The 226,426-nt window shown below is 64.7% G+C and carries 208 protein-coding genes, 9 tRNA genes, 1 other RNA gene and 1 pseudogene (2 of these 219 running past the window's edge); 121 read left to right on the forward strand and 98 right to left on the reverse strand.

Annotated features, from left to right (window positions below; all coding sequences use genetic code 11):
• The 4 genes in view from dld to EDF57_RS00565 are tightly spaced (at most 14 nt apart) and all read right to left on the reverse strand, a layout consistent with a single transcriptional unit that may run on beyond the window.
• Positions 1 to 1,102, reverse strand: the 5' portion of a protein-coding gene (gene dld / locus EDF57_RS00550; RefSeq protein ID WP_134092739.1) for a D-lactate dehydrogenase. The gene continues 644 nt to the left of window position 1, outside the view; the window shows 1,102 of its 1,746 coding nt (coding positions 1-1,102); the start codon lies at positions 1,100 to 1,102; its stop codon lies beyond the left edge, outside the window.
• A gap of 14 nt (positions 1,103 to 1,116) precedes the next feature.
• Entirely contained in the window at positions 1,117 to 2,196 is a 1,080-nt protein-coding gene (locus tag EDF57_RS00555; RefSeq protein ID WP_134092740.1) for a beta-N-acetylglucosaminidase domain-containing protein, read from the reverse strand.
• Positions 2,193 to 3,344: an N-acetylglucosamine-6-phosphate deacetylase gene (gene nagA / locus EDF57_RS00560; RefSeq protein ID WP_134092741.1), complete on the reverse strand. Its 1,152-nt coding sequence runs from the start codon at positions 3,342 to 3,344 to the stop codon at positions 2,193 to 2,195. Before nagA ends, EDF57_RS00555 begins: the two co-directional genes overlap by 4 nt.
• A complete protein-coding gene (locus EDF57_RS00565; protein ID WP_132262316.1) occupies positions 3,341 to 4,417 on the reverse strand; it encodes an SIS domain-containing protein in 1,077 nt (358 codons plus the stop codon). The genes nagA and EDF57_RS00565 overlap by 4 nt, the downstream gene beginning before the upstream one ends.
• A 115-nt stretch (positions 4,418 to 4,532) precedes the next feature.
• On the opposite strand from EDF57_RS00565, the gene EDF57_RS00570 reads away from it, so the two are divergent.
• The 6 genes from EDF57_RS00570 to EDF57_RS00595 all read left to right on the forward strand — a co-directional run bounded on the left by EDF57_RS00570 (position 4,533) and on the right by EDF57_RS00595 (position 12,741).
• A complete protein-coding gene (locus EDF57_RS00570; protein ID WP_134092742.1) occupies positions 4,533 to 5,402 on the forward strand; it encodes a protein phosphatase 2C domain-containing protein in 870 nt (289 codons plus the stop codon).
• Positions 5,402 to 6,508, forward strand: coding sequence for an anhydro-N-acetylmuramic acid kinase (locus tag EDF57_RS00575; RefSeq protein ID WP_134092743.1), 1,107 nt, complete (start codon positions 5,402 to 5,404; stop codon positions 6,506 to 6,508). The genes EDF57_RS00570 and EDF57_RS00575 overlap by 1 nt, the downstream gene beginning before the upstream one ends.
• Before the next feature lie 157 nt (positions 6,509 to 6,665).
• Positions 6,666 to 9,398, forward strand: a complete 2,733-nt coding sequence (locus tag EDF57_RS00580; protein WP_134092744.1) for a TonB-dependent receptor — start codon at positions 6,666 to 6,668, stop codon at positions 9,396 to 9,398.
• Between the two features lie 113 nt (positions 9,399 to 9,511).
• Positions 9,512 to 11,077 carry a sodium:solute symporter gene (locus EDF57_RS00585; RefSeq protein ID WP_132262324.1) on the forward strand — a complete coding sequence of 522 codons (1,566 nt, stop codon included), beginning with the start codon at positions 9,512 to 9,514 and terminating at the stop codon, positions 11,075 to 11,077.
• A gap of 38 nt (positions 11,078 to 11,115) precedes the next feature.
• Entirely contained in the window at positions 11,116 to 12,006 is an 891-nt protein-coding gene (locus EDF57_RS00590; RefSeq protein WP_134092745.1) for an N-acetylmuramic acid 6-phosphate etherase, read from the forward strand.
• A 6-nt stretch (positions 12,007 to 12,012) separates the two neighbouring features.
• Entirely contained in the window at positions 12,013 to 12,741 is a 729-nt protein-coding gene (locus tag EDF57_RS00595; RefSeq protein WP_132262327.1) for a GntR family transcriptional regulator, read from the forward strand.
• A gap of 36 nt (positions 12,742 to 12,777) precedes the next feature.
• On the opposite strand, the gene EDF57_RS00600 is transcribed toward EDF57_RS00595, so the two are convergent.
• Positions 12,778 to 14,871, reverse strand: coding sequence for a PKD domain-containing protein (locus EDF57_RS00600; RefSeq protein WP_243840812.1), 2,094 nt, complete (start codon positions 14,869 to 14,871; stop codon positions 12,778 to 12,780).
• 239 nt (positions 14,872 to 15,110) lie between these two features.
• On the opposite strand from EDF57_RS00600, the gene EDF57_RS00605 reads away from it, so the two are divergent.
• Together EDF57_RS00605 and EDF57_RS00610 are read left to right on the forward strand one after the other, a co-directional pair.
• Positions 15,111 to 16,286, forward strand: a complete 1,176-nt coding sequence (locus EDF57_RS00605; protein WP_134092746.1) for an ROK family protein — start codon at positions 15,111 to 15,113, stop codon at positions 16,284 to 16,286.
• Positions 16,287 to 16,432: 146 nt separating this feature from the next.
• Positions 16,433 to 16,705: a hypothetical protein gene (locus EDF57_RS00610; protein ID WP_134092747.1), complete on the forward strand. Its 273-nt coding sequence runs from the start codon at positions 16,433 to 16,435 to the stop codon at positions 16,703 to 16,705.
• A 186-nt stretch (positions 16,706 to 16,891) separates the two neighbouring features.
• Here the strand turns inward: EDF57_RS00610 and EDF57_RS00615 are convergent, their stop codons facing one another.
• Together EDF57_RS00615 and EDF57_RS00620 are read right to left on the reverse strand one after the other, a co-directional pair.
• Positions 16,892 to 17,941: a dihydrodipicolinate reductase gene (locus tag EDF57_RS00615; protein ID WP_134092748.1), complete on the reverse strand. Its 1,050-nt coding sequence runs from the start codon at positions 17,939 to 17,941 to the stop codon at positions 16,892 to 16,894.
• An 88-nt stretch (positions 17,942 to 18,029) separates the two neighbouring features.
• The gene (locus EDF57_RS00620) at positions 18,030 to 18,782 is read right to left on the reverse strand and encodes an SDR family NAD(P)-dependent oxidoreductase (RefSeq protein WP_134092749.1); all 753 of its coding nucleotides are present in this window, start codon (positions 18,780 to 18,782) and stop codon (positions 18,030 to 18,032) included.
• A gap of 254 nt (positions 18,783 to 19,036) precedes the next feature.
• Here EDF57_RS00620 and EDF57_RS00625 point away from each other — a divergent pair, with 254 nt between their 5' ends.
• Positions 19,037 to 19,849: an SDR family NAD(P)-dependent oxidoreductase gene (locus tag EDF57_RS00625; protein ID WP_208324768.1), complete on the forward strand. Its 813-nt coding sequence runs from the start codon at positions 19,037 to 19,039 to the stop codon at positions 19,847 to 19,849.
• Between the two features lie 58 nt (positions 19,850 to 19,907).
• Here the strand turns inward: EDF57_RS00625 and EDF57_RS00630 are convergent, their stop codons facing one another.
• Genes EDF57_RS00630 through EDF57_RS00640 form a run of 3 tightly spaced genes read right to left on the reverse strand, consistent with a single transcriptional unit; the run spans position 19,908 to position 27,499 of the window.
• Positions 19,908 to 21,428, reverse strand: coding sequence for a glycosyl hydrolase (locus EDF57_RS00630; RefSeq protein WP_134092751.1), 1,521 nt, complete (start codon positions 21,426 to 21,428; stop codon positions 19,908 to 19,910).
• A gap of 36 nt (positions 21,429 to 21,464) precedes the next feature.
• Entirely contained in the window at positions 21,465 to 24,176 is a 2,712-nt protein-coding gene (locus EDF57_RS00635) for a glycoside hydrolase family 2 TIM barrel-domain containing protein (protein WP_243840813.1), read from the reverse strand.
• A gap of 44 nt (positions 24,177 to 24,220) precedes the next feature.
• Complete coding sequence (locus EDF57_RS00640; protein WP_243840814.1) at positions 24,221 to 27,499, reverse strand: glycosyl hydrolase; 3,279 nt, start codon at positions 27,497 to 27,499, stop codon at positions 24,221 to 24,223.
• A 613-nt stretch (positions 27,500 to 28,112) separates the two neighbouring features.
• Between EDF57_RS00640 and EDF57_RS00645 the strand changes: the two genes are divergently transcribed.
• The 3 genes from EDF57_RS00645 (at position 28,113) to EDF57_RS00655 (ending at position 32,776) form a co-directional block, all read left to right on the forward strand.
• The gene (locus tag EDF57_RS00645) at positions 28,113 to 28,430 is read left to right on the forward strand and encodes a 2Fe-2S iron-sulfur cluster-binding protein (RefSeq protein ID WP_134092753.1); all 318 of its coding nucleotides are present in this window, start codon (positions 28,113 to 28,115) and stop codon (positions 28,428 to 28,430) included.
• A 56-nt stretch (positions 28,431 to 28,486) separates the two neighbouring features.
• Positions 28,487 to 30,094 carry a cytochrome P450 gene (locus EDF57_RS00650; RefSeq protein WP_134092754.1) on the forward strand — a complete coding sequence of 536 codons (1,608 nt, stop codon included), beginning with the start codon at positions 28,487 to 28,489 and terminating at the stop codon, positions 30,092 to 30,094.
• A gap of 195 nt (positions 30,095 to 30,289) precedes the next feature.
• Positions 30,290 to 32,776 (forward strand): TonB-dependent receptor, encoded by a 2,487-nt coding sequence (locus EDF57_RS00655; protein ID WP_166675156.1) that lies wholly within the window; start codon positions 30,290 to 30,292, stop codon positions 32,774 to 32,776.
• 215 nt (positions 32,777 to 32,991) lie between these two features.
• On the opposite strand, the gene EDF57_RS00660 is transcribed toward EDF57_RS00655, so the two are convergent.
• Positions 32,992 to 33,615 carry a TetR/AcrR family transcriptional regulator gene (locus EDF57_RS00660; RefSeq protein ID WP_134092756.1) on the reverse strand — a complete coding sequence of 208 codons (624 nt, stop codon included), beginning with the start codon at positions 33,613 to 33,615 and terminating at the stop codon, positions 32,992 to 32,994.
• Here EDF57_RS00660 and EDF57_RS00665 point away from each other — a divergent pair.
• Positions 33,599 to 34,066, forward strand: a complete 468-nt coding sequence (locus EDF57_RS00665) for a hypothetical protein (protein ID WP_243840815.1) — start codon at positions 33,599 to 33,601, stop codon at positions 34,064 to 34,066. The two genes, EDF57_RS00660 and EDF57_RS00665, sit on opposite strands and share 17 nt — an antisense overlap.
• 224 nt (positions 34,067 to 34,290) lie before the next feature.
• On the opposite strand, the gene EDF57_RS00670 is transcribed toward EDF57_RS00665, so the two are convergent.
• Together EDF57_RS00670 and yghU are read right to left on the reverse strand one after the other, a co-directional pair.
• Positions 34,291 to 34,365 (reverse strand) — tRNA-Gln (locus tag EDF57_RS00670).
• An 86-nt stretch (positions 34,366 to 34,451) separates the two neighbouring features.
• Positions 34,452 to 35,300, reverse strand: a complete 849-nt coding sequence (gene yghU, locus EDF57_RS00675; protein WP_134092757.1) for a glutathione-dependent disulfide-bond oxidoreductase — start codon at positions 35,298 to 35,300, stop codon at positions 34,452 to 34,454.
• 206 nt (positions 35,301 to 35,506) lie between these two features.
• Here yghU and EDF57_RS00680 point away from each other — a divergent pair, with 206 nt between their 5' ends.
• A complete protein-coding gene (locus tag EDF57_RS00680; RefSeq protein ID WP_134092758.1) occupies positions 35,507 to 36,124 on the forward strand; it encodes a TetR/AcrR family transcriptional regulator in 618 nt (205 codons plus the stop codon).
• Positions 36,125 to 36,211: 87 nt separating this feature from the next.
• Here EDF57_RS00680 and EDF57_RS00685 read toward each other — a convergent pair whose 3' ends face one another.
• Entirely contained in the window at positions 36,212 to 37,312 is a 1,101-nt protein-coding gene (locus EDF57_RS00685; protein ID WP_132262351.1) for a branched-chain amino acid aminotransferase, read from the reverse strand.
• A gap of 887 nt (positions 37,313 to 38,199) precedes the next feature.
• Positions 38,200 to 38,760: a hypothetical protein gene (locus tag EDF57_RS00690; RefSeq protein ID WP_134092759.1), complete on the reverse strand. Its 561-nt coding sequence runs from the start codon at positions 38,758 to 38,760 to the stop codon at positions 38,200 to 38,202.
• Positions 38,761 to 38,912: 152 nt separating this feature from the next.
• On the opposite strand from EDF57_RS00690, the gene EDF57_RS00695 reads away from it, so the two are divergent.
• From EDF57_RS00695 to EDF57_RS00725, 7 genes are all read left to right on the forward strand, one after another.
• A complete protein-coding gene (locus tag EDF57_RS00695) occupies positions 38,913 to 39,623 on the forward strand; it encodes a TlyA family RNA methyltransferase (RefSeq protein WP_207912838.1) in 711 nt (236 codons plus the stop codon).
• 93 nt (positions 39,624 to 39,716) lie between these two features.
• Positions 39,717 to 40,271: a TspO/MBR family protein gene (locus tag EDF57_RS00700; RefSeq protein ID WP_132262356.1), complete on the forward strand. Its 555-nt coding sequence runs from the start codon at positions 39,717 to 39,719 to the stop codon at positions 40,269 to 40,271.
• A 61-nt stretch (positions 40,272 to 40,332) separates the two neighbouring features.
• The gene (locus tag EDF57_RS00705; protein WP_134092760.1) at positions 40,333 to 40,581 is read left to right on the forward strand and encodes an accessory factor UbiK family protein; all 249 of its coding nucleotides are present in this window, start codon (positions 40,333 to 40,335) and stop codon (positions 40,579 to 40,581) included.
• 119 nt (positions 40,582 to 40,700) lie between these two features.
• A complete protein-coding gene (locus EDF57_RS00710) occupies positions 40,701 to 41,306 on the forward strand; it encodes a recombination protein O N-terminal domain-containing protein (protein WP_132262360.1) in 606 nt (201 codons plus the stop codon).
• Positions 41,307 to 41,325: 19 nt separating this feature from the next.
• On the forward strand, positions 41,326 to 42,369 hold the full coding sequence (gene leuB / locus EDF57_RS00715; RefSeq protein WP_134093235.1) for a 3-isopropylmalate dehydrogenase: 1,044 nt from the start codon (positions 41,326 to 41,328) through the stop codon (positions 42,367 to 42,369).
• Positions 42,370 to 42,428: 59 nt separating this feature from the next.
• Entirely contained in the window at positions 42,429 to 43,604 is a 1,176-nt protein-coding gene (locus EDF57_RS00720; RefSeq protein WP_132262362.1) for a glycosyltransferase family 2 protein, read from the forward strand.
• A 188-nt stretch (positions 43,605 to 43,792) separates the two neighbouring features.
• Positions 43,793 to 44,170, forward strand: a complete 378-nt coding sequence (locus EDF57_RS00725; protein ID WP_132262364.1) for a hypothetical protein — start codon at positions 43,793 to 43,795, stop codon at positions 44,168 to 44,170.
• 21 nt (positions 44,171 to 44,191) lie between these two features.
• Here the strand turns inward: EDF57_RS00725 and EDF57_RS00730 are convergent, their stop codons facing one another.
• Complete coding sequence (locus tag EDF57_RS00730; protein ID WP_134092761.1) at positions 44,192 to 45,475, reverse strand: phospholipid carrier-dependent glycosyltransferase; 1,284 nt, start codon at positions 45,473 to 45,475, stop codon at positions 44,192 to 44,194.
• A gap of 132 nt (positions 45,476 to 45,607) precedes the next feature.
• Here EDF57_RS00730 and EDF57_RS00735 point away from each other — a divergent pair, with 132 nt between their 5' ends.
• The 4 genes from EDF57_RS00735 (at position 45,608) to EDF57_RS00750 (ending at position 49,204) form a co-directional block, all read left to right on the forward strand.
• Entirely contained in the window at positions 45,608 to 46,816 is a 1,209-nt protein-coding gene (locus EDF57_RS00735; protein WP_132262368.1) for an aminotransferase class I/II-fold pyridoxal phosphate-dependent enzyme, read from the forward strand.
• A gap of 136 nt (positions 46,817 to 46,952) precedes the next feature.
• Complete coding sequence (gene apaG, locus EDF57_RS00740; RefSeq protein ID WP_132262370.1) at positions 46,953 to 47,351, forward strand: Co2+/Mg2+ efflux protein ApaG; 399 nt, start codon at positions 46,953 to 46,955, stop codon at positions 47,349 to 47,351.
• A 93-nt stretch (positions 47,352 to 47,444) separates the two neighbouring features.
• A complete protein-coding gene (locus EDF57_RS00745; RefSeq protein WP_134092762.1) occupies positions 47,445 to 48,332 on the forward strand; it encodes a LysR family transcriptional regulator in 888 nt (295 codons plus the stop codon).
• 98 nt (positions 48,333 to 48,430) lie between these two features.
• The gene (locus tag EDF57_RS00750) at positions 48,431 to 49,204 is read left to right on the forward strand and encodes a carbonic anhydrase (protein WP_134092763.1); all 774 of its coding nucleotides are present in this window, start codon (positions 48,431 to 48,433) and stop codon (positions 49,202 to 49,204) included.
• Positions 49,205 to 49,252: 48 nt separating this feature from the next.
• On the opposite strand, the gene EDF57_RS00755 is transcribed toward EDF57_RS00750, so the two are convergent.
• Both EDF57_RS00755 and htpX read right to left on the reverse strand, forming a co-directional pair.
• Positions 49,253 to 50,668, reverse strand: coding sequence for an aromatic ring-hydroxylating dioxygenase subunit alpha (locus tag EDF57_RS00755; protein WP_243654048.1), 1,416 nt, complete (start codon positions 50,666 to 50,668; stop codon positions 49,253 to 49,255).
• A 130-nt stretch (positions 50,669 to 50,798) separates the two neighbouring features.
• Positions 50,799 to 51,674, reverse strand: a complete 876-nt coding sequence (gene htpX, locus EDF57_RS00760; RefSeq protein WP_134092764.1) for a zinc metalloprotease HtpX — start codon at positions 51,672 to 51,674, stop codon at positions 50,799 to 50,801.
• Between the two features lie 182 nt (positions 51,675 to 51,856).
• On the opposite strand from htpX, the gene EDF57_RS00765 reads away from it, so the two are divergent.
• Both EDF57_RS00765 and EDF57_RS00770 read left to right on the forward strand, forming a co-directional pair.
• Positions 51,857 to 52,837 carry a nitronate monooxygenase family protein gene (locus tag EDF57_RS00765; RefSeq protein WP_134092765.1) on the forward strand — a complete coding sequence of 327 codons (981 nt, stop codon included), beginning with the start codon at positions 51,857 to 51,859 and terminating at the stop codon, positions 52,835 to 52,837.
• A 30-nt stretch (positions 52,838 to 52,867) separates the two neighbouring features.
• Complete coding sequence (locus EDF57_RS00770; protein WP_134092766.1) at positions 52,868 to 53,650, forward strand: enoyl-CoA hydratase-related protein; 783 nt, start codon at positions 52,868 to 52,870, stop codon at positions 53,648 to 53,650.
• A 99-nt stretch (positions 53,651 to 53,749) separates the two neighbouring features.
• On the opposite strand, the gene EDF57_RS00775 is transcribed toward EDF57_RS00770, so the two are convergent.
• Positions 53,750 to 55,000 carry a CaiB/BaiF CoA-transferase family protein gene (locus EDF57_RS00775; RefSeq protein ID WP_134092767.1) on the reverse strand — a complete coding sequence of 417 codons (1,251 nt, stop codon included), beginning with the start codon at positions 54,998 to 55,000 and terminating at the stop codon, positions 53,750 to 53,752.
• Positions 55,001 to 55,155: 155 nt separating this feature from the next.
• Here EDF57_RS00775 and EDF57_RS00780 point away from each other — a divergent pair, with 155 nt between their 5' ends.
• Positions 55,156 to 55,938 (forward strand): SDR family oxidoreductase, encoded by a 783-nt coding sequence (locus tag EDF57_RS00780; protein ID WP_134092768.1) that lies wholly within the window; start codon positions 55,156 to 55,158, stop codon positions 55,936 to 55,938.
• Between the two features lie 37 nt (positions 55,939 to 55,975).
• On the opposite strand, the gene EDF57_RS00785 is transcribed toward EDF57_RS00780, so the two are convergent.
• Positions 55,976 to 56,905 carry a diguanylate cyclase gene (locus EDF57_RS00785; RefSeq protein ID WP_243840816.1) on the reverse strand — a complete coding sequence of 310 codons (930 nt, stop codon included), beginning with the start codon at positions 56,903 to 56,905 and terminating at the stop codon, positions 55,976 to 55,978.
• 150 nt (positions 56,906 to 57,055) lie between these two features.
• Positions 57,056 to 58,045: a LacI family DNA-binding transcriptional regulator gene (locus tag EDF57_RS00790; RefSeq protein WP_208324769.1), complete on the reverse strand. Its 990-nt coding sequence runs from the start codon at positions 58,043 to 58,045 to the stop codon at positions 57,056 to 57,058.
• A gap of 188 nt (positions 58,046 to 58,233) precedes the next feature.
• Between EDF57_RS00790 and EDF57_RS00795 the strand changes: the two genes are divergently transcribed.
• On the forward strand, positions 58,234 to 59,424 hold the full coding sequence (locus tag EDF57_RS00795) for an acyltransferase (protein ID WP_132262387.1): 1,191 nt from the start codon (positions 58,234 to 58,236) through the stop codon (positions 59,422 to 59,424).
• A 49-nt stretch (positions 59,425 to 59,473) separates the two neighbouring features.
• On the opposite strand, the gene EDF57_RS00800 is transcribed toward EDF57_RS00795, so the two are convergent.
• Positions 59,474 to 60,643: a thiolase family protein gene (locus EDF57_RS00800; RefSeq protein ID WP_208324770.1), complete on the reverse strand. Its 1,170-nt coding sequence runs from the start codon at positions 60,641 to 60,643 to the stop codon at positions 59,474 to 59,476.
• Complete coding sequence (locus tag EDF57_RS00805) at positions 60,643 to 61,047, reverse strand: OB-fold domain-containing protein (RefSeq protein WP_134092770.1); 405 nt, start codon at positions 61,045 to 61,047, stop codon at positions 60,643 to 60,645. The genes EDF57_RS00800 and EDF57_RS00805 overlap by 1 nt, the downstream gene beginning before the upstream one ends.
• Here EDF57_RS00805 and EDF57_RS00810 point away from each other — a divergent pair.
• Positions 61,046 to 61,285, forward strand: a complete 240-nt coding sequence (locus EDF57_RS00810; protein WP_134092771.1) for a hypothetical protein — start codon at positions 61,046 to 61,048, stop codon at positions 61,283 to 61,285. The genes EDF57_RS00805 and EDF57_RS00810 overlap by 2 nt on opposite strands.
• Positions 61,286 to 61,343: 58 nt before the next feature.
• Entirely contained in the window at positions 61,344 to 63,593 is a 2,250-nt protein-coding gene (locus tag EDF57_RS00815) for a TonB-dependent receptor (protein ID WP_243654117.1), read from the forward strand.
• An 84-nt stretch (positions 63,594 to 63,677) separates the two neighbouring features.
• Here EDF57_RS00815 and EDF57_RS00820 read toward each other — a convergent pair whose 3' ends face one another.
• From EDF57_RS00820 to EDF57_RS00840, 5 genes are all read right to left on the reverse strand, one after another.
• Complete coding sequence (locus tag EDF57_RS00820; protein WP_134092772.1) at positions 63,678 to 64,598, reverse strand: TIGR03619 family F420-dependent LLM class oxidoreductase; 921 nt, start codon at positions 64,596 to 64,598, stop codon at positions 63,678 to 63,680.
• A gap of 52 nt (positions 64,599 to 64,650) precedes the next feature.
• Entirely contained in the window at positions 64,651 to 65,457 is an 807-nt protein-coding gene (locus EDF57_RS00825) for an alpha/beta hydrolase (RefSeq protein WP_134092773.1), read from the reverse strand.
• Between the two features lie 63 nt (positions 65,458 to 65,520).
• Positions 65,521 to 66,273 carry a 3-oxoacyl-ACP reductase FabG gene (gene fabG / locus EDF57_RS00830; protein ID WP_134092774.1) on the reverse strand — a complete coding sequence of 251 codons (753 nt, stop codon included), beginning with the start codon at positions 66,271 to 66,273 and terminating at the stop codon, positions 65,521 to 65,523.
• A gap of 104 nt (positions 66,274 to 66,377) precedes the next feature.
• Positions 66,378 to 66,869: a flavin reductase family protein gene (locus tag EDF57_RS00835; RefSeq protein ID WP_132262398.1), complete on the reverse strand. Its 492-nt coding sequence runs from the start codon at positions 66,867 to 66,869 to the stop codon at positions 66,378 to 66,380.
• 37 nt (positions 66,870 to 66,906) lie between these two features.
• Positions 66,907 to 67,800: a LysR family transcriptional regulator gene (locus EDF57_RS00840; protein ID WP_132262399.1), complete on the reverse strand. Its 894-nt coding sequence runs from the start codon at positions 67,798 to 67,800 to the stop codon at positions 66,907 to 66,909.
• 170 nt (positions 67,801 to 67,970) lie between these two features.
• On the opposite strand from EDF57_RS00840, the gene EDF57_RS00845 reads away from it, so the two are divergent.
• From EDF57_RS00845 to mmsB, 7 genes are all read left to right on the forward strand, one after another.
• A complete protein-coding gene (locus EDF57_RS00845; protein WP_134092775.1) occupies positions 67,971 to 69,464 on the forward strand; it encodes a CoA-acylating methylmalonate-semialdehyde dehydrogenase in 1,494 nt (497 codons plus the stop codon).
• A gap of 57 nt (positions 69,465 to 69,521) precedes the next feature.
• Positions 69,522 to 70,058 (forward strand): hypothetical protein, encoded by a 537-nt coding sequence (locus EDF57_RS00850; protein WP_243840817.1) that lies wholly within the window; start codon positions 69,522 to 69,524, stop codon positions 70,056 to 70,058.
• A 36-nt stretch (positions 70,059 to 70,094) separates the two neighbouring features.
• A complete protein-coding gene (locus EDF57_RS00855; RefSeq protein WP_132262405.1) occupies positions 70,095 to 71,249 on the forward strand; it encodes an acyl-CoA dehydrogenase family protein in 1,155 nt (384 codons plus the stop codon).
• A 73-nt stretch (positions 71,250 to 71,322) separates the two neighbouring features.
• Positions 71,323 to 72,366: an enoyl-CoA hydratase/isomerase family protein gene (locus tag EDF57_RS00860; RefSeq protein WP_134093239.1), complete on the forward strand. Its 1,044-nt coding sequence runs from the start codon at positions 71,323 to 71,325 to the stop codon at positions 72,364 to 72,366.
• On the forward strand, positions 72,363 to 72,707 hold the full coding sequence (locus tag EDF57_RS00865; protein WP_208324771.1) for a hypothetical protein: 345 nt from the start codon (positions 72,363 to 72,365) through the stop codon (positions 72,705 to 72,707). The genes EDF57_RS00860 and EDF57_RS00865 overlap by 4 nt, the downstream gene beginning before the upstream one ends.
• A gap of 11 nt (positions 72,708 to 72,718) precedes the next feature.
• Positions 72,719 to 73,501 carry an enoyl-CoA hydratase-related protein gene (locus EDF57_RS00870; RefSeq protein ID WP_132262407.1) on the forward strand — a complete coding sequence of 261 codons (783 nt, stop codon included), beginning with the start codon at positions 72,719 to 72,721 and terminating at the stop codon, positions 73,499 to 73,501.
• 139 nt (positions 73,502 to 73,640) lie between these two features.
• A complete protein-coding gene (gene mmsB, locus EDF57_RS00875) occupies positions 73,641 to 74,510 on the forward strand; it encodes a 3-hydroxyisobutyrate dehydrogenase (protein ID WP_134092776.1) in 870 nt (289 codons plus the stop codon).
• Positions 74,511 to 74,645: 135 nt separating this feature from the next.
• Here mmsB and EDF57_RS00880 read toward each other — a convergent pair whose 3' ends face one another.
• The 5 genes from EDF57_RS00880 to EDF57_RS00900 are packed head-to-tail and all read right to left on the reverse strand — an operon-like array spanning position 74,646 to position 77,536.
• Positions 74,646 to 74,849: a hypothetical protein gene (locus EDF57_RS00880; protein ID WP_134092777.1), complete on the reverse strand. Its 204-nt coding sequence runs from the start codon at positions 74,847 to 74,849 to the stop codon at positions 74,646 to 74,648.
• Positions 74,850 to 74,851: 2 nt separating this feature from the next.
• On the reverse strand, positions 74,852 to 75,412 hold the full coding sequence (locus EDF57_RS00885) for an NUDIX hydrolase (protein WP_132262413.1): 561 nt from the start codon (positions 75,410 to 75,412) through the stop codon (positions 74,852 to 74,854).
• Positions 75,409 to 76,092 (reverse strand): hypothetical protein, encoded by a 684-nt coding sequence (locus tag EDF57_RS00890; protein ID WP_134092778.1) that lies wholly within the window; start codon positions 76,090 to 76,092, stop codon positions 75,409 to 75,411. The genes EDF57_RS00885 and EDF57_RS00890 overlap by 4 nt, the downstream gene beginning before the upstream one ends.
• A gap of 12 nt (positions 76,093 to 76,104) precedes the next feature.
• Positions 76,105 to 76,917 (reverse strand): TPM domain-containing protein, encoded by an 813-nt coding sequence (locus EDF57_RS00895; RefSeq protein ID WP_243840870.1) that lies wholly within the window; start codon positions 76,915 to 76,917, stop codon positions 76,105 to 76,107.
• 13 nt (positions 76,918 to 76,930) lie between these two features.
• A complete protein-coding gene (locus EDF57_RS00900) occupies positions 76,931 to 77,536 on the reverse strand; it encodes a LemA family protein (protein ID WP_132262419.1) in 606 nt (201 codons plus the stop codon).
• A 208-nt stretch (positions 77,537 to 77,744) separates the two neighbouring features.
• Between EDF57_RS00900 and mscL the strand changes: the two genes are divergently transcribed.
• Entirely contained in the window at positions 77,745 to 78,170 is a 426-nt protein-coding gene (gene mscL, locus EDF57_RS00905) for a large conductance mechanosensitive channel protein MscL (RefSeq protein ID WP_132262421.1), read from the forward strand.
• Positions 78,171 to 78,243: 73 nt separating this feature from the next.
• Positions 78,244 to 78,649, forward strand: a transfer-messenger RNA (tmRNA) gene (gene ssrA / locus EDF57_RS00910).
• A gap of 79 nt (positions 78,650 to 78,728) precedes the next feature.
• Here the strand turns inward: ssrA and EDF57_RS00915 are convergent.
• Positions 78,729 to 79,019 (reverse strand): hypothetical protein, encoded by a 291-nt coding sequence (locus EDF57_RS00915; RefSeq protein WP_134092780.1) that lies wholly within the window; start codon positions 79,017 to 79,019, stop codon positions 78,729 to 78,731.
• Between the two features lie 322 nt (positions 79,020 to 79,341).
• Here EDF57_RS00915 and EDF57_RS00920 point away from each other — a divergent pair, with 322 nt between their 5' ends.
• On the forward strand, positions 79,342 to 81,471 hold the full coding sequence (locus EDF57_RS00920) for a malate synthase G (RefSeq protein ID WP_134092781.1): 2,130 nt from the start codon (positions 79,342 to 79,344) through the stop codon (positions 81,469 to 81,471).
• 76 nt (positions 81,472 to 81,547) lie between these two features.
• The gene (locus tag EDF57_RS00925; RefSeq protein WP_134092782.1) at positions 81,548 to 81,988 is read left to right on the forward strand and encodes a hypothetical protein; all 441 of its coding nucleotides are present in this window, start codon (positions 81,548 to 81,550) and stop codon (positions 81,986 to 81,988) included.
• Between the two features lies 1 nt (position 81,989).
• On the opposite strand, the gene rsmA is transcribed toward EDF57_RS00925, so the two are convergent.
• The 4 genes from rsmA to lptD form a co-directional block, all read right to left on the reverse strand.
• On the reverse strand, positions 81,990 to 82,817 hold the full coding sequence (rsmA, locus tag EDF57_RS00930) for a 16S rRNA (adenine(1518)-N(6)/adenine(1519)-N(6))-dimethyltransferase RsmA (RefSeq protein WP_134092783.1): 828 nt from the start codon (positions 82,815 to 82,817) through the stop codon (positions 81,990 to 81,992).
• Entirely contained in the window at positions 82,814 to 83,845 is a 1,032-nt protein-coding gene (pdxA, locus tag EDF57_RS00935) for a 4-hydroxythreonine-4-phosphate dehydrogenase PdxA (RefSeq protein WP_134092784.1), read from the reverse strand. The genes rsmA and pdxA overlap by 4 nt, the downstream gene beginning before the upstream one ends.
• A gap of 20 nt (positions 83,846 to 83,865) precedes the next feature.
• A complete protein-coding gene (locus EDF57_RS00940) occupies positions 83,866 to 85,215 on the reverse strand; it encodes a peptidylprolyl isomerase (protein ID WP_132262433.1) in 1,350 nt (449 codons plus the stop codon).
• A gap of 176 nt (positions 85,216 to 85,391) precedes the next feature.
• On the reverse strand, positions 85,392 to 87,695 hold the full coding sequence (lptD, locus tag EDF57_RS00945; protein WP_134092785.1) for an LPS assembly protein LptD: 2,304 nt from the start codon (positions 87,693 to 87,695) through the stop codon (positions 85,392 to 85,394).
• A 94-nt stretch (positions 87,696 to 87,789) separates the two neighbouring features.
• On the opposite strand from lptD, the gene EDF57_RS00950 reads away from it, so the two are divergent.
• The 5 genes from EDF57_RS00950 (at position 87,790) to EDF57_RS00970 (ending at position 91,093) form a co-directional block, all read left to right on the forward strand.
• Positions 87,790 to 89,253, forward strand: a complete 1,464-nt coding sequence (locus EDF57_RS00950) for a leucyl aminopeptidase (RefSeq protein ID WP_134092786.1) — start codon at positions 87,790 to 87,792, stop codon at positions 89,251 to 89,253.
• A 21-nt stretch (positions 89,254 to 89,274) separates the two neighbouring features.
• Positions 89,275 to 89,712 (forward strand): DNA polymerase III subunit chi, encoded by a 438-nt coding sequence (locus EDF57_RS00955; protein WP_134092787.1) that lies wholly within the window; start codon positions 89,275 to 89,277, stop codon positions 89,710 to 89,712.
• Positions 89,713 to 89,858: 146 nt separating this feature from the next.
• Entirely contained in the window at positions 89,859 to 90,281 is a 423-nt protein-coding gene (ndk, locus tag EDF57_RS00960) for a nucleoside-diphosphate kinase (RefSeq protein ID WP_132262441.1), read from the forward strand.
• Positions 90,282 to 90,466: 185 nt separating this feature from the next.
• Positions 90,467 to 90,712 carry a hypothetical protein gene (locus EDF57_RS00965; RefSeq protein ID WP_134092788.1) on the forward strand — a complete coding sequence of 82 codons (246 nt, stop codon included), beginning with the start codon at positions 90,467 to 90,469 and terminating at the stop codon, positions 90,710 to 90,712.
• Between the two features lie 114 nt (positions 90,713 to 90,826).
• Entirely contained in the window at positions 90,827 to 91,093 is a 267-nt protein-coding gene (locus tag EDF57_RS00970) for a DUF465 domain-containing protein (RefSeq protein ID WP_132262445.1), read from the forward strand.
• A gap of 39 nt (positions 91,094 to 91,132) precedes the next feature.
• On the opposite strand, the gene purN is transcribed toward EDF57_RS00970, so the two are convergent.
• Positions 91,133 to 92,086: a phosphoribosylglycinamide formyltransferase gene (gene purN / locus EDF57_RS00975; protein WP_134092789.1), complete on the reverse strand. Its 954-nt coding sequence runs from the start codon at positions 92,084 to 92,086 to the stop codon at positions 91,133 to 91,135.
• Positions 92,079 to 93,182 carry a phosphoribosylformylglycinamidine cyclo-ligase gene (gene purM, locus EDF57_RS00980; protein WP_134092790.1) on the reverse strand — a complete coding sequence of 368 codons (1,104 nt, stop codon included), beginning with the start codon at positions 93,180 to 93,182 and terminating at the stop codon, positions 92,079 to 92,081. Before purM ends, purN begins: the two co-directional genes overlap by 8 nt.
• 215 nt (positions 93,183 to 93,397) lie before the next feature.
• Here purM and EDF57_RS00985 point away from each other — a divergent pair, with 215 nt between their 5' ends.
• Genes EDF57_RS00985 through EDF57_RS01000 form a run of 4 tightly spaced genes read left to right on the forward strand, consistent with a single transcriptional unit; the run spans position 93,398 to position 96,493 of the window.
• Positions 93,398 to 94,729, forward strand: a complete 1,332-nt coding sequence (locus EDF57_RS00985; protein WP_134092791.1) for a heavy-metal-associated domain-containing protein — start codon at positions 93,398 to 93,400, stop codon at positions 94,727 to 94,729.
• 12 nt (positions 94,730 to 94,741) lie between these two features.
• Positions 94,742 to 95,383, forward strand: a complete 642-nt coding sequence (locus tag EDF57_RS00990; protein ID WP_132262451.1) for an ATPase — start codon at positions 94,742 to 94,744, stop codon at positions 95,381 to 95,383.
• Positions 95,384 to 95,427: 44 nt separating this feature from the next.
• Positions 95,428 to 96,129, forward strand: coding sequence for a serine O-acetyltransferase EpsC (epsC, locus tag EDF57_RS00995; protein ID WP_134092792.1), 702 nt, complete (start codon positions 95,428 to 95,430; stop codon positions 96,127 to 96,129).
• A gap of 7 nt (positions 96,130 to 96,136) precedes the next feature.
• Positions 96,137 to 96,493, forward strand: a complete 357-nt coding sequence (locus EDF57_RS01000) for a DUF2794 domain-containing protein (RefSeq protein ID WP_132262455.1) — start codon at positions 96,137 to 96,139, stop codon at positions 96,491 to 96,493.
• 29 nt (positions 96,494 to 96,522) lie between these two features.
• Here EDF57_RS01000 and EDF57_RS01005 read toward each other — a convergent pair whose 3' ends face one another.
• Positions 96,523 to 97,152 (reverse strand): DUF4328 domain-containing protein, encoded by a 630-nt coding sequence (locus tag EDF57_RS01005; RefSeq protein ID WP_134092793.1) that lies wholly within the window; start codon positions 97,150 to 97,152, stop codon positions 96,523 to 96,525.
• Positions 97,153 to 97,226: 74 nt separating this feature from the next.
• Complete coding sequence (locus tag EDF57_RS01010) at positions 97,227 to 98,138, reverse strand: SDR family NAD(P)-dependent oxidoreductase (protein WP_134092794.1); 912 nt, start codon at positions 98,136 to 98,138, stop codon at positions 97,227 to 97,229.
• A gap of 193 nt (positions 98,139 to 98,331) precedes the next feature.
• Here EDF57_RS01010 and purS point away from each other — a divergent pair, with 193 nt between their 5' ends.
• Positions 98,332 to 98,565, forward strand: coding sequence for a phosphoribosylformylglycinamidine synthase subunit PurS (purS, locus tag EDF57_RS01015; protein WP_132262461.1), 234 nt, complete (start codon positions 98,332 to 98,334; stop codon positions 98,563 to 98,565).
• Positions 98,565 to 99,242, forward strand: coding sequence for a phosphoribosylformylglycinamidine synthase subunit PurQ (gene purQ / locus EDF57_RS01020; RefSeq protein WP_132262463.1), 678 nt, complete (start codon positions 98,565 to 98,567; stop codon positions 99,240 to 99,242). The genes purS and purQ overlap by 1 nt, the downstream gene beginning before the upstream one ends.
• Positions 99,243 to 99,308: 66 nt before the next feature.
• Here the strand turns inward: purQ and EDF57_RS01025 are convergent, their stop codons facing one another.
• On the reverse strand, positions 99,309 to 100,130 hold the full coding sequence (locus EDF57_RS01025; protein WP_134092795.1) for an enoyl-CoA hydratase/isomerase family protein: 822 nt from the start codon (positions 100,128 to 100,130) through the stop codon (positions 99,309 to 99,311).
• A gap of 13 nt (positions 100,131 to 100,143) precedes the next feature.
• Positions 100,144 to 102,354 carry an acyl-CoA dehydrogenase gene (locus EDF57_RS01030; protein WP_134092796.1) on the reverse strand — a complete coding sequence of 737 codons (2,211 nt, stop codon included), beginning with the start codon at positions 102,352 to 102,354 and terminating at the stop codon, positions 100,144 to 100,146.
• A gap of 217 nt (positions 102,355 to 102,571) precedes the next feature.
• Here EDF57_RS01030 and EDF57_RS01035 point away from each other — a divergent pair, with 217 nt between their 5' ends.
• From EDF57_RS01035 to EDF57_RS01045, 3 genes are all read left to right on the forward strand, one after another.
• Positions 102,572 to 103,912 (forward strand): amidohydrolase family protein, encoded by a 1,341-nt coding sequence (locus EDF57_RS01035; protein ID WP_134092797.1) that lies wholly within the window; start codon positions 102,572 to 102,574, stop codon positions 103,910 to 103,912.
• 211 nt (positions 103,913 to 104,123) lie between these two features.
• Positions 104,124 to 105,170, forward strand: coding sequence for an AraC family transcriptional regulator (locus EDF57_RS01040; protein WP_134092798.1), 1,047 nt, complete (start codon positions 104,124 to 104,126; stop codon positions 105,168 to 105,170).
• Between the two features lie 118 nt (positions 105,171 to 105,288).
• Positions 105,289 to 105,627, forward strand: a complete 339-nt coding sequence (locus EDF57_RS01045) for a DUF4286 family protein (RefSeq protein ID WP_134092799.1) — start codon at positions 105,289 to 105,291, stop codon at positions 105,625 to 105,627.
• Positions 105,628 to 105,663: 36 nt separating this feature from the next.
• Here EDF57_RS01045 and EDF57_RS01050 read toward each other — a convergent pair whose 3' ends face one another.
• Entirely contained in the window at positions 105,664 to 106,470 is an 807-nt protein-coding gene (locus EDF57_RS01050) for an enoyl-CoA hydratase-related protein (RefSeq protein ID WP_132262475.1), read from the reverse strand.
• A 228-nt stretch (positions 106,471 to 106,698) separates the two neighbouring features.
• Between EDF57_RS01050 and EDF57_RS01055 the strand changes: the two genes are divergently transcribed.
• From EDF57_RS01055 to EDF57_RS01065, 3 genes are all read left to right on the forward strand, one after another.
• Positions 106,699 to 108,387, forward strand: coding sequence for an FAD-binding protein (locus tag EDF57_RS01055; protein WP_134092800.1), 1,689 nt, complete (start codon positions 106,699 to 106,701; stop codon positions 108,385 to 108,387).
• A gap of 177 nt (positions 108,388 to 108,564) precedes the next feature.
• Complete coding sequence (locus tag EDF57_RS01060; protein ID WP_134092801.1) at positions 108,565 to 109,563, forward strand: thiamine pyrophosphate-dependent dehydrogenase E1 component subunit alpha; 999 nt, start codon at positions 108,565 to 108,567, stop codon at positions 109,561 to 109,563.
• A complete protein-coding gene (locus EDF57_RS01065) occupies positions 109,560 to 110,582 on the forward strand; it encodes a transketolase C-terminal domain-containing protein (RefSeq protein WP_134092802.1) in 1,023 nt (340 codons plus the stop codon). Before EDF57_RS01060 ends, EDF57_RS01065 begins: the two co-directional genes overlap by 4 nt.
• A gap of 347 nt (positions 110,583 to 110,929) precedes the next feature.
• On the opposite strand, the gene EDF57_RS01070 is transcribed toward EDF57_RS01065, so the two are convergent.
• From EDF57_RS01070 to EDF57_RS01085, 4 genes are all read right to left on the reverse strand, one after another.
• Positions 110,930 to 111,874 (reverse strand): cation diffusion facilitator family transporter, encoded by a 945-nt coding sequence (locus EDF57_RS01070; protein ID WP_134092803.1) that lies wholly within the window; start codon positions 111,872 to 111,874, stop codon positions 110,930 to 110,932.
• Between the two features lie 77 nt (positions 111,875 to 111,951).
• Complete coding sequence (locus EDF57_RS01075) at positions 111,952 to 112,953, reverse strand: acyl-CoA dehydrogenase family protein (protein ID WP_134092804.1); 1,002 nt, start codon at positions 112,951 to 112,953, stop codon at positions 111,952 to 111,954.
• Complete coding sequence (locus tag EDF57_RS01080; RefSeq protein WP_134092805.1) at positions 112,950 to 114,131, reverse strand: acyl-CoA dehydrogenase family protein; 1,182 nt, start codon at positions 114,129 to 114,131, stop codon at positions 112,950 to 112,952. Before EDF57_RS01080 ends, EDF57_RS01075 begins: the two co-directional genes overlap by 4 nt.
• 89 nt (positions 114,132 to 114,220) lie before the next feature.
• Positions 114,221 to 114,535, reverse strand: coding sequence for a non-heme iron oxygenase ferredoxin subunit (locus EDF57_RS01085; protein WP_134093240.1), 315 nt, complete (start codon positions 114,533 to 114,535; stop codon positions 114,221 to 114,223).
• Positions 114,536 to 114,796: 261 nt separating this feature from the next.
• Here EDF57_RS01085 and EDF57_RS01090 point away from each other — a divergent pair, with 261 nt between their 5' ends.
• From EDF57_RS01090 to EDF57_RS01100, 3 genes are all read left to right on the forward strand, one after another.
• The gene (locus EDF57_RS01090) at positions 114,797 to 115,942 is read left to right on the forward strand and encodes an acyl-CoA dehydrogenase family protein (protein ID WP_134092806.1); all 1,146 of its coding nucleotides are present in this window, start codon (positions 114,797 to 114,799) and stop codon (positions 115,940 to 115,942) included.
• Positions 115,942 to 116,862 carry an acyl-CoA dehydrogenase family protein gene (locus tag EDF57_RS01095; protein ID WP_134092807.1) on the forward strand — a complete coding sequence of 307 codons (921 nt, stop codon included), beginning with the start codon at positions 115,942 to 115,944 and terminating at the stop codon, positions 116,860 to 116,862. The genes EDF57_RS01090 and EDF57_RS01095 overlap by 1 nt, the downstream gene beginning before the upstream one ends.
• Before the next feature lie 121 nt (positions 116,863 to 116,983).
• Entirely contained in the window at positions 116,984 to 117,787 is an 804-nt protein-coding gene (locus tag EDF57_RS01100) for an SDR family oxidoreductase (RefSeq protein WP_134092808.1), read from the forward strand.
• Here EDF57_RS01100 and EDF57_RS01105 read toward each other — a convergent pair.
• The 4 genes from EDF57_RS01105 to EDF57_RS01120 all read right to left on the reverse strand — a co-directional run bounded on the left by EDF57_RS01105 (position 117,769) and on the right by EDF57_RS01120 (position 120,799).
• Positions 117,769 to 118,848: an ABC transporter substrate-binding protein gene (locus EDF57_RS01105; protein ID WP_243840818.1), complete on the reverse strand. Its 1,080-nt coding sequence runs from the start codon at positions 118,846 to 118,848 to the stop codon at positions 117,769 to 117,771. The two genes, EDF57_RS01100 and EDF57_RS01105, sit on opposite strands and share 19 nt — an antisense overlap.
• Before the next feature lie 78 nt (positions 118,849 to 118,926).
• A complete protein-coding gene (locus EDF57_RS01110; RefSeq protein WP_134092809.1) occupies positions 118,927 to 119,454 on the reverse strand; it encodes a nuclear transport factor 2 family protein in 528 nt (175 codons plus the stop codon).
• 14 nt (positions 119,455 to 119,468) lie between these two features.
• A complete protein-coding gene (locus EDF57_RS01115) occupies positions 119,469 to 120,281 on the reverse strand; it encodes an SDR family NAD(P)-dependent oxidoreductase (RefSeq protein ID WP_134092810.1) in 813 nt (270 codons plus the stop codon).
• A gap of 77 nt (positions 120,282 to 120,358) precedes the next feature.
• The gene (locus EDF57_RS01120) at positions 120,359 to 120,799 is read right to left on the reverse strand and encodes a hypothetical protein (protein ID WP_243840819.1); all 441 of its coding nucleotides are present in this window, start codon (positions 120,797 to 120,799) and stop codon (positions 120,359 to 120,361) included.
• A gap of 109 nt (positions 120,800 to 120,908) precedes the next feature.
• On the opposite strand from EDF57_RS01120, the gene efp reads away from it, so the two are divergent.
• The 9 genes from efp (at position 120,909) to prsR (ending at position 131,685) form a co-directional block, all read left to right on the forward strand.
• Positions 120,909 to 121,472 carry an elongation factor P gene (gene efp / locus EDF57_RS01125; RefSeq protein WP_132262497.1) on the forward strand — a complete coding sequence of 188 codons (564 nt, stop codon included), beginning with the start codon at positions 120,909 to 120,911 and terminating at the stop codon, positions 121,470 to 121,472.
• Positions 121,472 to 121,891 carry a hypothetical protein gene (locus EDF57_RS01130; protein ID WP_132262499.1) on the forward strand — a complete coding sequence of 140 codons (420 nt, stop codon included), beginning with the start codon at positions 121,472 to 121,474 and terminating at the stop codon, positions 121,889 to 121,891. The genes efp and EDF57_RS01130 overlap by 1 nt, the downstream gene beginning before the upstream one ends.
• Before the next feature lie 45 nt (positions 121,892 to 121,936).
• Positions 121,937 to 122,752 (forward strand): inositol monophosphatase family protein, encoded by an 816-nt coding sequence (locus EDF57_RS01135; RefSeq protein ID WP_132262501.1) that lies wholly within the window; start codon positions 121,937 to 121,939, stop codon positions 122,750 to 122,752.
• A gap of 94 nt (positions 122,753 to 122,846) precedes the next feature.
• Positions 122,847 to 122,930: transfer RNA gene (locus tag EDF57_RS01140), tRNA-Leu, on the forward strand.
• 524 nt (positions 122,931 to 123,454) lie between these two features.
• On the forward strand, positions 123,455 to 125,215 hold the full coding sequence (locus EDF57_RS01145) for a hypothetical protein (protein WP_134092811.1): 1,761 nt from the start codon (positions 123,455 to 123,457) through the stop codon (positions 125,213 to 125,215).
• A gap of 71 nt (positions 125,216 to 125,286) precedes the next feature.
• On the forward strand, positions 125,287 to 126,621 hold the full coding sequence (locus EDF57_RS01150; protein WP_134092812.1) for an amidohydrolase: 1,335 nt from the start codon (positions 125,287 to 125,289) through the stop codon (positions 126,619 to 126,621).
• A gap of 185 nt (positions 126,622 to 126,806) precedes the next feature.
• Entirely contained in the window at positions 126,807 to 128,192 is a 1,386-nt protein-coding gene (locus EDF57_RS01155) for a TIGR03013 family XrtA/PEP-CTERM system glycosyltransferase (RefSeq protein ID WP_132262531.1), read from the forward strand.
• Positions 128,189 to 130,318 (forward strand): XrtA/PEP-CTERM system histidine kinase PrsK, encoded by a 2,130-nt coding sequence (gene prsK / locus EDF57_RS01160; RefSeq protein WP_134092813.1) that lies wholly within the window; start codon positions 128,189 to 128,191, stop codon positions 130,316 to 130,318. Before EDF57_RS01155 ends, prsK begins: the two co-directional genes overlap by 4 nt.
• Positions 130,319 to 130,320: 2 nt before the next feature.
• Positions 130,321 to 131,685, forward strand: coding sequence for a PEP-CTERM-box response regulator transcription factor (prsR, locus tag EDF57_RS01165; protein WP_134092814.1), 1,365 nt, complete (start codon positions 130,321 to 130,323; stop codon positions 131,683 to 131,685).
• Positions 131,686 to 131,738: 53 nt separating this feature from the next.
• Here the strand turns inward: prsR and panB are convergent, their stop codons facing one another.
• Positions 131,739 to 132,608 (reverse strand): 3-methyl-2-oxobutanoate hydroxymethyltransferase, encoded by an 870-nt coding sequence (gene panB, locus EDF57_RS01170; RefSeq protein ID WP_134092815.1) that lies wholly within the window; start codon positions 132,606 to 132,608, stop codon positions 131,739 to 131,741.
• Between the two features lie 201 nt (positions 132,609 to 132,809).
• Here panB and EDF57_RS01175 point away from each other — a divergent pair, with 201 nt between their 5' ends.
• The 3 genes from EDF57_RS01175 to EDF57_RS01185 all read left to right on the forward strand — a co-directional run bounded on the left by EDF57_RS01175 (position 132,810) and on the right by EDF57_RS01185 (position 135,498).
• Positions 132,810 to 134,327: an amino acid permease gene (locus EDF57_RS01175; RefSeq protein WP_132262539.1), complete on the forward strand. Its 1,518-nt coding sequence runs from the start codon at positions 132,810 to 132,812 to the stop codon at positions 134,325 to 134,327.
• A 210-nt stretch (positions 134,328 to 134,537) separates the two neighbouring features.
• A complete protein-coding gene (locus EDF57_RS01180; RefSeq protein ID WP_132262541.1) occupies positions 134,538 to 134,735 on the forward strand; it encodes a hypothetical protein in 198 nt (65 codons plus the stop codon).
• Between the two features lie 43 nt (positions 134,736 to 134,778).
• Positions 134,779 to 135,498, forward strand: coding sequence for an extensin family protein (locus tag EDF57_RS01185; protein WP_134092816.1), 720 nt, complete (start codon positions 134,779 to 134,781; stop codon positions 135,496 to 135,498).
• A gap of 54 nt (positions 135,499 to 135,552) precedes the next feature.
• Here EDF57_RS01185 and EDF57_RS01190 read toward each other — a convergent pair.
• From EDF57_RS01190 to recJ, 4 genes are all read right to left on the reverse strand, one after another.
• Positions 135,553 to 135,627, reverse strand: a tRNA-Glu gene (locus tag EDF57_RS01190).
• A gap of 37 nt (positions 135,628 to 135,664) precedes the next feature.
• A tRNA-Glu gene (locus EDF57_RS01195) sits at positions 135,665 to 135,739 on the reverse strand.
• A 37-nt stretch (positions 135,740 to 135,776) separates the two neighbouring features.
• A tRNA-Glu gene (locus EDF57_RS01200) sits at positions 135,777 to 135,851 on the reverse strand.
• A 139-nt stretch (positions 135,852 to 135,990) separates the two neighbouring features.
• Positions 135,991 to 137,796 carry a single-stranded-DNA-specific exonuclease RecJ gene (gene recJ, locus EDF57_RS01205; protein ID WP_134092817.1) on the reverse strand — a complete coding sequence of 602 codons (1,806 nt, stop codon included), beginning with the start codon at positions 137,794 to 137,796 and terminating at the stop codon, positions 135,991 to 135,993.
• Positions 137,797 to 137,866: 70 nt separating this feature from the next.
• Here recJ and EDF57_RS01210 point away from each other — a divergent pair, with 70 nt between their 5' ends.
• From EDF57_RS01210 to EDF57_RS26180, 3 genes and pseudogenes are all read left to right on the forward strand, one after another.
• Positions 137,867 to 138,340, forward strand: coding sequence for an NAD(P)H-dependent oxidoreductase (locus tag EDF57_RS01210; protein WP_243840820.1), 474 nt, complete (start codon positions 137,867 to 137,869; stop codon positions 138,338 to 138,340).
• A gap of 100 nt (positions 138,341 to 138,440) precedes the next feature.
• Complete coding sequence (locus tag EDF57_RS01215) at positions 138,441 to 139,274, forward strand: hypothetical protein (RefSeq protein WP_243840821.1); 834 nt, start codon at positions 138,441 to 138,443, stop codon at positions 139,272 to 139,274.
• Between the two features lie 15 nt (positions 139,275 to 139,289).
• A pseudogene (locus EDF57_RS26180) lies at positions 139,290 to 139,616 on the forward strand (AHH domain-containing protein); the annotation flags it as partial.
• A gap of 206 nt (positions 139,617 to 139,822) precedes the next feature.
• Here EDF57_RS26180 and EDF57_RS01225 read toward each other — a convergent pair.
• On the reverse strand, positions 139,823 to 140,773 hold the full coding sequence (locus EDF57_RS01225) for a nitronate monooxygenase family protein (RefSeq protein ID WP_134092818.1): 951 nt from the start codon (positions 140,771 to 140,773) through the stop codon (positions 139,823 to 139,825).
• A gap of 192 nt (positions 140,774 to 140,965) precedes the next feature.
• On the opposite strand from EDF57_RS01225, the gene EDF57_RS01230 reads away from it, so the two are divergent.
• Positions 140,966 to 142,165 (forward strand): MaoC family dehydratase N-terminal domain-containing protein, encoded by a 1,200-nt coding sequence (locus EDF57_RS01230; RefSeq protein ID WP_134092819.1) that lies wholly within the window; start codon positions 140,966 to 140,968, stop codon positions 142,163 to 142,165.
• A gap of 16 nt (positions 142,166 to 142,181) precedes the next feature.
• Here EDF57_RS01230 and EDF57_RS01235 read toward each other — a convergent pair whose 3' ends face one another.
• Positions 142,182 to 142,649, reverse strand: a complete 468-nt coding sequence (locus tag EDF57_RS01235) for a DUF805 domain-containing protein (protein ID WP_134092820.1) — start codon at positions 142,647 to 142,649, stop codon at positions 142,182 to 142,184.
• Complete coding sequence (locus EDF57_RS01240) at positions 142,649 to 143,950, reverse strand: ammonium transporter (RefSeq protein WP_134092821.1); 1,302 nt, start codon at positions 143,948 to 143,950, stop codon at positions 142,649 to 142,651. The genes EDF57_RS01235 and EDF57_RS01240 overlap by 1 nt, the downstream gene beginning before the upstream one ends.
• A 466-nt stretch (positions 143,951 to 144,416) precedes the next feature.
• Between EDF57_RS01240 and EDF57_RS01245 the strand changes: the two genes are divergently transcribed.
• Entirely contained in the window at positions 144,417 to 144,884 is a 468-nt protein-coding gene (locus EDF57_RS01245) for an SH3 domain-containing protein (RefSeq protein WP_243840822.1), read from the forward strand.
• 79 nt (positions 144,885 to 144,963) lie between these two features.
• On the opposite strand, the gene EDF57_RS01250 is transcribed toward EDF57_RS01245, so the two are convergent.
• A complete protein-coding gene (locus tag EDF57_RS01250; protein WP_134092823.1) occupies positions 144,964 to 146,157 on the reverse strand; it encodes an acetyl-CoA C-acyltransferase in 1,194 nt (397 codons plus the stop codon).
• A 436-nt stretch (positions 146,158 to 146,593) separates the two neighbouring features.
• Here EDF57_RS01250 and EDF57_RS01255 point away from each other — a divergent pair, with 436 nt between their 5' ends.
• The 20 genes from EDF57_RS01255 to EDF57_RS01350 are packed head-to-tail and all read left to right on the forward strand — an operon-like array spanning position 146,594 to position 165,060.
• The gene (locus EDF57_RS01255) at positions 146,594 to 146,968 is read left to right on the forward strand and encodes an NADH-quinone oxidoreductase subunit A (protein WP_132262557.1); all 375 of its coding nucleotides are present in this window, start codon (positions 146,594 to 146,596) and stop codon (positions 146,966 to 146,968) included.
• The gene (locus EDF57_RS01260; protein ID WP_134092824.1) at positions 146,965 to 147,534 is read left to right on the forward strand and encodes an NADH-quinone oxidoreductase subunit B; all 570 of its coding nucleotides are present in this window, start codon (positions 146,965 to 146,967) and stop codon (positions 147,532 to 147,534) included. Before EDF57_RS01255 ends, EDF57_RS01260 begins: the two co-directional genes overlap by 4 nt.
• A 7-nt stretch (positions 147,535 to 147,541) precedes the next feature.
• Complete coding sequence (locus tag EDF57_RS01265; protein ID WP_134092825.1) at positions 147,542 to 148,291, forward strand: NADH-quinone oxidoreductase subunit C; 750 nt, start codon at positions 147,542 to 147,544, stop codon at positions 148,289 to 148,291.
• Entirely contained in the window at positions 148,288 to 149,499 is a 1,212-nt protein-coding gene (locus EDF57_RS01270; RefSeq protein WP_134092826.1) for an NADH-quinone oxidoreductase subunit D, read from the forward strand. Before EDF57_RS01265 ends, EDF57_RS01270 begins: the two co-directional genes overlap by 4 nt.
• Complete coding sequence (locus EDF57_RS01275; protein ID WP_134092827.1) at positions 149,496 to 149,846, forward strand: nuclear transport factor 2 family protein; 351 nt, start codon at positions 149,496 to 149,498, stop codon at positions 149,844 to 149,846. The genes EDF57_RS01270 and EDF57_RS01275 overlap by 4 nt, the downstream gene beginning before the upstream one ends.
• Positions 149,847 to 149,859: 13 nt before the next feature.
• Complete coding sequence (locus EDF57_RS01280) at positions 149,860 to 150,060, forward strand: hypothetical protein (protein WP_132262565.1); 201 nt, start codon at positions 149,860 to 149,862, stop codon at positions 150,058 to 150,060.
• A complete protein-coding gene (locus EDF57_RS01285) occupies positions 150,053 to 150,721 on the forward strand; it encodes an NAD(P)H-dependent oxidoreductase subunit E (RefSeq protein ID WP_132262567.1) in 669 nt (222 codons plus the stop codon). The genes EDF57_RS01280 and EDF57_RS01285 overlap by 8 nt, the downstream gene beginning before the upstream one ends.
• A complete protein-coding gene (gene nuoF, locus EDF57_RS01290; protein ID WP_134092828.1) occupies positions 150,721 to 152,022 on the forward strand; it encodes an NADH-quinone oxidoreductase subunit NuoF in 1,302 nt (433 codons plus the stop codon). The genes EDF57_RS01285 and nuoF overlap by 1 nt, the downstream gene beginning before the upstream one ends.
• A complete protein-coding gene (gene nuoG / locus EDF57_RS01295; protein ID WP_134092829.1) occupies positions 152,022 to 154,040 on the forward strand; it encodes an NADH-quinone oxidoreductase subunit NuoG in 2,019 nt (672 codons plus the stop codon). The genes nuoF and nuoG overlap by 1 nt, the downstream gene beginning before the upstream one ends.
• Complete coding sequence (gene nuoH, locus EDF57_RS01300; RefSeq protein ID WP_134092830.1) at positions 154,037 to 155,083, forward strand: NADH-quinone oxidoreductase subunit NuoH; 1,047 nt, start codon at positions 154,037 to 154,039, stop codon at positions 155,081 to 155,083. Before nuoG ends, nuoH begins: the two co-directional genes overlap by 4 nt.
• Positions 155,080 to 155,565 (forward strand): NADH-quinone oxidoreductase subunit NuoI, encoded by a 486-nt coding sequence (gene nuoI / locus EDF57_RS01305; RefSeq protein ID WP_132262574.1) that lies wholly within the window; start codon positions 155,080 to 155,082, stop codon positions 155,563 to 155,565. The genes nuoH and nuoI overlap by 4 nt, the downstream gene beginning before the upstream one ends.
• A gap of 12 nt (positions 155,566 to 155,577) precedes the next feature.
• A complete protein-coding gene (locus tag EDF57_RS01310; protein ID WP_132262575.1) occupies positions 155,578 to 156,195 on the forward strand; it encodes an NADH-quinone oxidoreductase subunit J in 618 nt (205 codons plus the stop codon).
• Complete coding sequence (nuoK, locus tag EDF57_RS01315) at positions 156,192 to 156,497, forward strand: NADH-quinone oxidoreductase subunit NuoK (RefSeq protein WP_132262577.1); 306 nt, start codon at positions 156,192 to 156,194, stop codon at positions 156,495 to 156,497. The genes EDF57_RS01310 and nuoK overlap by 4 nt, the downstream gene beginning before the upstream one ends.
• Positions 156,498 to 156,501: 4 nt before the next feature.
• Positions 156,502 to 158,634 carry an NADH-quinone oxidoreductase subunit L gene (nuoL, locus tag EDF57_RS01320; protein ID WP_134092831.1) on the forward strand — a complete coding sequence of 711 codons (2,133 nt, stop codon included), beginning with the start codon at positions 156,502 to 156,504 and terminating at the stop codon, positions 158,632 to 158,634.
• A 4-nt stretch (positions 158,635 to 158,638) separates the two neighbouring features.
• The gene (locus tag EDF57_RS01325) at positions 158,639 to 160,171 is read left to right on the forward strand and encodes an NADH-quinone oxidoreductase subunit M (protein WP_134092832.1); all 1,533 of its coding nucleotides are present in this window, start codon (positions 158,639 to 158,641) and stop codon (positions 160,169 to 160,171) included.
• Entirely contained in the window at positions 160,171 to 161,634 is a 1,464-nt protein-coding gene (gene nuoN / locus EDF57_RS01330) for an NADH-quinone oxidoreductase subunit NuoN (protein WP_134092833.1), read from the forward strand. The genes EDF57_RS01325 and nuoN overlap by 1 nt, the downstream gene beginning before the upstream one ends.
• Positions 161,631 to 162,347, forward strand: coding sequence for a biotin--[acetyl-CoA-carboxylase] ligase (locus EDF57_RS01335; RefSeq protein WP_134092834.1), 717 nt, complete (start codon positions 161,631 to 161,633; stop codon positions 162,345 to 162,347). The genes nuoN and EDF57_RS01335 overlap by 4 nt, the downstream gene beginning before the upstream one ends.
• A 10-nt stretch (positions 162,348 to 162,357) precedes the next feature.
• Entirely contained in the window at positions 162,358 to 163,137 is a 780-nt protein-coding gene (locus EDF57_RS01340) for a type III pantothenate kinase (protein WP_132262586.1), read from the forward strand.
• Positions 163,134 to 164,759: a ribonuclease J gene (locus EDF57_RS01345; RefSeq protein WP_134092835.1), complete on the forward strand. Its 1,626-nt coding sequence runs from the start codon at positions 163,134 to 163,136 to the stop codon at positions 164,757 to 164,759. The genes EDF57_RS01340 and EDF57_RS01345 overlap by 4 nt, the downstream gene beginning before the upstream one ends.
• Before the next feature lie 10 nt (positions 164,760 to 164,769).
• On the forward strand, positions 164,770 to 165,060 hold the full coding sequence (locus EDF57_RS01350; RefSeq protein ID WP_134093244.1) for a DUF1467 family protein: 291 nt from the start codon (positions 164,770 to 164,772) through the stop codon (positions 165,058 to 165,060).
• Positions 165,061 to 165,118: 58 nt separating this feature from the next.
• Here the strand turns inward: EDF57_RS01350 and EDF57_RS01355 are convergent, their stop codons facing one another.
• The gene (locus tag EDF57_RS01355; protein WP_134092836.1) at positions 165,119 to 167,791 is read right to left on the reverse strand and encodes an ATPase; all 2,673 of its coding nucleotides are present in this window, start codon (positions 167,789 to 167,791) and stop codon (positions 165,119 to 165,121) included.
• A gap of 69 nt (positions 167,792 to 167,860) precedes the next feature.
• Between EDF57_RS01355 and EDF57_RS01360 the strand changes: the two genes are divergently transcribed.
• The 4 genes from EDF57_RS01360 to EDF57_RS01375 all read left to right on the forward strand — a co-directional run bounded on the left by EDF57_RS01360 (position 167,861) and on the right by EDF57_RS01375 (position 171,800).
• A complete protein-coding gene (locus EDF57_RS01360; protein ID WP_134092837.1) occupies positions 167,861 to 168,163 on the forward strand; it encodes an Hpt domain-containing protein in 303 nt (100 codons plus the stop codon).
• A 105-nt stretch (positions 168,164 to 168,268) separates the two neighbouring features.
• Positions 168,269 to 169,435: a hypothetical protein gene (locus EDF57_RS01365; protein ID WP_243840823.1), complete on the forward strand. Its 1,167-nt coding sequence runs from the start codon at positions 168,269 to 168,271 to the stop codon at positions 169,433 to 169,435.
• A gap of 35 nt (positions 169,436 to 169,470) precedes the next feature.
• A complete protein-coding gene (locus EDF57_RS01370) occupies positions 169,471 to 170,424 on the forward strand; it encodes a hypothetical protein (protein ID WP_134092839.1) in 954 nt (317 codons plus the stop codon).
• Positions 170,424 to 171,800, forward strand: a complete 1,377-nt coding sequence (locus EDF57_RS01375; protein WP_134092840.1) for a sensor histidine kinase — start codon at positions 170,424 to 170,426, stop codon at positions 171,798 to 171,800. Before EDF57_RS01370 ends, EDF57_RS01375 begins: the two co-directional genes overlap by 1 nt.
• Before the next feature lie 44 nt (positions 171,801 to 171,844).
• Here EDF57_RS01375 and EDF57_RS01380 read toward each other — a convergent pair whose 3' ends face one another.
• From EDF57_RS01380 to gltX, 3 genes are all read right to left on the reverse strand, one after another.
• A complete protein-coding gene (locus EDF57_RS01380; RefSeq protein ID WP_132262599.1) occupies positions 171,845 to 172,066 on the reverse strand; it encodes a hypothetical protein in 222 nt (73 codons plus the stop codon).
• Between the two features lie 480 nt (positions 172,067 to 172,546).
• On the reverse strand, positions 172,547 to 173,830 hold the full coding sequence (locus tag EDF57_RS01385) for a citrate synthase (protein WP_134092841.1): 1,284 nt from the start codon (positions 173,828 to 173,830) through the stop codon (positions 172,547 to 172,549).
• A gap of 13 nt (positions 173,831 to 173,843) precedes the next feature.
• Positions 173,844 to 175,298 (reverse strand): glutamate--tRNA ligase, encoded by a 1,455-nt coding sequence (gltX, locus tag EDF57_RS01390; protein ID WP_132262603.1) that lies wholly within the window; start codon positions 175,296 to 175,298, stop codon positions 173,844 to 173,846.
• Positions 175,299 to 175,327: 29 nt separating this feature from the next.
• Between gltX and EDF57_RS01395 the strand changes: the two genes are divergently transcribed.
• On the forward strand, positions 175,328 to 177,541 hold the full coding sequence (locus EDF57_RS01395) for a ComEC/Rec2 family competence protein (protein ID WP_134092842.1): 2,214 nt from the start codon (positions 175,328 to 175,330) through the stop codon (positions 177,539 to 177,541).
• A gap of 47 nt (positions 177,542 to 177,588) precedes the next feature.
• Here the strand turns inward: EDF57_RS01395 and lexA are convergent, their stop codons facing one another.
• The 9 genes from lexA to EDF57_RS01440 form a co-directional block, all read right to left on the reverse strand.
• Positions 177,589 to 178,287, reverse strand: coding sequence for a transcriptional repressor LexA (gene lexA, locus EDF57_RS01400; protein ID WP_132262606.1), 699 nt, complete (start codon positions 178,285 to 178,287; stop codon positions 177,589 to 177,591).
• Positions 178,288 to 178,420: 133 nt separating this feature from the next.
• A complete protein-coding gene (locus EDF57_RS01405; RefSeq protein WP_134092843.1) occupies positions 178,421 to 179,635 on the reverse strand; it encodes a molybdopterin molybdotransferase MoeA in 1,215 nt (404 codons plus the stop codon).
• Entirely contained in the window at positions 179,632 to 180,117 is a 486-nt protein-coding gene (gene moaC, locus EDF57_RS01410) for a cyclic pyranopterin monophosphate synthase MoaC (protein WP_134092844.1), read from the reverse strand. Before moaC ends, EDF57_RS01405 begins: the two co-directional genes overlap by 4 nt.
• 13 nt (positions 180,118 to 180,130) lie before the next feature.
• On the reverse strand, positions 180,131 to 180,922 hold the full coding sequence (gene trpC, locus EDF57_RS01415; RefSeq protein WP_134092845.1) for an indole-3-glycerol phosphate synthase TrpC: 792 nt from the start codon (positions 180,920 to 180,922) through the stop codon (positions 180,131 to 180,133).
• 26 nt (positions 180,923 to 180,948) lie between these two features.
• Positions 180,949 to 181,941: an anthranilate phosphoribosyltransferase gene (gene trpD, locus EDF57_RS01420; RefSeq protein ID WP_134093245.1), complete on the reverse strand. Its 993-nt coding sequence runs from the start codon at positions 181,939 to 181,941 to the stop codon at positions 180,949 to 180,951.
• 8 nt (positions 181,942 to 181,949) lie between these two features.
• Complete coding sequence (locus EDF57_RS01425; protein WP_134092846.1) at positions 181,950 to 182,546, reverse strand: aminodeoxychorismate/anthranilate synthase component II; 597 nt, start codon at positions 182,544 to 182,546, stop codon at positions 181,950 to 181,952.
• Complete coding sequence (locus EDF57_RS01430; protein ID WP_134092847.1) at positions 182,543 to 183,331, reverse strand: phosphodiester glycosidase family protein; 789 nt, start codon at positions 183,329 to 183,331, stop codon at positions 182,543 to 182,545. Before EDF57_RS01430 ends, EDF57_RS01425 begins: the two co-directional genes overlap by 4 nt.
• 85 nt (positions 183,332 to 183,416) lie before the next feature.
• Positions 183,417 to 184,928, reverse strand: coding sequence for a chorismate-binding protein (locus tag EDF57_RS01435; protein ID WP_134092848.1), 1,512 nt, complete (start codon positions 184,926 to 184,928; stop codon positions 183,417 to 183,419).
• A 25-nt stretch (positions 184,929 to 184,953) separates the two neighbouring features.
• Positions 184,954 to 186,921, reverse strand: a complete 1,968-nt coding sequence (locus EDF57_RS01440) for a peptidylprolyl isomerase (protein ID WP_134092849.1) — start codon at positions 186,919 to 186,921, stop codon at positions 184,954 to 184,956.
• Between the two features lie 303 nt (positions 186,922 to 187,224).
• On the opposite strand from EDF57_RS01440, the gene tpiA reads away from it, so the two are divergent.
• The 3 genes from tpiA to EDF57_RS01455 all read left to right on the forward strand — a co-directional run bounded on the left by tpiA (position 187,225) and on the right by EDF57_RS01455 (position 190,383).
• Positions 187,225 to 187,983, forward strand: coding sequence for a triose-phosphate isomerase (gene tpiA, locus EDF57_RS01445; protein ID WP_132262616.1), 759 nt, complete (start codon positions 187,225 to 187,227; stop codon positions 187,981 to 187,983).
• A gap of 149 nt (positions 187,984 to 188,132) precedes the next feature.
• Positions 188,133 to 188,603 carry a preprotein translocase subunit SecG gene (gene secG, locus EDF57_RS01450; RefSeq protein ID WP_243840824.1) on the forward strand — a complete coding sequence of 157 codons (471 nt, stop codon included), beginning with the start codon at positions 188,133 to 188,135 and terminating at the stop codon, positions 188,601 to 188,603.
• Positions 188,604 to 188,754: 151 nt separating this feature from the next.
• On the forward strand, positions 188,755 to 190,383 hold the full coding sequence (locus tag EDF57_RS01455; protein ID WP_132262618.1) for a CTP synthase: 1,629 nt from the start codon (positions 188,755 to 188,757) through the stop codon (positions 190,381 to 190,383).
• A gap of 107 nt (positions 190,384 to 190,490) precedes the next feature.
• Here EDF57_RS01455 and EDF57_RS01460 read toward each other — a convergent pair whose 3' ends face one another.
• A complete protein-coding gene (locus tag EDF57_RS01460; protein ID WP_134092850.1) occupies positions 190,491 to 191,426 on the reverse strand; it encodes an AEC family transporter in 936 nt (311 codons plus the stop codon).
• 161 nt (positions 191,427 to 191,587) lie between these two features.
• A complete protein-coding gene (locus tag EDF57_RS01465; protein ID WP_132262622.1) occupies positions 191,588 to 192,058 on the reverse strand; it encodes an Hsp20 family protein in 471 nt (156 codons plus the stop codon).
• 210 nt (positions 192,059 to 192,268) lie between these two features.
• Here EDF57_RS01465 and grxC point away from each other — a divergent pair, with 210 nt between their 5' ends.
• From grxC to EDF57_RS01485, 4 genes are all read left to right on the forward strand, one after another.
• Positions 192,269 to 192,532 (forward strand): glutaredoxin 3, encoded by a 264-nt coding sequence (gene grxC, locus EDF57_RS01470; RefSeq protein WP_132262623.1) that lies wholly within the window; start codon positions 192,269 to 192,271, stop codon positions 192,530 to 192,532.
• A gap of 5 nt (positions 192,533 to 192,537) precedes the next feature.
• Complete coding sequence (locus tag EDF57_RS01475; protein ID WP_134093247.1) at positions 192,538 to 193,365, forward strand: carbon-nitrogen hydrolase family protein; 828 nt, start codon at positions 192,538 to 192,540, stop codon at positions 193,363 to 193,365.
• A gap of 5 nt (positions 193,366 to 193,370) precedes the next feature.
• On the forward strand, positions 193,371 to 193,880 hold the full coding sequence (locus EDF57_RS01480; protein ID WP_134092851.1) for a DUF1178 family protein: 510 nt from the start codon (positions 193,371 to 193,373) through the stop codon (positions 193,878 to 193,880).
• A 57-nt stretch (positions 193,881 to 193,937) separates the two neighbouring features.
• Positions 193,938 to 194,014 (forward strand) — tRNA-Arg (locus tag EDF57_RS01485).
• Positions 194,015 to 194,082: 68 nt separating this feature from the next.
• Here the strand turns inward: EDF57_RS01485 and ribH are convergent.
• From ribH to EDF57_RS01510, 5 genes are all read right to left on the reverse strand, one after another.
• A complete protein-coding gene (gene ribH, locus EDF57_RS01490) occupies positions 194,083 to 194,502 on the reverse strand; it encodes a 6,7-dimethyl-8-ribityllumazine synthase (RefSeq protein ID WP_132262629.1) in 420 nt (139 codons plus the stop codon).
• Between the two features lies 1 nt (position 194,503).
• Complete coding sequence (gene ribB / locus EDF57_RS01495) at positions 194,504 to 195,811, reverse strand: 3,4-dihydroxy-2-butanone-4-phosphate synthase (protein ID WP_132262630.1); 1,308 nt, start codon at positions 195,809 to 195,811, stop codon at positions 194,504 to 194,506.
• A 57-nt stretch (positions 195,812 to 195,868) separates the two neighbouring features.
• The gene (locus EDF57_RS01500) at positions 195,869 to 196,672 is read right to left on the reverse strand and encodes a crotonase/enoyl-CoA hydratase family protein (RefSeq protein ID WP_134092852.1); all 804 of its coding nucleotides are present in this window, start codon (positions 196,670 to 196,672) and stop codon (positions 195,869 to 195,871) included.
• 112 nt (positions 196,673 to 196,784) lie between these two features.
• Positions 196,785 to 197,627, reverse strand: a complete 843-nt coding sequence (locus tag EDF57_RS01505) for a coniferyl-alcohol dehydrogenase (protein ID WP_134092853.1) — start codon at positions 197,625 to 197,627, stop codon at positions 196,785 to 196,787.
• Between the two features lie 198 nt (positions 197,628 to 197,825).
• Entirely contained in the window at positions 197,826 to 198,905 is a 1,080-nt protein-coding gene (locus tag EDF57_RS01510) for a YihY/virulence factor BrkB family protein (protein ID WP_243840825.1), read from the reverse strand.
• Positions 198,906 to 199,012: 107 nt separating this feature from the next.
• On the opposite strand from EDF57_RS01510, the gene EDF57_RS01515 reads away from it, so the two are divergent.
• The 4 genes from EDF57_RS01515 (at position 199,013) to EDF57_RS01530 (ending at position 206,258) form a co-directional block, all read left to right on the forward strand.
• Complete coding sequence (locus tag EDF57_RS01515) at positions 199,013 to 201,364, forward strand: BamA/TamA family outer membrane protein (protein ID WP_134092854.1); 2,352 nt, start codon at positions 199,013 to 199,015, stop codon at positions 201,362 to 201,364.
• Positions 201,364 to 205,632: a translocation/assembly module TamB domain-containing protein gene (locus EDF57_RS01520; protein WP_134092855.1), complete on the forward strand. Its 4,269-nt coding sequence runs from the start codon at positions 201,364 to 201,366 to the stop codon at positions 205,630 to 205,632. The genes EDF57_RS01515 and EDF57_RS01520 overlap by 1 nt, the downstream gene beginning before the upstream one ends.
• Complete coding sequence (locus EDF57_RS01525) at positions 205,632 to 205,841, forward strand: hypothetical protein (RefSeq protein WP_132262640.1); 210 nt, start codon at positions 205,632 to 205,634, stop codon at positions 205,839 to 205,841. Before EDF57_RS01520 ends, EDF57_RS01525 begins: the two co-directional genes overlap by 1 nt.
• 75 nt (positions 205,842 to 205,916) lie before the next feature.
• A complete protein-coding gene (locus EDF57_RS01530) occupies positions 205,917 to 206,258 on the forward strand; it encodes a PilZ domain-containing protein (protein ID WP_132262642.1) in 342 nt (113 codons plus the stop codon).
• 82 nt (positions 206,259 to 206,340) lie between these two features.
• On the opposite strand, the gene EDF57_RS01535 is transcribed toward EDF57_RS01530, so the two are convergent.
• The 8 genes from EDF57_RS01535 to EDF57_RS01570 all read right to left on the reverse strand — a co-directional run bounded on the left by EDF57_RS01535 (position 206,341) and on the right by EDF57_RS01570 (position 212,566).
• A tRNA-Lys gene (locus tag EDF57_RS01535) sits at positions 206,341 to 206,416 on the reverse strand.
• Between the two features lie 28 nt (positions 206,417 to 206,444).
• Positions 206,445 to 206,520, reverse strand: a tRNA-Lys gene (locus EDF57_RS01540).
• Between the two features lie 25 nt (positions 206,521 to 206,545).
• Positions 206,546 to 206,621 (reverse strand) — tRNA-Lys (locus EDF57_RS01545).
• Between the two features lie 113 nt (positions 206,622 to 206,734).
• A complete protein-coding gene (gene rodA, locus EDF57_RS01550; protein WP_132264083.1) occupies positions 206,735 to 207,847 on the reverse strand; it encodes a rod shape-determining protein RodA in 1,113 nt (370 codons plus the stop codon).
• Positions 207,847 to 209,955 carry a penicillin-binding protein 2 gene (mrdA, locus tag EDF57_RS01555; RefSeq protein ID WP_132262644.1) on the reverse strand — a complete coding sequence of 703 codons (2,109 nt, stop codon included), beginning with the start codon at positions 209,953 to 209,955 and terminating at the stop codon, positions 207,847 to 207,849. The genes rodA and mrdA overlap by 1 nt, the downstream gene beginning before the upstream one ends.
• Complete coding sequence (locus EDF57_RS01560; RefSeq protein ID WP_134092856.1) at positions 209,952 to 210,500, reverse strand: rod shape-determining protein MreD; 549 nt, start codon at positions 210,498 to 210,500, stop codon at positions 209,952 to 209,954. The genes mrdA and EDF57_RS01560 overlap by 4 nt, the downstream gene beginning before the upstream one ends.
• Positions 210,500 to 211,387 (reverse strand): rod shape-determining protein MreC, encoded by an 888-nt coding sequence (gene mreC / locus EDF57_RS01565; RefSeq protein ID WP_134092857.1) that lies wholly within the window; start codon positions 211,385 to 211,387, stop codon positions 210,500 to 210,502. Before mreC ends, EDF57_RS01560 begins: the two co-directional genes overlap by 1 nt.
• Positions 211,388 to 211,519: 132 nt before the next feature.
• Positions 211,520 to 212,566, reverse strand: coding sequence for a rod shape-determining protein (locus EDF57_RS01570; protein WP_132262650.1), 1,047 nt, complete (start codon positions 212,564 to 212,566; stop codon positions 211,520 to 211,522).
• A gap of 307 nt (positions 212,567 to 212,873) precedes the next feature.
• On the opposite strand from EDF57_RS01570, the gene mutL reads away from it, so the two are divergent.
• Positions 212,874 to 214,709, forward strand: coding sequence for a DNA mismatch repair endonuclease MutL (gene mutL / locus EDF57_RS01575; RefSeq protein WP_134092858.1), 1,836 nt, complete (start codon positions 212,874 to 212,876; stop codon positions 214,707 to 214,709).
• Positions 214,709 to 215,200 (forward strand): hypothetical protein, encoded by a 492-nt coding sequence (locus EDF57_RS01580; protein WP_243840826.1) that lies wholly within the window; start codon positions 214,709 to 214,711, stop codon positions 215,198 to 215,200. Before mutL ends, EDF57_RS01580 begins: the two co-directional genes overlap by 1 nt.
• Here EDF57_RS01580 and EDF57_RS01585 read toward each other — a convergent pair.
• Together EDF57_RS01585 and EDF57_RS01590 are read right to left on the reverse strand one after the other, a co-directional pair.
• On the reverse strand, positions 215,184 to 216,506 hold the full coding sequence (locus EDF57_RS01585) for an ectonucleotide pyrophosphatase/phosphodiesterase (RefSeq protein WP_134092860.1): 1,323 nt from the start codon (positions 216,504 to 216,506) through the stop codon (positions 215,184 to 215,186). The genes EDF57_RS01580 and EDF57_RS01585 overlap by 17 nt on opposite strands.
• 43 nt (positions 216,507 to 216,549) lie before the next feature.
• Positions 216,550 to 217,329: a glutaredoxin gene (locus tag EDF57_RS01590; RefSeq protein WP_243840827.1), complete on the reverse strand. Its 780-nt coding sequence runs from the start codon at positions 217,327 to 217,329 to the stop codon at positions 216,550 to 216,552.
• 41 nt (positions 217,330 to 217,370) lie between these two features.
• On the opposite strand from EDF57_RS01590, the gene EDF57_RS01595 reads away from it, so the two are divergent.
• The gene (locus EDF57_RS01595; RefSeq protein WP_134092861.1) at positions 217,371 to 217,787 is read left to right on the forward strand and encodes a MerR family transcriptional regulator; all 417 of its coding nucleotides are present in this window, start codon (positions 217,371 to 217,373) and stop codon (positions 217,785 to 217,787) included.
• A 62-nt stretch (positions 217,788 to 217,849) separates the two neighbouring features.
• Here the strand turns inward: EDF57_RS01595 and ychF are convergent, their stop codons facing one another.
• Complete coding sequence (gene ychF, locus EDF57_RS01600; protein WP_134092862.1) at positions 217,850 to 218,950, reverse strand: redox-regulated ATPase YchF; 1,101 nt, start codon at positions 218,948 to 218,950, stop codon at positions 217,850 to 217,852.
• 142 nt (positions 218,951 to 219,092) lie between these two features.
• Between ychF and EDF57_RS01605 the strand changes: the two genes are divergently transcribed.
• On the forward strand, positions 219,093 to 220,628 hold the full coding sequence (locus EDF57_RS01605; RefSeq protein ID WP_134092863.1) for a tetratricopeptide repeat protein: 1,536 nt from the start codon (positions 219,093 to 219,095) through the stop codon (positions 220,626 to 220,628).
• A 26-nt stretch (positions 220,629 to 220,654) separates the two neighbouring features.
• On the opposite strand, the gene EDF57_RS01610 is transcribed toward EDF57_RS01605, so the two are convergent.
• The 5 genes from EDF57_RS01610 to EDF57_RS01630 all read right to left on the reverse strand — a co-directional run bounded on the left by EDF57_RS01610 (position 220,655) and on the right by EDF57_RS01630 (position 224,481).
• Complete coding sequence (locus EDF57_RS01610; protein ID WP_134092864.1) at positions 220,655 to 221,026, reverse strand: PEP-CTERM sorting domain-containing protein; 372 nt, start codon at positions 221,024 to 221,026, stop codon at positions 220,655 to 220,657.
• Between the two features lie 160 nt (positions 221,027 to 221,186).
• On the reverse strand, positions 221,187 to 221,756 hold the full coding sequence (gene pth, locus EDF57_RS01615) for an aminoacyl-tRNA hydrolase (RefSeq protein ID WP_132262665.1): 570 nt from the start codon (positions 221,754 to 221,756) through the stop codon (positions 221,187 to 221,189).
• Between the two features lie 131 nt (positions 221,757 to 221,887).
• A complete protein-coding gene (locus EDF57_RS01620) occupies positions 221,888 to 222,505 on the reverse strand; it encodes a 50S ribosomal protein L25/general stress protein Ctc (protein WP_132262667.1) in 618 nt (205 codons plus the stop codon).
• Between the two features lie 191 nt (positions 222,506 to 222,696).
• Entirely contained in the window at positions 222,697 to 223,548 is an 852-nt protein-coding gene (locus EDF57_RS01625) for a TraB/GumN family protein (protein WP_134092865.1), read from the reverse strand.
• Between the two features lie 3 nt (positions 223,549 to 223,551).
• The gene (locus EDF57_RS01630) at positions 223,552 to 224,481 is read right to left on the reverse strand and encodes a TraB/GumN family protein (RefSeq protein WP_134092866.1); all 930 of its coding nucleotides are present in this window, start codon (positions 224,479 to 224,481) and stop codon (positions 223,552 to 223,554) included.
• A 181-nt stretch (positions 224,482 to 224,662) separates the two neighbouring features.
• Here EDF57_RS01630 and EDF57_RS01635 point away from each other — a divergent pair, with 181 nt between their 5' ends.
• Together EDF57_RS01635 and glyS are read left to right on the forward strand one after the other, a co-directional pair.
• On the forward strand, positions 224,663 to 225,568 hold the full coding sequence (locus tag EDF57_RS01635; RefSeq protein ID WP_134092867.1) for a glycine--tRNA ligase subunit alpha: 906 nt from the start codon (positions 224,663 to 224,665) through the stop codon (positions 225,566 to 225,568).
• Positions 225,565 to 226,426: the 5' end (the start) of a glycine--tRNA ligase subunit beta gene (gene glyS / locus EDF57_RS01640; protein ID WP_134092868.1), read on the forward strand. The gene runs 1,256 nt beyond the window's last position; the window shows 862 of its 2,118 coding nt (coding positions 1-862); the start codon lies at positions 225,565 to 225,567; the stop codon falls past the right edge of the window. Before EDF57_RS01635 ends, glyS begins: the two co-directional genes overlap by 4 nt.

Here is a 226,426-nt window from a genome sequence, read left to right on the forward strand (position 1 = left end):
TGAACCGGCTGGACCACTGCATCAGGCGGTCGCTGAGCCCGCTGCCCAATACGCCGTCGAAGCGGGACTTGGCCGCGAACAGCGCCGGGAGCCGGTCGGTGCCGAGGCGCTCGATGGCGAAGAACATGTCCTTGCCGTAGCGATCGGCCACGTCGAAGGCTTCGGCGTGCATATATTCGCCGGCGATCGGCAGCGTGTCGAAATCGCGCAGCATCGTGCGGCGCAGCGCGGTCAGGCGGTCGGCCTCGTTAGTGCCGATGTAGAACGTGGTGGTGTCGTCTTCCCGCGCGAACGTATCGAGGCGGACGGCGAAGACGATCAGCTTGCCCGCGCTGCCGGCCGCCTCGAACAGGCACCGGGGGTCGGCATTGAAGCGGGCCGGCACTTCGCTGTCGATGTCGCGGACATGGTCGGCATAGCTGTGGTCGTGCGCCCACTTGTCGCTGGCGGGATCGATGTCGGCTTCGGTGAACTGTTCGAGGTCCAGCCGGGACAGCATGGTCTCCGGGTCGGCGCCAAGGTCCATGCCGAGATGGTTGAAGAGGCGCAGCGAGCCGTCGCCCTGGACCTGGGCATAAAGCGCGAGCTGGGTATAGGCCGGGCCGCGCCGGATCAGCGAGCCGCCCGAGTTGTTGCAGACCCCGCCGACCACCGAGGCGCCAAGGCAGGAAGAGCCGATCACCGAATGGGGTTCGCGCCCGAACGGCCGCAGCGCCTGCTCCAGCTTGTAGAGCGTGGTCCCCGGCAGGCACAGCACTTGTTCTCCGCGGCGGATCACCTTGAGTGCGGAAAGCCGGGTGGTGCTGACGATCACCAGGCCGCCGGGATAGTCTTCGCCAGCGGGGGTGGAGCCGCCCGTCAGCCCGGTGTTCGAAGCCTGCATGATGATCGAGACGTCTGCCGCCACGCAGGCCTGCACCGCGCGCCACATTTCCACCAGGCTGCCGGGGCGCACCACCGCGATGGCCGGGCCTTCGCCGGTGCGGTAGCCCTTGCGGAAGCGGGCCGTCTCGCGCGCGGAAGTCAGCACATGGCGCTTGCCCACGGCGGCGCGCAGGGCGGTCAGTAGCGCGATATTCCGGGTCTTGGTGCTTGCTGCCATGGTTGTATCCCCGCTTACTGGGTCTGGACCTCGTCGTCGGTCATCAGGTCCTTGCCGTCCAGCCAGTTCAGGATTTCACGCGAGGCGGGATGATCGATCCCTTCGTAGCGGGCCCGCAGGCGATCTGCGCGCGCGCCGAGGCGCTCGTGGCCCACGTCCTGCAGGGCCGGGATATCCTGCTGCAGCATCTGCGCAAAATCATCGCCGAGCAGGTGCCGCGCCGCTGCGCCGAAGGCTTCGCCATAGGCGTAAGTCTCTCCCTGCCGGTAGACCATCGGCAAGGTGATGGCGGGAATGCAGCCGAGGTGCGCCTGGATCGCCGGGTTTATGGCATGGCCGGAGATGTGCCCGGCGATCGCTGCCGGACGGCCGGTGAATGCCCGCAGATGGAGAAAGCGCGACATGCGGGCGCCGTCATTCACGGGCCAGTTGTCCCAGAGGCAGACCTTGCGGCCCAGTTCGCCCGCGACGCGTTCCAGATGGGCCGGGCCGATTTCCTTCGAGCAGACTTCCTCGCCGGTCCAGTAGACCTGCACGGCGGGATCGAGCAGCCGCCCGAGCTTGCCGAGATAGTCCGCCGGGCGATCCGCGAAGACGAGGTCGAGCACGGGGTCGTCGGAATAATAGGTGGGGCAGGTGTAGACACGCGCAGCACCGGTGAGCTTGGCGCAGAAGTTGACGACATCCGCCTGGCGCTCGGCAAGTTCGGGCATATCGCCGCGAAGATCGTCGAACAGCACGGCCAGGTCGTCGATGCCGATGGCGTCGAGTTCGGCCACCCGCCGCGTGAGGTCCGCGCGGGCCTCGTCGTCGAAGGGATGCGTGGAGCCGACCGGGGTGATCGCCATGCCGAAGCGCATGCCCGCGGCGCGGCACTCGGCGGAAAGGCGGGCCAGCGCTTCGGTCCGGGCCATGTCATGCGACACCCGCCATTCGCGGCGCAGCGCGCGATCGGCCTTGGGGCCATAGTGGTAGAAGCCGTAGCCGGCCTCGGCGAGCGTCTTCACCACATGGCTGCGCTCGGCCTCGTTCCAGATGCGACCGAAACGGCCCTCGATCAGGCCCAGTTCCGGCTGGCTTCCTTGCCTCGTCATTCGCGGTGGTCCTCGCGTGCGCCGCCGATCCAGGTCGCGCGGACCAGGCGATCGTTGCCCAGATGGACGAGGTCCGCCCGCAGCCCCCGCGCGATGGCGCCGGTCTCATGGTCGAGGCGCAGGAAGCGGGCGGGGTTGCCGCTGGCCATGCGCGAAGCGGCGACGATGTCGCAGCCGATCATGTCCATCGCGTTGCGCAGGGCCTGCGCCATGGTCAGCGCGGAGCCGGCCAGGGTGCCGTCGGGCCCGGTGCAGGTGCCGTTCTCCACCTTGATGTCCTGGTCCATGAGCGTGAAGCGGCCCAGCGTCCCGCCGACCGGCGGCATGGCGTCGGTCACCAGCATGATGCCTTCCTCACCCCTGGCCGCAAGGGCCACGCGCATCGAGGCGGGATGGACGTGGAAGCCATCGGCGATGAGGCCGAAGTGGCTGGCGCGGTCTTCCAGCGCCGCGCCGACCATGCCGGGGTCGCGGCTGAGGAACTGCGTCATCGCATTGAACAGGTGGGTGAAGCCGACCAGCCCCTCGGCAAGCGCGGCGCGGGTCTGGTCGTAGTTCGCGAGGCTATGGCCGGCGCAGACGAGCACGCCCGCTTCGGTCAGGGCGCGCACGGTTCCTGCGGGCGCCAGTTCCGGCGCCAGCGTCACCACGCGGCGGCCCGTGGTCGGTGCCGAAAGCCGGGCGATGACTTCGGTGTCCACCGGCGCAAAGCGGGTCTGGTCGTGGATGCCCTTCTTGGCGACGTTGAGGTGGGGGCCTTCGATATGCACGCCCAGCACGCCCGGAACGCCCTGGGCCATCGCAGCTTCGCCGGCGGCGATGGCAGCTTCCACCACTTGCGGGAAGTCGCTGATGAGCGTGGGCAGGATGCCGGTCGTGCCGTAGCGGCGATGCGCCTGGGCGATGGCGCGAATGCCTTCGATGCAGGGCATGTCGTTGAACAGCACGTCACCGCCGCCGTTCACTTGCGTGTCGATGAAGCCGGGCAGCAGGTAGCCGCCGTCGAGCCGCTCCAGCACGCAGTCGCCGGGCAGGGCGTCGGGTGCCGCAAGGCCGACGATGCGCCCGCCGTCGAGGACCAGTGCCTGGTCTTCCACCACGCGGTCGGCAAGGACGATACGCGCACCGATAAGGGCGATCCGGGTCATAGCGTGCGCGTCACCTTGTTGAGGTGCGGAGGATTATCCGGGTTCCGTCCGCGCGCCAGCGAGAGTTCGTTGGCGAGGCCGTAGAAACTCTGGATCTCGGCAATGGCTCCAAGGACTGGATGCACTTCCGTGGCCAGCGGCAGTACCAGCGCGGCGGGAGCGACATCCTCGGGCAGGCCGGCGGCGATGACCCGGGCACCGCGCGCCGCAAAGTCGTCCAGGCGCTCGCGAAGGCCGGTGCGCGCCACATCGAGCGGGGCAAGCACCAGCACCGGATCCCCGTCCCCCACCAGCGTCATCGGGCCATGGGCGACTTCGGCGCTGCTGAAGGCCTCGGCATGGAGGCTGGAGGTTTCCTTGAGCTTGAGCGCGGCTTCACCGGCGATCGGCAGCGTCGGGCCGCGCCCCAGCACCAGCATTTCGCTGGCATCCTTGAGCAGGTCCACCGCCGTCGTCCAGTCGGCGTTGGCCGCCGTTTCCAGAACCTCGCCCGTGGTTTCGAGAGCCGCGAGCAGCGCTTCGTCCTGGCTCCACTCGGCGACGAGATGGGTAAGCGCGACAAGGGTGCAGACGAAGCTCTTGGTCGCCGCGACGCTCGTTTCCGGGCCGGCGTGGACGGGGATCACGATCTGCGCAAGCTCGGCCAGCGGCGATTCGGCATCGTTGACCACGGCGATGACGACCGCGCCCTTGTTGCGGGCGTCCTGCGCCGCAGCCAGCAGGTCTGGGCTGCGACCGGACTGCGAGATCGCGATCATCGGCACGTCCAGGAACTGGGCGGACGTGGCGTGATAGAGCGAACCCACCGAAGGGGCGTGGCTCAACGTCGGGATGCGAGCATGGGTTTCCAGCAGGAACTTCGCGAACGCGGCGGCCTGGTCCGAACTGCCGCGCGCCAGAGTCGCGGCGAAGGGCGGGGCAAGCTCGCGGAGCTGGCGGCCGGCCTCGCGCACGATGTCTGCATTGCGGCGAAGCTGCTCGACGCAGCGCGCGGGCGCCTCGCGCGCTTCGCGGGACATCTGCGTGGTGCTGGCGGGCGCCGCTGCCGGCGCGTTCGGTGTCGCTTGGGTCATGATCTGACAGATACCAGTTTAGCTTTTTGGTACAAGTGGCATTAAAGTGGTTTTATAAATCGCCGCGTTCATGATACCGGTTCGGTTCGGCGAGGGCCGGATGTGGGAGAAGACGATGCTCAGGATCGAGATTGCCGCTTCCGATGGGCAGAGTGAAGTCAATGAGGACTGCGTCGGTCATCACGGTGATGCGGCGTGGGTTATCGATGGCGCGACCGGGATCGGTCCGGCGCTGCTTGACGCACCTAGCGATGCCTCCTGGCTGGCCCGGACCGCCAACGCCGCCCTGACGCAACTGCTTGCCGACAATTCGGAACTTCCGACCGTGGCGCTCCTGCGGGAGGTGATGGGGCGCTGCCGTGACGCCTTGGTGCGCGAGCAGGTGCGCGAAGCGGAAGGGCCGCATGAACATCCCTCGGCCGCCTTCGCGATGGTGCGTGTCATCGACGGCGTGGCGGAATTCACGGCACTGGCGGACTGCCGAATCGTGACGGTCGAGGGTGAGGGCGACGGTGAAGGCGAGGCGCGGCTGTTCGGCAGCTATGCGCTCGACGCGCTCGAAGGCCGTACGGTCGAGGCCATGAAGGCGATCCTGGCGTTGGAGGGCGACATCGGGTTCGACGCGCTCAAGGCCCGGTTGCTGCCGGGTCTCCAAGCGAACCGTAAGCTGATGAACCGGGAAGGCGGCTACTGGGTGCTCGGCACCGAGCCGGCGGCGGCTGACCACCTTTGGCAATGCCGCATGCCGGTTCGGCCGGGGCAGCGCTTTGCGATCGCCAGTGACGGTTTCCTGCGGCTGAACGAGCTTTTCGCGGTCGCCGCGCCTGCCGATCTCCTGTCCATTTCCGATCGGGAAGATTGGTCGCGCTGGCTCGGCCGCCTGCGCGACCTCGAAAAAGCGCCGGGTTCTCTGCACCGTCATCCCCGGGTGAAACCGCATGACGATGCCAGTCTGATTGTCTGTAGTTGGGGGAGTGCACGCTGATGCTGGTCATGGGGTTCATGAGCGGGACGTCGCTCGACGGCGTCGACGTGGCAGTCGTGGAGACCGATGGCGAGCGGATCGAGGGTTTCGGGCCCTCGGCCATGATCGCGTTTTCGGCCGCCGAGCGCGCGGCGTTGGAAAAGGCGACGCGCGATGCGCTGCTCTGGGACGGTTTCGGCGAACGGCCGCTGTCGTTCGGGCTGGCGGGTGAAGTGATCGAAGCGGCGCATCTGCGCGCGGGGCATCATGTGATCGAAAGGCTGGGACGGCTTCCTGACCTCGTCGGCTTCCACGGCCAGACCTTGCTGCACCGCCCGGAACGGAAACTCTCCGTGCAGATCGGCGATCCGCAAGTGATCGCCGACGGGCTGGGTGTTTCGGTGGTGGCGCAGATGCGCCAGGACGATCTCCTGGCCGGCGGGCAGGGCGCTCCCCTGGTCCCGGCCTATCACCTTGCTCTGGCGAAGAAAATCGGGCTGCCCCGCCCGCTGGCCTTCCTCAATATCGGCGGCGTTGCGAACCTGACATGGATCGGCGCGGACGGTTCTCTGCTCGCCTGCGATACGGGGCCTGGAAATGGTCTTATCGATCAGGTCGTCCAGGCGCATGGCGCGGGTCGCTACGACGATGGTGGACGCATCGCGGCGGCAGGCACGGTGGATGAGGCGGCCCTGGCGGCGCTGCTGTCTCACCCGCATTTCCACGGCGAGGGTCCGAAGTCGCTTGACCGTTACGACTTCCCGCTCGAATGGGCCGACGCCTGTTCGCTGGAGGATGCGGCGGCAACGCTGACCGCCTTCACGGCCGAGGCCGTCGCCGTGACGGCCCGCATCCTGCCGCAAATGCCGGAAATCTGGGTAGTCTGCGGGGGTGGCAGTCACAATCCCACGCTGATGGCGGCTCTCCGCGCACGGCTGGGCGACTGCCGGACCGCGGACGAAGTCGGCCTGCGGAGCGACTTCGTGGAGGCGGAAGCCATGGCCTTCCTCGCCGCGCGCAGCCTGCGCGGCATGCCGCTGACGTTCCCCGGCACTACCGGGGTGTCGCAGCCGCTGACGGGGGGAACGATCTGGCGGCCGGAAAACACGTTGGCCGAAGTGGTCTGATCGCCGCGAATTATTACATCACCACTTAGATACCACACCTTTACATATCCATGACAGGTATGCATGGTGAATGAGTCCGGAAAGGGCATGCCGTCGAGTCTTCGGGTCGCACCAACACACGACGGAACAGGGTTCAGGGAAGTAGTGAGGAAGTCTAATGGTTAAGTCACAACGACATACCGTGGCCGTGGCGGCGCTTGCCATCGCCCTTTCGCAAGTGCCGGTTGCTGCCTTCGCGCAGTCGGCAGGCAGCGCCGATGCAGGCGAAGCCGCAACCGGCGCCGACATCGTCGTCACCGGCACCCGCATCGCGGTTCCGGGACTGACGTCCAGCAGCCCGGTCGCCTCCACCGGCGAGGAGCAGATCAAGCTCCAGTCGGCGCTGACGGTCGAGGACTTTTCCACCAAGATCCCGCAGCTTTCGGGCGGCGTTCGCCAGGGCTCGCAGGGCAGCGACGCTTTCGGCGCCCAGGTTCTGGAACTGCGCAACTTCGGCCAGAGCCGTTCGCTGGTCCTGATCGACGGTACCCGCGCGACGCCGTTCAGCTTCCGCAACTCGGCCGACGTCAACGCCATTCCCGCCTCGTTGATCAAGCGCGTCGACGTGCTGACCGGCGGCGCTGCCGCGGTCTATGGCGCGGACGCCGTGGCCGGCGTGGTCAACTTCATCCTCAACGATGAGTTCGAAGGCATTCGCGGCACTGCCACCAGCCGTCTGTCCGAGCATGGCGGCGCGCAATACGGCGGCTCGCTGATGGTCGGTACCGGCCTGGGCGACCGCGGCCACATCGTCATCGCGGCCGACTATACCCAGCGCGACCGCATTCGCGCGGGCCAGCGCGACTGGGCGGAAACACCGAACCAGACGATCCCGAGCATCGGCGGTGTCTTCACCGACTTGGCAAGCGGTCGCAAGTTCGGCTTCACCGACAGCGGTGACTTCACCACGAACCCTTCGGCCACCTCGAACATCTCGGATACTTATCCGCTGGTCTCGCCGCTGAAGCGCATCAATGTCGCGGCGCTGTTCAAGTACGAGATCACACCCCAGGTCGAGATCTACGGCCGTGCGATGTACACCAATTCGCGCACGCAGGAGACCGGCACCCCCGGCGCAACGCCGGCCTCGGTCAACCGCACCGTCTCGATCAGTGAGAGCAATCCCTACCTCACGGACGATATCCGCAACCAGCTGACGTTCGTGAACGGCACCGCGCGCGTGAACGTCTCGCGCTCGCTGGCTGAACTCGGCCTCATCAATTACGAGACCGAGCGCAACACGCTGCAGTTCCAGACCGGCCTGCGCGGCCCGCTGACCAATGCGGTCAAGTGGAACGTCTATGCCCAGTACGGCCGTTCGACCGAGAACACGCTCATCACCGGCGATGGCCTGGTCACCAGCCCGACCGGCGCGAACAACTTCGATTCCATCGTCAACAGCGTGAACATCTTCGGTCCGAACCAGACCGAACTGGCCGATGCGCTGGGCAGCACGATCAACGGCTTCAACCGCAAGCGCGACCAGTTCGTGACCGCGGCCACGCTGAGCGGCACGCTGGAAGAGCTGTTCTCGCTGCCGGCCGGCCCGATCGGTTTCGCCATCGGCGCCGAGTATCGCCGCGAAACCGCCAGCATCGATCAGGACACCGCGCTCCTTACGGGCAATACCTATCGCCAGGGCGTGCAGGCTGCCTACAGCGGTTCGTTCGACGTCAAGGAACTCTATGGCGAAATCCTGGTGCCGGTCCTGCGCGACCTGCCCCTGATCCGCAAGTTCGACGTGGGCGGTGCCTACCGCCTGTCCGACTACAACATGTTCGGCACGCACGGCACCTGGAAGGTGGAGGGCAACTGGGAAGTCGATCGCAACCTGCGTCTGCGCGGCACTTACCAGCGCGTCCTGCGCACCCCGAACTTCGGCGAGTTCGCGGCCGGCATGTCCTCGCTGCCGTTCAGCAACCTCGTCACGGTCGATCGTCTGAAGCCGCGCTACGGCGGCGATCCGTGCGTGCTCGGCACCGGCGATGCCGCCCAGTGCGCCCGCTTCGGCGCGCCTGCAGTGGGTTCGGCGAACTCGAACGCGGCCAGCTACCTCACCGGCAATTACTATTACGGCGGCAACCCGGACATCAAGCCGGAGACCGGCTATACCACGACGCTCGGCGCCGTGTTCACGCCGACGTTCCTGCCCGGCCTGAACCTGACCGTCGACTGGTACGAGCTTGACCTGCGCGGCGCCGTGGGCGTGATCCAGCCGATCGCGGCGATCACCAGCTGCTATGTCACCAACCCCACGGCGACCAATCCGCTGTGCTCGCTGGTGACCCGCAATGCCGACGGCACGTTCAAGGATGCCTTTGTCAACAACCAGAACCTGGGCCGACTGCTCCAGCGCGGTTTCGACATCTCGGCCAGCTACACGCTGCACCCGGACTTCGTGCCGGGCACGGGCGTGCGCCTGAGCTACCAGGGCAATATCGTCACGTCCTACCTGATCCAGGCGAACTCCACGGTTTCGGCCGTGCAGTGCAAGGGCACTTTCGGCGCCACCTGCTCCAGCGATGGCACCACCCTGGTACAGCCTGACTATCGCCACACGGTGGGCCTCTCGTGGCTGTTCGACAAGGGTGTGATCCAGTTCGACTGGCAGCGCATCGGCAAGGTGAAGTCGAGCACGGTCGGTTCGACCGAGACGATCTCGGCCCAGAACACCTTCGACCTATCGGCCTCCTACGAGTTCACCGACGCGATCACCTTCAGCGCCGGCATCTACAACCTCTTCGACAAGAATCCCCCCTATGTGTCGACGGGCGGTGTCTTCAACACCTTCCCCGATACTTATGACATTCTCGGACGCACGATCGGCTTCTCGCTGACCGCGCACCTCTGAGGATAACCCACCCTGCGCGGCGCCCGGTCAACCTCCTCCTCCTCCGACCGGGCGCCCGCTTTTTTGTCAGGCCCTGAAGACCGATTTCAGGGCCGGGTCCGGAGATGAATTCGATGACGCTGCCTTTCTCGATGGCGGACTGGCTGGTGATCGCCGCCTACCTGCTGCTGCTGGTCGCGGGAGGCTGGATCTTCACGCCGCGCAAGACCGAATCCGCGCATGACTACTTCCTGGCGGGCGGCAGCGTTCCGGCCTGGCTCGCGGCCATCTCGGTGTTGTCCGCCACCCAGTCCGCAGCCACTTTCCTGGGCGGGCCGGATTACGGCTATCACGGCGACCTTACCTATCTCAGCGGCAATATCGGCGGGCTGATCGGCGCGATCTTCGTTGCCCATGTCATGATCCCGCGCTTCTACGCCATCAAGGCGACGACGGCCTATGAACTGCTGACCTTGCGCTTCAACGAGAAAGCGACGCGCTGGGCAGGGGGCATGTTCCTGGTCGGCCGCGTCTTCGCAGGCGGCGCGCGCGTCTATCTGGCCGCCATCGCGCTGGCCATGGTCATCACCGGCACGGTCGAGGCCCAGGGCATCATGATCGCCGCCGCCGTGCTCATCGTGGCGAGCGTGCTCTTCACGTTCGTGGGCGGCCTCAAGTCGGTGCTCTGGAACGACCTCATCCAGTTCGTGGTCTACCTGGGATCGGCGATCGCGGTGCTCGTCTTCCTGCGCCTCTCGATCCCCGCGTCCACCGGCGAGATCATCCAGGGCCTTTCCCATACGCCCGAAGGCGTGAACAAGCTGAAGTTCTTCGATTTTTCGATGGACCTTTCGCGTCCCTTCTCGATGCTGGCCATCGTGCTCGGCCTGTCGCTGCTCTACATCGCGAATGCCGGCATGGACCAGGACACGACGCAGCGCCTGCTGGCCTGCAAGGACGCCAAGACCGGCGCGCGCAGCCTTTACCTCTCGGTCTTCGCGACGCTGCCGGTGGTGGGCATGTTCATCGTCATCGGCCTGCTGCTTTATGTCTTCTACGACCGGCCCGACCTGATGGGCGGCGCCACGGCGGCTGCCGGCAACCAGTTCGGCGGCGAGAAGATCAGCATCTTCATGCACTACATCCTCACCCAGCTTCCCGGCGGCCTGCGCGGACTGGTGACCGTGGGCATCTGCGCGGCGGCCGTCGCCACCACGAACTCGGCGCTCAACGCCATGTCCTCGGTGCTGGTCCAGGACTTCTACCGCCCCTGGCGCGAGAAGCGGGGCACCGCGCCAGAGCATCACTTCGTTTCGGCGGGGCGCGTGGGCATGGGCGTGATCGGCTTTGCCATGTTCGTCATGGCCGTGGTCTCGTTCTACTGGCAGCGCTACACCGACATGGGGCTGCTGGAATTCGCCCTGCAAGTGATGGTCTTCACGTACGCCGGCCTGCTGGGTGTCTACTTCACCGCGCTGTTCACCGGACGGGGCACCACCGGATCGGTCATCGCCGCGCTTCTCGTCGGCTTCGTCACGATCCTGTTGCTCCAGCCTTCTATCGCCCATGCCATCGGCCTTCCGGCCGCTCTGAGCAGCCTGTCGTTCCCGTTCCAGCTTTGCATCGGCACGGTCATCGCTTTTGCGATCTGCGCCGCGCCGGCGGGATCGGGCAAGACGATGGCCCCTGTTGAACGTTGATCCCCGAACGTTGATCCCCACAAGGGACAAAGGATACCATGAATACTGAAGCGCTCGACGCCCGATACCTCGATCTCGACCTCTGGCCGACCGAACTGGCCGTGGAGGCCATGCTTGAAGGGCAGATGGCGGCCATCGCCTCGATCCAGTCGCAGACCCGGGCGATTGCCCGCGCGGCCGAAGCGGCGGCGCTGCGGCTGGGCGATACCGGCCGGCTGGTCTTCGTGGGGGCGGGCACCTCGGGCCGCCTTGCCGTGCAGGACGGCACGGAGCTTTATCCGACGTTCGGCTGGACGATGGACCGCATGGTCTTCCTCATGGCCGGTGGCATCGGCGCCCTGACCGAGGCTTATGAAGGCGCCGAGGACGATGTCGAGGCCGGCCGCGCCGAAGTGCGCGAACGGGGCATCGGCCCCTCGGACGTGGTGATCGGCGTCGCTGCCAGCGGCCGCACGCCCTACACCGTCGCCGCGATCGAGGAAGCCCGCGCCGCGGGTGCGCTCACCATCGGCATCGCCAACAATGCCGGCTCGGTCCTGCTGGACACGTCCGAACATGCCATCTTGGCCGTCACCGGCAGCGAAGTGGTTGCCGGTTCCACCCGCATGAAGGCGGGCACTGCGCAGAAGGCCGTGCTGAACCTGCTGTCGACCGCGATCATGCTGCGCCGCGGCCTGGTCTATCAGGGCCGCATGGTGGCCATGCGCATTTCGAATGCGAAGCTCTTGCAACGGGGGCGGACCATGGTTCAGGATATCGCCGGGGTCGACGCCGAAGTCGCGGCCCGCGCGCTGGAAACGGCAGGAAACGAAATCCGGCTCGGCGTGATCGTCGCGCTGGGCGTTCCTCTCGCAGAGGCGAACACGCTGCTCGAAGACAATGGCGGCAATCTGCGCCAGGTCCTGCAACTGCTGGAAAAGCGAGACTGATCGACGATGCGCGACATTGCCTGGACCCGCAGCGAAGAGGGCACGCCGCTCTATCTGCAGCTTGCCCGCAGCCTGCGCGAGCACATCAGCAGCGGTGCGATCGATCCGGGCAGCGCGCTCCCATCCGAACGGGACCTCAGCGAGATGGCGGGCCTGTCGCGCGTTACCGTGCGCAAGGGAATCGAGCAGCTCATCGAGGAAGGCGTGCTGTTCCGCAAGCAGGGCTCGGGCACTTTCGTGGCCAAGCGGATCGAGGCACCCGGCGCCAGGCTCAGCAGCTTCAGCGACGATACCCGCTCGCGCGGGGAAAACCCCGGCGTGGTGTGGATCAACAAGGCCTATGCGCAGCCGACCGAGGAAGAGGCGGCGGCGCTGGAAATCCCCGCCAACGCTTCCGTCGCCCGGCTGGGCCGCGTCCGCCTGGCCGGCGGGGAGCCGCTGGCGATCGAACATGCCGTAATCCCGGCGCAGTTCATGCCGGACCTGACCGCGCTCGGAGATTCGCTCTACCAGGCGCTCGACATCCACGGATTCCGCCCGACTTCCGGCACGCAGCGCGTCCGCGCCTCACTGGCGACCCCGACCGAGGCCGGCATCCTCTGCGTGAAGCAGAATTCCGAAGTGCTGCGCATAGAGCGCAAGACCCGCATTCCCGACGGCCGGATCGTCGAGTTCACCCGTTCGGTCTACCGCGGCGATCGCTACGAGTTCGTCACGGAACTCAAGGAAATCTGACCGCGAAGACGGGCCGCGTCCCCAAGGGCCGGGCCGCTATTTCACGACGACCCTGACGCGCCCGAGGTTCTGGATGCGGGCAAAGGGCGTATTCTTGTCGCCCTCTCGCTGCGACGTGCCGCGCAATGTGGGGAAATAGGTGCCGGGCCGGGCGAAGGTGTGAGCCGCCGTGACGGTCGCCGAACGGGCTCCGGAGCGGATTTCGGATTCGACAGGGAAAGTGCCCGCGCCGTCGAAATCCCATTGCGCCGCGACGATTGCGCCGGCGCCGGGCGGAACATCGATCTTGCCGACGAAAGTGACCTTCTGGCCCGCCTTGACCTCGGCCCGAACACCCCCCGCGACCTTGAGGTCGATGACCGGCTGCACGCCGTGACGATCCGCCGCCCCGGCCGGGACGACGATCTGGCCATCGTCGAAGCGGTAGCTGGTGGAAGCGGGCGGAGCGATACCTTTCTCCACCCAGAGCGCCAGGTCGCGCAGGGCCTGATTGAGCACCGGCACATAGGTGATGGTATGCGTCGGGTCTTCGGGGTCTGAATCGCCGTGGAGCGCATGGTCGGTGTACCAAAGGCGGAAATGATCGTCCGTCGCAGCGCCGAAGTGAGCGGTGACGAGGCCGCGATACCAGTCGGCCGACCAGGGGAAGGCCTCGCGGTCCCAGAGGGATTCCACCAGGATCATCTTCCCATCGAAATTGCCTTTCGGCACCGAACCGGCGGTCGCCTGCGTGAAGACAGGCCCCAGCAGCATGGGCCGCTGCGGATAGAGCGGCTTGCCGTCTGCTCCGCGGAACTGGTTCCAGACCTTGAATTCGGGGCCGGGGACCTGGTGGCGATGGTAGGTCTGCGCGGCCAGGAAGTTCGAATTGTCGAGACTGACTTCGTCGCCCGCTGCCAGCTTGGCGGCCACGGCGGGATCGACGATGCCCAGCACCGCCACGTCGCCTTCGATGCGGCTGACGGTGAGGCGCGCGCCCTTGGCGGCGCCGGACTTGACCATCAGGTCGCCGCCCAGGAATTGAACGCTTGGCGGCGCCTTGGCGAGGCGGACGGCGACCACGTTCTTCGCTTCCTTGCCCTGCAGGGCGGCGAAACTGTCGTCCACATTGCCCTGGACCTTGCCGTCGGTGACGCCGGTGTGGATCTTGAGGCGCGCTGCTTCGGCCGCCGTGATCGGCGCTGAGATCGCCGTTTCATGCTGCAAGCGATAGCCGGCGAAACTCTCGGGATGGTCGAAGCCAAGATATCCGGGCTTCGTCCAGAAATCGGTGAAATAGCCGGGATCGGCCATCAGCACGCCGCCGTAGAGCGCGGCGAAGCCGTGGATCCCCATCGTCTTCCAGCCGAACCACGATTTCGGCGGGAAGCCCATGCGCGTCACTTCGCGCAAGGCCGAGGCCTGTTCCGCGCTGAGCCCTGCATAAGGATCGCCGCTGCCGCCCGGCTCCATGGCGTCGACAATCTGCGGGAACTTGTCCTGAAGCAGGCGCATCGCGTGCATGCGCACCGTGAACGAGTTGGGGATCGCCATGCTCGAACCCAGCACGTAGGGCACCGCGCCATCCCAGACGCCGCGCGTGTTTTCCATCGAACCGACCGTTCGGTAGCCGCCGCCGCTGCCGCCATAGGCATAGCCGTAGGGCCGCTTGCCGCCGTACATCTTCACCGCGACCACGCGCGAATACTGCGCGGCCGCGGCATTGGCGCGGTAGGCGCCGATCGTGGGATCGCTCGATCCATATCCGGCTACGGCCGGACCGCCGCCATTGGTCTCGACGAAATAGGCCCCGCTCGCGATTGCGAAGGACAGCTTGTCGTTGGTGGGCGTCGTCGCCCGCTGGGCCAGGTTCTCATTGTCCGGGGCGGGGGTGAAGTGCTGGAAGAACCGGCCCTGGTATTGATCCTTGGGCGGGAAATAGAACGAGAAGCGCGTGTCCGTGCCCTTGAAGCCGCCATGGACGTAGCGATGGCGCACCGGCGCATCGCGCCATTCGTCGATGTCGATATAGGGCTCTGCGAAAGTCGCATCGGGCACGGCGGCAGGCTCCTGTTTGGCCGCTACGCTCTGGGCATTGGCAGCGGAGTGGTCGATCGCCGCCATGGCCATGGCGGCCGTTACAGTGAGCAATCCAGCCAGTTTCAAGCGAGAGGGATTTGCAGAAGGCATTCCTGTGCTCCGTGCTGCCATGATCCGGTGAGGGCGCCTTGCCCGCAGTCCAGCCAGTGTTGGTCTTGCCGAAAAGGTCGTTCGTTCGCGGCCTTGGGTGGCATAACCGAGATGGGCTGTCGCGAGGAAATTTTAGAGATTAAAATAATCGCCCGGGCGGCGCGGTTGCATGCGCATGGCGTTTGGCCGATGACAGCGCGATGCGGCTCACCGATCAGGAATTCAACCGAGTGCTCGTGCTGAAGAAGCTGCGCGCCAGCGAGCCCGTGGCCCGGACGGATCTGGTCGGCCTCACCGGCCTCACCGGCGGAACCATCACGGCCATCACTGCCGATCTGGTCCGGCGCGGGATCGTGATCGAGGAAAAGGTGGCCACCTCGGGCCCGGGCCGCCCGCGCGTGAACCTTCGGATAAACCCGCAAGGACGCTACGTCGTCGGCACCACGCCCACCAACGAGGGCGAACTGCTGACGGAGATCGTCAATCTCAGGGGCGAAAGCCTCGGCTTCGCCAAGGCAGCGCTGACGCGGGACACGACCATCGAAGGTCTCGCACGGCAATTCATAACGGCGCTGGAACAGGCCCTTGCCGAGTGGGGTGTCCCCCGGGAGGAGATCTACCGTATCGGCATCGGCATTCCCGGCATCGTCAACAATCGGACGGGCATTGTCGAGCATATCATCTCGCTGGAATCCGGGCCGGTGGACTTCGGCGGCATCGTCGGCGGGGCGCTGGGGGTTGCCACTCTCATCGACAACAGCACCAATCTGCTGGCCCGCGCGGAGCATTGGTACGGCGCCGCTGCCCATGCGGACGATTTCACCCTGATCAACATCGATCTGGGGATCGGTGCCGCCTTGTACCGCGGCGGCCAGCTCGTCACCGGGGTCCACGGCATGGCCGCCGAATTCGGGCATACCAAGGTCGTGCCCGACACGGGCAGAGCCTGTTACTGCGGCGGCATCGGCTGCCTTCAGGCTTATTGCTCCGTGCAATCGATCATGGAGCAGTCCTGCGCGCAACTGGGCAGGCCCTTGCCCGACTTTGACAGGATGAATGCCGCTTTCGACGGCCTGATGGCCGAACAGGCCGCGGGCAGGATCGACATCGGGCCGATACTGGAACAGGCCAGCCACTATCTCGGCGTGGCCGTTGCCAATCACATCACGATGCAGGACCCGGAGGCCGTGGTCATTCTCGGCCCGAAGTTCGCCATGATCGACGAACTGCGCAGCATCTTCTTCGATGCCCTGGAGCGAAACACGTTTCCAGCGCTGCGCCGCCGCACGAGGCTCCACTTCAAGCTGGGAGACAAAAGCGCCTACGCGCGCGGTGCAGCCGCCATGGTGCTGGAACAGATCTATCGCTGCTCCTGACGCGGCGCGGGAGGTTGCAACCGGCAATCTGGCCAAAGGGTCTGGCGCGCCTATAGCCCGAACTGTCGCAAAAACCTGAAATGCGGGCACTCGGACGTGCCGTTCCCAGTTCTCGAAACCGTGCCGCGTTTCATGGCGCGGCGCGATTGTCGCCAGAAGAAAAGGGAAAGGGTCTGCAAATGCACGTTTCATACCACACACCCGCGCGGCTGATCCGCTATGACGGCCAGTTGGATAAAGCTGGCTCACTCGCCGCTGGGCTGGTCAAGGACGGGCCCTTGGGAGAACTCGTGCAGGAGGCAGTTGCGGATCCCGCGCATGAGCTTTGGCGCTATGCGGTCGTGGCCGAAGACGATCCCGACAACGAAGCCGCCGACATCCTGCGGCTCAGTCTGCGTTGGCCCAGTGTCAGCCACTGACCCATTCTCAGCCACTGACCTAGTCTGAGCGGTTAACACCCACTTTTAATCGAGTGCCGCCAGCTTGCACCATGGCGGCTCTTCCTGCCGGCCCTCGGATTGAACCCTCGCCGTTCGCGCGAAAGTTTTAGGTTGGATCGAGGTAGTGTTGTGCGCGTGCTTCCAGCTGACTGGAAAGCGCTGGGGCTAACCCAAACGGGCCACGACCGGGGGCAACGATCCGGTCGTCAGGATACCGGGAGGAGCGGCGCAGATGCTGGAAACTGCGTTGACGGGACGATGCGCCGTCAGGTTGGGTAGCGTTGTCTGGCGATCGGCGTGGGGAATGGGAAAGCCGATGCTGATATCGAGCGGCGTGTCCCCCTCGACGGTGACCCGCCACCCATCTCCGCGCAGTTCCCAGGCGGGATCGAGTTCTTCGGTGACGAACCAGTTGCAGCGAAAACGCATGACGGGCGTTCCGCCGCGGTAGCCGGTCGTCACCATCCGCTGCCCGGCAACCGAGCCCGCTGGAATGGTGCTTTCGTGGAGTTTAACGGGACGTTTGGCGAGCGCGACTTCGCTGGAGACTTCGAAACGCTCGATGTCGATGCCGACCGCCTCGGCCAGCGCGCGCAGGGAGTGGTTGAATACTTCGTCCCGCTCGTAGAAGGGGCGCCGGGCGAAGGCCTCGGGCGTTTCGCCGAAGCCCATGATTCCGACCAGCATCTCTTCCGAACACCCGTCGATGCAGTTGGCAAATTCATCGATGGTAAGAAGATCCAGTCGCCGTGCGAGCGACAGCAGGACGAGAGGCAGGGCTTCGGTGATGAAGCCGGGGCTGCTGCCGGAACTGTGCAGCGTGGCGCCCCCGTTGCGGCATGCCGCTTCGATCCGCGCGCGGATCATGGGCTCCATGCTTCCCGGATGGAAGAACTCCGCCCGCGTGGAAGAGATGTTGATGCCGTTTTCCAGAAGGGCGCAGACGTCATCGTAGTCGGTCAGTTCGGGCATGTAGAGCACGCAGTCCGGCTTGAGCGCCAGCACCGATGCCAGGTCCCGTACCGCCTTGATGCCGGTTGGGGGCATTCCGCATAGCGCGCCGGCATCCTTGCCTTCCTTGGCGGGCGAATAGACCTTGACGCCGACAAGCTCCATGTCGGGGTGCGTGAGCACGGCGCGCATGGCTGCCGCGCCTACCGTGCCAGTGGCCCATTGCACGATGCGCAGCTTTCGAGCTTCCGATGGCTTGGTCATTGTGTTTGCTCCCAGGTGTTTCCAGGTGACGCAGTCCCGGCGGCGGACATCGGCGACTTGCTGATGGTTCGCCGCCGCCGATGCTTCGTTATCCGATGAACATGCCGCCATTGACGGCAAGGACCTGGCCGGTGACGTAGCTTGCACCGTCAGAGGCGAGGTATTCGCAGGCTGCTGCGATATCGCCGGGGGTGCCGGGACGCGGGATGGGAATATGCTGGGAGATGACTTCCAGCGGCGGGAAAGTCCCGGCAGCAATACCGGCCTCGGCCATGGGGGTGGCAACGACCGAGGGCGGGATGGTGTTGACGGTAATGCCTTGCCCGGCAAATTCGCGGGCGAGAGACCGGGTCAACCCGATCACACCGGCCTTGGCGGCGGAATAGTGCGCGCGGTCTCCGGCGCCGGACTGCGCGGCCTGCGACGAGATCGTGATTATCCGGCCCCACCTGGCATCGACCATGTCCGGCAAGGCGGCCTGAACCGTATGGAACACGCCGGTAAGGTTGATGTCGATCATGCGCTGCCAGGTTTCGACGGTGACGTCCTGAAAGGGAATGCCCTCGGAAATACCGGCATTGGCGACCACGATCGCGATCGGGCCGAGTTCTTCGCGAACGGCTTCGTAAGCGGCGTCAATGCTGGCCCTATCGGAAACATCGACTTTGCGCGCGACGATTCGTGCGCCTTGCGCGCGGAGAGCTTCGCTCTCGCGCTTCAGGGCGTCTTCCTGAACGTCGAGGATCGCGACCGGATGGCCCTTGTCCGCGAAAAGCCGTGCGACACCAAGCCCGATACCCGATGCTCCACCCGTGACGACGACGACACGATCGGCAACCATTTGCTCTCTCCCATTTGCGGCGCGCGGCGACTGTTCACCGTGCCTTTTCCTGTCCGGCAGCGATCTTCGACCCTGCCAGTTTATGCGATATTGTGGCGCACAACTTGAAACCTGTCCAGCCTGCAGATAGGCACGCCAGCGCCGCGATTCGATTTCGCGGTGCAGTCGCGACTGGCCCGGGCGGACATCCAGGAGCCGCAATTTCTACGGAAATGACCCAGTCAGGACAGCTCGATGGATAAGGAGAAATGGGGATGCCAGTGCCAGATGTTTCGGACCATTCGATCGATCAACTGATCTCTCTCAAGGGCAGAAGCGCCGTCGTTACCGGTGCGGCCTGGGGTCTGGGGAAAGCCGCGGCGCGGCGGCTTGCAGAGGCGGGAGCTGCCGTTCTCATTGCCGATATCGATGAGGAGGCGGCGGCCGTGACCGCAAGGGAACTGGCCGAGCGGTTCTCTGCGGATGTGACTTCGACCCGTCTCGATGCCGGCGATGCAGCCTCGATTATCGCCGCTGCGGACTTGGCGGAGAACCGCTTCGGCAAGCTGGACATCTGGGTCAACAACGCGGGCATACCCTCGTTTTCACCGCTGCTCGATCTGGAGGTGGAGGAGTTCGATAACGTCCTAGCGATCAATTTGCGCGGCACCTTCGTCGGCGCCAAGGAGGCTGCAAGACGGATGATCGCAAGGGGGCAGGGCGGGGTGATCGTCAACGTCGCCTCGCTGGCCGGGGTCAGGGGGATTTCCGAAGGCCAGGCTGCCTATTGCAGCTCCAAGCACGGGGTGGTGGGCCTCACCAGGCAACTTGCGATCGAACTGGGCGCGCAAGGCATCCGGGTGCTGGGCGTCGCGCCTGGCTTTTCGCTCACCGAAAAGACCATGTTCATTGCCGACTGGGACGAAGAGACCATCAAGAATTGCCCGATCCCCGGGATCGGCACCAGCCGACTGGGCCGGGTCGGTGTGGCCGACGATATTGCCCGGGCCATCCTGTTCTGCGCATCGGACATGGCGATGTTCATGACCGGCAGCACATTACTGCTCGATGGCGGAATGGCCGCGTAAGTCTTGGCTGGTCCCGGGACATAAACAGCCCCGGGACCCGCTGCCATCGCGGCCTGGGTCAGGCGAGCTCGACAAGCGCGAGACCCTCGGCGGGCAGGTCCAGGACCAGGGTGCCGTCTGCATTCAGACGGTGCGTTTCCACCACCGGACGCGAGACCTGGCGCAAATGCGCGATCTGGGCGCGCGAAGGATAGCGGGGAGACCCCATGGCGCGCCAGGCCGGCATGGGCGATCCCCGTTCCCAATCGACGAACCGGACTTCGGCGGTCTTCCGTCCCTTGAGCCCGTCGAATTGCAACGTCATCCGCTTGGCGCCTCCGATGATCTTGCGCTCCGCGGTCATGCCGGGAATTCCTCCGGGCTGATCCACTTCGGCCAGATTCCACAGGAGCACGGAAGTCCGCCCGGTCCTGTCGCGCGATGCCAAAGCAGGCCCTTGTGCGGCGAGGCGCTGCGTCCCCAGGCGATGGAGCAGCCGGTAGGTATTGAACGAGGGCTTGGCGATGCCGTCGATCATCATGCTCCAGCCCATCGAGCCTTCCTTCAGCATGTAGTCGTCGACGCCGAGTTCCTCGTACATGCCGCTCAGCGTCCATTGTGACATGCCGGCGCAGTGCGCCATGCCATTGGCGATCACATGGGCAATCATGGCCGGGCTGTCTGACGACCATTCCGACAGCCACATCGGCTTGCCGGCGAAGGGACCGGCGTCGATCGTGCGGCGGGCGTTGGCAAGGGCCTCGGGAATGACGTCATTGACGCTGCGGCGCGGACCGCCCTTTCCGAAGACGTCGTCCTGATCGTCGCCGGCATAGGCATGCGTTGCGAAGAAATCGACGGGGGCATTGTTCGCCGCGCACCATTGCGCGAAATCCCCGATCCACGCTGTCTTCGAGGTTGCCGGCCCGCCGATCTGGATACGCGGGTCGACCGATTTGATCGCAGTCGCCACAGCCTTGTACATTTCGAAATAGCGCTGCTTGTCACCGGTCCAGAAGAAGGAGAGGTTGGGCTCGTTCCACACCTCGAACGGCCAGCTGCGCACGGTTTCCAGCCCGTAACGCTCTATCATGGCGGCCGTGAATGATGTGATGAAACCGGCGAACTCGGCGTCTGACGTGGGCGGCGTGATGTTGCCGCCGTAAAAGCCGAACTGGGTTTTCCCTGAGGCGAGTTTGCCCGGCATGAAGCTGAGTTCGACATAGGGAGATACGCCCAAGTCGAGCAGACCGTCGTAGACGCGGTGGACGTTGAGCCAGTTCGGCCCGCCGTTCCTTCGCATCTCAAGAATGCTCTTTCCGAACACGCCGAGTTCGTCGTTGAAGATGCCGTGGAACCGGGCGCGCTTGAAACCGGCCTCTGCCAGCCCGAGGCGCATGTCCTGGCGCCATTCTTCGCGCATCGTGATCGCGGCGCGGTCCGAACCTACGCACTCTTCCCATACGTGAGGCAGGGGGCCGGCAATCGCGCGGGTATCGACCCGGACCGTCTCGCCCGGAATATCGGCAGCTCTCGCCCCGCTTGCCGAAAGCGCGGCCGCTGCCGCGCTCGATGCCAGAAACGTGCGTCGATCAAACATGTCTCTCTCCATGGAAATTGTGGCGGCGTCCGGCGCTCACCGCGCGATCTCGATCCCGGCCAGGGCCGCGTTGCCGGAGACGCTCGAAAAATCGAGGATCAGGCGGCCGTGGAGGACGGTCACAGGAAAGGTACGAACCAGTTCCTTGAGAGGCGCTCCGGCTTCCTTCAGGAGATTGAGGCCTTCGATGACCGGTTGGCCATTGGCCTTCACGGCAAGAGACTGATCGGGCGAGGAGGTCTTGCGCGGTTCGAACAAGTGCAGGGTCACTGTCCACTGGCCGTCGGGCAGCGGGATGTCGTAGGAAAAGGCGGCGCCATCGCGCCAGTAGTCGAACAGCGCGGGATCGGCAGCGTCCACTTGACGGATGGGGGCCATCGAGCGTCCGCCAAAGCCGACAAGGTTAAGCACGACGGGCTTGCCGCCCGTCACGAAAGTGTCGGAGCCGAATTGCCGCGTGCCAAGATCGAGCCAGGCAAGGCTGCCGGCGTTGATGCGCAGGCCGTTGCGCTCGACGTCCGGCCCGTTCCACCGGGCGGTATCGCGCAGCGTCTTGCCGCCTTCCGTGGCCGTCACCACCGCCGTATTGGCGCCGGGCCGAAGGGAGACGTTCTTCCATTCGCATACGAATTCGGCGCAAGGCGCCGTGCCGATCGGTTTGCCATCGATCGCCAGCGTCGCGGATGAGGCGGTCGAATAGGCTTTCACGTCCATGACGGGATAGGCGCGGTCGACATACCGCTTCCCCGCGAGATGCAGGGCAGGGGTATCGCTCCATGCGACCTTGTAAAACCAGAACGCATCCTTGCGCTCCCGGCGGTCCGCGGTGACCAGCCCCTTGTCGTTGAGGTCTACGGCATCGCCTTCGTCACGCAGGTCGCTGGAGAAGTCGAACATGGCCCAGACCCAGCTGGCAAAGACGAAATCGCGCTTGGCGATGCTTGGCCAGGTCTGCTCGTGAACCCAGGCCTGATATTCCTCGGGATGGGGGCGCCCGACGAAATTGACGAAGCCGTTCCGCCCATCGTCACTGTGCTGGCTGATCGCGCCGCCCGCGCCATATTCGCTCAGCGACAAGGGCAGGGCAGGGTGATCCCGGTGGAACTTGTCGAGCGTGTCGCCAAGATCGGTCCGCGCCTGCAGCGGGTTGGGATAGTACCAACCGTAATAGCGGTTGTAGCCGATGAGGTCGGCCGTCCCTGCAAGTTTTTCGCCTGCGGTCTGGACCAGCGTCAGCCCTTCGCAGCAGTCCGCAAATGTCGTCGGGCGGTGCGGGTCTTCCTCCTTGGCGATCGCATCGAGGTGCTGGAGCAACGCCAATGGCTTGGGCGGGCTGCCTTTGACACCGAAGCCCTTGGCCGAATCCACTTCGTTGCCGACAGACCACATCAGGATCGAGGGATGGTTGTAGTTCTGACGGATCTGCTCGCGCAGTTGCTGTTCGGCATTGGTCCAGAGCGCTTCAGAACCCTGCCCGCCCGAGACGCTGGGCGTGGTGACGTAGGGCAGCTCCGCCCACACGACCATTCCCGCCTTGTCCGCCAGATCGGACCACGCATCGGCGTGCTGGTAGTGGGCCTGGCGAATTGTGTTCGCGCCAAGCTCCTCGATCAGGGCCATGTCCTCGGCATGCTGTTCGGGCGTGAGTGCCCAGCCTGAGCCCAGCGCGTCCTGATGGCGTGAGACGCCGTGCAGTTTCACATGCTGCTCGTTCAGGAAGAAGCCGGCATCGGCATCGAAACGGAATGTGCGAAGGCCCAGCGGCTGGGACACCCGGTCGAGCCGGGCCTTTCCGTCCGAAAGCGTGGAGGTGACCGAGTAGAGGTAGGGATCGGCCCTGCCGTTCCAGCGATGGGGCCGCGCGATGTTCACGTTCGCGCGCTGCTCGCTGGCCCCGGGCGCCAAAGTCACGGGCTGAACTGAGCGGGCGACGATCTTGCCGCGCGCATCGCGGATCTCGGTCGAGAGCGTCAGGTTACGCGGGGCCGCGCCTGCATTGCGCAGCTTCGTGCGGATTTCGATGGCCGCACTTTCCGGGGTGATCTTCGCGGCGTATGCGTAAACGCCTGGCCCGCCGAAATCGAGCGGATCGATCGAGGCCGCTGGAAGCTGGAGCAGCGAAACCTCGCGGTAAATGCCGCCATGCACGAAGAAATCGCCGGACAGGGGGATCACTTCGGATGTCGAACTGCCGGGTTCTACCTTGCTGTTATCGGCACTGACAACCACGAGGTTACGCTGCCCCGGCTTCCAGGCATCGGTGACGTCGAGGCGGAAGCGGGCGAACGCGCCCTTGTGCGTGCCGACGTGCCGCCCGTTCACCCAGACTTCGGCCAGCTTGCCGACCGCGGCAAAGTCCAGATATTGGCGTTCTCCCGATTTCGCCGCGGGTGCGTCGACCCAGAGGCGGTACCAGCCCACGCCTTGCCGGTTGTCGGTTTCGGTGCCGCGCGTCAGCGCATAGGCCCCGATGTGGTTCCAGCTATGCGGGACCGAGACCTTCTCCCAGCCGCGGTCGTCGAAGCGGGCATCGGTGACGGAACCAGGCGCGTCCCCGAAATGAAACCGCCAGCCCTGGGACAATGCGATCGCCGGCCTTGCGTCATCCGCTTGTGCGTCGCGCGCTTGTGCGTCATCCGATTGGGCGCTGGCGCGATCGGGTGCCGCGAAAGCAGGCGCGGCGAATGCGGTGGCTGTTATGGCCGCACTCAGCATCATCGTCGTCAGCATTCGTTCGATTTTGCCCACTCGCTGCTCTCCTGCTTGTTTCGGCCGATTTTGTTCTTCGAGATTCACCGTTGCAGCAGCAACTGCACCGGACCGAGCAGCCCCGACGGGCGCAAAGGAGCGTCCTTCCGGTATGTCGGAGTTGCGGTCCAGGTCACATTCTTCGCGCCGGCCTCCCCATTCCCAGGCTGAGCGTCGCCGATGAGGCGATTGACCCAAAGGTTGGCAACGCGGATCGAGAGCCGGTTCTTGCCGGCATGCATCTGCGCGCCGATGTCGATGCGATAAGGCTTGTGCCAGGCATAGCCGGCGAATTGGCCGTTCACTTTTACCTCTGCGATCTCGCGCGCCTCGCCGAGATCGAGCAGTAGTGGCTTGCCTTTCTTCCATCCGCGCGGGGCCACGAATTCCTTCGTGTAAGTGGCGATCCCCGAGAAGTAGCGGATCGACGCCTGCGTGTTCTCATTGAGCGGGGAGAGTTCGGCGAGCCGGGTCTCAGGCGGCGCGCCGCGATCGTGTTCGAATGCCACGCTCCATGGACCTGCAAGGAGTGCGGCTTTCGTGAGTTCGACGGGTGCGACCTTGCGGCTGGTCTCGGCGGTGTCCTTGCGGAAAACGACATGCACGGATTCGTCCGAAGCGAGGGACAGGGGAATGGCTGTCACGCCGCCTTGAACCGTAAAGCTGACCGGTTCCGACTTGCCCGTGTCGGCGTGCCACAGTTCCGGTACCTTCCCGGTGACCCGGAAGCGCGCGGTGATCGTTTCGGTGCGGTCCTTCTGGTTGGCGACGAAATAGATATCGCCTCCGGGCAGCCGGCGATGGACGAAGGGGAGCGCAGCGCCCTGCTTTCCGCCTTCGAACGCGAAATCCGGCGCGATGCCGGCTTGGGACAAGGCTCCGGCAAGGTCGGCCGCGGCGATCACCCGGCCTCGCCCGATTTCGGTAACAGGGGATCCCGGCCAGAGTTTTTCGAGCAGCGCCTGGTAGCGCGCAGGGTCTGCGGTCAGGCCCGGATCGCTTGTTGGGCGCGGGCCGATCACCGTCGCGCCGGCCTCCACCAGCTCGGCAATCCGGACGAGAACGGCAAGGCTCATCCTGCTGGCAGAACCTCCCAGATAGAGCACGCGGTACCGGGCGCCTCCCGTGCTCACCAGATCGCTGCCGTCGTTGGAGAGTGCGCCGAGAAGCGCATCGGCGTTCACGAAATCGAATGCGTTGCCGGCAGGAACCTCGGCGACCGGCTTGTCCCCGAACAGGGACGTCAGCGGGGCCTCTTCGCCGTAGAAATAGGCGATGTCGGCGACATTGGTACCTTGCTGAAGCAAGTGGGAATTGCGCGCGATATAGTCCATCCATGGCCGCGCGAGTTCGGCCCAGGCCTCGTTGCGGTTGAAGTCCTGTCCGAAAATGGAAAGGCGCAGGCCAGGTTTTTTGCCCTCCACCGGAACATGGACCGAGGTGTGGATGATGGGGCGATTGACGCCGGTCGCGAATTCGAGATCGATCATCCGCTTGAGGTCGCCTGGGGCAAAAGCCCAAGGCGAAAGCATGGATGTCAGCGATTCCGCGGCGACGTATTTGCGGCCATAGACGTGCGCGACCGAGGCCGCGCCCTTCATGTCGGCAAGATAGCTCGGCTTGGGGCCGCGGTCGCGCTGGAACGACCACATCGCGGACATCGGCACGTCGGCCCATCTGCGCATCGCCATGTCATCACCGAGCAGAGGGCGATGATCTTCCAGCGCTTCGCCGTAGACGATCAGCTCATGATCATGCGCTGCCTTGGCTATGGTCCCATAATGCTCGCTGGCAAGAAGGTCGGCCAGGGTTCGCCGAAAATCGTGGAGGAAGCGCTCGCTCTCCTGGCGCGATCCCACGATCGTCCCGGTGAGTGCGGGCATCCATGGGACGGGATCATACCCGCGCAGCCGCTTGAACTGGGGGATCATCTGCGGCGTCCAGTTCGCGGCGCCGACCTCGATGCTGTCGTTGAGGATTGCCCGGATACCTCTGCGCCCCATCAGATCGGGACCGACCGTCTGGCGGTAAGTCGCGAGATAGTGATCCATGTAGCGCCGGACTGCCTCGGCATCGTACTTGTCCACCTCAAGGCCGGTTGCCTCGAACGGAGCAGGATGGTTCATCGTGCCGACAAGCGAGTAACCGAAGCGAATGATGCGCCATCGCCCCGCGGGCGGTGTCCATTCCAGCGTGCCGTCTGGCCTCAGGCGATCGGTCAGGTCGAGGATCCTGCCGGGAGGCACGCCGGCGGAATCGGCGAGGCCTGCGTCGAGTGGGTAATAATCGGGAACGATGTCGAAACCTGCCTTGGCTTCGACGCGATTGACCCGCTCCTGGCCGGACAGTTCGATCTCGGTGATGCGGATCGAGGTGCTTGGCCTTCCGCCTGAAAACCCGGCTGCCAGCGCTGACAGATCGACACCGGCAGGCGGCGGGGCGATGTCGGGAAGGCTGCTGACTTCCTGAAAGGAGACGCGGAAGTTCCGGGCAGTCACGGGCGCGAATGCCAGCGTGGTGGGGACACGGGCCAGCGGCACATCGGTCACGGTGGTCCATACCCCCGCCGAGACTTCCGCTTCGAGGCTTGCCTTGAGGTTGGCGCCGATGAACTTGCCCGACCCTCCGGGCACGAACAGGGTCATGGCGCGGATTGTCCGGGCAGTCGGATAGCGAACGGCGAGGAGCGTTGGCCCCTTCGCTGCTTTCGCAAGGTCGATCCCGGTCTCGAAATCGCCGTCCGTCAATGTTTTCGCGTCGACAGGCTTCCCTGAACTATCGGCAAATGCCGGAAGGGCTGAGCCCGTGCTTGCCAGTGCCGGCACCGCGAGCACCCTGACATCGCGGTAGAATGGCGCCGGGACATCGGGCGCTTTCTCGTTGATCGTCGAGTTCGTTCCCGATGCTGCGGCTATTGATTGATACGGTCCGGTCACGGTGGGCGGGGCGGGGAGCGTAAGAGTGACGCGCTTTCCGCCGCCCGTTCCGCCGCCAAGTGTAACCTCGCTCCAGACCAGCTTTTTCATGCCGTCGGCCGGGGAAACCCAAGGTCCGCCGGTTTCCGACCAGCCCGGCGAAGAGGCGATGGCCAGTTCGAGACCCAGGCGATCCGCTTCGCGGGTGGCGGCCTTGAAGGCTTTTTGCCAGGCGGGTGTCATGTAGACCAGGCGCTGATCCACGATTTGCGGACTCTGGAGGTTGACGTCGAACGACTGCGCGCCGCCAATCCCCACGCGTTTCATCCAGGCAAGATCCTTGAGGAGTCCTTCCTCGGTGATGTTGCCGTTGATCCAGTGCCACCACACGCGCGGGCGGGCATCCATGGGCGGATCGGAGAAATCCGCTTCGAGTTCATCCGGTGCGCTTGGCGGTACAGCTGAGCCGTCTTGCGCACATGCCAAGGATGAGCACGCAGAGATCGAAAGCAGCAGCAGCTTCAGCGCTGCCGCTTCGGATCGAAATCGCGTTCTCTTCGCCATAGATGTTTTCGCCTGACGTTCGCAGAAGCAGACATGCTTGCCTGAAGCGCATCTGCTCAACTCTCCCAACATCGCGCTTTTGTGCGACAATGTGTCGCGTATAAATTGCGGGTGCAGACTGTCAAGCCGGTCAGACCGATGCGAAGCGCCCGTACTACCGCGTTATTTCATATGACCGGGTTTCGTTATCCAGATGTCCTGGCTGGCCCGGCGCGTGGCCGGAATAACGCCGCGGCGATCAAACCCGTGAAGCGGACCGCGAACGCGATCTTACAGCCAGCCCTGTCCCGGAATACGGGTTGACGCTCTCCGGCCGCTGGATGTATGCGCCACTGTATCGCATAAAATGACGTGCCGCTTTTGGGCGTCCACTGTCCGGCCGGGCAGCATCAAGCCGCCGACGGCGGAAGTCTCATCCAAGAGCGCACAACAAGCCAAACCTGGAGAGTGCTGAGAAATGGCATCAATCACCGTCATAGGGGCATCCGGAGAGGAACGAGTTCTCCGCGCAAATCCCGGACAGACCGTCATGGAAGTCATCCGCGACGCCGGCTTCGACGAGCTGCTGGCGCTATGCGGCGGATGTTGCTCGTGCGCGACCTGCCATGTGCACATCGAAGCCGGCCCCACCGATGCTCTTGCGGCGATGAGTGAGGACGAGAACGACCTCCTGGACTCGTCCAGCCATCGCGGCAGCCAGTCACGCCTTTCATGTCAGCTCCAGATTACTGACGCTCTCGACGGACTTCGCGTGAAGATCGCCCCTGACGATTGATCAGACATACAATATTCGCCGGCGAAAAGTGCGGGCACGAAGCAGGAGTGGGACACATGACTGAACTGGCAGATCGGGATTACTTCACCGACCACGAAATCCTCGTCGATCCTTACGCATATTTCGAAGCGGTGAGGGGCAAGGGCAGAGTCTATCAGCCCGAGGGCAAGGACTATCTGATGGTGATGGGTTTTGAAGAAACCCTGGAAATCATGCGCAATTCGGAGGATTTTTCGGCGATCATCGGTTTGCAGGGCGCCTCGGCGCCGCTGCCGTTCACGCCGCATGGGCCTGACATCACGGCACAGATCGAGGCGCATCGCGGCGAATTTCACGGTGGCGACTTGCTGGTCAATCTGGACGACAATGCGCACGTGCAGTTGCGCGCGCTCGTCAACCGGCTGTTCACACCCTCGCGGCTCAAGGCGAACGAGGAATTTATCCAGGCCTTCTCGGACGAGCTGGTGCGTGACGCGGTGGCGAATGGCGGCGTCGAACTGGTCAGGACGATCGCGACGCCTTTCGTCACGCTGGTGATTGCCGACCTTCTGGGCATCCCGGCCGAGGACCGGCAGAAGTTCATGGACATCATTCAGGATGCGCCGCCTCCCGGCAATCTCGACGGCGAACTTGATCTCAATGCCGAAGATCATCCGTTCATGATCATGGGCGGCTATTTCGCTCAATACGTCGCCGAACGGCGTGCCGACCCGAAGCAGGATATTCTCTCCGAGCTGGCGAATGCCGTCTATCCCGATGGCACGCTTCCCGACGAGATGGCCATCGTCAAGCTTGGCATGTTCATGTTCGGCGCGGGCCAGGATACGAGCGCGAAGCTTCTCGGCAATGCGATGCGCTACATCGTGGATCAGCCTGGCCTGCAGGACAAGCTGCGTGCCGATCCCAAGCTTGTTCCGGCGCTGATCGAGGAAGTTCTGCGGCTTGAGGGTTCGACCAAGCAGACGGCCCGTCTTGCGCGCCGTGACACGAAGATCGGCGATATTCCGGTACCGGCGGGGACCAAGATCATGCTGTCGATCGCAGCAGCGAACCGCGACCCTGCGCGCTGGGAAGATCCCCAGGCTTTCAAGCTCGATCGGCCGAAAATCCGCGAGCACGTTGCCTTCGGGCGCAGCGCCCATACTTGCGCAGGCGCGCCGCTTGCGCGGGTGGAAGTGCGGATCATTCTGGAGAAATTGCTCCAGTACACTGCCGACATCGATCTCGATGCCGAAGTGCATGGTCCGCGCGGAGCGCGCAAGCTGGACTTCGAGCCGAGTTTCATCATTCGCGGGCTTTCGGAACTTCACCTCAAGCTGACACCGGCAGCGGGGGTCGATCTTTCGCCTGGCGGCTCGCCCATGATCCAGAAGTCGGTACCGGCAGCCAGCGCGAGGGCGGTGCCGCCAGCGCCAGTTTCGGGGCCAGTCTCGGTGCCGGTCGCCGGGTACTCCACCGCCTCAACCAAGCTGGCAAAGCTATTGTCCGATCCCGGGGCCAAGGCGGTGCTCGATCAGCACTTTCCCGGGATAACCGCAGACAAGCGGATCGGTATGGCGAAGTCGATGACCCTGCGCGCGATTCAGAAGTTCGCGCCCGGCCAGTTTACCGACGAAGCGCTTGATGCCGTCGATCGGGATCTGGCCCTGCTGCCGGTAGATTGACCCTGCCATAGAGAAGCGGGGCCGGGGGAATCTCACGGGGTTTCCGCCGGCTCGTTTCCAATGGCCCGACGCGCCCACTTCGCCAGAGCGAACGGATGATCCGAATCCAGCAAACGGATTGACCAATGCGATAGTGTGGCGCACAAAAATCAGAATAAAAAAATCGATAGGGAAGGGGATTCGATGCGTAGGAAAATGGCGCTGACGCTCGTGGGAGCGAGCACGCTGGCTATGGCCGTGCCGGCGATCGCTCGGCAGGACCAAACGGCCGCACCGCCTGACCCCACCGACGCATCAGTGGCAAACGAAATCATCGTTCAAGCCCGTCGCCGTGATGAAAGCCTGCAGGATGTGCCACTGGTGGTGAATGCCATCACCTCGGAGGCGATTTCCAAGTTGAACATCCGCAATTTCACCGAGATCAGTTCGGTCGTTCCGGGTCTTCAACTGACGCCCAACGCCAACGGCATCGGGACTTCCTCATCACTTCGCGGCGTCAATCACGACGTCAATGTGAGCGCCGAAAACGGCACGATTCAGTATTATCGCAACGATGCGCCGGTACCGTCGAATTTCGTCATGCAGACGATGTACGACGTAGGGCAGATCGAAGTGCTGCGGGGGCCGCAGGGCACGTTGCGCGGCCGGTCGACGCCATCGGGTTCAGTCACCGTAACCACGCGAGCGCCCGACCTGGTCGAAGCGGGTGGCTATCTTGCCGGAACGCTCGGTTCGGCTGGGGCGGCCAATTTCAATGGCGCCCTGAACATTCCTGTCATTTCGGATGTGCTGGGCGTGCGCGTGGCAGGCATTCACAGCAAGGATCGCGGTAACCGCGTGACCAGCCTGAATAGTGATGAGAAGCCTGGCAGCGAGACCAATGCAATTCGGGCGGCTGTCCGCTTCGAACCGACGCAGTGGCTTCGCCTGGGCTTCCTGTACGAAGCGATGCAGACTGACGGCACGCGCTTTGACCAGGTGCGATCCGTCAGCGGGTACGATCCCGACTATGTGCCGACGACCGGTGCACCCGAATATGGCAATATCGGCTTGAGCGACCGGCTGTCGGTTCAGTCCCGCCCGAGTACAACTCAGCAGAAGTTCCAGTTCTACAACTGGAATGCGGAAGTCGACGTACTGGGCCAGCGCCTCATTTACGTCGGCTCGGCTACTTCCCAGAAGTATCACAGCTATGGCGTCCGCGATCTTGCGAATTTCTTCCCGGATCTCGAAATTGCGCAGATTGCGGACACCAAGGGAACGACAAGCAGCCATGAGGTGCGCTTGCAGAACCTTGACCGGGTAGCCGGGCTGTTCGACTACGTCGTCGGATACTTCCACTATCAGGTACCTTCGCAGACCAACCTCCACGATCTCAGTATCACTCAGCTTCGACTGGCCGGCCTCGGTATTCCCATCGCCGCCCCAAGCGTGACCGACACGCCGATCTACATTGCAAAGGGGACGCCCAAGGAAGACTCGTTCTTCGGTAACCTGACATTCCATCTCACCGAATCCACCGAGCTTTCAGGCGGACTGCGGCGGATCCATTTCACGGATAACCGAGACGGCCTGTTCATCAGCTGCACGCCCGACATGTATGCCGCCGGCGGTTGCACGCGCCAGAACGGTACGGAATCGGACGTCAGCGAGAACACCACGATCTACAGCGCAAGCATCAAGCATCGTTTCACGCCGGGGCTCATGGTCTATGCCTCCACCGGCAGCTCGTGGCGCCCACCGGTTGTGGCCATCGGCGATTTCACGCATGCCGAATACACGGCGAACGAAGTCGCGCATATCTCGCTGCCTTCGGAAAGCTCGAAGTCTTACGAGGTCGGCTTGAAATCGGATTGGTTCGACCGCCGGTTGCAGTTCAACCTGACCGCCTATCACCAGGACTACAAGAATTACCCTTATCGAGCGGGCGGTGCCGGTATTGCCTATATCGACATCAACTCGGCGGGCGCCCCGACGATCGGCAACTTCAATTTCGTAAGCGCGGTTCCGATCAAGGTGAACGGGATAGAGGCCGAACTGGCATTCACGCCAACACCGCGCTGGAATCTTGGTGCAACTCTCAACTTCGCTCGCAGCCGGATCGGCAATGCTCTGCTGGCCTGCACGGATGCGCTCAACAACCAGACCGGCGCTGTCGGCTCTGACGGCATTCCCGATACTGTTACGCCCACCCTGGCGCAAATGCAGCAGGCTTACAGCGGCGAACGCGTGGCGCAGTGTCCGGGCGGCGGTCAATCGGCTACCTTCCAGCCCGAGTGGTCGGGTGTATTCAGGGCCGAGTATACTTTGCCGGTCGGCAACAAGATGGATGGTTATCTGCGAGGACTGTTCAGTTGGAAGGGTAAATCCAAGACGGACCCGAACAACGCGTTCGACGACGTCAAGGCTTACGGCCTGTTGAACCTGTTCGGCGGTCTGCGATCGCCGGACGGGGCCTGGGAAGTGTCTGTCTACGCCAAGAACATATTCGATACGACGAAGCTCGTCAGTCAGGATGACCGCGCCCAGTTCACCTCCGTCACCGACGTCTTTCTCAGGCCGCCGACCTTCAGTGTATCGGGTATCGGATCGACGGTTTACTCCAGCCGCTATGCGGGTGTTTCGGTTACCGCTCCTCGCGAATTCGGAGTGACTTTCCGGGCAGCAATCGGCTCGCGTTAAATGATTTCCGAGCGGAAGGGCTTTGGGTTTTCCAGGCCCCGGCCCTTTCGACTTCGGATAGTGTCGCTCTCGCTTGGGAGTGACGTCTCCGACTAGAAACGATGCCGGGCAGGGAGGATCCGCGATCGATCTTCGAGATTTGGTCTCTGCAAAGCACCGTCACCTCAAGCAACGAGCCTGGGAACCGAGCACCGATCCTAGGATCGATGTATGCCTCAATCGGGCGCCATGATCGAAGTCGAAAGGAGCCTGTAGAGGATCTTGGCGATTTCAGAGACGCTGTAGGCATCTTCCGGTTGGCCAACCCACCAAGCAAGCGTTTCGGCGATAAGCGAGGCAGCGCAGATCGTTCCAAGCTCGGTAGGGAGCCAGGCGTTGATGGGCTGTTCCTCTTTTGCCACGACCATGGATACGCGAAGCCATTCCTCGCGCATGGCACCGCCGGCTCCGCCGTTGAGGAGGATGGACCAGAGCGCGCGGTGGTCGGCAACGTAGCCGCACAAGGCTTGAAACCCAGCCTCGTAGCTTTCCGCATCGCGGATGGAGAGCGTCAATCGGTTGAGATGCGCGATCTCGTCTTTCGCGATGGCGCTGAGCAGGGCTTCCTTGGTCTCATGATGGCGAAAGAACGTGGCGTAATGGACCTTGGCTTCAGCGCAGATGTCACGAACGGTGATCTGATCGAAGGGCTTGCGCTGCAGCAATGCCAGCATGGCTTCCTGCAGCGCCTTGCCCGATCGCACGGCGCGGGCATGCGTGGATCTTGATGATGCCAGCGGCCCGGCTTTATGCGATGCTGTGTCGCTCAACTTGCGATTCGGTTTGCTGTTCTCGGCCATCCTGTCGTGTGTGACGCAAGATCGCTGGTCAACGCAAGCACTGCCGGCCGACCCTGACAGCCCTCAAAGGGTCAAAGGGACGTTCGAAGCAGCAAAGTGCAAAATCACTGAAGAGAGGACTGCCAATATGCTTCGTAAATTTCTACTCGCCGCAACGTTTGCGGCTGCCATCACGGCGCCGCTATCGGTCAATGCGGCCGAGCCCGCAGCTATCTCCGCTCCGGCAGCAGCCTTGTCGACTTCAACGACCTCTATCGGGACCTTGCTAGACAATCCCACGACCAAGGCCATTGTCACGAAGTATCTCCCGGATCTTGTGAGTAACCCACAAATCGAGATGGCGCGGGGTATGACGCTGAAGCAGATTCAATCGTACTCATCCGACACGGTCACGGATGAAGTCCTCGAAAAGATCGATGCAGAACTCGCGAAGCTGCCCGTACAAAAGTGATCCCATCAAGCCTCCGGCCACTGCGTGACCGGAGGCTGTCCCAAACGGAATGCTACGCGGGAGATTCATGGGAAGGCTTCGACGGAGGGGCCAGGGCGGTGAGCAATTGATCGGTCAGCATGATCGACACTCCGGCCTTGCCGTCGCGGATCTAAAACCTGCCTGGTCCAGTTTGCTGCTTCTGAGACCCTCGGACCCGTGTTGGTCGAAATGGGTCAAAATACTGGCTGGGGCGGCAGGATTCGAACCTGCGAATGCCGGTACCAAAAACCGGTGCCTTACCACTTGGCGACGCCCCAGCAGGGATTGCGCGCTTAGCGGCTAAAGCCGGCGCTGAAAAGCCCTTATCGAGCACTTTTCCCGCGCGGGCTTTATGGGGAAGCGATCAGCCCTTCAGCACGGTGTCGATATCCGCGGCACTGTGGCGTTCGCGGACGAAGCCGTCGCCCTTGCGATTGACGATGCGGCCGCGCTGGACCGCCTCGCGGGCGCCGACTTCCTCGCCCCAGCGGATCAGGTTTGTATAGCTAGGAACGTCCAGGAAGCGCGCCGCATCGCCATAGGCATCGCCTCGCACGAAGCTGCCGAACCAGCCATAAGCGGCGATATCGGCGATGGTGTAGCTATCGCCCGCCAGGTATCGCGTTTCGCCGAGGCGCTTGTCGGCCACGTCGAACAGGCGCTTGGTTTCCATGGCATAGCGATTGATCGGATATTCGTATTTCTCCGGGGCATAGGCATAGAAGTGCCCGAAGCCGCCGCCGATCAGCGGAGCCGTGGACATCTGCCACATCAGCCAGGACAGACACTCTGCGCGCTCGGGATAAGCGGCCGGCACGAACTTCCCGAACTTTTCCGCGAGGTAGAGCAGGATCGCACCCGATTCGAACACGCGGACCGGCGATGCGCCCGAGCAATCCAGAAGAGCGGGAATCTTCGAGTTCGGATTGACCGACACGAAGCCCGAACCGAACTGGTCGCCTTCGCCGATGTCGATCAGCCAGGCGTCGTACTCCGCCTCGGCCACGCCTGCTGCCAGCAATTCTTCCAGCATGATCGTGACCTTCTGCCCATTGGGAGTACCCAGCGAGTAGAGTTGCAGCGGATGCTCACCGCGTGGCAGGTCCTTCTCATGCGTGGCGCCGGAGATGGGCCGGTTGATGCTGGCCCATTCCCCGCCATTGCCCTTGTCCCAGGTCCAGACGGCGGGCGGCGTGTAGGTAAGGTCGGCCATGAGCAACTCCTTGATGTGTCGGGCGCACATCTAGGAAGCGCCCCAAGGCACGACAAGGCCGCCGGTCAATTCGCTTCGGTAATGGGCAGCAGGCGACATATTCACCGGAAGAGACCTCGACTTTTCGCGAATGTCATTTTAAATCAATTGCCTAGAGTGATATTGCGGCCTTATCCGGTCGCGCCGGGAAGACAGGCAGGAAGCGAATGAGCAAGACGATCGACGCGCCGGCAGCTCCATTGGGCAGGCGTCAGCCCACGCGTCGCCGCAACAAGGGCTTCGAGGAAACCCACGCGCTGCTGATCGATACGGCGATCCGTCTCATGTCGGAAAAGGGCACGGAGGCGCTGTCGCTGTCGGAAGTGGCGCGCGAGGCGGGTGTGAACCGCACGACCGTCTATTATCATTTCGAAAGCCGCGAGGCGCTGCTCACGGCGGTGCGGGCGTGGTCGGCCAACCAGCTGGCCGCGGCTTTCGCGCCTTCGGACACCATGGAAAACCGCACGCGCTTCATCACGCGCTTCGTGATCGAAAAACCGGAAGTGATCGCGCTCTGGACCGAGGAATTCCTGGCGCCCGGGCGGGCGGCGGAACGCTATCCACATTGGGAGGCGCTTGTCGAAGGCCTGCGCGGCGAGTTCAGCGACGATGAGGATCTGGATGCCGAGGCCTTCGCCACGTTCCTGCTGACCTGGGCGATGATCGGACCGCGGGTCTATCGCAACAGCGTGCGGCCCGATCTCTCGCTGGACGAAACGATCGAGCGGCTGACCCGGACCCAGATCGCCATGCTGCGGCGTATCGGGGTGACGCCGGGTCGCTGAGGGCAGGCGAAATCGGCGGGGTGTGGAAAGCGGAGTCCGGAGGCTAACCCCCGGACTCCCGCATTATCGGCCGTCAGATGGCGGCGATCAGGAAACCTTGCGGATCCAGCCGTGAGTATCGGCAGCTTCGCCGCGCTGGATCGACACGAGCCGGTTCTTCAGCTTGGCCGTGAGCTGGCCGGGGCCGCCGGAGCCGATGGTGAATTCACCGTCGCGGCCCGAAACCTTGCCGACCGAGGTGACCACGGCTGCCGTACCGCAGGCGAAGGTTTCGATCAGCTTACCGGAATTGGCATCGTCGCGCCACTGGTCGAGGCTGTACTTGCCTTCCTCGACCTTGAGGCCTTCCTCGCGCGCAAGCTGGAGCAGGCTGTCGCGGGTGATCCCGGGGAGGATCGTGCCGGTGAGGGCCGGGGTGAGCAGCGTGCCGTCCTCGAACACGAAATAGAGGTTCATGCCGCCCAGCTCTTCGATCCACTTGTGCTCGGCGGCGTCGAGGAAGACGACCTGGTCGTGGCCGCGCGAGATGGCTTCGGCCTGGGGCACCAGGCTGGCGGCGTAGTTGCCGCCGCACTTGGCCGCGCCCGTGCCGCCGGGGGCCGCGCGGGTGTAGTCGGAAACCCAGATCGAGACGGCCGGAGCGCCGGACTTGAAGTAGTTGCCCGCCGGGCTGGCGATCACGATGAACTTGTACTGCTTGGCCGGGCGCACGCCGAGGAAGGCCTCGGTGGCGATCATGAACGGACGCAAGTAGAGCGAGGCGCCTTCGCCGGCCGGGATCCACGCGCGGTCGATCTTCACGAGGCGTTCGATCGCCTCGACGAACAGCGCTTCGGGAAGTTCCGGCATCGCGAGTCGCTGGGCCGACTGGTTGAAACGGGCGGCGTTCGCTTCGGGGCGGAACAGCGCGACCGATCCATCGGCCTGGACGTAGGCCTTGAGGCCCTCGAAGATTTCCTGGGCGTAGTGCAGCACAGAAGCGGCCGGATCGAGCGCGATCGGCTGGCGCGGTCCGACGACGGCATCGTGCCAGCCCTGACCTTCGGTCCACTCCACGGTCACCATGTGGTCGGAGAAGTTCGTGCCGAATCCGGGGTTGGCAAGCACGGCCTCACGTTGCTCCGCGCTGGCGGGCGAAGGGTGGGGCAGGGTGGTGAAAGTCAGGCCGGCATCGGCGAGGGTCGCCATCGAACTAGTCCTCTTGTGTGCGTTTCCGGAGCGCGTTGAACGAAAATTACGCCCAAGGCAACCGAAAAGTAATTTTGATACGCGTGCAAGGCGCTTTACTGCCCGGGGAAAGCGGTAAAGCGCGAAAGTCCGGGTGTCCGATGGACGTCCAGACTTACCGTGTCTCTGCCTTAGCTTCGGGAAACGCTGGAGGGCCAGCGGGAAATTCGCTTTTTGGCATTCAGGCCGGTCAAGTCTGAGCCAGGAGAGCGATGCCGAGCTTACGATCCGCGGCGGGATGTTGCTGGCAGTCGTGCGGCTGGCAGACGTTCAAATGAGAAGGGCCGCCCCGGTTGCCCGGTGCGGCCCTTCGCATGGTCAGCGGCCGGGAAGTGCCGCCAGCGAAAGCCTTTATCGCTTCATCAAGATTTAGCGATAATGCCTCGCGACGGAAATTGCCGACCTCTCTGCTGAACCATGAGACATCGGATCACCTCCTTTCGCGCTGTTAAGCCAGGGTTGCCACCTTGGATCTTGCACCGAGGCAGCTGGACTTCAGTAACTCCCGGGCGCGTTTCCCAGGTCCCGCCGTCCTGTGAAATTTGTGTCCGATTCCGCAGCGCACAACAAGCCTTGCAATCATCTTTTTTGCGGTCATTATCGAGGCTTCGGGCTAGTTTTCCCCAGCCTGGATGCCCTGTCGAAGGGCCGTTTCTGGGGGCTGAAAACTGCGGCCTGCAACCTTCTGAAATCGCCGCAAAACCTCTTCGAATCGCGAGGAATTCCTGCCTCAGTGGGCGGATGATTCCCGGTCACTTGTGCGCACAAGTCTGGTTCCTGCGCGGCAAGCCGCGCGGCCGTCCCGTGCCGAAGGACGCGCTTCGACACGGGACGGCCGAATCCTGCGGTCAGCGGCAGTCTTCGATGACCCTGGAAATTTCCGTCCAGCTTGGAATGTAGAGTGGCTGCATGCCCTGCGCCTGGACCGCGAAACGGCCGCGGCTGAAGGCCATCGAATCGAGCAGCCGGTCGCGCGCGGGCAAGTCCACCTGGACCCCGCCGCTGACGGGATGGGCGGCAACGGCCCGAGTCGTGTCGGATGTGGTGATCGAAAGGGAAACGGGGCCGGCCGAAGTGCCGCTGCGGAACAGGGATATGGTGGAGGAGGCGCGATTGCAGCGGATGCCGAAAATGCCGTCGGCAAAGCTGGCTATTCCCGGACTGGTGATGCGCCAGTCGCCCGGCGTTGCGGGAGAATCGCGCCAGTCGGCGGGTGGCGGCGGCGGGGCCGGGGGCGGCGGGGCGGCCGGCGTCGGTGCCGGGCGTGGGGCCTGGACGGGGGGCTTGGCTGCCGGAACGCAAGCTGCGACAAGCACCAGCGCGGTCAGCGAAGCGGCTGTCAGCACCTTGCGGGGCAACTTGCGGGAGAACGAAAGGGCGTCGGTGCGCCGGCGCGGATTTGCCTTCATTCCCCCGGTATGGAATGAGGCGCGGCTCATCTCAAGTGTGCAAAGCCATGACCGACCCGTCCGAACCCCGCCCCGTCGATAAGAAAGCAGGCGCCGCGCCGCGCCAAGCGACTCGTCCAGCGCCCCGCATAGCCAAGTCCCGCGTCGATCAGATGCTGGTGGATCGGGGCCTGGCGGAGAGCCGCACCCGGGCGCAGGCGCTGGTGCTGGCAGGGCTGGTCTTTACCGGCGAAACCAAGGTGGCCAAGCCGGGTCAGAGCTTGAAGGCCGACGCGCCGCTGGAAGTGCGCGGGCGCGACCATCCCTGGGTTTCGCGCGGCGGAATCAAGCTGGCGCATGCCATCGAGCATTTCGATCTCGACCCCACCGGCGCGGTCGCGATGGACATCGGCAGTTCGACCGGCGGCTTCACCGACGTGCTGCTGACTCACGGCGCCGAACGCGTGTTTGCCGTGGATTCGGGCACTAACCAGCTCGCCTGGAAGCTGCGTCAGGATCCGCGCGTCACCGTACTGGAGCAGACCAGCGCGCGAATCCTGACCCCCGAGCAGATCGACGCGCCGTGCAACTGGGTGGTCTGCGACGCCAGCTTCATCGGTCTGTCCAAAGTGCTGGAAGTCCCGCTTCGCCTCGCGGCGCGCGAATGCCGTCTGGTCGCCCTTATCAAGCCGCAGTTCGAAGTGGGCCGCGGCGAAGTGGGGAAGGGCGGCGTGGTGCGCGAACCGGCGCTTCATGAGCGGGTCTGCGCCGAAGTCCGCGAATGGCTGGAGGCCGATGACTGGGTGATCCAGGGCATCGTCGAAAGCCCGATCAAGGGGCCGGAAGGCAACGTCGAGTTTCTCGTTTCGGCACTGCGGGGATGATTTTCCCGGCGGCGAGCGATTGCACCGGCGGCAAGCTCGTTACACAACCCGCGCATCTTCGTGGTTTATCCTGATTCGGGAGTTGTTAAGGGAATGAACCTGATTGCCTCGTCCGGCCAGTTGCGCGCCAGCCTGCTGCGCTGGGCGCTCGTGCTCGTTCCTCTGGTCGTGCTGCTGGGCTTCGTTTCCGGCCGCGTGGCGCAGAGCGGGCCGGGCAATCCCTGGTTCGACGCCCTGGTGAAGCCCGGCATCTACCCGCCCCCGATCACGTTCCCGGTCGTCTGGACCGTGCTCTACGTGCTGATGGGCTTAGCCCTTGCGATGATCTGCGCGGCGCGCGGCGCGCATGGGCGGGGACTGGCGGTGGTCGCCTTCGCCGTGCAGTTCGCGCTCAATCTCGCCTGGAGCCCCGTTTTCTTCGGCGCGCACCGAATGACGACCGGCCTGATCGTGATCGGCCTGCTCGACCTGGCCGTCCTGGTGACGATCGTTCTTTTCGCGCGAATCCGGCCCGTCGCGGCACTGCTGCTCGTGCCTTACCTCGCCTGGATCTGCTTCGCGACTTATCTCAACTACGCCTTCCTCCAGGCCAATCCCGCGCTCGACGGTGCGGAAGGGCCACGCGCAGTCGAGCGTTTCGAGATCTGAACGGTCCGGAAATTCGCCGGAAGCTCTTGCGCGCCTCCGCGCAAAATACCAAATAGGCGCCATGCAAAGCGAAAACCCCTTCGTCGCCGATTTCGTCAAGATGATGAACAGTGCTGCCGGCACGCTCGCAGGCGTCGGCCGCGAAGCCCGCGACAGCGCGCGCGAGCGCTTCAAGGAACTCATGGGCGACATGGACTATGTCACGCGTGAGGAGTTCGAGGCCGTGAAGGAACTCGCCGCCACCGCGCGCGGCGAAGTGGAAACGCTCAAGGCGCGCATCGACGCGCTCGAAGGCAAGTCGGGCCAGTAAAAGGCCTGGGTGACACCATTCTGGAAACAGGCATAAAGCGCGGGGGAATTTCCTCCGCGTTTTGCATTGGGCGTGCGGCGCTTATGGTGTCCGCAGCGCGCTGCCGCTAGCGGCGAGCCATGCAGCTTCGCGCACCCGCCATCGTCTGCGCTGCCCGCCCTCACGGCGAGACGGCGGTCATCGCCCGGATGCTGACGTCCGAGGCCGGGATCGTAGCTGCCTATGTGGCAGGCGGCCGCGGGCGCGAGCTGCGGCCGGTGCTGATCCCCGGCAATGCCGTGGAGGCGGATCTGCGCGCGAAAAGCGATAGCCAGCTTCCCTTCGCCCGCATCGAACTCGTCACCAGCCGCGGGCCCTGGCTCAGCGAGCCGCTTCCCGCCGCCGCGATCTCCTGGGTGACGGCGCTGACTGCCATGGCGCTGCCGGAGCGCCAACCCTACCCCGCGCTTTACGATGCGCTCTGCGCGCTTCTGGAGGCGATCTGCGTGGCACCCTCGGCCAGGGGCTGGGCGTTGCCGCTGCTTTCCTACGAGGTCCTGCTGCTGCGCGAACTCGGTTACGGCGTACCTGTCGCCCGTCCCCAGGATGACGACTGGGGCGCGATACTCACCACTTTCGACCGCCTCGGCCGCGAGCTTTCGCGCTATCCGCTTGCCGATCGGCGTGGAGACGCTATGGGGGCGCGCGTCCTGCTGCGTGAGCGGCTGGCACGGATTCATGGCTGAGAAGCAAGCGGAGAACGACATGCGCATCGCAGTATTTGCAGGAGACGGGATCGGTCCCGAGGTCACCGAGCAGGCAGTGCGCGTTCTCGAAAAGCTTGAACTTCCGGGTCTTGAGCTTGTCGAAGGCGATGTCGGCGGCGCGGCCTACTACAAGCATGGCCACCCGCTTCCTGCCGAAACGCTGGAGATCGCGCGTTCGGCCAAGGCGATCCTGTTCGGGGCCGTGGGCGATTTCTCCTGCGACCATCTCGAACGCCATCTCCGCCCGGAGCAGGCCATCCTCGGCCTGCGCAAGGAACTCGGCCTCTTCGCAAACTTGCGCCCGGCGCAGGTTTTCGCAGGCCTTGAGGACCTGACCACGCTGCGTCCCGAAGTCGCCAGCAAGATCGACCTGCTGATCGTGCGCGAACTCAACGGCGACGTCTATTTCGGCGAAAAGGGCCTGCGCACGCTGGAAGACGGCCGCCGCCAGGGCTGGGACATGATGTCCTATGCCGAGGACGAAGTGCGCCGCATCGCGCATGTCGGCTTCAAGGCGGCGATGGGCCGCGGCAAGAAGCTCTGCTCGGTCGACAAGGCCAATGTGCTCGAAACCTCGCAGCTCTGGCGCGACGTGGTGATCGAAGTGGCCAAGGAATATCCCGAGGTCGAACTCACCCACATGTACGTCGACAATGCGGCGATGCAGCTGGTGAAGAACCCGGGCCAGTTCGACGTGATCGTCACCGGCAATCTCTTCGGCGACATCCTTTCCGACCAGGCCTCGATGTGCGTGGGCTCGATCGGCCTGCTGGCTTCGGCTAGCCTTGCCGAGGGCACGTACGGCCTCTATGAGCCGATCCACGGTTCGGCGCCGGACATCGCGGGCAAGGGCCTTGCGAATCCGATGGCGACGATCCTTTCGGCGGCGATGCTGCTCCGTCACTCCTTCGGTCTCGAAGCCGAAGCTGCGTGGATCGAGGCTGCCGTCGCCAGGACTCTGGCCGATGGCATCAAGGGCGGCGATCTGGGCGGTACGGCCGGCACGCGAGAAATCGGTGACGCGGTCGTCGAACGGCTGTAAGATCGCCTACCGTTCGGACCAAAAAGGTTTATTCAGGATTACCACCTATTACGGGGCGCATGAACATAACTCGTTCTGATCTCGCAGAGGCGCTCGACGTCGCAGCCAAGCCGCTTGAGCTGGCGATTGTCCTGCCTACCTATAACGAGCGCAAGAACATCGCGACGATGATCGAGCGACTCGATGCCGCGCTGAAGGGCGTGGTGTGGGAGGCCGTCTTCGTTGACGACAACAGCCCGGACGGCACCTCGGACGAGGCGCGCCGCCTGTCGCTGGAGGATCCGCGCGTGCGCTGCATCCAGCGCATCGGCCGCCGCGGCCTTGCCAGCGCGGCGATCGAGGGCATGTGCTCCACCGCCGCGCCGGTGGTTGCCGTGATGGATGCCGACCACCAGCACGATCCTGCGCTCCTGCCGGGCATGCTCAAGGCGGTGACCTCGGGCGAGTACGACCTGGCCTATGCCTCGCGCTTCGCGGAAGGGGCCAGCACCGAAGCCTGGGGCCGTCCCGACCGTGTGAAGGCCTCGGGCCTTGCCAACCGGATCGCCAACAAGGTGACCGGGGTGGAACTGACCGATCCGATGAGCGGGTTCTTCATGCTTCGCACCGAGACCTTGCGCGCCGATGCGCATCGTCTCTCGGGCGTGGGCTTCAAGATCCTTCTCGACATTCTCGCAACTGTCGACCGTCCGCTTCGCGTGAAGGAGTTCCCGCTCCATTTCGCGGCGCGTGCGGAAGGCGAAAGCAAGCTGGACCAGACCGTCGTGTTCGAATTCCTCGTAGGCCTTTACGACAAGTGGCTGGGGCGCATCATCCCCACCCGTTTCGCCCTGTTCGGAACCGTTGGCGCCCTGGGCGTGGTGGTGCAGTTCAGCGCGCTGTGGATCATGCTCCACCTCGTGTTCGCCGAGCGCTTCGTCTACGGCAACTGGTCGGAAAGCGCGACGTTCAACATCGCGAACTCGATCGCGGCGATCGTGGCCATGACGTTCAACTTCGTGCTGAACAACGAACTGACGTACTCGGACAAGCGCCTGCGCGGGTTCGGCCCGCTGATGCGTGGCTGGGCGCAGTTCGCCGTCGCTTGCTCGTTGGGCCTGCTGACCAACGTCGGTTCGGCGGCCGTGCTCAGGACCATTGGCATTCATGACGTGGTGGCGGTCGTCACCGGCATCGTGCTGGCCGCGGTCTGGAACTTCGCGCTGTCCTCGAAGTTCGTCTGGGGCAAGTACTAAGCCAGCTGCGATAACTGGCCCGCCGCCCTGACGGCGGCGGCGAACAGACAAAAGCGCGCGCCGGGGTTCCGGCGCGCGTTTTTCGTTTGCCCTACGTCGGTCGTCATAGGGCGTTCGCCGGATTCACTTTGTGTTCACTCGTGCAATCATGTCCAGCACCGGGGCCGAGCCGGCTTGAGGGACAATGCATGATCTTTCGCGTTTCGATAGACGCCCGCGACCCCTGCCGGGTCGCCGCGGTGCTGGCCGAACTTGTCGGCGGCCGGTCGGTGCGCGGCGGCGCGGGTTGGCGCGTGGAGGCATCGCAGGCGGCGCCGCAGATGCTTGTGGTGCCTTGCGAGGATCCCTGCACGGATGCGGGCCACTGCAGCGTGACCCTGGCGACATCGCTCGACATCGCGGGAGTCTATGCCATCGCCGGGCGCGAAGGCTGGCCGGCCCGCTACCGGCGGCGTGCGGGCGGCCTGGACGTGATCGAGCTGATGCTGGAAGGCGCACGCGCGATCGAGGTCGTCACGCCCGACATGCAGGCGGATCACTTGGGCAAACTGGCCGCGTCTGGCTAGGGGCGGGCGCCCGGCATTCCGTCAACGCCAGTTCGGAAACCACATCCAGACGTTGTAGAATTCCTTGGTCGGCAGCGGGGCGCCAGAGATGATGGGGTAGAAGCCCACGAACATAGCTGCCGAGATCGCCATGGTCGCAGTGGCCAGGTGGCGCCAGCGGTCGCGCCGGTTCCACAGGGCGTCCAGGGCGAAGGCCAGGATGCCCATGAGGAAGGCTCCGGGCAGCAGATAGTGGTAGTAGAACTGGATCGGCTTGCCGTTGACCACCCAGATGCCCAGCGTGCCCGCATAGAGCAGCACCAGCGTCAGGACGTCCCGGCGCCCACGGAACAGCGAGACCCAGGCGCCCCATACGAGCGCGAAGAGTCCGGAGATCATCGAGAAGGGATTGCCCAGCATCACGATGCCGTGCTGGTGGCCGTCGATGTTCTCGAACTGGTACCAGATCGGCCGCCAGTCGACCATCCACTGGTACCAGAGGCTGCGGTAGGGGTGCAGCTTCTTCACGCTGTCCTGCAGCGCGATCATGTGGCGGTGCTGCTCGATGAAGCCCCAGGGCGAGAGCGGGCGGCTGCTATAGAACATCGCCGGAAGGTACGTCGCCCAATAGACCATCAGGGGCAGCAGCCCGAGCCAGAACGCGGCTTCCGCCAGCGAGATGCCCGGGATGGGTCCCGCGCCCTTGCGGCCGACGAATTTCCAGCCGCTCTCCCGCACGCGCAGCGCCAGGAACCACAGCCCGGGCACCATCAGCGCCGGAGCGCTGCTCCACTTGGCCCCGAGCGAAAGCCCAAGCGCAACGCCCGCCGCTGCCAGTCGTCCCCGCGCCGCGCCGCTCGTCGGCGCATGAAGGGCGGCCGCGAACTGCCAGAGGGCGATCATGCACAGTGAGGCCTCGACCATGTCGAGCATGGAGATGCGGCTCTGGACGAACCACATGAAATTGGTGGCCAGCAGCACGGTCGCGGTGATCGTGGCCCGGCGGCGTCCGGACAAGTGCCAAACGAAGCGCGCGAAGGCGAACAGGCCGAACACGCCGAACAGCAGCGGGCCGATGCGCCAGGCGATCGGCCGGTCGCCGATGATCGAGATGAAGCCGGCGATCACTTCCTTGGCGAACATGGGATGCTCGCCATTGGCCGGGATCAGTTCCAGCAGCTTGAGCGCAGCCGGGACGTAGTGGATCTCGTCGAAGTAATAGCGGTTCGGTTCCGCAAGTCGGAACAGGGCGAGGGCCAGGAACAGGCCCGTCACGATCAGGCTCCAGCCGATCGGATCTCTCTCATTGCGCGAAGCGTTCGGCATCGGACCGGCGGAATAAGGGCGAAGTAAGGGGACTGCAAGGCTGACTGAAACTTGCTCCACCGAAGCCGCGGCGCGCCTAAGGTTGCACTGGCCGCTTGCGCTGGCCCTTTGGCGATCCTAGAGGCTTGGCCCATGAAACGCACTACCGGACAGGACCGCTCGAAGACCCGCAACTGGCGCCCGGCCACCCGCGCGATTCGCGGAGGCACCTGGCGCTCGGAAATGGGGGAGACCAGCGAAGCGCTGTTCCTCACTTCCGGCTACAGCTACGACGATGCCGCTACCGTGGCCGCCCGCTTCATGGGCGAAGACGACGGCATGACGTATTCGCGGCTCCAGAACCCGACGGTGCAGATGCTGGAAGAGCGCATCGCTCTGCTGGAGGGGGCGGAAGCCTGCCGTACCCAGGCCTCGGGCATGGCGGCCATGACCACGGCGCTGCTCTGTCAGCTTTCGGCCGGCGACCACATGGTGTCCGCCCGCGCCGCCTTCGGTTCGTGCCGCTGGCTGGGCGATAGCCTGCTGCCGCGCTTCGGTATCGAGGTGACGGTGATCGACGCCACCGACACGGCGGCCTGGGAAGCGGCGATTCGGCCCAATACCAAGGTGTTCTTCTTCGAATCGCCTGCGAACCCGACAATGGACATCGCCGACATCGAAGGCATCTGCGCCATCGCCAAGGCACACGGGATCACCACCGTGGTCGACAACGCCTTCTGCTCGCCGGTCCTGCAGCGGCCGATGGAGTTCGGCGTCGACGTGGTGGCCTATTCGGCGACCAAGCTGATGGACGGGCAGGGCCGCGTCCTGGCCGGCGCCGTCTGCGGCACCGAAGAATTCATCAACGACAAGCTCCTGCCGTTCCAGCGCAACACCGGGCCGAACCTTTCGCCCTTCAACGCCTGGGTCGTGCTGAAGGGCCTGGAGACGCTGGACCTGCGCGCCAAGAAGCAGAGCGAGAACGCCCTGAAGGTCGGCCAGTTCGTCGCCGGGCGCGTGCCGAAGATCCTTCACCCCTGGCTCGACAGCCACCCGCAGCAGGCTCTTGCGCAGAAGCAGATGGATGCCTGCGGGCCGATCTTCAGCTTCGTCCTCGATGGCGGCCGCGAACAGGCGCATACCCTGCTGGACGCGCTCGAACTGATCGACATTTCCAACAATATCGGCGACTCGCGCTCGCTGATGTGCCACCCGGCCTCGACCACGCACCACGGCGTCGGTCCCGAAGGACGCGAGGCCATGGGTGTCACCGAAGGCATGCTGCGCATCAATATCGGGCTGGAGGATGCCGACGACCTGATCGAGGATCTCGACCAGGCGCTGACCAAGGCCGGTCTCTGATTCGTCGTGAAGCGCCGCTGCCCGCCGGGGCGGCGCTTCATCTGGCTGTCCGCCATGTCATCAGCCGAATGCCTCGCGCAAGGTTCGCGCTGCGCAGTTGTCGTTCCGTCAAATCATCGTTAGGCTGGCGGATGTTATGAAGGAATTCTTCCAACATACGGCGATGACCGATGGGGTGACCGTGCGGGTCGCCGTCAACTTCCTGCCCGAGCAGTCGCGCATCGAGGCGGGTAAGTGGTTCTGGGTCTATCACATTCGCATCGAGAACGATTCGGATGAGACGCTCCAGCTCATGACCCGGCACTGGCGCATCACGGACGGTCATGGCGATGTCAGCATGGTCGATGGCGAAGGCGTGGTGGGCGAACAGCCCGTCATCGCGCCGGGCCGCAGCCACGATTACGTCTCCGGTTGTCCTCTGCCTACGCCGCAGGGCTCGATGGAAGGCAACTACACCTTCCTGCGCGACGACGGCACCGAGATAGAGGCGGCGATCCCCTTTTTCCCGCTGGCCGCGCCCGCCACGGCGCGCTGACGGAACGGGCTTTCGGTGGGGCGATGCGCAGCGCCGGGAGCGTTGCGGCAGTTCTTCATTGCCCGTGCGAAAACCAGCGCATAGGGAACTCCCATGAAGCGCACGCACCTGCCCCTCAATGCCCTGCGCGTCTTCGATGCAGCGGCACGCCACCTTTCGTTCACCCGCGCCGCCGACGAGCTGGCCGTGACGCCGGCCGCGGTCGGCCAGCAGATCCGCGCACTCGAAGACCTGCTGGGCGTGGTGCTGTTTCGCCGCACCAGCAAGGGGCTGGAACTGACCGACGAAGCCGGCGCAGGGCTTGCCGCGCTGCGCACCGGTTTCCTTCATTTCGAGGATGCCGTGCAGGCCATGCAGGCGGGCCAGTCTAGCCACGTCTATACCATCGCCGCACCGCGCGAATTCTTCGCCGCCTGGCTGGCCCCGCGCCTTGCCGCATTCCGGGCCGATAATCCGCAGGTCCGCTATGTCATCGTCGACGGCGAACTGACCGATTTCACCGAAGCCAATCTCGACCTGGCGGTGCGCTGGACCGATGGGCCGGGCGAGCTGGAAGGCGCGGCACTGGGCGCGGCGGAATGGGTCGAAGTGGGCCAGGGCGACTGGATCGGCTGGCCGGGCGACCCTGCACCGGGCACCGAGGACGATCAGGACAATGAGGAGGCCAAGCCGCCGATCGCGGTGAGCGATGCGGGCCAGGCGATTGCCGCCGCGCGATCGGGCCTCGGCCGGGCGCGCGTTCCCGGCTTGCTCGCGCGCGGTCTCATCAGCGAGAACGACCGGGACGTGATCCAGACGACGACCCCGTGCCGCAGGGGCTACTGGTTGGTGGCACCATTGCCGCAGTGGCGCCAGAAGAAGGTCAAGGCCCTGGTCGGTGCCCTGACTGAGCAGGCGCTTACGGGGCAAACGCTCACGGGTCAGACACCTGCCGATCAGAGCCTGGATCAGGTCTCGGCCGGTCACACTTCGGCAGACTGAGCAGGCGGGAATCGAACGAACCGAATTCGTTCGATTTCAACAAGCACCGCGGCGGGGCGGCCATGTTAGGTTCCAGTCGGATCACACTGGAGACCGCGATGTCCTCTAGCCTGCCCGTGCCTGACGCCGAAGCCGCCTGCTGCAAGACCTCGCGCCGGGAGGTGCTGGGAGCCCTGGCCGCCGCCAGCGCAGCCGGAACCTTGGGCCTGGCCGCCGCGCCGCCGGCCATGGCCGCCTCGTCCGCCGCACCTGGGGGCGGCGGCGAGCAAGTCACGCCGGACCAGGCTCTCAAGGAAATCATGGACGGTAATGCCCGCTTCATCGCGGGAGCGCCCACGGCCCACACCAGGGATCTGGCCATCATCAAGGCCCGGGCGGCGGAAGGGCAGTGGCCTATCGTCGGCGTCCTGTCCTGTGCCGATTCGCGCGTGCCAGTGGAAATGGTGTTCGACGAGCCGATTGGCCGCCTGTTCGTCACCCGCATCGCCGGCAATATTACCACGCCGGAAATCATCGCCAGCCTCGAATACGGCGTGGCGGTGCTCGGCATCAAGGCCGTGGTGGTCATGGGCCATTCGAACTGCGGGGCGGTGAAAGCTGCCATGGAGAACCCCGAGGTTCCCGGCCAGATCAGCGCGTTGTTCCCGGCGATCCTGCCCGCGCTCTACGTCAGCCAAAGCCAGGATCCCGCCATCGTCACCCGTCAGAACGCCGTGATCCAGGCTGCAACCCTGATCAATTCCTCGCCCGTGATCGAGGCGAAAGTCCAGTCCGGCGAACTGAAGGTGGTGCCCGCTCTTTACGATGTCGCCACGGGCAAAGTGGAAGTCCTGCCTATTCCTTCGGGCCTTCGCACCAAGACGGCAAAGTGACCTCCCAAAGCCCGCCGTGCCGGATGGTCCGGCACGGCGGGTCCTGGATCAGAACCCGAGGTCTTCGATCGGGCCGTCGAAATTGCCGCCCAGCTTGTGGATGGCCTTGGCGAGCTGCTCCTGCGGCACGCCCTTGAGGTAGCCGTCGATGATCCGTTCGTAGTTGCTGATCAGCCCTTCGACTTCGTGCGACAGGCGCATGAACTCGAAGCCGCTGGCATGAAGCCCCTTCTGCTGGATCGGGATGTTCGAATAGTCCTGCCGCGGAATCGGTGGGAAATCGGGGCTGTTGTAAGGCAGTACCGTGGGCTCCATCACCGTTTCCATGTCGTCGTCCTCGGAGACATATGTCAGCGACCATATCTCGAAGAAGCAGCTCTCCGGCCCCGTCGGGCGGATCCGATAGGCGGACATCGAGGTGAAGTAGGGCAGCAGGAAGTAGTGCGGGAAGAGGAACTCCACCGCTTTCACCGGATGGGTCTGCGCCACCGTGCAAAGGTCTGGCACCGGCTCTCCGCGGGCCTGCAACTGCGCGGAAATCTGGTGCATGACGATGCCCAGCCAGTGGAACATCGCCATGTTCTGGTCTTCCGGCAGGCCTTCCTCGATGCCGATGAGACCGCGCGCAATTTCCACTTCCTTTTCGTGGACCATCCCCGCCATGCCTTCGCTGAGCAGAGCCATGGACTTGACCTGAAGTTCCTGGTTCTCGCGATAGGACAAGTGCGGTTCGGCCATGATCGGCACCGGGCCGCGCGGGCTGCGGTACATCGAATCGTACATCATCGGCGCCGCATGCTGGAGCTGCGGATGCGTCTGCATCACATGGTAGCCTTCCATGAAGGCTTCCATCGCCACCTTCCAGTTCGCCGGCAGCTCCGCTCCGTAGCACCATTCCGCGCGCATCTTGTCCAGGCCGCGGGCTTCCAGATTGGGCGCCAGGGGTCCGAAGGAATCGCGCACGGAAGGCGCGTCGTCGTCATGGTTGATCCAGACGCAGCCGATGAATGTCTCCGCACGGCAGGGGACCAGGTTGATGTCGTCCTCCTGAAGCTGCCGCTCCGAGAACATGTGCTTGCCGTAGACCTGGGTGGATTCGCCGTCCATATTCCAGCGCCAGCCGTGGAACGGGCAGACGAAGCCCGACTTCTTGCAATTGCCGTGCGCATGGCCGGTGCCGCCGGCAAAGGGCACGCCGCGGTGGCGGCAGGCGTTGTGGAAGGCTTTCACCCCGCTGGCGGTCCGCACGATGACGACGGACTTGCCGACGTTCTCGTACTCGATCCAGTCGCCGATTTCGGGGATCTGCTCTTCCCGGCAGGCCATCTGCCAGACATGCGGCCAGAGGTGGTCCAGCTCGGCCTGGTAGAATTCGGCATCGTAGTAGCGCTTGACCGGAATCCGTTCCGGATCCTCGATCGGATAGGGGACGGACCGCAGTCCGCCGTCGACAGATTTCAGCACTCCGACACCTCTCGGCTTGTTCTTCATTCGTGTTGAACGAATGTACAACCGTCGGCGGGGCAGGCAATGGCGCGCTCTATCGTGGGCGCGCTATTTGAACGGCGCGGGCAGGCGGCCCCGCGTCGGTCGCTTACCTTCGGGCCGGGTCGAGCGCGGATGCCGCGCGGCGGGGCGGCGCGCTTTCCATGGCCATCAGCGCCGCGATGCGCTTTTCGGTGGCGGGATGGGTGGAGAACAGGTCCGAAACCGAAGTGGGCACGATGTAGAGCTGCGCCGCGGCCGGATTGCGCTCCGAAGCCACGCTGGGAACCGCCTGCGCCGGGCCCGCGATCTTGGCGAGGGCGGATGCGAGTGCGCGCGGGTTGCCGCTGATCTCGGCGCCGGCCTTGTCCGCGCCGAATTCGCGGGTGCGGCTGATCGCCATCTGTACGATCATCGCGGCGAAGGGGGCCATGAACACGGCAGCCATGGCGGCAATCGGATTAGGTCGGTTTTCGCCCCCGCCAAGATGGCCCCCGAAGAACAGGCCGAAGTTGGCGATCATCGAGATCGCGCCGGCAATCGTCGCCACCATCGTCATGATCAGGGTGTCGCGGTTCCTGACATGGCCCAGCTCATGCGCCATGACTGCCGCCACTTCCTCGCGGTCCAGCATGTTCAGAAGGCCGGTCGTCGCCGCGACGGCGGCGTGCTCCGGGTCGCGGCCGGTGGCGAAGGCATTGGGGTTGGAACTTTCGACCAGGTAGACGCGCGGCATGGGAAGGCGCGCGCGGCGGGCGAGTTCGGCCACGAGGGTGTAGAATTCCGGCGCGCTGCGCTCGTCCACCTCTCGGGCATTGTGCATGCGCAGGACGATGCTGTCGGCGTTCCAGAACGTGAACAGGTTCATCCCCGCCGCGACGACCAGCGCGATCATCGCACCGCCGCTGCCGCCGAAGATATAGCCCAGCCCCATGAACAGTGCCGTGAGCGCCGCCAGCAGCATGGCCGTCTTGAAACCGTTCACTTGTCCAAACTCCTTGAAATGTCTGCCTTTGGAATCTGGGTATCACGCGGCGGCTTTCAATATCCGGAACGGCCTTTGCATCGCCCGCGCGAATTGCGGGGCGGGCCGCGCGTTCGGTGTCCTCAAGCGCGCAGATCCCCCCTAGGACCACTGCAAGGGAAGTTTCTGGGAGTTTGCAAGCAATGGCGTTCAAGACCCGCGTCACCGAGATGCTCGGCATCGAACATCCGATCGTGCAAGGCGGCATGCAGGGCGTGGGCCTGGCCGAGCTGGCCAGCGCTGTGTCCAACGCCGGCGGCCTGGGCACGCTCACCGCGCTGACCCAGCCCAGCCCCAAGGCGCTGCGGGAAGAGATCGAGCGCTGCCGCTCGATGACCGACAAGCCGTTCGCCGTGAACATCACGGTGTTTCCGACCCTGCTCCCGCCCGATTACAAGGCCTATGCGCAGGCCGCGATCGACGGCGGGGTCAAGATCGTCGAGACGGCCGGCACTCAGCAGGTGCGCGAGATCTGGGAAATGGTGAAGCCGCACGGCATCACCGTGCTCCACAAGTGCACGGCCGTGCGCCATGCCCTGTCCGCCGAGCGGCACGGCTGCGACATCATCTCGATCGACGGTTTCGAATGCGCCGGTCATCCCGGAGAGGACGACATTCCGGGGCTGATCCTGATTCCTTCAGCGGCCGACAAAGTGAAGATCCCGATGCTGGCCAGCGGCGGCTTCGGTGACGGGCGCGGGCTGGTTGCCGCTCTGGCGCTGGGCGCCGAGGGCATCAACATGGGAACGCGCTTCTGCGCGACACAGGAAGCGCCGATCCATGACAACGTGAAGGCCAAATATATCGAGAACGACGAGCGGGGGACGAACCTGATCTTCCGCAAGTTCAAGAACACGGCCCGCGTCGGCAAGAATGGCGTTTCCGACGAGGTGGTCGATATCTCCGCCCGCCCCGAATCGACCTTCGACGACATCAAGCATCTGGTGGCAGGGGCCGTGGGCCGGGAACTGCTCCAGTCCGGCGATCTCACCAAGGGCATCTTCTGGGCGGGAATGGTGCAGGGGCTCATCCACGACCTGCCGATGTGCAAGGACCTGATCGATAGGATCGTTGCCGAAGCCGAGGAAATCGTGAATGCCCGCCTCGGAAAGATGCTGGCCTGAGCCGGCGCGACGCACGGAGCGATGCCTGACATGACTTACGAGAAAATCCTCTACAGCCTGGAAAACGGCGTGGCGCGGATATCGATGAACGATCCCGCCACGCGCAATGCCGGCTCGGCGCAAATGGGCGAGGAGCTTTTCGATGCCGTTTCGCGTGCGGCGTTCGAGGCGCGGGCCGTGCTGCTGACGGGCGAAGGCAAGGCCTTCTGCTCGGGCGCGAACCTGGGCGATGCGCAAGATATGCTGGATAACCCGCGCCGCGACGTGGGTACTTTGCTGGACCGGCACTTCAACCCCGTCATCATCGCCATGCGCGACATGGAGCAGCCGGTCGTCACCGCCGTGCGCGGCGCGGCGGCGGGCGTCGGCGCGGGGCTGGCGATGGCGGGCGACCTCATCCTCTGCGGAACGAGCGGGTTCTTCCTCCAGGCATTCCGTCATGTCGGGCTGGTGCCGGACGGGGGATCGTCCTGGTTGCTGGCCCGCGCGATCGGCCGGGTGCGCGCCATGGAGATGATGCTGCTGGGAGAGCGGCTCCCTGCCGAGAAGGCGCTGGAATGGGGCCTCGTCAACCGCGTGGTGCCGGACGAAGACCTCGATGAAGCCGCCATGGCGCTGGCCGGGGAACTGGCGCGCGGGCCCTGGTCACTGCGACGGATCAAGCAGGTGGCCTGGGCCGCCACCGATTGCACGCTGGAGCAGGCACTCACCAACGAGCGCCTCGGCCAGCGCGATGCCTCGCGCACCGCAGATTTCGTGGAAGGGGTGACGGCGTTTTCCGAAAAGCGCCAACCGTCCTTCCAGGGGCGCTAGCAGTCTTGAAGGCCGCCGGACCCTGAGATGGAACCGGCGGCTGAAAGGCGGTCGGGAATCGACAAAGGCTGCCAGGGAAGGGCAGCCAGTGGGACCAGCTCAGATGATCCCGCTGGTCGCCAGCTCGGCTATTCGCTGTTCGCTATAGCCCAGTTCGGCGAGCACTTCGGCATTGTGCTCGCCCAGCATCGGCGGGGCGAGGCGGATGGTCGCCGGGCTGGCGGACATCATCGCCAGCGGACTGGCGATAAGGTCCACCGTGCCGCTTTCTGCATGGGCATGCGGCGTCGTGGCACGCAGTTTCCGGTGCTTGACCTGCTCGTCCTCCCAGACATCGGCCAACTCATTGTAGCGGGCCGCCGGGATGCCGACGCCATCGAGCATGTCCTGCATTTCGGTGACGGTGAAGGCCTTGGCCCAGGTGTTGATGATGTCCATCAGTTCCGCCCGGTTGGTCTTGCCGCGCTTGAGATTGCTGTCGAAGCGAGGATCGGTGAACAGTTCGGGCTGCTCCATCAGCACGGTCAGGCGGCGGTAGTGCTCGTCGGTGCCGGCGGTGAGGTAGATGATGCCGTCAGCGCAGCGCATCAGGTCTGCCGGGCCGCCGCCATTGCCGCCATTGCCCAGGCGGGGCGGAGCCTGCCCGCTGATCAGGTAGTCCTGCATGATGTGGCTGACCATCGCGACCGAACTGTCGAGCAGGGCGATGTCGATGAATTGCCCCTCTCCGGTGCGGTTGCGGTATTGCAGCGCGCCGAGGATGGCGAGGGCGGTATTGTGCCCGGTCACGAAGTCGACAAGGCTGGGCCCGGTCTTGAGCGGTCCGCTGCCGGGCTGGCCTTCGGGAATGCCGGTGACGGCCATCATGCCGCCGGTTGCCTGGAACAAGCCGTCATATCCCGGCCGCGCGGCCATGGGTCCGGTCTGGCCGAAGCCGGTGACGGAGCAGTAGATCAGGCCGGGGTTGATCTCTCGCAAAGTCTCGTAATCAAGACCGAAGCGCTTGAGATCGCCGACTTTATAGTTTTCGATCAGCACGTCGGCGGTCTTGACCAACTCGCGCAGGATCGCCTGGCCTTCCGCTTTGGAATGGTTGAGCGTGATCGAGCGCTTGTTGCGGTTGGACACGGTGAAGAAGCTGGAGTGACGCGTTTCGATCCCGTCCTTGCCGGGCACCCACGAGAAACCGTAGCCCCGGCCATCGTCACCGACGCCCGGGCGCTCGATCTTGATGACGTCGGCGCCAAGGTCGCCCAGGATCTGGGCGCCGATGGGGGCGGCAAAGACGCGGCTCATGTCGATGACGCGGATGCCAGCCAGGGCTGCTTTATCGTTCTGGTTCGTGCTCATGATGGCGCTGACGCTAGACCCTGCCCCGGAACCGGCCAAGACGAGCAGCCCCGCTTATCGCAGCGACGATCAAGCATCGCCTTCGCCCGGCCGGGCTTATCCGGCCCGCCGAAAACGCCTAGCCGAAAGCGGAAGACGATGGACGGGAGCATGCGATGAAGACGGCGATCATCACCGGGGCAGGCAGTGGCATCGGGCTGGAGACCGCGAAAATTCTCCACCGCGAGGGCTTTGCCGTGGTCGGCGTCGGGCGAAGCAGGGACAAGCTGGCGACCTTGGAGGCGGAGATCGGCAATCCCGATCACGTCCTGGCGATCAGCGCCGATCTGACCGATCCGGCCGCGCCGAAAGCCGTCGTTGCTGCCGCGCTGGAGCGGTTCGGGCGGATCGATGCCCTTGTCAACAACGCGGGCGTGGGCAGTCCCAAGCCGCTCGACGAGACTGACGACGAAGCGCTCGACGGTTTCCTCGATATCATGCTGGTCGCCCCGTTCCGGCTCTGCCGCGATGTCATGCCGCACCTTTCCGAAGGGGCCAGCGTGGTCAATGTCACCAGTACGTTCGCCCATATCGGCGGAAGGCGCGGGGGCGCCTATTCCGCGGCGAAGGGCGGCCTGAAGTCGCTCACCGAACACATGGCCTGCGAATATGGGCCGCGCGGCATCCGCTCCAACTGCGTGGCGCCGGGCGTGACGATGACCGACATGGTCCGCCACCGTTTCGAGGACGAGACGTTCAAGCGCAGCAATGTCGAGACCACGCCTTATCCGCGGCTCGCCCAGCCCGAGGATATCGCTTCGGTGATCGCTTTTCTCTGCCTGCCGGGGAGCGAGATGATCAATGGGCAGTCGATCGTCGTCGATGGCGGCTGGACGGCGACGAAATATCTCTCGCCGCGCGTCACCCGCACGACATGGGTGGAACCGGAAGGGCAATAGGGCAGGTGGCTCCGCTCGGCCTTTCGCGCGGAGGCGGTCAGGTTCCGGCTGTGCAGAGCTGGTTGCCGCCGCGCCGTTTCGCGGCATAGAGCGCGGCATCGGCCTGGTGGAACAGCGCCTCCGGATCGACCACGCCTGCGAGGGCGGGCGCGGCCATTCCCGCACTCGCGCCGAGCGGCAGGGAATGGCCCTGCCAGACCACCGGCGACATCAGCGCAGGCAATCGGTGGCGCACGGAGCGTTCCAGCGCGGCGGACGAAGCGCTGCGGTCGAGGATCATAGCGAACTCGTCGCCGCCGATCCGGGCGACCAGGCGCGCTTCGGGGAATGTGCGGCGAAGGCGGCGCGCAAAGTCGCTCAGACAGGCGTCGCCGGCTGCATGGCCCCAGGCGTCGTTGACCGTCTTGAAGCCGTTGAGGTCGAACAGCACAAGCGCGCCGATCTCGCAAAGACCTTCGCCTCCCGCAGGCCGATCGAGAAATTCGGAGTGAAAGCAGGCGCGGTTGGAAAGGCCGGTGAGGGCATCGTTCTCGGCCAGATGGCGCAGGCGTTCCCAGCGCAGGCGCTCTTCGGTTATGTCCTGCTTCATGCCGTAGAGGGTGGTCGCCCGGCCGCGTTCGACGCGCGTGGCAGCGGTTATTCGCATCCAGCGGACTTCGCCGTCACCGCGCAGGATCTGGGCGTCCATGGTGAAGCCCGAACCTTCCTCGATCGCCTTGGCGCGAAGCTGCGCGAGCAAGGCACGCGATTCCTCGGTGTAGAAATCCAGAGTCTCACGCCGGTCCATCGGCCGGTCGGCCGGGGCGCCGAAGATGTTGAACACCCCTTCGGTCCAGGTCAGGGCCTGCGTCGAGAGGTCGCAGGACCAGGCGCCCATTTCGGTGAGCGCGGCGGCCTGGGCATAGAGCTGTGCCTCCTGGCTCGCGACAGGCGTGGAGGGCTGGGTCTGCGGCTGGACAGGGTCCAACAGGGATGAAACGATCGCGTGCTTCAAGAGAACCGATCCTCGGCGGAAGGCATGTCCCGGACGGGAGCCCGTAACCCGTTTAATCCCTTAGTGTAAAAGCATTGCTAACCATGCCGAACGGCTCGGCGCCTCCCGTGAGGCGGGACGGGGTCAGGCGAGCGGACGGACAAGGGTGAGAGCATGGTCTGCATCGACGCCGCGAACCGATTCGCGCACGACCAGATCGGCCGCGAAGGTATGGCGATCGGTGTCATTGCGGGTCAGCCTGCTTATGGCCTCCCGCGCGATTTCGGCCCAGGGAATGCGCATCGAGGTGAGGGCAGGTGCGGTTCTGGCGGCGATGGGCATGTCCTCGAAACCGGCGACGGAAAGGTCCTGCGGCACCGCCAGACCGGCTTGCACCGCGGCCTGAAGGACGCCGGCAGCCATTTCGTCAGTGGCGGCGATGATCGCGCTGGGCCGGGGGCTGACGTCGAACAGGAGGTGCGCCGCGGCACGGCCGGATTCGCACGAGCCGTCTCCCGCCACCACCAGCAGGGGTCCGGTCAGGCGGCGATCCGCGATAGCGTCGAGAAACCCCTGTTCGCGCAGGCGCCCGGATAGCGAATTGTCGCTGTTCGAAACCAGACCGATCCGGCGGTGTCCTTCGGCCGAGAGCCAGTGAACGAGCTGCGCCATGGCGGTGCGATCGTCGCAGGCAAGACCGGGATGGCCGAGGCGCGCGCAGCCTGTCCCTGCAGCGGCACATGCGTGGGCAAGATCCTCGCGAGCCGAGAGCGGAGGAAGGAAGATGGCGCCCTGGGGGCGGCGGCGTTCAAGAAAGGCCTTCAGGCCCGCGAGCGGCTGTTCGCGCAGGAGCCAGGGCGTCATGACCGGGCCATCGTCGGCCAGAACCTCCAGTATCGCCGTTTCCACGATAGCGGCGAGGGCGGGGTCGCTGCCGTCGTGGAACAGCGCGAGCGTGGCCATGGCAGGGTCGGCGGCGTTACCGGGTAGCGGAAACAGGCGGTGGTCGAAGCCCAGCTCCTTCATCGCGGCAACGATGCGCGCGCGGGTAGCAGGGCCTACGGATGCGCTGCCATTGACGAGGCGGCTGACGGTTTTTCGGGATACGCCGGCAAGGCGGGCGACATCGTCCATGGTAAGGCGCGGCGGCGGCATTTCAACATCATGTCGCCCCGCGCATGCGCGTCCAAGCACAGTCCGATCCGATCCGGAGATGTGCCTGCGACGACCTGTTACAACCGTGTCATTGCAGAAAAGGCGCGAAATCCCTAAGTGGGCCGTGCTTCCGCAGCTGGCGGAACCGCCCACCCCACCGGAGAAAGATGAAGCTCGCCCCGTCGCAACGCCACTATGGAATGGATTGGCTGCGCATCGGCGCGTTCGTTCTGCTGATCTTCTACCATGTCGGTTTTTCGTTCACGCCGTGGGGTTACCAGACGCCCACGCGCGGTGTGGTGAGCTGGGCGGAAATTCCGCTGCTCGGCCTCAGCGCCTGGCGCCTGGCGCTGCTCTTTGCGATTTCCGGCTATGCCAGCGCCGCGCTTCTCAAGAAGGACGGCGACAATCGGGCTTTCCTCAAGAGCCGCATCCTGCGCCTTGGAATCCCACTGCTTTTCGGCCTGACCGTGGTGGTGCCGCCGCAGCCCTACATGGGGCTGGTCAATAGCGGGTACGACCATGGATATGGTTACTTCCTGCTTTACGATGCCTTCCGGTTCCATAAAGTGGGATACGAGATCCTCCCGGCCACGATGCACATGTGGTTCGTCATCTACCTGCTGGCTTACACGCTGGTGCTCTGCGCCGGACTGATGCTCCTGCCCGGAAGCTGGCGCGCGGCACTGCGCCGGGGTGCCGAGCGTCTGCTGTCGGGACCGGCCTTGCTGCCCCTGGGAATCGGGCTGATCTTCGCGATCCGCATGCTTCCTTACGGCTGGACCGACATCCATAATTTCCTTCAGGACCGCGGCGCACACCTGCACTATTTCGGCATGTTCCTGTTTGGATTCCTGCTGCGCGGTTCGGACCCCATCCGCGAGGCCATTGCCCGCCAGTGGAAGCTCGCCCTTGCGCTCGGCATCGCCGGCTATGCCTGGGTGATCGGCGACACGCTGCTCTATCCCGGCAACGTGCCGACGCCCGCGGCCTGGCAGGAGCCGTTGTCCTTCGCCAAGTCCGTCCAGTGCTGGGGAACGGTGATCGCGCTCTTCGGTATCGCCGACCGCTTCTGGAACTTCGATAACCGCTGGCGTGCGACTTTGGTGGAGGCGGTCTTCCCGATCTACATCGCCCATCAGACCGTGATGGTTTTCGTCAGCTATGGCATTCGCGACATGGGCCTTGGCGCCCTGGCGGAATTCCTCACGCTCTGTGCGGCAGTGGCCGGGGGGTCCTGGCTGTTCTACCTGATCGGGCGCGAGATAGGGCCACTGCGTCCGCTGATCGGGCTCAAGCGGCAGCGCCGGCGGGGCACGGCCGAAGAGCAGAAGCCTGCCCTCGCTTCGGCAGGCTGACTCCCACCAGCAAACGGGTTCCGACCTCTCGCGAGGCCGGAACCGCCGATCAGTCCCGCGTCAGCAGCAGCGCCGCAGCCATCGGACCGCCGCCGGAGGTGGCGACGGCCACTTTCGGGTCGCCGGCGATCTGTCTCTCGCCGCCTTTGCCGCGCAGCTGGGTCACGGCCTCGTGCGCGAAACCGAAGCCATGCAGGCGTCCGGCGCCGAGCTGGCCGCCGAACGTGTTCAGCGGCAATTCCCCGTCCCGCGCGATCCGCGTTCCGCCCTCGATGAAGCGGCCGCCTTCGCCCTTGTCGCAGAAGCCGAGTCCTTCGAGCCAGGTGATCGGCAGGAAGGCGAAGCCGTCGTAGAACTGCACCGTGTCGACGTCGGCAGTGGTATAGTCCGTCCGCTTCCAGAGGTCGGCGCCGGTTTCGTAAGCGGCGAACTCCTCCACCTGATCCCAGGAATAGCGATCGACAGAGCCCGACATGGCGGCGATGCGGATCGGCTTGGCGGAGACTTCGTCCAGCGCGTCTTCGGCCGAAACGATCACCACGGTCGAGGCGTCCGAAAACCGGTCGCAATCGTAAAGGCAGAGCGGCGTGGTCACCATGCGCGAGGCCATGTACTTTTCGAGCGTCAGTTCTTCCTTGGTGATCGCGCGCGCGCGCGGGTTCGCCATGGCGTTCCTCGATCCGTTGATGGCGATCTGGCCGAGCTGTTCGCGCGTCAGACCGTAGCGGTGCATGTGCCGCGCCGCATATTGCGCCGTCCAGCAGGCGGCCGAAGTGGCCCAAAAGGGGCTGGTCCACTGGGAACTGCCGCTGACGGTGTCCTGCTTCGCGCCCGCCATGTACTGGGCCGGATCGGCCATGCCGCCCGCTTCGTAGACCGTGCGGAAACAGATGACATGGCGGCACAGACCCTGCTTAACCGCCATGGCCGCCACGCCGATGGCCGAGAGTTGGGCCGGCTGCTCCATCGCACCCATGTGCCATTTCGACTTGATGCCCAGAACCTCGATCAGGTCCTCGCTGGCGATCGGGGAAAAGGCGGTATAGCCGGCCATCTTGCCGGGATATGTGAAGACCCCGTCGATCTGGTCGAGCGTGAGGCCGGCATCGTCGAGCGCCTCGCGCACGGCATCCACGGTCAGCAGCAGCGGATGGCGCGGCAGGCGCACCCCGACTTCGGACTGGCCGACGCCGGTAATATAGGCTTCCTTGCTGGGCATCAGTCCGCTTTCTCGAAGAGGGGATAGAAGACGCCGTCCTGTTCCTCGAAAACGACGCGGACGCGGTCTTCGAAGTCCACGGCTTCCACCGGGCAGCCGATGATATTGGTGGTCAGATAGACCCCCGGCGCCCCGTCCAGCTTCACGCGGGCGATCACGTAGGGCACTTCCAGCCCCTTGGCCCAGGGCTGGTGATTGATCGTGAAACTGTCGATCGTGCCGGTGCCGGGCACGGCCTGCGGGGCGACGTTTTCCGACTGGCAGTGGCGGCACAGCAGGCGCGGGGGATGGGTGAATTCTCCGCAGTCCCCGCAATGGACGATGTTGAGCCTGCCTTCGCCGCCGCCGGTCCAGAACGCGGTGTTTTCCTGATCCAGCCGGGGCCGGGGCCTGGGTAAATTCATGTCCGGAGCCTCCCTTTTAGGCGCCGAAATTCCGCGCCGCATGGATCTGCGTCAAGCAGGGGAGGGGATTGATCGCGGGGGCGCGGGCGTTGCGCAAATGTCGCAAACCGTTGAAAATCCGATGTGGAAAAAGTTGATTTGGAGCGGATTTGCGTTGCCGCCAACATATCTCCCAAAAATCGGTAACAAGACTGTCATTGCGGACAAGTACTCGCCCGGCCGGTTTTTCAACCAATAGGGAATGCGACGTGTCCACGAAAGTCATCGCCAAAAAGGCTCTGCATCTGACCTGTGGTCTGGGTGCCATTTGTATTTCCGCCCATGCTTTCGCCCAGGACGCGGCGCCCCCCAGCGAAGGGCTTGGCGATATCGTGGTCACGGCGGAGCGACGCACCGAGAACCTCCAGCAGGTGCCGATCTCGGTGGGCGTTGTCGGCGGTGACCAGCTGCGCAGCTTCCAGGCGGCGGGCGACGACATTCTTGCGCTGTCGGGCCGCGTACCCGGCCTCTACGCGGAAACGACCACGGGCCGCATCTTCCCCCGTTTCTACATTCGCGGTCTCGGCAATATCGACTTCTATCTCGGCGCATCGCAGCCGGTGTCGATCATCCAGGACGATGTCGTGCTGGAACACGTCGTGCTGAAGTCCAACCCGGTCTACGACATGGACCAGGTGGAAGTTCTGCGCGGTCCGCAAGGCTCGCTGTTCGGCCGCAACACGACGGCCGGCATCATCAAGATCGACACGATCAAGCCCACGACCGACCGCTGGACCGGCCGGGCCAGCGCCAGCTACGGCGAATACAACTCGGTGAACGTGGACGCCGGCGTTGGCGGACCGATCATCCAGGACGTCCTGGCCGTCCGCGTTTCCGGGCTCTACCAGCGCCGTGACGACTGGATCGACAACACCTACAGCGGCCCAAGCGCCGACGGTACCGTCTCGCCCAAGAAGGATGCGATGGGCGGCTTCGAGGAGCGCGACGCCCGCATCCAGTTGCTGCTGGCGCCCACCGGCTCGGGCTTCTCGATGCTGACGAGCTTCCATGCCCGCAAATACGAGGGCACGTCCACGATATTCCACCGCGCCGCGTTTACCAAGGGTTCGAACGACGTAAGCCAGGAACCGCGCGACAAGATCGCCCTCGACGAGGCGCATGACAATCCGCAGGCCTACGATACCTATGGCGCCTCCAGCCGCATCGCCATGGACTTCGGCCCGGTCACGCTGACCTCCATCAGCGCCTGGGAATCGACTTCGGGCTATAGCCGCGGCGATACCGACGGCGGCGCGGCGGCGGACTATCCGGTGAACGGCGTGGCCAACGGCTATGGCCAGTCGCAGGGCAATGTGCGCGATCTCGACCAGCTCAGCCAGGAACTGCGCTTGTCCAGCAATGGCGACACCCGCTTCAAGTGGCAGGTGGGCGGCATGTGGTTCGACCAGCGCGACATCACCGAGTTCTATCAGCGCGCCTACTTCCTGACGCCGCCGGCCAACAACCCCAACAACTGGGTGCGCCTGCGCAACCAGAACACCAGCTGGGCCGTGTTCGGCCAGGCGAGCTATGAGCTGGCCGAGGGTCTGACGGTCACCGCCGGCGGGCGCTATACCAAGGACACGAAGAAGACGCGCCTGCTCAAGACCGCGGACACGGCGGCCGGCGCGGTGACTTACCGGGGGCGTCGCTACGTGCGTCTCTCGGGCGAGGAGCCGAGCTGGGATGTCAGCGTGAACTACCAGGTCAACCCGGACGTCAACGTTTACGCGCGCGTCGCGCGCGGTTTCCGCGGTCCGACCATCCAGGGCCGTTCGGCGGTGTTCAACTCGGACTTCACCACGGCGGATTCGGAAACGATCCTTTCGGGCGAGGCCGGCATCAAGACCAGCCTGCTGAACAACCGGGTGCGCTTCAACCTTTCGGGCTTTGCCTACCGGGTGAAGGACATCCAGCTGAACGGTAACGACAGCGACGGCAACGGCGTCCTGTTCAATGCCGACAAGGCCGAGGCCTACGGCATGGAAGCGGAACTGGAGGCACGTCCGATCCCCAACCTCTCGCTGACGGCCGGGCTCAGCCTGCTCCACACCGAGATCAAGGACAAGAACGTCTACGCCCAGGTCTGCGCGCTCAACGGCGTCGTCGTCTGCACGGTCGAGGACCCGACGATCACCAATGCGCGCGGCACTTTTGCGCAGATCGACGGCAATCCGCTGCCAAATGCGCCGAAGTACACCGCCAATGTCACCGCGCGTTATGACGTGCCGTTGGGCAATGGCGGTTCGCTGTTCGCGGCCACCGACTGGATGTGGCAGGGCTACACCAACTTTGTGCTCTACAAGACCAAGGAGTTCTACTCGAAGGGCGATTTCGAAGGCGGCCTCAAGATCGGTTACTCGGCCGCAGGCGGCCAGTACGAAATCGCGGCCTTCGCGCGTAACATCACCAATGAGAAGAACCTCAAGGGTGTGATCGAGAACTACATGGCCGCCGTGTTCAACGAACCCCGCGTGATCGGCGCTTCGTTCTCCGGCAAGTTCTGATCGGGACGTTCAGAGCGGTCCAATCGGATCCGGTAAACAGGTGGTGCGGTCGTCAGGCCGCACCACCTGAAGCCATCGGAACTCCTATCGCACCGCGGGCATGATCTCCTCGGCGATCCACTGGGTGTAGTCGCGGTAGGCTTCGATACCGGAGAGCGGAGGGATCGGAACCGAACTCCAGGTCACGCCCAGCCGGGAGAGTTCGCCCAGCCGCGCGATCAGCTCGTCCTTCGACTGGCCGGGCCGGGCGCGGGGATCGTCCAGCACCTTGTGACCCTCGCCCACGCGGGCGGTGGAGATACCGTAGAATACGTCTTCCAGGCGGCCGTTGTAGTCCGGCTGGGAGCGGATGAAATCCAGTCGCTCGGGGATCGTCTCCGGCCTGGTGAGGAAGGGCCACCAGCCCTGCGCATGGCGCGCGGTACGCCGCAATACGGCATCGGCATCGCCGCCGAACCACACCGGGATATGCGGTTTCTGCACTGGCTTGGGTTCGAAGGCCAGATCGCGGAAGGACACGTACTTGCCCTCGAATTCAGGGTTTTCCTGAGTCCAGAGGGTGATGATGGCCTGGATATATTCGTCCGCCATCGCTCCGCGCTCGTGGAACGGAATTCCGAGCAGCGCGAACTCCTCCTCCAGCCAGCCGACTGCAAAAGTGACCGTGACCCTCCCGGAGGAAAGCCAGTCCATGGTCGCGAGCGCCTTGGCCGTCACGATCGGGTGTTGGGCGGGCAGGATGGCGATGCAGGAATTGACCCTCAGCCGCTCGGTCGCGCCGGCGAAGTGGCTCATCGCGGTGAAGGCACTGAAATAGAAAGCGCCGGACAGGGCGACATGATCCCGCGGAATCGCGTGGTGCTCGGGCACGGCGATCATCTCGAACCCCAGCTTTTCCGCCCATTTGGCTAGCGCCGTCTGGTCTGCGCCGGTCACGGCCGTCTCCCAGGGCTGCATCGTCGCCTTCAGTTCCAGCATATGCGGCATGGCGAAAGCGAGCTTCATGCGGGGTCTCCTCGTAACCGGACCATGGCGATTGGGCGAAGCGGGAAGGCGGCTAGCCTCTCCCGATGAAGCCCGCGATTTCACGGGCGATCTGCTGCGGCAATTCGAGATTGAGCAAATGGCCGGCGGCGGGATGCTCGATCCGGGTCACGTCCCTGCCGGCGGCATCGATCAACTCGGCCATCAGGCGGAAATCCTCGGTGTCGCGGCTGCCGGTCAGGAGGAGCGTGGGCAGGGCCAGCGCGGAAAGCCGGTCTACATCGGGCATTTCGGGTCTCTGGTCGTCCTGCACCCACTGGCGCCCGTGGAACGCGGCGATCCCCGCGCGGAGCCGCGCGGCGTTCGGGCCGTCGCGGGCCGTGTCGAACAGCGGATGCTGCAACCAGAGGTCGCGCGCCGCTGCCATCTCGCCCCCTCGCGCGGCGCGCCCGATGGCCTTCCAGCGTTCGATCCAGTCGGCGCTCCACGACCAGCCGACCATGAGCGGGCTCACCAGCACCAGTCGGCGCACCCGCTCGGGATGGTTCAGGGCGAAGTTGAGCACGGTGCCGCCGCCCAGCGACAGGCCGCACAGATCGGCCCGTTCCAGTTCGAGCGCATCGAGCAGGGCAAGCAGATCGTCCGAGTGCGAAAAGGGCGCTCCGGCTTCGCCATGGGAGTCACCGAAACCGCGCTGGTCGTAGGCGATCAGCGGCAGGTCATCGGGGAGGGCGGCCGTGACGGGCTCCCAGTCGTGCCGGGAGCCGCCGAAGCCATGCACCAGAACGAGCGGCGTGCCCGTGCCGCTGCGTTGCCCCCCTGCCAGGGTGGCCTGGCAGGGGGTCGTCGTGCCGATCTCGATGCTGAAGTCCTGTGTCATGACACGGAAGCTAGCGTCTTCGCCGCCGTCCTGCACTGCTCCAATCGCCCCCCGCCATCCTTATCAGGCGGAACCCATGTAGCGCCCGCCATTGGTGCTGATGGTCTGCCCGGTCATGTAGCTCGCTTCTTCGGAGGCGAGGAACGCGGCGGCGGCGGCAATGTCCGCCACTTGCCCCAGGCGCTTCACCGGCAGGGTCTTGCCGTAAGCTTCGGCATCGATGGGCGCCTGGCGCAGCATGGGCGTGTCGATCGATCCGGGCGGGATCATGTTGGCCGTGATGCCCGTGCCGCCAAGCTCCATGGCAAGGGCCTTGGTCATGCCGAGCAGGCCACCTTTCGAGGAAACGTAATGGCTTTGCGCAAAGGAGCCGGACTGCGTGGACGAGGAAGTGATGTTGATGATCCGCCCCCACTGGGCTGCCAGCATGTCCGGCACGATCTCCTTGGTGACTAGCCACGGGCCCTTGAGATTGATGCGGATCACCTTGTCGAACTCGTCCTCGCCGATGTCCATGAACGGGGTGAAGGGCGCGATGCCGGCATTGTTGACGAGGATGGTGATCGGACCGAGCTTGCTGCGGGTTTCCTGCGCCGCAGCCTGGATCGCCGCCTTGTCGGCGCAGTCGGCCGTGAGGGCCAGTGCCTTGCCGCCTGCATCCTCGATCATCCGCACGGTTTCCGCCGCGCCTTCGGGATTGAGGTCCCATACCGCGATGGCCGCCTTGTCTTCGGCCAGCCGCCGGGCAATGCCGCGTCCGATCCCCGAGCCGCCGCCGGTGACGACGGCGACTTTGCCTTCAAGCGAACGTGTCATGCATTCTCTCCCGCAAGCATCCTGCTGTGCTGAACGGGTGAACAACAGGGGCGGGTCAAGTCAAGCCGAGCGCGCCGAATTCGCCTCGGCGGATTCGGGTGCGTTTACATCCGCTCCGCGAAACCGCCGTAGCGGCCCTTGTGGAACAGCATCGGATCGTCTTCCCGCACGGCTTCCATGCGCAGGACTTCGCCCAGCACGAACCAATGGTCGCCCGCCTCGGTCACCGAATAGAGCCGGCATTCGATGGCGGCGATCGAATCGGCGATGATCGGCAGGTTGTGGTCGGAGACGATGTAGTCCACGCCCACGAACTTCTGGTCACCCTTGGCGGTGACGGCGCGGCACACGTCGGCCTGGTCGCTGGCCAGGACATTGACGCAGAAGTGCCCGGCCTTCTCGATCAGCGGCCAGGAAGTGCTCTTCCGATCGGGGAAGAAGCCCACCAGCGGCGGATCGAGCGAAACCGAAGTGAAGGAGCCGACCACCATGCCGGTGGGCCGGTCCTCGTCGAGCGCGGTGATCACACAGACGCCGGTGGGATAGCTGCCCAGCACCTTGCGGAATTCGGCCGGATCGATGGTCGTTGTCGTCACTGGGTCGTTCATCCTGTCGGTTGGAGCCTTGGGCAAGTCAGGGCTTCAGTATCCCCTCCATGCGCAGGGCGGTTTCGTCAAGCCACTGGCGAAATGCCACGACCCGCGGCAACTTGCGGATGTCCTGATGCGTGACGAACCAGAAGCTGCGCAGGATGCGCTTTTCCGGCAGCACGGCCACCAGGCGAGGATCGGATTCGGCCATGAAACAGGGCAGCACGCCCAGACCGGCGCCGCTGGCCACCAGGCTTTGCTGCGCGGTGATGCTGGGGGAGCGGATCGCCGCCTTCAGGCCGGGCTGGATTTCGTCGAGATAGCGCAGCTCGGGGGAATAGATGAGGTCCGGGATATAACCGACCAGCGCATGGCCATCCAGCAGGTCAGCCGGCCGCGAAGGGGTGCCGTGCGCCGCGAGGTAATCGTGCGTGCCGTAAAGCGCGAGCGTGTAGTCCGACAGCTTGTGCGCCACCAGCGGCCCGGTGCGCGGGCGCGACAACATGATGGCGACATCCGCCTCGCGCCGGGTGGGACTGAGAAAGCCGCTGGAGGCGACGAGGTCGATGGCGAGCCGCGGATGCGCGGCCTGGAAGCGTGGCAGGTGGCGGGCCAGGAACCAGCACCCGAAGCCCTCGGACGTGCTGATCCGCAAGGTGCCGTAAAGCCCGTCGTTCCCGCCGGCCTGTTCGGCGATGCGCCCGGCGGCGCTGGCCATGGCTTCCACCGAGGACAGCAGCGCTTCTCCCGCCTCGGTCAGTTCCTGGCCGCTGCGGGTCTGTTCGAACAGGGCGGTGCCCAGCGAGGCTTCGAGCCGGCGCAACCGGCGGCCGACCGTCGTGGGATCCACGCCCAGCGTGCGGGCGGCACCCGCGAGCTGTCCCGCCCGGGCGATGGCGAGAAAGGCCTGGTAGTCGCTCCAGTCGATCGAGGGCATCGTCCCAAAAGGTATCGTCAAGGTATCGTCACTGCGGGAAATGGTCCTCGGGGCTGCAAATGTGCAGTTATCGATGGCGTATTTTCAGCTTGCCTGCAAATCGGACCGGGACCACCTAACGTGGAAAGCGCACCGTGAGTGCCGTCGAAGACAATGCGAAAGGATGAGGAATGCGCCTGATTGACCACGTCGTTGTCGGCGGAAGCGGCGGATCGGCCGCCCGCATGGGTGACGTCTTCAACCCCAGCACCGGCCAGGTTCAGGCCCAGGTCCCGCTCGGCGACAAGGCCCTGCTCGACCGTGCCGTGGCCACCGCGCAGGAAGCGCAGGTCAAGTGGGCCGCCACCAACCCGCAGCGCCGCGCCCGCGTGCTGTTCAAGTTCAAGGAACTGATCGAACAGAACATGCAGGCGCTGGCAGAAATGCTGGCCTCCGAGCATGGCAAGGTCGTGGACGACGCCAAGGGCGACATCCAGCGCGGGCTTGAGGTCGTCGAGTTCTGCTGCGGCATCCCGCATATGCTGAAGGGCGAATATACCCAGGGCGCCGGCCCGGGGATCGACGTCTATTCGATGCGCCAGCCACTCGGCGTCGGCGCGGGCATCACCCCGTTCAACTTCCCGGCGATGATCCCGATGTGGATGTTCGCTCCGGCCGTCGCGGTGGGCAATACCTTCATCCTCAAGCCCTCCGAGCGCGACCCCTCGGTTCCCAACCGCCTTGCCGAACTGTTCCTGGAAGCCGGCGCGCCCGAGGGCGTTCTGCAGGTGGTCCATGGCGACAAGGAAATGGTCGACGCGATCCTCGATCATCCCGGCATTGCCGCTGTCAGCTTCGTCGGCTCGTCCGACATCGCCCACTATGTCTATGAGCGCGGCGTTGCCGCCGGCAAGCGCGTGCAGGCAATGGGCGGCGCGAAGAACCACGCCATCGTCATGCCCGACGCGGACATGGACCAGGCCGTGAACGACATCATGGGCGCCGCCTATGGTTCGGCGGGCGAACGCTGCATGGCGCTGCCGGTGGCCGTTCCGGTGGGTGACGAAACCGCAGATCTGCTTCGCGAGAAGCTGGTCGCCGCGATCGACAAGCTCAAGGTCGGCGTGTCCAACGATCCCGAAGCGCAGTACGGCCCGGTCGTCACCGCCGTGCACAAGCAGAAGATCGAGAACTGGATCCAGACCGGTGTCGACGAAGGCGCCGAACTGGTGGTGGACGGTCGGGGCTTCTCGCTGCAGGGCTATGAGGAGGGCTTCTTCGTCGGCCCCTCGCTGTTCGACCATGTCACCACCGAGATGAGCGCCTACAAGGAAGAGATCTTCGGTCCCGTCCTCCAGATCGTCCGCGCCAAGACCTTCGAGGAAGCGGTGGAGCTTCCTTCCAGGCACCAGTACGGCAACGGCGTCGCCATCTTCACCCGCAACGGCCACGCCGCGCGCGAATTCGTCCAGCGCGTGCAAGTGGGCATGGTCGGCGTGAACGTGCCGATCCCGGTGCCGGTCAGCTACCACAGCTTCGGCGGCTGGAAGCGCTCGGCGTTCGGCGATCACAACCAGTACGGCATGGAAGGCGTCCGCTTCTGGACCAAGGTGAAGACGGTGACCCAGCGCTGGCCGGATGGCGGTGCAGGCGACAGCGCTTTCATCATCCCGACCATGGCCTGACGATACGCAGGGACCGGAGCGCGGAACAGGGTAGGGACTGCAGGTGTTTCCTCGGGAATGTCCGCAGAAAAGGAAGGTCGTTCGATGATGAAGATCGGCAATGCACTGGCCCCGGCCCTGACCGTCTCGCTGCTTGCCCTCGCTCTCGCCGCCTGCTCGAAAGAGCCGGCCAAGCCCACGGCCGAGGAAACCGCGACCACGCTTCCGGAGCCGGCGCCCGGCGCCACGGCGCCATCCTCGGGTGCCGGCTCCGCCTCATCGGAGCCGGCTGCGGTGCCTTCGGCCATACCCGCCGCCCTGCAGGGCCGCTGGGGTCTCGTCGATGCCGATTGCACCAGCACCAGGGGTGATGCCAAGGGCCTGCTGACGGTCGATGCCGATACGTTGAAGTTCTACGAATCAGTGGCCAAGCTCGGCACTATCAAGTCCGGCTCCGCGACGGCTCTGGAGGGCGAATTCGCCTTCACCGGCGAAGGGCAGAGCTGGAACCTTGACGTGGCCCTGCGCTCGCCCGACGGCGGCAAGACTCTTGTCCGCAAGGACACCGGACCGGACGCGATGCCCGGTACGCTCACTTATGCAAAGTGCCCCTAGAAGCACCCCACCGCACCTGCCAGGAACAGAACAGAGATGACCGAACAGTTTGGGCTGACCGAGGACCAGCTTGCGATCCAGGAGACCGCACGCAAGTTCACTGCCGACCGCATCACGCCCTATGCTGCCGAGTGGGACGAGAAGCACCACTATCCGGTCGATGTCTGGAAAGCGGCGGGCGAGCTTGGCTTCGGGGCGATCTACGTGTCCGAGGAAAGCGGCGGCATCGGCCTTGGCCGCTTGGACGCGGCGCTGATCATGGAGGCCATGTCCTACGGCTGCCCGGCGACCAGCGCCTATATCTCGATCCACAACATGGTCGCCTGGATGATCGACAGGTTCGGCGACCAGCAGCTCAAGGATCGCTATCTTCCTGACCTCTGCTCCATGGAGAAGATCGGCTCTTACTGCCTGACCGAACCGGGCTCCGGCTCCGACGCGGCCGCGTTGAAGACGACCGCGCGTCTGGTCCAGGATGCCGGGGGCGATCACTACGTTCTCAACGGCACCAAGCAGTTCATTTCCGGCGGGGGCTACAACGACGTCTACGTCGTGATGGCACGTACCGGCGATCACAAGTCGCGCGGGATTTCGTGCTTCGTCGTGGACAAGGACACGCCCGGTGTCTCCTTCGGCGCGCCGGAGAAGAAGCTCGGCTGGAATGCCTCGCCCACTGCGCAGGTGATCTTCGAAGATGCCCGCATCCCCGCCGAAAACCGCGTCGGCGCCGAGGGGGACGGCTTCAAGTTCGCCATGGCCGGTCTCGATGGCGGGCGCCTCAACATCGGTGCCTGCTCGCTGGGCGGCGCGCAGCGCTGCCTCGATGAGGCGGTTCAATATGTGAAGGACCGCAAGCAGTTCGACCAGCCCATCGCCGAATTCCAGAACACCCAGTTCCGGCTTGCCGACATGGCCGCCGAACTGGAGGCCGCCCGTGCGCTGCTCTATCTTGCCGCCGCCAAGGTCACCGCCGGCGCGCCCGACAAGACCCGCTTCGCCGCCATGGCCAAGATGATGGCCAGCGACACCGGCTCCTCGGTCGTCGACCGCGCCCTGCAACTCTTCGGTGGATACGGTTATCTTCGCGACTATCCCATCGAGCGGTTCTGGCGCGACCTTCGCGTCCATCGTATCCTCGAAGGCACCAACGAGGTCATGCGGATGATCATCGGCCGCGACCTGCTCAAGTAAGGGGCACGAGGACATGACTACCGATTCGCTGTCTGGAGATACCCTCCCTGCCGATGCCGTGCCTGCTGGTGGTTTGGACGCCGAGATTCTCACCCGCCGCGATGGCGTGGCCGGGATCATCTCGCTCAACCGGCCCAAGGCGATTCACGCCCTGACTCTGGGCATGAGCGAATCGATGAGCCACGCGCTAGCGGCCTGGGCCGGCGATGCCGAGGTGAAGGCGGTCATGATCGAGCACAGCGAGGGTCGAGGCTTCTGCTCGGGCGGAGACATCAACCTGCTGCGCAGGTCGGCCCTTGAAGACCACGGGATAGAGGGGCGCCGCTTCTTCCGTGCCGAATACCAGCTCAACCACCAGCTCTTCATATACGACAAGCCGGTCGTGGCATTCATGGACGGCGTGACCATGGGCGGCGGCGTCGGCATTTCGCAGCCCGCGCCCTTCCGGGTGGCGACGGAGCACACCCGGTTCGCCATGCCCGAGACCGGGATCGGCCTTTTCCCCGATGTCGGCGGCGGCTGGTACCTTTCGCGGCTGGACGGCAGGCTCGGCCAGTTCCTCGCGCTGACCGGCGCGCGGCTTGACGGTGCGGAATGTCTCTGGGCGGGCCTTGCGACGCACTACCTGCCCAGCGAGGCGCTTCCCGAAGCCAAGCGGCGCATCGCCGCGGGCCATGAAATCGGCGGTGTGCTCGGCGCGCTTTCCGACAAGGCGCCCGAGCCCAGGATCGCCGCCCACGCCGCGCAGATCCGCAAGCATTTCGCCTTCGACACGCTGGAGCAGGTGCTCGCATCGCTGGAAAGCGACGACAGCGAATGGGCCGCGCGCGAACTCGCCACGCTGCGGACCAAGAGCCCGCAGGCCTGCAAGATCGCGCTGCGCCAGCTCGCCACCTCGCTGACCCTCGACAATTTCGCGCAGAACATGGCGATGGAGTACCGCATCGGCAGTCACGTTCTGGTCCTGCCCGACTTCGCGGAAGGGGTGCGCGCCGTGATCGTGGACAAGGACCACGCGCCAAAGTGGAACCCGTCCTCGCCCGAAGACGTGACCGAGGATATGCTGGACGCGATTTTCGCGCCGCTCGCCCCCGAAGACGAGTGGAGGCCGATTTGACGTTCCCGACGCCGATCGAACTCTACCACGTCGTCAAGAAATCCTGGTCCGCCGCTTCCATCCCCGATCCATTCGATCCCGCTAACCCCGCGCGCAATCAGTGCGCGGTGACGGCGCTGGCCGTGCAGCACTACTTCGGCGGGGACATCTTCAAGACCGCGACCAAGGGCGGCACTCACTTCTACAACTGGGTGGACGGCCGGTTCTGGGATCTGGCTGCGGATCAGTTCGACGAGCCGATCCCTTACGACAACACGCCGACCTCGCGTGACGAGGCGCACGAACATGCCAGCCCGGCCCATCTCGCCGCGCTGATCGCCGATATCGAAGCGAATACCTGAAGGGACTTCCGATGAGCTACGAAACGATCCTGGTCGAAACGAGGGGCAACGTCACTCTCATCACGCTCAACCGTCCGCAGGCGCTCAATGCCCTGAATTCGTCGGTGCTGGGCGAGTTGATAAAGGCCTTCGCCGTCTTCGAGGCGGACAAGAGCCAGGGCTGCGCCGTCATCACCGGCTCGGGTGAAAAGGCCTTCGCTGCAGGCGCTGACATCAAGGAGATGGTCGAAAAGCCCGGCGCCGAGTTCTATTCGGAAGACTTCTTCGCCGGTTGGACCGCGCAGATCGTCAAGACCACCCGCAAGCCGTGGATCGCTGCTGTCAACGGCTTCGCGCTTGGCGGCGGCTGCGAACTGGCCATGATGGCGGACTTCATCATCGCCTCTGAAAACGCGAAATTCGGCCAGCCGGAGATCAAGCTGGGGGTGGCGCCCGGCATGGGCGGCTCGCAGCGCCTGGCCCGTGCGGTCGGCAAGTCCAAGGCCATGGACATGTGCCTGACCGGCCGCATGATGGATGCCGCTGAGGCCGAGCGTTCGGGATTGGTCAGCCGCGTGGTGCCGCAGGACCAGCTCCTCGGCGAAGCGCTGAAGGCCGCCGAAGCGATTGCCGGGATGCCGCCGCTGGCCGCCATGATGAACAAGGAAATGGTCAACCTCGCTTTCGAGACCACGCTCGACACCGGCCTCATCATGGAGCGCCGCCTGTTCCAGGTGCTCACCGCCACCGAGGACAAGGCCGAGGGCATGGCCGCTTTCGTCGAGAAGCGCCCGGGCGTCTGGAAAGGCCGCTAAGGCCGCAGTGGCGGGTCGGATGTCGTTCCGGGCGTGACCGGGGACCGCTGGCCCAGCCGCGCAGGAATGCAGCGAGGCGCTTTGGTGCCCGGCCGATGGTAACGGATGGCCAGCGGTCTCAAACTTGGGAGAGAACGTCATGAAAATCGCCTTCATCGGTCTGGGCAACATGGGCGGCGGCATGGCCGCGAACCTCGTGAAGGCCGGGCATGCCGTGACCGCCTTCGACCTTTCGCCGGAAGCCACCGGCAAGGCGGCGGAGCAGGGCTGTTCGATTTCAGCGACGGTTTCCGAAGCCGTCGCGGACGCGGAAGCGGTCGTGACCATGCTCCCCAACGGCGCCATCGTCCGCTCGGTCTACACCGCCGAAGTGTTCGGAAACGCTCCCAAGGGCGCGCTTTTCCTCGATTGTTCGACCATCGACCTCGCCACTGCGCGCGAAGTCGTGGAACTGGCGCAGGCGGCCGGATACGAAATGGTCGATGCGCCGGTCTCGGGAGGGATCGCGGCGGCCAATGGCGGCACTCTCACGTTCATGGTCGGCGGAAGCGAAACAGCCTTCGAGCGCGCCCGCGCCGTGCTGGAACCGATGGCCAAGGCGGTTATCCATGCCGGTGAAACGGGCGCAGGCCAGGTCGCCAAGATGTGCAACAACATGCTGCTGGCGATTCATATGATCGGCACCTGCGAAGCGCTGGCCCTGGCCGAAAAAGCGGGGCTCGATCCCCAGACATTCTACGAGATCAGCTCCAAGGCCACCGGCTACTGCTGGTCGCTCAATGACTATACGCCGATGCCCGGCGTCGGCGCGACGAGCCCTGCGGACAACGGCTACGCGGGCGGTTTCGCCTCGGCGCTCATGCTCAAGGACCTGCGTCTGGCGATGGCGGGCGCCGAAACCTCCGGCGCCGCCGTGCCGATGGGCGAGCACGCCACCAGGATCTACGAGGCGTTCGTCGAGGCCGGAAACGGCGGCAAGGACTTCGGAGCGATCTTCACCACGCTCTGAATTCCGTCATGCCCAAAGCGGCCTCGGCCTGAACTTTCACCTTGATCCCATCGCTTGCCGTGACGGAACTCTTCCGGTCATGAGGGCGAGGATCGGGAGGCGAGAGGGGCGGGGCCGCCAATCGCGGGCGGGTTGCTAGGCCCCCTTGCTCCCTTCCGCCCGCTCCAGCAGGAAGCGTGGAACCCGCATTCCCTTGGTTCGGCTGGTCAGGTGATATTGCCGGCAGAGCGGGCAGCGATAGGGCCGCAGAACGACATCGGCCTTTTGCGCCACTTCCAGCGCCGCCGCCTCGCTGGCGTAGCGCGTCTTGCGTTGACAGACGCCGAACCGTGTTTTCACGATCAGCCCAGCAGCCGCGCGCCCAGCAGCATGAGCAGCTTCACGTCCATGGCGTAGCCTTGCGCGCGCCAGTCTGCGATGGCCTGCTCGATCCCGGCGAGCGGCACGCGGCGGACCACGATGTCTTCGCTGTCGACGCCGCCGCCTTCGCCTACTTTCACCAGATCGTGCGCGCGGAACAGCGTGAAACTTTCGCTGACCATGCCGGGGGAGGAAAAGAACTCGCCCAGATTTTCCATGCGGCCTGCGTGATAGCCGGTTTCTTCTTCCAGCTCGCGGGCAGCAGCTACGCTGGCATCTTCATCGGCGCTCTCGTCGTGATCGCCGACCAGCCCCGCCGGCAATTCAATGCAGCGCTTGCCCAGCGGCACGCGGTATTGATCCACCAGGATGACATGGTCATGCGGATCGACGGCCAGGATCACCGCGGCGCGGATGCCCCTGGCGCGGCTGACATATTCCCAGCGGCCGCGCTTGCGGGCGGTGATGAACCTGCCCTGCCACATGATCTCATCCGCCGCATCGGCGTCCGGGGGCAGGGGCAGCGTGGAGATATCGGTCATATTTCGATCAGCCTGTCGGGAAGTTCGTTCACGTCGTCATCGGCGCGAGGGAAATGTTCGGAAAGAATCGCGCCGACTTTGCCGACGGCGACGATCATGCCGTCGCAGATCCGCCCATCGCCGACATGGGCCAGCATGGCCGCCATGGCCTGGCCCCAGACATCGGGATCCACTTTCGCGGCAATGGCGCGGTCGGCCACGATTTCGGCCCGGTGCTCGCGCATGGACAGGTAGATGAGGACGCCGGTTCGCCCCGTCGTCCGCTGCTCCGCGCCGATGCGGAAAGCGCGAACCGCATGAGCATGGACGCGCATGGTCTTGATCTGCGGAGGCACCAGCCAGAACTTGAGCGGCGGCCAGAGCTGCAGCAGCAGCATGGCGCCGAACTTGATCGCAGCCACACCGGCAGCCAGGCCGACGATCATGCGCGGGGTCCACTCGTGCCCCCAGTCGGCCAGCAGCCGCTCGTAGAGGCCCATGTAGAATTCCGGAGCGATTACCAGCGCGGCCAGGGCGAGAAACGCCACGATCGCCGACCATGCAAGGGCCACGTCGGTATAGCCGTCCGAACGGTCTGCCAGGACGGTGACGATTTCGCCGGCGCTGTGCATTTCCGCTTCGCCCACGGCGGCGCTGATCCGCGCATGGTCCTCGTCGGAGAGGTAGATGGGTAATGCCATTGTCTCGTCCCCCTACCAGCTGCCGCTCGCGCCGCCGCCGCCGAAGCTGCCGCCGCCGCCCGAGAAACCTCCGCCACCCCCGAAGCCGCCGCCGCCGCCCCATCCGCCACCGCCGCCCCAGCGATCATCGTCATCGTCGTTGCCGAAGCCGCCGGGCATCCAGATGATCGGGCCGCCGAAGCCGCCCCGGCGCCGACCGCCGCCGCGCGCCTCGTTGACCATCGGCAGGACGACGAAGAAGACGATGATGACGATGAACACGATCGTGCCGATCGGGAATCCGCCGCCACTATCCTTGCGCGCGGCATCGGCCTCGGCCGCGACTTTCTGCGCTTCCTCGGGCGGCAGCGTCAGCTGCTTGACCAGAGCGTCGGCGCCGGCTTCGATGCCGCCGGGATAATCGTCCTGCTTGAAATGCGGGATGATGTCGTTGTTGATGATGAGGAAGGAAAGGCCGTCGGTAACGATCGGCTCCAGGCCATAGCCGACCTCGATCCGCACCTTGCGCTCATTGGGCGCGACGATCAGCAGCGCGCCGCTGTCCTTGCCCTTTTGGCCGATGCCCCAGGCACGGCCGAGCTGATAGCCGTAGTCCGAGATCTCGTAGCCCTGAAGGCTGGGAAGGGTGACGACCACCAGCTGGCGGCCTGAATTCTTCTCCAGCGCCTCCAGCTTTTGCATGAGCCGGGCTTTGACATCGTCCGGGATGACCTTGGCGTCATCGACCACGCGCCCGGTCAGCTTGGGGAAACTGGGCGCGGCGGCCACCTGCTGGGCAAGCAGCGCGCCGAACGCCAGAAGGATGGCCGCAAGGACGGCCTTCACGCGGATCACGATATCAGATCTTGCCTTCGAGGCTCGGCGCCACGTCCGCGCCCGGCGTTGCGGCCTGGTAAGGCACGAGCGGATCTGCACCGCGCAGCTTGGCGCCGATCATGGTCGGGAACGTGCGGACTTCGGTGTTGTAGTCCTGCACCGCGGCATTGTAGTCGCGCACCGAGATGCGAATGCGGTTTTCCTGACCTTCGATCTGGGTCTGGAGCATCTGGTAGTTCACGATCGACTTGAGATCGGGATACTGCTCGACGCTGACCAGCAGACGCGACAGGCTCTGGCCGAACTGCGACTGGGCAGCCTGGAACTGCTGCATCTTCGCGGGATCATTCAGATCCTCGGCATTGACCTGCACGCTGGTTGCCTTGGCACGCGCCTCGACCACGCCCGTGAGGATTTCCTTTTCCTGCGTCGCGGCGCCCTTGGCGACGGCGGCGAGGTTCGGCACGAGGTTGGCGCGTTCCTGGAAGGCGGCCTGCACATCGGCCCACTTCGCCTTGGCGGCTTCCTGCTTGGTCGGAACCGAGTTGAAGCCGCAGGCGGCCAGCGACAGAGCCGCCGCAAGGGCAAGCACGGCGCGGCTCTTGCGGGCCAGGTTCGACAGGGTCATGCGTGATCCTCCTGATCGACGGGACCGATCGGCCCCGCCTCGTTCTGAATGGACGGTCTCTTGCTCAGATAGATAGCAGGCAGCGGTTCCCGTTCAAGGACAGTCGCGTCATGCAACTTCTTACCGCAACCGATTGTTAGCTAAACTTCGATGTGGCAGGTCTCCAGGGCCAGCCATGGCCTGCACAGGATCGAGGGGAAACCGACCCATGCTTCAGGAATTCAAGACTTTCATTGCGCGCGGCAACGTGCTCGACCTTGCCGTCGGTGTCATCATCGGCGCCGCATTCGGCAAGATCGTTGCCTCGCTGACCGACGACGTGATCATGCCGTTCATCGGCCTCATCACCGGCGGTATCGACTTCAGCAACAAGTTCGTCGTGCTGGGCACCGTCCCGGCAGACTATACCGGCCCGATGACGTACGCCGGGCTCAAAGCGGCAGGCGTGGCCATGTTCGGCTACGGTGCCTTCCTCACCGCGATCATCAATTTCCTGATTCTCGCCTTCGTGATTTTCCTGATCGTGCGGCAGGCCAATCGCCTTCTGCCAAAGAAGGAAGAACCGGCCGCGCCGACCGGCCCGACCGAAGTTCAGCTGCTTGCGGAAATCCGCGACGCCTTGAAGAAAGGCTGATTGGCTGGGGAAATTCGCGAAAGAGCGTGTTCCACAGCAATGTTCCACGAAGAGGGGGAGGGGTGAAACCCGCCCCCTTTTCATTTTCGTACGGCGCCCTATATGGGGTCTCGCCAGCTTCGGTTGGCTATGATGATAAACTGCGCCGTACAATAGGCACAGCGGACCCGGGGGCGGTACCCGGCGGCTCCACCATCACCCGTCCTGCCTTCCGGCAGGGCAACCCTGTTGTCGCAGGGGTGATGACGGGGCCGAACTAGGATCGACGTGTGTTGAAAAGCGGTGTTTTCATTCGGGCTGAGTAACCCGTTCAAGGCTCAAAACTCACAAGTGCCAACGACAACGAAGCACTCGCTCTCGCCGCGTAATTCTAGGGCCTAACGGCCTGACGTTACAAAGCTAAAGCGCGGTTGGACCCACCGGGCAACAGAAGGGATTCCAGGGGTCCGGGGTGTACCTTGCAACAGAAACACCCCACCTTCAGCCATCAATGAGGATCGCCACGAAACCGGCTGCTGTGCGGCTTAGGATGGATGGCTGTTCGAACGACGACAGCGCTCAGGCCGCGTCGATTCTCGCCATGGAATTCTGATCGGTTTCGGATGCGATTTCGGTCTTTTCGGCGGCGCGTTCCTGCGCCTGCTCGAACTTCAGGCAGTCGAGTATCTTGGCGCCGGCCATGAAGACGGCGCCCGTGCAGGCCAGGAACAGCAACTTGCCGCCCCATCCCGGAAATCGCGTGAGGTAGACGCTTCCACGCTCCACCGCGCCCAGCGCGAGAGCATAGATGATCATGAACGCTTCCCAGCGGGTCTTGATCACGAACAGGCGGCTGATCTTGCGAAGCATTCCAGTCCTTCCAGTCCTGCCTTGTGCCGATCGGCAGGAACTTCAGCGCATTCGAAGCAACATCCGGGCCAACCCGAGGTTCCCGCGATGGGCGGCGTCGACAGCAATCTTCTATGTAAGTCTTTCCGACGCAAGGTGTAAGCTGATCCGACGTGGTACCACTTTGGGACCGTAACGGAGCTTCCTTGCGAAACTGCGTTCGCGATTGCCAAGGCATTTGCGATGAGGCATAGAATGGCCGATCCTCCCCAGGACAGTCTTGAACAGATGTCACGGTCGCCGCACGCCCGAATGGGTCTGCGTGCAGGGAATGCGAGGAAAAATGACGGACAGAGTTGATCGCTCGGGCCTTCGGGTCGACGCCGCACTGGCGCGTTTCGTGGAGGACCGGGTGCTGCCACCGATCGGGCAGGACGGCGCCGCCTTCTGGCCTGGATTTGCAGCGCTGCTCGCAGACCTGGCACCGCGCAACAAGGCTCTGCTCAAGCAGCGCGACGCCTTGCAGGCGAGCATCGACGCCTGGCATCTCCAGCGCGCGGGAAAGCCCGTCGATCAGGCCGAGTACCAGGATTTCCTGCGGGAAATCGGCTACCTCGTGCCGGAACCGGACGCGTTTTCCATTGGCACGCGCGGAGTCGATCCTGAAATCGCGACGATGGCCGGACCGCAGCTTGTCGTCCCGGTGCTCAACGCGCGCTTCCTCCTCAATGCTGCCAATGCGCGCTGGGGCAGCCTCTACGACGCGCTCTATGGGACGGACGCGCTCGACGCTGCTCAGGCCCAGGGAAAGGACTACGACCCCGTTCGCGGCGCGGCGGTGATCGCACAGGGCCGCCGTTTCCTCGACAAGGCCCTGCCGCTCGCCGCCGGAAGTTGGAGCGATCTCGACAGTCTCGACGCCCCCCTTGCCGACCCCGGCCAATATGTGGGCAAGACACAGGCGGGACGCCTCTATCGCTCGAACGGGCTTGGCATCGAGATTGTCGTCGATCCGGCCAGCCAGGTCGGGCGCACGGATCGGATGGGCATTGCCGATATCGTGCTGGAAGCGGCATTGACCACGATCGTCGATCTGGAAGATTCCGTCGCCGCAGTGGACGCGGAGGATAAGCTCGTCGCTTACACGAACTGGCTCGGCGTGATTCGCGGCGACCTGACGGAAACGTTCGAGAAGGGCGGCGAAACCCGCACCCGCGAACTCGCCGGAGACCGGACCGTCACCACGCCTTCCGGCGACGTGCAGGCACTGCCGGGGCGCAGCCTGCTGTTCGTCCGCAATGTCGGCCATCTCATGACCAACCCGGCGATCCTGCTGCCCGATGGTTCGGAGATACCGGAAGGAATCATGGATGCCGTCCTGACCAGTGCGATCTCGGCGCAGGACGTCAAGGATTTGACGCGCTTCGGCAATAGCCGCGAGCGGTCGATCTACATCGTCAAGCCGAAGATGCACGGCCCGGAGGAATGCGCCTTCACCAACGACCTGTTCGATGCCGTCGAAGACTTGCTGGACCTGCCGCACTACACGGTGAAAGTCGGCGTGATGGATGAGGAACGGCGCACTTCCGCCAATCTGGCGGCCTGCATCGAGGCGGTGAAGGATCGCATAGTCTTCATCAATACCGGCTTCCTCGATCGCACCGGGGACGAGATCCACACCTCGATGCGGGCAGGGCCGATGATCCGCAAGAATGCGATCAAGGGCTCCGAGTGGATTGCGGCTTATGAACGGCGCAATGTCGCCATCGGTCTGCGGCATGGCCTTTCCGGCATTGCCCAGATCGGCAAGGGCATGTGGGCTGCGCCGGACCGGATGCGCGACATGCTGGAGCAGAAGATCGCCCATCCCCGGACGGGCGCGAACACGGCCTGGGTTCCGTCCCCCACGGCTGCGACGCTTCATGCCATGCACTATCACGAGGTCGACGTCTTCGGCTTGCGCGAGGAGATGGCAGGGGCCGCGATCCCGAGCCTTGACCTGCTGCTCCAGGTTCCACTCGCGGACGGCGCCAACTGGTCCGAAGAGGAAGTGCGGGACGAACTGGACAACAATGCCCAGGGTCTGCTCGGCTATGTCGTTCGCTGGATCGACCAGGGCGTGGGCTGCTCCAAGGTTCCCGACCTCGACGATGTCGGGCTGATGGAGGACCGCGCCACGTTGCGCATATCCAGCCAGCACATGGCGAACTGGTTGCTGCACGGCGTCTGCTCGGCCGAGCAAGTGATGGATTCGCTGCGCCGCATGGCGGCCAAGGTCGACGCCCAGAATGCGGGCGACCCGCTCTACGAGCCCATGGCCGGCAACTGGGAAGGCTCACTCGCCTTCCTCGCGGCCTGCGATCTGGTGTTCAAGGGCGTGGAGCAGCCGAACGGCTATACCGAGCCCTTGCTCCATGCCTGGCGCCGTAAAAAGAAGGACGCCGTCCGCCTGCAACTTTTGGCAGAAGTCTGACTCTCGCATTAACTTTAATTTGATCTATCGGCCCCAAAGCACTATTCAAAGGATTGTTCGCTAGGGGGGCCCGGCGTTGAAGAGACATAGAATCGACCGTGCCCACGGGCACGCCATACCCGGCACACCGTCAAGCGGTGTGCCGGATGAAGGTAACACCGCCGGACAGAGCGACCCATCCAGCGTCGTTCATCTCGATGCAGCGCGCGCTGGGCGGGAAGCCGCACGTTCGGCATCCCATGCCAATGGCAACGATGAACCCTTGCCGGTGGCGCTGGCGGTCGAAGCCCTGCGCTTTCCGCGCGATCAGGGCTTGGCCGGGGCGCTGGCGTCCGATGGACGACTGGCAGGTCGCCTCGTTCAGCTGATACTGATGACGCTTGGTGCGGCTGTTGCGATTTGGGTGGTAGCCCAGCTTGTGAAGCCGGGTCTCGGCGCCGCCGAGCCCGAACAGGCGCAGGCGGGTGCGGTTCTCTCCAAAACGGGGAACCCCGGTTCGAGCGACGCCGAACGCTAGATCAGTTCGGCGTCAGTTCCCGCGCTATGCTGACGAATTCCGCCACCGATAACGTCTCGGCACGCCGTTGCGGATCGATACCGAGCCGTTCCAGGGCATCCAGCGCGCCGATCACGCCTTTCAGGCTCTGACGCAGCATCTTGCGGCGCTGGCCGAATGCGGCTTCCGTGACGCGCTCCAGCACCCGCATCGAAACACCCTCGGGCGCCTCGCCGGGAACGACGTGGACGATCGCGGACATCACCTTGGGCGGCGGCGTGAAAGCGCTGCGATGAACTTTCATCGCCAGCTTCGGTTTCGCGCGCCACTGTGCCAGGACCGCCAAGCGCCCATAAGCCGAAGTATCCGGCTCCGCGACGATGCGGCGGGCGACTTCCTCCTGGAACATCAGAGTCAGCGAGGACCACTGAGGCGGCCAGGCCTGACCCGAAAGCCAGCTGATGAACAGCGCGGTGCCGACATTGTAGGGCAGGTTGGCCACCACCGCATAAGGCCCGTCGAACAAGTCGGCGGGCGCGAACTTCATGGCGTCGCCCTCTATGACCTTCAGTTTGCCCGGGAAGGCCGCTTCCACTTCCGCCAGGGCGGGAAGGCAGCGACGGTCCATCTCGATCGCGGTCACTTCAGCGCCGGCGCGCAGCAGGGCGCGCGTCAGGCCGCCGGGGCCGGGGCCGACTTCCAGGACTTTCCGGCCCTCGAGGCCGCCTGGAATGGCGGCGATCCGATCGAGCAACTGCTCGTCGAACAGGAAATTCTGCCCGAGCGCCTTGGAGGCCGAAAGGCCGTGCTTGGCGATGACCTCGCGCAGGGGAGGCAGTTCGGCAGTCATGCAGTGGTCTCCGGCAGGCGCCTGCGCGCGGCGCATTCCCCGGCCATGCGAAGGGCGGCGATAGTGGCTCCGGCACTGGCCACGGCCTGCCCGGCGATGCCGAAGGCCGTCCCGTGATCGGGTGAGGTTCGTACGATCGGCAGGCCCAGCGTAACATTGACGCCGGCATCGAAGTCCAGCGTCTTGATCGGCACCAGGGCCTGGTCGTGATACATGCAGAGCGCCACGTCGAATTTGCCGCGCTCATGCGCAGCGAACAGGGCATCGGCGGGGTGCGGGCCGGTTACGGCCAGCCCCTCGGCGGAGAGCGCGGCGATGGCGGGGGCAATCGTCTCGATTTCTTCCCGGCCCATGCGGCCGTCTTCCCCGGCGTGGGGATTGAGACCGGTGATGGCGAGGCGGGCCGGCGAAAGCCCGAAGTCGCGGCGAAGCGCCTGCGCGACGATGCGGGCCTTGCGCTCGATCAAGGCGCGCGTGACCAGTGCGGGCACCTGCGAAAGGGCGACGTGCACGGTCAGCGGCACGGTGCGCAAGTTCGGGCCGGCCAGCATCATCACGGCATCGCCATGGGCAACGCCGCAGGCATCGGCGAGAAATTCGGTTTGGCCGGGCTGCGAAAAGCCGATTTCCGCAAGTTTCGACTTGGCGATAGGCCCCGTGACGACGGCGCCGGCCTCGCCCGTCAGGGCGAGCTGCGTGGCGCGGGTCAATGAATGGAGAGCGAGGGCCGCGCCGTTTCGATCGGGCTGGCCGAACACGGCGGCCGTATCCTCGTCGCCCAGAACCGGCAATGCGGCACCGAACACGGCGGCGGCTTCATCGGCGCTGGCAATGCGGGCTATGGGCAGTTCGAAGCCCCGGCTCCGCGCGGCCGCCTTGAGCACTTCGGCGCCGCCGACCGCGAAGAACGGCGACAATCCTGCTTCGTGCCGATCCGCCCAGGCCTGGGCAAAAAGCTCCGGTCCGACTCCTGCCGGGTCTCCCAGCGAAACCGCGAGGGGCGGCGCGCCGTTGGTATTGGCCGCCATCGGTGCCGCCCCCTTGTTCGTCAGTTGTATTCGATCACCGCATCGCGGCGAAGGTCGCGCAAGTACATCTGCGCGCGCTTGTTGACGCGGTCGTCTTCCATCTGCGCCATGACCTGCTCGAAGTTCGGGCCGGATTCGACTTGCGGATCGTCGCGGCCGCAGAGCATCAGGATGCGCACGCCCTCGGCAAGCGAGCCGAAGGGCGGCAGGGTCTCGCCCGGCGACAGGGTCAGGATCGAGGACTGGATCGGGCCGGGCAGATCGCGGGCCTTCACCTGGTCGTTGGCAACGACCTGGGCGCCGATGGTGGCGGCAACCTTTTCCACATCGCCGCAGCCTTTGGCCGTCTTGATGGTCTTGGCGAAATTCTCGGCCTTGGCATTGGCCTGCGCTTCGCTGATGCCCTTGGGGAATTCCAGCGAGATCTGCTTGAGCGCCAGCACGGCATCGCGCGGATCGGCGGTGAGGACCTGGCGCTTGTCGATCAGGTAGACGATGTCGAAGCCGCCCGGAATCTCGATCGGACCGGCAAGCTGGCCCGCCTGCATGTCGCGCACCGCTTCCGAGACTTCGCTCGGAAGCTGGCCGAGGCGCACCCAGCCGAGGTCGCCACCGACCGAAGCGGTCGATGCCTGCGAGTACTGGCGGGCATAGGCCACGAAGCTGCCGCCCTGGCGCAGCTGCTGCATGATCTGGTTGGCGTTGGTTGCCACCTGCTGCTGCGATTCCGGCGTGGCGGCGAGGTAGATCTCGCCCAGACGGTATTCCTCGGTGCCCTTCGACGCCTTGAGGCGGTCGATCACTTCGTTCACTTCGTCGTCGGAGACGTTGATGAACGGTTGCACATTGCGCTGAAGCAGGCGCTGCCACGAAAGTTCGCCGCGGATCTGGCGCTTCAGCGAATCCGGCGAGGAGCCGACGCGCTTGAGATAGGCGTCCATCGCCTGGGTGTTCTGGTTGAAGTTCTGCGAAGCGACGCGGGCGTAGGACTGGTCTACCTCGGCATCGTCCACCGAGACTTCGACAGCCTTGGCTTCCTGGATCTGCAGCGTTTCGTCGATCAGGTTGCGCAGCACCTGAAGGCGCAGGCGCTTCTGTTCTTCCTCGCTGATCTTGCCCTGGTTGGCGGCAAGGATCAGGGCGAGGCGCTGGTCGACGTCGGTACCGGTGATGACCGAGCCGTTTACCACCGCCGTCGCGCGGCGCAGGTTGGGATTGTCGTTACCGAAGATCTTCACGTCGTCAGGAATGACGATCTCGCCCTGGGGGGCGGACTGGGCGAAAGCAGCGTGGGCCGAAAGCGTCGCCGCCACGGCGCCGCAGGCAAGAGCCGCGCGCTTGATGAACTTGTTGCGTTGGATTGCTTTCACCTTGACCTGTATCCCGTATTCGACCCGTCCGGCCGATGCCGCTCGATGGAGAATTCGCCGAGGGAGCTTCCCGGCCCTATGTCGGCACGCGGCTTAACCGAAACTGAGCACGTCCGATAGCCGCTTTGGTCTGCGGTGCCAACGCCCGCGCCTGTGCTCCTCAGCCATGACCGATTTTACCAGGCGCCGATGTTCTTGAGGGCGAAGCCCAGCTGGAATGAGTTGCCCTTCCGCGCATCGCCGAAGGTCACGTAGTCCCGCCGCCAGGTGAACGAAATCTGGAGGCAGTCGTCTTCGTAGGCCATGCCCAGGCGCGAGCGCAGGGGCTGGAACCCGTCCGAACCGTAGATAGGATCCTCGTTCTGGTCGGTCAGGTTGACCGAAGCCGACCCGAACACGGACCAGTAATTGGCAAAGGCCACGCGTCCGGCCGCGCGCACTTCCTCGCGATCCTTCAAATCCTCGATGTCCATCGAGATGTCGCGGTTCAGCTTGGTATAGCCGAGTTCGAGGTAGGTCTGGTTGTTGCCCAGAGAGATGTCGAACTCGTTGCGGCGTACCGCCAGCGTGTCCTTGTCGACACGGTAGCGGTGGATGATGTTGAAGAAATTGCGATAGCGCACTTCGGTGCGGCCGACGATGTCCGAGGTCTTGCTGGCAAGGCCGGTGCCGTCGGGCAGGATCGAGGGCTTGTTGCTGAGGCGGATCGACTGGCCGATCGTGGACTTGATGCGCCAGCGGGGGCGCTCGAACATCCAGTCGAAACCGTAAGTGAAGCGCACGCCGTCCTCGAACCGATCGTAGCCGGGGAAGCGATTGAGCGCGAAGAGGTTGGAATCTTCCAGTTCGATCGCCCGCGAATCCTCGTTCGGGATCGCGAGGTTCTTGATCCTGGGCGTGGCGACGAGCTGGACGCGGGGGGTAAGCACCTGGCTGCCGCCGAAGACCTGCCCGACCAGCGGCCATTTCACGTCGACCGCCGCCAGCGCGATGCCGCGGCCTTCCCAACCCGATTGGCCGCGGTAGAGCGCGGTGGTGGACAGTTCGTTTTCGTCCGAGTGGTAGACGTCGCCGCGCACGAGCCCGGTCAAGGTCACTTCCTGGCCCATGCCCGTCAGCTTGCGCAGCGACCACTGGGTGCTGGCGAAGGCGCGCTGGGTGTCCTGTCCGTCGACGCGGGTGATCCCCAGGGTGTTGACCTGGGTCTCGATCTTGCCGCCCAGCAGCGATTCGTCGAAGCGATGGCGATAGTCGAGCACCGGGAAGGCGACCGGGATCTGCCCCTGGTCGCGGCTAGACTGCAGGGTCTGCGTCGCATAGCCCGAGAACGAGAAGTAGCTGTCCTGGTCGATCCGCTCAACCTCGATCGAGGAGCGCAGGCGGTCGTCGCGCGAAATGTCGTAGCGGCGCACGAATGTGCGGTCGGTGGCGCGGCGGATCGAGGCGGTGATGCTCCAGTTCTCGTCGAGCTGGAACTTGCCGTTGGCAAAGATATAGCCGCGGAAGGCGCGTTCGCGGTTGGGATCCGGATTGCTGCTGTTGATCGGGATGCGATTGCTGGAAGTCGCATAGCCGGTGATCTGGTAGGCGCCGATGTCGGTCAACGCGCGGTACTGGAACGAGGCCATCGGCGCCGCCTTGGTATAGGCGTGGAGCGAGCCGGTGAGATCGCGGTTTTCCGCAAGTTTCCAGTAATAGGACTGCGCGACTTCGATGCCGTTCGACGGGCTCGACCGCAAGTCGGGCACGAGGAAGCCCGAGACCGCGCCGCCGTTGGTGCTGACGGAAAGGCCTAGCAGCGGAAGCTGGACGAGGCCGAACAGTTCGAGCCGGGCATCGCTGAAGCGGACGCGATTCTGGGTCTCGCTATAGACCACCGTCTTGGCGACCACGCGCCATGTCGGTTTCTTGGGGCAGCCTTCGTCGTTCTCGACGGCGCAGCCGGTGTAGGCCGCATGCTGGAGGACGACGTCGCCGTTGGCAATGCGCTCGCCCTTGCTGGCGGCGAGGCGGCCACCCTGGCGCATGACCAGCAGCAGGTTCTCCATCATGCCGGTCTTGAGCTCGTCGGTCAGCTCGACGCTCTCGGTATAGAGCTGGTTGCCGTCCTGATCGACCATGCGGACGTTGCCGTTACCGATGATCTGGCCGGTCTTGCGGTTCCAGGTGACTTTGTCGGCGCGAACGGACTGCCGGTCCTTGCGCAGCACGACATTGCCTGTCGCCGTCACGAATTCGTCGTTCTGGTCGTATTCGACGGTGTCCGCCTCGAAGGCGATCGGCACGTTGTCGTCCGTCGATGCCGGGGGAGCCGCAGGGGCGCCTTCGATCGGCCCGGTGTCGACGGGGCGCGAAACGTCCTGCGCCCAGGCGAGCGAAGGCAGGCCGAAGGCGGCGATTCCGAGGGCCATGACGCTCAGCGAAACGGGTCGCAAGCGGCGAATGGGGGCTTGCAGCAGGGTCGGCACGGCAGGGAGCATCACTTGCCTATCGCACCGCCTGTGCCTAACTGCAATCCGCTGTTGCGGCGAAGCGCACAACATCGGCGCTCGCCCACGTGATTCAGGAGATCCCATGAATATCCAGTTCCTTGACGCTGCTGCAGCCGCCCCGGCGCGTCTCGTCGCCCGCTTCGTGAATCAGGATTCGATTCCCGCCGATATCGAACAGGTCCTTGCCGAAGGCGCCAAGGCATCGCGTTTCGCCGGCAAGGCCGGACAGGTCTTCGAAGGGTTCGTAGAGCGTGACGGCAAAGTCGTGCGCGCGGTGCTGGCCGGTATCGGCGCGGCCGATGCGAAAGACCGCAAGGGTGCCGTGGAGCGCGCCGGTGCGGCTGTCGTCGGCAAGTACCTGACCTCGGGCGAGACGGCGCTGACCCTGGACCTGACCGGCGCGGGCCTTTCGGCCGAGGAAGCTGCCGGTGCGCTGCTTGGCGCGGTGCTGCGCGGATGGCGTCTCGACACCTACCGCACCAAGCTGGCCGACGACGCCAAGCCCAGCCTCGTGGACATCGCCGTGATCGGCGCGCCGGAAGGCACCGAGGCGGTCTGGGCGGTCGAGCAGGCGATCGTCGCCGGCGTGTCGTTCACGCGCGAACTGGTGACCGAGCCCGCCAACGTGATCTATCCCGAATCCTTCGTCGCGCGCTGCGAGGCGAAGTATGCAGGCAGCGGCCTCAAGGTCCGCGTGCTCGACGAGAAGGAAATGGCCGACCTCGGCATGGGTTCGCTGCTCGGCGTGGCCCAGGGCTCGGTGCGCCCCGCGCGCCTGCTCGTGCTGGAGTGGCTGGGCGGAACCGCGGGTGAAGCGCCCGTGGCTTTCGTCGGCAAGGGCGTGACGTTCGACACCGGCGGCATCTCGATCAAGCCGGCAGCCGGCATGGAAGACATGAAGTGGGACATGGGCGGCGCCGGTGCGGTGGCCGGCACCATGCTCGCGCTCGCGCTGCGCAAGGCCAAGGCCAATGTGGTCGGCGTCTGCGGCCTTGTGGAAAACATGCCCGACGGCAATGCCCAGCGCCCCGGTGACGTCGTCACCTCGCTCTCGGGCCAGACCATCGAAGTGATCAACACCGACGCCGAGGGCCGCCTGGTTCTCTGCGATGCGCTCACCTGGGTGCAGCGCGAATACAAGCCGGCCAAGGTCGTCGATCTCGCCACGCTGACCGGCGCCATCATCCTGTCGCTGGCGCATGAATATGCGGGCCTTTTCTCGAACAACGACGAACTCTCCGGCCAGCTCAACGCAGCGGGCGACGCTTCGGGTGACCGCCTGTGGCGCATGCCGATGGGCCCGAACTACGACAAGATGATCGACAGCCCGATCGCCGACATCAAGAACGTCGGTCCGCGTTTCGGCGGCTCGATCACGGCGGCGCAGTTCCTGCTGCGCTTCATCGAGAACGACACCCCCTGGGCCCACCTCGACATTGCCGGCACCGTCTGGACCGACAAGCCGGGCGCGACCTGGGACAAGGGCGCTTCGGGCTTCGGCGTCCGCCTGCTCGACCGTTTCGTTCGCGACACCCTCGAAGCGTAAGGCAAAGGCGGGGACACGGCGATGCGCGTGGATTTCTACCAGCTCAGTCGTGACCCCGCAGAAAGCGCGCTTGCGTTGATCGCCGGCAAGGTGGCGGGGAATGGCGAGCGTCTGCTCGTCGTTTCCGCCGACCTCGGCCAGCGCCAGCGGATCTGCCAGGCGCTCTGGTCGGCCGGGCCGGAGAGTTTCCTGGCCAGTGGCTTTGCGGGCGACGGCAGCGAGGATCGGCAGCCGATCCTCATTTCCGACGCGCCCGAACCGGCCAATGGCGCCAGGTTCATGGCCATTGCCGATGGCCAGTGGCGGGAAGGGGACGAGGCTTTCGAGCGCACCTTCTTCCTGTTCGACGAATCGACGCTCCAGCACGCGCGCGACACCTGGCGCGCACTGCGCGGCAGAGAAGGCGTCGAGCATTATTACTGGAAGCAGGACGGCGGCCGCTGGGTCCAGGCGGGGTGATCCCGAGCCGGTAGGCTCTCGCGCCGAAGTTGATCCGGAACGACCGTAAGTTAATCGCCTGCACCTTGCGATGAAGCCGGTTCCCGGCTAGTGGCGCGCGCAAGAACCATAACCCTTTTCGCCCTACAGTTTGCAAGGAACATCCCATGGCGGTTACCCGCACCTTTTCGATCATCAAGCCCGACGCCACCCGCCGCAACCTGACCGGCGGCGTGACCAAGATGCTCGAGGAAGCCGGCCTGCGCGTCGTCGCCTCCAAGCGCATCCAGATGACGCAGGAACAGGCTGAAGGCTTCTACGCCGTTCACAAGGAACGTCCCTTCTTCAACGACCTCGTCTCGTTCATGATCTCGGGTCCCGTGGTCGTGCAGGCGCTCGAAGGCGAAGACGCCGTGAAGCGCAACCGCGACGTGATGGGCGCCACCAACCCGGCCGACGCTGCCGAGGGCACCATCCGCAAGACCTTCGCCGAATCGATCGAAGCCAACTCGGTCCACGGTTCGGACTCGGACGAGAACGCCGCGATCGAGATCGCCTACTTCTTCAAGCCGGAAGAACTCGTCGGCTGAAGCACGCGCTTCGATTGACATTGAAAAGGCCGCCCCAAAAGGGCGGCCTTTTTGTTTCGGGCTTGCCGAACCGCCCGAAAACCAAGGTCCCCGTTCGCAATCGCACCAGCGGCGGAGCTTTGTGCTTTTCGATTTGGCCTATTCCGCTTCTGCGCTAGATTGCCGCCCGGAAGAGGAGAGCAGACATGCAGGGCATGGGCGATACGGGCGAAGTCTGTCCGTTCGAGTTCAATTTCGACGAGAAGACCTTCGAGGTGGGCGACACCGTGAGCTACCGCGTGGGCGGCAGTCTCGAAGGGTTTCCTTTCGTCGGTACGCTGATCGAAGTCCATGACGATTATGTTCTGATCGCGGGGGATCCTCAGGAACCCGAGAAGCGTTACCGGGGCACGCGCGAAAGCCGGCCGCAAGTCGACTATTCCGAGATCTGATGAACCCGAATTCCGAGGGGCCGCCGCTGCCTTGATCTGGCGCAAGGCGGGTTCGGACGAGGGAGACTAGGTCAGGAACACGCCTTCATTCGTTTCGAATCAAAAGGAGAGCCGATGTCACAGGTCCATGGTCACAAGCCCCACGATCTTGCCTCCGAGTTTCCGGACGATCTCGAGATCCTGCGCCATCTCAAGGCGACGCGCGGGCACTTTGCCGTGCTTGCCGACCGCTATGACGAAGTGAACGGCGCGATCCAGCGCGTCGAATCGGAGGTCGAGGCCGCGTCGGATATGCGGCTGGAGGAACTCAAGAAGGAGCGCCTCTGTCTGCTCGACCAGCTTGGCCGGATGATCCGCGATGCAGGGGCCGTCGGCGCCTGAGTTCAGGTCGCAGCAGCTCCTGCCGGAGCCTTCGAAGGATCAGAACTGGTCGGCCGCGTCGATCAGGGTGGTCAGCTTCTTCGGTGCGATCGCCCGCCAGGAACGCGCCAGCCATCCGCCGATGGCATCCCAGTCGTTCTGGCCAAGGTCCAGGCGGATGCCGATCCAGCCGCCGCCGAAATAGGCCGGGCGGAAATAGCGGTCTTCATCCCCCTCGATCAGCATCGCCTGTTCGTCGGGACCGCTGATCTTCACCAACAGCCCCGTGCGCCCGTCGGCGTGGTGATTCGACGTGAAGTAGGCGAACTTCTTGCCCTTGATCACGCCGAAACAGGGCATGCCATGGCTCTGGATCTCATCGGCTTCGGGCAGGGCCATGGCGCGTTCGCGAATGCGTTCGAGCAGCCATTCCGGGCTCGATTCGCGCACGACCAGAGCGGCCAGGCAGCGCGAGTAGAGTTGGTGTTCCGCGATCAGCACACGGGAGGCGAGCGCCTCTGCCGTGTCGCCCGGAACGATCGCGACCGGGATCTGGCCCAGGATCGGGCCTTCGTCCAGCTCGGGAATGACCAGGTGGACGCTGACTCCGCCATGGCTGTCCCCCGCCTCGATGGCGCGCTGGTGGGTGTGGAGGCCGGTGTATTTCGGCAGGAGCGAGGGATGGATGTTGACCATCCGGCCGCTCCACCGGCCCACGAATCCCTCGGTGAGGATGCGCATGTACCCCGCGAGTGCGACCCATTGGGCGCCGGATTCGCGGATGGCCGCGTCCATCGCTGCGTCATGTTCGTCGCGGCCGAGACCCTTGTGGCTCAGCGCGAAAGTGGCGACGCCCTCGGCCGCTGCCAGGGCGAGGCCGCCCGCATCCGGCCTGTTGCTGGCGACGAGGACGATCTCGTAGGGACAGTCCTCGGCGCGGCTGGCATAGAGCAGGGCGGCCATGTTGGTGCCGCTGCCCGATATCAGGACGGCGACCTTTGCCTTCTCAGGCAAGATGGACGGCCTCCCAGTCCTCGCGCGCGGACCAGACTTCAGCGGCGCCCTGCACGGTGCAGCCCTTGTCGCCTTCCTCGATGATGCCGATGACGAAGACGGTTTCCCCGGCGGCTTCCAGCTCGGTCTTGAGCGCGGCGGCTTCTTCGGCCGGCACGGCCAGAACCATGCCGATGCCGCAGTTGAAGGTGCGAGCCATTTCTGCCGGCTCGATATGGCCCTGGGCCTGGAGGAAGGCCATCAGGCGCGGCTGTTCCCAGGCACCGGCATCGATGCGGGCGTGGAGACCCTTGGGCAGGACGCGCGGGATGTTCTCAAGCAGGCCGCCGCCGGTGATGTGGGCAAGGGCGTTGATGCGGCCCGAGCGAATGAAGGGCAGCAGGCTCTTAACGTAGATGCGCGTAGGCGCGATCAGCGCGTCGATCAGCAGCGTGTCCGAATCGAACAGCGCCGGACGGTCGAGCTTCCAGCCCTTGTCCTCGGCCAGGCGGCGGACCAGCGAGTAACCGTTCGAGTGCACGCCCGAGGAAGCCAGGCCCAGCAGCACGTCGCCATCGGCTACCTTGTCGCCGGTCAATTGCTCGCCGCGCTCCACGGCGCCGACGCAGAAGCCGGCAAGATCGTAGTCGCCGGCGGCATACATGCCCGGCATTTCCGCGGTTTCGCCGCCGATCAGGGCGCAGCCGGAGATGCGGCAACCGTCGGCAATACCGGCCACGACGCGCTCGGCGACGCCGTTCTCCAGCTTTCCGGTGGCAAAGTAATCGAGGAAGAACAGGGGCTCCGCGCCCTGGACGATAAGGTCGTTCACGCACATGGCGACAAGGTCGATACCGATGTGATCATGGCGATCATGATCGATGGCGAGCTTGACCTTGGTGCCCACGCCGTCGTTGGCGGCGACCAGCAGCGGGTCCTTGTAGCCGGCCGCGCGCGGATCGAAGAAGCCGCCGAAGCCTCCCAGCTCCGCATCGGCGCCGGGGCGCGCGGTGGATTTCGCGAGCGGGGCGATGGCCTTCACCAGCGCGTTGCCGGCGGCGATGGAGACGCCGGCCTGCTCGTAGGAATAGCTCTTCGGGGTGTTATCGTCGGACATTGCGCGCGCATAGTGCGCAAACGCCCCGCTGTCACGCCCGAGGCACGAATCCGGGCAACAAATCGGGCGGAAACTTTGTCTCCCGCTTTCTTTGACGGCCTTTGTCGGCAGGCTTCCGCCAATTTCCGCGTCGCTCGGCAATACAACTGTGCGAGCCTTCGGATTACGACTTGGTTTTCCGGATCGGTTTGGGCAAAAGGCCCATCGGTTTGATAATGGCGATAGCGTTTTCCCATAATATCCGGCGCGTGGCCGGCAAGGGCCTCACCTGGGGCCTGGCCTTGACCCGTTCGCGCGGCTCCGGCGACGGTTCGGTGCGTCGTATGGCCCTCATGGCCGGCGGTGCCGCGATTCTCGCTGCGGGCGCGGTGGGTGGCTATCGACTCGTGGCGCAAGTGGAGGGCGATCGCGGCATCGCTCCGCTCGCCAACTCCGAAGACATCCAGGTCAACGGCATCAAGGTCGACGTTACCGCCAAGACCGGTGCTGATGCGCGTCTGGAAGGCTGGAAGCAGGCCGAGAAGGAAGCCTGGAAGAAGCTCGGCGGACCGGACATGCCGGTCGAATCGATCGACGCCATGGTTTCCTCGGTCGTGATCGGCCAGGAACAGGTCGGCCCGCGGCGCTACATAGCGACGCTGGGCGTCATCTTCAGCAAGGCGCGCGCAGGACAATATGTCGGCGCGGGCGGGGCGACGATCCGTTCGGCGCCGATGCTGGTGCTTCCCGTGCTCTATTCGGGCGGCGTGCAGCAGGTATTCGAGGTGCGCGGCCCCTGGCAGCGTGCCTGGGCCGAATTCCAGGCTTCGCAGAGCCCCATCGATTACGTCCGCCCGGTGGGCGCGGGCGGAGAATCGCTGATCCTCACGGCGGGGCAGGCATCGCGCCGCAGCCGTCTGTGGTGGCGCAATGTTCTCAACCAGTTCGACGCTGCCGATGTGCTGGTGCCCTATGCCCGGCTCGAACGGCAATGGCCCGGTGGTCCGATCCACGGCACCTTCACGGCGCGCTACGGCCCCGACAACACGTTCCTTGGCACGTTCGAACTCGATGCTGCCAGCGAGCAGGAACTTCCGGCCATGCTGGACAAGGCGGTCCAGCGTATGGACGGCCTCTATCGCGATGCGCTTTCCGGGGGCGAATTGCGGCCTGATGCCACGCTGACGACCAGCGGGCAGGTGCTTGACCGCGCTTTCGCCGAACTGCGGCAGAAGCTGATGCCCAAGGGCGGAGACGCTTTCGCGCCGCTGCCTCTTCCCTCGCAGACGGAGGCGCCCGCTGCGGTGCCGTCGCTGGTGCCCACGGCCCCGGTCGAGACCGTTTCGGTACAGTTCGCCTCGCCTGACGCGGCGGCTGTCGATGCAGCGCTCGCGGCGGTTCGGGGTGTGCCGGGCGTGCGCGGCGCAGCCACGGTCAGCCTGGCCGTCGGCGGCACTTCAGTGATGCGCGTGACCGTCGAAGGCGGCGGCGAGCGGCTCGCTTCGGCTCTGCGCGGGCAGGGCTGGAAGGTGACGAGCGGCGGCGGCGCGCTGAGGATCACGCGCTAGGTCCTCCCGGTGATGAAGCAGATCGCACTTCCGCTGTCGGCCGCGAGCGACAGCCCGCCGCGCATTGTCGTCGGCAATGCCAACGCACAGGCGATCGATGCGCTGTTGGAGCCGGGCACCTGGCCGTTTCACAGCGCCATCCTGTCCGGCCCCCCGCGTTCGGGCAAATCGCTGCTGGCGCGCTGGTTCGTCGAATCGGGCCATGGCGACGCCCTCGACGACGCCGACCGCCTGGATGAGGACATCGTCTTTCACAGCTGGAATCGCGCCCAGGAACGCGCGCGGCCGCTGCTGATCATTTCCAGTCGGCGGCGCGGTTCGGGCGAGGATCGCTGGCAGGTGACTTTGCCGGACCTCGGATCGCGGCTCGGGGCGGCGCTGGAACTGGAAATCGGAGCGCCCGATGCGGAAATGCTGGGCGAATTGATCGACGTCCATGCCCAGATGCGCGGGCTGTCTCTGGATCCTTCTGCAACCGACTATCTTGTACCGCGTTGCGAACGTAGCCATGTGGGCGTCGAAAAACTGGTCGCCGCCATCGACCGTCTCAGTCTGGAGCGCAAGCAGCCGCCGACCCTGGCGATCTGGCGTGAAGCGCTTTCCGAGTTGAAGTGGACGATGGACCTCAACGGCGACGAGCCGAAAGCCTCATGACCTCATGGCTTGCTTTGCGGGCCGATTGATGGGAGATTCGCGCGATGCTGGGTAATCTGGTCCGCTATCTGGACTCTGTGGTCGCGCGTGATCCCGCGCCGCGATCGCGTTGGGAAGTCCTGCTCTATCCGGGCGTATGGGCGCTGTTCTTCCACAAGATCGCGCACCGTCTGTTCCGGGCGGACCTGTTTTTCCTGGCCCGCGTGGTGAACCACATCTCGCGGTTCCTGACCGCCATCGACATTCACCCCGGTGCCACGATCGGCCGTAACTTTTTCATCGATCACGGTTTCACCGTGATCGGGGAAACCGCTATCATCGGCGACAATGTGACGATCTACCAGTGCGTGACGCTCGGCGGCTCGAACCCGACCAACGGCAAGGGCGGCAAGCGGCACCCGACCTTGCTGGACAATGTGATCGTCGGCTCCGGCGCACAGATCATCGGTCCGGTCACGGTGGGCAAGCGGGCCCGCGTGGGTGCCAGCGCTGTCGTTACCGAAGACGTGCCGGAAGGTGCGACCATGATCGGCGTCAAGGCGCGCTCCACGCTCGTCAAGGCGGAGACTTACGCCAAGGAATTCATGCCTTACGGCACGCCCTGCAAGGAACCGTGCGAGCCGGTGGGCAGCCAGCGAGTGGACGAACTGGAAGAGCAGGTCGCGGCGCTCCGGGCGCAAGTGGACACGCTGCTGCGCCGGCTCGAAGAGGAAAAGCAAGTCGAACCGGCCGTGAAGGGTGTCTGACGGGCGGATGTCTTCCATTACCGGGACCGGAAGCGTCGTCGCTTTTCCGGGACGCATTCCGCTTCAGGTGGGGTTCGACCGACTGGAGCTGCAACGCATTCTCGATCTTTACGGCCGCATGGTCGCCGCCGGGATCTGGCGCGACTACGCCATGGATTTCGGCAAGGAAGCGGCGAATTTTTCCGCCTTCCGCCGCGCTGCGGAAAGGCCTCAGGCCCGGGTCGAAAAGCGGCCGTCCCTGCGCAGCAAGCAGGGCATGTGGACGCTGTTCGGAGAAGCCGGCCAAGTGCTCAAGCGCGGTCATGAACTGGCCGGCATTCTCAGCCCGCTGGAGCGCAAGCTGCTCAAGATCGTGGAAGACTGAGCCTTCGAACGATCTTGCGCTGCTGAGGGTTAGGCGAAGGCGTGATGCACGCTCATCTCGGAGGCCTGTGCTTTTGTAATGGCATTGGCGATCAGCAGCAGCGTGGCCCCGGCCACGAGATGGAACCCATAGCCCGTCAGGTCGAGTACGGTGATGGGGCTGGTGATGTCGCCGATGGTGGTGCTGCCGTTGGCGATCAGATTCCCGAGGACCCAGCAGGACCACCAGGCGATCAGCATCCGCTGGGTCCTGGCAGGCTGGTTTTCGTTCGCGAGATGGCTGGCGTTCCACAGTTCGCGCATGGCCTGGAACGGCTTGAACCAGAACGCGAAGGGAATGAAGTACCAGCCCACCGCCATGTTCGGCTTGAACTCCAGCCCTTCGATCCCGGCGGCCAACAGATTGGCATGGGCGCGGTGGACCCAGAGGCAGACAGCGATCACACTGGCGACGAAGCACAGCGCATAGGCCAGTCCCGAGAAGCCGGCTGCCAGAACGAGCGGATGCTCTCCCTCCTGGTCAAGACCTCGGCCGATGACGGATCCCCACAGGATGAGGGTCGCCGCGGTGCAGGCCAGATAAGCACCGATGACGAAGCGCAGGCCGGTTTCCCGTCTCCGCAGCGAGATCAGTCCTCTTTCAAGCTCGTCTGCCTGCATGGCTTCGTCCCCCCGAATATCCAGAGGGGAGGCCGTACAAGAGGCGGTCCTGAGGTCAACCGGCTTTCGCGGATTTAATCCTGCGATTTCAGAAGCATCGACAAGGCGTGATGAGCCTGATCCATTCCCGTTTCGAGGATTCGGTCGCCGCGCCGGTCGGCTATGCGGGGCCAGGCCTGGGCGAACGACTCCACGGACAGCTGTTCCGATGGCAGCAGAACGCCGTCGTTCATGGTCACGAAGGCGCTCTGGCACACGCCGCCGCCGGCGCCAACGATGGCATCGTTGGGTGCGTCCCTGGAAACGAGGAACAGCGCGGCCGGGACGACGGCTTCCGGCCGGAACGCGTGATAGGCTTCATCGGGGAAGATATCGGCCGTCATGCGCGTGCCGGCAGTGGGCGCCAGCGAATTGACCCGGATGTCGTATTTCGCGCCCTCCATCCGCAAGGTCCGCGCCAGGCCGAGCACGCCGAGTTTGGCGGCGCCGTAATTCGCCTGGCCGAAATTGCCGCCGAGGCCGCTGGAGCTGGTGGTCATCAACACGCGCCCGTAGTTCTGCTCCCGCATGATCTCCCACACGGCTTTCGTGGCGAAGGCGCTGCCGAGCAGGTTGACCCGCACCACACGTTCGAAGTCGGCCATGTCCATCTTCGCAAAAGTGCGGTCTCGCAGGATGCCGGCGTTGTTGATGAGGATCTGGATGCCGCCCCAGTTTTCGCGGGTACGAGCGGCCAGGGCCTCCATCTGGGCGAAGTCGGAAACGTCGCCGCCATCGGCCATGGCCTCTCCGCCCAGAGCTTTGATCTCATCGACCACGGCAAGGGCGGCCTCGGAATGGCCCGCGCCGCCGCGATCGGTGCCGAGATCGTTCACGACCACTCTCGCGCCGCGCCGCGCAAGCTCCAGTGCATAAGCGCGACCGAGTCCGTGACCGGCCCCGGTGACCACGGCGACCTGGCCGGCGAAAGAGATGAATTCCTGCATGGAGAAAGAAATGGCAGGTTGCGCGAGGCGCATCAATCGCGACTTTGCGGCCAAACGCGTGATGGCCAAATGCATGGTGCAAGGCGTCTCGGCGCCGCATTTGCGGGGACGACTCTCAAACCTTGCCCCGGCGCGTGTCCGGGGCCATAGGCGCTGTGAAACGAATCTGCGCCGATAAGCGAAAGGCCCTGCGATGAAAGTCCGCGTCCACGTCAGCCTCAAGCCTGGTGTCCTCGACCCGCAGGGCCGGGCGATCCACCACTCGCTCGAAGGCCTGGGCTTCTCCGGCGTCAATGACGTGCGTGCCGGCCGTCTCTTCGAGCTGGACGTTGCAGACACGGTCAGCGACGAAGCCATCGACGACATGTGCAAGAAGCTCCTCGCCAACATGGTGATCGAGAACTACCGCATCGAGAAGGTCGCCTGATGGCCTTCCGCTCCGCTGTCGTCACGTTCCCGGGCTCCAACTGCGACCGCGACCTGGCGGTGGCGTTGGAGAAGATTTCGGGGACCGAATGCATCCGCGTCTGGCACGGCGATGCCGAACTGCCGGAAAACCTCGATTTCATCGGCCTGCCCGGCGGTTTCTCCTACGGCGACTACTTGCGCTGCGGCGCGATCGCGTCGCGTTCGCCGGTGATGCAGGCCGTCGTCGCGGCTGCCAATCGCGGCGTGCCAGTGTTCGGCGTCTGCAACGGCTTCCAGGTGTTGACCGAAAGCGGTCTTCTGCCGGGCGCCCTGCTGCGCAATTCGGGCATTCGCTTTGTCTGCCGCGAAGTCTCGCTCAAGGTCGAGAACGCCCAGTCGCTGTTCACTTCGGGATACGAAGCGGGTCAGCACATTCGCGTGCCGGTGGCGCATCACGACGGCAATTACCATGCCGACGAGGAAACGCTGGACCGCCTTGAAGGCGAGGGCCGCGTGGCCTTCCGCTACGCCGAAGACGTCAACGGTTCGGCGCGCCAGATCGCCGGCGTGCTCAATGCGGCCGGCAACGTGCTGGGCATGATGCCGCACCCCGAGCGTGCGATCGAAAGCATCCACGGCGGCACCGACGGCCGCGCGCTGTTCGAAAGCGCCATTCGCGGGATGGTCGGGGCCTGAGGCTTCCGGATTTATGGGCCATGGTTCGCCATGGCCCATGGTCTCCGCGGATAGGCTCGCTGGGCGTCAGGCTTTCGCTTTGCCGCCGACACCCTTCAGATATTCTTCCATGCCCCGGATGTAATCGGGGTTGAGCATCAGCGCGCTGTTGGCCATGCGCTCGATGTGGCGCGCGCTGTCGCGGCCGACCTCGGCGCTGAGTTCGATGGCGACCTTGGCGGCGCCCATCTGCTCCGGGTTCTGCCTGGCCAGGTGGTGGCAGAATTCCATGACGTCCGCCTCGAACGTCTCGTCTTCATAGACCTGATGGACCAGCCCCATGGTGAGAGCCATGTCGGCGGGTGAGGGCTTGTTCGCCATGATCAGCCAGCGCGCCCAGTGCGGGCCGCAGATGCGGGTGAGGCGCGAGACACCCCCCGAGGCCGGAAGCACGCCGAACAGGCCTTCCGGGAAGCCATAGGCCGCACTCTTCGCGGCAAGGCGGAAATCGCACGAGAGGCTCATCTCCAGCCCGCCGCCGACGCACATCGCGTGATGTGCGACGACGAAGGGCTTCTCGATATGCTCGATCTCGTCCCAGAGCTGCTGCATGTTGTTGAGATTGAGCCGGTGGTTCTCGCGAATGCCGCGCGCGCTGCCGCCGGTGGAGACGGGGGAGACGATGTTCTGGTTGCCGCCGCGCAAGTCCGCCCCGGAGCTGAAATAGCGCCCGGCCGAGCGGATGAGCATGACTTTCAGCTCGGGCGTTTCGCGAAAGCGCAGCACGGCCTCGGTCAGGAGGTCCATCATCTGCCGGCTGATGGCGTTCAGCTTGTCAGGCCGGTTGAGCGTGGCGATCAGGATGCCGTCCACGTCTTCGGTGAGCAGGTGCGGTGCTTCGTCGGTCATGGTTTCCACCTCCTCAATTACGTGACCGCGGCAGGCCGAGGCCCTTTTCGGCGATCATCGAACGGTGCACCTGGCTGGTGCCGCCGTAAATGGTCGTCCCATGGGCATGGCGATAGGCGAGATTGAGCGCATTGGCCGCGCCCTTCCGCTTGGCCAGCGAATAGGGCGCCGTCAGATCGAGCAGATCGCGCGAGTCGGTGATGAAGAGTTCGGACGAGAACATCTTCGCCATCGGCCCATAGGCGCCGTTGCCCTTGCCGTGGACTTGCGTCCAGTTGGCGCGATAGGCGATCATTTCGGAGGCGATGACATGGGCATAAGTGCGGGCCAGTCGCATCTGGGCCTTGGGCGTATCGATCAGCTTGTCGCCGCCCGCCACCGGGATTTCCTCGCAGAGTTCGACCGCGTTTTCGAGCATCGCGCGCTGCACTTTGGCAAAGCCGCCGCCGTGTTCGAGTTCGAGGCTGGCCGCCATGGTGCGGCCTCCGGCGTTGATCTCTCCCAGGCGCCAGGTGTCCGGGATCCTGACGTTGTCGTAGAACGTGATATTGGTGCGCTCGTCCATGAACGTATGGACGGCCTGGATCGTGACGCCTTCGGCCTTGAGCGGCACGATGAACATCGTCAGCCCCTTGTGCTTGGGCGCATCCGGATCGGTGCGGCAGAGCATCAGCACATAATCGGTGAGGTTGGCGCCGCTGGTCCACATCTTGGTGCCATCGATCCGCCAGGAGCCGTCCTCAAGCCGGGTGGCCTTGCACTGCGCGGCGAAGACGTCCGAGCCGCATCCCGGTTCCGAGTAGCCGAGCGAGCAGATCGCATCGCCGGCCATGACCTTGGACAGCACGTCGCGCTTCAGGTCCTCGGTGCCGAAGCGGTACATGATGAGCGCCACCATCTGCGCGACATTGGCGACAGGATTGTTCCAGCCCTCTTCCTCGAAAGCCTCGCGCGCGCCGGTCACTGCATAAGGGCTGAGGCCGCGTCCGCCGACATCCTTGGGAAGCTGGAGATAGGCAAGGTTCGCCTCGACCAGCTGCTTGTGGATCACCGGGTGGTGGCCTTCCCATGAGAAGTGGAACTTCTCGCGCTGTTCGTCAGTGACGTTGCTGGCGAAGAAGGCCCGGATTTCCTGCTGGATCGCGCGGGCATCCTCGCCCAGATCGAACTCGACCGGAACGTCGCCCACATCGGGAAGGCTGGCCTTTTCCTGGGCGTAGAGGCGGCGGCCGGCCTCTGCCAGCCAGTCCTCGGGATCGCCCGCGACCAGCGGCCACGCCTTGGCGCGCAAGTTGTAGAGGTGGACGTCATGCTCGGTGGTGAGGCCGATGCCGCCGAAGGTCTGCACGGCGTGACGCACGGTGCGGCCCGCCGCGCCCGAGGCGTACCATGCGGCCAGCGAGACCTGCGCGCCGGCCGCTGCCTCGCCGTCGGCGATCGAGCGCATGGCTTTCCAGGCGAGGAACTTGGCGGAATCGATCTCGCAGATCAGGTCCGCCATCGGATGGGACAGGGCCTGGAAAGTGCCGATGAACACGCCGAATGCCTTGCGCTCGCCGGCATATTCCGCCGCCATCGTCAGCGCCGCCCGGCTGAGGCCGGACAGCGCGAGTGCGATTAGGATCTTCCATTCCTCGAGACCGGCGGCGAAGGTCGCGAGCGCTTCGTCGCCGTTGCCCAACACAGTTACGGGCAGGGCGGAGAGATCGAGGTCGGCGATAGCCGTGGAGGCCAGAGTCGGCTCGGCCATGCGTGCATCGGCGGGCACCGTGACGAGTACGATCTCGTCACCCTTGCGGGCAACGACCGCGTCGGCAACCAGACCGCCGGCTACCCATTGCCTGTGGAACTGCGCGATATCCTGCATGGCGATGGTGACTACTGCCTCGCCGCCGACCGCGCTTGCGAGCAGGTCTTCCTGGCCGCCCAGCAGGCCCAGCACGCGCGTTGCCACCAGAGCTTCGGCCAGCGGACCGGAGGCGAGCGTGCGGCCCGCCTCTTCCATCAGCAGACCGGCGTCGAACAGGCCGAGGCCCATGCCGTCCGCCTCTTCAGGCACGCGCATCGCAAAAGCGCCGAGTTCGGCAAGGCCCGACCACAATTCGGGATCGAAGCCGCCGGATTCCTGCGCCTTGCGCACGCGCGTGGAACTGGAATGTTCGTCGAGGAAACGCGCGAAGGTGTCGCGCATCATGCCCTGTTCGTCGGTGAGGTCGAAGTTCATTTCAGGCTTTCCCCGGGGCTTTTGGTTTTCGTGTTTCCTCGTCAACATCATACCTCGTCGCCCCGTTCAATCGCCCGGCCCACGCAATCGCGGGCGCGATAGCTGGAAACGCGTGCTGGCCGCCTGGGGAGGGGAGGCGTAGCTTCCCCGGTCAAGGCGCCCTTAAAGATGCGCCCGCCGGCAGCCGATCCGGCCCGGCAACTTTGGGAGTGCCGTCATGCAAATGAACGACATGGTGCTGATCAGTGTCGACGATCATATCAGCGAGCCGCCGGATCTGTTCCAGAATCACCTTTCCGGCGCCGCGCTCGACTCGGCGCCGAAGCTGATCCAGGACGAGAACGGCAAGGACTTGTGGGTCTATCAGGGGATGAAGTTCCCCTCGGTTGGCTTGAACGCGGTGGTCGGCCGGCCTTTCGAGGAATACGGCATGGAGCCGACCTCGCTCGATCAGCTTCGCGCCGGTTGCTATGACGTGCACGAACGCATCAAGGACATGGACGTCAACGGCGTTGCCTCGTCGCTCAACTTCGGTTCGGTGTTCGACTTTGCCGGCGGCCGCCTCCACCGCGTGCCCGATCGCGAACTCGCGAAAGTCCATGTAAGCGCTTATAACGACTGGCATATCGACGAGTGGTGCGGCGCCTATCCGGGGCGTTTCATCCCCTGCGCGATCCTTCCGACCTGGGACATGGACGCCACCATCGCCGAGATGAAGCGCGTGTCGGGCAAGGGCTGCCACACCGTCTCGATCAGCGAGAATCCCACCTGCCAGGGCTTGCCGAGCATCCACAACGCCTATTGGGATCCGTTCTACAAGGCGATCAACGATCTCGACATGACGATCTGCATCCACATCGGCGGCGGCAATCCGGCGCCCCATGCCTCGATGGAAACGCCGATCGAGGCGTGGATCTCGACCATGCCGATGTCGATCGCCTATGCCGCGTCGGACTGGCTCCAGCTTGAGGCGCTGCATCACTATCCCGACATGCGCATCGCGCTTTCGGAAGGCTCGATCGGTTGGGTGCCCTACTTTACCGAGCGGGCGGACTTTTCGAACTGGCGGCACAAGGCCTGGACCAATTCGCGCTTCCAGAAGATGAAGCCCAGCGAGATGTTCAAGCGGCACTTCCTGAATTGCTTCATCGACGATGCCTTCGGCCTGCAGAACATCCAGTTCATCGGCGAGGACAACATCGCCTATGAATGCGACTATCCGCACTCCGACACGCTATGGCCGGAAGTGCCCGAAAATCTCTGGCCCTCGATCAACCATCTGACCGACGCGCAGATCGACAAGATCACGCACGGGAATGCCATGCGCTGGTTCCGCTTCGATCCGTTCCAGCACTTCACGCGCGCGGAACTGACGGTCGGTGCGCTGCGCGAGAAGGCGAAGGCGGCGGGCGTGGATACCGGCCCCAAGTCATCGGCAGGTGAGCGTCCGGTGGAGGAGGGCGATACCCGTCCGGTCACCTCGGGCGACATCATGAAGATGTTCATGCGGCATGAGGATACCGACCGCACGGCCCGGATGCAGAAACAGGAGGCCTGATCGCAGGCTCGATCCGGCGTTCCTGCTCGCCTGCAAGCCCTTTGCGAGATTTTGCGCGGGGGCGATATGTGCGGGGGCGCCGGGCATTGGCGTACGAAAAGCGGAATTGATCGAGCCGGTTGATGATAATTTCATCCGCGCCCACAGACCGGTTCGAACCGGCGGGGCGCAGGCCGGGCTCGATCCGGCGTTCATACCCGGGGAGAGGGTCATGACGGAAACCTTGTTTGCGCTCGACGGGCGCAACTACCGCGATTGCCAGCAGGTGTTCAGGGGCGCCCGCGACCAGGAATACTATAGCGGCGATTTTTGGGTGGAGGATGCGGGCACTGTCGATGTCCGATCGGAACGCAAGGCCGTGGGGGCCATGTCGATCATTCGCCAGCGCTCGGCCAGCAACCTGTTCTTCCGGCGGTCCCGCCAGCATATCCGCGAAGATGCGACCGATCTTTCGATCCTGTGGTTCGTGAGAAGGGGGGCACTGTCCTATTCCGACCAGTTCGGCGGCAAGCTGGCGCGGCCGGGAGACTTGTTGGTCACGCGTTCGATGACGCCGTTTCTCATCGAATGCCGCAAGGACGAGGACAGCCACGAGAGCCTCCACGTCACCATGCCCACCCATGTGCTGCGCTCCTCTATCGCGCAGGACCTTGGCGCGGGGTTGGTGGTGGCGGGTGGCCGGCCGGAGCTGGCCATGGCCGAGCGGATGCTGGGCGAAGTCTTCGCCGATGAAGGGCGTCTGGGCGAGAGTTCGGCGCGCCTGCTGATGGATACCGCGATCGGCCTGGTCGCCAATGCCATGCGCGCCCTATGTGCCTTGCAACCCTCTCGCCAGTCGATTGCCGACCGCCGTCTGGAGGAAGTCCTGCGCTTCATCGAGGTGCACCTTTCGGACCCGCAGCTTTCCACGGCGATGGTGGCCAGGGGCTGCGGGATTTCGCCGCGCTACCTCTCGTTCCTGCTGCGCCTGCGCGAAACCTCGTTCTCGGAACTGGTCTGGGAGCAGAGGCTGGCAAAGGCGAAGGACTGGCTGGGCAAGAGCGATCCGCGGGACATTTCGATCAGCGAGATTGCCTATGGCGTAGGCTTCAAGAGCCCGGCGCATTTCAGCCGCATGTTCAAGCGCGTGTTCGGATTGAACCCCCGAGAATATCGCGGCGAGGGCGGCGGGGTGGCTGCTTTGCCAGCACCTGCCGCGGCACGTCCGGTGAACGAGCCATTTGCAGGTCTGCCGCGCGCCAGCCTGCTCCTTCAATAGCCGCGCAAACGCCAGAGCGATCTATGCGCAAGGGACGTCGCTGCGCTTGCGCCTCGTCATGTCCGTAGTCGAAGCTGGCGGCATACCGATGCAATCGGATCGACGGGAGAGCACGACAATGCCCAAGTACAAGCTGATCGCCCTCACGACCCCCAAGGCAGGGCGCGAGGAGGACTATCACCACTGGTACGACAACAATCACCTGCCGGAACTGGTGAACACCTTCGGCATGACCGGCGCCCAGCGTTACGAACTGGTCGCCCGGCTCGTCGGCAACGACAGCAACCCCTATCTCGCGATCTACGACATCGAGACAGACGATCCGATGGTACTGCTGGGCGCGATCGGCAAGGCCACGGCTGCCGGCCAGCTCACGCAGAGTGACGCGCAGGACATGGGCACTTGCTACACCGCACTGTTCACCGAAAGGGGCGACCGGGTAACACCAGCCGCCTGACTGCCGCAGCCTCGCGGCACCTGTCCGCGAGGCGTGTCAGCGGCCGCTGAACCGGGGCGGCCGTTTTTCTTTCAGGGCGGCGATCCCTTCGAGATGGTCGGCACTGCGGACGGAGACGCTTTCATAGGCGATCCCGGCATCCATCAATGCCGCCGCCAGCCGCTTGAGTTCGAGATTGGTCAGAACCTTGGTCGCCCGGATCGCCACCATCGCGCCGGCCAGCAACTTCGCGCAGAAGGCATCCACCCGGGCGTCGAGTTCCTCGGCCGGAACGCAGTGATTGATCAGCCCGATTTCGGCCGCCCTGGCAGCCGTCAGCAGTTCGCCGGTGAGGAGGTACTCCTTCGCTCTGGTCAGGCCGATTCGCTGCGCCCAGATCACCGCACCGCCATCGCCGGCCACCAGGCCAAGGCCGACATGGGGATCGCCGATCTTCGCGCCTTCGGCAGCGAAGATCACGTCGCAGAGCAGTGCCAGCGTGGCGCCGAGGCCCACGGCATGGCCGTTCATCCGGCAGACGACGGGCTTGTCGATATCCAGCAGGGTCGAGACGATGCGCTTCGCCACGCGGGCCTCATGGTCGAACAAGTGGGGGTTGCGGGCATTATGCTCGATGTGGTCGAGGTCGCCCCCGGCGGAGAAGGCGCGGCCGGCGCCGGTCAGCAGCACGAGGTCGGAGCCCGGATCGCCCTGGGCGAACCACAGCGCTTCTGCCAGATCGTCGTGAAGCTGGAGGTTGACCGCATTCATTGCCTCGGGCCGGTTGAGCGTGATCCGCAGCAGGCGTTCCTCGCGGGCCATGGCGATAGTGGCCAGGTTCGGCAGCGGCGGAATGGCGCTCATGTTCGTCAGGTCTCCCAATGGTTCTTGCTGTCGTCCTGGCGGTGATAGACCGCTCCGTTAGGCGAAGGCAGGGGCAATCCTATTTCGCGATCACCTTTCGCCCCGGCGAAACCTTCGCTCTTGCAGGCCTTTGTCGGCCTCTTCGCCTTGCCAAGGCCGGGCGGTTCCGTTCTACCTCGCTGAACGCCTGAACGGCACCAGCCGCGGGTCATGGAAGAGGAAGCGTAAATGGCGCAGTTCGACGAGAGCTTCGATTGGGTGGTCGTCGGCAGCGGAGCCGGTTCCATGGCCTCGGCGCTGCTGATGAAGCAGGCCGGCAAGTCGGTGCTCATCTTGGAGAAGTCGCCGTGGGTGGGCGGGACGACGGCCAAGTCGGGCGGAGTCATGTGGATCCCCAACAACCGCTTCATGGACCCGGGCGAGGACAGCTTCGAACAGGCCTGCCAATACCTTGACGCGGTCGTTCCCGATGGTGACGACAGCCCCGGGACCAGCCCCGAACGCCGCCGCACTTATGCGCGGGAGGCGACCCGGATGCTGGACTTCATCGTGTCCCAGGGCGTGGCGATGGAGCGTGGCTCGCGCTTCTGGCCCGACTATTATGACGATCTGCCCGGGGGCATGAAGACCAGCCGCACGGTCACCGCCGTGCCTTTCGACAAGAACGCGCTGGGCAAGTCATGGGCCGGCAAGCTGCGCCAGGGCTTTGCCGAAGCGCCCATCCGTCTCGACGATGGAATGAAGCTGCCTTTCGCCAGGCATTCCTGGGCGATCAAGAAGATCCTCCTCAAGACCGCGGTGAAGATCGTCGCCGGCAAGCTGACCGGCAAGCACTGGGTGACGGCGGGCGCCGCCTTGCAGGGGCGGATGCTCAAGGCCGTGCTGGACCGGCAGGCGGCGGAGATCCGCACCGACAGCCCGGTCACGGAAACGGTGGTCGAGGATGGCCGCGCGCTGGGCGTGGTGACGGTCAAGGACGGCAGGCCCTGGCGCATCGGCGCGCGGCTGGGCGTGTTGATGAATGCCGGCGGCTTCTCGCAGAACCAGGCGATGCGCGACAAGTATATGCCCGGAACGCGCGCCGCGTGGTCGAACGGCATCGAAAGCGACACGGGCGACATGCATGCCGAACTTGAGCGCCAGGGCGCCGTGCTCGCCCAGATGGACCAGATGGTCGGGTTCCAGATGTCGGAAGCCCCGGGCTGGGATACGGACTACGTCAAGCCGGGTACCCAGAGCACCACGGGCAAGCCGCATGCCATCCAGGTCGATCAGACGGGCGTTCGCTACATGAACGAAGGCGGCTCCTACGAGGAGTTCTGCGAAAACATGCTGCTGCGCAACCGCACGGTCCCCGCGATCCCGAGTTGGGCGATCATGGATCAGCAGTACATGGACGAATATGCGGTCGCCGGCAAAGGCATGGCGAAGAAGAACATGACCGCCTGGCTGACGTCGGGCTGGATGCGCAAGGCAGACAGCATCGAGGCTCTGGCAGGGCAGATTGCAGTGCCGGAGCAGGCCCTCAAGGCCACTGTCGAGCGCTGGAACGGTTTCGTCCGGGGCGGGCGGGACGAGGACTTCCATCGCGGCGACCGGGCATACGACAACTGGCTGGGCGATCCCTTCTTCAAGGACGGTCCCAATGCCTGCATGGGCACCATCGAGCAGGGTCCGTTCTATGCGATCCCGGTGGTTCCCGGCGATGTCGGCACTTACGGCGGCGTCGTCTGCGACAGCGACTCGCGCGTGCTCAGGGCCGACGGCTCGCCTATCGAGGGGCTCTATGCCTGCGGTGTGAGCACGGCCTCGCCGATGGGCCGCGTCTATCCCGGCGCCGGGGCCAGTGTCGGTCCTTCGATGACCTTCGGCTGGATTGCCGCCAGGCATGCGGCAGGCTTGGGCAACCAGGTCTGACAGCGGCGTGGAGTCGGCGGTCAAGCGCCGATCGAGAGGCATCGCCGGTGCGACGGTTGGTCGATAACGCCGCGGCGGTCCGGCCTCCCCTTGCGCACACTTGCCCTTGCGGTACTGAACTTGAGTTCAGCCCGCAAGGTTCACCTATGGGCGGAGAGGCTGCTCGAGAGAGGACACATGAGCCAGACACTGGAGAACAGGGCATCCCCGGATGCCAAGACGCAGCTCGACATTTACCGCCGGATGATCCGGATCGAGCGCAACGATGACGCCACCCGCACCCAGATCCGTCGCGGCCGCATTACCGCGCCGTACTATTCGGCGCGTGGGCAGGAATGCATTCCCTCAGCCATCTCGGTGCTGCTGAACAACGACGACAAGATCTGCACGATCTATCGCGGCATCCACGACATGGTCGCCAAGGACATGCCGCTCCGCCCGCTCTGGGCAGAAATCTGCGGACGCGTTGACGGCACCTGCAAGGGCAAGGGCGGCCCGATGCACCTCACGCACCCGGAAACCGGCGTGATGGTGACGACGGGCATCGTCGGATCGTCCATGCCGATCGCCAACGGCTTCGGCTGGGCGGCGCTGCTGGACGGCACCAAGCAGGTCACCGTGGCCTATTTCGGTGACGGCGCCAGCAACATCGGCGCGTTCCACGAAGCGTTGAACCTGGCCTCGGTCTGGAAGCTGCCGGTGATCTTCGTCTGCCAGAACAACGGCTTTGCCGAGCATACCCGTTACGAGAACGGCACTTCGGTCGACCACATCTCGAAGCGCGCGATCGGCTACGGCATGCCGGGTTACACCGTGGACGGCAACGATCCGGTCGACGTCTATGCCCACGCCCACGCCGCCATCGAGCGTGCGCGTGCGGGAGAGGGGCCTACGCTGCTGGAATGCAAGACCTTCCGCTTCATGGGCCACGTCTTCGGCGACGCAGACGGCTACATGACCAAGGAAGAGAAGGCAGCGGCGATCGCCAAGGATCCGCTGCCGATCTATCGCCAGAAGCTGATCGACGACGGCATTGCCACTGCGGCGCAGCTCGACGCGCTGACCGCGAAGATCGAGGCCGAAGTGAATGACGCCATCGAATTCGCGATGGCCTGCGAATACCCGTCCGACGACGAACTGCGCCGCGACGTCTTTGCCGAGGAGATTCCGGCATGAGCACCGATACCCTTGACGCACCGGTCGTCGAGACCGTGAAGATGAACGGCCTTCAGGCGATCAACGCCGCGCTGATGGAAGCGATGGAGGCCGATCCCAAGGTCCTCGTGCTGGGCGAGGACATTGCGGATAACGAAGGCGGCGGCGTCGTTGGCGTTACCCGCGGGCTCTCCACCAAGTTCGGCACGATGCGCGTGCGCTCAACGCCGATCTCCGAACAGGCGATCATCGGTGCTGCCATCGGCGCGGCCATGGGCGGCTACAAGCCCGTTGCCGAGATCATGCTGATGAACTTCACGGCCGTCGCCATGGATATGATCGTGAACCACGCGGCCAAGCTGCGCTTCATGTCGGGCGGTCAGAGCCAGGTGCCGATGGTGATCCGCACGTTGACCGGCGCGGGCAACCAGACTGCCGGCCAGCATGCCGACTTCTATGAGGCATGGTTCTGCCACACTGCCGGCATCAAGGTGGTGATCCCCTGGACCCCGGCTGACTTCAAGGGCCTCTACCTCTCGGCCATCCAGGACCCGGACCCGGTCATCATCGTCGAAAGCGGCAAGACGCTGTTCGTGCCGATGGACGTACCGGTCAATCAGGGGCCGATCCCGCTGGGCAAGGCCAACGTCGTCGCACCCGGTTCGGACATCACCATCGTCTCCTATGGCCAGATGATGTTCACCGTCATGCAGGCCTATGAGGAACTGACCAAGGCGGGTGTCTCGGTAGAAGTGATCGACCTGCGCACGATCTCTCCGTGGGACAAGGAAACCGTTCTGGCCTCGGCCGAGAAGACCGGCCGCTTGCTCGTGGTCCACGAAGCGGGCCGTAATTTCGGCCCCGGCGCGGAAATCGCCGCGACCGTGCAGGAAACGCTGTTCGGCAAGCTCAAGGCCCCGGTCGGCCGCCTCGGCGCGCCCTATTGCTCGGTGCCCTTCGCCAAGAAGCTGGAAGACGCCTTCCTCGTGCAGCCGCCCGAGATCATCGCCGAAGCCCAGCGCCTCGTCGCGATGGGCTGAACGACACCGCCATTCATTGTAAACGGAAGGGCCTCCGCAGCGATGCGGGGGCCTTTTTGCGTCATAGGGCGATGGAGCACTTCTGGCCGGGCTAGGCGTGGGGAACTTGCCGGAACCGTGTTGAAGCAGAGATCGCCGGGGATGGCTTCCTCGAAGCAAAGCCGACGTGATTTGAACTGGCTCGACTTAAGCCCCCCTTCTGGCCTCGTCATCTCGGTCTTCGCGGGGGCGACGAGATTGTGAGCAGTGCGGGAGGGGTGCATGTGCAAGAGCTTGGGAATGAGAACGCAGCAGCGCCCGGAACGCGATGCCCTTCTCAAAAATCCGTCAAGCCGCGCCGAGGCGGATCACCACACCATCGCGTCCACCCGCTTTTCCGGGCGAATGTAGATCGACGTAATCCACGGGGAGAGTGCTTTCATCCGGCACTCCAGTTCCTCGATCAGGGTTTCGGCTTCGCCCATCATCAGACTATCGTCGAAGTCCGCGCTGATGGCGACGAAGATGGCCTGCGGGCTGGTGTGGACCGTGCGGATGTGATTGACCGCGTCGATGCGAGGGTGGCCGTTCAGCACCTCCCGAATTTGGGCGATGAGAACCGGGTCTGCCGCTTCGCCGATCAGCAATTCCTTGGATTCGCGGGCCAGCAGCATCGCCACGCCCGCCAGCACGCAGCCGATCAGGACGGAAGCGACGCCATCGATCCGCGGGTCGGCAAAGTGGATCGAGGCCCAGACGCCGACCGCCGCGATGACGAGGCCGATCAGCGCCGCACTGTCCTCGAACAGCACGATGAAGCCGGGCGGATCCTTGCTGCGGCGGATCGCCTGCCACCAGGTCTGATCGCCGCGCCCGCGATCGAATTCGCGCACGGCGAGGGCCCATGAGGCGCCTTCCATCAGAAATGCGATGCCCAGAACGATGTAATTGAGCGTCGGATCTTCGATCGCGTGCGGTTGCCGGATATGGACGAAGCCTTCGTAGATCGACACACCCGCGCCGATCGCGAAGATCAGGATGGCGACCACGAAAGCCCAGAAATACAGCTCGCGACCATAGCCGAACGGGTGCGTCGGGTCCGGCTTTCGGCTGGCGCGCTTCTGGCCGTAGAGCAGCAAGACCTGATTGCCGCTGTCCACCAGCGAGTGGACGCCCTCCGTCAGCATGGAGGACGAACCGCTGATCCCCGCGGCCGCGAATTTGGCGACGGCAATGCCCAGATTGGCCGCCAACGCGCCATAGAGCACGATATTGGCCTTGAAATGCGCAGCTACGCTGCCTGTCTCGCTCATCGTGGGGCGGTTCCTCGCAGGACTTCGAAGAGTCCCAACTGTCACCGCCCGTGCGAGGTTGCGCAAAGGCTGTCGATTTAGCCCAGCGCCTGACGTCCCACGCGCTCGTTCCACAGGTCGGCATTGCCGCAGAGTTGCAGGTTCAGCAGCGCGCGCTTGAGGAACAGGTGGCAGGGATGCTCGTCGGTAAGGCCGATGCCGCCGTGGAGTTGCACCATCTCCTCGGTTACGAAGCGGAACGCTTCGGCGGCCAGGACCTTGGCTGCGGCGAGTTCGGTGACGCTGGCTTGCTCGTCGCGCGCGCGCTTCCACAGCAGGGCCTCGGCGACGACGATGCGCGTCTTCATGTCCGCGGCGCGGTGCTTCAGGGCCTGAAACAGCGCGATTGGACGGTCGAACTGGCGGCGGACCTTCATATACTCGATCGTCATGTCCAGCGCCGCGCCAGCAGCACCGATGCAGTCTGCCGCGAGGGCCAGTTGAGCTTCGCCCGAAAGCCGGTCGTGCAGGGCCTTGGCGCCCGCTGCGTCAGTGAGCATCAGCGTGGGCGCATACCCATCCAGCACCACATCGAACAGGCGGCGGCTGGGATCCCAGATCGCGCGCTCCATCAGCGAGACGCCGGGTGCGTCGAGCGGCACCAGCGCGTAGCCAGTGGGCAGTTGCGCGACCACGGCGACGGCCATGTCCGCCTCGAACACGCCCGAAATCGTGCCCGAAACAGAACCGTCCGATCCTTCGGTCAGCCTGGCGGAAAGCATCGGCAGCGGCGCATATTCACCGCCTGCCATTCGCTCCAGCCAGTCCGCACGTCCGGCAAAACTCTCGCTCGCGGCGATCGCCTGAAGGCCAAGCTGCGCCGGGATCAGCGGCATGGCGGAGAGTACGCGCCCCATTTCGAGGTGCAGCGCGGTCGAAGCTTCCCGCGTGAAGCCAAGGCCGCCGTCTTCTTCGGGCAGGCGCACCATCAGCCAACCCATCTCGGCGGCCAGTTGCCAGCTTTCATCGCGTGAGGGCGAGAGCTTCTCCGCCGGAAACGCCTTCTGCGCGGCGTCGGTGAGTTCGTTGAGTTCGATCACAGCACCCACCCCTTCGGCTCGCGCGGCATGTCCAGCATGCGTTCGGCGATGATGTTGCGCTGCACTTCCTCGCTGCCGCCGGCGATGGTCCAGGCATAGGAATTCATGAAATCGGCCATCCAGTTGCCGGTGTTGAGATCGCCGAACGTAATCGGCGCCATGTATTGCTCGACCATGCCGCCCAGCCGCAGGCCCAGCGCCGAATAGGCGCGCAGGGCCCGGCTATAGGCGTTCTTGACGATGGAGGCGTCCCCCATACGCTCGATCCCGTTGATGCGGTTGTCCAGGAACTGGTCGGCAATCGCGCAGACGGCGTCGACTTGCGTGACGAGCGTGCCGAAATCGCGCAGCACCCCGCGATCGTCCTCGTGCCCATGCTCGCGGATCAGCGCGGCGACCCGGCCCAAAGCCCCGCGCATGCGGTAGGACAGTTCCATCAGCGTCAAACCGCGCTCGGAGGCGAGCGTCGCCTGCGCCACGGCCCAGCCTTTGCCTTCCTCGCCCACGCGTTCGGAGACCGGGATTTCCACGTTATCGAGGAAGATCTCGGCAAATTCCTCGTCGCCCTGGATCTGGTGGATCGGGCGGACGGTGACGCCCGGCGCCTTCATGTCCATCAGCAGGTAGGTGATGCCCGCCTGCTTCACTCCGTCAGACGAAGTGCGCGCCAGCAGCAGGCACTTGTCCGCGAACTGCGCCATCGTCGACCAGACTTTCTGGCCGTTGATGACGTAGACGTCGCCGTTCCGTTCGGCCCGCGTCTTGATCGCGGCAAGGTCCGATCCGGCGCCGGGTTCGGAGAAGCCCTGGCACCACGTCTCGCCTTCGAGGATCTTGGGCAGATAGCGCGCCTTCTGCTCGGCATTGCCGCATTCGTGCAGCGTGGCGAAGGCGTGGTAGGTGGACACGAACGAGAGCAACAGGCGGGGGCAGTCGGCGCCGGCCAGTTCCTCGTAGATCACTTTCTGCTCGGCCAGGCTGCGGCCGCCGCCGGGATATTCGGCGGGCCAGTGCGGGATCGCATAGCCGGCGCGGACGAGCTTGCCGAACCAGTCGCGCTGGGTGCGGACGAAATCGTCTTGCGTGCGGCTGGCATCGCGCCAGCCGGTGGGCGCTTCGGCTTGGAGGAAGCTGCGGACTTCGCTTCGCAGGGCTTCTAGATCGGCGGTATCGGTCATCTCCTGTCCTTGCCGCCCGGCCGAGGGGGCGTCCAGACAGGGGCGGGTCGCTGCGGCGATATCGAGGCGTGTCAGTCCCCGTTCGCGCTTTAGACTGCGACTTCGATGCTGTCGCCGATGATGCGCACTTCGTAAGTCTCGATCGGCATGGTGGCAGGCGGATTGATCGGCGCGCCCGTTTCAAGATCGAAGCGCGCGCCGTGGACCGGGCAGGAAATCCAGCCACCCCGCATCCGCCCGCATTCCAGCGTCTCGTAAGCGTGGCTGCACAAGTTGCGCACCGCGAACAGGCGGTCGAGCGTATTGCACAGCAGGAGGCTGAGCCCGTTCACGTCCACCACCCGCTTCGTGCCGGGCGGCACTTCGTCCAATGTCGCCACGGCCACGAAGGTCTTCTCGGTCATCGTCATCCCGTTTCTCTTTGGGCTCCCGCTGGCGCACACGAACAGGGCAGGGGGCCTGAACAGGAAGCCTTACCGTGAGGCCGCTTTCATGGGCAAGCCGCCGCCGCGATTAAGCGGCCTGACAAGCACAGACTGCGTGCCGGACCGCTTCCCGTGCGCTTGCGCGCCATGCCCGGGCGGTTTTCGCCGGGGCGTTGGACCCGTGCTTGTGAGCGGGGATGGCGCTCGGTAACGCCAGGGAAAGCAAAAACGAAGGATGCCATGCAGTTCGAATGGACCGAGGAACAGGATTCGTTCCGGCACAAGATTCGGGAGTTCCTGCATGCCAATCTCCCGGATGACTGGGAGAAGTTCTCCGAACATGGCCCTGCTTCGCCCGCGCTGACCGCTTTCGCGCGCGGCTTCTGCGTCAAACTGGCGAAGGCGGGCCTGCTCTTTCCGCATTGGCCGCAGGACATGGGCGGAGAGGGGCTGGGACCGTGGGAGCAGCAAATCCTTTCCGAGGAAATGTGGATCGCCGGAGAACCGCGCGGCGGCCAGTACATGAACGTCAACTGGATCGGCCCGACGCTGCAGAAGTACGGCACTGCCGAACAGAAGGCGCGTTACCTCGAACCGATCACGCAGGGTGAATCGCTGTGGTGCCAGGGCTTTTCAGAGCCGGACGCCGGATCGGACCTGGCCTCGCTGCGCACACGCGCGGTGCTGACCGACGGCCATTACGTTATCAACGGGCAGAAGATCTGGACCTCTTACGCCGGGCTGGCCGACACCTGCTTCCTGCTCACCCGCACCAGTGACGACCGGAAGAAGGGGATCACGATCGTCCTCGTGCCGATGGACACGCCGGGCATTACCGTGCGGCAGATCCCTTCGCTGATCGGCGAGGGCGACATTCACGAAGTGTTCTTCGACGACGTGACCGTGCCCGAAACCGCCCGCTTCGGTGAGGAGGGGCAGGCCTGGGAGATCGTTGCCTATTCGCTGCGCAACGAACGTCTGGGCATTCCGCGGTTCGTGCTGGCCCGCGCCGCGCTGGACCGGGCCGTGGCCATGCTGCAGGATCGGGGAGACTTCACCCGCGAGCACGTTCGGATCGAAGCTGCGCGCTGCGCGGCGCTCTGCGAAGGGGCGGGTACGGCCAACTATGCCGTCGTGCAGAAGCGGACGGAGGGATTGGCCATCGGCGCGGAGTCCAGTTCCGCCCGATACGCTACCGTGATGGCCGAGCGGGCGGTCTGCGATTTCGTGGTCGAGTTCCTGCCCGAGGCGCTCGCCGGCGGTTCGCCTTATCTCAAGATGCACCATCAGCGCGGGATCGTTGCGGGGATAGCGGCCGGTTCGGCAGAGATCCAGCTCAACATCATTGCCAGCGATGTGCTGGAACTGCCGCGGGAGCCACGCTGATGCAGCTTGCCCTCAATGAAGACCAGAGGCAGGTGCTCGATTTCGTCGAGGCACTGGCTCGGCCTTTCGCATCCGCCCCCTTGCACGATGCCGGACTGGCACTGGAAAGCGCCGAGCTTGATGCAGCGCTGGTGGAGAATGGCTTTCTCGATGTCCAGGCCGTGGAAGAACTCGGTCCGGTGACGGCGGCCCTCGTGGTCGAGAAGCTGGCGCGCCTGCCTTTCGCAGTGGAGGCGGCGTTTTCTGCGCTCGTCCGTCCGCTGATCGATCCCGACTTGCCGCGGCCGATCTGCCTGGTGGAAGAAGGACGGACCCGCACGCCGGTGCGCTTCCTCCGGCCCGGTGCCACCGTGGTCGTTGTCGGTGCGTCCGGCGTGCGCAGCTTCACCGCTCGCGAGGAGCAGATTGCGCCGGCGCAGGAGGATACGCTCTACGCCTATCCGGTCGCGTTCCTTGCCGACATGCCCGAGGCGATGACCCTGCATGCCGCCGATTCAGCGGAGATCACGCGCGCATGGCGAGTGGCCATGGCGGCGGAAGCGGCCGGACTGCTGGGAGCCGCCCTGGCCAGCACGGTGACTTATGTGTCCGAGCGCAAGCAGTTCGGCCGCCCGCTGGCGACGTTCCAGGCCATGCGCCACCGGCTTGCAGAGGCGCAAGTTCTCACGAACTGCGCCTATTGGCTGGCCATGCGCGCCGCAGCCACGGGCGAGGCCGCAGATGCCGCGATGGCGCTGCTCCACGCGCAGGAGGCAGCGCGTCGGGTCTGCTACGATTACCATCAGTTCCTGGGCGGCATGGGCATGACGCTGGAGCATCCGCTGCATTTGTGGACGTATCGCCTCAAGCTGCTCACCTCGGAACTGGGCGGCCGCGGAGAGCAGGGCCTGGCGGCGGCGGCGGCGCTCTGGGGCGAATAGCCTCGCAGCGATGGGCGAACCGTCGCTGCGATATCGGGCACGGATTGGTGTTCGGTCCATCGCGCCGTGGCATGCCCTATGCGAAGTCTTCTCCTGACAACGAAATCAGGTGGAGGATGCCATGAAGACACAGGATCTCATCGATCTGGACGGGCAAGTCGCGATCGTAACGGGAGCGGGACAGAACGCGGGCCGGGCAACGGCGCTGCAACTGGCGCGTCACAATGCCGGGGGTATCGCCGTCAACGACTTCGTGCCGGAACGGGCGGAAGCCGTGGCCGAGGAAATCCGCGCGCTGGGCGTGCCTGCGCTTGCCGTGCCCTTCGACGTGGGCGACCTCGACGCGATCCGCGCCGCCAGCGCCGCCGTGACCGCGAATCTCGGCCCGGCGACGATCCTGGTCAACAATGCCGGCATGGCCGGTCCCAATGCCACGATCCGGCCCAGCCAGACCTTCTGGGAAGAAGACCCCGCGAACTGGGACCGCTATCTGCGCACCAATCTCTATGGCGTCTACAACTGCTGCTTCGCCTTCATCCCGAACATGGTCGAGGCGAAACGCGGACGGATCGTGACCATCGTTTCCGATTCCGGCCGCATCGGCGAGCCGAGGCTGGCGGTCTATGCTTCCGCCAAGGCCGGCGCCCAGGGCTTCGTGCGGTCGATCGCCAAGGAACTTGGACGCTACAACGTGACCTGCAACGCGGTTTCGCTCTCGGCGCTCATGCCGGACATGCCCGAGGAGCAGCTCGCCGAAATCATGCAGGGCGACCATGCCAAGACCATGATGTCCCGCTACACGATCCGCCGCTACGGCAAGTCCAGCGACGTTGCCGGCCTGGTGACCTTCCTGTGCTCCGATGCAGCGGAATGGATCACGGGCCAGACTTATCCTCTCAACGGGGGTTACGCGCCGTCCATGTGAAGGTTGCCGGCGATTTCACGGCTCACGCCGTCCTGCCATTGCCGCATGACGAGGTAGCGTCCGTGAAGCGCCCCGCGGTCGCAGACCCCGAAGCCGAGAAGGGTACCCTCGCGGCCTTGCGCCGCGGGGAGCCACTTGACCCGCTCCAGCCCGAGCCGAAGCCCGTCGCGGCTTCTGTCCGGAGCCCGGGCAAGCGCTTCGGCAATCACGCGGCCGAGGTCGTGGCCTCGGGCTACGGCCGGGGCTTGCGTCCTATCCATCGCCGTCTCGGCCAGCAGCCGGTGCAGGGTCCGGTTATCGTCGGATACCAGATCGAGATAGAGCCAGCCATCCAGGGCCTGTGCGAAATCGCCGTGATAGCCGCGCAGGCCGGCCGTGTTCATGATCTTCGGTCCGGTCCAGCCCGCCTCTGTCAGGACGGCGGCAGCGGCCGGGGCAGACAATCCGAGGCCCAGATAGACGAACGCTTCGGGGCGGCTCTTGAGCACGGTTCGGGTGAGAACGCCGGCGTCTTCGCCCAGGGGGGAGATGCCTTCCGCTGCGACGATCTCCAGACCCAACACGCGCGCTTCGTCCTGGAGGCACTTGAAATGCCGGGTGCCAATGGCGGAACGGTCGTGGATGACACCAATTCCGGTGGCGCCGATCGCTGCCAGATGGCGGGCGATAAGCAGCGATTCGTCTTCATGGCTGCCGACCTGGAGCTGGAACATCCAGCGCCCGCGGGCGCGTTCGGCGCCGGCCCAGTTGATCGTCGGCACCCGCAGCTGTTCGGCAAGGGGCGTGATGACAAGGGCGTTGTCGCCGATCGCCGGTCCCACGATCATCCCAGCGCCTGCGTCGACCAGTTGGCGATAGGCCGTCTCGACGGCCTCCGAGGTGCCGGAAGGCAGCCCCAGGCCGTAGGCGAAAGCGAAATTGACCGGGAAATCGATCCGGCCGGCGTTTTGCAGTACGTGAACTTCTCGTTCCAGCCATTCCCCGATGTCGCCGGGGCCAGGTGCCGGGTCGGCCATGTCGTTGAGTATGCCCACCGTCACGCCTGCCATCTTCAGCTCCAAGTCCCGCGGCTGCTTTCCATTGCGGCAGACAATGGATCAGACGGGAAAAGGCTGCACGATGCTGCGGAGGCGTCCGTCTTAGGCGCGTTTGCCGCGCGCGAAGAGGGATGGGGGGCATAGGGCATAGCTGGGATCCACCGTCCCTTGCCCCAGCGTGGCGCCGCCCGAGAAAGCACGCCGCAGCTTGAAATCGTAGGTGACGACGCGCTTGGCAAAACGCCATTTGCCGTCCGCGCAGCGGCGATAATTGTCGATGTAGCGAACGGCCATGAAGTCCTCTTCGCTGTCCCCGTCTCGTCCCGGGATGAGATGCCAGGCGAGAGCGTAGACTTCGCCGCTCGCCCGCTCGCCCTCCACGGCGATCAGGTGATTGCAGACGTGGTGGCCGCTGTAGGGCATGTGAGGGAAGGCTCTGGCGATGAAGGCGCAGTAGTCTTCGGCGCTGCCATCGAAGCTGTCTCCGTGAGTGTCCGTGGCCTCGGGCGCGTAGAGATCGCGCAGCAGTTCGATATCCTGCCGGTCGATGGCGCGCGAATAGAGCAGTACCAGTTCGCGGATCGCCTCCTTGTCGAGCAGGACCTGCAGGGCCGTCTCATCGATCGCCATGGCATGTTACCTTTCTAGAGCAGGGCGCCGCCGTCGATCGGATAGATCTGCCCGGTGATGAAACTGGCCCGGCCGCTGGCGAGGAAGGCGACCATGCCGGCCATTTCTTCCGGCACGGCGAAAGGACGGCCGACCACGGTTCGGCGCAGGCGCAGCGCCTTGTCCTCCTCCGACAGGGCTTCCCCACCACGGCTGAACAGTCCGGATTCGGGATGGAAGCGGCTGCCACGGCTGAAGGCGGCGGGATCGGAAGCTATCGTGGCATAAGGCGCGATGGCGTTGACGCGGATGCCGTGACGGCCCACTTCCTTGGCCAGCACGGCCGTGAAGCTGTGAACCGCGCCTTTGGCGGCCGAATAGACCGGCAGCATATAATCCCCGACCAGAGCCGCGGTGGAGCCGACATTGACGATCGCGCCGGCCTTGCGGGCGATCATTCCGGGCAGCACGGCGTGCGTCATGCGCAGGACGGTGCCGAAATTGAGGTCGATGTCCGCCATCCACAGGTCCGGGTCGGAATCAGTGAACAGCCCCTGGTCCACATTCCCGCCGACATTGTTCACGAGCACGTCGACTGGCCCGATTGGCGCGGCGGCTGCGCAGACTTTCGATGGGGACGCAGGATCGCGCATGTCCGCCGCGACGAACACCGCGCGCCCGGCGCCGCTGGAAAGGCATGCCTCCACCAGTCCCGCGCCCGCTTCCTCATCGCGACCCACGAGCACCAGATCAGCGCCTTCCGCTGCGAATTCGAGCGCTATGGCCCGGCCGATGTTGGCCGTGGCGCCGGTTATGACGGCAAGCCTGCCGGAAAGATCGAGATTCATGCCGCCGCTCGCCTTCGTCCCATCGTGGTGGGAAGGGGCTAGGACGGATCCTCAGGCGGGGCAAACCGCCGAGGCGATCAGGTCTCCGGCTCGTTCACGCTGTCGGCCGCGTCGAACTGGCCGCGGCTACCCTTGGTGAGGACGCACCGAATGTCGTTGTCGGCGCCGTCCGCGCCGACATGGCGCAGGAAACCCTTGGAGGTTTGGTGCATCTTCATGCCCTTGAGCGCGCCGCCGGTCATGATGACCTGGTCGCCGGTCATGAGATAGCTGCCACGCACGCCATCGGGCGTCTTGTAGTTCGATCCCGTGACGGCGCGAAAATCGTATTGCGGCAGGCGGATGCCGACAGGGCCACCGGCCGAGCCGTCCCGCTCGCAGTTGTACTGGCCGACTGCCAGGGTGCCGATCGGCCCGCCGGGCACCGAGGGCGGCGCCGGGCTGGCGGCCAGCGGCACCGATACGAAGCCGGCGGCGAGAAGGAAAGCGACGAAAGGAGCGTTATGAAGGGCGCGCATCATGATGAACCGCTAGCATCCACGCGAAGCAATTGCCACAGCCAGTCTCCTCGGCTAAGGGCGCATGCTTTCCCGTACAGCGGCTCTTTCCCATCTTAAGGTTCATCCCATGAAGATCAGCGGCGTCGACATTCGTCCCGGCAATATCCTCGAATACGAAAAGGGCATCTGGAAAGTTGCCAAGACGCAGCACACCCAGCCGGGCAAGGGCGGCGCCTTCATGCAGGTCGAGATGAAGAACCTGATCGATGGCCGCAAGACCAACGTGCGCTTCCGCAGCGCCGACACGGTCGAAAAGGTCCGTCTCGACACCAAGGACTTCCAGTTCCTCTACGTCGAGGGCGACCAGCTCGTCTTCATGGACATCGAGACCTACGAACAGATCCAGCTTCCCGCCGATCTCCTGGGCGATGCCGCTGCCTTCCTCCAGGACGGCATGCAGGTTCTCCTGGAGCTGTGGGAAGAACGTCCGATCTCGGTTCAGCTTCCCGAACAGGTCGAAGCCAACATCGTCGAGGCCGACGCCGTGGTGAAGGGGCAGACCGCCTCGTCCAGCTACAAGCCTGCCGTGCTCGACAACGGCGTGCGCGTGATGGTGCCGCCGCACATCGAAAGCGGCACGCGCATCGTCGTCGACGTGTACGAGAAGGCCTACGTCAGGAAGGCAGACTGATGCGGACCCTGGCCTCGCTCGTCGCCGCGGCTGCTCTGGTCGCAGGGCTTTCCGCTCCCGCTCAGGCTGCCGCGCCGAAGAAGGCGCCGGCCAAGGCTGCCGCTCCGGCACCGGCTGCCGGAGCGCATGCTCCGTCGCCTGAAGTGGAGAGCGCGATGCTCTACCTGAAGGTGCTGATCAGCGGCCTCCAGTCCGACAAGGTCGAGCCCCCGGTAAAGGGCGCGCTCGTCGGCTGCATCTACAACAATTCGCTGCAGAAGATCAGCGAATCGATGGACAAGGTGATTGCCGAGAATGCCGGCAAGATCCACCGCGACAACCCCAGCGAGCTGCTGAGCGCCATGGTGGCGATCTGCGGCTACAAGCCCACGGCCGCTGCCGGCGCCGCCCCGCAACAACCCGCGCCGCAGGGCCGATAATCATACTGGCCGTCGTGCCGGTACTCGAAGGACAAGGTAAGTTTTATGGCCATCTCCGGTCTCATTCGCGTCATGGAAAAGGCCGCCCGCAAGGCGGGTAGCCGTCTGCGCCGCGACTTCGGCGAAATCGAGCACCTCCAGGTCTCGCGCAAGGGACCGGCGGATTTCGTCTCCAAGGCGGATCAGGCCTCGGAGCGCACCATCTGGGACGAACTGCGCGCAGCGCGTCCCGAATGGGGCTACCTGTTCGAGGAAGCGGGCGAGATCGAAGGCGATCCCGACAAGCCGCGCTTCATCGTCGATCCGCTCGACGGCACGACCAACTTCCTCCACGGCATTCCGCACTTCGCGATTTCCATCGCCGTGCAGGAACCGCGCCTGGACGGGAAGGGCTGGGGTGAAGTCACCGCCGGCCTGATCTACAACCCCGTGACCGACGAGAGCTACTGGGCCGAGAAGGCCCGTGGCGCCTGGCTGCAGGACAAGCGCCTGCGCGTGTCGTCGCGCCGCCATCTCGACGAGAGCGTGATCGCGACCGGCATTCCCTTTGCCGGGCACGGCGATGCGGGCGAATGGACCCGGATCTATCACGCCCTGGCGCCGCAGGTTGCCGGTATCCGCCGGTTCGGTTCGGCGGCGCTCGACCTCGCATGGGTTGCTGCGGGCCGTTACGAAGGTTTCTGGGAAGCCGACCTCAAGCCCTGGGACACGGCGGCTGGCTGTCTGCTCGTTCGCGAGGCCGGCGGCTTCGTCTCCGACTGGAAGGGCCGTTCGCAGCCGTTCCACGACAAGGAAATCCTTGCGGGCAACGACGCATTGCACTCGCGTCTCCACAAGATTCTGGCAAACGCGCTCAAGTGACTTGAGCCGAAGCCAAGGCGCGGCTAAGTCACCCGCGCCGATGCCGGTTCGTCTGACGACTCCTGTTCGAAGACAACCGGCAGCACGTGATCGTGCCCCTGTGGCGGAATGGTAGACGCGAACGACTCAAAATCGTTTGTCGAAAGGCGTGCCCGTTCGAGTCGGGCCAGGGGCACCACACGAAAAGCCGCGAACCCAGCCAGGGTCTCGCGGCTTTTTCGTATCCATGGCCGGGGTGCGGGGAGCACGCATGCCGTCCGTGGCTTATGACGGGAAATCGCGAGCGCATGGGGTGGGCACCGGCCGTTATCCTCGAGAATGGACGCGATTTAACGGTGAAACACGCATGTTTCGCGCGGCAATTTTTCTACATTGGTAATAACCTTGAAATCCCACTGCCCAGCCGCAGTGGCATGTCTTTCGTCCCTCGGGCCGCGATCGATATCGAGGTCTGCTGGAAGCCTGTTCCGAGTCGAGGAAACGAGGTTCCGGGACACCGGCGGCATTGTATCGCCGGCGCTTCCAGCAGTTCCCGGCCCGGGCGCCGGCCAAAGGCCTGGCGATGAACGGATGACGAAGAAAAGGTGCCGGGCATGAGCAGGCGCCGATAACAGAGTTTTTGGAGAGCCGCTTCGGGTCGCATCAAGAAGCGCGTTTGCCAAATCGCCCCCTCCGGACTACTTTGCGCCGGAGGGGGACGACATGGAACCCAGTGCCGACGAATATCGCGACGCCCTCTCGCGCGTCGTCGCCGCCGCTACTTTCCGGTCTTCGCCGAAGCTGGCGGAACTTCTCTCCTATCTTGTCGAGCAAAAGCTGGCCGGTCATGGCGATCGGCTGAAGGGCTATCCCATCGCGCTCGACGTCTTCGGGCGAGACGAGGATTTCGATGCCTCGTCGGATTCGATCGTCCGCGTGCAGATGACCCGGCTGCGCCGCGCACTGGGCGAGTACTATGCGGGGGAGGGAGCAGGCGATCCCTTCCGTCTCGTCGTCCCCCGCGGGTCTTATGCGCCCATGCTCGAACCGGCCGCGGAACGGGGCCAGGAGGCTCGTCAGGAGCCGTTACCCGACGCGCCGGTTGACACCTCCACCTCGCCGCCTGCGCAGCAGGGGGAGGACATCGTCCGGTCGCCGAGCGCCCTGAATTTGCGCCGTCGTTCCTGGGGGCTGCTGGCGGCGCTGGCCTTGGCCGCTTCGCTCCTGATCATCTACTGGCCCGGCGGGGAGCGCGATGCCGTGCTGGTGCGCGCGGGCGAAATGCCGGACGGGCCGGTGGTCTATGTCGCGCCTTACGCGATCACCGGATCGGATCCCGCCATCGCGCGGGTGCGCGATGGGTTGCAGTTCGACCTGATCAACTATCTCGCCCAATTGCCGAACCTGGCGGTTCTTTCGCTCGACGAGCGGACCGCGAAGGGCGAGCGGCAACTCGGCGCAGGAGGCGCATTGGGGACGCAGCCGAGCCGCAAGGGGTTGCGTCCGGCCTTCGTGCTCCAGGGGTCGATAGATGGCGCGGGGTCCACGCTGCGCATCAACTCCAGCCTCGTGCGCATGCCGGGCGGTGTGGTCGTCTGGTCCGGGCGCAGCGCTCCCATCGACTATGACCCTGCCCAGATACTCAAGGTGCAGTCGAAGATCGCGCTCGGAGTCGCCTCGCGCCTCGGCCAGCCTTATGGCGTGATCCACGAGACCATGCGGCAGGATCTGGAAAACCACCGCGATCTCGGCATGGAGCGCTATTTTTGCGAGTTGGAAGCCTACGAGTTCATGCGTTCGCGCCGCGAGGGGCAGCTTGGACGCGTGAAGGAATGCCTGGAGCGGGCCGTCTACGACAAGCCCAATTATTCGGACGCCTGGGCGCTGCTGTCGTGGATGCACCTCTATGAGGCGCAGGCGCACGGCGTCGGCGATTCGCCTGAGGCACTCGATGCGGCGAAGCGTGCGGTGGCCGCCAATGCCACCAATGCGATCGGTTACGAATATCTGGCGCTCGCGCTCTACCGGCACGGAGAGGACGACGCCGCGCGCGAGGCGATCGGAAAGGCGCTGGAGATCAGCCCTAACCATTCCGAAGTCCTGGCCAATGCGGGCCGGGTGCTCGGCGCGCTCGGCGAACACGAGATTGCACCTACCCTGGCGCGCAAGGCGATCCAGCTCAATCCGGGGCATCCACCCTGGTACTGGTCGGGATTGGCGCTGGACGCGCTCTATCGCAATGAGGCGGACGAGGCCCTTCGCTATGCCCGGCTCGGCGCCGCGGATGGTGGGTTGATGTCCCGCTATCTGCTGGCTTCCGCTTACGCGCAGGCGGGCAAGGGCGCCGAGGCGCGCCGGGTGCTGGAAGAAGCGGCGCGGGCCTATCCCGGCGTATCCAAGGACCGGCGGGAGGTCGTTCGCCAACTGCGCATTCCGGACTTCGCTGCCGAGCCGCTGGAGGCGCAGGGCCTGCTGACGCGCTAGGGCTCTGATGCGCGCAGGCCGGGTGAGGATCCCTATTGCCGCAAGCCACGCATCTTCATACTCTTTCCGGCATGAACGCCCTTCGCACCAGCTCCGCACTCGGCCTTGTCGCCCTTGGTCTGATCGCTTCCGCAACGGCGGTACGCGCCGAGCCGGTTCCCGATAGCATCGCGCGCGACCTGCCGGGCCTGATGACGATCTACCGCGACCTGCACGCCAATCCGGAACTGAGCTACCAGGAAGTGCGCAGTGCCGGTGTGATGGCCAAGGCGGCGCGGGAGGCAGGCTTTACCGTGACCGAGAAAGTCGGCCAGACCGGCGTGGTCGCGGTGCTCAGAAACGGCGAGGGGCCGACCGTGCTGATCCGTGCCGACATGGACGGTCTGCCCGTGGTCGAGCAGACGGGCCTTGCCTTCGCCTCGAAGAAGCGCGGCGTTTCGACGGCCGGCGTCGAGAGCGGCATCATGCATGCCTGCGGGCACGACACGCACATGACTGCCTGGATCGAGACGGCGCGGCTCATGGCGAAGCGCAAGGCGGAGTGGTCCGGAACGCTCGTCATGATCGGCCAGCCGGCCGAGGAAGTGGGCACGGGTGCGGTCAGCATGTTGCAGGACGGGCTCTATAGCCGCTTCCCCAAGCCGGACTACACGCTGGCTTTCCACGATTCGGCCGATCTTCCGGCCGGCCAGGTCGGCGCGGCCGTGGGCTGGGCGCTCGCCAATGTCGATAGCGTGGACATTCTCGTGAAGGGACTGGGCGGCCACGGCGCCTACCCGCAGGCGACCAAGGACCCGATCGTGCTGGCCAGCGCGATCGTCATGAAGCTGCAGACCCTTGTCAGCCGGGAGATGAGCCCGCTGGACCCGGCAGTGGTGACGGTGGGTTCGTTCCACGCGGGCGCCAAGCACAACATCATTTCCGACCAAGCGAAGCTGGAATTGACCGTTCGCAGTTACTCGGACGAGACCCGCGCTCACCTGCTCGAAGGCATCAAGCGCATTGCGCGGGGCGAGGCGATCGCTTCCGGCCTGCCGGACAACCTGATGCCGGAAGTCTCGGTCAAGGATCCCTATACGCGCGCCACCTGGAACTCGCCCGAGTTCACGCAGGAGGCCGTTGCCGATCTCAAGACCAGGATGGGTGACGGCAATGTGGTGATCACGCCCTCGGTCATGGGCGGAGAAGATTTCGGCGAATTCCGGCGCGCGGACGAGGACCACATCAAGTCCGTAATCTTTTGGGTAGGCGGCGCCGATCCGCAGAAGATCGCCGCGGCCAAGGCGGGCGGGCCGGCTCTGCCTTCGCTGCACAGCCCGTTCTGGGCGCCCCAGGCCGACAAGGTCATCGCTTCGGGCAGCGAAGCCCTGACGCTGACGGCGCTGCGCCTCATGCCCAAGCGCTGATCAGGTTCTTGCCCGGTGCAATGCGTGTAAGCAGCACCGACAGCGCCGGCCGGAATTCGCGGGCTTTCTGGAAAGAGGGCGGCTTCCGCCCGTTTCACGGCTGTCAGATTCACCGACAGTTTACCCCTTTCGGATAAGTCTGGCCTCATTGCCGGATTCGGCTCGGAAAATGGCGCCCCGCGACGATGATTCGTCTGTTCAAACACTACATCCCGCATGCCGTGGCCCTGCTGTGGCTGGCAGACATGTTCCTGCTGCTGGGGGCGAACGAGCTTTCCTGGCGGCTGCGCGCCGGGCAGATCGGGATGGCGCTGGGCAGTCTCGTCGACCGGATCGGGCTTCACGCCGGCTTCGCGGTCGTCATCTCGCTGTCCATGGTGGCCGTGGGCGTCTACGGCGCGGAGGCCCTGCGTTCCATGCGCTTCGCGGCCGCGCGACTGCTCGTGGCGATTTCGCTGGGCGTGATCGCGCTTTCCTTCGTCGATTTCCTGTTCGCCGCGCAGAACTTCTGGCGCTCTACGCTCGCCTATTCGATGGCGTTCGCCATCGTGCTGCTGACAGCCAATCGCCTCGTTCTGGGCGGATTTCTCGGCACTTCGGCCTTCCGCCGCCGCGTGCTCGTCCTGGGGGCCGGCGATCGCGCACAGCGTCTGCGCGACCTGGCGGAGCGGCCTGAAAGCGGCTTCGTCATCGTCGGCTATGTGGCCATGAGCGATGGCGCGCCGGTGGTGGAGGAAGCCATCTCGCGCGGCGCCATCCACAATCTCACCCGCTTCGTGGACAATCTGGGCGTTACCGAAGTGGTGCTCGCGCTGGAGGAGCGCCGCAACGCGCTGCCGCTGAAGGACCTGCTGCGGATCAAGACCACGGGGGTGCATGTCAACGAGTTCTCCAGCTTCCTCGAACGCGAAACCGGGCGGGTCGATCTGGACACCGTCAATCCGAGCTGGCTGATCTTTTCCGACGGCTTCTCTTCGGGACGGATGATCTCCAGCGTCGCCAAGCGTCTGTTCGACATCGTCGCCAGCGCCGTGGCGCTATGCGTGACGGCGCCGATCATCCTGCTGTTCGCGCTGCTGGTGAAGATCGACAGCCGCGGTCCGGCATTTTACCGCCAGCAGCGGGTTGGTCTGTTCGGTGAGAATTTCGACGTCATCAAACTGCGTTCGATGCGAACCGATGCCGAAGTGGCCGGCGCCCAGTGGGCTTCCAAGGACGACCCGCGCGTTACCCGCGTCGGGCGTTTCATTCGCAAGGTCCGCATCGATGAGCTGCCCCAGGCCTGGACCGTACTCAAGGGCGAGATGAGTTTCGTCGGCCCGCGTCCCGAACGCCCGCAGTTCGTCGCGGAACTCGAGGATGCGCTGCGCTACTATGCGGAGCGGCACATGGTGAAGCCGGGCATCACGGGCTGGGCGCAGATCAACTATCCTTACGGCGCTTCCATAGAGGATTCCCGCCATAAGCTGGAATACGATCTCTATTACGCCAAGAACTACACACCCTTTCTGGACCTGCTGATCATTCTCCAGACGCTGCGCGTGGTCCTGTGGAGCGAAGGCGCGCGATGAGCGCGGCCCGCAGCCTGGATTTCTGGACGACTGCAGGGATCGCATTCGACCTGACCGGCGCCATTGCCGTCGCCAGCCTGGCGCTCTGGCTCTGGCCTCGTCGCGGGCGCCTGGCGGGAGCCGGAGGCGCGGTCGTCGCAGCGCTTTTGGTGACGGCGGGCTGGTGCATCGCGGCGGCCGTAGGCCTCACTGCCGAAGTTCCCATGTTCGCCTCCTTTGCGGAGAGCATCCGCAATCTCGCATGGCTGGTGGCGATCTACCGGCTTTTCGCGGGCGATGGGCGTCATTCCAGCCTTGCGCCGATCCGGCCGGTGATCTTCGCGCTGGCTTTCGTCGAGACGTTGCACCTGAGCATGACGCTGGCCCTGACTTACCTCTCGGTGAAAGGCGGCCTCGCCAATCTGGGGTTCGAGATCGAGGTCATGCTGCGCCTGCTCGTCACCGTGGGCGGGCTGGTGCTGGTACACAACCTCTACGCGGGCGCACCGCGCGAAGTGCGACCGGCCTTGCGCTGGCCCGCAATCGGGCTGGCGGTCCTCTGGTCCTTCGACCTCAACCTCTACACCGTGGCCTATCTCGCGCGAAGCTGGCCGAGCGAAATCGCGGCGCTGCGCGGCATCGCTGCAATCGTGCTGGCGGGCTGCTTTGCCCTGACGGCATCGCGCAACCGCGACGAATTGCGGCTCAAACCTTCGCGCGCGGTCACGTTCCAGACTTTCTCGCTGCTCGTCATCGGCGTCTATCTGGTCGCCATGGTGTCGGTCGCGCAGTGGCTGTCCTATGCCGGCGGCGATTTCGCGCGGCTGATCGAGATGGCTTTCCTCACGTTCGCCAGCGCGATAGCCCTCGTGGTGCTGCCCTCGCGGCGCGTGCGCAGCTGGCTCAAGGTCATTCTCGCCAAGCATTTCTTCCAGCACCGCTACGACTACCGCGAGGAATGGCTGCGCTTCACCCGGACCATCGGCAAGAACGACGACGAGACCCTTCCGCTCAGCGAGCGCGTGGTGCAGTCCCTGGCGGATATCACCTACAGCCCTGCCGGCCTGCTGCTCTGCCCGGACGAGCAGGGCGATCTCATGCTCGCTGCCCGCTGGAACTGGCCCGAAGTGGATGTGCCGGCCCTGGCCTACCCGCTCGCCGCGCTCGGACCGTTCGAGCAGACCTGCTATATCGCCGATCTCGACGAGGTGCGCGCAGGCGTCGTCGCCGAGGGTTTCGAGATTGCCGCTCCCGACTGGCTCATCGCCGAGCGCCGCGCCTGGGCGCTGGTTCCGCTGGTGCATTACGAAAGGCTCGTCGGCATGGTCGTGCTGGCGCGCCCGGCGATGGCGCGCAAGTTCGACTGGGAGGATTTCGATCTGCTGCGGGTGATCGGCCAGCAGCTCGCCAGCTATCTGGCCGAGCACGCCAGCCAGGAAGCCCTGGCGGAATCGAGCCGGTTCGAGGATTTTCACCGCCGCATCGCCTTCGTCATGCACGACATCAAGAACCTGGCCAGCCAGTTCAGCCTGCTCGCGCGCAATGCCGAGCTTCATGCCGACAAGCCCGAGTTTCGCGCCGACATGCTTGTCACGCTGCGCAATTCCTCGGACAAGCTCAATGCCCTGCTGGCGCGCCTCTCGCGCTATGGCGCCGGCGGCGTGGACCGGCTGCACGATGTGGGCGCCGCGGATGTCGCCCGCAGCGTGGTCGCCCGCTTCAACGGCCACCGGCAAGTCGTGCTGGGCGAAGTCCAGGACCTTGTCGCCACGGCCAACGCCCATTCGCTCGAACAGGTTCTGGTCCATCTGGTGCAGAATGGACTGGACGCCAGCCGGCCCGAGAGCCCGGTCATCCTGTCCATCCGCGTGGACGGCCTCAGCGCCCGCTTCGAAGTGGCCGATTCCGGCACCGGAATGTCGGCCGAATTCGTCCGCAACCGGCTGTTCAAGCCCTTCGTTTCCACCAAGAGCGGCGGCTTCGGCATCGGCGCCTTCGAGGCGCGCGAACTGGTGAAGGCGATGAAGGGCCGGCTCGACGTGGAATCGCGGGAAGGGCTGGGATCGCGCTTCATCGTTCGCATACCGCTGGCCGCGGCCACCGACATGTACCTCAATCGCACTGACAAGGACCAGAAGGTAGCCTGAGAATGACCGAGACCCGACCCAAGCTCCTCGTCGTCGAGGACGATGCCGGTCTTCAGGCGCAGCTCAAGTGGGCCTATGAGGATTTCGACGTGGTCGTTGCCGGCGACCGGACCTCGGCGCTGGCGCTCCTGCGCGCCGAGACGCCCGACGTGGTGACGCTGGACCTCGGCCTGCCGCCAGATCCCGACGGCACGACCGAAGGCTTTGCCGTGCTCGACGAGATCATGGCGCTGAAGCCCGACACCAAGGTGATCGTCGCATCCGGCCATGGCGCGCGCGAATCCGCGCTTCAGGCGATCGCGCGCGGCGCATACGATTTCTACCAGAAGCCGGTCGACATCGACGCCCTTGGCCTGATCGTGCGCCGCGCCCTTCAACTCCACCGGCTCGAGGAGGAAAACCGCCGCCTCGCCTCGCGGGTCGAGAAGGACGAGAAAGTGCTCGGGAGGCTGATCACCGCGGCGCCCGAAATGGTCCGCGTGGGGCGGACCATCGAGCGGGTGGCGAACACCAATGTCTCGGTCATGCTGCTCGGCGCGAGCGGCACCGGCAAGGAACTGCTGGCGCGCGGCCTCCATGAGGCCAGCGGACGTGCCAAGCGCGAATTCGTGGCCATCAACTGCGCCGCGATCCCGGAGAACCTGCTCGAAAGCGAATTGTTCGGCCACGAGAAAGGCGCGTTCACCGGGGCGGTCAAGACCACGCCGGGCAAGATCGAGCAGGCGGCCGGCGGGACGTTGTTCCTGGACGAAGTGGGCGACATCCCGCTCCAGTTGCAGGTGAAGCTGCTGCGCTTCCTGCAGGAGCGCGTGATCGAGCGGGTCGGCTCGCGCGAATCGATCCCGGTCGACACGCGCATCGTCTGCGCCACGCATCAGGACCTCGAAGCCATGATCGGGGAAGGGCGCTTCCGAGAGGATCTGTTCTACCGCCTGGCCGAGATCGTGGTGCGCATTCCCGGCCTAGCGGAGCGGCCCGGCGATGCCACCCTGCTCGCCAAGGCTTTCCTCCACCGATACGCCAAGGAAATGAACCCCAGCGTGCGCGGTTTCGCTGCCGATGCGCTGGCGGCGATCGACGCCTGGCACTGGCCGGGCAACGTACGCGAACTGGAGAATCGGGTGAAGCGCGCCGTCATCATGGCGGACGAAAAGCTGGTGGGCGCCGCCGATCTCGACCTGGCCGCTCCGGACGAGCAAGTGATCAACGCGCTCAACCTCAAGACTGCGCGCGAGCAGGCAGACCGCAAGGTCATCCGCCATGCACTCGCGCGCAGCGAAGGCAATATTTCCAGCACGGCCAAGATGCTGGGGATCAGCCGGCCGACGCTCTACGATCTGCTCAAGCAGTACGACCTGCAGAACTGATCGCTGGCGTCAGTGCCGACCGAGGTCAGGCCGGTTCCGTTCTGGGGGCCGGCTTACTTCGGTTGATAGGTCTGTTCCGGACCGGGGAAGCTGCGTGCGCGCACTTCCTCGCCATATTTCGCGGCAGCCTCGGAAACGAGCCCGGCCATGTCGGCATAGCGCTTCACGAAACGGGGCACGCGGTCGAACATGCCCAGCATGTCCTCGGCCACCAGGACCTGTCCGTCGCACTGGGCCGAAGCGCCGATGCCGATGACCGGAATGTCGAGGCTATGGGTGAGCGAGATGGCGATCGGCTCGAGAACGCCCTCCACCACGACCGAGAAGGCGCCGGCGTCCGCTACGGCCTTGCCGTCCGTGATGATCTTGGCGTGCTCTTCCTGGCTGCGTCCACGCGCGCCGTAACCGCCCAGTGCGTTGACCGCCTGCGGGGTCAGCCCGATATGCGCCATCACCGGGATGCCACGCTGCGTGAGGAAAGCGATGGTTTCGGCCATGGCGACGCCGCCCTCCAGCTTGACGGCCGCACAGCCGGTTTCGGCCATGATCCTTGCCGCGGAAGCGAAGGCCTGCTGCGGGCTTCCCTCATAGGAGCCGAAGGGCATGTCGACGACGACGAGCGAATGGTAGCTGCCGCGCACGACGGCGGCGCCGTGAGCGATCATCATGTCGAGAGTGACGGGAAGGGTGGAGGGAAGTCCGTAGATCACCTGGGCCAGGGAATCGCCCACCAGCAGCACGTCGCAATGTTCGTCGAGAAGCTGGGCCTGGCGCGCTGTATAGGCGGTGAGCATCACCAGCGGCTCCACGGTCTTGCCTTCCACCTTGCGGCGCTGGATGGCAGGTACGGTCAGGCGCTTCATGGGGGCGGGCGTGGGGTTGGCGCGACTGGTCGCGGTGTCGAGCTGGAAGGTCGTAGACATGGATTCGCTTCTAGCGCGGGTTGGATGATGCGCAAAAGCGCATTTTCGTTGCGGCGCACCGGAACAAGGCGATGGTCATGGCCAGACTGCGCCCAAAGCGGAACAATCTCGGTAAAGCTGGGGAGCCGATAGCGTTAAGGCTTGCCATGCCGCCGCAGCCCGCTAGCGTCGGCGCATATAGAAATTCGGGGGTCGACCGCAATGTTCGGACGCGTAAAGCCGCTCGACGCCATCCTGGCGACAGCGGAAAAGAAATCACTTCACAGGACGCTGGGCGCGTTCCAGCTGACGATGCTTGGCATCGGCGCCGTCATCGGCACGGGCATTTTCGTTCTGACGGCGGAAGCCGCGCAGAAGGCCGGCCCGGGCATGATGTTCTCGTTCGTCATCGCGGGCTTCGTCTGCGGTGTGGCCGCGCTTTGTTACGCCGAGATGGCAGCCATGGTGCCGGTATCCGGCTCCGCCTATACCTATAGCTACGCGGTGATGGGCGAACTGGTCGCCTGGATGGTCGGTTGGGCGCTCATTCTGGAATATGCCATTGCCGCCGGCGCCGTTTCGGTCGGTTGGTCGGGCTATTTCATCGGGTGGCTCAACAGCAGCTTCGGCATGCATATTCCGTACGATTTCGTGCGGGGGCCGTTCGACGGCGGCATCATCAACGTGCCGGCGATGCTGATCGCGGCGGCGGTGACGGCGCTGCTCATCAAGGGCACCAAGGAAAGCGCCACGGTCAACGCGGTGCTCGTGGGCATCAAGATCCTGGCGCTTACCCTGTTCGTGGCCCTGACGATCCCGATCATCCGCTCGGGTCACTTCACGCCTTTCGCGCCGCTTGGCTTCACCGGCATTTCCAGCGCCGCAGCCTCGATCTTCTTCGCCTATGTCGGCTTCGATGCCGTCTCGACGGCCGCGGAGGAAACCACCAACCCGCAACGCAACATGCCGATCGGCCTGATCGGCAGTCTCGCGATCTGCACCATCTTCTACATGCTGGTGGCGTCGGGCGTGATCGGTACCGTTGGCGCGCAGCCGGTGTTCGGCGCCAATGGCCAGGCGCTGTCGCCGGGAACGCCCGAGCTTTCGCAAGCCTGTGCGGCAATCCATGAAAATGCCGTGGTCTGCTCCAAGGAAGCGCTGGCCTGGACCCTGCGCCAGGTCGGCTATCCCTTCGTGGGCTGGCTGGTGGGCGCCGCCGCGATCATCGCGTTGCCCTCGGTCATCCTGATGATGATGTTCGGCCAGACCCGCATCTTCTTCGTGATGAGCCGCGACGGCCTGCTCCCCGAGTTCTTCTCGAAGGTGCACCCGCGCTTCCACACGCCGCACGTCATCACGCTGCTGACCGGCCTGTTCGTGACGTTGTTTGCAGCCTTCTTCCCGGTCGGCCTGCTGGCAGACGTGTCGAACTCCGGCACGCTCTTCGCCTTCGCAGCAGTTTCGATCGCGGTCATGGTGCTGCGCAAGACCGACGGCGCACGCAAGCGCCCGTTCCGGACCCCGGCCATCATGGTGACGGCGCCGCTGGCCATCATCGGCTGCATCTACCTGTTCTTCAGCCTCTCGGTGCAGACCATCGCGCTGTTCGTCGGTTGGGCCATGCTCGGACTTCTGGTCTATTACGGCTACAGCCGTTCGCGCAGCCATGTCGGACGCGGACTGATCGAAACCCACGAGGTCGACAGCGACGCGCCGCCCCAGCCGGTGCCGCCGGTCTGAGCGGAGGCTGCGGCAACTGAAAAAGAAAAAGGGGAGCCAGATCGGCTCCCCTTTTTTGTGCGCATCACACAGGTTTTCCGCCCATTCTCCACCGCCGATGCACCAGTTTTGCCGGAATTGTCCACAGCACCTCCATGCCGCCCAGTAGGAGGAAATTTACCTGTCGCTGCCAAAATCCCGACAGGCTTATTCAAAAACCGGACACCATCCATGTCGGCCATCAAGGCGTTGATTCCAGGGTTTCTGCTAACCTGGGTCGTTTCTCTCGTCATCGGATCCCAGGGATCGCGCGGCGGCATGCTCGCGATCACCCATACCTTCTACCAGGGCCACGAACTTTACTGGTCCTGGCCGCTGTTCTGCGGTGCAACGGCGCTGGCCTGGGCGCTCTTCGCCCTGATGGACTGAGGCCCGGCCGGAGCAAGCGCCCCTCCCATGCGTTGGTCGAGGGATGTCCTTCCCATTCGACCGTTTCATCGTCGCTGCGCTTCTGGTGGCCTGCCTGCTGCTCGCCGGGCGGGCGTGGCTGCGCGAACATCCCGGCTACGACCCCTGGACGCCCCTGAGCCTGGAGGAACAACCGGGTTGGGCCACCCCGCGGAAGCTCTCAGCCCTGCGCGCGGACCGGGGCTTGTGCCGTGCCTTTCTGGATCGCAGTGGTATCGACAAGACGGCCCTGGCGCCCACCGGCAGCGACAGTTGCCGGCGTGACGATCGCAAGGTGCTGGCCGCCCCCGCAGCGGCCGAGATCCGGCTCTCTCCGTCCCGCGCAGAGGCCACTTGCGCCGTCGATGCCGGTCTAGCCTGGTGGCTGCGACACGGCGTCCAGCCGCAGGCGGAGGCGATCTTTGGCAGCAGGGTGGTCAGGATCGAGCAACTCGGCACGTATAACTGCCGCCGCATAGGCAACGGCACCAAGGGCAACTGGAGCGAACATGCCACCGGCAATGCCATCGACATTTCGGGGTTCGTGCTGGCGGATGGCAGGCGGCTGAGCGTACGCAAGGACTGGAAGGGTTCGGCCGAAGCCGCGGCCTTTCTCCACGCCGTGCGCGATTCGGCCTGCAATGCGTTTTCGACGGTGCTCTCGCCGGACTACAACGCCGCCCACGCGGATCATCTTCATCTCGATCAGGCCAACAGGACCGCTGGCTGGCGCGCATGTCGCTGATATATCGGCAATGTCGGAGAAGAAGGGGGGAGTGGGCGCTGGCCCGAAATCTGCTGGTGACCCCTACGGGAATCGAACCCGTGTTTCAGCCGTGAGAGGGCCGCGTCCTAACCGCTAGACGAAGGGGCCATATGGCCAGCATGTGCCGCTGGAAGGCGGATGTAAATGGTGACCCCTACGGGAATCGAACCCGTGTTTCAGCCGTGAAAGGGCCGCGTCCTAACCGCTAGACGAAGGGGCCATGAAGCCATTTTATCCACCTTGACGCACCAACGAGATGGTGACCCCTACGGGAATCGAACCCGTGTTTCAGCCGTGAAAGGGCCGCGTCCTAACCGCTAGACGAAGGGGCCAATCGGTGTTGCGCCGGAGGCAGGACCGGCCCTCTAGCGGGGGTCCGGAGGGGGGTCAACCCCCTCATCGCGAATAATTTGAACTCTCTATGACAAGCCGGCGAAGCAGCGGCTTTGCGGGGGAAGGGCGTTGCACAATTCAGCCGGCGAAGGCCGCGTCGTCGATGTGCAGTTCGGCCTGCGGACGGCTGCCCCAGTCGTCGATCTTGGCGCGTCCCGCCAGCCAGAGGCGGCGCCCTTGTGACGCGTGGAGGAGGGCCTGCCCCATCTCGGTTTCCGCCGAACGGAAGGCCATGGCCTTGAACCGGCCGCCGTCCTGCCCACCGACGATCAGGCGAACGTGATCGGCACCGACCGTGTCGGCCTTGATGACGTGCACGGGTCCCACGGCCACTCTCGGCCCCGGCCAGCCCATGCCGAAGGGGCCGGCGCTTTCCAGTTTCTCCACCAGTTCAGGCGTCAATCCACGCGGCGCCAGCGCCAAATCCAGCAACATCGACTGGTTGGCGCTCGCTCGCGACACATCGGCCGCCAGCAGAGCGTCGAGCCACTCGGAGAGCGCCTCGAGCTTGTCGGGGGCGACGGTGAGGCCCGCGGCCATGGCATGGCCTCCGCCCGCCACCAGAAGACCGGCCTGGCGGGCCGCGATGATGGCTGCGCCCAGGTCGACGCCGGGAATGGAGCGGCCGGAGCCTTTGCCATTTCCCGCCTCGTCGGCATCCATGGCGATGACGAGCGTGGGCTTGCCCGTCTTCTCCTTGATGCGCCCGGCGACGATGCCGATGACGCCCGGGTGCCATCCGGCGCCGGAGAGAACCATGACGGCGCGGTTATGCTGGCGCTCGATCTGTGCCTCTGCGGCTTCCTGAACCACTTGCTCGATGCCGCGCCGCTCGTCGTTGAGGCGCGAAAGCTGGGCGGCGATGTCCTGCGCCTCGTCGGGATCGGTCGTCGTCAGCAGGCGTACGCCCAGCGTGGATTCGCCGACGCGGCCGCCGGCATTGATGCGCGGGCCCAAGGCAAAGCCCAGATCTGAGCACGTCGGCGCCCGGCTCAGGCGGCTTGCGTCGATCAGGGCGGCCATGCCGATGTTGTCGCGCCGGGCCATGACCTTGAGGCCTTGGGCCACGAGGGCGCGGTTGAGCCCATGGAGGGCTGCCACGTCGGCCACCGTGCCGAGCGCCACCAGGTCGAGCAGGGCGAAGAGATCCGGCTCGCTGCGCTTCTCGAAGAAGCCGCGGCGGCGCAAGGTGCGAACCGTGGCCACGGCAAGCAGGAAGGCGACTCCAACGGCGGCGAGATGTCCGTGTCCGGCCGCGAGTTCGCTCTCGTCGAGGCGGTTGGGATTGACCAGCGCGGTTGCCCGGGGAAGCTCGGGCGCACACTTGTGGTGATCGACCACGATCACGTCGACGCCGGCCTGGTGCGCCATTTCCAGCGCCTCATGGGCCATGGCGCCGCAATCGACCGTGACGATCAGGCTGGAACCTTCACCGGCAATGCGGACGAGCGCCTCGCCGCTGGGACCATAGCCTTCGAGCAGGCGATCGGGAATGTAGTAGCGGGCGTCGTGACCTAGCCCACGCAGCAGGAGAATCAGCAGCGCCGCGCTGGTGGCGCCGTCCACGTCATAATCGCCGTAGACGGTCATGGTCTCGCCCGTCATCACCGCCTGAGCCAGCCGTTCGGCGGCGGCATCCATGTCGCGGAACTCGGAGGGATCGGGCAGGAAAGACCGCAGCGAAGGCGACCGATGTCGATCGAGATCCTCGCGCGGGACGCCGCGTGACAGCAGGATCTGGGTGACGATATCGTCCTCCAGCCCGCCGCCGGAATAGCCGGAAGTGCCCTCGGACAAGTCCATGTTGCCGCCTCGCCAGCGCCAGGCCTTGCCGGTGAGCGAACGATCGATGCCGAGTACGGAAGTAACAGGTCGCGAAGCCATGGCGATCCGACTAGACTATGCGGCGAGCCGGGAAAAGGGCAGCGAGGCGATTGGAAGAGGAGAGGGTTCGATGCTGGCGATAATCTGGCACAGCCGCACCGGTGCGTCACGTGCGATGGCGGCCGCCGTCGCGCAGGGCGCGGGCGAACAGGGCGTGCTGCTCACCGCGGCTGAGGCCATGCCCGCCATTCTGCTGGGCGCCAGGGGCTACGTTTTCGTCTGTCCGGAAAACCTGGGAAGCATGACCGGGCAGATGAAGGAAATGTTCGACCGCTGCTATTATCCCATGCTCGGCCGGGTCGAAGGCCGCCCTTACGCCACGGCAATATCGGCCGGATCGGACGGGGCCGGCGCGCTCTCACAAATGGACAGGATCCTGACTGGTTGGAGGCTCAAGCGCGTGGCGGAGTCTCTGATCGTCAATCTCGGTGCCCAGACGATGGAGGAGATCCGCGCGGAAAAGACCGTTTCGGAGGTGGACCTCGATGCCTGTCGAAACCTTGGATCCGCATTTGCGGAAGGATTGGACCTCGGTATCTTCTGAAGATGAAACCGTTTTGGTTGCATCAGTTAGTAAACAGACTCGACGTTCGCTCTGAACTGCGTCCTTATCGTTTACGTTGAAAACGAACGAGCTGAGCATCTTGGAACAGAACACGACTTGTCTGACCGCGCCGGATGATGGTGTGAACCACGACCCGCACGCGGCCGATCCGGCACCCGGGGACATGGAGTTGACGCACGCCGCGCCGGGCAACGGTGTCTCGCTCTTTTTCCGACCCGGGGAGCGTCCGACCGCAGCCGCGATCGCGGCTCTGCTGGATGCCTCGAACGGGGAAATCATGGCCAGGGTCACCCATCGGCCTGCCAATGACGAGGGGTGGCTGGAACTGCTCGCCAGTGGGCTGACTTTCGAGCTGACCGGCCTTGAACCCGCAGACGCTGCGGCCGGCGGCGAAACGGTGCAGATCCATGGCTTCGACCGCGCGCCGCTTATGACGGAACTGGAGGCGATTCATCTTCTCCCGGGTCGACATATCGCCGGCGGTGCGGGCTTGCCGCCCGTTATCCGGACCCAGGCCGGACTGGCTGCCAGTCTCGCTCTGAAGCTGCCGGTCGCTGCGGTGGGCTGGCAATCGGCGCAAACCGTGATGGAGCCACGTTATTTCGCGCAGATCGTGGTGAATTGGCTTGCGGGCGGTACGTTTCCCGCCCTCGGGCTGACGGCGCTGCTGCGAGGCGAGGATGGCAGCATCGCAACGCGCGGGTTGTCGCGCTTTTCGGGCTGCGAGATGCAACTGGAGGGCGCTGCGGGCGAGCCGCCCTCGGAAACGCTGAAGCTGGCGATCCGGATCGTGGATTACCTCGTTCGCCAAGGCTCGATCACCGAACCGCGCGAAATCGATACGCCGAAAGGGCGGCTGCTTCTGGAGCCTTCCTGGGCGGGACGGCAGCTTTGGGTCTGGCGGCAAGCTTGATTTTCAGCCGCACCCCTGAGACGGCATCTTTCGTTTCGCTCCGTCAACCGGCGGGGCCTGCCCGATCATGACGAAGGGCTGCAACGGCATCACCTCCTCCCGCTGCAACTAGCCCGCAGACCGGGCTTTCAGCCCTTTTTCATGGCGCTCGGCGGGGTGCGGACCTGCTTCGAGGACTTCCGCCGCAACGGACTTTTGCTTCCCTGTTCTGAACTGGCTGGAATGCGACTGGGGCTGCCTCTTCATCGGGGACCTCATCGCCGTTACACACAGCTTGTCTGCGAGCGTCTGGGCCAGATCGAGGCTCGATGGTCGCGCGATCGGACGCGGGAGTCGGATCGCGCGACGGAAGTGGCGCGCTGGCGGATCGAACTGCTGCAACGCGCCTTGCGGCGACTGTTGCTTGGGCAATCGACGCTTCGGCCGCTGCTCAATCGCAACGATCCGCTCAGGGCGGAATCCGATTTCCTTGAGCTGGACAGCCTGGTCGAGGCGCTTTGGTCGGGAACCGAACAGGCACTGCAGCCCGCTGCGATTCCTTCGATCGTTCAGCCCATGCCGGAGCGGCTGCGCAATTCCTCGCCGGCAGCCCGGTACTGCGATTCGAACTCGGCGACCCGCTCCGCTACCGATTCGACGTTGGAGATAGCGCCGATGCCCTGGCCGGACCCCCAGATATCCTTCCAGGCCTTCGCTGCCGTGTTTCCTCCGGAGCCGAAGTCCATCTGGCTCTTGTCGCCTTCCGGCAAGTTGTCCGGATCGAGCCCGGCAGCCTTGATGGATGCGCGAAGGTAGTTGCCGTGGACTCCGGTGAAGAGGCTGGAATAAACGATATCGTCCGCGTTGCCGTCGACGATGGCCTGCTTGTACGCCTCAGCGGCGTTGGCTTCGCGGGTCGCGATGAAGGGCGTGCCGATATAGGCGAAGTCGGCGCCCATCGCCTGCGCCGCGAGAATGGAGCGGCCGCAAGCGATCGCACCGGACAGCGCCAGGGGGCCATCGAACCAGGCGCGGATTTCCTGCATCAGGGCAAAAGGAGACTGCGGGCCGGCATGCCCTCCTGCGCCGGTCGCTACCGCGATCAGCCCGTCCGCGCCCTTTTCCACGGCCTTGCGGGCGAAACGGTTATCGATGACGTCATGCATGACCATGCCGCCCCAGCCATGGACAGCCGCATTGACCTCGGGAATGGCGCCAAGCGAGGTGATGACCAACGGCACCTTGTGCCGTTCCAGCACTTTGAGGTCCTCTTCCAGCCGGTTGTTGCTCTTGTGGACGATGAGGTTGACCGCAAAGGGTGTGTCATAACCCTCTGTTTCTTTGCTGATTTGATGCAGCCAATCGTCGAGCTGGCTGGCGGGACGGGCATTGAGCGCCGGAAAGCTGCCGACAATGCCCGAACGAACTTGCGCCACGACCAGTTCGGGCGTCGAAACGATGAACATGGGAGCGGCAATCACGGGAAGGCGCAAGCTGTCGAAGGGCGCGGGCAAGGTCATGTTGGGTCCGTTTAAGCGATCGATTAAACCGGCATAGTGCCGCGCCGATGCTCTGTCGAGAGGCGTGTCATGCCCTTCAAGCGCTGCAACGCCGGGAGGATATGAGACCGCGGACGGTGGCTTTTGAACGTAATAGACAGCAGTGTCGATCAGGAAGGCTGCGGAGGCGGCCACCAGGAGAGGGAACCGCTTATGTCTAATCAAGCGTCAGGCCAGGGATCGGATCAGGCCGTGGCAGAATTCGATTGCTCGGACATCGACCAATATCTCGGCAAAGTGATCGATTCGTCGCCCATCCGCGAGCCCTTGGGAAACAACGACATCCGCCGCTGGGCCCAGGCCATGCATTATCCCAATCTCGTTCACTTCGACCCGGCCTATGCCGCTGAAAGCCGCTACGGAAAGCTGGTTGCGCCGCAAAGCTTTCCTATCGTCATGGACGACGGCCACGGCACGGCACCTTCCTGCGTCGGCTGCATACCGAATTCGCACCTGCTCTTCGGCGGCGATGAGTTCTGGCATTATGGCCCGCGCATCTTCGGCGGCGATGTCGTGACCAATGAACGCATTCCCTTCGATTACGTCGTCAAGAACACCGGTTTCGGGCCGACCTGCTTCCAGCGCGGAGACAACTTCTACCGCAATCAGAACGGCGAACTGATCGCCAAGCAGCGCTCGACCGCCATCCGTTACCTCGCCCATGCCGGCGGCGACACCGTCAACACGGCGGAGTTCGAGGAACCGGAATGGTCGGACGACGAACTGGAGAAGCTCGAAGCCCGCAAGTTCGCATGGATTCAGATGCTGCACGAGCTTGGCCACAAGGAGCGCTGGTGGGATGATGTAAAAGTGGGCGACCATCTGCCCGAACGCGTCTTCGGTCCGCATACGGTCGCGAGTTTCACGACCGAATGGCGTTCCTTCCTGTTCACCACCTGGGGGACGCTCGACCGGCGCGAACTCGATCTTGCGGCCTTGGGATTCACGCCGGAGATGGCCGGGCATGAAAACGATCCCCACATGGAGCGGATCAATCCCGAACTGACGGATGGTGCCTATTTCGGCCCGTCGCGTGGGCATCTCTTCCCGAAATATGCGCGCAAGATCGGCATGCCGCGGGCATACGGATATGGCGCCTCGATGGGGGCGTGGGTTACCGACTATCTGGCGGGCTGGGCCGGGGAATGGGGCATGGTGGTGCACTCCACGGCCAATTACCGGGGCCCGGCACTTTCAGGAGATGTGACCATTCAGACCGCCGAAGTGGTCGATACGATGATCGATGACGAGGGGCGTCATCTGGTGCAGGTCAAGCACAAGATGACCAATCAGAAAGGCACGCTCATGTGCGCGGGCGTGGCGGAGATTGCCTTGCCGAAGCGGCCCGGCTGATTACGCTTCCGTTGAGCTATGTCACCCGCGGCCCGAAACGATTGTCACCGCGGGTTCCCGGCCAGGTCAGCAGCGCGAGGTAAGCAAGGCCGAAAGCGGGCAGAATCGCCCAGTCCACCCAGTGGAAGATGCTTTCGGCCATTGCCCTGGCGTTCCATCCGAGACTGCGCTGGAGGATCTCCAGCAGCAGCAGGCGCAGCGCGCCGATCATGAGGGCCAGTGTCCACCAACCGCTGAGGCCGATATCGTGGAAGCGCCGTACCGCAAGCGCCGGTGCCGGCAGGACGCAGACAAGGACCAGTGCGAGGCCAATCCACGAGGCGAGGGAGCCTTCCATGACCCAAGACATGAGGCCGGAAAGGAGCGCCGCGATGAGCGCGGCGGACAGCAGGTAGATCCATACCTCGCTTCGCCGCGAACGGCCCGTCGGGGTAAGGCTCAGCTGAAGCGTTCGCCCGATGGCGTGAAGGGGATGCTCCTTCATTAGGACAACGGCTCTCCGCCGTGACCGTGGCTGGCAAGGTCGAGGCCGGCCAGCTCCGCGTCTTCGGATACGCGCATCGGGAAGAGGAGGGAGGCCATGAGGGCAACGATCGCTGTCGCCATTCCCGACCAGAAAATCACGGCGGTGAGTGCATATAATTGTGCAATAAGCTGCGTTTTCATGGACATGTCGCCGAAATATCCGATGCCTCCGAGGCTCGGGGAAAGGAATATTCCGAGCAGTAGGGAGCCCAGAATGCCGCACGCCCCGGACACTGCGAAAACATCCAGCGTGTCGTCGACGTTGAGGACCTCGCGGATCAGGCGGCGCGTCTGAAACCCGGTCAGGGCCCCGAGGACGCCGAAAAGCATGGCGGCGCCAGGTGAGATGTAGCCTGCCGCGGGTGCACTGACGGCCATGCCGGCTATGACGCCTTTGCCCAGGCCACTGGCCGTGACCCGGCCGATGGACAGTCGCTCGAGGCCGGCCCAGGTCAGGGCCGCGGCCGCGATGGCGAGGTGGGCCGCGATCATCGCCGCCGCCGCATCGTCATTGGCGGCAACCGCCCAGCCCCCGCATAGACCGAGAGCGCCGATCCAGACGATCGCGGTGCCGGAGAGCGCGAGCGCCGGGTTTTGCGGTCTGCCCGACTGACCCGGAAAACCCAGCCTGCGCCCCATGAGGAGGGCGACGACGAGTGCAGAGACACCCGCGCTGGTAAAGGTCACGAGACCGCCGGCCCAGTCCAGCACACCCAGATTTCGCGAGAGCCAGCCCCCGCCCCAGATCCAGTGGGCAATCGGGGCCTGCACGACCAGGGTCCAGAGCGCGCTGAAAGTGACTACCCAGCCGAAGCGGGCACGTTCGGCCCAGGCTCCGATCATCAGGGCCGGCCCCAGCGCGGCCACGGCGATCTGGAACAGGGCGAAGGCGCTTTCGGCAGTTCGGGTTCCGCCCCGCAAGTTGCCAAGCTCGATCAGCATCCAGGCATTGCCGCCACCGATCCATCCGCCGGTAATGTCGCCGAAGGCAAGCGTATATCCCACCAGGCCCCAGAGCAGCGTCACCACCGCCGAGACCGCGGCGGTCTGGATGAGCACCGAAAGCCCATTACCCGCTCGCACGCTGCCGGAATTATGGAGGGCAAGGCCGAGGCCGGCGAAAAGCACCAGACAGGCTGCTGCGACCATCCAGGCCGTATCGCCGCTGTCGGCGAAGTCGGTACGGCTATCCTGCGCCATGGCGGCCACCGGCATGGCTGCCAGCAGAGCGAGAAAGGGCAAGAGCCCGCGCTTCGTCATCGATTGTCCCCATCGGCGTGCCTGGATCGTCGCGCGCCGGAAATCGGTCTAAAGCAGCAAATTGGCTCCACACAAGGGGTTGTACCTGAGGGATTTCCCGCAAAGCCAACTCGGGCTTGTTCGGATGGGTCTCGATCGTTCGCGAGAGATCGGAGGTATCACCGGCAGGGCAATGTCCCGAAAGCCTTGGTTTCATTGCGCATTGGATGTCCGCGGTATCTTGCAAATCCGCTGAGATTGGCTCGGCTAATCATTGAAATAACGGAATAAAAAGCCATCGTCATTTGCCGTTGAAAGCGCCCGATGTCATTTTTGATCCAAACTCGGGCAACCTGTTTTCGATCCGACAGTTTAAGCCTTCCGCACTTTCCGGCCGTCCACAGGGCTGGGGTAAGAAACCTTGAAGACCTGTGCGGCTAGAGGGTATGAAATGACCATGTTTCCTCGAAAAGTTCGACAGTCGGCTTTGGCCGCTTGTGCAGTCGCTCTCTGCACCCTGGCCGGCGCTGCCCATGCGGCAGATGACGACAAAGTGCCCTATTGGGCCTCGGTGGATACCGATCTCGCGAACTTGCGCGTGGGGCCGGGTGAATCCTACAAGATCGATTGGGTCTATCGCCGTCTCCATTTGCCCGTGAAAGTGCTGCGGCGGGAAGGGCCGTGGAGACTCGTGGAAGACCCTGATGGCGCCAAAGGCTGGATGCGCGATCTCCTGCTGTCCCGCCAGCGCTCGGCGCTGGTGAAAGGTCTTGGGCGCAAGTCTCTGGTTGAAATGCATGCGGCGCCCAGTTCCGGTTCGCCCATGCTCTGGCGCATGGAATCGGGCGTGGTCGGCGTGCTGGGTGACTGCAAGGAGGGATGGTGCCCCTTCGATGTCCAGGGGCACAAGGGTTTCGTGGAGCAGGAGATGCTCTGGGGCGCGGGCGCGCCCTGAGCTGAGGCCGGTAAACAGCTGGGCATAAAAGAAAACCCCCGCCGCAAGGACGGGGGTTTCTTTTATGCTGTAAGAACGGTCAGGCCAGTTCGATCGCCACCGCCGTCGCCTCGCCGCCGCCGATGCAGAGCGACGCAACGCCCTTCTTCAGGCCCTTGTCCTTGAGGGCGTTGATGAGCGTGACGATGATGCGGGTTCCCGACGCGCCGATCGGGTGGCCGAGTGCGGTGGCGCCGCCGTGGATGTTGACCTTGTCATGCGGGATGCCCAGGTCGTGCATCGCGAACATGGCCACGCAGGCGAAGGCCTCGTTGACTTCGAACAGATCGACGTCCGAGAGCTGCCAGCCCACCTTTTCCATCAGCTTGGTGATGGCGCCCACCGGTGCCGTGGTGAACTTCGCAGGCTCCTGCGCATGAGCAGCGACGCCGACGACGGTGGCTACGGGCGTCAGGCCCTTTTCCGCGGCAACGCTGGCGCGGGTCATGACGACCGCGGCCGCACCGTCCGAGATAGAGCTGGAGCTGGCGGCGGTGATCGTGCCGTCCTTGGCGAAGGCGGCGCGCAAGGTGCGGATCTTGTCGGGATTGCCCTTTGGCGGCTGCTCGTCGCTGTCGATCACGATGTCGCCCTTGCGGGTCTTCACGGTGACCGGAACGACTTCGTCCTTGAACGATCCGTTGTTGATCGCCTCCTGCGCGCGGCGCAGCGATTCGATCGAGTAATCGTCCTGGTTCTCACGCGTGAGCTGGTATTCGTCAGCCGTCACCTGGGCGAACGAGCCCATCGATCCGCCTTCGTAGGCATCTTCCAGGCCGTCAAGGAACATGTGGTCGTAAAGCGTGTCGTGGCCGGCGCGGGCACCCGAACGGTGCTTCTTCGAGAGATACGGCGCATTGGTCATCGATTCCATGCCGCCGGCGATCAGCAGGTCGAGCGAACCGGATGCAAGCGCTTCCGCGCCCATGATGACCGTCTGCATGCCCGAGCCGCAGACCTTGTTCACGGTGGTGGCCTGGACCGACTTCGGCAGGCCGGCCTTCAATGCGGCCTGGCGGGCAGGGGCCTGGCCGAGACCGGCCGGCAGCACGCAGCCCATGTAGATGCGTTCGATGTCCTCACCCGCAACGCCGGCGCGTTCCACCGCAGCCTTGACGGCGGTTGCGCCGAGATCTGTCGCCGAAACTTCGGCGAGAGCGCCCTGGAGGCCACCCATCGGGGTGCGGGCGTAGGAAAGAATGACAATCGGGTCCGAAGCCGAGATCTGGGCCATTATTATGATGCCTTTCACGCGTTGAAAATCAGGTATCCTTGAAGACGACGTAGTGTTGCACTGCACCAATTGCAATTGGCGAGTCCGCTCGAACAAGCATGATCATGCTTCATCCCTGTGGCGGTTCGGGGTCATCCATTGCGCCGATTTTCGCAAGTCCGATGCAGAAACTTGCATGGGTGCCTCCAAGGGGGCCTTTGCCATTGAAATTGGCCAATCTCGCGGCTTCTGCGGGTTTCGCCGTGATGCGGCACGGTAACGAAGCATGTCGCCTCCAGCGCTTGTTGCGAACGACTTGCAACACCGCAGAGTTCAGCCATTTATTCCCTTCGGACACCTTGCAGAGGGGGAGGGGCTGGCCTAAGAGCGCCCGCAACGACCGGGCACTGCTTTTGGCATGAGTCCGGCTGCCGTATCCGGTATGAGGCCAGAACCATTGACTGATCTGTCACAATACCTGCCGATCCTGATCTTTCTCGCGATTGCACTCGCGCTTTCGTCGGTGATCGTGCTGCTGCCGATGGGTGTCGCCCGTCTGACCGGCACCCACAACCCGAGCGCCGACAAGAACAGCGAGTACGAATGCGGCTTCCCCGCTTTCGAAGATCCGCGCAGCCAGTTCGACGTCCGCTTCTATCTCGTGGCGATCCTTTTCATCGTCTTCGACCTTGAAGCCGCTTTCCTGTTCCCCTGGGCCGTCTCGCTGAAGATGACCGGTTGGGCCGGATGGCTGACGATGATGGTGTTCCTCGGCGAACTGGCCATCGGCCTCGCCTACGCATGGAAGAAGGGAGCTCTGGACTGGGAATGAGCACGCTCGTCAATTCCGCCGGTCAGCCTCTCGCTCCGGCCGCTAGCCAGGGTGGCGCGATCACGCCGCCCGATCGGTCCTTTTTCAAGGACCTCAACCAGGAAGTGTCCGACAAGGGCTTCCTCGTCACTTCGACCGAGGAACTCTTCCAGTGGGCCCGTACCGGCTCGCTGTGGTGGATGACGTTCGGCCTCGCCTGCTGCGCGGTCGAGATGATCCACGTCAACATGCCCCGCTACGACATGGAGCGCTTCGGCGCCGCGCCGCGCGCTTCCCCGCGCCAGTCGGACGTGATGATCGTGGCCGGCACGCTGTGCAACAAGATGGCCCCGGCACTCCGCAAGGTCTACGACCAGATGTCGGACCCGAAGTACGTCATCTCGATGGGCTCGTGCGCCAACGGCGGCGGCTACTATCACTACAGCTATAGCGTCGTGCGCGGCTGCGACCGCATCGTTCCGGTCGACATCTACGTGCCGGGCTGCCCTCCGACCGCGGAGGCGCTGCTCTACGGCGTGATGCAGTTGCAGCGCAAGATCCGCCGCGCCGGCACGCTCGAGAGGTAAGGGCACGATGACCGTTCTGCATTCCGCCCCAAAGTTCGCCTCGAACGACGGCGTGATCGAGGCTCTTTCGGTCGCGCTCGGCGACGTGGTCGTCGCCGCCAAGGAAGAGCACGGCGAAGTCGTGCTCACCGTTGCACGCGACCAGATCGAGAACGTTCTTCGCCTGCTGCGTGACCATCACGAATACCAGCAGCTGATGGAAATGGCCGGCGTCGACTATCCGTCGCGGGCCGAGCGCTTCGAAGTCGTCTACATGCTGCTTTCGGTGACGAAGAACCATCGCCTCATGGTGAAGGTTTCGGCTGCCGAGAACACGCCGGTGCCGACCGTGACCACGCTGTGGCCCAACGCGGGCTGGCTCGAGCGCGAAGTGTTCGACATGTACGGCGTGATCTTCGCCGGCAACCCGGACCTGCGCCGCATCCTGACCGACTACGGTTTCGAAGGCCACCCGTTCCGCAAGGACTTCCCGCTGACCGGCTATGTCGAACTGCGCTATTCCGAAGAGGACAAGCGCGTCGTCTATGAGCCCGTCAAGCTGGCCCAGGACTTGCGCCAGTTCGACTTCATGAGCCCTTGGGAAGGCGCGGAATACGTGCTTCCCGGCGACGAGAAGGTTGCCCAGCAGCCGGCTCCGCCGCCCGTGGCCGAACCGAAGACGACCGAGAAGAAGGCCGATACCGGCGCCGGTGACAAGGCGAACGACAAGGCCGCTCAGCCGTCCGGCGACAAGTCCGAAAAGGGAGACGACAAGTGAGCATCCAGCTCGAGCAGTCGCCGACCACCGGCGATGAAGTCATCACCAACTACACGATCAACTTCGGTCCGCAGCACCCTGCGGCCCACGGCGTTCTGCGCATGGTCATGGAACTCGATGGCGAGATCATCGAGCGCATCGATCCGCACGTCGGCCTGCTGCACCGCGGCACCGAGAAGCTGATCGAGCACAAGACCTACCTCCAGGCGCTGCCGTATTTCGACCGCCTGGACTATTGCTCGCCGCTGGCCATGGAACATTCCTATGTCCTGGCGATCGAGAAGATGCTCAACCTCGAAGTGCCGATCCGCGCGCAGTATCTGCGCGTGCTGTTCGCCGAGCTGACCCGCATCTGCAACCACATGCTCAACATCGGCTCGCACGTCATGGACGTGGGTGCGATGACCCCGAACCTGTGGCTGTTCGAAATTCGCGAGGACTGCCTCAACTTCTTCGAACGCGCATCGGGCGCCCGCATGCACTCGGCCTGGTTCCGCCCCGGCGGCGTCCACCAGGACGTGCCGCTCAAGCTGCTGACCGACATCGCCGACTGGCTCGACACGCGCCTGCCGACGCTGTTCGAGGACGCGATGAGCCTCGTGGTCGACAACCGCATCTTCAAGCAGCGCAATGTCGACATCGCGCTGGTGAGCAAGGAAGACGCGCTGGCCTGGGGCTTCTCCGGCCCGATGATCCGCGGCGCGGGCATTCCCTGGGATATCCGCAAGGCGCAGCCTTACGATGTCTATGACCGCATGGACTTCGAGATCCCTGTCGGCACCAACTCGGACTGCTACGACCGCTTCATGGTCCGCGTCGAGGAAGTGCGCCAGTCGGCTCGCATCATGAAGCAGTGCCTGGCAGAGATGCCGGACGGCCCGATCGCTTCCGATGACCGCAAGGTCGTTCCGCCCAAGCGCGGCGAGATGAAGCAGTCGATGGAATCGCTGATCCATCACTTCAAGCTCTACACCGAAGGCTTCCATGTGCCTGCCGGTGAAGTCTATGTCGCCACGGAAAGCCCGAAGGGTGAATTCGGCGTCTATCTCGTGTCGGACGGCTCCAACAAGCCGTACCGCTGCAAGATCCGCCCCACCGCCTTCTCGCACCTCCAGGCGATGGACTTCATGTCGAAGGGCCACATGCTGCCTGACGCGACCGCCATTCTCGGCGCCATCGACGTGGTGTTCGGGGAGTGCGACCGTTGAGCCGTCTCGCCATCGCAGAGGCCATGATCGCCGCCTACAATGCGCAGGACGCCGATCGCTACGTGACCTACATGACCGACGAAGCCTGCGAAGCGAATTATCGCGGCGCAGTCGTTCGTGAGGGCAGGGAAGGTACGCGCTCGGGTCTCAAGACGGCTTTCGCCAAGTGGCCGGAAAACCGGGCTGAGATCGTTTCGCGCGAAGAGACCGACAACTACGTCGTCCTTCGCGAGCACGTCACGCGCGGGCCGGCTACGGACGGTTCCGATCTCGTCGAGCCTTTCGATGTCCTCGCTGTCTACAGCTTCGAGGGCGACAAGTGCTCGCGCGTAGAATTCATCCGGTGAGGGAGCTCGTTCGATGAAGTTCAACACGCTCGAATTGACCCGCATCTGGGCCGCGGTGACCGGCGTTTCGCTGGCGCTGTGGTACTTTGCCGCCGTCTATCTCGACCTCCAGCCCACGGCGCTGCTGCCGATGCTGGTGACCGCGATCGGCGGTTTCGAATTGTTTCTTTTCGGCCAGGACCAGTGGCTGAAGCGCAGGGGTAAGCATGGCTGACCGCTATATCGAACCCGACTCGCCCGAACTTCGGGCCCGTTGGGGCAATTTCATCTGGACCGCCGAAAACGCCGAAAAGGCGAAGGATGTCGTGTCCCGCTATCCCGAAGGGCGCCAGCGCTCGGCGGTGATGCCGTTGCTCGACCTCGCCCAGCGCCAGGTCGGCGCCGAGCTGAACACGCAGGGCTGGCTGCCGATCCCGGTGATGGAATATATCGCCGCCTATCTCGACATGCCGGTCATCCGCGTGGTCGAAGTCGCGTCGTTCTACACCATGTACAACATCGCGCCGATCGGCCGTTTCCACGTCCAGGTCTGCGGCACCACGCCCTGCATGCTGCGCGGGTCGGACGACCTGCTGGAAACCTGCAAGTCGCGCGGGATGAAGAAGGGCCACATTTCGGACGACGGCATGTGGTCGTTCACCGAGGTCGAGTGCATGGGCAACTGCGCCTCGGCACCGATGGTCCAGATCAACGACGACAACTACGAAGACCTGACGTCGGACCGCCTGAACGCGGTTCTCGATGCTCTGGTGCGTGGTGAAACGCCAAAGGCCGGCACCCAGGATCCCGCCCGTCACACGGTGGAACCGGTGGGTGAGCCGACCAATCTGGCCGCGATGACTACGTCCAATCATGACTATCGGAGTGAGTGGTAATGGCTCTCGCCGACAAGGACCGCATCTTCACAAACCTCTACGGCTATCAGCCGTGGAACCTGAAGGAAGCGCAGGCGCGCGGCGCCTGGGACAACACCAAGGCGCTGATCGAACGCGGCCGGGATGCCATCATTGACGAGATGAAGGCTTCGGGCCTGCGCGGTCGCGGCGGTGCGGGCTTCCCGACTGGCATGAAGTGGTCCTTCATGCCCAAGCAGCCGCCGCTCGACCAGGCCGGCAACCCGAAGCCCAGCTTCCTCGTGATCAACGCAGACGAATCCGAACCGGGTTCGTGCAAGGATCGCGAGATCATGCGCCATGATCCGCACCTGCTGTTCGAAGGCGCGCTCGTCGCGGGCTTCGCCATGGGTGCGCGCGCGGCCTACATCTACATTCGCGGCGAATATATCCGCGAAGCAGAGACCCTGTTCGCGGCGCGTGAAGAGGCTTACGCGGCCGGTCTGCTGGGTAAAAACGCCTGCGGTTCGGGCTACGATTTCGACGTCTTCGTCCATCGCGGCGCCGGCGCCTACATCTGCGGCGAAGAAACCGCGATGATCGAGAGCCTCGAAGGCAAGAAGGGCCAGCCTCGCCTGAAGCCGCCGTTCCCGGCGGGCGCAGGCCTCTATGGCTGCCCGACCACGGTCAACAACGTCGAATCCATCGCCGTCGCCCCGACCATCCTGCGCCGCGGCGCCGCCTGGTTCTCCAGCTTCGGCCGTGAGAACAACAAGGGCACCAAGCTCTTCCAGATCAGCGGGCACGTGAACCGTCCCTGCGTGGTCGAGGAAGAGATGTCGATCCCGTTCAGCGAGCTGATCGAGCGTCACTGCGGCGGCATTCGCGGCGGCAAGGACAACCTGCTGGCGGTGATCCCCGGCGGTTCCTCGGTTCCCCTGGTTCCGGCCGCCGACATCTGGGACGCGCCGATGGACTTCGACGGCCTGAAGGCGGTCGGCTCGGGCCTCGGCACCGCGGCCGTCATCGTCATGGACAAGTCCACCGACATCGTGCGCGCCATCAGCCGCATCTCGTACTTCTACAAGCACGAGTCCTGCGGCCAGTGCACCCCTTGCCGCGAAGGCACGGGCTGGATGTGGCGCGTGATGGAGCGCCTGCGCACCGGCGATGCTGAAGTCGAGGAGATCGACATGCTGCAGCAGGTGACCAAGCAGGTCGAAGGACACACCATCTGCGCCCTGGGCGATGCGGCCGCATGGCCGATCCAGGGCCTGATCAAGCACTTCCGTCCGGAGCTTGAGCGCCGGATCGCCGATAACGTCCGCGAGGCTGCCGAGTAATGCCCAAGGTCAAAGTCGATGGCGTCGAGATCGACGTCCCCAACGGCGCAACCGTGCTGCAGGCCTGCGAGCTTGCCGGCAAGGAAATCCCGCGCTTCTGCTATCACGAACGCCTGAGCATCGCCGGCAACTGCCGCATGTGCCTGGTCGAAGTGAAGCCCGGACCGCCCAAGCCCCAGGCTTCGTGCGCGCTTCCGGCCACCGAAGGCCAGGAGATCCGCACGGACTCCGAAATGGTCAAGAAGGCGCGGGAAGGGGTGATGGAGTTCCTCCTCATCAACCACCCGCTCGACTGCCCGATCTGCGATCAGGGCGGCGAGTGCGACCTTCAGGACCAGTCGGTGGCCTACGGTCGCGGCGCTTCGCGCTATGACGAGAACAAGCGCGCGGTCACCGAAAAGTACATGGGCCCGCTCATCAAGACCCAGATGACGCGCTGCATTCACTGCACCCGCTGCGTGCGTTTCTCGGAAGAGATCGCCGGCGTGGACGAGATCGGCGCGCTCTATCGCGGCGAGAACATGCAGATCACGACTTATCTCGAACATGCTGCGAAGCACGAGATGTCGGCCAATGTGATCGACCTCTGCCCGGTCGGTGCGCTCACCTCGCGTCCCTACGCCTTCGAAGCTCGCCCTTGGGAGCTTAAGAAGACGCTGGGCATCGACGTGTCTGACGCCACTGGCGCCAACATCCGTATCGACGCGCGCGGCCGCGAAGTGCTGCGTGTGCTTCCTCGTAACAACGACGACGTCAACGAAGAATGGATCAGCGACAAGGCGCGCTACATGGTCGACGGGCTTACCAAGCGCCGTCTCGACAAGCCGTTCCTGCGCCGTGACGGCAAGCTCGTCGCGGTCAGCTGGAACGAGGCGTTTGCCGCCATCGCCACGCTGAACCCGGGCAACTCGATCGCCGCCGTCGCTGGCGACATGGTCGATTGCGAAACGATGTTCGCCGCCAAGAAGCTGGTCGGCGCGCTCGGTTCGACGCTCATCGAAGGTCGCCAGACCGGGATGGACTATGCGACGGGCAGCCTGGCCGCCGTCAATTTCAACTCCACCTTCTCGGGCATCGAGACGGCGGACGCGATCCTGATCGCCGGCAGCAACGTGCGTTGGGAAGCCCCGCTGCTCAACGTTCGCCTCCGCAAGGCGGTGAAGCGCGGCGCCAAGGTGTTCCTGGTCGGTCCCGAGTGGGAAACCACGTTCGGTGGCCAGTTCCTGGGCGAAGACCTCTCGGTTCTCGGCAATCTGCCGCAGAACGTCGTCGATGCCCTGTCGAACGCCAAGCGTCCGGCAGTCATCCTCGGCGGTGCGGCGCTCGGCCGCGGCGGCCTGGAAGCCGGTCTTGCGCTGGCAGGCCAGTTCAACCTCGTTCGCGATCTCGAAGACGGCACCAAGTGGAACGGCTTCAACGTCCTCCACATGGCGGCCTCGCGCATGGGCGGCCTGATGCTCGGCTACGCGCAGAAGGGCGGCATCGCCGACCTCGTCGCCGCCAAGCCCAAGGTCCTGATCGCGCTCGGCGCCGATGAAGTGGACTTCACCCAGTTCGCCGGTTCGATGATCGTCTATATCGGTCACCACGGCGACAAGGGCGCCCACGCGGCCGACGTGATCCTGCCGGCCTCGGCCTACACCGAAAAGGCAGGCACTTACGTCAATACCGAGGGCCGGGTGCAGTGGGCCGACAAGGGCGTGTTCGCGCCTGGCGACGCCCGGGAAGACTGGACCATCCTGCGCGCCCTTGCCGATGCCTTCGGCGTCTCGGTCGGGTTCGACAGCTTCGATCAACTGCGCAACGCAATGATCGCGGAAGTTCCTGCACTTGGCAGCGAGGGTCTTGCTGACTACGGGAGCGTTCTGCCGAACGGTGGCGGTTCCGCTGCCGGCCAGATCGCCTATCCGATCAAGGACTTCTACATGACCAACCCGATCGCCCGCGCGAGCGCGGTCATGCAGCGTTGCTCGGCCGAACTGCTCCACGGTGAAGACCTGGCGGAGGCCGCGGAATGACCGCATTCTTCCAGAATCTCGGGATGAGCTTCGAGTGGGCATGGTTCGTGTCCACCGTCTGCGGCATCCTGCTCATCGCGCTGCCGCTGATGCTGGCCGTCGCCATGATCATCTACGTCGACCGCAAGATCTGGGCCGCCATGGCGCTGCGCCGCGGTCCCAACGTGGTCGGCCCGTTCGGTCTGCTCCAGTCGTTCGCGGACGGTCTGAAGGTCTTCCTTCAGGAAACCATCGTTCCTTCGGCTGCGAACAAGGGCCTGTTCCTGATCGCGCCGATCGTGACCTTCACGCTGGCGCTGCTCTCCTGGGCGGTGATCCCGTTCAACTCGGGCGCGATCCTGGCCAACATCAACATCGGCCTGCTCTACATCCTCGCGATCAGTTCGCTGGGCGTCTACGGTACGATCATGGCGGGCTGGGCTTCGAACTCGAAGTACCCGTTCTTCTCGGCCATGCGCGCTTCGGCGCAGATGATCTCGTATGAAGTCTCGATCGGCTTCATCCTGATCTGCGTCGTTCTCTGGGCGGGCACGTTCAACATGAACGACATCGTCTGGGCGCAGAAGGGCCACGTCTTCGGCATCATCAACGGTTTCGTCGCGAACCCGCTGCTGTTCCCGATGTGGGTGATGTTCCTGATCTCGAGCCTTGCGGAAACGCAGCGCGCACCCTTCGACCTTGCCGAAGCGGAATCGGAACTCGTCGCCGGTTACCAGACCGAATATTCGTCGATGGCTTTCGCTGCCTACTGGCTGGGCGAATATGCCAACGTGCTCCTGATGTGCGCGCTCAACGCGACGCTGTTCTGGGGCGGATGGCTGCCGCCGCTCGATATTCCCATTCTGTACCTCGTGCCGGGCTTCGTTTGGTTCCTGCTCAAGGTCTTCTTCTTCTTCTTCGTGTTCAGCTGGATCAAGGCCACCGTTCCCCGGTACCGCTATGACCAGTTGATGCGTCTGGGCTGGAAGGTCTTCCTGCCCGTATCGCTGCTGTTCGTCGTAATCGTCAGCGGCTACCTCATGGCTACCGGACACTTCGCATGACCGTCGGACAACTCATAAAGAGCTTCACGCTCTGGGAGTTCGTGAAGGCGCATTGGCTGACCTTGAAGTATTTCTTCAAGCCCAAGGCGACGATCAACTACCCCTTCGAGAAGAACCCGCTTTCGCCCCGCTTCCGCGGCGAGCACGCCCTTCGTCGTTATCCCAACGGCGAGGAACGCTGCATCGCCTGCAAGCTTTGCGAAGCGATCTGCCCGGCGCAGGCGATCACGATCGAGGCCGCACCGCGTGTCGACGGTTCGCGCCGCACCACGCGCTACGACATCGACATGACGAAGTGCATCTACTGCGGTTTCTGCCAGGAAGCCTGTCCGGTCGATGCCATCGTCGAAGGGCCGAACTTCGAATACGCGACCGAAACGCGCGAAGAACTGCTCTACGACAAGGCCAAGCTACTGGCGAACGGGGACAAGTGGGAGCGTGCTATCGCCGCGAACCTTGAAGCCGACGCACCGTACCGATAGGGGGCCGCGGACATGATCCAGACTTTAGCCTTCTACCTCTTCGCAGTACTCACGATCGCTTCGGCGGCCGCGACCATCCTGTCCCGTAACCCGGTGCATTCGGTGCTGTTTCTGATCCTGGCGTTCTTCAACGCCGCCGGGCTCATGATGCTCACCGGCGCCGAGTTCATCGCCATGCTGCTGATCATCGTCTACGTCGGCGCGGTCGCGGTGCTGTTCCTCTTCGTCGTCATGATGCTCGACATCGACTTCGCCGAGCTGCGCGCGGGCTTCGTCAAGAACTTCCCGTTGGGCATGCTGGTCGCCATCGTGCTCCTGGCCGAGATGGTGCTGGGCCTTGGCGCCTACAAGGCCGGCGCGCTGAACCTCGGCACGCCGGACGGCACGGCGGTAACGCCGGCAGGCGCCTCCAATATCGAGGCGATCGGCGGACTGCTCTACAGCCGCTACCTGTTCCTGTTCGAGGCGGCCGGCCTGATCCTGCTCGTCGCGATGGTTGGTGCCATCGTCCTGACTCACCGTCAGCGCGGCGATACGCGCGGCCAGAAGGTCAGCAAGCAGATCGCGCGTCGTCCCGATGAGGCGACCGTCAACGTCAAGCCCGAAGTGGGCAAGGGGGTTTCGCTGTGATCGGCGTCGAACATTACGTGGTCGTGAGCTCGATCCTCTTCGTGCTCGGCGTCCTCGGCATTTTCCTCAACCGCAAGAACGTCATCGTTCTGCTCATGGCGATCGAACTGATCCTGCTTGCGGTCAACATCAACCTCGTCGCGTTCAGCGCAGCCCTGCACGACCTCACGGGTCAGATCTTCGCGATGTTCGTGCTGACGGTCGCTGCCGGCGAGGCCGCAGTGGGGCTCGCAATCCTCGTGATCTATTTCCGCGGCCGCGGCAGCATCGCTGTCGACGACGTCAACCGGATGAAGGGATAAGGCCTTGCACCCGATCCTATTCATCGTCTTCCTGCCGTTACTGGCAGCGATCATCGCCGGGCTGGGCAACAAACAGCTGGGCAATGTTCCCGCAAAGGTCCTGACGACCGGCGCGCTGTTCATTGCCTGCGCGCTCAGCTGGCCGATTTTCATCGGCTTCCTCACCGGTAGCGCCGAAGCCAGCGTCATTCCGGTGCTCAAGTGGGTCCAGTCGGGCGCCATGAGCTGGGATTGGTCGCTGCGCGTGGACTCGCTCACTGCAGTCATGCTCGTGGTCGTCACTTCGGTATCCGCGCTCGTGCACCTCTATTCGTGGGGCTACATGAGCGAGGAGCCGGATCAGCCGCGCTTCTTCGCCTATCTGTCGCTGTTCACGTTCGCCATGCTCATGCTGGTGACCGCGAACAACCTGGTGCAGATGTTCTTCGGTTGGGAAGGCGTTGGCCTTGCCTCGTACCTCCTGATCGGTTTCTGGTTCCGCAAGCCTTCGGCCGGCGCCGCCGCGATCAAGGCCTTCGTGGTCAACCGCGTCGGCGACCTTGGCTTCATGCTCGGCATCTTCGGCTGCTACCTGGTGTTCGGCACCGTTTCGATCCCCGAGATCCTGAACGCCGCGCCCAGCATGGCCGCATCGACGATCGGCTTCCTCGGCTACCGCTTCGACACGATGACGGTGATCTGCATCCTGCTGTTCATCGGTGCGATGGGCAAGTCGGCGCAGCTCGGCCTGCACACCTGGCTTCCGGACGCGATGGAAGGCCCGACCCCCGTGTCGGCGCTCATCCACGCGGCCACGATGGTCACCGCCGGTGTCTTCATGGTCTGCCGCCTGTCGCCGCTGTTTGAAACCAGCGAGACGGCGATGCACTTCATCGCCTTCATCGGTGCCTGCACCTGCTTCTTCGCGGCCACCGTCGGCTGCACGCAGTGGGACATCAAGCGCGTCATCGCCTATTCGACCTGCTCGCAGCTCGGCTACATGTTCTTCGCAACCGGTGTTGGCGCTTATGGCGCGGCCATGTTCCACCTGTTCACGCACGCGTTCTTCAAGGCGCTGCTGTTCCTGGGGGCAGGGTCGGTCATCCACTCGATGCACCACGAACAGGACATGCGTTTCTACGGCGCGCTGCGTAAGCACATTCCGATCACCTTCTGGACGATGACCGCGGGTACGCTGGCCATCACCGGCGTCGGTATCGCGGGCTTCGTGGGCTTCGCAGGCTTCTATTCGAAGGATGCGATCCTCGAGGCGGCCTTCGGTTCGGGCACGGCAGTGGGCGGTTTCGCCTTCTGGATGGGTATCGCAGCCGCGCTCATGACGAGCTTCTATTCGTGGCGCCTGGTCTTCCTGACCTTCTTCGGCAAGCCGCGCTGGATCCAGTCGGAACACATCCAGCACGCCGTTCACGATGCCCACGGCCATGGTCACGACGATCATGCGCATGACGCACACGGTCACGGTTCTGCCGCTGAAGAAGATGCGGGCGAAAGCACGGATCACCATGACGCCCATGCCCATGCAGCCCCTGCGCTGGGCGTGAGCGGACCGCACTATGACACGCATGGCGACGGTACGGGTGGCTACCATCCGCACGAGAGCCCGCTGGTGATGCTTGTGCCGCTGATCATCCTTGCGATCGGCGCCGTGGCTGCGGGCTTCGTCTTCCAGCACGCCTTCGTCTCCGAGGGGACTGGCGAATTCTGGAAGGGCGCCCTGGTCTTCCACGAGCACCTGATCCACGCCATGCACGGCGTGCCGACCTGGGTGAAGTGGGCACCGTTCACGGTGATGGCGCTGGGCCTGCTGACGGCATGGTACGGCTACATCAAGAACCTCTCGTTCCCCAAGGCAGTCGCCGAACAGCTCGGGCCGGTCTACACCTTCGTGTACCGCAAGTGGATGTTCGACGAGCTTTACAACGCCATCTTCGTCCGTCCGGCTTTCTGGCTCGGCAAGGTGTTCTGGAAGGTCCTGGATATCGGCGTGATCGACAAGTTCGGTCCCGACGGTGCGGCCTGGGTCGTGGCCAGGGGTTCGACTTACGCGCAGAAGGTCCAGTCGGGCTATCTGTACAGCTACGCACTTGTCATGCTGCTGGGCCTCGTTGGCGCCATCAGCTGGGTGATCGCGGGATAAGATGATGAGTGGTTTTCCGATCCTCAGTCTGATGTTGCTGGTGCCGCTCGCGGCGGCACTGGCGTGTCTTTACCTTGATGCCAAATCGGCACGCATGGTGGCGCTTCTCGCCACCCTTGCGAACCTTGCCCTTGGCGTCGTCCTCTGGATGAACTTCGACGTCGGCGGCGCGCAGTGGCAGTTCCAGGAACGGCACGAGCTGTTCTCCGGCTTCTCCTACGCCCTCGGCATCGATGGTATCGCGTTGCTCCTGATCGAGCTTTCCGTCTTCCTCATGCCGATCTGCATCGGCGCGAGCTGGAATTCGATCGAGAAGCGCGTGGGCGAATACATGGCGGCCTTCCTGCTCGTCGAAACGCTGATGATCGGCGTGTTCACGGCCCAGGATATCTTCCTGTTCTACATGTTCTTCGAAGCCGGCCTCATTCCGATGTACCTGATCATCGGCATCTGGGGCGGCGCGGATCGCATCTACGCCTCGTACAAGTTCTTCCTCTACACGCTGCTCGGCTCGGTGCTGATGCTCGTGGCGATGTTGTGGATGGTCCACACCGCCGGCACGACGTTCGTTCCGACGTTGATGACTTACGACTTCGATCCGCAAGCCCAGACCTGGCTCTGGCTCGCCTTCTTCGCCAGCTTCGCGGTGAAGATGCCGATGTGGCCGGTCCACACCTGGCTTCCGGCGGCGCACGTTCAGGCGCCGACCGCAGGCTCGGTGATCCTGGCGGGCGTGTTGCTGAAGATGGGTGGCTACGGCTTCATCCGCTTCTCGCTGCCGATGTTCCCTGAAGCCTCGGCCTACTTCGCGCCGCTGGTCTGGGGCCTGTCGATGGCCGCCGTCGTCATCACCTCGCTCATCGCGCTGGTGCAGGACGACATGAAGAAGCTGATCGCCTATTCGTCGGTCGCGCATATGGCGATCGTGACCATCGGTCTCTTCGCCTTCAATCCGCAGGGTCTCGAAGGCTCGATGCTGGTCATGCTCAGCCACGGCCTCGTCTCGGGCGCCTTGTTCCTCTGCGTCGGCATCATCTACGACCGTCTGCACACCCGTGAGATCGCCCGTTACGGCGGCCTTGCCATCAACATGCCGCGTTACGCGCTGTTCTTCCTGCTCTTCACGATGGCCTCGATCGGCCTTCCGGGCACCAGCGGTTTCGTCGGCGAATTCCTGAGCCTCGGCGGTATCTACCAGGTTTCGAGCTGGACGGCGCTGATCTGCACCACCGGTATCATCCTGGGCGCTGCCTACATGCTCTACCTCTATCGCCGTGTCGTCTTTGGCGACCAGAAGAATGCCGATGCCGCCGCCATGGCCGACCTCGACTTGCGTGAGTACCTGATGGTGATCCCGCTCGGTCTCGCGGTGCTTTGGATGGGCGTCTACCCCGAGAGCTTCATCGCTCCGATGCGCGCAGACATTGCCGCGCTCGACGCCCGGCTCGCTCGCGCAAAGCCGGAAGGAGACGCCAAGTTGGCCATGGGCAAGGAAAAGTCTGCGCACGAAGAAGCCGCGCATGAGGGGGCACACTGATGGACTGGTCACAGTCGCTGCGCCTGATCGCGCCGGAAGAAACGCTGAGCATCGCAAGCCTCGTCTTGCTCCTGATGGCCGCCTGGGGCGGTGACAAGGCCGCAAAGCTGATCTCCGTTCTCGCCGTGGCGGCGCTCGTCGCCGCCGGTGTCCTCGTTGCCCCCGCGCTTTGCGGTGGTCACATGGGCGCCGACACTTCGGCCTTCTTCGGCCAGTTCCGTGCCGACGCTTTCGCATCTTACGCCAAGATCCTGATCTACCTGTCGGCCGCCGTGTCATTGGTAGTAGCCCCGGCCTACTTCGACCGCTTCAAGGCGATGCGCGCGGAGTATCCGGTGCTGGTCCTGCTCGCCTCGCTGGGCATGGGCATGATGGTTTCGGCCACCGACCTGCTGACCCTCTACATCGGCCTCGAGATGAACTCGCTCGCGGCTTATGTGCTGGCGGCCTTCCTGCGCACCGACGGCCGTTCGGCTGAAGCGGGCCTTAAGTACTTCGTGCTGGGCGCGCTGGCTTCGGGCATCATGCTCTTCGGCATGAGCCTGACCTACGGTTTTGCCGGAACCACCTCGTTCGCCGGTATCAGCGCCTCGATGGCGCAGGGCCTCTCGAACGGTGCGCTGTTCGGCATCGTCTTCGTCTTTGCAGGTCTTGCCTTCAAGATCAGCGCCGTGCCGTTCCACATGTGGACGCCCGACGTCTATGAGGGCGCACCGACTCCGGTGACCACGCTCTTCGCCACGGCCCCGAAGGTCGCCGCAATGGGCCTGACCATGCGCGTTGCCATCGAAGCCTTCGGCGACCAGGCAGCCGCCTGGCAGCAGATCGTGGTCTTCGCGGCGCTTGCCTCGATCGTCGTCGGTGCTCTTGGCGCCATCGGCCAGTCGAACATCAAGCGACTGATGGCCTATTCCTCGATCAACAACGTCGGCTTCATGCTCGTCGGTCTTGCCGTGGCAACTCAGCAGGGCGTTTCGGCCATGCTGTTCTACCTTGCGATCTACGTCGCGATGTCGGTCGGCGGCTTCGTTGTGATCCTGATGCTCAAGGATGCCGACGGCAACCCCGTCGAGGATCTCGGCAAGATGGCCGGTCTGTCGCGCACCCGTCCGGGCCTGGCCTTGGCGCTGGCGATGGTCATGTTCAGCCTTGCCGGTATTCCGCCGATGTTCGGCTTCTGGGGCAAGTTCCTGGTCTTCAAGGCCGCTGTCGACGGCGGCATGATCGCTCTTGCGGCCATCGGCTTTGCGGCTTCCGTCATTGGCGCCTTCTACTATTTGAAGGTCGTCAAGGTCGTCTATTTCGACGAACCGGCCGATGTGGTGAAGGGCGAGAGCGATGTCTGGCACAAGCTGATCCTCGTGCTGGCCTGCATCTTCATCTCGCCGCTGGGCTATCTGGCCAGCAAGTGGCTGGGCGGGCTGGCTGACACGGCCGCAGCGGCCCTGTTCTCCGGCCTTTGATAGAGGTCGTAGAAGAGACCGCATCGACCAACGCGGACCTCGTTCGGCGCCTGGGCGCCGGCGAGGGGCTGGCGGAAGGTTTCTGGCTGCGTGCGGTGCGACAGAGCGCCGGACGCGGCCGCCGCGGCCGGGAATGGTCCTCGCCCGAAGGCAATCTCTACGCCAGCACCGTCGTCGCGCTGAGAGCCGACGACCCCTGGGTTCACACCCTGGCTTTCGTCGCCGCGCTTTCCGTGCACGACCTCATGCTTTCGCAGCTTGGGGGTGGCGCTGATTGCCAGCTCAAGTGGCCGAACGACGTGCTGGTCGGCGGCGCCAAGATCTGCGGCATCCTGCTGGAGCGCAGGGGCGATCATGTGATCGTCGGGATCGGCGTCAACGTCGTCACGGCGCCGGAACTTGCCGACCGCGCGACAACGTCGGTCCACAAGGCAAACCCTGATAATCACAGCGACGCACATACCGTTCTCGGCGATCTGGCGGACCGCTTCGCGGCGCGTCTTGCGCAGTGGCGCATGGAAGGGCTGGCCTCGACGCTGGCCGACTGGACGCGTCATGCTCATCCTCCGGGAACGCCGCTCTTGGTGACGCTGGACGAGGAAGGGCTGCTGCCAGGTGCCTTTGCCGGGCTTGACCCGGACGGAGCATTGCGCTTGCGTCTGGCCGACGGGTCCCTACGTGTCGTTCACGCCGGTGACGTTTCGCTCGCCTGAAGGAAATTCCATGCTGCTTGCCATCGATGCCGGCAACACCAATGTCGTCTTCGCGCTATTCGAGGGACGCACTCTGCGCGGGCGCTGGCGCATTGCCACGGACCCTCGCCGCACGGGTGATGAATACGCGGTATGGCTCATGCAGCTTCTCTCGATCCGCGGCGTAGCGGCGGAAGAGATCAAGAGCATCATCATCTCGACCGTGGTCCCGCGCGCGCTACACAATCTCGAGATACTCTGCCGGCACTATTTCGATGTCGAGCCGCTGGTGGCGGGCGTCGGCAAGGCGGACTACGCGATCGACATCGACGTGGATCAGCCCAAGTCGCTCGGTGCCGACCGTGCGGTCAACGCCATTGCCGCGCATGAACGACACGGGGGCGATCTCATCGTTGTCGATTTCGGCACTGCCACCACCTTCGACGTGGTAGACTACAACGGCGCCTACAAGGGCGGCATCATTTCGCCGGGCATCAACCTGTCGCTGGACGCGCTGGTGGGCAATACGGCCAAGCTGCCGCGCATCGCCATTGCCGTACCCACGACGAAGAGTGTGATCGGGCGTAATACCGAGGACCAGATGCTGATCGGCGTGTTCTGGGGCTATGTGGCGATGATGGAGGGCCTGATCGCCCGCATGCGCAACGAGATTGGTCGCCCCGCCAAGGTCATCGCGACCGGCGGGCTGGCCGTACTGTTCGACGAGGCTTCCGATATTTTCGACGCGGTCGATCCCGACCTGACGCTCGAAGGCCTCGCCATTCTTGCCGAAAGGGCATCCAAGAAGTGATTCCAGGTAACGAACTGCTGTTTTGCGCGCTCGGTGGCTCGGGCGAGATTGGCATGAACGTCAATCTCTACGGCTGCCAGGGCAAATGGCTTATGGTCGACCTGGGCATGACCTTCGGCATGAACGAATATCCCGGCGTGGACCTAGTTTTCGCCGACCTCGATTTCATCGAGGGTGAGCGCGAAAACCTGCTGGGGATCGTCCTCACTCACGCGCATGAGGATCACATCGGCGCGGTTCCGTATTTTGCCGAGGAACTGAACGTTCCGATCTACGCCACGCCCTTCACCGCGCGCCTGGTAGCGGCGAAGCTGGAGGAAGCGGGCATTCTTGACCGGGTCGAACTGATCGTCATCGATCATCTCGACCAGTTCCAGCTCGGACCATTCGGTATTCGCTACGTGCCGCTTGCGCACTCGATTGCCGAGGGCAACGCTCTGCTGATCGACACCCCGTTCGGCCGCATCTTCCATACCGGTGACTGGAAGCTGGACGACGAGCCTCAGGTGGGTACGCCCGCGACCCAGGCCGAACTGACCGAAATCGGTGACAACGGCGTGCTGGCGCTCGTCTGCGATTCGACCAACGTCTTCAATCCCGAAGCGTCCGGTTCCGAAGGCGAGGTCTATCGCGGCCTGCTGGAGGAAGTGAAGCGGCACCGCGGCCGCCGGGTTCTGGTGACCACCTTTGCTTCGAACGTGGCCCGTCTTCAGACGCTGGGCGAGGTGGCCCGCAAGACCAACCGCAAGCTCTGCGTTGCGGGTCGCTCGCTGGACCGGATCATCGAGACCGGGCAGGCCAGTGGCTATCTCAAGAAGCTGCCCGAGCTGGTCGATGTCGAAACCGCGATGGATCTGCCGCGCGGCGAAGTGCTGATCGTCGCAACGGGCGGGCAGGGCGAGCCGCGCGCGGCGCTTTCACGGATTTCCGAGGGCAATCATCCGATCAAGCTTGAGAAGGGCGATGTCGTCCTGTTCTCCAGCCGCCAGATTCCTGGAAACGAGATCCCGATCGGACGGATCCAGAACCGGCTCTCGGACGCTGGCATCGTCATCGTCACGGACCGTCAGAGCATGATCCACGTTTCGGGCCATCCCGGGCGGCCCGAACTGGTGGCGCTCTATGGTTGGCTCAAGCCCGAGATCCTGCTTCCGGTCCATGGCGAAATCCGCCACATGCGCGAACAGGCGCGGCTCGGCGTGGAAAGCGGCATTCCGCACGCGGTGTTCCAGAAGAACGGCGATCTCGTGCGCCTGGCGCCCGGTCGTCCGGGCAAGTTCGGCGAGGTCCACTCCGGGCGGCTGATCCTTGACGGCGATATCATCGCGCCCGCCGATGGCGACGCCATGGTCATGCGGCGCCGGATCGCCTTCAACGGTGTGGTTTCGGTCGCCGCGGATCGCCGCGGCAACGTTCAGGTCGCGGCGATCGGGCTCCCGCTCGACGAGGACTACGCCAAGTTCATCGACGAGGCGCAGCGCGATGTCGCCAATGCCCTGGGCAAGGCGAAGAAATCGGACCGCGAAGTTCGGGTCGAGGCGGCCCGCCTGGCCGCCCGCCGCGCAGCTACGCGCTGGTCGGGCAAGAAGCCGCAAGTGCAGGTCATGCTGCTGGAGGATTGAGGCGATGGCGATGCAATGGACTTCGATGGTGGCGATCTACGGCCTGTTCTGGGTCCTGAGCGCCTTTCTCGTCATGCCTTTTGGTCTTCGTACGCCCAACGAAGTGGAAGGTTTTCGCGTCGAAAAGGGCCATGCGGACAGCGCCCCGGTCAATTTCCGGCCGCGCCTGATCGCGAGGCGCGCCACGCTGCTCGCGGTCGTGCTTTTCGGGCTCTACTACGTGAATTATGCCCAGCAGTGGATCACGGTTGGCGATCTCAACTTCTTCGGGAAGCCGCCGGTTCAGGACCTCGGATACTGAGGTCACAAAAAAGCCCGCCTGATGAAGGCGGGCTTTTTCATGCCGCATTGCCGAGCGATCAGCTGCGCAGACGTTCGATTCCCTGAGCCAGTGCGACATAGAGCTTGCCCATGTCCGACGAGAGCAGGGTGACGCCCAGCGCATTGCCGTCCCGGGTCGAGAGGACCTGCCGCAGGATCGATTCGAAGTCGTGGATGTAGCGGCTGACGTGCTCGCGGAACGCATCTTCGCGTTCGAACAGCTGCTGGATCGACTTGATTTCCCCGGCATCGAGCAGCGAAACAGCCCGGCGCGTGAAGATCCCGCGATCGCCGCGGAGATAGGAGGCCCAGGCGGTGTCGGAAACATCGCTCGATAGCGCCGAGGCAATGTCGATGGCGTTGGAATTCAGGGACTCGGTGATCAGCGCCACGCGGCGGGCGAAATCGTTGTCGACCTGCTCCTCGGCCTGCTCGCGCGCCTGGGTGACGCGGCTTTCGAGATTGCCGACGAGGTCTTCGACCTTGGAGAGCTGTTCGCGAAGCTGGATGGTCGCTTCGCGGGCGGCGCCGGAAGCATGGGCTACGGCCTGATCGAGCTGGCCGGTCACTTCCGCGACGCGCGTGCGCATGGAGCGATCGATGGCCTGGGCGCTTTCCGTCCCGAGGTTTTCCGCTACCTGGGCGATGCGCGCGGCGCTGTCGGTCTCGATCGCGCCGACGGAGTCCTCGATCGACTTGCCAAGCGCTGCAAGGGCGTCCTGCAGTTCGGTCTGGGCCCGGCCGGCAGCGGTTTGCGTTGCCGTGTCGATATCGGTGATGGACGTGTGCAGGACGCGCAGCAGGTCGGCGTGTGCGGCGCCGTGCTCCGAGAGATCCGAATGCATGGCGGAAAGCTCGTCCGCGAAATCCTTGAGGTTGGTGCCGGACTGCTCGACGCCGCCTGCGAGTTCCTCGCCGCTTCTGGCCGATTGGCGCAGAGCCTCCAGAACGCTGGCAATACCGGCATGAAGGCGGTTGAGGCGCTCCTCGGAGACGACCAGCGCCTCGGGAAGATCGTTATGGGCAAAGCGTGCGCTGCCCTGGATCAGCTCCAGCAGCCGTACGCTCGTCTCGGTGAGCTTTTCGACTTCGCCATCGGTCGCCGAGAGGGTCGCGCGGGCGGCCGTGAGGCGCTCGGTCAATTGCGCCAGGCTGCCGCGCAGACGGGTTTCGAGGGCTTCGCTGCTGCCGACGATGGCGCCGAAACGGGCTTCATATTCGCCAAGTTCGCCGCTTACGGCCACGGCGCGTTCGCTCAGAGCCGATGCCTGCAGGCGCTGATTTTCAAGGCGTTCGGCGATGGCATGGTCGAGATTGCCAAGCATCTGGTCGATGCGCGCAATAGCGTGGCGTTCCTGTTCGGCCTGGCGGGCCTGACGCTCACCGAGTTCGCTCGCAAGCCGTTCGCGGCGGGCCGAAATCTCGCGATCGAGGTTTTCGGCATCGTTGCCGATCGCCTCCAGGCTGCCCCGCAGCGCGGACAGAGCCGTGTCCTGAGCCCGGGTGATGCCACGCGCCACTTCGCCCTGTTCCTCGTGCAGGTCGTCGAGCGCCTGCCGCCAGGCTTCTGCCGCGCGGCCTTCGCCATCGCGCAAGGCGCGCGAGACGACGTCGCTTTCCTCCCGCAAGGCCACGAGCCGGGCGCGAAGCGAAGTGAGGCTTTCTTCCTCATGACGGTCGAGCTGTCCGCGGGTTTGCGCGATTTCGTCCTCGAGCGCTTCGGCCCGGGTTCGAATAGATTCGAGCGCGGCGACTTCGTGACCGTCAAGCTCGCTGCGGAAGGCCGTCCCGCGTTCGGAAAGCAGGTCGAAGCGCCGGTCGGCCAAGGCAGCGACCTGTTCGCCGCGTGCATGGATCTCGGTCAGCGCCGCTTCCACGGATTCACGCAGCCGCGCAACCTGCCGTTCGCTGGCGGAGCCGAACTCGTTCAGGCGATTGAAGCCGTTGATCATGTCTTCCAGCTGGACATGGGCGGCGCGGCCGGCGTTGCCGATATTGTTAGTGACGTCCTTGGCCGAACTGGCGATGACGGGGAGCTGGTTGCGCAGCTTCTCCATGTTGTCGAGAGCGGCCTGGCTGACCCCGCTGATCGATTCCACGCGCGAGCCGTTCTCACGGATCAGGCCCTGCAAGCGCTCAGCGTTTGCGGAAAGCCGCTCCGTGGCAATGCGGCCCAGCGATTCCAGATCGCGCGACTGGGCGGCGATGAATTCCCGCGCCAGGCTGAGTTCGCGGTTGACGGTGGTCAGGCGCGTTTCAAGCTGGGCGGACTCGTTCGACAGCGCCCGGGCGACATTGCCGAAACGCCTGCTTTCGCGCGAGCTGTGGCGCAGGACCAGCAGCCAGACCATGCCGACCAGCAAGAGCGGCACGGCCCACTGCACGACAAGGGCGGGGACTGTGTCGAGGCTCAGGGTCTCGAAATGCGGGGAGAGGGCGTAGAGAAAGAACGCCGTCCAGCCCAAGGCCACGGCGCCGGCCAGCGAAGGGGCCAGCCAATCGTGCGAGGGGGCGGCAAGGGCCGGTTCCTCGGTGGCGACCCAGGCGTTGCGCCAGGCATCTTCCGAAATCGCTTCTGCGGGTTCCGGCGGCGAAATGCCCACTGCCAAGGTTTCGTTCATGCGGTCTTCCGAGTTTCCGTCCGCAGTGCGGGCCGAATTGTCTTCGCTGCCATTCGCGCCGAGCGCGACGATCCTGTTTTCCCCAGCCATGGGGTCAGGATACCACGCGGGAGGCACCTATAAAGCCCACTTTAACCCTTTGGGCATTAAGCTGGGGAAATGGCTTATGAAGCAGGTGCCCTCGAAGCGACCCTCGCCGCGGCAGCGGGCGGGGATCCCGCGCTTTTCGCGGAGTTGCGCGCGTCCTATCTGGAAAGCGTGGCGCGGCAGGCCGATCTGCTGTCCCGCTCCCGTTGCGATGGCAATTGGCACCTTGCCGCCATGCGGCTGAAGGGGCTGGCGGCCAGCTTCCATTCGGCCCAGCTCCTGGCCCTGGCGGAGCAGGCGCTGGACGGCGCTCCCGGCGAACCCGGAGTTATAAGGCGCCTCGATGCCTATCTTGCCGAGTTTTCCGCCAGCTGATGCAAGCGTCGCGCTTGGCACCGGGCTGCCCTTTGCCTAAGTGGCTAAGGGTCGCTGGAGGTTAACACACTGCGTATCGCATTGCTCGCCATGATGGAGCCTGCCGTGGCGGGTCAGTCCCTGCCGCGCGCTTTCCTGCGCGTGGGCGGCGCGACCCTGGCGCAGCATCAGCTCGGGCTCGCCCTTGCGCTCGATTGCCAGCGGGTGATCTGCCTTGCGAAGGGGCCGTCGCCGGAGATGATCGCCCTTCAGCACATGGCGGAGAACGCCGGCCTGCAATTCCATATCGCCACCGGCGCGAGACCGCTTGCCGGGCTGGTGACGGCGAATGACGAACTGGTCGTGATCGGGGAAGGGCTCTTCGTCGAGCCCGCCGGCGTCATGCCATTGCTTGAGGGCAGGGCGCCGGCCGTGCTTGTCCAGCCGGTCGAAGGCGGGCTGGCCGCCGGGTTCGAGCGCATCGACATCAACCGGGCGAGCGCTGGATTGATGCGAATCCCGGGGCACCTGGTGGAAAACCTTCAGGAGCTTCCAGGCGATTGCGATGTGCATTCCGCGCTGACACGGATCGCGCTGCAAGCGGGCGTACCGATGCGCGAAGTTCCCGTGGCCGTGCGCAGCGGCGTCGATTGGCGGCTGATTCGCGATGAAGCCGAAGCTCACGCGGTGGAGCTGGAATGGCTGCGCGGGCGTTTTGCCGATGGCGACAGCGTCTCGCCGGGCCGGGCCGTGGCCCGTTACGGCGTGCTGACGTTCGGGTCCTCGCTGCTCCATGCGGGCAATGCCAGCAATATGTTGAGCCTCGGCGTGCTCGTGGCGGTGGCGCTGGCAGGCGGCCTTGCCTGGTTCGGTTTCGTGACGATCGCTTTTCTCTCGCTGGTGGCAGCCGCGCTGCTGGTCGAGGCGAGCCGGCTTCTGCGTTCGGTAGAGCGGCAGGCGCTGGGGCAATTGCCGCCCGCGATCCCGCGCGCCGATGTGCTGCGCTGGCTGGTCGACACGCTTTTCGGGCTGTCGCTGCTGGCCGCCATTCCCCTGCTCGGGGGCGAATCGCTCATTTCTTGGATGTTCCCACCGGCCATGCTGATGATGCTTCTGGCCCTGATTCCCCGGTTCGTGACCGGCAAGGTGGCGTCGCTGGCGACAGACCGTGCCACATTGGGACTTGTGCTGGCTTTTGCCGCAGGATTCGGGCAAGTTGAGCCGTTGGTGGAAGTTCTGGCGATCACGCTCGTTGTGGCCGGCATGGCTCTTCCGCTACGTCGGAAGGACTAACCGGGGCTTAACCAGATACAGGGTATACGGGACGGATGATCGACAACGCTGTTCATCCGGCCGACGACCAGACCGCGGAGGCTTTGCTCCGTGCGGACCTGGCGCGCGGCGATGCCATGGCCGACAGCGTGCTGCCGATACTGCAGTACTTGCTCGCGGCCGAGGACAGTGCGCTTTTCAGCGACGAAATTCTTGCGCGCGTGCGCGGCGTGCTGGCGGATCTGGCGCGCCAGATCGTCGAGCCGCTTCACCTGGGCGGTGCGGATTCCGGCTCGCTTGTCGAAGACGTCGAAGACATGGCACGCGTCTTCATGGCGGATCCGCTGCTTCTGTCCCACGTCCACGCCATGGCCCTGGAATGGCAGATGACCGAGCGGTTGCAGACGCGCCTGGCGCTGGATCCTGTCGTTCCCCCGCTCGTCCAGGCAATGCTCGCCTCGGCTGAAGGTGCCACGCACGCCTTGGCCGTGACCTGGCTCGCGTCGCAGGCGCGTTGGTGCCAGGCGCAGCGGCGCATGAGCCTGCCCTTGTCCGAACTGCCGGGAGATCTGCTCCACCGCCTGATCCTCGCCGTGCGCAGCGCGATGGCGGCGCGGCCCATCATGGGCGAACGCCTCGTGCTGGTGGAAGCCGCTATCCGCCGCAGCTATGACGAAGGTGCCACCCGCCTGGGCCTGGCCTCGCGTTTGCTGACCGGGCTTGGCGGCGCCTTCCATATCGCCCTTTCCGTGAGTCACGCGGGCGCGGCGCTGTTCTTCACGGCGCTTGCGGCGGGCTCCGGCCTGCGGCGTGAGGCGGCGGTGCTCGCAACCCATGAGGCGCAACTGGCCAGGCTGGCGCTGGCCCTGCGGGCGGCCGGACTGAAGGCGGCGGACATCGAAAAGCAGTTCCTTGCCATTCATCCCGAAGCGATGCTGCCCGAAGGCTTCGAGAGGTTGGGCGCGGACGTGGCGGCTTCGATCCTGGCCAGCGGACGGCAGGGCGGCTGATGCTGATGGAAGGTACCATTCTTGCCCGCGCAGTCAGCGACGCGCAGGACAGGCTGCTCGAAGCGGACGAACCGCTGGCGGGACTTCAGGAGCGCTGCGGCGGCGAACTGCCCGGCACCATCGCCATTCCCGAATTGCTCGAACTGGTCCGCAAGGCCCGGCGTTACGGCTTCCGCCTTGCGCGCGCCGTCACCGCCCATGATGGCGGGGACGTGATCACGGCCTGGGTCGAAGTGGAACCGCAGGGTCTGAACGAAGGATGCCAGATCGTCGTCCGCAACTGGCAGGCCGCTCCCGCGCCCGTCGAGGATGCGGCTTCGGTGGAGCGGCGGCGCACGATGATCGACCGGCACCTTGCCGAGTTGAGCGCCCAGCTTGATGCCGATCAGCGCGTGCTCACGGTCCTGTCGGACAGCCCGGAACTGGCCGGGGTCGCGGCGGCGATGGAGGCCGGTTTCGGCGGCCACTGGACCGAGTTCCTGCCGCCCGAGAAAGTCACTCACAAGCAGCCGCTGCACTGGCGCCTGCTCGACGGATCGCGCGTGGTCGTTTCGGGATCGCGCCGGTCGTGGCGGGTTTCGCTCGTTCCGCACATGCGACCCGGTTTCGATCCGGCGGGCTTCGAGCTTCTGCTGGTGTCGGACACGCCCGGCACTTCGGCCGCAGCCGTTCGCGAACCCATGGAGCCGATGCTTCGCCGCAGCCTCGTCGGACACGATCTGGCGCCGGTGCTGCGTCAGCCGATCTCGCGGATCATCGCCAATGCCGAGACGATCCGCACGCGGCTCGCCGGACCGCTGCCGGACGCCTACGCGGAGTATGCGGGCGAAATCGCCGGCGCTGGCAAACTGCTTCTGGGATTGCTGGAAGATCTCGCCGATCTCGAAGTGGTCGAGACGGAAGGCTTCAGCACGGCGCCGGACCGGGTAGACCTATCGGAGCTGGCCCGGCAGGCCGCCGGCATCCTGAATGTCCGCGCTCAGGAAAAAGGCATCGTCATAGAGGCGCCGCATGGCTCGGAAGTCCTGCCAGCGGTGGCGGAATATCGCCGCGTTCTGCAGGTTCTGCTGAACCTTATCGGCAATGCCATTCGCTACTCGCCGGAGCGCTCGCACATCTGGATCCGCCTCGAAGCGCTGGGCGATCGCGCCCGGATCATCGTGGCGGACCAGGGACCGGGGCTGTCGCAAGAGCAGCAGGGCAAGATCTTCGACAAGTTCGAACGGCTCGGTCGCAGCGGGGACGGTGGTTCCGGCCTCGGCCTCTACATTTCGCGCAGCCTGGCGCGGGCTATGGGCGGCGATCTGCTGGTGGACAGCGCACCGGGGCAGGGCGCACGCTTCATTCTCGAAGTGCCCGCCGACCTTCCGGGCTGATCAGCGGCGCCTGTTCACAGGCGTCTCCTTCACAGGCGCTCCCTTCACAAGCGGTGATCGTTGGCATCCTTGCCGCGACGCGCCAGCCACAGCAGGATGACGCCCACCGCCGCCATGACCGCGCCGCGCACGGCCCAGGAGCGGTCATCCAGCATCATGCTGTCGCTCGGCCACGAGATGATCCCCGTGCCTTGGCCGACCCAGAGCAGGCCCACGACGATGCCGAACAGTCCTATGACAAAGGCAAGAAGCCTGAGGAATGACATTACAATTCCTCCTGTTTTATCTTGTGAGAATGCCGGGTTTGCGCGGCTATCTTAGGGCGTGAAACGGGAAAGCTCCGGTAACCGCGGTCACGTTCTTGGTGCCCGGCAAGTCGGTGGACCGGCATCGATCCGAGCTTCGGCCGGGGGCGAGCACGCGTTTGACCCATGCCTTCGGCTTCTACAGCCCCGGTTCGTGGATCTCGAGCCGGGAAAACCCCCGCCAAGCTCAGGAAAAACATGGAATCCGGCCGGAAAGCACTGAGGATCATCTGCTAACGCCCCCGTAGCCAATGCTTTGTTGCTGCCCTGAAAGCTATCGCTTGGCCTCTCTCATATCAAGCACTTGTACATAGCGGCCTTAACCAGGTGCCGCGCCGGCGGGCTGCCTGAATGCGCGCGCACAAAAAGAAAGGCCCCCGCTTGCGCGAGGGCCCTTCTGCTATCGGTGCACTGCCTTGGTCGCTCTTGCGAGCAACGGGCTCAGCGCTGGCCGATCGGCACGAAATCGCGCTGCGTCGGGCCGGTGTAGAGCTGACGCGGGCGGCCGATCTTCTGGCCGGGATCGGAGATCATTTCGTTCCATTGCGCCACCCAGCCCACGGTGCGGGCGAGGGCGAAGAGCGCCGTGAACATCGTGGTCGGGAAGCCGATGGCCGAGAGAATGATGCCCGAGTAGAAGTCGACGTTCGGGAACAGCTTCTTCTCGACGAAGTACGGATCGTTGAGCGCGATTTCCTCGAGGCGCAGGGCAGTCTCGAAGAGCGGGTCGGTAACCTTCAGCGCGTCGAACACCTCGCGAACGGTCTTCTGCATGACCGTGGCGCGGGGATCGTAGTTCTTGTAGACGCGGTGACCGAAGCCCATCAGGCGGAACGGATCGTTCTTGTCCTTCGCACGCTCGATGTAGTGCGGGATCTTGTCCGGCGTGCCGATTTCCTTGAGCATGTTGAGCGCGGCTTCGTTGGCGCCGCCATGCGCAGGACCCCAGAGGCAGGCGATACCGGCCGCGATGCATGCGAACGGGTTGGCGCCCGACGAACCGGCAAGACGCACGGTCGAGGTCGAGGCGTTCTGCTCGTGGTCGGCGTGCAGGATGAAGATGCGGTCCATGGCCTTTTCGACGGCCGGGATCACTTCATACTCTTCCGCAGGCACGCCGAAGGTCATGCGCAGGAAGTTGCCGGTGTAGCTCAGCTTGTTGTCAGGATAGACGAAGGGCTGGCCGACCGAGTACTTGTAGGCCGCTGCCGCAATCGTCGGCATCTTGGCGATCAGGCGGTGCGAGCTGATCTTGCGGTGCTCGGGGTCCGAGATGTCGGTCGAGTCGTGATAGAACGCCGAGAGCGCGCCGACGACGCCGCACATGATCGCCATCGGGTGGGCGTCACGGCGGAAGCCGCGGTAGAAGTTCGCCAGCTGCTCGTGGAGCATCGTGTGGCGCGTGATGGTGTTTTCGAAGGTTGCCAGTTCGTCGGCGCTCGGCAGTTCGCCATTGAGCAGCAAGTAGCTGGTTTCCATGAACGACGAATTTTCAGCCAGCTGGCCAATCGGGTAGCCGCGATGGAGCAGCACGCCTTCGTCGCCGTCGATATAGGTCAGCGCGCTTTCGCAGCTGGCCGTCGACGTGAAGCCGGGATCGTACGTGAACTTGCCCGTCTGGGCGTAGAGCTTGCGGATATCGATGACATCCGGGCCGACACTGCCCTTCAGTACGGGGTAGTCGAATTCCGTGCCACCAGCATTCAGTTTGACCTGATCACCCACCAGTTCTTACTCCTTATATGTGCGACCCGGTCGCGGCGTCCGCCTGCGCGCCAATGCGTGCGAGGCTTTCGTCCCGGCCGAGCAGAACCAATACGTCGAAAATACCCGGAGAGGTCGTTTGACCAGTCAGGGCCGCCCGCAAGGGTTGCGCGAGCTTGCCGAGGCCCAATCCCAGATCCTCGGCCATTGCCTTCAGGTTGGCTTCCAGTGCCTCCAGGAGCCATTCGGGCTCGCTGGAAAGACGCTCGTGAATGGCGGCAAGGCGCCCCCGCGCCTCGTCCGTCAACAGCGCCTGCGCCTTCTCGCTGAACGCGAGCGGACGCTTGGCAAACAGGAAGGCCGCGCCTTCTGCAAGTTCGTTGAGGTCCTTTGCACGGACCTTCAGTACCGGCATCGCCTGCGCAAGCAGGGCAAGGTCGGTGTGTTCGTAGCCGGCCTGGACCAGGCGCGGCAGGACCAGTTCCGCCAGGCGGGCGTCATTCGCCTCACGCAAGTAGTGGCCATTGAGATTCTGCAGCTTCGCGAGATCGAAGCGCGAGGGCGACTTGCCGACGTCGGCCATGTCGAACCACTTCACGGCCTGTTCGCGGCTGATGAATTCTTCATCGCCGTGGCCCCAGCCAAGGCGCAGCAGATAGTTGAACAGCGCTTCCGGCAGGACGCCCATCTCGTCGCGGTAGGCATCGACGCCAAGAGCGCCGTGACGCTTGGAAAGCTTGGCGCCGTCCGAACCGTGGATCAGCGGCACATGGCCGTAGACCGGCACTTCCCAGCCCATGCCGTGAATGATCACGAGCTGGCGGAAGGCGTTGTTGAGGTGGTCGTCACCGCGCAGGACATGGGTAACGCCCATGTCGTTATCGTCCACGACGACGGCCAGCATGTAGGTCGGCGTACCGTCGGAGCGCAGGATGACGAAATCGTCGATTTCCTCGTTCCGAACGGTGACTTCGCCCTGGACCAGATCGGTGATCGTGGTCTCGCCGTCACGCGGCGCCTTGACGCGCACGACGTAGGACTTGTCGGCGGGCCAAGTCGAGGGATCGGCATCGCGCCATTCGCTGTCGATGCGGAACGGGCGGCGTTCTTCCTGCGCCTTCTGGCGGCGTTCGGCGAGTTCCTCGGTCGTGAGGTAGCAGCGATAGGCATGGCCGTTAGCCAACAGATCGGCGGCCACTTCAGCATGGCGGTCCGAACGGGCGAACTGGAACACCGCCGGTTCGTCGCCATCGAGGCCGAGCCAGGTCAGTCCGTCGAAGATCGCCTCGATCGCCGGCTCGGTCGAGCGCGCGCGGTCGGTGTCCTCGATGCGAAGCAGATACTTGCCGCCGTGGTGACGGGCGAAAAGCCAGTTGAAGAGAGCGGTACGAGCGCCTCCGATATGGAGATAACCCGTGGGCGAGGGGGCAAAGCGCGTGACGACGGCCTTGCTTGCCGCCGCTCCGCTCGATGCACTGCCGCTTGCCATTCTAATAACCTTCCTGTCCTATGCTCGCCATGGCCAGCCACGCCGCCACGACGGTTGATTTCGAGCGTCCGGTTTTAGCCGGAGGCGCTGCATTGCAGCATCGCCCATGGATCAGCAAGAGCCACTTGTCGAGCGGTTTGGCGGGTGTCGAGTGTTTTCTTTCGAACTGCAGTTTCACCAGAGCGCCGTGGCTGGCCGTGGCCTTTGGAACTGGCGCAATTGCTTGGTTTTTCCTGTCGTCTGCAGCGACATGGGCAGCCCTTTGCGTAGTATGCGTCGCGATTGCATTATTCGCATTGAACTGGCACGTGGGATCGGCTCGGTTTCCTTATATCAGACAGGCGATCCTTTCGCTATCGCTGGTCGTCCTGGCAGGGTGCCTGTCGATCTGGACCCGGTCGGAAATCGTCGGGCAACCGGCCATAGAGCGGACCATGTCGGGCATCTTCACGGCCCGGGTCCTGTCGCTCGAAGAGCAGCCGGCGCTGCAGCGGGATCGGCTGACACTGGCGTTGCGAGAGCCACGAAGCGGGCGGTCCATCAAGGTCAGGGTCAACCTGCCGACCGCGCTGCGGGAACAGCCGCTGAGCACCGGTGCGGTCATTCGGTTCCGGGGCCGGCTTACCCCTCCGGCATCACCCATGTTCCCTGGTGGATACGATTTTGCGCGCGCGGCCTGGTTTTCGGGCCTGTCGGCCACGGGCTCGATTACATCGCCGGTCGAAGTGATATCGCTCGGGCGTGGAGGCGATTGGCTCGCCGACCAGCGTGCCGCGTTGTCCCGTCATATAACGACGCATCTCGCGGGGTCGCCGGGCGGTATCGCGGCAGCGCTGACGACCGGAGACATGGGCGCGATCGGCCAGGGTGATGCCCAGGCCATGCGCGATGCGGGCCTGGCTCACCTTCTGTCGATCAGCGGACTTCACGTGAGTGCCGTGATCGGCTGCGTCTATTTCGTCGTATTGCGCCTTCTGGCCCTTTTCCCGGCACTGGCCCTGAGGGTCCGCCTGCCGATATTGGCCGCAACATGCGGTGCGGCCGCGGGGCTGGGTTACACGCTGCTGAGCGGCTCGCAGGTGCCTACCATGCGGGCTTTCCTGGGCGCTCTGCTCGTTCTCGCTGCCATGGCATGGGGCCGTGAAGCGCTGTCCATGCGCTTGCTGGCGGTGGCGGCTGTCATCGTGCTGGTCATCTGGCCCGAGTCGGTCGTCGGTCCCAGCTTCCAGATGAGCTTCGCGGCGGTGATGGTACTGGTGGCACTCGGCAATGCAGAGCCGCTGAAGCGCTGGTTGGCACCCCGGGAAGAGGCCTGGCCGTTCAAGGCCGTGCGCAACCTCACGATGATCCTGATCACCGGCATTGCGATCGAATTTGCGTTGATGCCCATCGCCCTGTTCCATTTCCATCGTGCCGGCCTCTATGGTTCTGTCGCCAATGTGATCGCGATCCCTTTGACGACGCTGGTCATCATGCCTTTCGTCGCCCTGGCGCTGCTGCTCGATGTGGTTGGGCTTGGAGGTCCGGTGTGGTGGCTGGCGAACCACGCTATCGACGCCCTGCTGGCCATCGCCCGCTTCATAGCCGCGGAACCGCGAGCCGTTCGGGTGATGCCCACGATGAGTGGGTGGCATTTTGCGTTGTTTGTTGCTGGAGGGCTCTGGCTGGGCCTTTGGGACAGTCGCATCCGGCTATGGGGGATTTTGCCTATAGCTGCCGGTTTCTTCGGCTTGATGCTCATTCCGGTTCCGGACATCATGGTTTCGGGCGATGGCCGCCATGTGGGCTGGATCGATCCCGAGAGCCATCGGCTCGTGATGCTCCGCGCCGGTTCCGGCGATTTCGCCCTGGACAACCTCATGGAAGTTGCCGGGACGCGAGAGGTCCCGATCAATGCGCAGACGGCGCCCGGAACGCGATGCAACGCGGACTTCTGCGCCGTCGAGCTACGTCACGGCGTGGAGGCTCGGCATGTGTTGATCGCGCGGGGGAGGGCCATCGTCCCCGAGATGCAACTGTCCGAGGCGTGCGGGTGGGCCGACGTGGTGATTGCCGAGCGCCGCTTGCCGAGGACCTGCCGACCGAAGTGGCTCAAAGTTGATCGCCAGATGCTGGATCGAACGGGCGGGCTGACTATCGATCTTGCAAGCCGCAGTGTGACGACCGTGGCGGAGGGGCAAGGAAATCATGGCTGGTGGAAACCCGCTGCGCCGGCCATGGTCGAACGCAAGGGATGGTATTAGCGACCGCTGGCCTCAGGAGGGCGAACAGGGCGCCCTCCTGAGATGGATCAATGATAGCGGCGCAGCAGGCCTGCCAGCTTGCCCTGGACTTCTACTTCGTCAGGTCCGTAGATCTGCGGTTCGTAAGCGGCGTTCGCGGGATCGAGGCGCACCATGCCATCTTCCCGGCGCAGATACTTGAGCGTCGCTTCCTCGCCCCGGACAAGGGCGACGACGATCTCGCCATCCCTGGCCGTGGTGGTCCGCTTTACGAGTGCGAAATCTCCGTCGAGAATGCCGGCATCGACCATCGAGTCGCCCGAGACTTCCAGCGCATAATGATCGCCTGCACCGAGCAGGGCCGCAGGCACCGGCAGCGAGGACTGGCCTTCCAGGGCCTCGATCGGCACGCCCGCGGCGATACGACCATGTAGGGGGATTTCGATCACATCGTTGGCTGGCCTGGCTACCGCCGCCGGACGGGAAGGTGCGGCGTTGCCGCCACGCGCCGCCGATACCGCAGCCGCGGCCTTGGCCGGCTTGCTCGTGGCATCTTCGGGCTGGCGGAGCACTTCGAGAGCGCGGGCACGGTTGGGAAGGCGGCGGATGAAGCCACGTTCCTCCAGCGCGGAAATCAATCGATGGACGCCCGACTTCGACTTGAGATCGAGCGCTTCCTTCATTTCCTCGAAGCTGGGGGAAATGCCGCTTTCTTCAAGCCGGACCTGGATGAACCGGAGCAATTCGTGCTGCTTGCGCGTCAACATCTGCTTAGCCTCATGTGTTCTGTGGCACTTGGCCTGAATCGCCCGACGAACCGGCCCCGGCTGACTTGATGTGTCGTTCAGGGAACTTGTCTGCGAACAATGAGGGAACAATTATGCAACGAATAGAGTATCGTCAAGCAATACCGCCATTTTGGAGCAAGAACACCTGAACCGGATCACCGCGATCAGCGGCGAGGGCATGCGCCGACCGGTCGATCAGGACATTGCTGGCGGCAAGTGAGGACAAGGCGCCGCTATCCTGTAGCGAGAGGGCATGGACCGCCTCACCGTCCCAAGATCCCCGCAGGAATTCGCGGCGCGCACCCACCGTATTCAAAGGTGCCGAAAGCCTGGTGGCAATCGCGCGGGGTAAGGGCTGCGAAGCGCCCAGAAATGCGCGCAGTACGGGAAGAACGAAGAAATATGCAGTTACCAGGCTGGACACGGGATTGCCGGGAAGCCCGATCACCAGTTGACGACGCCCTGCCGTCTGCCGTGTCGCGACCATGAGCGGTTTGCCGGGTTTGATAGCGACGCGCCAGAAGTCGATTTCCGCGCCCCATTTTTCCAGTGCCGGCCGAAGAAGGTCGTGATCGCCCACTGACGCTCCCCCGCTCGTCACGATCACGTCGGCATCGGCGGCCGCGTCGAAGGCGGCGACCAGAGCGTCCAGATCGTCGGGGATTGGTCCATTTCGATTTGCATCGACGGGGACGCTACGCGCAAGAGCGGTCAGCATGGCGCCGTTGCTGGCGGGTATCTGATGGGCTGCGCAGCATTCGGGATCGCCGGACAATTCATCGCCGCTATCGATCACGGTGAGCCGGGGGCGGCGGCGGACGGCGAGATGTCGGTGGCCCGCCGAAATGGCAAGACCGGCCTGGGCCGGTCCGATCAGTGCCCCGGCGGCGAGCAGCGGCGCTCCATCGGCGAAATCCATGCCGCGGAAGCGGACGTGCTTGTGGCCTGGTGAGGGCGCCTCTCCCGTGAGGGCAAGGCGATCGCCGTTCCGGTCGACATCCTCCTGCAGGATCACGGCCCGCGCATTGTCGGGCAACAGGGCGCCGGTGGAGATCCGCACGGCTTGGCCCGGATCGACGGCTGCACCGAAAGGCCGTCCTGCCGCGCTTTCACCGATCACCTGCCAGGGTCCGGACAAGTCCCCTTCGCTTACGGCATAACCGTCCATGGCGGAGATATCGGCGGCGGGCTGGACCCGGCGTGCCAGCAACGGGGCTGCGAGATAGCGACCCAGCGCACTGTCGATGTCGACGTGTTCGATGGGCCGCGGCTCGACCAGCGCAAGCAGACGGGCCTGTGCCTCTTCCAGAGCGATCGGCGGGATCATCGCGGCGATGTCTCGATCTTCCAGTCGCCCGATTTGCCCCCGCGCTTTTCGATCAGGCGAATGTCACCGATCACCATGCCCTTGTCGAGCGCCTTGGCCATGTCGTAAATTGTCAGCAGAGCAACGGAAACCGCTGTAATGGCTTCCATTTCCACCCCGGTTTTGCCGCTCAGCGATGCAGTGCCCACTGCCAGCACGGCGCTGTCCTCGAACGTGAAATCCAGGTTCACGGCGTCGAGCGTCAGCGGGTGGCACATCGGGATGAGGTCCGCCGTCTTCTTGGCGGCCATGATCCCCGCGATGCGCGCCGTTCCCAGCACGTCGCCTTTCGGTGCATTGCCGGCGCGGATCGCTTCCAGGGCCGAGGCGCTCATCGTGATCCGTCCGGACGCCACGGCGACCCTGCGGGTCGCGGCCTTGGCACCAACGTCGACCATGCGGGCCGAGCCTTCCGCATCGATGTGAGTAAGGGACTTGCTCAAGCGCGGGCTATCCTCAATCTGCGAAGAGGAGCTGGCGGGTTGCCGCTTGGACATCGGCCTGACGCATCAGGCTCTCGCCAACGAGGAAAGTACGGGCGCCGCAAGCCGACAGCCGTTCCAGATCGTCGTGAGTGTTGATGCCGCTTTCGCTCACGAGCAGGGTGCCGGCGGGTGCCAGCGGGGCGAGGCGTTCCGTCGTCGAAATATCGGTAGCGAACCGCTTGAGATCACGGTTGTTCACGCCAATGAGACGCGACTTGAGGCGGCTCGCCCGCTCCATCTCGTCTTCGTTGTGGACTTCGACCAGGCAGTCCATCCCGCGCTCACGCGCCGCAGCCTCGATTTCGGCCATAAGCACGTCGTCCAGCGCGGCGACGATGATCAGGATCGCGTCGGCGCCGATCGAGCGCGCCTCGGCGACCTGCCAGGGATCGATCATGAAATCCTTGCGGATCACCGGAAGCGAGCAGGCGGCCCGGGCCTCGACGAGGAAATCTTCATGGCCCTGGAAGTAAGGCGCGTCGGTCAGCACCGAGAGGCAGGCCGCACCGCCGCGTTCATAAGCGATGGCATGTTCGGTGGGGCGAAAATCCGGCCGGATCAAACCCTTGGAAGGCGAAGCTTTCTTGATCTCCGCGATCAAGGCGAATTCGGTCTCCGCCTTCCGGCGCAGGGCCGCCTCGAAGCCGCGGGGTGCGCTCTGTTCGCGGGACCGGGCATCCAGGTCATCCAGCGTCGCGAAACCCTTGCGCGTTTGCACTTCGATGCGCTTGGTGTCGCAGATCTCGGTAAGCTTGTCGGACATCGGTACCCTCGAAAACACGCAGCGCCTCAAGCCCGAAGCGCGGAAATCCAGCAATTGAGCAGAGCATTGGCCAAGCCCTTGTCGATAGCCTCGGCAGCCTCTTCCACGCCTTCCCGCCAGGTTTCGACCTCACCGGCAACGATGAGGGCGCCCGCGGCATTGAGCAGGACGGCATCGCGATAGGCGCCATGCTCGCCGAGCAGCAGTCGCCGGAGGGCATCGGCATTATGCGCGGCATCGCCGCCCCGTATCGCCCCGACAGGAGAGATGGGCAGCCCTACATCCTCAGGCGAGACGCGGCGCATCGAAAGCTCGCCGTCTTTGATCTCGGCGACTTCGTTGCCGCCGGCGAGGCTGAGTTCGTCCAGCCCCTCGTCGCCGGAAATGACGAAAGAATGCGTGCTGCCCAGGTGCATCAATGCCTCGGCATAGATCGGCACATAGGCTGGTCGGGCAATGCCGACGAGCTGGCGCGTGACGTTTGCAGGGTTTGCCAGCGGCCCCATCAGGTTGAAGATCGTACGGCGGCCGATGGCCTTGCGGATCGGCATGATCCGTCCCATCGCGGGGTGATGCCGGGCGGCGAAGAGGAAGCAGATGCCGAGGTCGCCGAGCGTTTCCTCAGCCGTTTCCGCGGCGCGGTCGAGGTTGAGCCCCAGCGCTTCGAGCGTATCGGCTGCGCCGGCCTTGGAACTGGCGGCGCGGTTGCCGTGCTTGGCGACGGGCACGCCGCAGGCGGCAACCACCAGCGATACCGCGGTCGAGACATTGAGCGTGTGATGGCCGTCACCGCCCGTGCCGCAGACGTCGATGGCGTTGGCGGGCGCCGAGATCGGGATCATGCGCGCGCGCATCGCCCGGGCAGCACCGGCGATTTCGCCTGAAGTCTCGCCTCGTTCGGTGAGGGCGATGAGGAAGCGGACGATCGAATCGTCATCGACATTGCCGTCGAGGATCAGCCCGAAAGCGTGCTCGGCTTCGGCTTCCTCGATGGGATGGAGCGGGTCGGGCAATGTCATCTGCAAGGTCACGCCGCGATCCGTGCGGGCAGCCGGGCGTCGATGCCGCAGAGCCTCAGGTAATTGGCCAGCATCGCATGGCCATGCTCGGTGGCGATGCTTTCCGGATGGAACTGGACGCCATGGATAGGCAGATCGGCATGGCGGAAGCCCATGACATGGCCATCGTCCGAGCGGGCGTTGACCTTGAGCGCCTCGGGAATGTTCTCGACGATCAGCGAGTGATAGCGGGTCGCCGTGAAAGGTGAGGGGATGCCTGCGAAAACGCCGGTATCGTCATGAGTCACCGGCGAGGTCTTGCCGTGCATCAGCCCGCCGCGAACCACTTTGCCGCCGAAGTACTGGCCGATTGACTGGTGGCCCAGGCAGACGCCGAGCAGGGGCTTTCCGGCATCGGTGGCGGCACCGACGAGGTCGAGGCTGATGCCTGCCTCGTTGGGCGTGCAGGGGCCAGGCGACAGCAGGAAACCCTGGGCGCCGCTGTCGATGGCCTGCGCGGCGGAGAGCGCGTCGTTACGGACGACTTCGACTTCGGCGCCAAGTTCCATCACGTAATGGACGAGGTTCCAGGTGAAGCTGTCGTAGTTGTCGATGACGAGGATCATTTAACGCCTTTCGTCGCTTTCTCGACGACGATCAAGGGGCCGAGCGGAGGTCCGCCGTCCACGCGCCCGTGCTCGGGGTCCCAGAGCGAGGATACGCTGCCGTCGAGAAACAGCGCATTGGGGCAATCGAGTTTGTCGCGGAACAGCCGGGCGAGCTTGCCGAAGGACACCGGCTCGTCCGAAATCACGAAATGCGCGCGGCCTTTCCGGTCGACGCCCACGGCATTGCGCAGCTTCCTCGATTCGCCGTCCGCGTCGATCTTGGGGTGAAGCTTGCCGCCGATCACCAGCATCGGTCCGGACTGCGTGCCGAAGTCGGGCCGGTTGGAGACGCTCTTGGCGAAATCGTCCGTGGCCCGGATCGCCCATTGTCCTTTCGCGTCGCCATAAAACACGCCGTTGGGCTGGAGGTGGAAATTACCCCAGCCCGCGTTGGTGTTGAGCTTGTGGCCCCGCTCGCCTTCCTCGACGAAATAACCGATGGGCTGTCCCTTGTCGTCGAACATGCCGCCGTTCATCGCGAAGGCCACCGCGTGCCGGCCGGAGGGGCGGCTAGCCGCCAGTTCCGACAGGCTGCGATAGGGCGCAGCGCCCTTGGGGCCGAGCACCATGTGGATCGAATGGCGCGCAGGATCGGCCAGGCAATGCGTGAAGCTTGCGCCTTCGAACGTCGCGCCTTCACAGGACGGAGGCGGTGGGGAAACCTTGGGCTCGGGGGCGGCGTCGGATGAGCAGGCGGCGACGAGGAGCGCGAAGGCGGCAATGCTGCCGGCGCGCGTCACCATCGGCAGGCTGCTGCCCCGGACTTGAGGCCGAAGTTCCGGAGACGCAGGTTCCGAAGCCCCGGGATCGGGAAGGCCTCTATGCCGGTCACTGCCCGAAACCCGGTTCACCGGCGACGCGAACCGCTTCGCGGGCCGCGGCAAAGAGCGCGCCGGACTTGGCCTCGCACTCGCGCTGCTCGTAGGCGGGGACGCTGTCGGCAACGATGCCGGCGCCGGCCTGAACGTGAAGGATGCCGTCTTTCAGCACGCCGGTGCGCAGCACGATGCAGGAATCGACCGAACCGTCCGGGGCGAAATAGCCGACGCCGCCGGCATAGGCGCCGCGCGTTTCCGGCTCCAGCTCGGCGATGACCTCGCAGGCGCGAACCTTGGGCGCCCCGGAAACGGTGCCTGCCGGGAAGCCTGCGAAGACGGCGTCGATGGCATCGTGTCTGGCCGTGTCGAGTTTGCCCACCACGTTCGAGACGATGTGCATGACGTGGCTGTAGCGTTCGATCGTGTAGCTGTCGGTCACTTCGACGGTGCCGGCAGCCGCCACGCGGCCGACGTCGTTGCGGCCGAGGTCGAGCAGCATGAGGTGCTCGGCCCGTTCCTTGGGATCGGCAAGCAGGCTGACTTCGTTGGCCTTGTCTTCCGAGGCCGTCTTGCCGCGCGGACGGGTGCCGGCGATGGGACGGATCGTCACTTCGCCCTCGCGGACGCGGACGAGGATTTCCGGGCTCGAGCCGATCAGCGCGAAGCCGGGCATGTCGAGGAAATAGAGGAAGGGCGACGGGTTCACGCGGCGCAGCGATCGATAGAGCGCCAGCGGAGGCAGGGTGAATTCGCAGGTGAAACGCTGCGCCAGCACGACCTGGAAGATGTCGCCCGCCTCGATGTAGTCCTTGGCCTTGAGAACCATGGCTTCGTAGTCGGACGCGGACATGACCGGGGTCTGGACGGGCTCGGGAAGATCGCTCGCGCTGGGCAGGACCGGGGCGGGCGCGGCCAGTTTGCGCAAGGCTTCGTCGATGCGCTCGGCGGCCAGTTCGACCAGGCGCTCCGGCGTGCCGGCTTCCGGCCAGAGCGGGGCGACGCAGAAGAGTTCGTCGCTCAGGCGGTCGAACACCAGTATCAGCGAAGGGCGCACGAACAGCATGTCGGGCAAGGCGAGCGCGCTTTGCGGCGCGCGCGGCAGCTTTTCGACAAGGCCGATGGTCTCGTAGCCGAAATAGCCGACAAGGCAGGCGAGGGCGGGCGGAAGCGCGGCAGGAACGTCGAAGCGGCAGCTTTCGACCAGCGCACGCAGTTCCACCAGCGTTTCGCCGGCCAGCGGCGCGAAAGCCTCGCGGTCGTTCTGCCAGTCGCGGTTGATCTCGCAGCCCTGGCCTTCGGCGCGGAACACCAGGTCGGGATCGAGGCCGATCAGGCTGTAGCGCCCGCGCGTCTCGCCGCCTTCGACCGATTCGAGCAGAAAGTCGCCGCGGCCTTCCTCGAAGAGCTTGAGCGCGACGGCGACCGGGGTTTCGGTATCGGCCACGAGCTTGCGCCAGAGCAGTGCCGGCTTGCCCTTGGAGAGCTGCGCCAATGCCGCAAGGCGATCCGATTCGCGTTCCATGACCCCGGTCTTCATCTGATTGGCCTTATTCGGCGCTGCCGGTGCCGGCGAGCTGGTCGCGCACGGCCTTGATGGCCTTGTCGTGCTTGGTCACGCCCACTTCCTTGCGGATCGCCTTGCCGAGCGCGTCGGTATAGGCCTGGCCCATCTGGCCGCCCAGCTCGCGCTGGGTGCCTTCGACGAGCTGGGGCGATTCGACCTTGCCGGGCACGACGTCCTTGAGGACGACGACGAACCAGCCGCGATCCTGTCCGGCCGACTGCACCTTCACGGTGCCCTTGGCCATGTGGAACATCAGCGAGACCGGCGGCGGCACCTGGCGGCCCGAGCGCAGCGCTGCAGTCAGCGTGGCGCGCGACATCGAGACCTGCTCGACGGGCAACTGCTTGCCTGCAGCGGCAACGGCCTGTTCGACGGTCTTGCCCTGGCGGATCTGCGTCTGGATCTGGAGCGCGGCGGCCTTGGCAGCAGCCCCGCCCCTGTCGAGCGCCCAGGCGGCCTTCACGTCGCCGACGATCTCCTTGTAGGGAGCCGGCGCGGAAGGCGTGATGTCGGTGACGTCGTAGACGATGAAGTTGCGCTCGGCCGCGACCTGGTTGCCGTCCTTGCCGACTTGCGCGGTCTGCGGCTTTTCCTGGTCCATGCCGAAGGCGGTCTTCAGCACCGGCTGCAGCAGGGCAGGCGCGGTCTCACCGGGCTTGCCGTAGATCTGGCCGTTTGCGGTGACCGGTGCGGTCGTCTCGACAGTGGCGCCAAGCGACTTGGCGACTTCGACGAGGCTGGCGCCATTGGCGAACTCGTCCTCGATCTTGGCGAGCAGGTCGGTGAAAGCGGCCTGCTTCTTTTCGGTGCTCAGCTTGGCGGCGATCTCGTCCTTGACGGCGGCGAGGGGGCGCTCCGGCTTCTTCTGCTCGCCCTCGACGCGGATCAGGTGCCAGCCGAGAGCGCTTTTCTGCGGCGCCGTGAGCTTGCCGACAGGGGCTGCAAACACGGCGTTGGCAACGGCCGGCGAGAACTGGCTGGAGAGCTGGTCCTTGCTGAAGAACTCGAGCTTGGCGGCGGAAAGGCCCTTTTCCTGGGCAGCGGCTTCGAGCGTCTTGCCGCCCGCGACTTCGGCGGCGACGGCCTTGGCCGCGGCTTCGGTCGGAACGATCAGCTGGGTGATCTTGCGATTGTCCTGCGCGGCGTAGATCGACTTGTCCGCCTGGTACCGCTTGGCGATATCCGCGTCCGTGGGAGCGGGGATCGCCTTGACCGCGTCCTCGCCGAAGGTGGCATAGCGGATCACGCGGCGTTCGGGACGGATGAAGGCGTTGGTGTGGCTCTTGTAGAAGGCCTGGAGATCGGCGTCGTTCGGCTCTTTCGCAGGGAAGAACAGCTGCGAGGGAAGGGCGACGACCGAACCGGCGCGGTTCTCGTCGAGCAGGGCCGCATAGCGCTTGGCCGCGAACGTCGACATCGAGGTGCCGAACTGGGCGGGCAGCATGAGCTGCTGCGCGATCAGGCCCTGCGCGATGTCTTCGCGAAGCGACTTTTCCGAAAGACCCTGCTGGCCGAGAAGCTGGCGGAAGGTTGCCTGGTCGAACTTGCCATCCACGCCCTGGAAGGCGGGAATGCGGGCGATCTCGCTGTCGATCAGGCGGTCGCCGGCGACGACGCCGATCTTCTTGCCGAAGAACGCGGTCGCGGTGCGATCGATCAGTTCGTCGAGAACCTGCTCAAGGCCGCCCTGGGCGATGAGGACCTTCATGGTCATCGTCGGATCCTGGGCCTGCACCCGCGAAAGCGCGGACTTGGCGGCCAGGCCCAGTTCGTTCTCCTCGACCTCGTCCTTGCCGACAGTGGCAACGGACTTGCCCGCGGTGATCCCGGTGGAATCGCCCAGGCCGGTCAGGTCGCCGCCGACGAAGGCCAGCGTGATGAGCACCAGCACCGCCAGGGCAATGCCGGCACCGATCTTGGACTTCAGGAGGTTTCGGAAGAGTGAGAGCATGTACCGTGCCGATCAGCGTGTAAATTTGGGTTCAATCGGAGCGCGATGGCCTTGCCACCGCGCGAAACGGGGCAGGCTTTAGGGTGGCTTGTGTCATCCTGCAATGGCGACGTTCGATAAGGCGCTCGCGACTCGGGAAATCGTGGCTTCCATCCGCGGTTGCGACTGAACCGGGAATGCACGGATTTTGACAAGTGAGCCCTCCCTGCACTAGCAGCGCCCCGAAAGCGCGGCTTGTGATTCCCGCTCCCAGCGGGCCTTCCGGGCACTCTGCGCGCTCTGAAATCAAGGTTTCCCAATAACATGGCTGGTCTGCCTTACATCGTCGGTAACTGGAAAATGAACGGCACGCGTGCGATGCTCAATGAGGCGCGCGCGATCGACCGGGCTGCCGCACGCTTTCCGAAGGTGCAGGTGGCGGTCGCGCCGCCGGCGACGTTGCTCTACCGCGTCCGCGATGCCGTCGAACTGATCGGTGTCGGCGGGCAGGATTGCCGCGCGGAAGACAGCGGTGCCTTCACCGGCGATATCTCTGCCCCCATGCTCAAGGATGCAGGCGCGGACTTCACGATCGTCGGCCACTCGGAGCGCCGCACGCTTCACGGTGAGCGCGATGGCGATGTGAAGGCCAAGGCCGAGGCGGCGCTCGCCGCGGGCCTCGCGGTGATTCTCTGCGTGGGCGAAACCGAAGCCCAGCGCGATGCAGGCGATGCCGAATCCGTGGTCGCCGCGCAGATCGAGGGCTCGGCTCCGGCCATTGACGGCCTGCCCGAGAAGCTCTCGCTGGCCTACGAGCCGGTCTGGGCGATCGGCACCGGACGCGTGCCCTCGATCGAAGACGTGGCCGCCATGCACGCGGCGATCCGCGCCAAGCTCGTTGCCATCTACGGCGAGGGCGGGGCGGACGTGCGCATTCTCTACGGCGGCTCGGTAAAGGCGGAGAACGCCGGCGAACTGCTCTCCGTGCCCGACGTGGGCGGAGCGCTGGTCGGCGGTGCCAGCCTGAGCGCCGAGAGCTTCCTGGCGATCGTCGGTGCCGCAGCCTCGCTGGGCAACGACTGACTTTCCGATTTCGGCCGGATCGCGCGCTTTGTGGCGACGGTTCGGCTGATGACTTGCACAGAAGGCCGCGAGCGCCTATCTGCGCGGCTTGAGACGAGGGCACGGCTTCCGCTGGAAGCGTCCCCACAGAAGACTGAGAAAAACGCAAGATGCTGTTCACCTTCCTGACCGTTGTCCAGGCGATTGTCGCGCTCCTGCTCGTCGGGATCATCCTGATGCAGAAGTCGGAAGGCGGCGGTCTCGGTGTCGGCGGCGGTAGCCCTTCGGGCATCATGTCGGCGCGCGGTGCGGCCAACTTCATGACCCGTGCAACCGGCATTCTTGCGGCGATCTTCGTGATCCTTTCTATCGTGCTGGCGGCACTGGCGGTCAACGAGACCACTGGCCGTGACATCGATACTTCGCTTCAGCGCGAGACGGCTCCGGCCGCGCCCGCGCAGCCGGCCGATCCGCTCGCCGGCGCAGCTGCCCCGGCTGCCGCTCCGGCAAACGGCGCCAGCCCTGCTCCTGCCGGGACTGCTCCTGCCGGGACTGCTCCTGCCGGGACTGCTCCTGCCGGGACTGCGCCTGCTGGAACCGCACCGGCCAATGATCCGCTTTCGGGTGCTGCCGGCCAGTAAAACGGTCCGATCAGCAGGGTTCACCCCGGCGCATCATCGTAACAGGAATGCCGTCTGGCTCTGGCAGGCGGCATTCCATTCGTTTTGAACTGTGGATTCAGGCACAGCGCTCTTGCGCTCGTGCCCCCATGCAATTTAAGGGCCGACTCCCATGGCGCGGCATATTTTTATCACCGGCGGCGTGGTCTCCTCGCTCGGCAAAGGTCTCATGGCGGCGAGCCTCGCGGCTCTCTTGCAGGCACGCGGTTATCGCGTCCGCATCCGCAAGTTCGATCCCTATCTGAACGTCGATCCGGGCACGATGAGCCCGTATCAGCACGGCGAAGTCTACGTCACCGACGATGGCGCGGAGACGGACCTCGATCTGGGCCACTACGAACGCTACACCGGCGTTTCGGCGCGCCAGGCTGACAACATCACCTCGGGCCGTATCTACCAGGACATCATCGCCAAGGAGCGCCGCGGCGACTATCTCGGCGCCACCGTCCAGGTGATCCCGCACGTCACCGACGCGATCAAGGACTTCGCGATGACGGAGACCGAGGATCTCGACTTCGTTCTCTGCGAGATCGGCGGCACGGTCGGCGATATCGAGGGCCTGCCCTTCGTCGAGGCGCTGCGCCAGCTGCGCAACGAACTGGGCCGCGAGCAGACCTGCTTCGTCCATGTGACGCTGGTGCCCTATATCGCGGCCGCCGGCGAGCTGAAGACCAAGCCGACGCAGCACTCCGTGCGCGAGCTGACCGGTCTCGGCATCCAGCCCGACATCCTGCTGTGCCGCTGCGACCGGGAACTGCCCGAGAGCGAGCGCCGCAAGATCGCGCTGTTCTGCAACGTCCGTCCGCAGGCGGTGATCCCCGCGCTCGACGCGCCGAACATCTACGCGGTCCCGCTCCAGTACCACCACGAGGGTCTCGACGCCGAAGTGCTGCATCACTTCGGCATGGCGTCGGAAGCGCCGGATCTGTCGCGCTGGAACGACATCACCGACCGCTTCGAGCACCCCGAGGGTGAAGTGACCATCGGTGTCGTCGGCAAGTACGTCGGTCTGCAGGACGCCTACAAGTCGCTGAACGAAGCGCTCGTTCACGGCGGCATGGCCAACCGCGTGAAGGTCAACGTCAACTGGATCGATGCGGAAATCTTCGAGAAGGAAGATTCGGAGATCGCCGCAGCACTCGAACCGATGCACGGCATCCTGGTACCGGGCGGCTTCGGCGAGCGCGGCACCGAGGGCAAGATCGCATCGGTGCGCTTCGCCCGCGAGCGCGAAGTTCCCTTCTTCGGCATCTGCCTCGGCATGCAGATGGCCTGCATCGAAGGCGCCCGTTCCGCGGGTGTCGAGAAGGCCAACTCGACCGAGTTCGGTCCGACCGAAGATCCCGTCGTCGGCATCATCACTGAGTGGATGGGCAAAGACGGCCTGGAAAAACGCGCAGAAGGCGGCGACCTTGGCGGCACGATGCGCCTTGGCGCCTACAAGGCCGAGCTTTCGCCGAACAGTCACGTTGCCTCGATCTACAACGCCACCGAGATTTCGGAGCGCCATCGTCACCGTTACGAGGTCAATGCCCAGTATCGCGAGACGCTGGAAGGCGATGGCCTGATCTTCTCCGGCATGTCGCCCGACGGCCTGCTGCCCGAGATTGTCGAGCGGCCGGACCACCCGTTCTTCGTGGGCGTGCAGTTCCATCCGGAATACAAGTCCCGCCCGTTCGAGCCGCATCCGCTGTTCGCAGGCTTCATCGCCGCGGCCTTGCGCCAGGCGCGACTGGTCTGATCTTCGGACAGGGTTGAAATTAAAGAGGCGGTCTCGCAGGAGGCCGCCTCTTTTCGTTCGCGTGGGTTCTCGCGCAGAACGGCAGTGGGCCGCTCCTGCCTCCTGCGTCAGGCGAGCACTGAGAGCAGTACGGTGATCGTGCCGACCGACAGCACGGTGGAAACGAGAATGACCTTGGCCGTCAGCGCGCCTTCGCGGCGATGGAACTCCGCGAGCATGAACGGCCCCGTGCCGGTCGGCAGGGCCGCCAGGAGCACGGCGGCGTCGCGAAGCGGCTTGGTGAGCGGGAACACCCAGAGAGCCAGAACCAGCGTCAGGGCCGGATAGAGGAAAAGCTTGAGCGCCACGAGCAGGGCGGTCTTTCCGGTTCCCCCGGCTTCCGTTTCGCGCGGTTCCGCCAGGAACATGCCGAGGCACACGAGCGCGCATGGGCTGGCGGCCGATCCCAGCAGTTTGAGGAAGGCGTCGAGGGGCGCTGCGACGCCGATGCCGCTGGCCATTACCGCCGCGCCCAGCAGCGGGGCCAGGACCAGGGGGTTGCGAAACAGGGCCTGGAGGACGCGCAGGAGGATCGTCAGAGGGCGGCCGCCCGACTGGTTGCCGAACTCGATCAGCACGATGGCGACGGCGAACAGCACGCAGACGGTGTTGATCGTGGCGATCAGGGTCAGCGCCTGCGATCCGGGGCCAAGGGTCGCCAACAGAAGGGGGAAGCCGAGGAAGGCCGTGTTCGAGTAGGCGCCATTCAGGCCGTGGATCGCGGCGTTGCCGATCGGCGCTCCGGTTAGCCGGCTGACGGCCACCGTCGCGGCGAAGAAGAAAAACGTGCTCAGCCCGAAAACGGCAAGGAAGCCCGGCTGCCAGATGTCCTCCACTTGCGCCTTGGCGACAATGTCGAACAGGAGCGCCGGGAGTGCGAGATAGACCACGAAACGGTTCAGTTCGGTCGTCGACTGCGGGCTGAAGATGCCCACCCGCCGCGCCAGCCAGCCCACGAAAGTCAGCGCGAAGATCGGCAGGACGATCAACAGGATAGAGATCATGGAGCGCGGCAGCCTTCAACTCAGCAAAGTCTGCGGCTTAAGTGCTGGGTCGGTGCTGTCCATCGCTCTTTTTCCCAGGAGCGATGCGAGGGTTGCAATCGGCCATCAAAAGGGCGGCCCGGATATCCCAGGCCGCCCCGATCTGCGAATTATCGAACTGTTCAGGCGGCGGCGGAATCGTCGCCCGCACTGCCGTCCACCACGGTCAGCGTATGGCCGCCGATGGCGATCTTCTTGGGCTTCATCGCTTCCGGCACTTCGCGCAGGAGGTCGATGACCAGCAGACCGTCGGCAAGGTCCGCGCCGTCGACGCGAACGTAGTCGGCCAGTTCGAACCGGCGCTCGAAACCGCGCTGGGCGATGCCAACATGCAGCATTTCGCTGTCCGCCGCCTCATCGGGCTTGTGGCCCTTGACGACCAGCAGATTGGCCTGTGCGGTGATATCGATGTCTGCCGGCTTGAAACCCGCGACGGCCAGGGTGATGCGATAGGCATCCGGGCCGCGGCGTTCGATGTTGAAGGGGGGGTACTTGTCGCCCGGGTTCGCGCGGCCCTGGTTTTCGATCATGTCGAACAGGCGGTCGAAGCCGACCATGGTACGGCGATAGGGCGAGAAATCGATACGGTTCATGACAAAAATCCTCCAATGAGCAATCTTCGTTTCGTCGGGGCCCGGACCTCCCGGCGCCCCGTTTTCAAGCCATGCCCTTGGCGGGCCATGACTTGAATTCCTAGATATGGTAGCCGCCCCCTGTTTCAAGGCCCCGTCCGGCGGCCTTCGGAACGTGGGCTTGCCCAGGTGCAGCGGCCCGGTCGCCAAGAGACGAAAAGGAAGAATTCGATGAGCCAGCCGAAGGTGGAAATCTATACCAAGTGGGGCTGCCCCTACTGCGTCATGGCCAAGTCGCTGCTGGACGATAAGGGCGTTCCCTATGAGGAATACGATATTACGATGGGCGGGCCCAAGCGCGACGAAATGCTCGAACGCGTGCCGGGTGCCCGAACCGTTCCGCAAGTGCTGGTGGACGGTAAGCCCTATGGCGGGTTCGACGATATCGACGCCTTGAACCGGGCGGGTAAGCTCGACCCCGTCCTCGGTCTATGACCGCCATGGGCCGCGCTGCGCTGTTCCAGATGACTTCGGGGATCGATCCCGAGGCCAACGCCGCCGCCATCGTTTCCGCCATCCGCGAGGCGAAGGCGGGCGGTGCGGCGATGCTGTTCACGCCGGAGATGTCCGGCCTGCTCGATTGCAAGCGGGAGAGGGCGGCGGCGAACATCGTCGGCGAGGCCGATGATCTCGTTCTAGCCGCGGCGCGCGATGCGGCCGCGCGCGAAGGGATCTGGGTCCATCTCGGCTCCCTGGCCGTGCGTCCTGACCGCGATGCGCCGGAACGGCGGTATGCCAATCGCGCTTTCGTGATCGACGACAGCGGCGAAGTCCGCGCGCGGTACGACAAGATCCACATGTTCGACGTGGATCTTGCGACCGGCGAATCCTGGCGCGAATCAAAAGCCTATGCGCCCGGTGAGCGGGTAGTGACGGTGGAAACGCCGCTTGGCCGGCTTGGTCTGGCGATCTGCTACGATGTGCGCTTCCCCGCATTGTTCGAAGCGCTTGGCCGCGAACGCTGCGACCTCGTGGCGATTCCTGCGGCTTTCACGGTGCCGACGGGCCTCGCCCACTGGCATCTCATGCAGCGCGCCCGCGCCGTGGAAGCCAGCGCTTTCGTGCTGAGCGCCGCGCAAGTCGGCCATCATGAGGACGGCCGCGAGACTTATGGCCATTCGCTGGCGGTGGACCCCTGGGGAGACGTTCTGCTGGACCTTGGCGGTGATATGCCCGGCCTGGGTTTCGTCGATATCGATCCCGCGCGGATCGCGGAAGTCCGCGGACAGCTGCCGAGCCTTGCCAACCGCCGCGAGATCGCCAAATAGGCCGCATGCCCATCGTCTTTGATCTCGAATGCCGTTCCGCGCACCACCGTTTCGAGGGCTGGTTCAAATCCTCGGAAGATTTTGCGCGCCAGCAGGAGCATGGGCTGGTCGCCTGTCCTCATTGCGGCTCGGCCGAAGTGGGCAAGGCCGTCCAGGCGCCGCACCTTGGCCGGAAGGGCAATCAGCGGGCCGAGCCGGCGCGGGCGCCTGCTTCGACCGCGGCCGTGCCGGCGCCACCTGCGGGCGGAGCCCCGGTGTCTCAGGCGCTGGAATTGCCGCCTCAGGCCGTCGAGGCCTTGCACAAGCTGGCGATCATGCAGGCCGAGGCCTTGAAATCGAGCCGTTTCGTCGGTGACAGCTTCGTCGAGGACGCCCGCGCCATGCATTATGGCGAGCGCGACAGCGAATCGATCCATGGCCGTGCGAGCGTGGAGCAGGCCAAGGAACTCATGGAGGAAGGCATCGCCGTTGCCGCCCTGCCGTTCCCGGTGCTGCCGCCCGAACAGGCCAATTGAATCGCCCCATTCAACAGATTGCCAAGTTCGGCACTGCAAGCTAGGACGCGCTCGAGTGCGCCCGTAGCTCAGCCGGATAGAGCACCAGATTCCTAATCTGGGGGCCATGGGTTCGAATCCCGTCGGGCGCACCAACAAAAAAATGCCCGCGTTTATCGCGGGCATTTTTATTTTCGGCTGACGGAATTTCACATCCGAAAGATCAGGCGAACTTTTCCTTGAGGTCGTAGAGCGCCACGGCGGCCTTGGCCGCTTCGCCGCCCTTGTCCTTCTGGCCCGGTTCGGCGCGGACGAGTGCCTGTTCCTCGTTCTCGACGGTCAGGATGCCGTTGCCGATCGGAATGCCGTCCATCGTCAGCGCCATGATCCCGCGTGCGGATTCGCCGGCGACGATTTCGAAGTGATACGTCTCGCCGCGAATGACGACGCCGATCGCGACATAGCCGTCATAGTCGCCGGTGGCATCTGCCAGCGAGATGGCGGCCGGGATTTCCAGCGCGCCGGGCACGGTGATGACTTCGGCCTGGTGGCCGGCGGCCTTCAGGGCGGCCTTGGCGCCGGCGATCAGCTTGTCGTTCAGGTGGTCGTAGAAGCGGGCTTCGACGATGAGAAAGCGGGCCATGTCAGTTCGCTCCTTCGGAGGCGGGGATGGGGCGTTCGCCGGCGATGTTCAGGCCGTAGCCTTCCAATGCGACGAGCGAGTGATGGGTATTGGTCAGCAGGATCATGTCGTGGATGCCGAGTTCGGCCAGGATCTGGGCGCCTACTCCATAATCGCGCAGTTCCTCAAGGTCCGGGTTTTCGCCGGCGCGGAACTGATGCTTGATATCCATGACGCGCGAGATCGCACCGGTCATCTGGCGATTGATGACGACGATCACCCCGGAGCCCTCTTCGGCGATCATTTCCATCGAGCGGTGCAGCAGGGCGCCGCGGTCGCTGGAATCCTCGCCCAGCACGTCCACGAACATCGACAGCGTGTGCATCCGCACGAGCGTAGGCTTGGCGGGGTCGATACGCCCCTTGATCAGCGCCATGGTCTCTTCGCCAGTGGCCTTGTTGAAGTAGCTGCGAGCCAGCCACTGGCCGCCGTAGCGGCTTTGGAACGTGATCTCGTTCTTCTTCTCGACCATGCGATCGTGCTTGCGGCGATAGGCGATGAGATCGCGGATCGTGCCGATCTTCAGGTCATGAATGCGCGCGAAACCGATGAGGTCGTCCATGCGCGCCATGGTGCCGTCATCCTTCATGATCTCGCAGATCACGCCCGAAGGATTAAGGCCGGCAAGGCGGGAGATGTCGACTGCGGCCTCGGTGTGGCCGGTGCGGACGAGCACGCCGCCGTCGCGGGCACGCAGCGGGAAGACGTGGCCGGGGGTGACGATATCGGCCTTGGTCTTGGTGCCGTCGATCGCGACTGAAATGGTGCGCGCGCGGTCGCCTGCCGAAATGCCCGTGGTCACGCCTTCGCGCGCTTCGATGGAGATCGTGAATGCCGTCTCGTGACGCGTGCCGTTGTGCTGGCTCATCAGGTCTAGGCCGAGTTCCTCGACGCGCTGGCTGGTGAGCGTCAGGCAGATCAATCCGCGGCCATGGGTCGCCATGAAGTTGATCGCCTGCGGTGTCGCCATCTGCGCCGGGATCACGAGGTCACCCTCGTTTTCGCGGTCCTCGTCGTCGACCAGGATGAACATGCGGCCATTGCGCGCTTCGTCGATGATTTCCTCGATCGGCACGAGGACCGGACGGTCGTCGTTCGAAAGGAGGAAGCGTTCGAGCTTGGTCAGCGTGTCGGCAGTGGGATTCCAGTCAGGCTCGGTGCAATCACGCAGGGTATTGGCGTGAAGCCCGGCGGCGCGGGCGAGGCCGGCTCTGCTCATGCCGCCCTCGTTCACGAGCCTGCGGACCTGTTCGATCACATTACCAGCCATTGGAAATCCATTCTCACATTTCAATGTGATTTCCATATGAACCGATCACATCGAAATTCAAGACCCTTTGAACACCGGCTTGCGCTTTTCCAGGAACGCTTCGACTGCTTCGGCGTGATCGTCCGTCGCGTGGGCGGCGGACTGCATGGCGGCGGCCATTTCCAGCAGCGTCGCCAGATCGCTGCGACGGCCTTCCCACAGCAGGCGCTTGGTCATGCGCACCGCGTGAGGCGGATTGGCGGCGATACGCCGGGCGAGGGCGCGCGCTTCGTCCATGAGGAGATGGTCGGGCACCACCTTGGAGACCAACCCGCAGGCGAGGGCCTCGGCAGCGTCGATCATGTCGCCGGTGAGCGCCATTTCCGCGGCTTTCGACCATCCGACCACGCGGGGAAGCAGCCAGGAACCACCATCCCCTGCGATCAGGCCGATTTTCACGAAACTTTCGGCAAAGCGCGCGCTCTCCCCGGCGATGCGAAGGTCGCACATACAGGTAAGATCGCAGCCCGCGCCGGCCGCTGCGCCGTTGACGGCGGCGATCACCGGCACTTCCAGCTTGGAAAAGGCGAGGGGCAGGCGCTGAATTCCGCGCTTGTAGTTGAGGCGGGTGCGGATCGGCACGCCGCCGTTGACGTTGCCGCCCGGCTTCATCTCATTGATGTTGCCGCCTGAGGAAAAGCCCTTCCCGGCGCCGGTCAGGATCGCCACCCGGGCGGCCGGATCGCTGTCCAGCCTTTCCAGCGCCGCGAGCAGACCTTCGATCACTTCGGGATCCGAAATGGGATTGCGCATGTCCGGCCGGTTCAGCGTGAGCGTGACGATGCCTTCGCCGTCGATGTCGTACAGTACCGCTTCTTCCATGCGCTCTATCCTTCTCCGTCTGCGCATGCCTTAGCAGGTTGACGCATAGGGAAAAGGGGCCGGACGCCGCGACGTCCCGCCCCCTTTTCGGTAATGCCCAAACAGGTCCGCGTCAGGCGGGCTGCTTGCTCATCATCCTGGAGATGTCCACCTGACCGGTGACCAGGCCGCCCATGAACCCGCCGTCCACGGGCATGACGATGCCGTTGACGACGCCCGCCAGCTTCGAATTGACCAGCACGAGGGGACCGGCCTGTTCTTCGGGCGTGGTGTAGCGGCCCAGCGGCTCTGCGGCCGCGTCCACCACATCCTTGCCCGAGGTGGCATGGAAGGTCGCCATCATCGGCGTCTGCGTGGGCGAGGGGAGCGAGCAGTTGATGCGGATGCCCTTCTTGATGAGCTGGGCGCCCATGAACTGGGTCCAGACGATCACCGCTTCCTTCGAGAAGGCGTAACCTTCGGCCACCTGGTCGAGATTGGCGTCGCACCAGGCGAGACCCGCATCGAAGCCCTGCGTTGCCAGAAGCTGCATGTGCACGGGGATGCGGCGGCTCCAGCCGAGGCCACCGGTCGACGCGATCGAGACGATGGCCCCGCCTTCGCCCATCAGCGGCACGACTTTATCGGTAAGATGGCGGGTGCCGAGGAAATTGACCTTCATCACGTCGAGCGTGGGAAAACCGCCGCCGCCCGGAAGGCCCGCGCAGTTGAACAAGGCGTCGACTTTACCGCCTACGCCATTGACCGCCGCTTCGATCGTCGCGGGATCGCGCAAGTCGATCTGCGTGAACGAGGCCATGGGAACGGCGCTTTCCTTGAAGTCGAACCCGTGCACTTCGGCACCGAGATCCACCAGCATCCGTGCCGTCGCTTCGCCCATGCCCGAGAAGCAGCCGCTGACGATCACGCGCTTGCCCTGGTATCCGAGAACGTCTTGCCCTTGAACCTTGGTCATCTCGCTGTCCTTCCTCTCCTGCGGGCCACTGCTGCGGACGGAGTCCGGGTGACGAAGCCTTGCGCTTCTTGCCGCGCGATATCGGGCTGTAGCTAGTCCGAGAAAGGCGCCGTCATCAACTGCCTGAAGGGCTGATCGCCGGCACGATGACGCACCGGCGACGGGCCATGACGGGGGCCGGAGGGGAAGGTGCCTCGACTAGTCGACCTGGCCGCGAACCTGCTCGGCCTTGCGGCGCTTGTGACGATCGAGTTCGGAGGGAGAAGGGACGCGGTTGTCGATTACGTCTGCCAGCACAGCGCCGCGCTCGCCGGCGGGCAAGGAAGGTCCGGTGGTCGTGTCGCAGAAGGTCTGCCGCTCGATCTCGGCATTCACGAGTGCGCCCAGCAATACGCCGTAAGCGGACAGGTAGAGCCACATGAGGAAAACGACGATGGCCGACAGCGAACCATACGTCGCGTTGTAGTCGCTGATATAAGCCACATAGAGCGAGAACCCGAACGATACGGCGATCCATAGCAGAGTTGCCAGCAGCGAGCCGGGCGCCAGCCAGCGCCACTTCGCCGGGCTGCGGTCCGGACCATAGCGCATGATCAGCGCGAAGCCGCCGCTGCCCAGCGCCACGGCGGCGACCCAGGTGAGCCACTTGAACAGGATGGCCGTGGCGTCGCCCAGGAAAACGCTGGTCTGGGTCTGCAGCCAGGCAAACACACCGCCCGACAGCACGCCGGTCAAGGCGATGAGCACGGCGGAAACCGTGAGGCCCACGGCCCGCAGTGTTAGCGAGACGGTACCACGGGTCTCGCGCTCCTCATTGATGATGTTGAGCGCGCTGATCATCCCGTTGGCCGCACGCATGCCGCCGAATATCGCGAAGAAGAGCGCGATCAGCAGGGCAAACCCGGTCACCCCGCGACTGGTGGTGACGATCTGCACGAGTTGCTGCTCCAGCATGCGCGCCACTTCCGGCGGGACCACCTCGACGATGCTCTGCATCTGGGCATGCACCGTCTCCACGTTGCCGAACAGGCCGTAGATCATCACCGTCGCACCGATCAGCGGCGTCAGTGCCAGGAAGCAGTAGAATGCCAAGCCGGCGGAAAGCAGGCCAAGCTCATGGAAGCCGCTCATCACGTAGACGCGCTTGAGGATCTTCCACCAGGCCCTGCCCGGAATCTGCCAGGGGGCATTTGCGTCGGTTCCGAGCGGTTTCGGCGCGGACTGTGTCGACATCTCGTCCTTGACGGTTGACGTCGATGTTCCTTCGTCAGATTTCATTGCTTACCCACTTGCGGCAGGGAACTTTCGCTGTTGCAATGCGATAGGGTATTCCACGAGGGGGCCTGTTGCCCATTCTCGACAGGGGGTGTTACATCGCGCTGCTCATGCCTTGGCTAATCGATCAAAAGCCGGCTTGTTCCCTTTCGCTGCGCGACGGTGCGGGACTTGCCACGATTTCCGTTCTTCTGGCGCTGTCGGTCGCTCCGGCACGCGCGCAGGACGAGGGGGGGCGCCCATCCGCCCAGACCACGTCGCGTACGGAGGCCCAGTCCTCTGCCGAGAAAGGGGCCTCTGCTGAGACGGCCTCGGTGCCGGACGACGATCAGGTGCAGGCCGGCAAGCTCGTCATCCCGCCTCCGCCGGCCAATGTCGCCTTGCCCGAGGTGAAGCCGGTCATCCCCGACGACGAATTCAACCAGGCGATCCCGAAGCTCGATTCGCAGGACGATCCCGAACTCGACAAGCCGCTTGAATCGATCGAGGCCTTCGAGCGTCGCATGGCCTCCGACCAGACCGATGCCAAGCCGCAGGAAGGCCAGGCCGCGCCCTTGGGTGACCCCGCGCTTTCGGATGGCGATGCCAACGAGGAAATCGGCGATGCTCCGGTCCGCGATGCGGAACTGAACGCACCGCTGCCGCCGATCGACCAGTTCGAAGTGACGCCGGTCCAGTTCGCCGAGAAGAAGGACGACAACAAGGAAGTCGAGGTCGCCTACCAGACCCGGATCGACGGTCTGGACGATGCGGACGGCGATACCGAGACCGACATGCGCAGCGAATTCCGCTCGCATTCGGCGCTCAAGAAGGGCGATGGCAAGGCTGCGAACCTGGCCATGGTCAATGCGCGCCTGACCGAAGACGCTACACTGATGCAGACGGTGCTCTCCTCCGAGGGCTGGTACTCCCCGATCGTCACCACCCGTGTCGAACGGACGCCGGACGGCACGGACGGTCCGCCGCTGGTCGCCGTGCTCAAAGTGGTGCCCGGCAAGCGCTATTCCTTCTCGGACATCGTCGTGAAGGCCGATCCCACCGTGCCCAGCGATCTCATCGCCAAGAACTTGTCGCTCAAGGTGGGCGAACCGATTGTCGCCGAGCGGGTGCAGGGCGCCGAGGCGCAAGTCGCACTGGCCTTGCCTGAGAACGGCTATGCCTTCGCCAAAGTGGGCGACCGGGACATCCTGCTCGACCAGGATACCGCCGAGGGTGTCTATACCCTGCCGGTAGATGTCGGGCCGCGGGGCCGCTTCGGCGGCTTCACGACGGCCGGAAAGCAGGCTTTCGATGCCCAGCACATTGGCGTGCTGGCCCGCTTCAAGCGCGGCGAACTTTACGACAGCCGCAAGGTGGACGACTTGCGCAAGGCCCTGGTGGCGACGAGCCTGTTCTCGACCGTCTCGGTGGAACCGCGCAAGACCGGCGACGCCGCGCCTGACGATACCGAATATGTCACGCTCCACGTCCAGCAGACGGCCGGGCCGCCGCGCACGATTGCAGGCTCGGTAGGCTATGCCACGGGCGAGGGCGTCACTGCCCAGGCGACCTGGACTCACCGCAACATGTTCCCCCCGGAAGGCGCGCTGATCGGCAAGGTCATCGCCGGTACGCGGCAGCAGGGCGCCGGCGTCACGTTCCGCCGTTCCAACGCCGGCAAGCGCGACCGGACCTTCGAACTCGTGGCCGAGGCGTTTCACAACGATTACGACGCCTACAGCGCTTACACCGGCCGCATTGCCGCCCGTGTCGCGCGGGATTCGACGCCGATCTGGCAAAAGAAGTATACTTATGCCTTCGGTGTCGAGTTCCTGGCCACGGCGGAAACCGACTACAACCCTGCTACGGGCGACCGCGACCGCAAGCTGTATTATGTGGCGGGCGTCAATGGCCAGATCGGCCTCGATCAGACCGACAGCCTGCTCGATCCGACCAAGGGCTATCGCCTGACCACGCTGATCCAGCCCGAAGCCACTGTTCGCAACGGCTTCGATCCTTACGTTCGTGCGCGTGTCGATGCTTCGGCCTATTATCCGGTGATGGACAGCCTCGTGCTGGCCGGGCGCGTACGCTTCGGCACCATCCAGGGGGCCGGCCTGTTCGACATCGCGCCGTCCCGCCGTCTTTATGCGGGCGGCGGTGGTTCGGTGCGCGGCTATGCCTATCAGGCGCTGGGCGAACAGGCGCCGGACGGTACGGCCGTGGGCGGCCGCAGCCTTAACGAAGGCTCCGTCGAGGCGCGCTATCGCTTCGGCAATTACGGCGTCGTCGCATTCGTGGACGCCGGTCAGGCCTATCGCGAGACGATGCCGCAATTCAACAACTTGCGCTACGGCGTGGGCATCGGCGGCCGCTTCTACACCAATTTCGGTCCGGTGCGTCTCGACGTCGCCACGCCGATCAACCGCCAGCCCGGTGAGTCCCGCTTCAATCTCTATGTTTCGATCGGACAGGCATTCTGATGTCGGACAATGACACCATGATCCCGGCCGACGAACCGGAAAACACGGCAGAAACCGGCACGCCAGAGGCTTCTCCCAGGCCTTCGCTATGGCGGCGGGTGCGAATTCGCGCCCTGAAGACGGTCGTCGGTCTCGTTCTCGGCACGGTCGTGCTGGTCGCGGCGGTAATCTTCGGTATCGACACCGGCCCGGGCCACCGCTTCGTGGCCGAGCAGATCGCCGGGCTGCAGTTCGAGAACGGCATGCGGATCAAGGTCGGCCGCATCGAGGGTTCGCTATACCGGCGAATGACTTTGCACGACCTTTCGGTGAGCGACCCGCAAGGCGAGTTCCTGTTCTCGCCGGAAATCGACGTCGATTGGCGGCCCTTCGCCTATCTCAGCAATCATGTCGACGTGCGCAGCGCCACGGCGCAGCGCATGGTCCTGCGCCGGGCGCCGAAATTCAAACCCACCCCGCCAAGCAACGCGCCGCTCTTGCCTGATATCGACATCGACATCGGGCAGCTGCGCATCGACCGGTTCATTGCCGAACCGCCCGTTTCCGGCAATCGCCGCATCGTCACCATCGACGGCAAGGCCCACATTTCCGACGGCCGCGCGCAAGTCACGGCGAAGGGCGGCACGATCGCCATCGAGGGCAAGCAGGGCGGAGACCGCTTCAACCTGATGCTCGACGCGGTACCGGCGAAAAACCGGTTGGCCATCGATGTCGATCTGGATGCGCCGACCGGCGGTGTCATCGCCGCGCTGGGCGGCCTCAAGCAGCCGCTTCGCCTGAAGCTGGGCGGCAAGGGCGACTGGAAAGCCTGGAACGGCAAGCTGGACGCCGATCTCGGCGGCGGCGACCTGGCCAATCTCGACCTCACCGCGCGCGACGGCACCTTCACGATCAAGGGCCCGACCCGCGTGGCCCGGCTCGTAACCGGACCGACCGCCAGCCTGCTGGGACCGATCACCAATCTCGACATAACCGCCGCGCTCGACCAGCGGCGGGCGAAAGTGACCGGGCGCGTCTGGAGCGATGCGTTCACGCTGGCGCCGAATGGCATCGTCGATCTTTCGTCCAACAGTTTCGAAGACCTCAAGCTCGATTTCGCCCTGTTGAAGCCGGCGGCCATCGCGCCCAACCTCAGCGGTGCGGGCCTGACCGCTTCGCTGGCACTGGACGGTGCCTTCACGACGCCCAAGGTCGCCTATCGCATCAATGCCGCGCGCATGGTGATGAACGACATGGGCCTCGAACGCCTTACCGCCAGCGGCGCGGCGCGGGTCGATGCGGACAAGATCCTCATTCCCGTCTCCGCGCGCGTGCAGCGGATCACCGGCCTCGACACCGTGGCCGGCGGGCAGCTTGCCAATGTCAGGCTGGACGGAGACCTCGCCATCGACGGCGCCCGTGTCCTTTCCGACAATATGTGGCTGCGCTCGGATCGCATCGATGCGGGGCTGATCCTCGTCGCGGATGTCAGCAAGGGCTTCTATACCGGCGCGATCGACGGAAAGATCGACAATTACCGGCTCGATAGCGTCGGCATCTTCAACATTCGCACCAATATGGACCTCAAGAGCGAGGGCAGCGGCTTTGCGCTCGACGGCACCGTGCGTGCCCGGTCCACCAAATTGCTGAACGACAGTCTGCAGACGTATCTGGGCGGCAATTTCGCGGCTTCGTCGCGGGTCCACTATGGACCGGACGGCGTCGTGCGCTTCTCCTCGCTGCAATTGAATGCGCCCGAACTGAAGGTCAGTGGCGGGCAGGGGAGCTGGTCGCCCAATGGCCGTATTTCCCTCGCAGCGCGCGGCAGTTCCAGTCGCTACGGCGCCATCGGCGTGCGCGTGACCGGCACCATCGCCAACCCCGACGCTCATGTCACGGCCGAGCGGCCGGGCCTCGGCATCGGTCTGGCGAACCTCGATGCCCGCATCACCGGCATTCGCGGCGGCTACCGCTTCGACATGACCGGCGATACCGACTACGGCCCGCTCAAGGCGGACGTATCGCTCGGCATGGGCTCGCAGCTGTCAGTCGACATCAACAGCGCAGATCTGTCCGGTGTCGCCTTCGCCGGCCGGATGGTCCAGACCAAGGCCGGGCCTTTCGCAGGCCAGTTGACCGCGACCGGCAACGGCATCGGCGGCGCCTTGCAGCTTGATGCCGAGGGCAAGTATCAGGCCGTCGATTTCAACTTGCGCGCCAAGGACGCGGTCTTCCCCGGACCGGCAAACCTCACGATCGGTTCGGCCATCGTCGACGGCCGCGCGGTGCTCTACGACAAGCCCAGCGTCGTCGCGGACGCACAATTGGCAGGTACTTCGTTCGGTGCCGTGGACATCGCCGCCGCGCGCGTCCTGGTCGATTACCGCGATGAACGCGGCAAGGCCAAGGGCCTGGTCGAAGGCGTAAGCGGCGTGCCGTTCCGTGTCGCCCTCAATGCCGATCTCACGCCGGAACTCTGGCGTGTGGCCTTGCAGGGGCGTGTGCGCGGGCTCCAGCTCAACACGCAGTCCCCGGCGCGGATCGTTCCCAAGGACGGCGGCTACGAGCTTCTGCCCACCACCATTGCCTTCGGATCGGGTACGGCCAAGATCGCCGGCACTTACGGCGCCGGCATGAAGATCCAGAGCCGGCTCGAAAATGTCGACGTCGCACTCGTGAACGCTTTCGTTCCCGGCTACGGCCTGGGCGGCAAGGCCAGTGGCAGCTTCGATTTCGAGCAGGCCAGTTCCACGGCCTTCCCGCGCGCCGATGCCCGCATGAGCCTGGTGAACTTCACCCGCACCAGTTCCAGCACAGTGAGCCAGCCGGTCGACATCAATTTCGTCGGCAAGCTGCTGCCCGATGGCGGCGAGGCCCGCGCGGTGTTCCGGAAGCAGGGCAGCGTGATCGGCCGCCTGGTCGCCAGCTTGCGCCCGCTGCCTCCGGGCGAGGGCGCCTGGACCACGCGTCTGCTGCAGGCGCCACTGGGCGGCGGCATCCGCTACAACGGACCGGCCGACACGCTGTTTTCCTTCGCGGGGCAGCCGGGGCAGACCCTCACCGGATCGGTCGGGCTGGCGGCGGACTTCTCGTGCCGCGTCTCGGACCCGTGCATCACCGGTCTCGTCAAGGGCAAGGACCTGACCTATGAATATCAGGCCTTCGGCACCCGCCTCACCAACATGACGCTGGACGGTAAATTCAGCGGCAACTCGTTCGAACTGACCTCGCTGAACGCCAATGCCGGCAGCGGCACGGTGAGCGCCAACGGACGCCTCAGCCTCGCTTCGGACGCGGGCTATCCGATGGATCTCAACGTGAAGCTGAACGGCGCGCGGCTAGCCCGCAGCGATTCGCTTTCGGCCAGCGCCACCGGCACTCTCAACCTGACCAAGCGCGCAGGCGAAACGGCACTGCTGACAGGCGACTTGCGCCTGCCGGAAACGCGCTACGAGATCGTCCGCCAGGGCGCGGTCGACGTGCCGCATCTCACCGGCGTGCGCTTCAAGCCTCGCTCCGGACCGACCCGCGTCTCGGGCGACGAGCAGGCGGCGCAGATCAGCAGCGCCTTCTCCTCCGTCAGGCTGGACTTGCGTCTGCGGGCTCCGGAAAAGCTCTATGTCTCGGGAATGGGCCTGGAATCCGAATGGAGCGCCGATTTCCGCCTGAGTGGCACGAGTTCCGCGCCCAGCATGGCCGGTGAGGTCAAACTGGTGCGAGGTACCCTGGGCTTTGCCGGCAAGTCCTTCGAACTGTCCGACGGCCTGATCTCGTTCAACGGCGGCCAGACGATCGATCCCACCGTGGCCATCACGGCCACTGAATCGATCGAGGATGTCGAAGTCACGGTCACCGTCAGCGGCCGGGCCTACAATCCGCAGATCGAGTTCAGCTCGGTTCCGGCGCTGCCGCAGGACGAAGTGCTCTCGCGCATCCTCTTCGGCAGTTCCATCGAGAACCTGTCGGCGATCCAGGCGGTGCAACTGGCATCGTCGCTCAACTCGCTGCGGGCCACCGGCGGCGGCATCAACCCGCTCGGCAAGCTGCGTTCGGCCGCAGGCATCGACCGCCTGCGCATCCTGAGCCCCGATGAGGCCAGTGGGCGCGGTACTGCGCTTGCGGCAGGCCAGTATCTGACGGACGATATCTACGTCGAGCTGATTACCGACGCGCGCGGCTTCACCGCCACCCAGCTCGAGGTCAGCGTGACGAAGTGGCTGTCGGTACTGAGCCAGGCCGGCGGTTCGGGCGTGAACAGCCTCAACATCCGCATCAAGAAGGATTACTGATGCGGCGAGGTGTGATGGCGTTGGCAGGTCTGGCGATGCTCGCCGCCTGCCACAAGGAACCGAGCTTCGAGGAACGCTACGACGCTGCCAGCGAGAAAGTCAGCCAGCGTGCCAAGGAGATCGATGCCCAGATCTCCGCCTCGGCAACGTCGCAGGCCGGCGGTCTTCAGGCAGGCACGCAAGCGTCAGGCAATCCAGAAGCCCGCTAGAAACCACTCGGGAGGCAACCTGCGGTTTACCTGTGGCTGCTAGGGGTCCTCCCTTGGCTGCCAACAGGAGTGACAATGCAGGTAAGGGACGATTGCGGAAGGCTCAATCCGCGCCATCACGTCCTGCTTGAGGCACGTTGCCGCAAGTCCAGCTGGCACGTCTTCGGCGTGGAGTTGGCCGACATCTCAGAAGGCGGCTGCTGCATCGTGGGGAATGACGGCGATTTCGTCGTCACCCAGCGCGTCGCACTGCGCATGGCCAATCTCAAGGCGATCGAGGCGGAAGTGCGCTGGGTGCGCGATGGCCGGGTGGGCCTGGAGTTCCTGGCACCGGTTCGCCGGCAATCCATCGAGGATCTCGCGCGGCTTTACGGCATCCCGGTAACGCGCCGGGCGGCATCGACAACCCAGGCGTGACGACAACACGCCGGTGTGTGACGCTGCTGTAGGGAATATCCGCTACAACCGGGCTATCGCTTTGAAAGGTGGGAGAAGGCGGTGGTGGACGCACTTGGGCTCGAACCAAGGACCCGCTGATTAAGAGTCAGCTGCTCTACCAACTGAGCTATGCGTCCACACGCGTTGCCGCGTAAGGTACGGAAATGGTGGACGCACTTGGGCTCGAACCAAGGACCCGCTGATTAAGAGTCAGCTGCTCTACCAACTGAGCTATGCGTCCACGCGTTTCCGCGTAAGGACAGGAATGGTGGACGCACTTGGGCTCGAACCAAGGACCCGCTGATTAAGAGTCAGCTGCTCTACCAACTGAGCTATGCGTCCACACTGCCCTGACCTGGGCTGCCTTTGCGGGAAGTCTTGGTGGACCTCCCCGGCGGCGGAGAGGCTCCTATAGCGTCTGTTTTGAGGATGGGAAGCGGAAAATTCGACTTATTTTACGAGATTGATCCGGGACGCCGATTCCACCGGTTCACAGCCATCAGCGTGCCGAGGCAGATCATGTTGGTGAGCATCGAGGTGCCGCCATGGCTCATGAAGGGCAGGGGAATCCCCACCACCGGGGCCAGGCCCATGACCATCATCAGGTTGATGGCGACGTAGAAGAAGATCGTCGCCGCCATGCCGGCCGCTAGCAGGCTGGAGAACCGATCGGGCGCGCGCCTGGCGACGCGCAGACCCCACGACAGCACGACTGCAAAGACGAAGAGCACGAAGAGACCGCCGAGCATGCCCCATTCCTCGGCCATCGTCGCGAAGACGAAGTCGGTATGCGATTCGGGCAGGTATTGCAGGTGGCTTTGCGATCCGTTGCCGAATCCCTTGCCGAAGAACCCGCCGGATCCGATCGCGATCTTGGACTGAGTGATGTGATAGCCCGTTCCTAGCGGATCGCTTTCGGGGTCGAGGAACACCAGTACGCGGTTTCGCTGATAGTCGTGCAGCAGGGTGAAGAAGGCGATCGGCGCGGCGATGGCGCCGGTCATGCCCGCGCCGATGAACCAGGACAGTGGCAGGCCGGCCAGGAACATCGTCACCGCGCCGCCGAAGCAGATCGCCAGGGCCGTGCCGAGATCGGGTTGGATCATCACGAAGAGCGCGGGAATGCCGATCAGGACGCCTGCCGGTACGAGACCGCGCCAACTGGCGGTCATGGCATGGGGCAAGGTCTCGTAGAAACGCGCCAGGACGAGGACGATGGCCGGTTTCATCAGTTCGGACGGCTGAAGCGTCATGAACCCCAGGTTGAGCCAGCGCTGGCTACCGCCACCAACGGCGCCGATGGCCTCGACAAGCACGAGCAGCACGACGATTGCGCCGTAGACCGGATAGGCCGCCATGCGGAAGAAATCGCGGCTGAACCGGGAGATGACGATCGCCATGCCCAGGAAGATCACGAATCGCATGACATGGCTGAGCGCGTAAGGTTGCAGGCTGCCGCCCGCCGCCGAATAGAGAACTGCCGCCCCCAGCGACACCAGCCCGGCCAGGGGGATCAGCATGTGCCACGGTTGCCGGGCGATGGCGTCGGGAACGATCGATCGCGTGATCATTGCGGATTCCCTCCGGAATTACCCGGGGCAGGGGTTGGCGAAGGCGTGGCTGCAGGCGCCGGGGCCGCGGGCTGATCGGCCGCATCGGGCTCAGGCGCGGGAGAAGCGGCATCGCGCACGATCGGCTGTGCCGGATCCTGCGGAGCGTCGTCGCCCTGGAGCTTGCGGTTTTCCTCCTCGGCCGAAACGGCGGGAGCACCTACGCCATATTGCGCGGAGTAAGTGCGGTAGCGCGCCTCGAGCCGCTCCTTGGGCGTGCCGCCCCACTTCTTCTCCAGTTCGGTCAGGACATCCATGCCCTTCTGCTTGTCGAAGACGTACGTCAGCACGTCGCGGGCGATGGGATAGGCCGATCCGGAACCGCCGCCGTGCTCCACCACGACCGAACAGGCAAAGCGCGGATTGTCGAACGGCGCGAAGCAGATGAAGTGGCCGTGGTCGCGATGCTTCCAGAGGCCGCCTTTGCCGCTGCCGACGTTGAGGCCGACGACTTGCGCCGTACCGGTCTTGCCGGCGAGCTTGATATCCGGGAACGGCAGGCGTGCGTGAGGCGCGGAGCCCGGGCCATTGGCAACATCGGACATGGCCTGCCGCACATAGGCAAGGTGATCGTCGGGAATGCCGAGCGAGGGCGCGACTTCCTGCTCGTGCCCGTGAACCAGGCGCGGCATGATGATCCTGCCGCTGGCCAGACGGGAAGCCTGGATCACCTGTTGCAGCGGATTGACCAGGAAGTAGCCCTGACCGATCGTGGCATTGACCGTATCGAAGGTCTGCCATTCCTTGCCGTATTTCTTCAGCTTCCAGGCCGGGTTCGGCACCGTGCCGTAGGACTGGCCCGAGACCGGCAGCGGGAAGTCATGGCCAAGGCCGAGCCGGCCGGCCATCGCCGCGATCGGGTCCATGCCGATTCGCTGGGCGAAGTGATAGAAATAGACGTCGCAGCTCTGGTAGATGCCCTTGGCCATGTTGACCTGGCCGTGACCGCGGTGGTTCCAGCAGTGGAACACGCGGTTGCCCACGCGCAGACCGCCGCCGCAGAACACCGATTCGTTAGGGTCCAGCCCGGCTTCCATGAAGGACAGCGCGACCATCGGTTTGACGGTCGAGCCCGGCGGATAGAGCCCGCGCAGCACTTTGTTGCGCAGCGGCACATGGTCGTCGTCCGACAGCATCTTCCATTCGAGACGGCCGATACCATCGGAAAAGCTGTTGGGGTCGAAGCTGGGCATCGAGCACATCGCGAGGATGTCGCCGGTCTGGCAGTCCATCACTACGACGGCCGCCGATTCGGGGCCGATTCGCCGGGAGGCGTAGTCCTGAATGTCGGCGTCGATGGTGAGCTTCAGCGTCTTGCCGGGAACGTCCTCGCGCGTGTCGAGATCGCGCACGATCCGGCCCGAAGCGGTGACTTCGACGCGGCGGGCGCCGGGTTTGCCGCGCAAGTCCTTCTCGTAGAACTTCTCGAGCGCGTCCTTGCCCACTTTGTAGCCCGGCGTGATCAGAACCGGGTCGCGGTCCTTTTCATATTCTTCCGCCGAGGCCGGGCCGACATAGCCGATCAGGTGCCCAACCGAAGGGCCCTGCGGGTAGAAACGCGAGAAACCGCGCTGGGTGACTACGCCCGGAAGGTCGGGCAGGCGCACGCTGACAGCGGCGAACGTATCCCAATCGAGACCGCTGGCAACTTCGACCGGCGCGAATCGCCGGGCGCGTTCCAGCTTGTCCTCCAGGTCCTGCATCGCGATCGGCGTCAGGTTGAGCAGTTTGCCCAGGGTCTGGATCGTGTGCGGCGCGTCCTGAACGCGTTCCGGAATGAGGTCGACACGGAAGTCCGCACGGTTCGAGGCCAGCGGCGTGCCGTGGCGATCGAGAATCCAGCCGCGGCGGGGCGGTATCAGCGACAGGTTGACGCGGTTACTCTCGGCCTGAAGCTCGTATTTCGCGTTCTGGGCGATCGCCAAATAGCCGAGGCGAGCCGCCAGCAGCACACCGACACCGCCCTGGATCGATCCCAGAACGATGCTGCGCCGGTCGAAACTGTTTCGAAGCGTGCCCGCGCTGACGTGGCGTTGCGGAAAGAAGCGCTTGAAGCTGATCTTCATCGCAGGAGCACGATCGGCGCGAGCCGGATCCGATCGAACATGGCAACGACTCGACCGACGAGCGGATAGGAAAGCACGGAGATAACGACCTGCGGCACGATGACACGAATGGGAGACGACCCGCCCGCGATGTTCGCGAAGGCGAGGCAGAGGAATATATAGGCGACGATCAGGCCCATGGCCATGAGCCATTCGGTCACGAAATTGCGCCAGGGAAGGCGCAGTTCCACGATCTCAAGAACGATCGCGGTGACCGACCAGAGCAGGACCGCGCAGCCGAAGGGCTGGCCGGAGAACAGATCGTCGAACAGGCCGAGCGGCAGACCGGCCCAGATCGGCAGAAGGCCGGGGCGCAATTGCCGCCAGCCGAGATAGATCAAAAAGCCGAGCGGCGGCATGACCGGCGCCGAGGCGATCAGGAACCAGCCCGGCACCACCGAACCCAGCATGATCGTCAGCCAGGGTAAACCCCTGGCGAGAATCCGCGAAGGCGCATGGTTGATGCGCTGCCGGGAGGTGGAGCGGGAGGCGCTGCGCTGGAACATCAGCGTTTCTTGACCGTACCGTCGTTTGCCGGGGGAGGGGGCGCGGGGGGCGCCCAGCTCTTTTCGACCATCACGTAATCGGTGTCCGAGGGATTGCTCAAGACGCGGGCGATGGCGCCGTCGCGGATCAGGTCGGTCACGATCGCCATGGGTGTGCCGGGGCGGTAAAGGCCGCCCGAGCCCGAGGTTACCAGCACATCGCCCTTCTTGAGCGGGTTGATGCCCAGGTTGATGAGGCGGATGCGCAAGGTGCCGTCGCCGTTGCCTTGCGCGAAGGCGGGTACGCCGTCGGCCGCGCGGCGGACCGGCACGACGCTTTCACTGTCGGTAACCAACAAGACTCGCGCGCTCGACGAGCCGACTTCCAGCACGCGGCCGACGAGGCCCATCTGCGAGCGCACCGGCATGCCGGAAGTCACATTGCGGTCGCGCCCCGCGCCGAGCGTGGCGTAGCGGCGCGAACTGGCGCTGGTGGAGGCCGTGAGCCGGGCATAAGTGACCGCGCCGCCGTCCTGCTCGGACAGCCCCATCAGGTCCTTCAGCCGCTTGTTCTCCGCCATCGCCGCCTTTGCTTCCACAAGGCGCACTTTGGCTTCGCCGAGTTCACGCTCGATGCGCGCGTGTTCGCTTCCGGAATGGAAGAATCCGGAGAGGTTGGCCCAGGCATCGCGTCCGAGATCGCGTCCACCGGCGGAGACTTGCGCGGCCGGTTCGGTCGCGTCGTCGGCCAATCCGCGGAGGGTGGAGAAGAATTCCGGATTGACGAGCGAGATCACGACGAGCGCCAGTCCGACCACGGCGCCAAGCACGCCTGCGGTGTAACTGAGGAACGTGGTGTATTGCGCCCGACGCGAATAGCTGGAGCGCCTGTTTACGGGCGGCGCCATGCGCCATGCACTCCTTCGTAGGGGCGGCGCCGTCCTTGGACTGCCGCGCGGCCGTCAATAATGCCGACGACGAGGCCGCCGGGAATCGGACGGAGCGGCGGTGCCATGGGCACCGGCCGCTCCGCGCGAAATTCAGGCGGACATCAGCACGCCGCGATAGACCGGATCTTCCATCGCGCGGCCGGTGCCGAGCGCAACGCAGGAAAGCGGGTCTTCAGCGACGCTGACCGGAAGGCCGGTTTCCTCGCGCAAGTAATCGTCCAGGCCCTGGATCAGGGCGCCGCCGCCGGTGAGCACGATGCCCTGGTCGACGATATCGGCCGCCAGTTCGGGCGCGGTATTCTCAAGCGCGATGCGAACGCCCTCGACGATGGCGCCGATCGGTTCTGCCAGCGCTTCGGCAACGTTCGCCTGGGAGATGGTGATCTCCTTCGGCACGCCGTTCACGAGGTCGCGGCCCTTGATGTGGATCGTTTCGCCGATGCCGTCTGCGGGCATGACGGCGATGCCGTAGTCCTTCTTGATGCGCTCTGCCGTGGCATCTCCAATCAGGAGATTGTGATGGCGACGCACGTAGGAAACGATCGATTCGTCCATCTTGTCACCGCCGACGCGCACCGAAGTGGTGTAGGCAAGACCGCGCAGCGAGAGCACGGCGACTTCGGTGGTGCCACCGCCGATGTCGACGACCATCGAGCCGACCGGCTCGGTGACGGGCATGTCGGCGCCAATCGCAGCGGCCATCGGTTCGAGGATCAGGTAGACCTGGCTGGCGCCGGCGTTCGAAGCGGCATCGCGAATCGCGCGGCGTTCCACCGAAGTCGAGCCCGAGGGCACGCAGATCACGATTTCCGGATAGCGGAACAGGTTCTTCTTGCCGTGCACCTTGCGGATGAAGTGCTTGATCATCTCTTCCGCGATCTCGATGTCGGCGATGACGCCGTCGCGAAGCGGGCGGATGGCTTCGATGTTGTCGGGCGTCTTGCCCATCATCATCTTGGCGTCGTCACCGACGGCCTTGACCTTCTTCACGCCGTTGAGCGTCTCGATGGCCACCACCGAGGGCTCGTTCAGCACGATTCCGCGGTCCTGAACGTAGACGAGCGTGTTGGCGGTCCCAAGGTCGATCGCCATGTTCTGTGAGCCGAGTTTGAAGAATCGCGAGAAGGGCGAGGCCATCAGTAATCCGTTGTCTTTCCCGGCGCTTGTCACAGGGAATCCCCATGGAGCGAAGGGCAGGTTGGCATGGAAGGGGACCCCTTAGCCCATCGATTCGCGAAACGCCAAAAATTTGTGTCGATTTCATGGGGGAATCGTCAGAAGCCCGTCTCGAATTCCATGCGGTTCACCGCTAGTGTTTGGATCGCTTCGAGATCGCGGTGCCATGGACGCCCCGCGTCCGGGCCAGCCCGTCGGTGGCCTGGGCTCGTACCTGGATGACGCGAAGCCCAAGGCCTGAGCAAGGCCGCTTGCGAAAGAGTGCCCGATGCCCACGATCCGCCGTCTTCCCGAACATCTCGTCAACCGCATCGCGGCCGGCGAAGTGGTGGAAAGGCCCGCTTCCGCGCTGAAGGAGCTGGTGGAGAACGCGATCGACGCCGGCTCCACCCAGATCACCGTGCGCTTGTCCGCCGGCGGCCTGGACCTCATCGAAGTGACTGATGACGGCTGCGGCATGGTGCCGGACCAGATCGCCCTGGCGCTGGAACGCCACGCCACTTCCAAGCTGCCGGACGAGCATATCGAACTGGTGGCGACGCTGGGCTTTCGCGGAGAGGCGCTGCCGTCGATCGGATCCGTCGCGCGGCTAACCATAGAAAGCCGCCCGCACGAATCGGAAGAGGGTTGGAAGCGCGTCGTCGATCACGGGATCGTGACGGTGGACAGCCCCGCCGCGCTGCCGCCGGGAACGCGGATACGGGTGGAGGATCTCTTCGGCAAAGTCCCGGCGCGGCGCAAGTTCCTGCGTTCGGCGCGCTCGGAATATGCGGCTTGCCAGGATGTGGTGCGCCGTCTGGCCATGGCCCGGCCGGACATCGGCTTCGTCCTGGAGCATGACGGCCGCCGGGCGATTGCTGTGCAGCCGCGCGAAGAGCTGGCTTCTCGCGTGGCCCGGCTCGTGGCACGCGAACTGGCGGACGACGGCGTGCTGATCGATGCCGAGCGCGGGTCGGCTCGGCTCACCGGCGTCGCCGGTCTTCCCACCTACAATCGCGGTGTCGCCGATCATCAATACCTGTTCGTCAATGGCCGGCCGGTGAAGGATCGCCTGCTGGTGGGAGCCGTGCGCGGCGCCTATTCCGACATGCTGGCGCGGGATCGCCATGCCGTGCTGGCGCTGTTCCTCGACATTCCGCCAGAGGAAGTGGACGTCAACGTCCATCCGGCCAAGACGGAAGTGCGGTTTCGCGATCCTGCGTTCATCCGCGGTTTTCTGGTCGGCGCCTTGCGCCATGCTCTCGAATCGTCCGGTCAGCGGAGCGCGCAACCGGCCTCCGCTGCGGCCATGGGCATGTGGCAGGTGGAGCCGGTTGCCGCTCCTGCACCTTCGCTCGGTTCGCTGTTTGCCCGGGAGTACGCTCCCTCTTCCTCGTCGTCGCCCTCCCGTTCGGAGTTTCGACCGGCAGCGGACCGGGTTTCCGAAACCGGGGCCGCATGGCGCTCTTACGAGGAGCAGGTCATGGCGCAGCCTTCCGGGCGCGCCGAGGCTGCGTCCGAAGCTGCCGATGAGGCTCTGAAGTATCCGCTCGGCGTGGCCCGCGGCCAGGTCGCGGAGACTTACATCGTGGCGGAGGCGGCCGATGGCCTGGTCATCGTCGATCAGCATGCCGCGCATGAGCGGCTCGTGCTGGAGCGGCTCAAGGCGGCCGGCGCGGAAGATGCGATGTCTCGCTCCCAGGCGCTGCTGCTTCCCGAAGTCGTGGAGCTGGAAGAGGCCGCCTGCGATGCGCTGGAAGAAAAGATCGCCGACCTGGCGCAATTCGGCCTCGCGCTCGAACGGTTCGGTCCGGGTGCCATGCTGGTGCGCGCGGTGCCGTCCGTCCTGGGCAAATCCGATGTCCACGCGCTCGTGCGCGACGTGGCCGACGATCTTGCGAAAAACGGAGACGCCCTGCTTCTGGGCGAGAAGCTGGAACTGGTGCTGGCGACAATGGCCTGCCACGGCTCGGTCCGGGCCGGTCGCTCGCTCTCGGTCGCGGAAATGAATGCCCTGCTGCGGGAAATGGAGCGCACGCCGCGCTCGGGCCAATGCAACCATGGACGCCCGACGTGGGTTAAACTGGCTCATCAGGATATCGAAAAACTGTTCGGGCGAAAATGATGCGAAAACCGATCCTTGCGCTGGCTCCTTTCGTTCTGCTCTCAGCTTGCGGACAGGAAGATCCGCAGCGCGAGGCGGTAGAGAACGCGCATGACGTGGCCATGGTCGAGCGGATGAGCAAGGAGCCGTTCAAGCCGATCATTCCCCATGCCATCACCGAGATCGACGTCGCCCGTTATGGGCTGGACAAGCCGGGATGCTCCTTCCGCAAGCCGGGCGAAAAGGACCCGATCTTCATCGCCAATGCCGACGAAGGATTCCTGCGCGTCGCCGGGGACCTCAAGCGCTATGCCGCCAAAGTGGAAAGCGCGCAGTTGCCGGGCAACGCGCGCTCCACTTATGTCGGGCTGGCCAGTTGGGTCGATCTGGTGAGCCTGCCCGACAAGAGCGGCGGATCGGACACCACCCATTGGCCGGCGAAGCTGATCTTGCACGATGCGCAGGAACGGGTCGCCTTCATGTCGGAAGGCGTGGTTACCTGCCACCGCTGAGGGGAGCTTGGTCTCTGCCCGGCTTCGCCAGAGTGCCGCGGAATGGCGCGTCGTTGCCGTCGCCGTCGGCTGCCGGGGGCAGCTTCAGGAGGTCGCGCAGGAGCGGCGCGATGTCGACATTGTCGAACGGGGCCAACTTGCCCTTCGGCCTGAAGGCCGGTCCGGCGGCGATGAAGAGCGCGGCCATCTCGGGCGCGGCATTGTCATAGCCATGGGTTCCGCCGGTCGACGCCTTCTCCGGCGGCTTGGCTGCGATCTGCCAGCCGATCTCCGCCAGGCAGAAATACGGCGCGACGCGGGGGTTGCTGCCGTAATGGAAGCGCGCCGGGATGTCCTGCTTGCGCCAGCATGACATGTGTTCGTGCGGTTTCAGCAGCGCGGCGGCCAGCTTCTGTTCGTTGCCTTCGGTCGGTGTGATGCCCGCAAACGGGCCGGTATCGCCCAGCTTGTAGAGCGAAGGGTCGGCAACCGCATCGAGGGCGATGGTCCGTTCGCTGGAAATGGCGGCCATGCCGTGATCGGCCACGACGATCAGGTTGGCGGGCTGCCCAAGTTCGCGAAGGCCCGCAAGAAGGAGGCCGATATCGCCGTCGACATCGGCGATGGCCGCGTCGGTCTGGCTGTCGCCGGGTCCGTAGCGATGGCCCGCCGTATCGACCTGGTCGAAGTAGAGGGTCACCAGCTTCGGGCGTTTCGCTGCCGGGCGGCGCAACCAGTCGATCACGGCATCGACGCGCTGGACCGGCGATACCGCGCCGTTGAATTGCTGCCAGTCGCTCGGCCGGGTTCCGCCGCTGATCGTCTTGTGCGGCTCGGTCACCAAAGTGCCGCCCCAGGCGACGTTCGATCCCGGCCAGAACATCGTTGCGGTTCGGATGCCGGACTTCTCGGCCGTCACCCAGATAGGTTCCGCCTCATCCCACCAGTACGGTTCGTCGCTCGACATCGTGAACTTCTCGCCGGGATGAGCGGGATCCTCGAAGCTGTTGGCGATGATGCCGTTGCGGTCGGGCACTTTTCCCGTGGCGATGGCCCAGTGATTGGGGAAGGTCTTGCTCGGGAACGAGGGGCGCATGGCCGCGCTGATGCCGCTGGCCGCCAGCGCCGAGAGATGCGGTGTTATCCCGCGGCCGAGATAATCGGCCCTGAAACCGTCGATCGAGACGAGAATCACCACCGGCTCACGGACTTCCGCGGCGGGTTTGTCGGCAGGCCAAGTGCTGGCAGGTCGGGTGAGGGCAGGATCGGCGAGAACGGGGCCGGCCAGCAGGGCCAGCGCACCGAACAGGGGGACGAGTCTTTTCATGACGGCGCCACTAGCGCCGGGACCATGACAGGTCGATGTCGGCTCACGCCATCCCAGCCAGCATCCACAACGCCATGGCCACCATGAACAGGTTCTCCGTGAGCGAGACGAAGCCCAGCGGCACGGCACCCGAGCCGCCGACGCAGGCGCACTTCAACGCACGCTTCTGAATATAGACCGCGTAGAATACCGAGGCGGCGCCGATGCCGCCGATCACGAGGCCGATCGGGATCGAGAGCCAGGGCAGGGCATGCGCCGTCATCAGCGCGCCTGCGGTCCATTCCAGCACGGGATAGGCGTAAGCGTAAGGCACGAAGCGCTTGGCCAACAGGTCATAGCCCAGGAACATCGTCGAAAACTGCTCGACATCCTGAAGCTTGAGCATCGCCAGCAGCATCATCGTCATCGAAACGAACCATTCGGCGCCGCGCATGGTGAAAGGCGTGCCGAACGAAGCCCAACTCGCCGCCAGGGCGAGGCCGAGGCCAGTGGCGAAAACGGCCAGCACGGGGCGGTAGCTCTTCGCTTTCGGATCGTGAACCTTCAGGCCGAAATGGGCGCGCAAATCGGTGTAGCCGCCGATCCGGGCGCCCCCGATGAAGGTCTGCGGCGTGGTGGCAACACCGTGCCGCGCCTTGAAGGCATCGACCTGCTCGCGCGTGGTCAGCCAGTGATCCTCGACCTCATAGCCGAGCTTTTCCAGCAGGTATTTCGATTTGAGACCCCAGGGGCAAGTGTGCTTGTCCATGACCATGCGGTAGAGCGCGGCGCTCTTGTCTGACTGGCGGGATGCGGGGCTTTCGAGGGTCTGGTCTTGCGTCATGGCGAGGCTTATACCTTCCGTACCATGGTACGGAGTCAAGCATGGCATTGACGATTTCGGAACTGGCCCGTTCGAGCGGCGTCGGTGTGGAAACGGTTCGTTTCTACCAGCGCAAGGGCCTGCTCTTCGACCCGCGCCCGGCTGCGACCGGAGGCGCCAGGGGGCAGCGACATTATGGTGAGCTAGATGTGAAGCGCCTGCGCTTCATCCGCTCGGCCAAGGCGGCCGGCTTCATTCTCGATGAGATCGCCGAGCTGATCAGCCTCGACCATACCGGAGACCGGCCGCGCGCTCGGAAGATGGCGGAAATGCGATTGGCGGAACTGGATCGGGAGATCGCGCAACTGGAAGCCGCGCGGCAGTCGTTGCGGCGATTGGCCCGCGAATGCGCCGGCTCGGACGATGGCCCTTGCCCGATCCTCGAAGCGTTCGAGGAACCGGCGTCTTCCCGGACCTGAACCGGGAGAGCAGGAACTGCCGGCGGTCCCGGATCGAGCCGGTGACCGCCGGTATCTCCGGATCAGACGTTGAACTTGAAGTGCATGACGTCGCCGTCGTGCACGACGTATTCCTTGCCTTCCTGACGCAGCTTGCCGCCTTCCTTGGCGCCGGCTTCACCGTTCAGGGCGACATAGTCGTCGTAAGCGATGGTCTCGGCGCGGATGAAGCCGCGCTGCATGTCCGAGTGGATCTCGCCGGCGGCGTCGGGGGCCTTGGCGCCCTTGTGCACGGTCCAGGCGCGGGCTTCCTTGGGGCCGACGGTGAAGAAGGTCAGCAGGGAAAGCAGTTCGTAGCCGGCGCGGATGATGCGGGCGAGGCCGGTTTCGTGCAGGCCCATCTCCTCGAGGAAGACCATGCGCTCCTCGATATCCATGCCGACCAGTTCCGATTCGATGGCCGCCGAGACGATCACCGCAGTGGCGCCCTCGGCCTTGGCCTTCTCGAAGACGCGGGCGGAAAAGGCATTGCCTTCCGCGGCGGCTTCTTCCTCGACGTTGCAGACATAGAGGACCGGCTTGGCCGTCAGGAGCTGGGCCTGGCGGAACACGCGTTCCTCGTCTTCGTCCTTGGGCTGGGTGAGGCGCGCCGGCTTGCCTTCGCGCAGCAGTTCCAGCGCCTGGCCGAGCACCGAGGCGACGATCTTCGATTCCTTGTCGCCCTGGGTAGCTTTCTTCTGAGCGGCGGGGACGCGCTTTTCCAGGCTTTCCAGGTCGGAAAGAAGCAGCTCGGTCTCGACCGTCTCGGCATCGGCAATGGGGTCGACGCGCTCGTCGACATGCTGGATGTCGTCGTTCTCGAAGCAGCGCAGGACGTGAACGATCGCGTCCACTTCACGGATGTTTCCGAGGAACTGGTTGCCCAGGCCTTCACCCTTCGAGGCGCCGCGCACGAGCCCGGCGATGTCCACGAAGGACAGCTGCGTCGGAATGATCTTGGCCGAACCGGCGATTTCGGCCAGCTTGTCCAGGCGCGGATCGGGAAGGCCGACCTGGCCGACATTGGGCTCGATCGTGCAGAAGGGATAGTTGGCCGCCTGCGCCGCCTGCGTCTCGGTGAGCGCATTGAACAAGGTCGACTTGCCAACATTGGGCAGGCCCACGATTCCGCAACGGAAACCCATGTGTAACTCCGGAAGAAATGTATGGGCCGCGCCTTAGCGCCAGTCTGCGCGCATTACCAGTTGCGCGACGGTTCTTTATGACCGGAGCCGGTGGAGAGGTGGGCTTCACGGAAATTTCAGGGCTTGTTCCTAGACGGGCGGGATGAAATCCATCGTTCGCCTCTCCCTTGTCGCCCTCGTGTCCGCGTCGCTTGCTGCTTGCGGCGGCATTGGAACGGGCAGCGGCGGGGGAGGGCTGGAAAAGGCCCGCGCCGATTTCGCCTCGCAAAGCTACCCTTCGGCCCGCACCAGGCTCTTCGCCATGCTTGAGAAGGAACCTGACAACGTGCAGGTCCTGGCGCTTCTGGGCAGGACGCAGATCGCATTGGGCGATGCCGACGCGGCCGATCGCGTCCTTGCCCGATTGAAGAAGGCCGGCGGGAAGGGCGCGGAACTCCGCCGACTGGAAGCGGGTGTCAGCCTGCTGCGCGGCAAGCCGGCTGCGGCTCTGGCGCTGATTGTAAACGATTTCGACACCGATGCCTGGCGGCTGCGCGCTCAGGCCCAACTGGCGCTGGGCAAACAAACGGACGCCTTGGCATCCTTCGAAAAGGGGATGGCCGCGGGTGACGACCTGCCACTGAGCGTAGCCTATGCGCGGTTCGCGCTGGAAACCGGCGACCTTGCCCGCGCGGGGCAGATCCTGACGCGAATGAACCGCTTTGCGCCGGGCGCCTACAACACGCTCGTTCTCGCCGGCGACATCGCCGCCGCACGCGGCGAGACGGATGGCGCGATAGCCGCCTATGGCAAGGCGACAAGCGCCTATCCCGGCAAAGTCCCGCCCATGCTGGCGCTTGCCAATGCCCTCGACGAAAAAGGCGAGGTCGATGCGGCCATGCGCGTAGTCGAGAAGGCGGCGAAGCTCTCGTCCGGCGACCCCGCCCTCGAAGAGATGCGGATCCAGCTTCTGGCTGAGAAAGGCGAATGGAAAACGATCCGCCTGGCCCTGCAGGGGCGAGAGGGGCGCATCGATCCGGCATCGAGCCTGGGGCTGACGTATGGCGAGGCCCTGCTGCGTCTTGGTCACGCCGAGCAGGCCCGTGTGCTGTTTAGCCGGGCCTCGCTGCTGCTGCCGGGCAATCCGTTCGCGCGCATGATGCTCGGAGAAGCGCAACTGGCGAGCGGGGATGCGAGGGGCGCGTGGGAAACGCTGAGACCCCTGGCTTCCGACACGCTGGCCCAGCCGGAAATTCTCGTTTCAGCCGAACGAGCGGCCCGCGCGGCCGGTGCTCCCGAGGCGGATGTGCTGAAAGCACGGCTCGATCCCGTGCGTCTGAAAGCGACGATGGCGATGGCGGACAAGGGGCAGGCCGCCCTGTCCGCGCAGGACTGGAAGCTGGCGCTGGCGACCTATCGCGAACTGCTTCAGCGGGGCGACGATCCCGAGGTTCTCAAGCGCATGGCGCTGGCAGCGGCGGGGCTGGGACAGGGAAGTGACGCCCTGGCTTATGCCGACCGGGCGCGCACACTGGCGCCGGACAATCCCGACTATCTTCACGTGGCCGGCCTCGTCCGCCTGGAACTCGGTCGCGACCTGTCCGGTGCCCGGCGCCTGCTGGAGGCTGCGGCCATCGCCGATCCGCGCGATCCCGACATCGCGCGCGATCTTGGAAAAGCGAAGGCCGCCGCCAGCTAGAGCCAGCGGCGCCTTGGAAGCTACTGTCAGTCGCGCTTCTTGCGGCGGCGGGCATAGGCCAGGCCGAGCAGGCCGAGGCCCATCATGCCGAGCATGCCCGGTTCCGGCACGTCGGTGCTGCCGCCGCTGCTCGAACCGCCGGAGGTGCCACCGGAAGTCGTGGTGCCGCCCGAGGTGGTCGTGCCGCCCGAAGTCGAGGTGGTGCCGCCCGAAGTGGTCGTGGTGCCGCCAGAGGAGCTGCTGGACCCGCACTGCTTCTTGCCGGCCGAATGGCCGCAGTTGCAAGTGTGCTTGTGGCCGCCGCTGCCGCCCCAGCCCCAGGTCGCCTGCGCAGGCGACGTGAATGCGATGGTGCTGCCGGCGGTGAGCGCCAGGGCGAGCATGGTCTTGCGGATCATTCGTATTCCCCTTGTTGCCCGAATGGGTTGCCAAGAGGAAAAGCAAGCGTCGTGCCAGATGAGGGTTTCTGCGGAGAACGTTGGTTAACGCATGCCTTGAAGCGTTGCTTGTGTAAGCTAACCCGACGCTAATTACGGCGAAAGACGGCTAACTCCAGGGTCAATCCTGCTGGCGGAGAGCGACGTCGTTCATGAACCTGGTATCGTCGCCGGCCGAAAGGCGATCGGCTTCCCCTGCAACGGCGCCCAGCATGTCGGCCAGCGGATCCATGTCGGCCTTGGCGTAATTGCCCAGGACATAGCCGGTCACGCGGTCCTTGTGGCCGGGATGGCCGATACCCAACCGCACGCGGCGGAATTCCGCGCCGAGGTGCTGGTCGATGGAGCGCAGGCCGTTGTGGCCGGCGTGGCCACCGCCTTGTTTCACCTTGACCTTGAAAGGCGCCAGATCCAGCTCGTCGTGAAACACGGTGAGGTCCGCCAGCGCCAGCTTGTAGAAGCGCATGGCTTCGCCCACGGCGCGGCCGCTCTCGTTCATGAAAGTCGCCGGCTTCAGCAGCAGCACTTTCTCGGAGCCGATCCGCCCTTCCTGGAGCCAGCCCTGGAATTTCTTCTGGCTCGGACCGAAGTTGTGGACTTCGGCAATCGCATCGATCGCCATGAAGCCGACGTTGTGCCGGTTCAGCGAATATTGGGGACCGGGGTTACCGAGGCCGACCCAGAGCTGCATGACGAGAAATCCTGTACTGAAACGCGAAACGGCCCCTCCGCGCGCCGGACGAACCGGGGCTGGAGGGGCCGTTCCCTATCCGAAGATGGCCGGGCCCGAAAGGACCCGGAACCGAATTTACTCGGCTGCGATTACTCGCCTTCAGCTTCTTCCTTGGCCGTGTCGCCTTCGGAGCTCTTGAGAGCCGAAGGGGCAGCGATCGTCGCGATGGTGAAATCGCGGTCGGTGATCGCGTTCTCGACGCCCTTGGGGAGCTTGACGTGGCTGGAGTGGATCGATTCGCCCACGTCGAAGCCGGTCACGTCGATGACGATCTCATGCGGGATCTTCTCGGCGTCGCAGACCAGTTCCAGGTCGTGGCGAACGACGTTCAGCACGCCGCCGCGCTTCAGGCCCGGCGAAGCTTCTTCGTTGGCGAAGACGACCGGCACGTTGACGTGCACGGTCGCGCCCTTGACGACGCGCAGGAAGTCGGCGTGAAGCGGACGATCCGAAACGGGGTGGAAGGCAACGTCCTTGGGCTGCGTCCGGAACTTCTTGCCGCCGACTTCAACTTCGATGATCGAGTTGAAGAAGTGACCGGTTCCAAGCTGGCGGGCCAGCTCCTTTTCCTCGACGTGGATTGCGAGGGGTTCTTCGTTACCACCATAGATAACGGCGGGGACGCGGCCATCGCGACGCAGAGCACGGGAGGCTCCCTTGCCAGCCCGATCACGCGTCTCGGCCGGCAGGTTAAGCGTATCGCTCATGAGGACTTGCCTTTCGAAAACTGGATATATGTCGGATACAGGCCGCGTATCGGCCCGCTCCGTCCCGCCACGCCTCCAGGGATGACCATGACGGGAAGCGGGCGCCCTTAATGCGATTGTCGCAGATTTGCAAGCACTGTCGGGACCGCCAGTGGCCCAATCCCGATCAACCCGGATCGACGGCGTTCCAGCTATTCGACCCGGATGACGCGGTAGCCCTTCGCTGCCAGCATCGCCGGAATGCCCTCCGGCCCGGCCATGTGTGCCGCCCCGACGGCAACGAACGGACGTTTGCCCTCTCGCATGGCAGAGTCGATCCTTCCGGCCCAGTCCCGGTTGCGCCCCACGAAGAGCACCGCGCGCAGTTCCGGGTCGGCCAGCAGGCCCTTGCGCGTTTCGCGTTCGATCGCGGCCATGTCTCCCTGACGCCAGCGCTCGGCAAGATCGCCATCCGTGGCGGCGGCCTCGGTCACGACCGCGCCCAGGAGATCGCGCTGCTCGCGCTCCGGCAGGCTGTCGAACAGGCCGAGTTGCTTTGCCGCACCCTCCAGTTCGACGACGGGCTTGTTTCCTGCCGCCGCGATGACGGCCCGGTCCACGCCGTTGCGCGCCTCATCTTCCTTGGCCCCGGCCTGGGCCAGCGTGAGGGCCGCGGCCCAGGTGTCCATCGCCGCGAAATCGCCATCGGCATAGCCGCCTTTCGCCAGCAAGGCCGATAGGGCAGGGCGCCTGCGTGGATCGATACGTTGGGACAACGGCGGCTGTCCCTCGTTCCTGGCGAGGCGGGCGAACGTGGCGGCGACTTCCTTCTCGTCGGCGAGGTTGGCGACTTCGACCATCACCGAGTCCGAACCTTCCAGAGCGGTCCGAACTTTCGCGGTCTGCCATTGCAGCGGAGACTTGGCACTATGAATGGTTCCGAAGAGCCAGGCGGTCTGGCCGTTCGGTCCCTCGACACGCCAGAGTGCGGGATCGGCGGGCTGGGGTTTCGGTCCGCAAGCAAAGAGCGCCAGGGCCGCCAGCAGGACGATGGTCTTGCGCATCGGCTACTGCACCCGCACTGTGCGAATGCCGTCGCGTGACAGCTGCTCCTGAACACTGCCCGCCCCGGCCAGATGCCCCGCGCCGACGGCCACGAAGACCACGCCCGGCTGAGCGAGCCGACCTTCAAGCCATTTCGCCCAGGCTTGGTTGCGGTCGGTGATGAGCACCTTGCGCATGGTCTCGTCCGATTCGTCGTCATTGAGCAGTTCGGCGAGTTCCTCGGCCCGGCCCCGTCTCCAGGCCTTGACCAGCTTGGCCACGTCTTCCTTGAGGGTAGGCAGCTGCTCCAGCACTTCGGAAAGGTAGGCCCGCTGGCTCGCTTCCGGCAAGGCGGCGAAGAGACCGATCTGGTATTCGGCAGTTTCCAGCGGATGCCGCGCCACGCCGCTGGCCTTGGCCATCGCATCGATCTGGTTCTCGACGCCCTTGGCCTGATCGTATCCGGCGGCTTTCAGCGGGATCAGAGAGAGCAGCAGCCCGGCGTACCAAGACTCGAACTGATCGAATGAATTGACGGCAAGTCCAAGATCTGAAAGACTTTTCTCCAGATTTTCGCGCTGCGTGTCGTCCAGGCTTTCGCGCAATGTCCGGCCGTCCCGGCGGATCCCCTTCTCCGCGAAGATCGCCTGCAGGGTCTCTGGCGAATCGGTCATCGTTTCGGTGACGACCTGATCGGCCGACCGGAAAGCGCGCTTCACCGGCCCGCGGAACCAGCCCAGTTCTTCGGGGAGAATGTGGATCGTGCCGAACAGGTAGATCGTCGTGTCCCGGTCGGAGATCTTCCAAAGCGCAGGTCTGGCCTCGGCAGCAGGCGCCCCCGAAGCCCTTGCCTTCTCCGACTGGGCCTCCCGCGCCGTGACCGGCGGCGCGGCCAGGAATATGAACAAGGCGGAGGCGGCCGCGAGCAGGCGGATCTTGCGGGACGGTATCATGACGGTTTTCCGAGGGAGTACGAAAGAAACGGGCGCTTGACGGAGGTTCCGTAGCGCGGGGGATAGCCTCGCGGCGCCGGGCGCGGTAGCCATAACTGTTGTTCACGCGCGGCTTGTGCGGTTGATTTGGCCGGTTCGATCCGCCAAAGGCCGCGCAACCAAGAGATTTGACGGGATTTCGATGTCGACCGCTGACAGACAGCCGCTCAGCTTCCAGGACATGATCCTGACGCTCCACAACTTCTGGAGCGCGCAGGGCTGCCTCATCCTCCAGCCCTATGACATGCGCATGGGGGCAGGTACCTTCCATCCGGCCACGACGCTTCGCGCGCTCGGCCCGGAACCCTGGAAGGCGGCCTATGTCCAGCCTTCGCGCCGTCCGACCGATGGCCGCTATGGCGAAAACCCGAACCGGCTCCAGCATTACTATCAGTATCAGGTGATCCTGAAGCCGAACCCGGACAACCTGCAGGAACTCTATCTCGCCAGCCTCGCCGCCATCGGCGTCGATCCGCTCGCGCACGATATCCGCTTCGTCGAGGACGATTGGGAAAGCCCGACCCTGGGCGCCTGGGGCCTGGGCTGGGAAGTCTGGTGCGACGGCATGGAAGTGACGCAGTTCACGTACTTCCAGCAGGTCGGCGGGTTCGACTGCAAGCCGGTTGCGGGCGAGCTGACTTACGGTCTGGAGCGTCTGGCGATGTATATCCAGGGCGTCGACCGCGTTTACGACCTGCGCTTCAACAACGAGGGCGTCAGCTACGGCGAGGTGTTCCTCGCCAATGAGCAGCAGATGTCGAAGTACAACTTCGAGATCGCCGATACCGAGGCACTTTTCGCCGGCTTCAAGGCCGCCGAGGCCGAATGCATGCGCTGCATCGAGGCGGAAATTCCGCTTGCCGCCTATGACCAGGCGATCGAGGCCAGCCATCTCTTCAACCTGCTTCAGGCGCGCGGCGTGATCTCCGTGCAGGAGCGGGCCAGCTACATCGGCCGTGTGCGCGATCTCGCTAAGGGATCGTGCGAGGCCTGGATCGACAAGAACAAGAGCGAATGGGAAGCCAAGTTCCCGGGATGGACCGTATGACCGACTTCCTTCTCGAACTGCGTTCGCAGGAAATTCCTGCCCGCATGCAGGCCGGCGCGCGCGCCGATCTGGAAAAGCTGTTCCGCAAGGAAATGGCCGCTGCCGGCGTTGCCGTGGGCGAAGTCACCGTATGGTCCACGCCGCGCCGGCTCGCTCTGATCGCATGCGGCCTTCCGCTTGCGACCGAAGCCGTTCACGAGGAAACCAAGGGCCCTGCAACCAGCGCCCCGGAACAGGCGCTCGAAGGCTTCCTGCGCAAGACCGGCCTGACCAGGGACCAGCTCGAGGTGCGCGACCTCAAGGGCAAGGACACCTACTTCGCCGTCGTCGAAAAGCCGGGCCGCGCCGTGGCCGAGGTGCTTGCGGAGGTCGTCCCGGCCATCATCCGCAGCTTCCCCTGGCCCAAGTCGCAGCGCTGGGGCGCCGCGTCGATCTCCACGGAATCGCTCCGCTGGGTGCGTCCGCTCTCCGGGATCGTCGCGATCCTGGGCGAGGACCTTGTCGCCTGCGAAGTGGGCGGCATCGCTTCGGGATATGTGACGCTGGGCCACCGCTTCCATGCCCCCGGAGAAATCACCATCGGCGGCGCGCACGACTATGCTGACAAGCTGCACCTTGCCCATGTGCTCGTGAACCACGAGGAACGGCAGGATATCGTTCGCACCAAGGCGCGTGAGGCCGCCACCGCGGCCGGGCTCGTGCTGGTCGAGGACGAGGGGCTGGTGATCGAGAATGCAGGTCTTACCGAATGGCCGGTGCCGCTGCTCGGCCGGTTCGAAGAGGACTTCCTCGAGGTTCCGCCCGAGACGATTCAGCTGACGGCCCGCGTCAACCAGAAATACTTCGTCTGCGAAGACA

The sequence above is a fragment of the Novosphingobium sp. PhB55 genome (assembly GCF_004368805.1).
Taxonomy (GTDB): Bacteria; Pseudomonadota; Alphaproteobacteria; order Sphingomonadales; family Sphingomonadaceae; genus Novosphingobium.

Bases quoted from the DNA above. Each gene is read 5' to 3' on its own strand.
- EDF57_RS01210 (WP_243840820.1), top strand. From the start codon at position 137,867: ATGCTGGCGATAATCTGGCACAGCCGCACCGGTGCGTCACGTGCGATG.
- EDF57_RS00825 (WP_134092773.1), bottom strand. From the start codon at position 65,457: ATGACACAGGACTTCAGCATCGAGATCGGCACGACGACCCCCTGCCAG.
- ychF (WP_134092862.1), bottom strand. From the start codon at position 218,950: ATGGGTTTCCGTTGCGGAATCGTGGGCCTGCCCAATGTTGGCAAGTCG.
- EDF57_RS01110 (WP_134092809.1), bottom strand. From the start codon at position 119,454: ATGGCGATCGATGAGACGGCCCTGCAGGTCCTGCTCGACAAGGAGGCG.
- EDF57_RS00790 (WP_208324769.1), bottom strand. From the start codon at position 58,045: ATGGACGATGTCGCCCGCCTTGCCGGCGTATCCCGAAAAACCGTCAGC.
- EDF57_RS01585 (WP_134092860.1), bottom strand. From the start codon at position 216,506: ATGAAAAGACTCGTCCCCCTGTTCGGTGCGCTGGCCCTGCTGGCCGGC.
- EDF57_RS01395 (WP_134092842.1), top strand. From the start codon at position 175,328: ATGGCCAGCCACGCCGCCACGACGGTTGATTTCGAGCGTCCGGTTTTA.
- EDF57_RS01095 (WP_134092807.1), top strand. From the start codon at position 115,942: ATGCAGCTTGCCCTCAATGAAGACCAGAGGCAGGTGCTCGATTTCGTC.
- EDF57_RS01310 (WP_132262575.1), top strand. From the start codon at position 155,578: ATGATCCAGACTTTAGCCTTCTACCTCTTCGCAGTACTCACGATCGCT.
- EDF57_RS01250 (WP_134092823.1), bottom strand. From the start codon at position 146,157: ATGGCCCAGATCTCGGCTTCGGACCCGATTGTCATTCTTTCCTACGCC.
- mrdA (WP_132262644.1), bottom strand. From the start codon at position 209,955: ATGAAGATCAGCTTCAAGCGCTTCTTTCCGCAACGCCACGTCAGCGCG.
- EDF57_RS00695 (WP_207912838.1), top strand. From the start codon at position 38,913: ATGCTGGTGGATCGGGGCCTGGCGGAGAGCCGCACCCGGGCGCAGGCG.
- grxC (WP_132262623.1), top strand. From the start codon at position 192,269: ATGAGCCAGCCGAAGGTGGAAATCTATACCAAGTGGGGCTGCCCCTAC.
- EDF57_RS00630 (WP_134092751.1), bottom strand. From the start codon at position 21,428: ATGTTTGATCGACGCACGTTTCTGGCATCGAGCGCGGCAGCGGCCGCG.
- EDF57_RS01510 (WP_243840825.1), bottom strand. From the start codon at position 198,905: ATGAAATCTGACGAAGGAACATCGACGTCAACCGTCAAGGACGAGATG.
- EDF57_RS01355 (WP_134092836.1), bottom strand. From the start codon at position 167,791: ATGGCTGGGGAAAACAGGATCGTCGCGCTCGGCGCGAATGGCAGCGAA.
- EDF57_RS01405 (WP_134092843.1), bottom strand. From the start codon at position 179,635: ATGATCCCGCCGATCGCTCTGGAAGAGGCACAGGCCCGTCTGCTTGCG.
- EDF57_RS00640 (WP_243840814.1), bottom strand. From the start codon at position 27,499: ATGGATGCCCGCCCGCGCGTGTGGTGGCACTGGATCAACGGCAACATC.
- EDF57_RS01090 (WP_134092806.1), top strand. From the start codon at position 114,797: ATGCAGTTCGAATGGACCGAGGAACAGGATTCGTTCCGGCACAAGATT.
- EDF57_RS01230 (WP_134092819.1), top strand. From the start codon at position 140,966: ATGTCTAATCAAGCGTCAGGCCAGGGATCGGATCAGGCCGTGGCAGAA.
- EDF57_RS01340 (WP_132262586.1), top strand. From the start codon at position 162,358: ATGCTGCTTGCCATCGATGCCGGCAACACCAATGTCGTCTTCGCGCTA.
- trpC (WP_134092845.1), bottom strand. From the start codon at position 180,922: ATGTCCGACAAGCTTACCGAGATCTGCGACACCAAGCGCATCGAAGTG.
- EDF57_RS01525 (WP_132262640.1), top strand. From the start codon at position 205,632: ATGCGGCGAGGTGTGATGGCGTTGGCAGGTCTGGCGATGCTCGCCGCC.
- EDF57_RS01240 (WP_134092821.1), bottom strand. From the start codon at position 143,950: ATGACGAAGCGCGGGCTCTTGCCCTTTCTCGCTCTGCTGGCAGCCATG.
- lptD (WP_134092785.1), bottom strand. From the start codon at position 87,695: ATGCTCCCTGCCGTGCCGACCCTGCTGCAAGCCCCCATTCGCCGCTTG.
- EDF57_RS01520 (WP_134092855.1), top strand. From the start codon at position 201,364: ATGTCGGACAATGACACCATGATCCCGGCCGACGAACCGGAAAACACG.
- EDF57_RS00845 (WP_134092775.1), top strand. From the start codon at position 67,971: ATGCGCCTGATTGACCACGTCGTTGTCGGCGGAAGCGGCGGATCGGCC.
- rsmA (WP_134092783.1), bottom strand. From the start codon at position 82,817: ATGACTGCCGAACTGCCTCCCCTGCGCGAGGTCATCGCCAAGCACGGC.
- EDF57_RS01605 (WP_134092863.1), top strand. From the start codon at position 219,093: ATGAAATCCATCGTTCGCCTCTCCCTTGTCGCCCTCGTGTCCGCGTCG.
- purQ (WP_132262463.1), top strand. From the start codon at position 98,565: ATGGCCTTCCGCTCCGCTGTCGTCACGTTCCCGGGCTCCAACTGCGAC.
- EDF57_RS01045 (WP_134092799.1), top strand. From the start codon at position 105,289: ATGCCCAAGTACAAGCTGATCGCCCTCACGACCCCCAAGGCAGGGCGC.
- EDF57_RS00855 (WP_132262405.1), top strand. From the start codon at position 70,095: ATGACCGAACAGTTTGGGCTGACCGAGGACCAGCTTGCGATCCAGGAG.
- purM (WP_134092790.1), bottom strand. From the start codon at position 93,182: ATGTCCGACGATAACACCCCGAAGAGCTATTCCTACGAGCAGGCCGGC.
- EDF57_RS01080 (WP_134092805.1), bottom strand. From the start codon at position 114,131: ATGACCGATACCGCCGATCTAGAAGCCCTGCGAAGCGAAGTCCGCAGC.
- EDF57_RS00850 (WP_243840817.1), top strand. From the start codon at position 69,522: ATGTCCGCAGAAAAGGAAGGTCGTTCGATGATGAAGATCGGCAATGCA.
- EDF57_RS01060 (WP_134092801.1), top strand. From the start codon at position 108,565: ATGAGCCAGACACTGGAGAACAGGGCATCCCCGGATGCCAAGACGCAG.
- EDF57_RS00580 (WP_134092744.1), top strand. From the start codon at position 6,666: ATGGTTAAGTCACAACGACATACCGTGGCCGTGGCGGCGCTTGCCATC.
- EDF57_RS01120 (WP_243840819.1), bottom strand. From the start codon at position 120,799: ATGCGCGCCCTTCATAACGCTCCTTTCGTCGCTTTCCTTCTCGCCGCC.
- EDF57_RS01480 (WP_134092851.1), top strand. From the start codon at position 193,371: ATGCCCATCGTCTTTGATCTCGAATGCCGTTCCGCGCACCACCGTTTC.
- mmsB (WP_134092776.1), top strand. From the start codon at position 73,641: ATGAAAATCGCCTTCATCGGTCTGGGCAACATGGGCGGCGGCATGGCC.
- EDF57_RS00590 (WP_134092745.1), top strand. From the start codon at position 11,116: ATGAATACTGAAGCGCTCGACGCCCGATACCTCGATCTCGACCTCTGG.
- EDF57_RS00820 (WP_134092772.1), bottom strand. From the start codon at position 64,598: ATGAAGCTCGCTTTCGCCATGCCGCATATGCTGGAACTGAAGGCGACG.
- efp (WP_132262497.1), top strand. From the start codon at position 120,909: ATGAAGATCAGCGGCGTCGACATTCGTCCCGGCAATATCCTCGAATAC.
- EDF57_RS00720 (WP_132262362.1), top strand. From the start codon at position 42,429: ATGAACATAACTCGTTCTGATCTCGCAGAGGCGCTCGACGTCGCAGCC.
- EDF57_RS01595 (WP_134092861.1), top strand. From the start codon at position 217,371: ATGGCATTGACGATTTCGGAACTGGCCCGTTCGAGCGGCGTCGGTGTG.
- EDF57_RS00890 (WP_134092778.1), bottom strand. From the start codon at position 76,092: ATGGCATTACCCATCTACCTCTCCGACGAGGACCATGCGCGGATCAGC.
- EDF57_RS01530 (WP_132262642.1), top strand. From the start codon at position 205,917: ATGCAGGTAAGGGACGATTGCGGAAGGCTCAATCCGCGCCATCACGTC.
- EDF57_RS01620 (WP_132262667.1), bottom strand. From the start codon at position 222,505: ATGAGCGATACGCTTAACCTGCCGGCCGAGACGCGTGATCGGGCTGGC.
- EDF57_RS01050 (WP_132262475.1), bottom strand. From the start codon at position 106,470: ATGAGCGCCATTCCGCCGCTGCCGAACCTGGCCACTATCGCCATGGCC.
- mreC (WP_134092857.1), bottom strand. From the start codon at position 211,387: ATGGCGCCGCCCGTAAACAGGCGCTCCAGCTATTCGCGTCGGGCGCAA.
- EDF57_RS00660 (WP_134092756.1), bottom strand. From the start codon at position 33,615: ATGGCCGAGAACAGCAAACCGAATCGCAAGTTGAGCGACACAGCATCG.
- EDF57_RS01150 (WP_134092812.1), top strand. From the start codon at position 125,287: ATGAACGCCCTTCGCACCAGCTCCGCACTCGGCCTTGTCGCCCTTGGT.
- EDF57_RS00585 (WP_132262324.1), top strand. From the start codon at position 9,512: ATGACGCTGCCTTTCTCGATGGCGGACTGGCTGGTGATCGCCGCCTAC.
- EDF57_RS01135 (WP_132262501.1), top strand. From the start codon at position 121,937: ATGGCCATCTCCGGTCTCATTCGCGTCATGGAAAAGGCCGCCCGCAAG.
- EDF57_RS01180 (WP_132262541.1), top strand. From the start codon at position 134,538: ATGTCGGCCATCAAGGCGTTGATTCCAGGGTTTCTGCTAACCTGGGTC.
- EDF57_RS01380 (WP_132262599.1), bottom strand. From the start codon at position 172,066: ATGTCATTCCTCAGGCTTCTTGCCTTTGTCATAGGACTGTTCGGCATC.
- EDF57_RS01440 (WP_134092849.1), bottom strand. From the start codon at position 186,921: ATGCTCTCACTCTTCCGAAACCTCCTGAAGTCCAAGATCGGTGCCGGC.
- EDF57_RS00990 (WP_132262451.1), top strand. From the start codon at position 94,742: ATGAAGCAGATCGCACTTCCGCTGTCGGCCGCGAGCGACAGCCCGCCG.
- EDF57_RS01430 (WP_134092847.1), bottom strand. From the start codon at position 183,331: ATGGTGACGCGCGCCGGCAGCATTGCCGCCTTCGCGCTCCTCGTCGCC.
- EDF57_RS00645 (WP_134092753.1), top strand. From the start codon at position 28,113: ATGGCATCAATCACCGTCATAGGGGCATCCGGAGAGGAACGAGTTCTC.
- pth (WP_132262665.1), bottom strand. From the start codon at position 221,756: ATGCAGCTCTGGGTCGGCCTCGGTAACCCCGGTCCCCAATATTCGCTG.
- epsC (WP_134092792.1), top strand. From the start codon at position 95,428: ATGCTGGGTAATCTGGTCCGCTATCTGGACTCTGTGGTCGCGCGTGAT.
- EDF57_RS00955 (WP_134092787.1), top strand. From the start codon at position 89,275: ATGCGCGTGGATTTCTACCAGCTCAGTCGTGACCCCGCAGAAAGCGCG.
- EDF57_RS00565 (WP_132262316.1), bottom strand. From the start codon at position 4,417: ATGACCCAAGCGACACCGAACGCGCCGGCAGCGGCGCCCGCCAGCACC.
- EDF57_RS00730 (WP_134092761.1), bottom strand. From the start codon at position 45,475: ATGCCGAACGCTTCGCGCAATGAGAGAGATCCGATCGGCTGGAGCCTG.
- EDF57_RS01260 (WP_134092824.1), top strand. From the start codon at position 146,965: ATGAGCACGCTCGTCAATTCCGCCGGTCAGCCTCTCGCTCCGGCCGCT.
- EDF57_RS00735 (WP_132262368.1), top strand. From the start codon at position 45,608: ATGAAACGCACTACCGGACAGGACCGCTCGAAGACCCGCAACTGGCGC.
- EDF57_RS01580 (WP_243840826.1), top strand. From the start codon at position 214,709: ATGCGAAAACCGATCCTTGCGCTGGCTCCTTTCGTTCTGCTCTCAGCT.
- EDF57_RS01460 (WP_134092850.1), bottom strand. From the start codon at position 191,426: ATGATCTCTATCCTGTTGATCGTCCTGCCGATCTTCGCGCTGACTTTC.
- EDF57_RS00965 (WP_134092788.1), top strand. From the start codon at position 90,467: ATGCAGGGCATGGGCGATACGGGCGAAGTCTGTCCGTTCGAGTTCAAT.
- EDF57_RS01360 (WP_134092837.1), top strand. From the start codon at position 167,861: ATGGCTTATGAAGCAGGTGCCCTCGAAGCGACCCTCGCCGCGGCAGCG.
- tpiA (WP_132262616.1), top strand. From the start codon at position 187,225: ATGGCTGGTCTGCCTTACATCGTCGGTAACTGGAAAATGAACGGCACG.
- EDF57_RS01635 (WP_134092867.1), top strand. From the start codon at position 224,663: ATGTCGACCGCTGACAGACAGCCGCTCAGCTTCCAGGACATGATCCTG.
- panB (WP_134092815.1), bottom strand. From the start codon at position 132,608: ATGTCTACGACCTTCCAGCTCGACACCGCGACCAGTCGCGCCAACCCC.
- EDF57_RS00970 (WP_132262445.1), top strand. From the start codon at position 90,827: ATGTCACAGGTCCATGGTCACAAGCCCCACGATCTTGCCTCCGAGTTT.
- EDF57_RS00555 (WP_134092740.1), bottom strand. From the start codon at position 2,196: ATGACGAGGCAAGGAAGCCAGCCGGAACTGGGCCTGATCGAGGGCCGT.
- EDF57_RS01070 (WP_134092803.1), bottom strand. From the start codon at position 111,874: ATGAGCGAGACAGGCAGCGTAGCTGCGCATTTCAAGGCCAATATCGTG.
- EDF57_RS01285 (WP_132262567.1), top strand. From the start codon at position 150,053: ATGGCTGACCGCTATATCGAACCCGACTCGCCCGAACTTCGGGCCCGT.
- leuB (WP_134093235.1), top strand. From the start codon at position 41,326: ATGCGCATCGCAGTATTTGCAGGAGACGGGATCGGTCCCGAGGTCACC.
- EDF57_RS00950 (WP_134092786.1), top strand. From the start codon at position 87,790: ATGAATATCCAGTTCCTTGACGCTGCTGCAGCCGCCCCGGCGCGTCTC.
- ribB (WP_132262630.1), bottom strand. From the start codon at position 195,811: ATGGCTGGTAATGTGATCGAACAGGTCCGCAGGCTCGTGAACGAGGGC.
- EDF57_RS00745 (WP_134092762.1), top strand. From the start codon at position 47,445: ATGAAGCGCACGCACCTGCCCCTCAATGCCCTGCGCGTCTTCGATGCA.
- EDF57_RS01425 (WP_134092846.1), bottom strand. From the start codon at position 182,546: ATGATCCTCGTCATCGACAACTACGACAGCTTCACCTGGAACCTCGTC.
- yghU (WP_134092757.1), bottom strand. From the start codon at position 35,300: ATGGCCGACCTTACCTACACGCCGCCCGCCGTCTGGACCTGGGACAAG.
- nuoI (WP_132262574.1), top strand. From the start codon at position 155,080: ATGACCGTCGGACAACTCATAAAGAGCTTCACGCTCTGGGAGTTCGTG.
- EDF57_RS00840 (WP_132262399.1), bottom strand. From the start codon at position 67,800: ATGCCCTCGATCGACTGGAGCGACTACCAGGCCTTTCTCGCCATCGCC.
- pdxA (WP_134092784.1), bottom strand. From the start codon at position 83,845: ATGGCGGCCAATACCAACGGCGCGCCGCCCCTCGCGGTTTCGCTGGGA.
- EDF57_RS00770 (WP_134092766.1), top strand. From the start codon at position 52,868: ATGACTTACGAGAAAATCCTCTACAGCCTGGAAAACGGCGTGGCGCGG.
- EDF57_RS01115 (WP_134092810.1), bottom strand. From the start codon at position 120,281: ATGAATCTCGATCTTTCCGGCAGGCTTGCCGTCATAACCGGCGCCACG.
- EDF57_RS01265 (WP_134092825.1), top strand. From the start codon at position 147,542: ATGACCGTTCTGCATTCCGCCCCAAAGTTCGCCTCGAACGACGGCGTG.
- EDF57_RS00710 (WP_132262360.1), top strand. From the start codon at position 40,701: ATGCAGCTTCGCGCACCCGCCATCGTCTGCGCTGCCCGCCCTCACGGC.
- EDF57_RS01065 (WP_134092802.1), top strand. From the start codon at position 109,560: ATGAGCACCGATACCCTTGACGCACCGGTCGTCGAGACCGTGAAGATG.
- EDF57_RS01010 (WP_134092794.1), bottom strand. From the start codon at position 98,138: ATGCAGGAATTCATCTCTTTCGCCGGCCAGGTCGCCGTGGTCACCGGG.
- fabG (WP_134092774.1), bottom strand. From the start codon at position 66,273: ATGACACGTTCGCTTGAAGGCAAAGTCGCCGTCGTCACCGGCGGCGGC.
- mutL (WP_134092858.1), top strand. From the start codon at position 212,874: ATGCCCACGATCCGCCGTCTTCCCGAACATCTCGTCAACCGCATCGCG.
- EDF57_RS00750 (WP_134092763.1), top strand. From the start codon at position 48,431: ATGTCCTCTAGCCTGCCCGTGCCTGACGCCGAAGCCGCCTGCTGCAAG.
- EDF57_RS01505 (WP_134092853.1), bottom strand. From the start codon at position 197,627: ATGACCAAGGTTCAAGGGCAAGACGTTCTCGGATACCAGGGCAAGCGC.
- EDF57_RS00885 (WP_132262413.1), bottom strand. From the start codon at position 75,412: ATGACCGATATCTCCACGCTGCCCCTGCCCCCGGACGCCGATGCGGCG.
- EDF57_RS00795 (WP_132262387.1), top strand. From the start codon at position 58,234: ATGAAGCTCGCCCCGTCGCAACGCCACTATGGAATGGATTGGCTGCGC.
- EDF57_RS00900 (WP_132262419.1), bottom strand. From the start codon at position 77,536: ATGACCCTGTCGAACCTGGCCCGCAAGAGCCGCGCCGTGCTTGCCCTT.
- EDF57_RS00800 (WP_208324770.1), bottom strand. From the start codon at position 60,643: ATGCCCAGCAAGGAAGCCTATATTACCGGCGTCGGCCAGTCCGAAGTC.
- EDF57_RS01280 (WP_132262565.1), top strand. From the start codon at position 149,860: ATGAAGTTCAACACGCTCGAATTGACCCGCATCTGGGCCGCGGTGACC.
- EDF57_RS01475 (WP_134093247.1), top strand. From the start codon at position 192,538: ATGGGCCGCGCTGCGCTGTTCCAGATGACTTCGGGGATCGATCCCGAG.
- ribH (WP_132262629.1), bottom strand. From the start codon at position 194,502: ATGGCCCGCTTTCTCATCGTCGAAGCCCGCTTCTACGACCACCTGAAC.
- EDF57_RS01035 (WP_134092797.1), top strand. From the start codon at position 102,572: ATGCAAATGAACGACATGGTGCTGATCAGTGTCGACGATCATATCAGC.
- EDF57_RS01005 (WP_134092793.1), bottom strand. From the start codon at position 97,152: ATGCAGGCAGACGAGCTTGAAAGAGGACTGATCTCGCTGCGGAGACGG.
- EDF57_RS01435 (WP_134092848.1), bottom strand. From the start codon at position 184,928: ATGGAACGCGAATCGGATCGCCTTGCGGCATTGGCGCAGCTCTCCAAG.
- EDF57_RS01235 (WP_134092820.1), bottom strand. From the start codon at position 142,649: ATGAAGGAGCATCCCCTTCACGCCATCGGGCGAACGCTTCAGCTGAGC.
- EDF57_RS01370 (WP_134092839.1), top strand. From the start codon at position 169,471: ATGATCGACAACGCTGTTCATCCGGCCGACGACCAGACCGCGGAGGCT.
- EDF57_RS00680 (WP_134092758.1), top strand. From the start codon at position 35,507: ATGAGCAAGACGATCGACGCGCCGGCAGCTCCATTGGGCAGGCGTCAG.
- EDF57_RS00570 (WP_134092742.1), top strand. From the start codon at position 4,533: ATGCTCAGGATCGAGATTGCCGCTTCCGATGGGCAGAGTGAAGTCAAT.
- lexA (WP_132262606.1), bottom strand. From the start codon at position 178,287: ATGTTGACGCGCAAGCAGCACGAATTGCTCCGGTTCATCCAGGTCCGG.
- EDF57_RS01610 (WP_134092864.1), bottom strand. From the start codon at position 221,026: ATGATCCGCAAGACCATGCTCGCCCTGGCGCTCACCGCCGGCAGCACC.
- EDF57_RS01590 (WP_243840827.1), bottom strand. From the start codon at position 217,329: ATGACGCAAGACCAGACCCTCGAAAGCCCCGCATCCCGCCAGTCAGAC.
- EDF57_RS01325 (WP_134092832.1), top strand. From the start codon at position 158,639: ATGAGTGGTTTTCCGATCCTCAGTCTGATGTTGCTGGTGCCGCTCGCG.
- EDF57_RS01040 (WP_134092798.1), top strand. From the start codon at position 104,124: ATGACGGAAACCTTGTTTGCGCTCGACGGGCGCAACTACCGCGATTGC.
- EDF57_RS01155 (WP_132262531.1), top strand. From the start codon at position 126,807: ATGATTCGTCTGTTCAAACACTACATCCCGCATGCCGTGGCCCTGCTG.
- EDF57_RS00725 (WP_132262364.1), top strand. From the start codon at position 43,793: ATGATCTTTCGCGTTTCGATAGACGCCCGCGACCCCTGCCGGGTCGCC.
- EDF57_RS01130 (WP_132262499.1), top strand. From the start codon at position 121,472: ATGCGGACCCTGGCCTCGCTCGTCGCCGCGGCTGCTCTGGTCGCAGGG.
- nuoN (WP_134092833.1), top strand. From the start codon at position 160,171: ATGGACTGGTCACAGTCGCTGCGCCTGATCGCGCCGGAAGAAACGCTG.
- EDF57_RS00685 (WP_132262351.1), bottom strand. From the start codon at position 37,312: ATGGCGACCCTCGCCGATGCCGGCCTGACTTTCACCACCCTGCCCCAC.
- EDF57_RS01455 (WP_132262618.1), top strand. From the start codon at position 188,755: ATGGCGCGGCATATTTTTATCACCGGCGGCGTGGTCTCCTCGCTCGGC.
- EDF57_RS01000 (WP_132262455.1), top strand. From the start codon at position 96,137: ATGTCTTCCATTACCGGGACCGGAAGCGTCGTCGCTTTTCCGGGACGC.
- EDF57_RS00985 (WP_134092791.1), top strand. From the start codon at position 93,398: ATGGCGATAGCGTTTTCCCATAATATCCGGCGCGTGGCCGGCAAGGGC.
- EDF57_RS00690 (WP_134092759.1), bottom strand. From the start codon at position 38,760: ATGAAGGCAAATCCGCGCCGGCGCACCGACGCCCTTTCGTTCTCCCGC.
- EDF57_RS01145 (WP_134092811.1), top strand. From the start codon at position 123,455: ATGGAACCCAGTGCCGACGAATATCGCGACGCCCTCTCGCGCGTCGTC.
- EDF57_RS01500 (WP_134092852.1), bottom strand. From the start codon at position 196,672: ATGGAAGAAGCGGTACTGTACGACATCGACGGCGAAGGCATCGTCACG.
- EDF57_RS01560 (WP_134092856.1), bottom strand. From the start codon at position 210,500: ATGTTCCAGCGCAGCGCCTCCCGCTCCACCTCCCGGCAGCGCATCAAC.
- recJ (WP_134092817.1), bottom strand. From the start codon at position 137,796: ATGGCTTCGCGACCTGTTACTTCCGTACTCGGCATCGATCGTTCGCTC.
- nuoH (WP_134092830.1), top strand. From the start codon at position 154,037: ATGACCGCATTCTTCCAGAATCTCGGGATGAGCTTCGAGTGGGCATGG.
- EDF57_RS01465 (WP_132262622.1), bottom strand. From the start codon at position 192,058: ATGAACCGTATCGATTTCTCGCCCTATCGCCGTACCATGGTCGGCTTC.
- EDF57_RS00620 (WP_134092749.1), bottom strand. From the start codon at position 18,782: ATGGTTGCCGATCGTGTCGTCGTCGTCACGGGTGGAGCATCGGGTATC.
- EDF57_RS01225 (WP_134092818.1), bottom strand. From the start codon at position 140,773: ATGACCTTGCCCGCGCCCTTCGACAGCTTGCGCCTTCCCGTGATTGCC.
- prsK (WP_134092813.1), top strand. From the start codon at position 128,189: ATGAGCGCGGCCCGCAGCCTGGATTTCTGGACGACTGCAGGGATCGCA.
- purS (WP_132262461.1), top strand. From the start codon at position 98,332: ATGAAAGTCCGCGTCCACGTCAGCCTCAAGCCTGGTGTCCTCGACCCG.
- mscL (WP_132262421.1), top strand. From the start codon at position 77,745: ATGCTTCAGGAATTCAAGACTTTCATTGCGCGCGGCAACGTGCTCGAC.
- EDF57_RS00625 (WP_208324768.1), top strand. From the start codon at position 19,037: ATGCCAGTGCCAGATGTTTCGGACCATTCGATCGATCAACTGATCTCT.
- nuoF (WP_134092828.1), top strand. From the start codon at position 150,721: ATGGCTCTCGCCGACAAGGACCGCATCTTCACAAACCTCTACGGCTAT.
- EDF57_RS00705 (WP_134092760.1), top strand. From the start codon at position 40,333: ATGCAAAGCGAAAACCCCTTCGTCGCCGATTTCGTCAAGATGATGAAC.
- EDF57_RS00765 (WP_134092765.1), top strand. From the start codon at position 51,857: ATGGCGTTCAAGACCCGCGTCACCGAGATGCTCGGCATCGAACATCCG.
- EDF57_RS00915 (WP_134092780.1), bottom strand. From the start codon at position 79,019: ATGCTTCGCAAGATCAGCCGCCTGTTCGTGATCAAGACCCGCTGGGAA.
- EDF57_RS01625 (WP_134092865.1), bottom strand. From the start codon at position 223,548: ATGCGCAAGACCATCGTCCTGCTGGCGGCCCTGGCGCTCTTTGCTTGC.
- nuoG (WP_134092829.1), top strand. From the start codon at position 152,022: ATGCCCAAGGTCAAAGTCGATGGCGTCGAGATCGACGTCCCCAACGGC.
- EDF57_RS01630 (WP_134092866.1), bottom strand. From the start codon at position 224,481: ATGATACCGTCCCGCAAGATCCGCCTGCTCGCGGCCGCCTCCGCCTTG.
- EDF57_RS00615 (WP_134092748.1), bottom strand. From the start codon at position 17,941: ATGACCAAGCCATCGGAAGCTCGAAAGCTGCGCATCGTGCAATGGGCC.
- EDF57_RS00575 (WP_134092743.1), top strand. From the start codon at position 5,402: ATGCTGGTCATGGGGTTCATGAGCGGGACGTCGCTCGACGGCGTCGAC.
- EDF57_RS00605 (WP_134092746.1), top strand. From the start codon at position 15,111: ATGCGGCTCACCGATCAGGAATTCAACCGAGTGCTCGTGCTGAAGAAG.
- secG (WP_243840824.1), top strand. From the start codon at position 188,133: ATGCTGTTCACCTTCCTGACCGTTGTCCAGGCGATTGTCGCGCTCCTG.
- EDF57_RS00920 (WP_134092781.1), top strand. From the start codon at position 79,342: ATGACGGACAGAGTTGATCGCTCGGGCCTTCGGGTCGACGCCGCACTG.
- EDF57_RS01030 (WP_134092796.1), bottom strand. From the start codon at position 102,354: ATGAACTTCGACCTCACCGACGAACAGGGCATGATGCGCGACACCTTC.
- ndk (WP_132262441.1), top strand. From the start codon at position 89,859: ATGGCGGTTACCCGCACCTTTTCGATCATCAAGCCCGACGCCACCCGC.
- gltX (WP_132262603.1), bottom strand. From the start codon at position 175,298: ATGGCAAGCGGCAGTGCATCGAGCGGAGCGGCGGCAAGCAAGGCCGTC.
- EDF57_RS01350 (WP_134093244.1), top strand. From the start codon at position 164,770: ATGCAATGGACTTCGATGGTGGCGATCTACGGCCTGTTCTGGGTCCTG.
- apaG (WP_132262370.1), top strand. From the start codon at position 46,953: ATGAAGGAATTCTTCCAACATACGGCGATGACCGATGGGGTGACCGTG.
- EDF57_RS01515 (WP_134092854.1), top strand. From the start codon at position 199,013: ATGCCTTGGCTAATCGATCAAAAGCCGGCTTGTTCCCTTTCGCTGCGC.
- EDF57_RS01570 (WP_132262650.1), bottom strand. From the start codon at position 212,566: ATGGCCTCGCCCTTCTCGCGATTCTTCAAACTCGGCTCACAGAACATG.
- EDF57_RS00700 (WP_132262356.1), top strand. From the start codon at position 39,717: ATGAACCTGATTGCCTCGTCCGGCCAGTTGCGCGCCAGCCTGCTGCGC.
- EDF57_RS01175 (WP_132262539.1), top strand. From the start codon at position 132,810: ATGTTCGGACGCGTAAAGCCGCTCGACGCCATCCTGGCGACAGCGGAA.
- trpD (WP_134093245.1), bottom strand. From the start codon at position 181,941: ATGACATTGCCCGACCCGCTCCATCCCATCGAGGAAGCCGAAGCCGAG.
- EDF57_RS00595 (WP_132262327.1), top strand. From the start codon at position 12,013: ATGCGCGACATTGCCTGGACCCGCAGCGAAGAGGGCACGCCGCTCTAT.
- EDF57_RS00650 (WP_134092754.1), top strand. From the start codon at position 28,487: ATGACTGAACTGGCAGATCGGGATTACTTCACCGACCACGAAATCCTC.
- EDF57_RS01025 (WP_134092795.1), bottom strand. From the start codon at position 100,130: ATGACCGACGAAGCACCGCACCTGCTCACCGAAGACGTGGACGGCATC.
- EDF57_RS00780 (WP_134092768.1), top strand. From the start codon at position 55,156: ATGAAGACGGCGATCATCACCGGGGCAGGCAGTGGCATCGGGCTGGAG.
- EDF57_RS01375 (WP_134092840.1), top strand. From the start codon at position 170,424: ATGCTGATGGAAGGTACCATTCTTGCCCGCGCAGTCAGCGACGCGCAG.
- EDF57_RS01100 (WP_134092808.1), top strand. From the start codon at position 116,984: ATGAAGACACAGGATCTCATCGATCTGGACGGGCAAGTCGCGATCGTA.
- EDF57_RS00810 (WP_134092771.1), top strand. From the start codon at position 61,046: ATGTCCGGAGCCTCCCTTTTAGGCGCCGAAATTCCGCGCCGCATGGAT.
- EDF57_RS01085 (WP_134093240.1), bottom strand. From the start codon at position 114,535: ATGACCGAGAAGACCTTCGTGGCCGTGGCGACATTGGACGAAGTGCCG.
- EDF57_RS00655 (WP_166675156.1), top strand. From the start codon at position 30,290: ATGGCGCTGACGCTCGTGGGAGCGAGCACGCTGGCTATGGCCGTGCCG.
- EDF57_RS00870 (WP_132262407.1), top strand. From the start codon at position 72,719: ATGAGCTACGAAACGATCCTGGTCGAAACGAGGGGCAACGTCACTCTC.
- EDF57_RS01185 (WP_134092816.1), top strand. From the start codon at position 134,779: ATGTCCTTCCCATTCGACCGTTTCATCGTCGCTGCGCTTCTGGTGGCC.
- prsR (WP_134092814.1), top strand. From the start codon at position 130,321: ATGACCGAGACCCGACCCAAGCTCCTCGTCGTCGAGGACGATGCCGGT.
- EDF57_RS00805 (WP_134092770.1), bottom strand. From the start codon at position 61,047: ATGAATTTACCCAGGCCCCGGCCCCGGCTGGATCAGGAAAACACCGCG.
- EDF57_RS01055 (WP_134092800.1), top strand. From the start codon at position 106,699: ATGGCGCAGTTCGACGAGAGCTTCGATTGGGTGGTCGTCGGCAGCGGA.
- nagA (WP_134092741.1), bottom strand. From the start codon at position 3,344: ATGACCCGGATCGCCCTTATCGGTGCGCGTATCGTCCTTGCCGACCGC.
- EDF57_RS00775 (WP_134092767.1), bottom strand. From the start codon at position 55,000: ATGAGCACGAACCAGAACGATAAAGCAGCCCTGGCTGGCATCCGCGTC.